The organism is Vibrio sp. 2304 (assembly GCF_033339475.1).
In the GTDB taxonomy this organism is placed as follows: domain Bacteria; phylum Pseudomonadota; class Gammaproteobacteria; order Enterobacterales; family Vibrionaceae; genus Vibrio; species Vibrio alginolyticus.
Genome location: NZ_JAWOUQ010000002.1, coordinates 346,030 through 548,563, shown reverse-complemented (window position 1 = coordinate 548,563; position 202,534 = coordinate 346,030). Strand labels below are relative to the sequence as shown.

Here is a 202,534-nt window from a genome sequence, read left to right as displayed (position 1 = left end):
GTGAGTTTAAAAGCGAGGGAGTAATCGCGCTGAGTTCTTTTAGTTGTTGATTTCATAACACTCTCCAATTTTGGGGGTAGAAAGTGTCAACCTTATTTAGGACGGCACATTAATCTGCTGAAAAGGCTTGGTTTTGACCAAGCCTTTTTTTTCGCCGATTGATCGCGTGCGAACTTCATCACGTACTACTTACAGAAATAAAGTTATACAAAATTATTTTTGTACAACTTTGGTGGAATGAACTATCTTGTACATATAATAATTTTGTACAACTTAATGGGCGTGTAGGAGTAAAAAATGGACATACAGTCTGTTGGCAATATCTATCAAAAGCTCAACAAAGCGAACTTACATCTACTTAAGGATATATATCACCAAGATGTAGTATTTGAGGACGCAGCGCATCGTTTAGAAGGATGGCCAGCACTTTCGGATTATTTCACCTCATTATATGCCAACGTCATCAGTTGTGATTTTGTAATCCATGAGCATCAACAAGTCGGAGATACAGGCTTCCTAACTTGGACAATGGACCTTCAGCATCCCAAACTTCAGAAGGGTGCGCCTATTCTCGTCAATGGTGTTTCGCACCTCAAATTTAGCGAAGGTCAGGTCATTTATCACCGAGACTATTTTGATCTCGGAGAGATGCTCTATGAGCATTTACCGTTACTTGGTTCAGTCGTTAAAACCATCAAGCAGAGGTTAGGACAATGAACAACACCATCTTAATCACAGGCGCCACCTCCGGAATAGGAAGACAGCTTGCCCTAGATTACGCGAACTCAGAATGGAATGTGATTGCTTGTGGTCGGAATCAAGATGTTCTTGCAGAACTGGAGGCAGTTTCCTCCAAAATTCATACATTGCAGTTTGATGTGACAAATTATGAGGAAACTCAGCAGGCGCTCTCTAATTTGCCCTTTACGCCAAATACATGGGTTTTTAACGCAGGCGATTGTGAGTACATGGATGAGGGAGTGGTCGACGCGAAACTCATGGCGCGTGTGATGAACGTAAATGTTGTCGGTGTTGCCAACTGCGTTGAAGGCTGCCAAGTGCATTTAGAGAGAGGGCACCGCATTGTTATTGTTGGCTCTATCGCATCAGAAGTGGCACTGCCTCGTGCAGAAGCTTACGGCGCATCCAAAGCGGCAGTCAGTTATTTTGCACGCACGCTCGCCGTCGACTTGAAAAAGAAAGGGATCAAAGTGGTAACGGTGTTTCCTGGTTTTGTTGAAACGCCGTTGACTGACAAAAACGACTTCGAAATGCCAATGATCATTTCTACTCAGCAAGCGTCGGACTCTATCAGGAAGCAGTTAGCCGCCAACAAGACCTATATCTATTTCCCGGCGAGATTTACCAGTATTTTACGTTTTATCTCGTTACTTCCATACAGTTGGCAAGCTCGCCTAACTGCTAAACTCGTATCATAAGAAGGAATAAAAATGAAAACAGCAGGAAGAAAGAAGATAGCGATTGTGGGAACGGGAATCTCTGGCCTTACTTGTGGTTATTACTTGCATAAAGAACATGATGTAACGCTGTTTGAAGCGAACGATTACATCGGTGGCCATACTGCAACCGTTGATGTGAGCCTTGATGGTAAAGAATACGCGATAGATACTGGGTTCATCGTCTATAACGACCGTACGTACCCTAATTTCATTAAAATGATGAGCGAGATTGGCGTTGAAGGTCTGCCGACTCAAATGAGCTTCAGTGTCAGAAATGATGGGAACGGACTAGAGTACAACGGCCACACAGTGTCGACATTGTTTGCTCAAAAACGTAACTGGGCAAACCCTAAATTTTATCGATTTATCTTCGAGATACTTCGTTTCAATAAACTTGCCAAGCGCTTCGCTAGCGAGCAGTCCACGCACTCTCAGACGTTAGGTGAGTTCCTTGACGAACACAAATTCAGTGCTTTCTTTACCGATAACTACATTTTACCGATGGGTGCTGCGATTTGGTCGTCGACTTTAGCTGACATGCGCGCATTCCCTCTTATGTTCTTCTTACGTTTCTTCCTCAACCACGGTCTGCTAGATGTGACTAACCGACCACAATGGTATGTGATTAAAGGTGGTTCACGTTCATACATTCCACCATTGACCAAAGGCTTTGCCGAGAATATTCGTCTTAATAGTCCTGTCGAAAAAGTGGTTCGCAACGAAAAAGGGGTTGGCGTTCAAGTTCGCGGAGAAACGCATTGGTTTGATGACGTTATCTTTGCTTGTCACAGTGATCAAGCAATGAGAATGCTAGAGGATATCAGCCCAATTGAGCAGGAAATCTTGGGGGATATGACATACCAAGCAAATGAAGTTGTTCTTCATACCGACTCTGCCGTACTACCAAAACGTAAGGCAGCATGGGCATCATGGAACTACCTATTGGAAGGCAGTGAGGAGGAACAGCAACGCCTCCCTTCGCTCACTTATAACATGAACATTCTTCAGCATATTCAATCAGAACACACGTTTTGTGTAACGTTGAATAGTACTGAGCAAATTAACTCAAATAAAGTCTTGCGTTCGTTCACTTATCATCATCCAGTATTCACCACTGAGTCTATTGCAGCGCAGCAGCGCAAAAATGAGATACAGGGTAAACAAAGTACCTGGTTCTGCGGCGCTTATTGGTACAACGGTTTTCATGAAGATGGCGTGCGTAGCGCGCTTGATGTTGTGAAAGAACTAGAAGAAAAGTACCGCGAACAAAATGTGGTTCCTTTCGAAAAAGGCGCAGCGTGATATGGATAGCCAAATGAACAGCCGATTGTTTATAGGCAACGTTCGTCACCGTCGATTCACGCCTGTGAATCATGAGTTGAACTACTCTTTATTTATGCCCGCCATCGATGTAGACGAGATCGATGCTTTAGAGAAAAAAGTATGGGTTTTTGGTTCGCGTTGGTGGCATTGGGCTCGCTTTAAGCGCAGTGATTACATTGGTGAAGGTAGCGTCAAGTCGGCAGTGCACAGCAAAATTGAAGAACTGACAGGTGTTCGCTGTACCGGCAAGGTAATCGCAGTCTGTCACTTGCGTTATCTAGGACTTTATTTCAGTCCCGTTAATTTCTACTACGTTTATAACACGGAAGGAGAATGGAAGTATCTCCTCGCAGAGGTGAGTAACACTCCTTGGAATGAACGACATTACTACGTGGTGTCAGCAGATAAAGAAGAAGAAAAGTTTGGTTGGGAACAAGATAAAGCATTCCATGTTTCACCATTCAACCCGATTGACCAACTCTACCGCTGGAGAATTAAACCTTTGACAGACAAGTTGAATATTCATCTTGAATGTCACAAAGGAGAGAAACACTTTGATGCCACCATGGTTATGAAAGCCAAGCCACTTTCAAGTAAAACCTTATTGAGGTGTTTGATCGTTACACCAATACAAACGGTAAAAGTAATGGTTGGTATTTATTGGCACGCATTAAAACTTTGGGTGAAAGGCGCACCTTTTTATTCTCATCCTAAATATTCAACGCATGAAGAAATAGAAGCCGATACTGAAAAAACAGACAAAAAAAATAAAAAGCACAAGGAGAATTCTGCATGTTAAATACTAGTTCTATGACATTGCCGCGTAAATTGACGACAACGCAAAAAGCGGCTCGCGGAGTTATTTTTCAATGTCTGCAAAAAATGGAAATCGGCTGCTTAACAGTTATTGAAAGTTTTAAGACGGAAACGACAGAGCGAAGCGAGCGTTTTAGTGCGCCAAATGGGGAGTACAGTGGTCAACCTGTTGTCGCTACTATAGAGGTAAAACATCCAGGCTTTTATTCACGGATCTTGCAGGGCGGCAGTATTGCTGCTGGTGAGGCTTATATGGATGGGTGGTGGGATAGCCCCGATTTAACCTCATTAATGAAACTGATGGCCCTTAACATGCGTGCTCTAGATAAACTCGAAGAGCAAGGCAGTTGGTTGACTAAAATACTGTACAAGTTCAGTCATTGGTCAAACAGAAACTCTGAAGAGAACTCACGTAAAAATATCCATGCGCATTACGACTTGGGTAACAACTTATACGAAGCGTTCCTTGATACCAACATGCTGTACTCTTCGGCGCTTTACAATCATGCGGATGACTCTCTAGAGCAGGCTCAAATCAACAAAATGGATCGTCTATGTCAGCAACTTGAGCTGAAGCCCACTGATCATGTTGTTGAAATTGGCACAGGGTGGGGCGCTATGGCGATTTACATGGCCGAACAATACGGCTGTCAGGTCACCACAACAACGATATCTGAAGAGCAACACGCGTACGCGGAGCAAAAAATCAAAGAGCGTGGCTTAGAAGATAAAATCACACTACTCAAAGAAGATTACCGTAACTTAACTGGCACTTATGACAAGCTCGTTTCTATTGAAATGATTGAAGCTGTGGGCAAACAATTCCTGCCTTCGTACATTAAGGTCTGCGAGTCTTTGTTGAAGTCCGGTGGCTTGATGGCGATTCAAGCAATTACGATTGCCGATCAGCGTTACGATTACTACAGTAACAACGTCGACTTTATCCAAAAGTACATTTTCCCGGGTGGTTTTTTACCGTCGGTAACCTCACTAACCCAAGCCACAACAAAATACAGTGACTTAGTGACGCGAGACTTGTTCGATATTGGTTTGGACTACGCTAAGACGCTGAATGAATGGCACCTACGTTTTAATCGAGCAGAGAATGAAGTGCGCTCGTTTGGCTACGACGACCGCTTTGTGCGTATGTGGCGCTACTATTTGAGCTACTGTGAAGGTGGCTTTTTGGCTCGCACGATCAGTGCCGTTCACATGACGTTTCAACGCCCGTAGTTCGTTATGAAGGTGTTTCTTGCTTCGACATGGTTCCAACTCTGCTGGTTTGCAGCGGTGCTTGGAACCTATCAATGGCAATGGGGGACGTTATTCCTTACTTTGGCAACCCTACTATATTGTTTGAAAACTGACGCATCTTCGCTCAAAAGTATTGGTGTTATCGCCACGATTGGTCTCGTGCTTGATACATTAAATCAGCAATTTTCAATTTTCATGTTTGCCACTCAATGGTTACCCCTTTGGCTTTTGTGCCTTTGGATTCTGTTCGCCTGGTATGCCTATCAACTCAAGTCAATTTTGTACCGTTTCCCAAAAACCTACGTATCAATAGTAGGCGGACTCGGAGGAACAGCGAGCTACTTTGCTGGCTATAAGCTCCAAGCCGTTGAATTTGGATTTAGCACTGGCGCTACACTGGCAATGTTGTTTGTCGAATGGTGCGTCATGATGCTCTTGATACTCAAGGTGTACGGAAATGAAAAGCTTGAAGAGAGACTTAACTCAGAGGCTGACTAGGCTGCTTGCGTTGGTAATAGTAACTGGCTCTTTTGCTCTGCAAGCTCAACCTGTTGGAAATAGCGAAGCCGCAAGCAACATTGCGAATTGGAAGGGATGGAAAACTGTTGGAGAAGCCCAACTTACTTGGTTCATCTTCGATATTTATCACTCAAGATTAAAAGCGCCTGATGGAAAGTTCATCGTAAGCGATGACGTATCGCCACATCCCCTTGCGTTGGAAATTAATTACAAGAGAGACATCAGTAAGCAACAGCTGCTTGATGTGACGGATGAGCAGTGGGCGAAATTGGGTTTTACTGACTCATATCGAAAAGCTTGGATCAGCGAGCTCGATCGTATGTTTCCTGATATTCAAAAAGGTGACGAGCTTACTTATCTAACAGATGGAAAATCTGGTCAGCTTTTTTATAAGCAGGTTGGGGACGTGCAAGTAAAGAACGTTGGCATCATTGAAGACGAACGAATGAACGATGCATTTTTAGCTATATGGTTATCACCCAACACAGAATTTCCGAAACTCCGAAAACAATTGATAGGGCAGGTTAGATAGTGCTTAAACGAATTTTTAAATCAGCGACTTTAGTGGCAGCTGTTTTTCTTTCGGCATGTTCCGCAGACATTGATAATTACCGCTCTTCTACACCGACTTTTGACGTATTCGGTTATTTCGAAGGCGACATAAAGGCGTGGGGGATGGTGCAAGATTATACCGAACAGCAAACCCGTCGCTTTGAAGTCGATATAGTGGGTACTGTAGAAGGTGATACGCTGACGCTAGTGGAAGACTTCGCGTTTGATGACGGAGAGGTGGACCAGCGAATTTGGGTTATCACTAGATTAGAAGACGGTAGTTATGAAGGTAAGGCAGACGATATTATAGGTGTAGCAACAGGGGAAGAGCAGGGCAATGCGCTACAGTGGCAATATGACTTTGAGCTACAAATGGAGGATTCATCAGTGACGGTTGCTTTTGATGATTGGCTTTACCGTCAGGATGACAGACACGTTTTCAATCTAACGAAAATAAAAAAGTTTGGTGTGGAAGTAGGAACAATAACCTTGTTCTTCCAAAAGCAGCCATAACAAATGGGGAAGATCTTCAATTAATAATCCATGCCATATAACTAAAATTATTTTCTCCCGACCTAACTCTCCTAACTAAAAAGGTTGACGCTTTCGCGTCAACCTTTTAGGTATCTGGTCGTTACAGGAGGATTACAGCTTATCTGTCAGCTCGATTGCTTGACCGATATAGTTCGCTGGCGTCATCTCTTTCAGACGTGCTTTCTCGTGCTCAGGAAGCTCAAGACCGTCGATGAAGTTACGCATTGCTTCGCCGTCTACACGCTTACCACGAGTTAGCTCTTTCAGCTTCTCGTATGGCTTCTCGATGCCGTAACGACGCATAACTGTTTGTACTGGCTCAGCTAGTACTTCCCAGTTCTTGTCTAGTTCAGCAAGAAGCGCTTCACGGTTTACTTCTAGCTTGCTGATGCCTTTAAGCGTAGAAGTGTAAGCGATGATAGCGTAGCCAACACCAACACCAAGGTTACGTAGAACCGTTGAGTCAGTTAGGTCACGTTGCCAACGAGAGATAGGCAGTTTCTGTGCTAGGTGGCCGAATACAGCGTTCGCAAGACCTAGGTTACCTTCTGAGTTTTCAAAGTCGATTGGGTTAACTTTGTGAGGCATTGTTGAAGAACCGATCTCACCAGCAATAGTTTTTTGCTTGAAGTGGCCTAGTGCAATGTAACCCCAAACGTCACGGTCGAAGTCAATCAGGATAGTGTTGAAACGAGCGATAGCGTCGAACAGCTCAGCGATGTAATCGTGCGGTTCGATTTGAGTTGTGTAAGGGTTCCAAGTTACGCCTAGAGACTCTGTGATGAACTCTTCAGAGAACTTGTGCCAATCTAGCTCTGGGTAAGCAGAAAGGTGTGCGTTGTAGTTACCTACTGCACCGTTGATTTTCGCTAGGATCTCAACGTTTTCGATTTGCTTGAATTGACGCTCCATACGGTACGCCACGTTTGCCATTTCTTTACCCATAGTAGATGGAGAAGCAGGCTGACCGTGTGTACGAGATAGAAGAGGAATGTCGCGGTATTCCACTGCTAGTGCTTTGATAGCGTCGATTAGGTTACGGATTTCTGGAAGAATCACGTTCTCACGCGCTTCTTTAAGCATTAGAGCGTGTGATGTGTTGTTGATGTCTTCAGAAGTACATGCGAAGTGGAAGAACTCGTTTACTGCGTGCAGTTCAGGAACGTCTGCTACTTTCTCTTTTAGGAAGTACTCAACCGCTTTTACGTCGTGGTTAGTTGTACGCTCGATCTCTTTGATACGGCGTGCATCTTCTTCAGAGAAGTTTGCAGCAAGGTCGTCTAGGAATTGGTTTGCTTCTGCGCTAAACGCTGGCACTTCTGCAATTTCAGCAGTAGCAGCAAGCTTTTGTAGCCAGCGGATTTCAACGATAGTACGGTACTTTAGTAGACCGTATTCACTGAAAATTTCGCGTAACGCAATTGTCTTGCTTCCGTAACGGCCGTCTACTGGTGAAACAGCAGTCAATGCTGACAGTTCCATGATGTTCTCCTGAATTGGGTTTCTAAATTTCGTGAGCTTTATACCAATAACTGTGGCAATTGTCACGAATATTGCGCAAACGTTTGCGCGAGATTTGTTTTAGTCGAAAAAAATGAGCTCGCGATAAACGCGAGCTGCTTATTTGATATTTTACTACAGACGAGCAAGAAGGATTTGTGCTTGCTCTACCATCTTCTTGCGCCCGAAGATTAGGTGGCGACGCTTACCACCAACTTGACGCCAAAGAACTGCACTACGAATGCCAGATAACAACAGCGCACGAACTTTGTGTTGGCTTGCCGTCTGCTGCAGTACAGATGGCGTGCCCGTTACTTGAATGCGTGGGCCAATAGGGCTAACGACATCCAGATAGATGCTCGCTAAATTGCTGATCATTTGATCGTCTAGTAGCTCAAAGTGCTCTGACTGACGCTTGGCCATTTGAATACGGTCGCCAAGCTGAGACATAGCATCGTTACGAGAGCTTAACTTACGTTCTAACGCCATTAAACTAATAATGTAACGAGTAATTTCACTGCCTGATGGTGTGCTATCAATCCCTTTAACCAAGCATTCTAGGCCGAGCTTTAGATCGGCTTCGCGACCGAATACGCCAACTGTGTTAGCAGGGTTCGTGCTCAAAATAGCGTTGATTGATGTTTCAAAAGCATCTTGATCACAATGTCCGTTTCTCGCTACCTGTTGAACTAAAGCAACAGCTTGGCAAATCCCAGCGAAAGCGATAGTACGGTCATAAAGTGTATTCGCCACGTAACGACTCCTAAGCTTGAGAATATTTAATGCGTTGCTCGATGATGCCGCCACCTAGGCACACGTCACCTTTGTAGAACACTGCTGATTGACCTGGAGTTACAGCAATTTGTGGCTCGTCAAAGATAACTTTAATGTTTTCATCATCGATAGGGATGATTGTACAAGGAATATCTTCCTGACGGTAACGAGTTTTCACTGTGCACTTCATAACATCGCGAATTGGCTCACGATCTACCCAGTGAAGTTGTGATGCAAGTAGACCTTCTGATTTCAACATTGGATGGTCTTTACCTTGAACGGCAATCAAAACGTTACGTTCTAGATCTTTCTCACCAACGAACCATGGGTCCTCGTTACCACCGCCGCCTTTACGGCCACCAATGTGTAGACCTTTACGCTGACCAAGTGTGTGGTACATCAGGCCTTGGTGTTGACCAATCACTTCGCCTTCTGGAGTCTCGATATTACCAGGCTGAGCTGGAAGGTAGCGACCCAGGAATTCCGTAAACTTACGTTCACCGATGAAACAAATACCCGTAGAGTCTTTCTTCTTCGCCGTGATTAGATCTTGCTCTTCCGCAATGCGTCGTACTTCTGGCTTCTCTAGGTCACCAACAGGGAATAGGCTACGTGCGATTTGCTCGTTGCTTAATGTGTACAGGAAGTAGCTTTGATCTTTGTTGCCATCTAGACCACGTAGCATCTGTGGTTTTTCACCGTTTTCTGGGAAAGAGCGACGCACATAGTGGCCCATTGCAATGTAATCAGCATCAAGTACTTCATCAGCGAATTCTAGGAATGCTTTGAACTTGATTTCTTTGTTACAAAGAATGTCAGGGTTCGGAGTACGGCCAGCTTTGTATTCAGCAAGGAAGTACTCAAATACGTTATCCCAGTATTCGGCAGCAAAGTTGATAGTGTGTAGGTGGATGCCTAGCTTGTCACATACTGCCTGAGCGTCAGCAAGATCTTCTGCCGCTGTACAATATTCTTCGTTGTCATCTTCTTCCCAGTTCTTCATGAAAAGGCCTTCTACTTGGTAGCCTTGCTGTTTTAGAAGATACGCGGAAACAGATGAATCAACGCCGCCGGACATACCGACGATGACTTTCTTTTGGCTGTTATCAGACATTACTAAACACCACTTAAATAAACGGGATGCAGATTCTATCAGAATCCACAGACCGGTGACAGATCCGAGATCGAAATCACAATTCATTTCGCTGAATTTTTCTTCAACAAAGATTCGAACGAGTAATTTCGCAAGTATAGAAGAGGTATATATGGCATAGTTGGCCAAAATCCAAGAGGAAACATCAAATGACAGAAGAAAACCAATTTATGCAAGAAAGTGAGTTGATTGAAATTGTTGAAAATCAGCTCGAAGATGGCAACCCGCTTAAAGTAAAAGAAACCCTTATGCGTTTAATGATGACTGGCACACCACGTGAAGATGCGGTTGCGATGATCGCATGTGCGATGTCAATTGAGATTTTTGATGTAATGAAGAATGAAGGTGAGTTCAACCTAAAGCGTTATAGCGAGCACCTTGAGCAACTACCAGATCTCAGCTTTATGGAAGGTGAATAAGCCACCTAAAAGAAAAAAGTAGTCAGCAAACGTTTGCTATAATCGCTTTTATTGCTGCTTTATTATTAGCGGTATAGAATCCGCTCTCCTTTTCATCCCCTTACTCAGACTGACAATATGAAATTTCCTGGACAACGCAAATCGAAGCACTATTTTCCTGTTCATGCTCGTGACCCGCTGGTGAGCCAAGCACAAGAAAGCAAGAAGATGACGCGCACTCACATCATTGGTATTGACCAAACCTTGGTTGATATTGAAGCAAAAGTTACAACGGATGTGATTGAAAAGTACGGTCTGAGTAAAGGTCACTCTCTGGTTATCGATGACGAAAGAGCAGAAGAGTTATACCAGCAACTGAAAGAAGAGAACTTGATTACCAATGAGTATGCGGGCGGTACAATTGGTAACACGCTACATAACTACTCCGTGCTAGCGGATGATCGCTCCACACTACTTGGAGTGATGAGCCAGGATATTAAGATTGGCAGCTACGGTTACCGTTATCTTTGTAATACATCAAGCCGCATGGATTTGAACTACCTACAAGGTGTAGATGGTGCAATTGGCCGTTGTTTTGCTCTTATCACAGAAGACGGTGAACGTACTTTTGCTATCAGCGAAGGGCAAATGAACCAACTCCATCCTGATAGCATTCCAGAGAAAATCTTTAAAAATGCATCAGCACTTGTACTGACGTCATATCTAGTACGTTGCAAAGACGGCGACCCAATGCCGGAAGCAACAATGAAAGCAATTGAGTACGCGAAAAAGAATGATGTGCCTGTTGTTCTGACTTTAGGCACAAAGTTTGTTATTCAAGATGACCCTAAATATTGGCAAGAATTCATTAGAGATAACGTTTCAGTCGTTGCGATGAATGAAGATGAAGCAGAAGCACTGACGGGGGAATCTGATCCACTTGCTGCGTCTGATAAAACATTGGAGTGGGCTGATCTAGTATTGTGCACGGCGGGTCCTGTAGGTCTATTTATGGCTGGGTATACGGAAGATAGCGCGAAGCGCGAAACTTCTTTGCCATTACTTCCAGGGTCAATTGCTGAATTTAATCGTTATGAATTTAGTCGTCCGGCGAAAAAAGACTCATGCGAGGCGCCAATAAAAGTGTACTCGCATATCTCGCCATATATGGGTGGTCCAGAAAAAATTAAGAATACAAATGGCGCAGGTGATGCCGCGTTATCTGCTGTTCTTCATGATATGGCAGCAAATAAATACCATAAAGAAAATGTGCCTAATTCAAGCAAGCACAGTAACGAGTATTTAACTTACTCTTCTTTTTCCCAAGTCTGCAAATACGCAAACCGCGCGAGCTACGAAGTTCTCGTGCAACATTCACCACGATTGTCGCGCGGACTTCCTGAACGAGAAGATAGCCTAGAAGAAGCATACTGGGAACGTTAATACGAAGCGGTTTAATTAACTATTCTGTAACTAAAGTAAAAGGCACATTAAGAAATGTGCTTTTTTATTTGTAATGGTTTAAATAAAAAAGGCTCCCTATGGGAGCCTTTTAAAAATAGCACGGATCTAGATTAGGAACTCATCCAGAGATTTACCTGCATCAAGTTGCTCTTGAATCGCCGAAGGTGTACGACCTTGGCCAGTCCAAGTTTTCTCATTACCGTTTGAATCTGTGTATTTGTATTTAGCAGGGCGAGGTGCGCGCTTCGCTTTGCCTTTCGTCTTAGTTTCGCCAGATAGCGCAGTAATAAGTGCTTCTACGTCAATACCGTCTTGAGCGATTTTCTCAGCAATCTCTGCAAGCTTAGCTTCTTGCTCTGCTTGTGCTGCGCGTTCTGCTTCTTCTGCTTCACGACGCTCATCTACGACAGTAGTGAGTTTATCTAGAGCTTCTTCCAATTGTTCTAGAGTCAGCTCACGAGAAAATGCACGAAGGCTACGGATATTTAGAAGGGTTTTAGTCAGCTCTGACATAACGATTCCTATTAAAAGGTTAATGTGTTGGGCACTTTTTATCGTTACGATTAAATAATGCCAATCTATAAATAAACAAAGAGTCCTTATATTTAACTTTATCTTTTCCTTATGTGCAAATGCTAAATCAAGATTTTGTTTAAATTTGACTATTTTTTAAAGCAATTAATATTATTACACTCGAAATAAATCATTATTAGATGAGAACTAAAATCAACAATCATTATTGTATAGAGAGAGCGACAGCTTGGTTTTTTATAAAAAAATTTGAGTTATTACTTAAAAATATGAAGCATCCATCTTTAATGGTGTGTCATATATCCTTAATTTATTGATATAAGATAAACCATGATATTTCTAAGGTAGTAATAATGTTTCATAAATAACATGATTGATGTGATTTCAGTTGCACAAAACTTATGGAAGTAGGCAAGGTTTATAAATTATCTCAGTCATTATTTATTTGTTTAATTTAGTTTGATGTGTTGCATTGACTCTCATCATAAGTACAATGGCTGCCACCTGATGCAATATTGCAGACAATTTGTTGTTAATTTGTACAGTTAGTGGTTAATTGTTTGTTGTTGCCGTAGAGGCGCGGTCTCGAAGAGTAGCTATTATTGGGGTGATGCCAATGAATAATAGTGGAAGGCGAAGATTGCCGAAGTAAGTAACTCATCAAAGTTACTTGCTGGGGTTGTATCTGAAAGGAACAACACTGCCATAGTATATATTCACATTAAACTATGGAGCGCTACTGTAGGGTTGGGTGGAGTGTTCGCTTCCCTGTCGCTAAGTTCAACATGAGCACGTATCGTATGCTACGTGACTTGTCTGCAGTAGATCTCTAGCCAAACTTTGGTTTTTGAAGATCATGAATTTAATAGATTTTTCTAGTTCTCCTGTTTCATTATTGCCACCTATTGTCGCTTTGACTTTGGCGATTTTGACTCGACGTGTATTAGTTTCCTTGGGTGTAGGTATCGTGCTAGGTGCGGTGCTACTTAATAGCTGGTCTATCAGCGACACCGCAGGTTACGTCAGTTCTCAAGTTTCTTCTGTCTTTATTGAAGATGGCGGAATTAACACTTGGAACATGAGCATTGTTGGTTTCCTAATCTTATTAGGTATGACAACAGCTTTATTAACGCTTTCTGGCGGTACTCGTGCTTTTGCTGAATGGGCACAATCTCGAGTGAAGAGTAAACGCGGCTCCAAACTTCTTGCCGCCTTTTTAGGCGTATTCATTTTTGTCGATGATTACTTTAATAGCCTTGCTGTTGGTGCGATCTCTCGCCCAGTAACCGATCGCTTTTATGTGTCTCGCGCTAAGCTTGCGTACATTCTAGACTCAACCGCTGCTCCAATGTGTGTAATTATGCCTGCTTCTAGCTGGGGTGCTTACATTATTACTATTATTGGCGGGATCTTAGTCTCACATGGGATCACAGAGTATTCGGCTCTTGGCGCATATGTTCGTCTTATCCCAATGAACTTCTACGCCGTTTTTGCGCTGCTAATGGTGTTCGCTGTTGCGTGGTTTGGTCTTGATATTGGTAAAATGCGTGAGCATGAGATCTCTGCATCGCAAGGTCGTGGCTTTGATAAAGACAAAGAAAATGACTCGCAAGAAGCGCATGACCTAAATGAAGAGCTAGATATCCGTGAAAGTGAAAAGGGTAAAGTGTCAGATTTGATACTTCCTATCGTGACGCTGATTATCGCGACTATCGCTTCAATGCTTTACACGGGTGGCCAAGCATTGGCTGCTGATGGTAAGGAGTTTGCGCTTCTTGGTGCTTTTGAAAATACAGATGTAGGTACATCACTAATCTACGGTAGCTTGCTTGGCTTAGCAGTTGCACTGTTTACTGTTGTGAAGCAAGGTCTACCAATGGCTGAGATCGCACGTACACTTTGGATTGGTGCTAAGTCTATGTTTGGTGCGATTCTAATCTTAGTATTTGCCTGGACCATTGGCTCTGTTATCGGTGATATGAAGACTGGTACTTACCTTTCGACAATGGCGCAGGGAAATATCAACCCTCATTGGCTCCCAGTTATCTTATTCCTGCTGTCTGGCCTGATGGCGTTCTCAACAGGTACTTCATGGGGTACGTTCGGCATCATGCTTCCAATCGCCGGAGACATGGCTGGTGCAACAGACGTAGCGCTAATGCTACCGATGTTGAGTGCGGTTTTAGCTGGTGCGGTATTCGGTGACCATTGTTCACCAATCTCAGATACGACTATCTTGTCATCGACGGGTGCACGTTGTAACCACATTGATCACGTATCAACACAGCTACCTTATGCATTATCAGTCGCGCTTGTTTCATGCGTCGGCTTTATTGCCCTTGGTATGACTGCTTCAATTGCGTTCTCGTTCATTGCAGCGTCGATAACATTCGTTATCGTTTGCGCTATTTTGTCATGGCTTTCAAAGTCTAAAATAGCGTCTTGCCAGAGTGCGTAAGTTGTTTTGAATAGATTCGTTACAGAGGGAAGCTCCGCTAATTTAGCGGAGCTTTTTTTAACGCGACTTAGGTGAGGGGGGCAATCGCGTTTTTGGGGATAAAAGTCTCGTGTTAAGAGCGAATTGTTTGTGTACCGAGCTCTCCTTGATGGGCTGTAATGGAAAAGCAATCCATCTTCTTCTTAGTTCTAAGCAAAGACTATGCCCATTTTAAGCTTTTGATTTTTAATACAGAAAAATCCGCATGGTTGCGATGCAGAGTTAACTAAATGATATCTAAAGAGTTACCTGTTACACAGTGTTACGTTACACCTATACAGTATTTAAACATTTAAGTTGTATTTCTTTATTAATCGATAAAGCGTTGTTCTTGAAATGCCGAGGTGACGTGCAGCCGCACTCATATTGTGTTTATTTTCTTCGATAGCTTGCAGTAGGTAGTCGAGATCAATTTGGTCCACAGAAGGGAGCAATTGCCTCTCATTGTTATCAAGGCCCAAGTCAGCGACGAGAAGCGTGTGATCTTCACACATGACAATTGCTCGTTGGATGACATTACGCAGTTCTCTTACGTTGCCTGGCCAACGATGTTTGAGGAGCTTGGCTTTTACCTTATCAGACATTTTTTGTACCTGACCATGAGACAGATCTGCTAGAAAGTGTTCAGATAAAATAATAATGTCTTTTCCACGCTTTCTCAGTGGAGGGATAGTTAATGGCAATATATTAAGCCGATAGAATAGATCTTCACGAAATCCTCCTTGTACGACCTCATTTTTCAAATCCACGTGGCTTGCTGCAATGACCCTACAGTCCACGTCAATGAATTTATCCGCTCCGACTTTATGGATTTGTTTACTCTCCAAAAAGTGAAGGAGGTGGATTTGTAAGTCTGGTGGCATGTCACCAATTTCATCAAGAAATAGGGTGCCTTTATGTGCCTTTTGAATAAAACCTATACGCTCTGAGATTGCGCCTGTAAATGCTCCTTTTTCATGGCCGAAAAGCTCGGATGCAATAAGACCACTTGGAATGGCTCCACAGTTGACTTCCACAAAAGGTGCTGAGTGTCTGTTCGACAATTGATGAATAAGGCGAGCGCAAAGACCTTTCCCAACACCAGTTTCACCCTGAATGAGGACTTCAGCATCACATTGAGCGTACTTTTGTATTGCAGTACGAAGTTCTTGGATACAGGCACTATTGCCGATCAACGGGTATAGTGCCGTATCGTCGAAATCTACAGCTTGTTTATTACTACCGTTACGCAGTTTCATTGTTAATCACTATTTTTTGCCCCGCTCTAATAATAGTTTTGAATGACTTGTCTCAAACGTGAGTTGCTGTCTCTTTATTGAGAAAAATGTCAATTAATGGGTTGGGTACGGTCTAAATAGTTGATTTGGTGGATATTCATACTATTCTTCGCTTTCTTCGTCAGAGTGGAGCTGATTGGAGGTGTTCTTTCCACCAGAGTATTCAATATGGAAAAGAATTTAATTTCATTTAAATCAATGTCTTGTGAAAAATATTTAGAAAATATTCAATTGAGTATTGAAAAATATAGAATCCTTAGTTAGTGTGGTTACTAACAAAGCAACTCAAAAAGAGCCTTAAATAAGTATGCGTAATTTTGTAATGAACATTCATCACCATCATCACCCAATCTAGTCTTTCGGGCGATGTACGCATACCCGGGAGGCAGGAAACTCCCGGAGGTAAAATCAAAGTAAAAGCAGATTTTAAACCCTCGGGAGACTTCAATCTCCCGAGGGTTTTTTAGTTTTATTAGTTTGAAAAATACTTAGATATCAAAATCTTGCATAGGGACAAAGCAATGCAAACACAACGTTTAAGAATCGCAATTCAGAAAAAAGGTCGTCTTAGCAAAGAGAGTCAAGCTCTACTAAAACAGTGCGGCGTAAAGTTCAACGTAATGGGCGAGCGTTTAGTTGTCCATTCTGAAAATATGCCAATTGATTTACTCTTGGTTCGTGACGACGACATCCCAGGTTTAATTATGGATGGCGTGGTTGACCTTGGCTTTATTGGCGAAAATGAGCTAGAAGAAGTTCGCCTTGACCGCAAAGCATTAGGTGAACCCTGCGAGTTTGTTCAGCTTCGTCGACTTGATTTTGGTGGCTGTCGTTTATCTATCGCAATCGACAAGGACGAAGAGTACAACGGTCCACAAGACTTAGCTGGCAAGCGTATTGCTACAACGTATCCTCAACTTCTAAAAGCGTACATGGATGAAGCCGGCGTTCCATTCTCTACATGTATGCTGACAGGCTCTGTAGAAGTTGCGCCTCGCGCGGGTCTCGCTGATGCTATCGCTGATTTGGTTTCTACAGGTGCAACACTGGAAGCGAACGGCCTTAAAGAAGCTGAAATTATCTTCAAATCAAAAGCGACATTGATTCAACGCACAGGTGAGTTCGACGCAGACAAAGTGGCGCTAATCGAAAAGCTGTTAACTCGCATGCAAGGCGTGCAGCAAGCGAAAGAATCTAAGTACATTATGCTTCACGCCCCAGCAGAGAAGTTAGATCAAATTAAAGCACTACTGCCAGGTGCTGAAGACCCAACTGTTCTTCCTCTTTCTGCAGATAAGCAGAAAATGGCTGTTCACTTAGTGAGTTCTGAAAACCTGTTCTGGGAAACAATGGAACAGCTGAAAGAGTTGGGCGCAAGTTCAATTCTCGTTCTACCAATTGAAAAAATGATGGAGTAAGCATCATGAGAACAGTCGTTTGGCAATCATTAAGTGAGAATCAGCAAGACTCTATTTTGGAGCGCCCTGCTATTGCAGAAGGTGCCAATATCACCACTGCTGTGGCCGAAGTTATTGCTAAAGTTCGAGAAGAAGGTGACTCTGCTCTTATTGAGCTGACCGAAAAGTTTGACCGTGTTAAGCCTGAATCCATTCGTGTTTCTTCTCAGGAAATTAAGGCAGCGTCAGAGCGTTTGTCAGAGTCAATGAAGAGCGCATTAGAGCAAGCTTACGCCAATATTTCTAAGTTCCACAAAGCGCAAAAGCCGCAACCGATCAAGGTGGAAACCCAGCCAGGTGTCCTTTGTGAACAAGTAACACGCCCAATTCAAAAAGTGGGTTTGTACATTCCGGGTGGCAGTGCGCCTTTGCCATCGACTGTTTTGATGCTCGGCGTTCCTGCAAAAATTGCAGGTTGTCGTAAAGTCGTTCTTTGTTCTCCACCGCCAATCGCTGATGAGATCCTTTATGTCGCGAAACTGTGTGGCATTGATGAAGTGTACAACGTCGGTGGTGGCCAAGCAGTTGCTGCAATGGCTTATGGCACCGAGACGGTATCGAAAGTAGATAAGATCTTTGGTCCGGGCAACGCTTACGTGACCGAAGCAAAACGACAGGTTAGCAATGATTTCCGCGGTGCTGCGATTGATATGCCAGCAGGGCCATCAGAAGTGTTAGTGATTGCAGATGAAACCGCAGATGCAGACTTTATCGCTGCGGATCTTTTGAGCCAAGCGGAACACGGTCCTGATTCTCAAGTGGTATTGGTGACTCCTTCTCCTGTGATTGCTGATCAAGTGACGGATGCGGTTCAACGTCAGCTTAAGGAGCTATCTCGTGCAGACATCGCGGAAAAGGCTCTGGCATCAAGCTTGATCATTATTTCTGAGTCGATGACGCAGTCAGTTTCTATTTCCAATTACTACGGTCCTGAGCACTTGATTGTTCAGACTAAGAACCCTCGTGAGCTTCTACCTCTATTAGATAACGCAGGTTCTATCTTCCTAGGTGATTGGTCGCCTGAATCAGCAGGTGATTATGCATCGGGCACTAACCACGTTCTTCCTACTTACGGTTACACACGCACGTATTCAAGCTTAGGCTTAGCGGACTTTTCGAAACGTATGACGGTTCAAGAGCTGTCTGCTGATGGTCTAAAGAACCTTGCACCAACGGTGGTCACCATGGCGGAAGCAGAAGGTCTGGATGCACACAAACGTGCAGTGACCATTCGCGTAGAAAAACTGGCAGCTAAGTAAGAGGATATTGAGATGGAAAAGCTAGCGCGCAAACAAGTCCAACAACTTACCCCTTATATGTCGGCTCGTCGAATTGGTGGTACCGGTGACGTATGGCTAAACGCCAACGAATCACCATTCAATAATGAATACAAAACAGACTTCGCTCGTCTTAATCGTTACAGCGAATGTCAGCCTAAAGAACTGATTTCTGCTTACGCAGCCTATGCGGGTGTGAAACCAGAGCAAACACTAACGTCTCGCGGAGCAGATGAAGGTATTGAACTATTGATTCGTGCTTTTTGTGAGCCGGGTGAAGATGCGATTCTGTACTGTCCACCGACTTACGGTATGTACGCCATCAGTGCCGAAACCATCGGTGTAGAGCGTAAAACCGTGCCGCTAACGTCAGATTGGCAACTAGACCTTGCAGGCATCGAAGCTAATCTGGATAACGTGAAACTGGTTTTCGTATGTTCGCCAAACAACCCAACGGGTAACTTAGTTAAGCGTGAAGATATTGTGTCTCTGCTTGAGATGACAAAAGACCGTGCAATTGTGGTGATGGATGAAGCGTACATCGATTTTTGTCCGGAAGCGTCAACGGTAGACCTACTGGCGCAATACCCGAATCTTGCGATTTTGCGTACTCTGTCGAAAGCTTTCGCGCTTGCAGGTCTGCGTTGTGGATTTACGCTTGCGAACGAAGAGCTGATTAATGTACTTCTTAAAGTTATCGCACCTTACCCAGTCCCAGTTCCAGTGGCAGAAATTGCGACTCAGGCGCTTTCGGAAGCTGGTTTAGCGCGAGCGAAGTTTCAAGTTCTCGATTTGAATGCAAACCGTGCTTACTTGCAAGTTGGCCTTTCAATGATTCCGGGCTTGGAAGTGTTTGAAGGGTGGGGGAACTACCTATTGGTGAAATTCCCAGATGGCGATGACCTTTTCAAAGCGGCTTGGGATACGGGCATTATTTTGCGTAACTCGCCAATTGAAAATTGTGTGCGTATCAGTGTGGGTAACCGTGACGAGTGCGAAAAAACGCTTGGATTTATCAGAAACTACTACGCATAAATAGAGACAGAATTTATCGCTCTCGCTCAATAGCGGGAGCGCCAAAAGAATAGCAATAAGGAAGTTCGAGTGAGCAAACAACAAAAAATCCTTTTTATTGATCGTGATGGCACCTTAATTGTCGAGCCGCCGATTGATTTTCAAGTAGACCGTTTAGACAAACTAAAGCTAGAGCCATTTGTTATCCCAAGCCTGTTGTCGTTGCAGGATGCAGGATACCGTCTAGTGATGGTCACGAACCAAGATGGTTTGGGTACCGACAGCTACCCACAAGAAGATTTTGATGCACCACACAACATGATGATGGAGATCTTTGAATCTCAAGGTGTGAAGTTTGATGATGTGCTGATTTGTCCTCACTTTGATGAAGATAACTGCTCTTGCCGTAAGCCTAAATTGGGCTTGGTAAAAGAGTACCTTCAAGGTGGCAAAGTGGATTTCCAAAATTCTGTTGTGATTGGCGATCGTCAAACTGATCTTCAACTTGCAGAAAACATGGCAATTCGTGGCATTCAATACAACCCAGAAACCATGGGTTGGAAACAGATCCTGAAAGATCTCACGGTGAAGGCACGCGTTGCTGAAGTGGTTCGCACCACAAAAGAAACGGACATCAAAGTATTCGTTAATCTTGACGAACAAGGCGGCAATGACATCTCTACTGGTCTTGGCTTCTTCGACCACATGCTGGATCAAATCGCGACACACGGCGGGTTCCAGATGGTGTGCAAAGTAGAAGGTGACCTGCACATTGATGATCACCACACAGTGGAAGATACCGCTCTTGCGTTAGGTCAAGCGTTGAAAGAAGCACTGGGTGACAAGCGTGGTATTGGTCGCTTTGGCTTTAGCCTTCCAATGGATGAGTGTTTGGCACAATGCGCACTAGACCTATCAGGTCGTCCTTACCTTAAGTTCGACGCGCAATTCAGCCGTGAGCAAGTGGGTGATCTTTCAACAGAGATGGTAGTTCACTTCTTCCGCTCTCTGACTGACACATTAGCATGTACGTTGCACCTTTCTTCTGCGGGCAACAATGATCACCACATCATTGAAAGCCTATTTAAAGCGTTTGGCCGTACTTTGCGCCAAGCAATCAGAGTAGAAGGCACTGAGCTACCAAGTAGTAAAGGCGTGCTTTAAGGCTAACGTTAGCAAGGAGAAAAACAGTGACAGAACAGAAAGTTGTCATTATCGATACTGGCTGTGCCAACGTTTCTTCGGTGAAGTTTGCCATTGAACGCCTAGGCTATGACGTGACTATTTCAAAAGATCCGCAAGTCGTATTGTCGGCAGATAAGCTATTCCTACCGGGAGTGGGAACCGCCAGCGAAGCGATGAAAAACCTAGAAGAGCGCGATCTTATCAGCTTGGTAAAACAGGTAGAAAAGCCGTTGTTAGGTATCTGTTTAGGTATGCAACTGTTGGGCAAAGTGTCTCAAGAGAAAGGGCAGAAAGCCGACGAGTTGGTTGAGTGTCTTGGGCTTTGTGATGGCGAAGTGAAGCTACTACAAACTGGCGATTTGCCGCTGCCGCACATGGGTTGGAATACAGTGTCTGCAAAAGCAGGTAATCCACTTTTCAAAGGTATTGAAGAAGGTGAGTACTTCTACTTCGTGCACAGCTTTGCAATGCCTGTTGGGGATTACACGATTGCGGAATGCGAGTACGGCAACCCGTTCACAGCAGCAGTACAAAGCGGTAACTACTACGGCGTGCAATTCCACCCTGAGCGTTCTTCAAAAGCGGGCGCGAAGCTTATTCAAAACTTCTTAGAATTATAAAAGGGATTTAGTGTGATTATTCCAGCTCTTGATTTAATTGAAGGACAGGTGGTTCGCCTTTATCAAGGTGATTACGGCCAAGTAACCGAGTACAAAGTCGACCCAGCAGAGCAGTTCAACTTGTACCACCAAGCGGGTGCTAACTGGCTGCACTTGGTGGATTTAACTGGCGCGAAAGACACGACAGCACGCCAGCTTGATTTGATTGCAAAGCTACTAGCAAGCACGCCAGCGAACATCCAAATCGGTGGCGGCGTACGTACAGAGCAAGACGTGATTGACCTGCTAGAAGCTGGTGCTCAGCGTGTTGTTGTTGGTTCTACAGCAGTAAAACAGCCAGAGCTTGTGAAAGGTTGGATGGAAAAATACGGCGCAGAGAAAATCGTTCTCGCGCTAGACATCAACATCGATCAAGACGGCACGCGTAAAGTGGCGATCTCTGGTTGGCAAGAAGACTCAGGCGTGACTATCGAAGCTCTGATCAACGATTACCTAACGGTAGGTTTGCAGCACGTGCTTTGTACGGACATTTCTCGTGACGGTACGCTAGAAGGCTCAAACGTAGAGCTTTACGTTGACCTATGCAAGCAGTACCCACAAGTGCAGTTTCAATCTTCAGGTGGCATTGGCTCATTAGCAGATATCGAAGCGCTAAAAGGCAGCGGTGTGGCTGGTGTGATTGTTGGTCGTGCGCTGTTAGATGGTAAGTTCACAGCAGAGGAGGCGTTTGCATGTTGGCAAAGCGAATAATTCCATGTCTTGATGTTCGTGATGGACAAGTGGTAAAGGGCGTTCAGTTCCGTAATCACGAGATCATTGGCGACATCGTTCCTCTGGCACAGCGTTATGCGGAAGAGGGCGCTGACGAGCTTGTGTTCTACGATATTACCGCTTCAAGTGATGGTCGTGTCGTAGATAAAAGTTGGGTCGCTCGCGTTGCAGAAGTGATTGATATTCCTTTCTGTGTCGCTGGTGGTATTAAATCAGCGGAAGATGCAGCGCGCATTCTTGAGTTTGGTGCAGACAAAGTGTCTATCAACTCACCTGCATTGGCGAACCCGCAACTGATTACTGACCTTGCTGATAAGTTTGGTGTGCAATGTATCGTCGTTGGTATCGATTCTTACTACGATAAAGAGACAGGTAAGTATCAGGTTTACCAGTTTACTGGCGATGAAGAACGCACCAAAGCCACCCAATGGGAAACGCGTGATTGGGTGCAAGAAGTACAAAAACGCGGCGCCGGTGAAATCGTACTGAACATGATGAACCAAGACGGCGTGCGTAACGGCTACGATATTGAACAACTTAATATGGTGCGTGAAGTGTGTAATGTGCCATTGATTGCATCGGGTGGTGCAGGTGCCATGGAGCACTTCGCAGAAGCCTACCAAAAAGCAAATGTGGATGGCGCGCTTGCCGCATCGGTATTCCACAAGCAAGTCATCAATATTGGTGAACTAAAGCAGTATTTGAAACAACAAGGCATTGAGGTACGACTATGAGTGTAAAAGCCGCCGAAGTAAGTTCGCTAGCTGAGCGAATCAACTGGGAAAAGGTGGATGGTCTGGTACCTGCCATCGTACAAGATTTCCAATCAAGCCAAGTGCTGATGATGGGTTACATGAACCAAGATGCGTTGGCAAAAACGGGCGAAACGGGTCAAGTGACGTTTTTCTCTCGTACCAAGCAACGTCTTTGGACGAAAGGTGAGACTTCTGGCAACGTATTGCAATTGGTGAACATGCAGCTCGATTGCGACAACGATACGCTACTGGTGAAAGTTAATCCCATTGGCCCTACGTGTCACCTGGGTAACACAACTTGCTGGGATGTGGACCCTCAAGAGGAGTCACAAATGGTGTGGCTTCATCAACTTGAGCAGTTACTGGCTGCCCGCAAGAGTGCCGACCCAGATTCCTCTTATACTGCCAGTCTTTATGCCCGTGGCACCAAGCGTATTTCGCAAAAAGTGGGCGAAGAAGGCGTTGAAGTCGCGCTTGCGGCGACGTCGGGCGATAAGGCGGAGTTAGTGTGTGAATCAGCAGATTTGATTTATCACTTAATGGTATTGCTTCAAGACCAAGGCTTATCGATGAATGACGTAGTGAACAAACTGAAAGAGCGTCATAAGTAAGCTTGCTATAGATAAGTGAAAGCCCCTATGCTCTCGAGCCTAGGGGCTTTTTTAATTTAGTGTTCTTGATTCGGGGTAAAACCGGCAACAGTGCTAGTAGCGATTAGATTCTGAATCACACTCGTTCCTCGCTGTTCAGAATGACGGTATATTTTCTAATGGTGCTTGCAGTAGAGTTATTTACTTCAAACAGGTACATATATTCACGTCACTCCAACGAGCCTAGGCGAGATCAGGAATTTCATTAAAGAGAGCTCAATAAGCTAGGAGTGGATGATCTTACCCACAACACTTCTTAAATTTCTTACCGCTTCCACAGATACACGGGTCGTTACGACCTACTTTTAGGCTACTCACTGGTTGGTTTAGGCGAGGATCTTGTTCTGGTTCTTCTTCTAGCTCTTCTTCTGGAAACGTGCCGTCAATGTAGTACCAAAGCCCATTTTCTTTTACAAAGCGAGAACGCTCTGTCATACAGTAGCGCTTGCCGTCTTCATCAAAATAAGCGCTAAATTCGACAAAGCCTTCATTGTCATTACTGCCAGCTTCTGTTTTTACAACTTCAAGTTTGCACCAATCGCTGTCGATAGATTGGGCAATGCCTTCACGTTGCTCTTCTGCATTACAGCTTGGGTGGTACGTGTTCACCACGTAATCGACTAGACCTAACACATGCGCACTGTAACGAGAGCGCATTAACTGCTCTGGAGTGGTGACGTCAGCATGGTTGTTGTGGGCAATTTCACAACACTGTTGGTAGGTGCGGTTAGATCCGCAAGGGCAAGAAGAAGCCATAAAATGAAATCTCGATTAATTAAGCGGTAAAAACAAACAACCTCACAATTGCGAGGCTGGAGGTGAGGCATTATAGCGATTTAGGGCGTTTGAGACAGCAGTTCTTGAGCCCATTCCGTCGATTGATTAAAAGCGTCCGCTAATTGAGGTTCGGTTAATTTAAGAACGGTGCAATATCGCTCGGCTAACTCCCAGTCCGCTTGTTCATAGGCGATCGTCATCGAAAGTAAGTGACCAAGTACGCCTTTTCGACTGGTTAATGCGAGTTTTATATCTTCGTCAACGGGGATATCTTCAATGACATCCGAGAGCGGTTGATCGAGCAAAGATCCGAGTAAAGAAAACATGCCTGTCAAAAAAGCCTGCCCAGGGTCATACCTAGTGTTCATTTGACTAAGTAGCAGTTCACACATTCGTGCACGCTGAATCGCTAAAGAGTAAAGAGAGTCAGGTTTATCTTCTTGAACGGAGGCAATTGCAACTAAGGAAATAAAGCGTCGTAGTCGCTCTTCACCCAGATAAATAAGCGCCTGTCTGAACGATTTGATCTTAGTCGTTAATGTATATCCTGAATTTACGTAAGTAAGCAACTTGTATGACAGCGTCACATCAATTGAAAACAGACGTTCAACCTCATTGAAGTCGATGGGCTTATCTGCAATCTCTTTACAAAGCTGGATGACGGTAAGAAACGCGGGGTTCAACCGTTTTTTCTGGATCATCTCAGGTTTGCTAAAAAAATACCCTTGAAAATAGTTAAAACCGGCTTCTAGAGCTTGCTCAAACTCTTCATAGGTCTCTACCTTTTCCGCAAGAAAGTCGATTTTAAATGGGCTCAACGCCTGAATAAAAATGGCAGCTTTCTTGATCGGCACAAGTCTAATATCAAACTTGATCATGGAAACGTATGGAAGAAAACGCTTCCAAGCTTTCGTCGGAACAAAATCATCCAGAGCAATTTTGTATCCGCACTCATGAAGGTGCTTGATGGCTTCTAACAGTTCTTCTGTCGGTTCGCAGTCTTCAAGGACTTCAATGACGAGAGATTCTTTAGGGAACAAAGTTGGGACCAAGTTCACCAAGCTTTGATGCGGAAAGTTAACAAAGCCAAGTTTGTTTCCTAATGTGTTGTAATGCGTCGACAAAAAATGATCGGATAGCAGTCGACTAGTAGCCAGCTCTGGTTCTACTTCAGGGAAGGTATTTTTAGGGCCGTCTCGAAAGAGGAGTTCGTAACCTATGGTTCGTTTTTCTCTATCCAGAATCGGTTGGCGAGCTACGTAAGAATACTTCAATTAGGTACTTCGTTCTGTTTAACTTAGTATTATGATAATAGCGATTTTTTACAAAATATCTACGACTTGAGCGTGAATCTTCTACACGCTCTACATGCTTAACGCAAATTCTGTATGAACGGTCTCGTTTGTAGGTCAAAACTATCCGAATTTACTTTTAAAACTGAGCCTTGCGTATACCAATCCCCTAAAACAATTCGGGTCTTTTTAACGCCATCGACGTCAAAAAAATGTGTGTTCGGGCGATGTGTGTGACCATGAATCATTAAGTTGACGCAGTTCTGAGACATCACTTTCTCGACCTCATTTTGGTTGACGTCCATGATATCTAATGACTTGCTCATTTTATCATCACGAATATCGGATTGAACTTTTGAGACAATTTTCTTCTTAATGAACCAAGGAATACGGTTAAACAACCATTGTAGCCATGGCTTGTGAACGGTTTTTCTAAACTCTTGGTATTTCACATCGTCAATGCAGAGCGTATCGCCATGTAGGATTACGGCTTTTTGACCATAAAGATCAATCGTGCAGACATCGTCGAGTAATGTCATACCGGTTTCTTTGCAAAAGCGTTTGCCGAGTAAAAAATCTCGATTGCCTTGGATGAAAAAAGTTGGCACACCCGCATCCGTCAGTGCTTTAAATTCTGCACGGATTTGGTCCGCAAAAGGGGTGTTGTCATCGTCACCAATCCAGAATTCAAACAGATCGCCGAGTACATAAAGTGCATCAGCTTTTGTTGCTTCTGTTCGCATGAACGTCACAAAACATTCCGTGATATCAGGACGTGATGGGGTAAGGTGAAGATCGGAAATAAATAATGTCGTCATAGAAATAAGGGGAAGCTATGCCTCCCCATTAACTTATCTTTTAAAAATAATTCCTAAGAATTACTCTTCAATTGTTGTACCAGTGATTACTACGTCTTCTAGAGGTACGTCTTGGTGCATGCCGTAAGAACCAGTGCTAACGCCTTTGATCTTATTTACGATGTCCATGCCTTCGATTACTTCACCGAACACACAGTAACCCCAACCGTCTAGGCTTTCGCTACGGAAGTCTAGGAATGTGTTGTTGTTTACGTTGATGAAGAACTGAGAGCTTGCTGAGTGCGGCTCCATAGTACGTGCCATAGCAAGTGTACCCACTTTGTTGCTAAGACCGTTGTTTGCTTCGTTCTTGATAGGTGCACGAGTCGCTTTTTCACGTAGACCAGACTCCATACCACCACCTTGGATCATGAAGCCGTCAATTACACGGTGGAAAAGCGTGTTGTCGTAGAAACCGTCGCGGCAGTACTGAAGGAAGTTTGCGCTTGTCTCTGGCGCTTTCTCTTCGTTTAGTTGAATCTTGATGTCACCAAAATTAGTGTGAAGGGTGATCATGCTACTTTCCTTTACTGTGTTGTGTTGAGCCCGAGATTCTAGCCTAAGTTCTAGTGCTTTAAAAACTCAGGAAGAGGAAATTCTTCGTTTTGTGCTTGAAGTTTAGCCGATTATCGTTTTATCGGTTAATTGCTATTACCTAACTAGGTTGGAGTTGATATACTCATCTTCTTTTATTCATTCACAATCATAGATAGAGATCATGTTAAAGATATATAACACACTCACAAGACAGAAAGAGGAATTCAAACCAATTACAGCTGGCAAAGTCGGTATGTATGTCTGTGGAGTTACCATCTACGATCTCTGTCACATTGGTCACGGTCGTACTTTCGTCTCTTTTGACGTTGTATCACGTTACCTTCGCTACTTGGGCTATGATCTGACGTTTGTACGTAACATCACAGATATCGACGATAAGATCATCAAACGTGCCGCAGAAAATGGTGAGTCTTGCGATTCATTGACTGAGCGTTTGATTGGTGAAATGCACGCTGATTTTGATGCGCTGAACATGAAACGTCCGGACGTTGAACCTCGTGCGACACAGTTTATTGCTGAAATCATCGAATTGGTTGAGAAGCTAATCGAGCGCGGTTTTGCATACGTTGCAGATAACGGTGACGTAATGTTTGAAGTGGGTAAGTTCAACGAATACGGCAAGCTTTCTAAGCAAGACCTTGATCAGCTTCAAGCTGGCGCGCGCGTTGATATCGAAACAGCAAAACGCAGCCCTCTAGACTTTGTACTTTGGAAGATGTCTAAGCCGGGTGAACCAACGTGGGAGTCACCATGGGGTCCAGGTCGTCCAGGTTGGCACATAGAGTGTTCAGCAATGAACTCTTCAATCCTAGGTAACCACTTCGACATTCACGGCGGCGGTTCTGACCTTCAGTTCCCACACCACGAAAATGAAATCGCACAATCATGCTGTGCACACGATACACAATACGTGAACACATGGATGCACAGCGGCATGGTAATGGTAGACCGTGAGAAGATGTCTAAATCTCTAGGTAACTTCTTTACTATCCGTGACGTTCTTGGTCACTACGATGCTGAAACAGTGCGTTACTTCCTAATGTCTGGTCATTACCGTAGCCAGTTAAACTACAGCGAAGATAACCTAAACCAAGCACGTGCTTCGCTTGAGCGCCTGTACACATCTCTACGTGGTTTAGACCTAAACGCTGCGCCTGCTGGTGGTGAAGAATACGTATCTCGCTTCACTGCAGCGATGAACGATGACTTCAACACACCAGAAGCGTACTCAGTTCTGTTCGACATGGCGCGCGAAGTTAACCGTCTGAAAACAGAAAACCTAGAGAAAGCGAGCGAACTCGGTGCGCTAATGCGTGAACTAGCTGACGTGATCGGTATTCTTCACCAAGATCCTGAAGCCTTCCTAAAAGGTGATGCGGGTAACGATGATGAAGTGGCTGAAATCGAAGCTCTGATCAAGCTGCGTAACGACTCTCGTGCTTCGAAAGATTGGGCGAATGCAGATATGGCTCGTGACAAGCTGACCGAAATGGGCATTGTTCTGGAAGATGGTCCAGAAGGCACAACGTGGCGTCGTAAGTAATTGAATTTTCATTTTTAAAGGGCTGATAATTCAGCCCTTTTATTTTCCATTTCCATAAATTAAAACTTTAACTTTAGGTAATGCTCTGTGGCTCAGATGTATTTCTATTACTCAGCAATGAATGCGGGTAAATCAACAACGCTTCTTCAATCCTCTTTCAACTATCAAGAACGCGGCATGACGCCAGTTATTTTTACGGCTGCGCTAGATGATCGTTTTGGTGTCGGTAAAGTGAGCTCTCGTATTGGTCTTCAATCTGACGCACATTTATTTCGTCAGGATACCAATTTGTATCAAGAGATCGCAGATCTGAATGAGGTTGAAAAACGTCACTGTATTCTTGTTGATGAGTGTCAGTTCTTGTCGAAAGAACAAGTTTATCAACTTACTGAAGTCGTTGATAAGTTGCATATTCCAGTATTGTGTTACGGCCTTCGCACCGATTTTCTAGGCGAACTTTTTGAAGGCAGTAAGTATCTATTATCTTGGGCGGACAAGCTGGTTGAGCTCAAAACAATCTGCCATTGCGGCCGCAAAGCGAATATGGTTATTCGTACCGATGAACACGGCGTGGCAATTAAAGAAGGCGATCAAGTTGCGATCGGCGGTAACGATAAGTATGTCTCCGTATGCCGCCAACATTACAAAGAAGCACTCGGTAAATAAGCCGTATTGATACAGAAAAGCCACCGAACTTGGTGGCTTTTTGTTGTCGGTTAGAAAAAGTTAGACTAAGTCAAAACCAAACCGCTCGAGTAAAACCTGGTAAGAAGATTCGACTTGCTGAGGGATGTTCTGCTCGGTTTGAAATCCTTTCTCTGGATAGCTTTTTACGCGAGAGAAATCTTCCATTAGTGCTTCTAGCACCATCATTAATGGCATGTCTTCATTAATGTATTCAAAAAATGGAAGAGCCGCAGAGCTTACTTGGAGCTGAGTGTAGGGTGACTGCCACTGTTTTTCAAATGTCGCGATTGCTCTACGCTCCATAAACGGTTTTTGTACCAGAATAAACGAGGAACACTGTTTTCCTTCCTCTTTTAATCGTTGCTCAGTAAAGCGAACATTTTCTCCACTGTTTGTGGATTCAGTTTCGAGCAAAATTGCTTCACTTGGAACGCCCGACATCTTTGCAATCTCGGCAAAGGTTTCTGCTTCGCTTTTTTCAAACAGTCCATCTGTGAAGCGACCTTCACCCCCTGAAAATACAATCAAAGGTGCCAACTTTTGGTGGTAGAGCTTGGCAGCGTGCTCCGCTACACGCACATCATTACTGCACATCACAAACAAACAGTCCGCAGGTTTCAGTTCATGTTTGAGTTGCATGTAATCCCAAAGCGTTTCTATATGTCTATAGAGCCTCATAGCGCATCCAAAGTTGAATTGAAGTGAAATCGATAACCAAGTGAGAGTAGTTTGTCAGCAAGAATACGCTTGTCAGCTTGCTCTGTGACGGGTGGAAGAGGTATCTCACTTCCGATTTTGTTTATGGCAGCTTGGTAGAACTCAGCCTTGCTGACAGTATGAGGTGTCGTAACGTTAATGACTTGGTTGCTTAAATTGCCTAAGGCAAATTTCGCAGCCGAGACAGCATCATCTTGATGAAGCATATTAGCTGGTGCTTTACGACTAACTTGTTGAAGCCTTGCTGCAAAGCGAGATGGGTGTCTATCTGGCCCGATTAATCCGCTACAACGTAGAATAACAAAGTTAATATTCGAGTCGATAACATGCTGCTCTGCTTGAAGCATAATACGTGCATTGTCAGAGAAATAAGGGCTTTCGGCTGCTAAAGAGATTGACGCGTCAGCTTCTTCCATATCGGAAGCAAGGTTAGGGTAAACCGTGGTAGAGCTGATCATGAGAAGTTTTTCAACGTTGTTTTGCTTAGCTGCGTTGGCAAGTATTTGCCATTGCTGGGCATATTCTTGACCGCGTCCTTTACGAAATCCTGGAGGAAAAGCGCCGATAACGTGCGTAATTTGATGCTGTTTGAGCAGTTCATCTAGCCGTGCTGTGGCGTTCAATTGATTGAAATCGAACAATGCGGAGTGAGTTAATGAGGTGGGTAACTCTTTTAATCGAGTTTGGCTACGACGAGTGACGACAACATAGTGTCCATCTTTCATCAATGTTTCTGCTAGCGGAGTTCCGAGCCAGCCTGCACCTACGATCAATGTATTTGCCATTTGGGTCTTCCTACTTACTTATGTCTGCCCGAATAGGTTGAGCAGTTCTGCTTTGGCTTGTTGATGGAGGGGATCTGAATGCCATTTCTGGTGCTGAATAAGGTCAACATTGACTTGCCAAGCCAGTTTTGTGAAATCATCCCCAACTTTTTTTAATGTATTAGGTGAATACGCGACTAAATGCTGTGGTAGAAAGCACCAACCAAACCCTTTATTCGCCAATTCCAACAAAATATAGTAGTTATCAGCGTACCAGATATCTGGGCTAAATGCTTGATTGAGACCACATGGCTCTGCACTTTTGGATCGTATGACCAATTGACGATGTTGTTTTAATTGATCAATGTGAGTGATTTGCTGCTTTGCTAAAGGATGTGTTGAAGAGACATAGACATCAAATGCAATATTGCCAAGATTGGTGAAATCGATGTGCCTTGGCATTTGTAAATCACTCAAAATAATCCCAGTCGTGGCGCGTTCCGACTTAACCAATTCAATGATATCAGGGCTTGATGCCGTTAAGCATTCAACTTGTAAGTGTGGAAAGCGTTGCTCTAACTTCTTTAGCACATCCGGCAAGCGAGTCAGAGGAATCCCTTCATCAATAGCTAAGACTAATTTGTTCGTTGGCGTGGAAAAGAGCTGCGATGCCCTATTGTTTAGGCGGTCGAGTTGGCTGATTGTTGCTTGTGCATAAGGTACGAGCGCGAGGCCATTCTCAGTTAATTTAGGGTACCTGCCTGATCGATCAAAAAGCTCAACGCCACAGTCGATCTCCATATTCATGATGTGCTGGCTCACTACAGATTGAGCTCGCCCCAGTTTTCTAGCTGCTCCTGAAAATGATCCTGCTTCTGATGTAGCAATAAAAGCTTGCAGTTGTTCGATGGTAACATATCGCTTAAACCGATGGTATCTAACTTTTGGTTATCTAAATAATAGATAAAATTCTAAGCATTGAGTAGAACTATTTGGACAGAGAAATATGACTCGTAACGAACGAATTTTTCATGCAGTACTTTTTGAGTTAATCGCACTCGCGATTATTGTACCAGCGGCTTCATTGATCACTGGAAAGGGCTCTAGTGATCTTGCGTTGGTTGGGGTCGGGTTGAGCATGTATACCGTGATATGGAACTACATCTACAACTTGTACTTTGATAAGTGGTTTGGTGGCAATCGAGCTGAGCGAAGTTTAGCGATGCGGCTTGGACACACTGTTGGTTTCGAGGGAGGATTGATCTTTATCTCTCTACCTGTGATTGCCTGGTTCTTAGAAATTACGCTTCTTCAAGCTCTGATGCTGGAAGCCGGCTTCCTCGTTTTCTTCCTATTTTATGCTACTGGTTTTAACTGGTTGTATGACAAGGTTCAACCATTTAGCAAAATGAAAAAGCGATTATTGCCGCAGGCATCGACAGGAAAAATATAGGACTAAAAAACGCCACCGAGTTCGGTGGCGTTTTTTGTTCAAATTACACAGACAAAACTCTTAAAATCTTATCTGCATGTTCTGCAACTTCAATGCCTTCGTCTGTTAGATAACCACCGTCAGGCTGTGTACAAAGTTGCTTCTCATATAGACGAGCAACGGCTGCCTGCATTTCTTCTGACGCGTCTGTATGAACTTTAATACCAGTTGCAGCACTACTTAGGTCGAACTGAAGAAGTAGATTCAATTCGGCGATATGTTCAGCTGAATATTTCATAAATGATTCCTTTGCGCTTTTTTTACCAAGCTAGTCTGAAAAGTAGCGTTGGGCAACATTCAACGACAAGAAGTGTTAAGTATGGCGCTATCAGGCTGATATAACGCAGGATCTTTGTTCGAAAGGCCGAATACTTGTTAAGTATCAATGATACTTACGGTAGCGAATGATAGGCGCTATTTATTGCTTAATCTCCCAATAACAACGATTTTAGTAAACACGCCAAATAGCACTTGAAAAAATAGGGAAATAGAGCGATTATCCGCGCCTCTTTAAATGTTTCTAAATGTTACACCAGAATGAACTTTAATCAGTTTGACTCACTATTACCGCCACAAGCTGCGGAACGCGCGGCTGAAGTGGGGGTAGGCAAAGCAACGAAAGCTCCAATCAAATCTTTTCTGCTCGCCATTTCTGCGGGGCTTCATATTGGTATTGCTTTCATCTTCTATACCACAGTAACGACAGGCGCAGGCGAGCTGCCTTGGGGCATTACACGACTCATTGGTGGTCTGGCATTTAGCCTTGGTTTGATTTTGGTGGTGGTTACTGGCGGCGAGCTTTTCACTAGCTCTGTGCTGACACTAGTTGCGCGTGCGAGTGGAAAAATCTCTTGGCAAGCACTTATCAAAAACTGGTTGGTGGTTTACTTTGGCAATATGGTTGGGGCCATTTTGCTCGTGGCCTGTATGCTAGTTACCAAGCAATATATGTTTGATCATGGCCAAGTTGGTCTCAACGCGATGGCGATCTCCCAACACAAATTACATCATGGTTTCTTTGCCGCTGTTGCGCTTGGCATTATGTGTAATGTATTAGTTTGTATTGCAGTTTGGATGACGTTTAGTGGGCGAACATTGACAGATAAAATAGCGGTCATGATTTTGCCTGTGGCTATGTTCGTGTCGGCAGGTTTTGAGCACTGTATTGCGAACATGTTCCAAGTACCTATGGCGATTGGTATTAAGTACTTTGCGCCAGAAGCGTTTTGGCAAATGACAGGGGTAGATATTGCAAACTACGCGGACTTAAACATGATGGGGTTCATCGTAAACAACCTAATTCCTGTTACGATAGGAAACATTATTGGTGGTGGCGTATTTGTTGGCATGTGGTATTGGATGATTTATCTACGCGATGAAGATAACCATTTGCGATAAGTTTAGAAGATCACAAGAAAGGCGAACCAGATGGTTCGCCTTTCTTTTTATTTGTCTCTGCAAATGTCAAATAAGTCGAGTCATGCTAAATCAACTCTTCGTTGATGCCAAAATCGGTTGGGAGCCAATGAGAAGTTACTTCCTTTGGTTCTTGAACGAGCCAATCCAGAGGTGCATCGGACAGGAGTTCATCGTAATTTTCTTTGATCATTAAGACATCCATGTACGTCTCTCCAAGTTTGTGGTCACTGCCTTTACTTTAAAATTAGAACATGTCAGTCACGTGATCAATGCATGACGATTCGATTGATCACTTATGTTGCTATGTTTCTGGTTGCGTATGGGTTTTGGGGGCTTATCCACATTTTCTGTGGATAACCTGTATCAAAGGTCGTGCGTATCTAAACTTGCAAAGAAAATTTCATAAAATTAGAGGCTTATATCAAAAAGAATTCTGCCTGACTTTTCATCTGAAAGCGTCTTGATGAGTGTTCGAAGAGTACGTTCGACTTGGCACCATAAGTTGTTTAACGGGCTTTACCCACAAGCGCCAACTAACCGTGAGTTTTGGTCGATTCGGGTTGCTCGATTTTTATCTTGATTCGGCCTTCTTTGGTTTGTACCCAGCGCAATGTCATTTCTAACGTTATGGTTACGGAGGCACTCAACATGACGAAAATAGCTAGCATAATCACTAACTGGTATTTAATCGCAACCATCGGGCTCGCGCCACCTAGAATTTGACCGGTCATCATACCCGGTAAGGTAACCAGCCCTGTAGTGGCCATAGAAGCTAAAGTCGGGGCAAGGGACTTTCTAAGAGCCTCCTGAATGAAGGGGAAGGATGCGTAGCGAGGAGAGGCTCCAAGTGAGATTGCAGCCTCATATTCTGCTTGTCTCTGCTCAAAAGCCGTAAACAAATTCTGAAGAGCGATGATATTACTACTCAAGCTGTTACCCAATAACATACCAGCAAGTGGGATCATGTACTGCGCATTGTAAATAGGGGATGGTTGCACTAGGCCTGCTGTAATTGCTATCAGAAGTGGTATTAGACCACAGGTAAGGCCCGTTAGTAGCGGAAGCATAAGTGGCTTTTTAGGTAAGTGAGCTTTTCCCGCAATTGAGCTGGCACCAATCAGTAGCATGATGGCAAGCCAAAGTATATTGACAAGTAAACTGTTTAATTGAAAAAGATATTCTAAATACACGCCAATCAATATGAGCTGAAATGTCATTCGGATAACACTGATTATCGTGTCTTTTGCTATCCCTAATTTGTAGCGAGCATTGATAAAAAAGGGGACCAATAAAATCAAACCAAACAGTGCCAGTTTGACCCAGCTTATATCCACCACGTTATCCATAATCGCTCCTTGAAAGTACGCGAATAATTGTATCTAAGCCTCTCCTTTATATGAACCACTACGTGCACTGTTTGCTGTTCTTAAAGTAAACCTTGAGTGCTATTTTAGACATTAATACGCAGCATTTTGTTTACAAGTGGTTATCTTTTCCGGAGTTTTTAAGTCGATTTATGGCATGATAATTACGAGTTAAATGTGATCGATGTTTCTTAAATGTTGTTTATTTAACAACTCCTTAAAAGACTTATTTTGTCACATCTGTTCATGTTTTTTAATAAATAACATCAATCCATCATATCTCTGGATGAGCTCAAAAAAGTGTTGAATTACAAGGTCTGAGGTCGCTTATTTGATTGAACCCTACTATTAGTATGGTCTAACATTTTCCATTAGAGATTGTAAAAACTTAAGCTTGGTTACGCGGGCTTTTCAATAACACTAGATACAAAATAGGCAAATGTATGAGTGATGTTAATAAAATTGAGAGTGGTGAAAAACGCTCCCTGGAGTGGAAGTCGTTCCTCTTCATTGCAGTTGTTCTCTTCCCAATTCTGAGTGTGGCCTTTGTCGGCGGCTACGGGTTCATCGTTTGGATGTTGCAAGTCTTCTTCTTTGGACCTCCAGGCGCGCACGGCATGTAAGCCAGTGAGCTCATAACCACACTTTTGAAAAGATTTTAAGAGAGCAAATAATGAAATCATTAATCATTAAACTGTGGCGTACCATGACGCGCCCAGCTGTACATATCAGCCTAGGTGTGCTGACTATGGGCGGCTTTATTGCTGGTGTTATCTTTTGGGGTGGCTTTAACACCGCTCTAGAAGCAACCAACACAGAAGAATTCTGTATTAGTTGTCACACAATGCGTGACAACGTGTACGTTGAGCTACAAGAAACGGTGCACTGGAAAAACCACTCTGGTGTTCGTGCTACCTGTCCTGATTGTCACGTTCCACATAACTGGACAGATAAGATCGCTCGTAAGATGCAAGCTTCTAAAGAAGTATTTGCACAAGTATTTGGCAACTACGACGAACCGGGTGTGTTCGAAGAGCGTCGTATCGAACTTGCTAAACACGAATGGGATCGTTTCTCGGCAAACAAATCTCTGGAGTGTAAAAACTGTCACAACTACGAATCGATGGATTTCGAGCAAATGTCTCCTACGGCTCGTATCCAAATGAAGCAAGCCGCTGAGAAAGATCAAAGCTGTGTTGACTGTCACAAGGGTATTGCGCACAACCTACCAGCAGGCATGGACAGCATTGGCGGTATCGTGGGTGATCTAGAGGGTATGACTTCTAACACGGATTACGGCGTTGGTCAGCAACTCGTGAGCGTTCGTCACCTACCAATTTACTTTGATGCGCAAGGCAGTAAAGAAGCTGGTCTTCTTAATCCTGCATCGACCGTTAAAGTTCTTGAAGACAAAGGCGAGTTTGTTGAGATCGAAATTGACGGTTGGCGCAAAGCAAAAGGTTTTGGTCGTGTAATTCAAGAAGACTTCGGTAAGAACATTGCGACTGCGTCTCTGATGAAAGAAGCAGCAACAGACAGCAACATTGTGACGACTGGTGAGAAAAAAGTGGATGAGTTAACAGGCCTTCCTTGGGAAAAAGTAGCGGCGAAAGTATGGATTAAGAAAGAGTCTATGCTGAACGACATCAATCCTGTTTGGGAAAAATCTCGTGAAGCCTACAAGACCAATTGTTCTGTATGTCACACTCAACCTGCGGAAGCGCACTTCGACGCGAACACCTGGCCAGGTATGTTCGACGGTATGTTGGCGTTCGTTAACCTAGATACAGACAGTGAAGCACTGATCTTGAAGTATCTACAGAAACACTCTTCAGATTATGCTGAAGGTCACCACTAATAAGCGTCGGATTGGAGTAATTTTAAATGGCTATTACACGAAGAAGTTTTCTTAAAGGTGTAGCAACCACAAGTGCAGCGTCAGTAATTGGTCCTAGCTTATTGGCGTCCGCCTCTGCAAATGCCGTTGAGACGACAGGTACTTGGAAAGTAACCGGTTCTCACTGGGGCGCGTTCCGCGCCCACATCTACGCGGGTAAAGTTCAAGAGATCAAGCCGCTAGAGCTAGACAAAAACCCAACAGAAATGTTGAACGGTATCAAGGGCATTATCTACAGCCCTTCACGTGTTCGTTACCCAATGGTTCGTCTAGATTGGTTGAAGAAACACAAATACAGCGCAGATACTCGTGGTAACAACCGTTTCATCCGAGTAACTTGGGATGAAGCGCTAGACTTGTTCTACCGTGAGCTAGAACGTATTCAAAAAGACTACGGCCCATGGGCGCTGCATGCAGGTCAAACAGGTTGGAACCAAACAGGCTCATTCAACAACTGTACTGCGCACATGCAACGTGCAGTAGGTATGCATGGCAACTTCATCACTAAAGTAGGTGACTACTCGACGGGTGCAGGTCAAACCATTATGCCGTACGTGCTAGGTTCAACCGAAGTGTACGCACAAGGTACGTCTTGGTCTGAAATCCTAGAAAACTCTGACAACATCGTTCTTTGGGCTAACGACCCAGTGAAAAACCTTCAAGTAGGTTGGAACTGTGAAACGCATGAGTCGTTTAAGTACCTTGCACAACTAAAAGAAAAAGTGGCGAAAGGTGAGATCAACGTTCTATCTGTAGACCCAGTGAAGAACAAAACTCAGCGCTACTTAGAGAACGATCACTTGTACATCAACCCGCTGACAGACGTAGCGTTCATGCTCGCTGTGGCACACGTGTTGTACAACGAAAACCTGTACGATAAGAAATTCATTGATACTTACTGTCTAGGCTTTGAAGAGTTCATTCAATACGTTCAAGGTAAGACAAAAGACAAAGTAGAGAAGACGCCTGAATGGGCAGCAGCGATTTGTGGCGTGAAAGCGGACAAGATCCGTGAATTCGCACGCATGCTAGTCAGCGGTCGTACACAGATCCTGATGGGTTGGTGTATCCAGCGTCAAGAGCACGGTGAGCAGCCATACTGGGCAGCGGCTGTGGTTGCTGCAATGGTTGGTCAAATCGGTCTACCTGGCGGTGGTATCTCTTACGGTCACCATTACTCAAGTATCGGTGTGCCTTCTACTGGTTTCGCGGGCCCTGGTGGTTTCCCTCGTAACCTTGACCAAGGTATGAAACCGAAGTGGGACAACAACGACTTTAACGGTTACAGTCGTACTATACCAGTTGCACGTTGGATCGACTGTCTGCTAGAACCTGGCAAAGAGATCAACTACAACGGCGGTAAAGTGAAACTGCCAGACTTCAAGATGATGGTTATCTCGGGTTGTAACCCATGGCACCACCATCAAGATCGTAACCGCATGAAGAAAGCGTTCCGCAAACTTCAAACGGTTGTAACGATCGAGTTTGCTTGGACTGCGACATGTCGTTTCTCAGATATCGTTCTACCGGCGTGTACGCAATGGGAACGTAACGACATCGACGTATACGGTTCATACTCGAACAAAGGTCTGATTGCGATGCATCGTCTCGTTGATCCATTGTTCCAATCTAAGCCTGACTTCCAAATCATGAGTGAACTCACTCAGCGTTTTGGTCGCCGCGAAGAATACACTCGTGGTATGAGCGAGATGGAATGGATCGAAAGCCTTTACAACGATTGTAAAAAAGCGAACGAAGGTAAGTTTGAAATGCCAGAATTCAACGAGTTCTGGGAGAAGAGCGTACTAGACTTCGGTGAAGGTAAACCTTGGGTTCGTCATGCGGACTTCCGTAAAGACCCTGAGCTTAACCCACTAGGTACACCGTCTGGCTTCATCGAGATTACATCACGCAAGATCGGCCGTTACGGTTACGAACACTGTCAAGAGCACCCAATGTGGTTCGAAAAATCAGAGCGTTCACACGGTGGTCCTGGTTCAGATAAATACCCATTCTGGTTGCAGTCTTGCCACCCTGATAAGCGTCTGCACTCTCAGATGTGTGAGTCTGAAGAGTTCCGCGCGACTTACGCGGTACAAGGTCGTGAGCCGGTTTACATCAACCCAGCGGATGCCAAAGCAAAAGGCATCAAAGATGGTGATTTGGTACGTGTATTCAACGGTCGTGGTCAGCTGTTAGCTGGTGCTGTTTTGACTGACAGCTACCCACGTGGCGTTGTTCGTATCGAAGAAGGTGCATGGTACGGTCCTCTAAACGAGAAAGAGGGCGCAATCTGTACCTACGGTGATCCTAACACGCTGACGCAAGACATCGGTTCTTCTGAGCTTGCACAGGCGACTTCTGCGAACACATGTATCGTAGACTTCGAGAAGTTCACAGGTAAAGTGCCACCAGTCACTTCATTTGGTGGTCCGATCGAAGTTGCTTAATTAGTGCAGTTTGCATAAATCGAAATACCAGCCTCAGGGCTGGTATTTTTTTATCAAAATTTCAGTGAGCGTTGTCTCAATAGTAACTTCATAACGTTAAACGAGACTGGTATTCGTGATGATGGTAACGAATTGGGTGAGACAAGCAGGAGATAATGCGCCAAGCTAAACAATAATAATTAAGTGAGTAGACTCTTTATGGCTCAGAGCATTCAATTGGCAAATCACACTGAGATCACTGTGAATAACAATGACTTCCAAGTTGAAGTCGAGGGTAATCAATTACATTTTTCTTTTGCTGGTCTCCACAATAAAACCTTTACCGACCGTGAAGTGTTGCTCGAAATGCCGTTTTTGTACGAGCACGAGGCCAACGTAATTGGGGATGGTTTTCAAATGTTGGCGCAAACGGCGGGAACGATCAATCACCCCGTTGATATTGGTCGCTGCCCAGACAATAATCCTTCTTATCGAATCTACCCTAAAGATGCCCCTAAGCGTTATTACAACTATTTAGTGGTGGAAGGTTCAGCGGGCTACACATTATTTGGCTTCACATCATGTCATCGCTTTGCTGGCTATTTTGATGTTGTACTGCGTGATGGGCATTGGGTTTTATCAGCCGCAATTGATGGTGAGTTGACTCAAGTGGCGGATTGGGAAAGTAATCAACTTGAATCCGTGGCGGTACTCTGTGGTCAATCGCTGTCCGAGCTTTATCAAACCTATGGCGAGATGATTGCAAAGCATCATCCTGTTCGCCAAGGTGTGACACAAGATGCGCCTGTCGGTTGGTGTTCGTGGTATGCCTACTACGCAGACGTGACAGAGCAAAACATCATGCAGAACGTAGATTGCATGCAAGATAAGCTCGAAGACCTAGAGTGGGTACTTCTGGATGATGGCTATCAAGCCTTTATGGGCGATTGGTTAACCCCATCAGATAAGTTTTCTGGTGGCGTAAAAGAGCTCATTCATAACATCCGTGCAAAAGGCAAAAAGCCGGCGATTTGGATGGCGCCCTTTATTGCTCAACCTGAGTCGGAGATCTTCAAACAGCATCCAGATTGGTTTGTTCGCCACAAGGATGGTGGCTTACTTAAAGCAGAAGATGTCACATATGGTGGTTGGCGATGCACGCCTTGGTACATACTCGATACCTCAAACCCAGAAGTGCAAGACCATCTGACGCATGTAGTCTCTGTCATGAGACAAGAGTGGGGCGTTGAGTTGTTCAAGCTAGACGCGAACTATTGGGGCACCTTAAAAGGTGTTCGTAAACAATCAGGTATTACAGGCGTTGAGGCGTATCGCTTAGGAATGGAAGCGATTGCCAAAGGCGCTGGTGATGCGTGGCTTTTAGGTTGCAACGCGCCAATGTGGCCATCTCTGGGGCTTGTGGATGCAATGCGTGTTTCTGACGATGTAGAGCGTCATAGTCATCGATTCGAGCAGATAGCCAGAGAAACCTTTTACCGTAGTTGGCAGCACCGAAAACTGTGGCAAATTGACCCGGATTGCGCGACATTCACTTCACTAGCTAACCAAGCCGCATCCAGAGAAGAGTATGAATTTCATCGCACGGTGTTATTAGCGAGTGGTGGTTTGCTGCTGTCTGGTGACCCGCTCCCTGAGATTACGCCGTTTGCTAAGAAGACACTGTCTAAGCTCATGTTACGTCAACAACGTAACCAACAATCTGCAAAGTTTACCGCTTTGAGTTTAAATCACGCGTTTTTAAAACTAACGACGAAGAATGACCTCCATTGTTTGTTTAATTATGCGAGTTACGGAGCGATGGAATTTACGCTGACGTCTGATCAACCGGTGGACTGGTATGATTACTGGACAGGGGAAAAGCTAAACCAAGAACCTTGCCAGTTGTTAATGGTGAGCGTGGATAAAGGGCTCAATGCGAAAGCGATCGTTACAGCATAACGTGAAGTAAATCGCCCAATACTAAGAACAAGAAAGGAGCCTATTGCGGCTCCTTTCTCGTTTGATGCCCTGAGCGTTAGAACTCGAATAAAAAGTAATACCCGTATCCAACAATAAACGCAGGAATGGACGAGTAAATAGTCGCGACCAAAGCAGCTTTCGGTGCCATTGCAATAGCGGGGAATAGGGCGTCACCATCGTTAGAAATCGCATTGGCCAGTTGCGCAGAAAGTGGCGCTGCACCAGAAATGTATAGGCTAGTGACTAAAATTTGCGGTCCACAACCAGGCAACATACCAATGGCTAGGCCAGCTAATGGCATCCAAATTCCCCAATGAGAAAAGGTTTCTACAAGGTCGAGTCCAGAAAAATAGGTCGTCAGTTCAAACGCCAGAAACGCCACGATCACCCAAGCACTGACGAAGTTTGTGTCTTGAGCCGCTTTTTGAATTGGGTGCGAGTCCACAATTTTTTCATCTTCAGAGACTGTTGACTGATAATCGCCGAGCTCTTTTGTCATCGCCCACAACGACATTGTGATCACCGCGAAGATAGCGCCTAGCCATTCAATGGTATTGGTCTGCAAAGACAACAGCTGATTAATATCGATTTGGAAAGACATTAACACAGCAACGACACTAGCAGGCACAATAAGCCATTTCCAAAATGCGCCTTGTAGATTGATTGCACGTTGTTCAAGAGGTGTGTGTCGGTCTGTCTGGTGTTGGCAACAAGCATGTGTCTGAGGTGCTTCTTTTGGTTCTGGTCGCAGAAAGTTATCAGCATGAAAAGCATTAACGACCAGTCCTGAAAGAGTACCCACGATAATGCCTAATCCAACCACGCCTAATCCTACACTTGGCTTGGCGGCAAGAAGTAAAAAGGCAGCGTCACCCATTGTTGAAGTAAGTACCGCGACAATCGCACCAAATCCCACTCGGCCACTAATAAATTGCGTTGTCACAACAATAGCGCCACCACAGCCAGGCAATGCGCCCAATAAAGAAGCAAAGAAAACCTGATGATTACGCGAACGATGGTATAGCTCGGTAATTCGATTGGTTTTCGACATAAAGTTTGAAAGATAATGATAAATAGCCAATGTGGCAGCAACATAGCATGACACCGCCCAGAATGAGTCGGATAGCGTCTGTACGGCAACGTCACGTGTATTTTCATTGCCTAGCAAAATGAGCATGACGATAGGGATCAGCAATCGCTTATAAGCTAAACGAAACTGAGTAGGCTGAAACAACTGTTGTGCAGAGTGTAATAATTGGGTCGCGTTCATCGTTTACTCAAATGCAAATAGGAATAATTATCATTATATGTAAATGAGATTTATTCGCAATAGCATTGTGAACTTTTCTTCGTGTCAAACTCTCTGAAATCAGGTAAAGTATCGGCCTTTGTGAGCAAACACGCCCTAATTAACTGTATTAGGCGGCGTATAAAATTGACTTGAATAGGAAGAAACATGATTCTAGTTGTAGGTCATAAGAACCCAGACAGTGACAGTATTTGTAGTGCACTCGTTGCAACTGAACTTCTAAAAGCGCGTGGTGTTGAAGCTATGCCAATTCGCCAAGGCGAAATCAACCGTGAAACTCAGCACATCCTAGAAGTTGCTGGCGCTGAAGTTCCTGAGCTTCGCACATCAGTTGCGGGTGAGACCGTTTGGCTAGTAGATTACTCAGATCTAGCACAAGCACCAGACGATATCGCAGAAGCTGAAATTGCGGGTATTGTTGACCACCACCGCCTAGGTGACGTGATGACAGTAAACCCAATGGAAGCATGGATCTGGCCTGTTGGTTGTACCAACACTGTTCTATTCAACATGTTCAAGATTGAAGGTCACGCGATTACTCCACAAATCGCTAAGCTAATGATGTCAGCAATTCTATCTGACACAGTAGGCTTCGCTTCTCCAACTTGTACACAAAAAGACAAAGATGCCGTTGCTGAGCTAGCGGTAATCGCAGACGTACAAGATGTTGACGCGTTCACTAAAGATCTTCTAATTGCTAAGACAAACATCGAAGGTCTATCTGCGGCTGAGCTTGTTGAGAAAGACCTTAAAGGTTACCCATTCAACGGTCGTGACGTAGTGGTTGGTCAGGTTGAACTTGCAACTCTTGAGCAAGTTGACGGTATGATCGAAGCACTAGAAGCAGACCTAGAATCTCGTTGTGAGAAAGATAACCTAGCGTTCGCTGCTGTAATGCTAACAGACATCACGACTGCTCAAACTCGTCTTCTATACAAAGGTGAGTTGGCTGAGAAGCTTGTTAAGCACGAAAAAGACGGCATGCTAATGATGGAAAACACGCTAAGCCGTAAGAAGCAAGGTTGGCCTTGGCTTCAAACTGAGCTAGCTTAATTTTCTAGCATATACTTTAAATGCCCGCCTAGCTGCGGGCATTTTTCTATGGGAAATAGGAGACGAATATGTCTGAGCAACTGACCCAAGAGCAGATGGATACCATTAATCGCTACAATGAAGAGCAACGTTTAAAGTACTGCGTAAAAGAGATTGTGGCGAATCGTAAGGTTTGGATTCTGAAAGACGAACATGGCTGTGTCATGTTAAATACAGAAGATGATGATTGTGTACCAGTATGGCCAAACGAAGAGTTCGCTTTGCAATGGGCGAATGGTGATTGGGAAGATTGCGAGCCTGAGGCGATCTCTTTAAACAAGTGGCACAGCCGTTGGACCTCTGGTCTAGAGGATGACGAGCTATCGATTGTTGTATTCCCAAATCAAAATGAAGAAGGGGTCGTATTGTTTCCTGACGAGTTTGATTTTGAACTGCGCAAACAAGCGAGCCGCCGTTAGTTCTTTGATTAGTAACCATGCAATAAAGAAGCCTGCGTTAAAGCAGGCTTCTTTACATTTGAACGATTACATCTTTGATAAGCTATTTTGTTTGATGGCTTGGCGCTTTATAAAAGTGGCTTTCGACTAGTCGTTGAGTAATAGGATGCTCGGGATGAGTCAGTACTTGGTTGGTCTCGCCAAACTCGACCACTTCACCTTCATGCATCACCATCACTTTATCAGTAATATGCTTAACAATGCCAATGTGCTGAGACACGTACACAAATGACAATCCCATCTCTTCTTGCAACTCGAGGAATAAGTTAATGATCTGCGAGCGCATTGCCATATCCAAACCGTTTAACGCCTCATCAGCGACAATGATGGAAGGTTGAAGAATAAGTGCACGAGCCAAACACACGCGCTGTTTTTGACCGGCAGCTAGCATTTGTGGATAAAAATAGGCGTGCTCAGGCAGCAATCCTACGCGGAGCAGGGTGTTCTTTACACGCTGCATGCGCGCATCTGGCGGCATGTTGGTATTTCGCTTTAGCGGACCTTCTAAAATACGACCAATCTGGATTCGTGGGTTTAACGATGTGTTTGGATCTTGGAAAATCATGCGGATGAGCTTGCAGCGTGTCGCGTAATCTTTGTGCTCCAATCGTTCGCCATTCACACGGATCTCTCCGGAGCTTGGTTCAACAACGCCAGCAAGCATACGAGCTAGTGTGGATTTTCCTGACCCGTTTTGACCAATAAAACCAATAGTTTGCCCTGGCTCTAAAGTAAAGCTTACCGGTTTAACTGCCTCATTAACCTGACGTTTGAACAGACGGGAGCGCGTAACAAATTGCTTCGATAAATTATCGACTTCAAGTAACGCACTCATGACTTTTTCTCCGTGTTCAATGGAAAGTGGCAGTTAAATTTATGATTCTTAATTCGTCTGGTGTGTGGAATTTCTACACATTGTTTCTGCGCATATGGGCAACGTGGTCCGAGGCGACAACCGATAGGTAGATGCTGCAATGGCGGAATCGAGCCTGGTAGGGATTGGAGTTTTTGCTTGTGTGGTACCCAATCATTAAAGTCAGGCATCGCTTTAAGCAAGGCATCGGTGTACGGGTGCTTGGGTGCCGCAATGATTTTACTGGTATCGGCAGACTCCACCGACTGACCACAATACATTACCGTAATACGTCCTGCCCACTGTGTTATGGTCGCTAAGTCGTGGCCGATAAGCAGAATGGTTGTGTTATTAAGTTGGTTCATGCGGCTCAACAGACGCAAGATTTGCGATTGGGTAATCGGGTCTAAGTCGTTGGTTGGTTCATCTGCTATCAGCAATTTAGGTTTGGTCGCAATCGCCATGGCAATCATGACCTTTTGACACTCACCATCAGTCAGTTCATAAGGGTAGCTACCCATTAAACGCTTGTGATCTTTAATACCCACTTTATGCAAAAGCGCGATGGCCTGTTTTTTACGCCATTTAAATCGCTCCCACCATTTCCCTTTAAATGCGCGAGATGGAATGGATTCAATCAATTGACGCCCGACTTCCTCTGAAGGGTCAAGACAAGTTGAAGGCTCTTGGAAAATCATCGCAATATCACGAGCAATGACGCGCCGACGCTCTTTTGGCGTAAGCTGAAGCAAGTCAATATTGCCAAGGCGCATACGGTCAGCGGTGATGCGCCAGTTATCTTTACTTACCCCGACAATCGCTTTTGCAACTAAGCTTTTCCCTGAACCAGACTCACCTACAAGACCACGAATTTCGCCTTCGTTCAAAGTTAGGCTCATTCGGTCAACGGCTTTGACCAACCCTTGAGGTGTTTCGATCTCAATGGTCAAATGTCGAATATCTAACAACGGCATTATTCGATCCCCGCATTAAGCGCTTGACGTACACCTTCACCTACTAAGTTTAGGGTAATAACAGTAAACATGATGGTCAGGCCGGGTAGGGTCACTGTCCAAGGTGCAATATAAATAAGCTCGACAGAGTCACCTAATATTGCTCCCCACTCGGTGCTTGGGGCCTGTGCGCCTAGGCCAAGAAAACCCAGTGCCGTAATATCTAAAATCGCAGCAGAGAGCGCGAGTGTGATTTCAGCGGCAATGACCGTCAGAATGTTAGGAAGAATTGAACTCCACAGTAAGTAGAAATCATTAGCGCCATCAAGGCGTGCTGCCATTATGTAGTCTTTTTCAACTTCGGTGTGGACTGCGATATAAACGGAGCGAATAAAACGCGGAATCAAAGCCAAGCAGATTGCGAGTAAAATATTGAACCCACCAAAGCCTAGAAATGCCACAAAAATGATTGCTAATAAGAGCGACGGGATCGACATGACGGTATCGAGCAAGTGGTTGAGAGTACTCGACAGTAAGCCTTTCGTCATACCTGCCAATACGCCAATTAAACAGCCTACAACGGCAGCAATTGCGGTGATGGCGACAGCAGCGCCAAATGTCAGCTGAGAGCCCATAATCAGGCGCGAAAGAATATCTCTACCTAAGTCATCGGTCCCCAAAAAGTAATCAACCGTTCCTGCTGGGGCCCATGATGGCGGCACAAGCAACTCACCTGACTGTGCTTGGGCGTCAAATGGTGCAAGTAGGGGGGCAAAAATGGTAATAAGGACGATAAACACCAAGCACCACAAGCCAAACATGGCTAGTCCGTTGGCGCGGTAGCTTCGCCAAAAACGCTCAAACTGTGTTGGAATGCGCTCTTCCTGATAAACGTTATTTGTTAGCATACCATTCCTTTCGAACTAAAGGGTTAATCATCGCGCCAATCAAATCCGAGAGAATGTTAGCGGTAAGAACCAAAGTCGCAAGTACCATCACGCCAGCTTGGATAGATGCATAGTCTTGGCTTGCCAGCGCATCTAAAAGCCAACGACCAATACCTGGCCAGTTAAAAATAGACTCCGTGATGATAGCTAAGGTAATCATACTCGAAAGTTGAACACCAACTTTGGGAATGATAGGCGGTATCGCATTCCGCAATACATGTTGAGTTACGATTTCGCGGTTAGAAAGACCTTTGATTCTCGCTGCACGGATGTAGTTTTGGCTCATCACTTCCGCTACCGAGGAACGCATTAGTCCGACAACCTGGGTGGTTGGAGCCAAAGCGAGCACCAAACATGGCAGCACCATATGCTCAATAACGCTTTGCAGTGCATGAGCGCGGTATTCGCCTTTCGCCATGAATGCGTCGATAATGGCAAACCCGGTTACATGATCAATTTCGTAAAGTAAATCATACCGTCCCGCAACGGGAAAGAGTTGGTATTCCAATGAAAAGACCATGATAAGTAACAGAGCTACCCAAAAGATTGGGGCGGAATAACCAGACATTGACATGAATGAAATGCTGGTATCGAGCCATTTACCTTGCTTCATCCCAGCCACGGTTCCAAGTGGAATGCCGATCAAAAGGGACACCAAAAAGGCAAAGAAACACAATTCCAAAGTGGCTGGGAATACAACGGCGAGCTCGTCGTAAATCGCATTGCCGTTTTTACTTATGCCAAAATCGAGTTGAGAAAGGTTGATCAAGTAAGTTTGCCAGCCAGACCAAAAATCAACGTTTGCCCAGTGCGAGAGAGGGTCAAGGCGCAGCAGAGAAAAACCCACTAATGTAAGGATCATCAAAGTGATGATAAATAGGTTAAAGCGTCGAACGGTATACCAAAACATCAGTGAATTCTCTCAACTCTATCAAACGGTTGGGCATTGAAAGGGCTTGATTTGAAGCCTGTCAGCGATTTGTCGTGCACACGGAACTGCACGCCATGCGCCAGAGGAATAACCGGGAACTCTTGATTCAAAATGTTCTGTGCTTGGCGATATAGGTTCAAACGGTAACGCGGTTCTTGAGTTTCTAAAGCCAAATCGAGCAAGAAATCGAAGTCATCGTTACACCACATGGACACGTTAAGGCCAACGCGGTCAGACTCGCAAGATAATAAAGGGCGGAAAAAGTTGTCAGGATCCCCGGTATCACCAATCCAACCAGTTAAAAGTAAATCGATATCGTTGATGTTCTCCAAATCCACACGTTCAAACCTATCATCGGTAAGTAGCGTTAATTTAACCCCAATATCGGCAAAATTCGCTTGGATTAGCTCTGCGGTCTTGCGAGGGCTTGGGTTAAAAGCACGTGGTTCAAGTGGTACCCACATGGTCAATTCTAGGCCGTCTTCGTAGCCTGCATCTCGAAGTAGTGCCAATGCATAATTCCGGTCATAACGAATTTTTACGCTGTCTTTTTGATAAGCCCATGAATTAGGTGGTAGCAAGGTATAAGCTTGGGAGCCAGTTCCGTAGTAAACCGAATCTAAAATATTTTGACGGTTGATCGCTAAGTTAAGAGCTTGGCGAACTCGAGCATCACTCAGCGCGGTGGTTTCTGTGTTTATCGCAATAAAGGAAACGTTGTTAGCTGGTGTAGCCGTTAGCTCAAGGTTGTCATTTTCTTGAATGACAGGTATTTGGCTCGAAATAGGTGAAGAGAGTACGTCACACTCTTTTCTTAAAAGTTTAGCTAATGTACCCGTCCCTCTGTGAGAGATATCGAACACCACTTGTTCCATTTTTGCTGGTGACTTCCAGTAATTAGAATGACGCTCTAATCGAATCAAGTCGTTCACTTGGTACTCTTTTAATTGATAAGGGCCGGTACCGATAGGAAGTTGGTCGATTTCTTCTTTATGATCTTTTGCTGCCAATTGCTGTCCATACTCCGCAGACAAGATAACCGCATGGCTGGTGGCAATATTGGCCAAGAAAGAAAAGTTTGGCTGAGATAACGTAAACCTTACCGTATACTCATCTATTGCAACCACGTCTTGGAGTAGGTTTTGAAAATCTAACCCTGCAAACCATGGATAAAAACCACCACCTACTTGGTGAAAAGGATGGTCTACATCGATGATTCGCTTGAAGCTAAATACCACATCTTTTGCATTCAATGGGCGAGTGGGTGTGAACCAAGGCGTGGTTTGGAATTGAACACCACGTTTAAGCTTAAACGTGTATTCCGTCCCTGATTCATTTACTGACCAACTCTCGGCGATGCTTGCCACGGGCTGATGTGATTTAGGATCGAGCGAGAGCAGCGTATCGTACAGCTGCGGGCTCAGAGCCTCTGCGGTAATACCGCTATCAATAAGCTGAGGGTTAAACGTGGTCGGCTTACCTTGTCCGCAAAACACAAAGCCAGCTTTGCGAATATCATTGTGGTCAATTTCATCGCCACAAGCGGTCAGTAGGCTAATCCCAATAAGGCTCAGCGATAATCTTATAAAAGCATTCATAATATGAAATGTTCATTGGATCTTGCTCGTTTCGTTTGATCTTACTCTTTCAAAGCTAACAAGCGAAAATGATCTCGCTAATTTATCACCTTTGTGAACTCGCTCCAAACATAAAATCCATACACTGTAAGGTGTTATGCCATAAATGCATGCGAATTAGAGCGCAGTCACGAGCTCGTGTATTGATTGAGTACTCTCGGTCAAGTTAGCTTTGTCCGACCAAACCATATTTTCTAACCATCCCTCGTAATTGGTGATAGCTCAAGCCAAGTAGCTCGGCTGCTTGTCGTTGATTAAACTTGGCTTCTTCCAATGCACGATTGAGTAAATGGATATCTTGTTCCTCTTGCCATTGTTTATAGTCTAGAGGGAATTGGATGGTGTTGCTTGATGCTTCCTCTTCTTGTTGCTCTGCTTGTGTTGCACTATGGCCAAGCGCGCTGAGCCAAACTGTTTCAAAAGGATTGAAAATTAGTTCATCAATTGGGTGAGCATTCAGACCATGTTGGTAAATCGCACGTTCAATCACGTTTTTTAGTTCGCGGACGTTACCGGGCCATTCATATTCAATAAGCGACTGCTGCGCTTTTGGGGTAAAACCGACAAAGTATTCCAGTTGCAGTTCACGACACATTTTCATCGCGTAGTGCTCTGCTAAAGAGAGAATGTCTTCTTTGCGCTCGCGAAGAGGGGGTAACATAATGACATCGAAGGCTAGCCTGTCGAGCAGATCTGCACGAAAATCACCTTGCTCTGCCAACTTTGGTAGGTCGGCATTGGTTGCACAAACAAGTCGAACATCCGCATTGAGAGCGGTATGACCGCCAACTCGTTCATATTCACCATATTCAATGACACGTAATAGCTTTTCTTGAACTAAAAGTGGTGCGGTTGCCAGCTCGTCAAGAAACAAAGTACCGCCCTCGGCACGCTCGAAACGCCCTTTATGCTTACCTTTAGAGCCCGTGAAGGAGCCGGATTCATGTCCAAACAATTCGGAATCTATTAGCCCTTCGCTTAATGTCGCACAGTTGAGTGATAGTAGTGGTTTATCCCAACGTCTTGATAAATAATGCAAACGCTGAGCGATGAGTTCTTTACCCGTACCTCGTTCACCAATGATGAGGACAGGGCGCTCAATGGGTGCAAGTTGTGATACTTTATCTAGTACAGCGAGAAAAGCAGGTGATTCACCAATCAGGTTTTGCTTCATAAAATCCTTCTTATTTAACAGCCGAGCCATGATTCAGGGATAGAGTTGGTAAATTTCACCAACAGTTGGTGAAAAACATCATAGCACAATAGTGTGTAACGACAACAAAATGAATAACACTCTGATTTAAAAGAAAATTATAAGTTGGCACGTTACTTGTTATAAATTCAGGGAGACACAAGGTTAATCACCACCTTGTCGAGTTTTAATAGGAAAAAAGAGGAGTTCCGTTATGGGTATTTTTTCTCGATTTGCAGATATCGTTAACTCAAACATCAGTGCATTACTGGACAAGGCGGAAGATCCTGAAAAAATGATCCGTCTTATCATTCAAGAAATGGAAGACACACTTGTTGAAGTGCGTACTAACTCGGCTAAAGCGATTGCAGACAAGAAAGAGTTGGCTCGTAAGGTTGAAACGTTAGAAGAGCAAATTGGCGAATGGGGCCAAAAAGCGAGCTTAGCATTAGTGAAAGAGCGTGAAGATCTAGCTCGTGCAGCGTTAATTGAAAAGCAAAAGCTAGAGCAAGTGATTAAAGGCCTCCACACTGAGCAAACCTTAGTGGAAGAAACGATCGATAAGCTTACTGGCGAGATTGGTAAGTTGGAAAGCAAAATTGCCGAAACGCGCGCAAAACAGCAAGCACTAGCAATTCGTAACCAAACTGCATCTAACCGTCGTGATGTGCAAAAACACCTGCACACTAGCCGCACTAATGAAGCGATGGCGAAATTTGAGCAGTACTCACGTAAAGTGGATGAAATGGAAGCGGAAGCAGACCTGTATGCTCAAACTGGTAATGCTAAATCGCTAGAACAAGAGTTTGCAGAGTTGCAGGCACAAGACGAAATTGAAAAAGAGTTGGCAAAACTGAAAGAACAGATGTCATCGAAAGATAAATAAGAAAGGAGCCATCTATGTCGGCATTTTTTATAGCAGGACCAGTGATTGTCTTTTTAATCTTTGTCGCTCCACTATGGCTCTTCTTACACTATCGCAGCAAACGCAAAACAGATAGTGCACTGTCGAGCCAAGATTTAGAGCGCCTTCAGGTACTATCTGAAAAAGCGGAAGCGATGCAGTCCCGAGTTGATACATTGGAGCGCATCTTGGATGCTGAGTCACCAACATGGAGACGAAAGTATGAATAATCGAGAACTGTATCGTGATCCAGTAAATGGCAAAATCTCCGGTGTTTGCGCCGGAATTGCCAACTACTTTGGTGCAGAAGTTTGGTTGATTCGTATTGTAGTGATTTCTGCAGCGCTGTTAGGTGGTACGTTTTTGGTATTGTTAGCGTACATCGCGATGGCGTTTATGTTAGAAAAGCAACCAGTAACGTATTCTGAAAATATCAGAGCGCAGCAAGAGCATACGCTCAAAAGTAAGCCTTGGCAGAAAGGGCAAAGCCCTGATCAACTGCTCAGTGTGTTGGAAAGGGATTTTGACCGTCTTGATGGCAAAATTCGTAACATGGAAGCGTATGTTACGTCTGATACATATAGGGTGAACAGAGAATTCAGTAAGCTCTAGGCATTTTGTATCCAAAGAAGATTTAACTGAAGCAGGCATAAAGCCTGCTTTTTTATCACAAATTACTAATTTTAAAGCACTATTAATCTTTTCTGCTCTGGAAGTTCGTTCAAAATTCATCTACTTTAAAAATAATCCCCCAATTTTTATGGATGAATGTAATGAGAAAATTGCTCATTCCTATTGCCATCTCGGCTGTCTTGTCGGGGTGCGGTAAAGAACTTCCTCCTGTTCCTGAACCTGAATCGCGCCCTGCGAAGCTATTTACAGTATCTGTTGGCAATGCCCAGTTTGAGCGACATTTTCCTGCCACGACGGAAGCTGGCGATAGAGCAGTACTGACATTTCGAGTTCCTGGGCTTCTTCAAACGATAGAAGTGAATGAAGGTCAAGTCGTCAGTAAAGGTGATGTTTTGGCATCATTAAACCCAGATGAATATTCTCTGCTCGAACAGCAAGCTCGGGCAAATTTTTTGCTCGCAGATGTGCAATACAAGCGATACCAAAAGCTACGTAAAGACCAAGTAGTATCTGAGCAAGATTTTGATGAGGCAAAAGCGAATCACAACTCGGCAAAAGCTCAATGGAATCAAGCAAAGGCAAACTTAAGGTATACCAAACTTGTCGCGCCATATGATGGCACTATTTCGTACATTCCAGCAGAAAACCATGAATATGTTGCCGCGAAAGAAGGGGTGATGAATATTCAGTCCAACCAACTCCTCAAAGTGATATTCCAAATCCCAGACTATCTTCTAAATCGTTACACGCAGGGGAGCGATGTCTCTGCCAGAATGATATTTGATGCGTTCCCCGAGCGAGCCTTTGACTTAACCTTTCAGGAAATCGATACAGAAGCCGATCCTAAAACGGGCAGTTACAAAGTCACGATGGTCATGGAGCGACCAGCAGAAATAGGCCTTTTGCCGGGAATGTCTGGCAATGCTTACCTCCTGTCCAAAAGTGCAGGAGCGACAAAGATTCCTAACTCCGCGTTGCTAGAAGAGAACGGCAAAACATACGTTTGGCGTGTCGATGAGCAAGGCATTGTGTCCAAAGCCGCAATTGAGATGAATGACAAAAATCAAGTGTTAGCCGGGCTTAGCGATGGCGACCAAATCATTATCTCGGGTGTCAGTGTAATTGAACCCGGAATTAAGGTAAGAGCGTGGATTAAGGAAAGAGGGTTGTAATATGAAAGGAATCATCTCTCTAGCGACTTTACTTTCAACGCTTTTTCTCGTTGGCTGTGGGGATAAGGCGCCAGAAAAAGAGCTCGAAACGCCACGAGTTAGAGTTACGTCATTAGCGGGAAACAAGGTGGACGACAACTTGTACTTCCCTGCGGTTGCGAATGCAGCGGATCGCTCTCATTTGAGCTTCAGAGTGGCAGGAGAAGTCAGCCGCATCATGGTAAAAGAGGGCGACAAAGTCACGAAGGGTGATGTTATTGCAACGCTAGATCCCACGGACTATGAGTTGGATGTAGATAATGCGAGTGCGCGTTTTTCTGTTGTCGACAGTCAGTATCGCCGCTCACGCCCTTTGGTTGATAAAGGCCTATTAGCTAAGTCTCAGTTTGATGAAATTGCAGCACAACGACAAATCGCCTTAGCTGAGCTTCAGTTAGCCAAACTTCGTCTATCATTTACTGCCTTAAAAGCGCCCGTGGATGGGATTATTTCGCGAGTTAATATCGACCAATTCGAAAATGTTCAAGTCGGACAGCATATCGTTAATATTCACAGCTTGGAGCGAGTCGAAGTGTTGATTCAGCTTCCAGACCGCCTCTATGTGAACCAACCGCCAACGGAAGAAAGACTCACAGCGATCAAAGCATTGGTGCGCGTGCCCAGCGGTAACGAATATAACGCGACGGTAAAAGAATTTACGACCGAACCCGATCCAACAACAGGTACGTTTACTGTCACACTGTCGCTTCCTATGCCGGAAGAAGAGTACATCCTAGATGGTATGGCTGTTGAGGTAACGTCTAAAGACGAGAATGTTGGGCTTGATCTCAACCTAGGAATTAATGTCCCTATCGAAGCCATTTTTAATGCGGACGGTGACGAGCTGGGGCGCGAAAACAAATTTGTTTGGGTACTGAATGACGACAATACGGTATCGCGCAAACAGGTGCGAGCAGGTAAGGCATCTAAAACGTCCATTCAAATCCTTGATGGTCTCATGCTCAAAGACAAAGTCGTGATTGCCGGTGTTTCTCGATTAAGGGATGGCATGAAAGTGGAAGTGATACAGGAAATGGCTACGCAGGAGGCCGGTCTATGAGCGATCTTAATAAATCAGTGCCTCAAAGTGATGATGATGTGACCGGTATTGCTGCGTACTTCATCCGCAATCGCGTCATCAGTTGGATGGTCGCACTGATATTTTTGATTGGTGGTATCGCCGCATTCTTTGGTTTAGGGCGTCTTGAGGACCCTGCTTTTACTATTAAAGATGCGATGGTAGTGACCTCTTACCCTGGTGCGACACCGCAACAAGTCGAAGAAGAAGTGACGTACCCAATCGAAAAAGCGATTCAGCAGCTTACTTATGTTGATGAAGTAAATTCGATTTCTAGCCGGGGATTATCGCAAATCACGGTCACGATGAAGAACAATTATGGCCCTGATGATCTACCACAAATTTGGGATGAGTTGCGCCGTAAAGTGAACGACCTTAAAGGGACGTTGCCTCCAGGTGTGAATGAACCTCAAGTGATCGATGATTTTGGTGATGTTTACGGGATTTTGTTAGCGGTGACTGGCGACGGTTATAGCTATAAAGAGCTACTGGATTACGTCGATTACTTACGCCGAGAGCTCGAACTGGTTGATGGTGTGAGTAAAGTTTCGGTATCCGGGCAACAGCAAGAGCAAGTTTTCATCGAAGTATCGATGAAAAAGCTGAGCAGTATAGGTCTTGCTCCGGATACCGTGTTTAATCTTCTTTCGACGCAAAACGTGGTTTCTGACGCAGGAGCGATCAGAATTGGTGACGAGTACATCAGAATTCAGCCGACTGGCGAGTTCCAGAGTGTGGAGGAGCTGGGTGATTTGTTGATTACTGAGTCGGGCGCTCAGGGGCTCATTTTCTTGAAAGATGTGGCGGAAATAAAACGCGGGTATGTAGAAGTACCGAGTAATATTATTAATTTTAACGGAAGTCTTGCACTAAACGTCGGCGTTTCTTTTGCTGAAGGCGTCAATGTGGTTGAAGTCGGAAAAGCATTTGATCATCGCCTTGCCGAGCTAAAGTACCAACAACCTGTCGGTATCGAAATTTCCGAAATTTACAGTCAGCCTAAAGAGGTGGATAAATCGGTTAGCGGTTTTGTTGTCAGCTTAGCTCAAGCAGTCGGTATCGTTATTATCGTACTTCTGTTCTTTATGGGGCTACGTTCGGGGCTACTTATTGGTTTAATCTTGCTGCTGACGGTATTGGGTACGTTCATTTTCATGAAGTATCTCGCGATAGATTTGCAGCGGATTTCATTAGGTGCCTTGGTTATCGCGTTAGGTATGCTGGTGGACAATGCCATCGTTGTGGTTGAGGGGATTTTGATTGGTACTCAAAAAGGGCGAACTCGACTCCAAGCAGCGACCGACATTGTTACCCAAACAAAGTGGCCATTACTTGGGGCAACTGTGATTGCGGTAACTGCATTTGCGCCAATTGGACTGTCTGAAGACTCGACGGGCGAATACTGTGGCACTTTATTTACGGTTCTGCTGATCTCTTTAATGTTGAGCTGGTTTACCGCTATTTCGTTGACACCATTCTTTGCTGACATCTTCTTTAAAGGCCAGAAGATTAAACAAGGTGAAGGGGAAGAAAATGATCCATATAACGGGGTTATTTTCGTTATTTATAAAAAGTTTCTTCAGTTTTGTATGCGTCGTGCTTGGTTTACCGTTGTGGTGCTGATTGCGGGATTAGCGGCAAGTGTTTACGGGTTCACCTTTGTGAAGCAAGCGTTTTTCCCATCTTCGACAACGCCGATTTTTCAGTTAGATGTATGGATGCCAGAAGGAACTGATATTCGAGCAACCAACACAACGCTTAAAGAGTTAGAAAGTTGGTTAGCTAAGCAAGAGCATGTTGACCATATCACGACGACCGCGGGTAAAGGCTTACAGCGCTTCATGTTAACGTACGCGCCAGAGAAAAGTTATGCGGCTTATGGTGAGATAACCACTCGTATGGAAAACTACGAAGCGTTAAAACCATTAATGGCGAAGTTTCGAGAGTATTTAAAAGCCAACTACCCAGAAATCAATTACAAGCTCAAACAGATTGAGTTAGGCCCTGGTGGTGGTGCAAAAATTGAAGCGCGCATTATTGGTTCAGATCCAACCGTCCTTCGTACGATAGCCGCTCAGGTCAAGGACATCATGTACGCCGATCCTCAGGCAACAAATATCAGGCATGATTGGCGTGAACGAACCCAAGTTCTTGAACCGCAGTTTAACGAGAGTCAGGCACGTCGCTATGGCATTACAAAATCAGATGTCGATGACTTCTTGTCTATGTCATTCTCTGGAATGACGATAGGCCTTTACCGAGACGGCACGACGCTCATGCCTATCGTGGCTCGCTTACCTGAAGATGAACGTATTGATATTCGTAACATCGAAGGCATGAAAATATGGAGTCCAGCACAGAGTGAGTTTATTCCACTTCAACAAGTCACAATGGGTTACGACATGCGTTGGGAGGATCCTATTATTGTGCGTAAGAACCGTAAGCGTATGCTCACTGTGATGGCAGACCCTGATATTCTAGGTGAAGAAACCGCATCGACGTTGCAACAACGTTTACAGCCCCAAATCGAAGCGATTCAAATGCCTCCTGGCTATTCACTAGAGTGGGGTGGTGAATACGAATCTTCTGGTGATGCTCAAGAGTCGCTGTTTACTACCATGCCAATGGGGTACTTGTTCATGTTCTTGATCACTGTATTCCTATTTAACTCTATCAAAGAGCCACTCATTGTTTGGCTTACCGTGCCGCTGGCGTTAATTGGCGTCACCACAGGTTTGTTGGCACTCAACACGCCGTTTGGTTTTATGGCATTGCTCGGCTTCTTAAGCTTATCGGGAATGGTGCTCAAAAATGGCATCGTATTACTGGACCAAATTGAAATTGAAATGAAGTCCGGTAAAGAGGCTTATGACGCGGTTGTTGATGCTGCGGTAAGTCGCGTCCGTCCCGTTTGTATGGCTGCTATCACGACGATCCTTGGTATGATCCCACTGTTGCCAGATATTTTCTTCAAACCAATGGCGGTTACGATTATGTTTGGTTTGGGTTTTGCGACAGTCCTGACACTGATTGTCGTGCCAGTGTTGTATCGTTTGTTCCATAAAGTGGCAGTACCGAAACAGGCTTAGTGCTACTGATATAACGATGAAAAGTATTGCGCCTCTAGCTCATCAGTTAGAGGCGCTTTTTAAGGAAGAATAATGACAGAACAAAAAACGTGTGCGTGGGCGATGAATCACCCATTAGAGCGCGAATATCATGATTCCGAATGGGGCGTGCCAGTATATGACGACCAAGTCCTGTTTGAATTTATTACTTTGGAAGGTGCGCAAGCTGGTCTTAGTTGGATCACCATCCTTAAAAAGCGCGAAGGTTACAGAGAAGCGTTCGAGAATTACGATCTAGATGCGTTGGAACAAAGAAATGAAGAACGCGCTGAATACATCGTGGAAAACTTCGATGTTGTGAGACATCGCGGAAAGATTAACTCGGTATTCAGTAATGCCAAAGCGGCCAAAGCGTTAATTGCTGAATACGGGAGTTTATCAGACGCGTTGTGGCAGTTCGTGGACGGTGAACCAATCGTCAATCAATGGCAACATATGAGTGACGTACCAGCTTCGACAGAGCAATCCAAAGCCATGAGTAAATTCCTAAAAAAGAAAGGCTTCAAGTTTGTCGGTGAAACCATCTGTTATGCTTTCATGCAAGCCGTCGGCATGGTGGATGACCATATCGTTGGATGTCCTAAAAAGCAGAATAAGTAACGTTTGGCGATTAAGCTAATGTTGTTAGTTCTGGCTATCATGAATACGTTCCAAAGCTTCGATTCGACGCCATTGAGTGGTATCGAAGCTTTGTTTTCTTAAAGCAATGATTTCTGCCTGTTTTTCGTCTTGCCCTAGAAAATCTCTATTCAGAATATTTTGACGCTGCTTTAAGTAAGTGGCGAGTTGAGTCTCAAATGATGCTCTTTGCTCATCAAGCTTTTGCAGCCTCTGCGCTCCGGCATCTCCTACCAGAGCAACACGGGCGATGTACTTGTCTTGTGAATCAAGCTGAGAAGCTTGCTCGAGCTGCTTTGCTAATGCGTTATTGCGTTCACTTTCTCGTATGTAATCCGGTTGTTCTGATAACGCTTGATTGAGAAGGTGTTCTTGACTCTCGATATCCGATGCCTGTGTTTTAATCGTCAGCTTTTCTAAAGCAAGTTGGCGAAGTCGGTTTTCTTCGTCAAACAATTGGGTTATCTGCGCCTCGCTAAAGTATTGAAGCTGTAAGTTCAGTATTGCTTCATTCAGCATGGTTAACTGTTCAAGCGTTAGGTGGTTGTGCTCAAAAGGCTCTAATGCAGAGAGTGCTTGCTTGTAGGAAAGGTAGGTTTGAAAAAGTTTGGCATCAATATTCAGAGTTTGCTTTGCTAAAGTGTCATCATTAACTTCCGCTTTGATCGTATCGAGATCTTCTTCGCCCAGCCGGCTAAGAGAATATTCGAAGAAATCTTTTGGGGAAGAGACATCGGCGGCTATATCTTGCTGAGATAGCGAATGGTTAGAGGTTATCTCTTGTTGTTTGTCGCTTTGCAACAGAGAAAGTGCTCCCACGCCAAATATCGAGAGCAGGATAAAAGTGGTGAGAGCGACTTTCTTCATTGTGATGACCTCTTATAAACCTTGAAGTTTGAGACGATTTGCATGTTGGCGATAAAGCGTGACTGGATCGGTTTCAAAAAGATGATGAATACCGAGTAGGCCGTTAATTTCATCCAAATGGTTCATTTGATAATCATCACGTATGACTTTGCCCAAATGTGTGCTGCACGCACCAACTAAGCCATCATTTGGCCCATCAAAGGCTAAGCCAAGTACCATCATGGCAGCGTCGGTCGGATCGAAAACGTTTGTAAAAGTGGATGATCCGGTCCATGAGTAGTAATAAACGCCATTTGAAGCCAGCAAGTCACCATTACCACATTCACTGGTAGGGACTCCCTCCGGGTAGTGTTGGTTAAACGCTAATGATCCTTCCGTGGTTAATGCTGCTAGTGAGGCTAAAGGGTCTTGGTCGAGATCAGAACCACCTGATAGAAGATTAATAAGAGTAGTTAAGCCTTGCGCCAGTTTTACCGCGAGCTGCTCACTACCCGAACCCTCAGATACGGTGCCACGAACTAAATCGGCTACTTTAGACCCTTTATTAACGCCTCCTATACTCGTAACTGATGCGACTAGGTCAGGACGGACAGAGGCAACATAGCGCGTTGTTGGACCACCATGACTGTGACCAATGAGATTGACTTTCTCTGCGCCTGTTGCTGCAAGTAAGGTTTCTACTTGAGCAAGCAGTTGCTCCCCTCGAACTTCGCTGCTATTGGTCGCGGATACCTGTGCAACATAAACCGTAGCGCCATCTTTTGTTAAGGAATGTGGTATTCCGAAAAAGTAATCAACGCCTGCCAGGGTATCAAAACCAAACAAACCGTGAACCAGAACAATTGGATACTTGGTTTGGGTATAACCTGTTGCAGCGTATACGGAGGTTATTGGGACGGTAACTAAGGTAAAAAGTATTAGCGCTATAAATTTGAGTTTCAAAACTATCTCCTTGTGGTATGACCTCTTATGAATGATAAAAAGTAGGAGAGAAACTCTAAATTTGGAAAGCCTATTTGTGGCACATTATTTCATTCTGTGACTGCTCAATTGAAAAACAACACAAATGATTAACATCAATTAATGGCTCGGGTGAATGTTAGTTAATTCTAATTAAGTCAGGGGTTTATAAAAACGCCCCGCAATGCAGGGCGATTCAATCTTTGTTATAGGGAGACTTCTTTTTCAAGCATTAAGGCGTTATAACGCGCAAAACCAGCCTCTAAATCAGCGATCAAGTCATTTACGTCTTCTAAGCCAATATGAATACGAACCAAAGTGCCTTCAAAGTGTGGGTGAGCTATGGTTCTCAGGCTGTTAAAGCTCTTAGGTTCGTTAGCTAGAATGAGGCTTTCATAACCGCCCCAAGAGTAACCCATACTGAAGTGTTTCATGCCATCAAGCAGAGCCGTCGTCGCTTTTGGATAAGACGTTTTGAGAACAAATGAAAACAAGCCGTTTCCACCTGTGAAGTCTCGTTTGAAAAACTCATGGCCAGGATTTGTTTCTAAAGCGGGATGGCGGACATGATCAACTTCTGGGCGAGAAGCGAGCCACTGAGCGACTTTTAAACTGCTTTCTGCGTGCTGTCTTAGGCGAACATCCAACGTGCGAATACCTCGAAGACCTAGGTATGCGTCGTCAGGAGAAACGCACTGACCCATCAGGTAGCTTTGTTCACGAAGCTGATCCCAATACTTTTCAGAAGCAACAGCAGTACCTAGCATGACATCTGAATGTCCAACGATATACTTAGTCGCCGCTTGAATGGAAATGTCTACGCCATGCTCGAAAGGAGAGAAGTTCACGCCAGCTCCCCATGTGTTGTCAAGCATCACAATGATATCTTGCTCGTGGGCAATGCGCGCTAATGTAGGTACATCTTGGACTTCCATGGTTATTGAACCAGGAGATTCCAAGAAAAGGACTTTGGTATTCGGCTGAATCAAGTCTCGGATACCTTCACCGATCATTGGGTCATAATAGGTGGTTTCGATGCCCATCTTTTTCATGATGGTGTTACAAAAGTCACGAGTTGGTTCGTAACAAGTGTCCACCATTAGAATGTGATCGCCAGTTTCAACGAAAGAGAGGATGGCATTTGAAATTGCTGCCGTTCCACAAGGGTAAAGCGCGCAACCAGCTCCACCTTCAATCTCAACCATTGCGTCTTGGAAAGCAAAGTGCGTGTTGGTGCCTCGGCGACCATAAAACAACGTTTTGTTTGCACGATTAATGGTGGCTTGGTTCTTTTCTGCAACTGTATTGAATACCACAGTTGAAGCGCGTTGAACGGGTGGGTTTACAACACCATTTGTCCACTTTTTATCGCGGCCAGCGGTAATGAGTTTGGTTTTTTTTCCCTCTGACATAAAAGTTCCCTGTCTTAAATATTGCGGTTTGGAATATTTAAAACATGGACGACGTAGGTTATGCAAGGGAAAAGTCAACTATCAGCCAATAACAGCCAAGATGAAAGGTAATGATGTCGAGAGGTTTCGTGTAGATAGGGAGCTAAAAGAACAAACCTCCAGCAGGATGCATGTAGCGCTGGAGGTTTTTTTAGCCTGTGTATTTGAGGTATTAGAGGAGTGGATTGAAGAGATAGAACACTCGCTCTAAGAACCGAGAAAATAGGCTCCTTTTCTCCCATTCTTCCAATACAACAGTGTGAGATTGCTTAATATAGCTATCTTGTAACCAAGACATTTGCTTGGTGAACTCTTCGTCGTCAACGGCGAGGGTCACTTCGAAGTTCAGCCACAAGCTGCGCATATCCATGTTTACGGTGCCAACTAAACAGAATTGGTCGTCAATTACGACAGATTTTGTATGCAGCAAACCACCATAAAACTCATAAATCTTGACCCCTGAACTCAAGAGCTCACTATAAAAAGCGCGTGACGCCCATTGCACCATCATAGAGTCATTTTTATGTGGAATAACGAGTTCAACGTCAATGCCTCGTTGTGCTGTCATCTTTAACGTTTCGAGTAAATCAGCATTGGGCACGAAATATGGTGTTGTGATTCGTACCGAGCGATTGGCTTGGTTTATTGCCAATGTTAATACTTGATAGATCAGATATTCCGGCATACCTGGGCCAGAAGGCACAACCTGAATAGGGTGTTGGAATTCACTCTCATCGATCTTGCATTCAGGTAGTCTTGGTAAATGACGTTCGCCAGTTTCGACTTCCCAATCCCAACAGTGGATGGCACTCAATACGTTTACCGTTGGTCCTGTAATACGAACCATGATATCCACCCAATGCCCAACGCCACTATTTTGCTTGAAGTAAGCCGGGTCAACCAAGTTCATTGAACCTGTATAAGCAATTTCATCATCAATTACGATGATCTTGCGATGCTGGCGAAGATCAAGACGACGTAAGAAAATACGCCACATCTTCACTTCTAACGCTTGAATAACTTCAATTCCAGCATCCTGCATCATTCGATACCAAGGACTTCTGAAAAAACGCGGGCTACCTGCTGAATCGAGCAATAGCTTGACATTTACGCCGCGTTTAGCCGCTCGGATAAGTGCAGAAGCGACAGAGTCAGCCAAACCACCTGGATGCCAAATGTAGAATACCATTCGAATACTGCTCTGCGCGTTTTCGATGTCTTCAATAATGGAATGCAAAATCTCATTAGGTGACTGTTGCAGCGACAATGTATTACCGCTCAATGCGGGAAGACCAAGGCGGTTGTTACATAGTTCATCAATTCGGTAGATGTGCCTTCCCATCGTTTCTGGGTTGTGCGCGTTACAGTCGTTAAGCTGACTGAACCACTTCTCGAATGGTGTAAACATCTCTTTTGCGCGTTCGGCCCGTTTTCTGCCTAAGTTCAGTTCACCGAAGAGGAAATAACACGCGACACCCAGAACGGGAAGGATATAAATGATCATTAGCCAAGCTAAAGACACGCTCACTGCACGGCGCTTTAAAACGACACGAATGGTCACACCTGCGACCAATAACCAATATAGCCCGATGCCAGCTAAAGTAAGAAAGTGATAAAACTTGTCCATATACGCTCAGAGTAATATGCCCTTCTAGGATATTAAGCATAAAAGTGGGTTGGGGGAATAGATTTCCCATTTAGACATGGGATTGACCTTATATGAGGAACGAATTTCATAACAGCTGATTCTGTTATTTTAATGTGAAAAATAAGGTCATTCTTTAACTTTTGAACAAAAAAGCAGCATTTAACCTGCGTAACTCGACACTTGTGCGATAAATGTACTTTTTTGGGGTTCCAATTTTAAAGGGGAGCTGCTTTACTTTCTAGACATAGTGCGTCGAACGCTTATTTTATAAGTGTACAATAATTTTTACATAAACTTTTTAGACGCCTATCTCTATGCATACACAACAAACTAATTTTGGAGAAAAAGCGTGGCTACAACTAATACAGCAGCACCACGTGATACGTGGGGGTCTAAACTAGGCTTCGTAATGGCAGCAGCGGGTTCCGCTGTCGGTTTAGGCAATATATGGAAATTCCCTTACACAGCAGGTGAGAGTGGCGGCGGTGCATTCGTTGCTATCTATCTTATCTTTGTAATTTTTATCGGCTTTAGCGTGATGCTGACAGAGTTCGCTATTGGTCGTAAGACAGGTCTTTCTGCCGTAGGTGCATTCAAAACAACTGACCGACGCTGGACGTTCACTGGCGTTATGGGAGTCTTCAGTGGTCTTTTGATCATGGGCTTCTACCCTGTGGTTGGTGGTTGGGCATTGGCCTACATCTTTAAAGTGGGTGGTGGTCTACTCAGCGCGCCAGAAGCAATTGGCGACAGCTTTGGCGGTTTCATCTCAGATCCGATTCAACCTTTAATGTGGATGGGTGTTTACCTGTTCCTTAACGTCATGATTGTGATGAAAGGGATCTCGGGTGGTATTGAGAAAGCTGGTAAGGTTCTGATGCCGCTTCTGTTCTTAATCCTAATCGTTGTTTCTGTTAAAGGCTTGATGCTGCCAGGTGCAATGGCGGGCCTTGAGTTCTTATTCATGCCGGACTTTTCTAAAGTCGACAGCAACGTAGTTCTTGCTGCACTAGGGCAGGCGTTCTTCTCACTTAGCTTAGGTATGGGTTGTATGATGACGTACGGTTCTTACCTGAAGAAGAAAGAGAACCTAGTTCAAACAACCGGTATGGTTACTGCGATGGATACAGGTGTCGCGATTCTTGCTGGTGTTGCTATGTTCCCAGCAATGTTTGCCTTTGGCATGGAGCCTGCAGCAGGCCCTGGTCTTGTATTCGTTGTCGTTCCTCAGCTATTTGCTGAAATGGGCGGAGTGATTGGGTTGCTATTCGCGTTGCTATTTTTCATCGGTTTGACGGTGGCGGCATTAACTTCTTCAGTATCACTATTGGAAGTTGTCGTGTCTTACCTAATCGACGAGAAAGGCATGAAGCGCTCTAACGCAGTTCTGTCTGCAAGCGCAGTTATGGCGGCATTATGTATTTTTGCGTCACTATCGTTAGGTGGAATGGGACCAACGCTGTTTGGTACCGGTGCCTTTGATATCTTCGACTTGCTAACGGACAAAATCTTCCTAGCGGTTGGTGGTATGTTGGTTTGTATCTTTGCTGGATGGCGCCTAAGCCGTGCTGAGCTAGAAAAAGAGATCACTAATGACGGCGAAGTATCCTTCCCGCTATTTGGATTGTGGTACAACCTAGTTAAATACCTGATTCCTGTTGCGATTGCTATTGTTGCCTTCATGGGGATTAAGTCTGGCTTTGACAGTGGCAAAGGTGAAATCATGCTGCTGGGTATCGCAATCATTGGTCTTGCTGGCATTTTCTCGAAGAAGCTTTAGCAAAGACCTTGGGGGCAAGCCTCGATAGCTTTGTCCGATAACTTATGTATACTGCTGGCTCCAAACGTGGAGCCAGTTTTTTATGTTCGATATTCTACATACCCATCCCGATTTTCTGATCATCAATAAGCATCCCAACGTCTCTGTTCATAAAGACGATGGCGACACAATGCTGCTGCAAGAAGTGGCTAAGCAGAGTGGTGATCAGCAGCTCTATCTTATCCATCGCTTGGATAAAATGACATCGGGTATTCTGCTCCTCGGACGCAACGCCAAAGCGGCCAGTGCGTTATCGCAAGCCTTCGCTGACCGCCAAGTAGAAAAGTTCTACCTAGCGATTGGCTCTAAAAAGCCGAAAAAGAAACAAGGTTTGGTCGTTGGTGATATGGAGCGTTCGCGCCGTTCATCATGGAAGCTGGTCAACAGCAAAAATAACCCAGCCGTCACCCAGTTTTTCTCTCTTGCGGCAGAGCCCGGAGAGCGCCTATTTTTATGTAAGCCACACACTGGTAAAACGCATCAAATCCGCGTGGCATTAAAATCGGTTGGCTCAGGCATTGTTGGCGACCCGATTTACAATGCAGGCAATGAGGCTGATCGCGGTTATCTGCATGCATTTTCACTTTGCTTCCAATACCGAGATGAGCAATGTCGCTTTGTTTGCGATCCACGAGAATACAAAGTGCTTGGTAACAAATGGCACAGTGAAATCGTCTCTCAGGGTTTGGATACTTGGCTTTCCCCTTGGGAACTGAACTGGCCTACGATCAAATAACCGTCACAAAGAAAACTAATAAGAGAACTCGATGCAAGCATCACAACTTCCGCTGTTTTTTCAGCATCTAGAAACCGAGCTCGCGCAAGCTCCGAATGAAATTCGTCGACTGTTTCACGGTCGTGGCCGTCGTTTTGAAGGTCTAGAGCAAATCACCTGTGACTGGTTACAAGGTCAGTTGATCATCAACTTGTTTAAAGAAGTCGACGACGCGTTTCTCGCTGAGCTGAAAAGCGGCCTGAATGCGTTGGCACAATCACAACTGTGGGCAGACAAGCAAGGTCGCACCATGGTTCTTCAGCACCGTTATGCCGATGGTGCGCCTTCAGAAGTGCTTGTCGGTGAATTAGACGCTCGCCCTGTCGTTGAAGAAAGCGGCTTGAAATACCAATTGGATATTGGCCGCAACCAAAACTTCGGTCTGTTTTTGGACATGCGCTACGGTCGTGATTGGGTTCGCGAAAATGCGAAGCATAAAAACGTGCTCAACTTGTTTGCTTACACGTGTGGCTTTTCTGTCGCTGCCATTGCGGGTGGCGCAGATAAAGTGGTTAACGTCGACATGGCAAAAGCGTCGCTGTCTAAAGGTCGTGAGAACCACAAGCTAAATGGTCATAACATCAACCAGGTAAGCTTTATGGGGCACGATATCTTTAAATCGTGGGGTAAGATTAAAAAATCTGGTCAGTATGACTTGATTATCATCGATCCGCCTTCATTCCAGAAAGGCAGCTTTGCGCTGACGAAAGATTACAAAAAGATTCTACGTCGATTGCCGGATTTGTTGGCAGAAGGCGGTCAAGTGATGGCATGTGTGAACTCGCCATCTGTGACAAGCGACTTCTTGATTGAAAGCATGAAAGAAGAAGCGCCAGAGTTGACATTCCGTGAGCGTCTGGATAACCCACCAGAGTTTATGGACGTAGACAGCGAAGCTGCATTGAAAGTGTTGTTATTTAGCTAAAAGACTTTTGTTGCAACAGAAGTAACATCAAAAAAAGCGCCGCGAAACAACTAGACAGACGTATCGCGGCGCTTTTTTGTATTTGGAAAATTAACCAATCTGCAGTTCAAGATCCGCTTCGATGGTTGATGAGCAGGCGAGCACATAGCCTTGTTCAATTTCTTCTGGCGTTAATGTTTCTAGGCTGGTGGAAGAGACGCTGCCTTGACGAACCTTGCATTTGCACGAGCCACAAATGCCGCTACGACAAGCGACGATTAATGGTAAACCTGCGCCTTCAAGCACATCGGCCAGTACCTGACCTTTTTGCGCATCGATGGTTTGAGCAAAGTCAGGAACAGAAACACGAACAACTTCATCGGAGACCGATGTTTCTGCGCCAGTCGCTGGCGTAAAACTCTCTTGGTAGAAGTTCGTCATGTCAAAACCAAGGTCATTCAAATAGCCGTGAACATCTTGCATAAACTGGCTTGGACCACACAGGTAAACGGTGCGCTGTTTGAAATCAGGAACAAGCTCTTTAAGCCAGTCGGCATTCAAACGACCTTGTGGGTGTGACGTTCCTTCGCGGTTTTTCAGCAACAGCTTTAAATGGAAGTTGGGATACACAGCGTCGAACGTTTCTAGCTGATCGTAGTAAATCGTCTCTTCTGGGCTGCGTGCGATATGAAGAAATGCGATGTCCACATCGTTGTCGTTTTCATCTTGATTATTCAGCCAGTGTTTTGCCATCGAAAATACGGGCGTGACGCCGCAACCTGCACTGATAAGCAAGGCTTTTGTTTCGCCATTACGTAAAACGGGTGGGTGGTCAATGCAGTTAAACTCGCCCGCTGGTGGTAATGCTTGAACGGTATCACCAAGCAGCAGCGAGTCAACGATGTAGTTCGATACTTTACCGCCAGATACTCGTTTGATGGTGAGTTGAAGGTGATCGTCTTCATTGATCGAGCTGATTGAATAGGCACGAAACTCCATTTTTCCATCAATTTCGACGCCCAAGTTAATAAACTGGCCAGGCTTAAACTGAAACAGAAGTGATTCGGTTAGTTCGGCCAATTTGATGCTGACGGTGTCGTGTGTTTCGAAGTATTTGTCGATGCAACGGAGTGTGACGGGTTGGTTACCTTGCCATTCAAAAAACATAACAATCTCTTTGGTTGTGGCTATTTTTAGTTCGAAATAGATAGCGCCTCCACGTAAGGAGGCGCGTAACAAGCAGGTTTATTAAGCTGCTAGGATGGCTTTTAGATCATCCTGAACATTGCCAATACTGCGCATATCGAACTTCTCTTGGATGATGGCGATTAGGTTTGGCGTTAGGAATGCCGGTGCAGTAGGGCCTGTGTAAATGCCTTTCACGCCCAATGCAAATAGCGTTAGCAAGATAACGATCGCTTTTTGCTCGAACCAAGAAAGCACAAGCGTGAGTGGTAGCTCATTGATGTCACAGTCAAACTCTTTCGCCAGTGCAAGTGCAAGCTGGATTGCAGAGTAAGCATCGTTACATTGGCCCACATCCAATAGGCGAGGGATGCCGTTGATATCTCCGAACGTATTCTTGTTGAAGCGGAACTTACCACACGCCAAGGTCAGGATTAGCGTATCTTCTGGCGCTTCAGCCGTAAAATCGGTGTAGTAGCTGCGTTCCGCTTTATCACCATCACAACCGCCGACTAGGAAGAAGTGTTTGATGTTGCCTTGCTTCACTTGGTCGATAACCGCAGGGGCGGCGTTCATCAGTGCATTGCGACCAAAACCAACCGTGATGTGGTGTTCGATTTCATCGTGTTGGAAGCCGTCTTGCGCTAGAGCACATTCAATCACTTGGCTAAAATCATCGCCTTCGATGTGAGCTACACCAGGCCAGCCAACAATACTACGAGTGAATAAACGGTCTGCGTATTGACCCACATTTGGATTCAACAAACAGTTTGACGTCATTACGATTGCGCCAGGGAAGTTTGCGAATTCTTTCTGCTGGTTTTGCCATGCGCTGCCGTAGTTACCGACAAGATGAGGGTATTTCTTCAGCTCTGGGTAGCCGTGTGCAGGCAGCATTTCACCGTTGGTGTAAACGTTGATGCCTTTGCCTTCGGTTTGTTGCAGGATTTTTTCTAGGTCATGCAAATCATGGCCAGAGACAAGAATACATTTGCCTTTTACTGGTTTGACGTTCACCGTGGTTGGTTCTGGATGGCCGAAGGTCGTTGTTTCGCCTTGGTCGAGCATTTCCATCACTTTGTAGTTCATCAGGCCAATACGCATTGAGCAATCAAGTAGTTCGCCAAGATCTTCAGGATCGGTGCCCAACCACGCCATTATTTCATGGTATTCGGCATATATATCGTTGTTGGTTTGCTCAAGAACGCGTGCGTGCTCCATGTATGCTGCGGCACCCTTAAGGCCGTATAGGCAAAGTAGGCGTAGGCCAATAACATCTTCATGTACTTGGTCCTTACCACGGTTAACCGCGACTTGAGGAGCAAAAGCTAAGATCGCTTCTGCGCTGTTTGGTAGCTCGAAGTTGGCAACGGCAGGAATGTCAGTAAGGTTGGTGTTTGACAAAGTCGCAGCAGACATTACTTGCTCTTTTAACAATGCTTTGTACGTTGCCGCTTGAGAAGTTAGCTCTAGGACACGTTCAGGGTCAAAGTTTACGTTCGTCAATGTAGAGAAAAATGCCTTTGGTGCCCATTGGTTGATTTGATCGTTAATGGTGTTGAATTCAAGTGCTTTTGATGCCCAAAAAGAAACCCCTTGCAGTGTGTAAACCAACACGTCTTGAAGGTCAGATACTTCAGAAGTTTTACCACACATGCCTTGTGCAAAAGAACAACCTTTAACAGCAGGGGTTTGAATTGTCTGTTCGCATTGAATACAGAACATATTGGGTTCTCCAGTGATTGTTTTAATATTCGTGATGTTGACCACTAGAGAGCAGAATACGTGCCAATTATTATCTTGTTGATTTTTAATGATTTTATTTGTTTTTGATAGGGCGAGTGATGTAATTAAGACAACGTAAATGATGTCTTAATTACATCAGCTTCTTGTGGTCGGTTATTTATTGATCCCGAGCTTTTTACCCATCCGATATAAGTTCCCGCGATCCATTTGTAAAAACTCCGCTGCTTTTGCCCAAACGCCACCAGTTTGGCTCAAAGCATGTTCAATTAAATCACGTTGATAGCTTTCTATTAGCTCTCGCATTGGTTGGCTTTCTTTGGGTAAATAATGCGATGTGTTTTTTACATCATCGAGAGCCAATGAGGTGTCAAAATGGTTAAGCATGATCGTGCTTGCACCTTGTTGAATAGCGTGTAAAGCCGCGCGAGTTAAAGTGTGTTCGAGCTCGCGTACGTTTCCGTACCAAGGTAAAGACTCCAGTTGAGTCAACACTTTAGGGTGAACGTGCAGATTGGGCGCATTAAATTGTTGGCGTACTTTTTCTAACAGGTATCCTGCTAAAACGGGAATATCCCCGTCACGGGCACGCAGTGGGGGAACTTGGATTGGGAACACGTTTAAACGGTGGAAAAGGTCTGCTCGAAACGTGCCAGCTTCGACCTCTTTTTCTAATTGTCGATTGGTCGCGGCGATGATGCGCACATTGACCATCAAATGCTGATCGCTACCCACACGTTGCAGCTCGCCTTGCTGAATTACGCGCAGCAATTTTGCTTGCAAAATCATAGGCAGTTCGCCCACTTCATCAAGGAAAATCGTTCCACCGTCTGCCAGTTCAAACTTACCGGCACGGTGGCTATTAGCACCTGTAAATGCGCCTTTGACATGGCCAAACAGTTCACTCTCAGCCAGACCTTCAGGCAGGGCCGCACAGTTGACGTAAATCATCGGCTTATCGCTACGATGAGATTGCGCGTGTACCGAGTGCGCGACCAGTTCTTTACCAGTACCGGTCTCTCCTGTGATAAGTACTGCGTAATCTGATTGAGCAACAGTCGCAATGTTGTTTCGTAACTGGTTGATCTGTGGACTCAAACCTACCATTTCGCCATGTTGAGAGCGGGCTTGCTGGATAAGGGTTTGAGTGACGCTTTTTTGCTTCTGGTTTTGCGCTTTGAGCGCTTTTAACTGAGCAATGTTACGCAATGTCGCAGCGGTCAAAGCCGCAAAGGTTTCGATAGCGACAGGATCGATGCTATCAAACGCGCCCACCGTTAGTGCATCCATCGTTAGTGCGCCAACAAGTTGGCCTTCGACATACAAGCTAAAGCCCATGCAATCGTGAACATCAATGCATTGGTCTTCAGTTAATAGTGTGCCGTCGAAAGGATCCGGCAGTGAACAATCGGCATCGAAACGCACCGGTTCACGGCTATGAATAATGGCATCTAAGCGAGGGTGCGCCTTGGGGAAATAGCGACGACCTAAGACCGAGCTGGATAAGCCTTTTACCGCGACAGGAGTTAGAAAACCATCCTCATCGAAGATAAACAGGCAGCTCGCATCACATGGGAATACTTGCGCGACCCCATCAATGAGATTTTGATATTGCTGCTCGTGAGAGCGATTTGAGCTGAGGTTTAGCGCGATATTAAGGAGTACGTGGTCAACAGTCGGAGTCATAACAAGCCCAAAGTTATCTGGAATGGGCTCATGCTAGCAACTTGATGTCATTTGAACATCGAAAGGTGTGGGAGATTGATGTTCCATTGACGACGATCAAGTTTGATACGAAAAGAAACGCGCAAGTTAACAAGCCAGTGATGTGAGCTTGCGCGGGTTAGGTGTTTGAATTAAAGCAGGCCAAAGGTTTGGTTCGTCCGAATTAACGAGGAACGACTCTAGCGTCATTACCAGAAACATTGATTTGGACCGCTTGGCCTGGTTGGAAAATCATGTTTGGATTTGCTTCTTGAACAATAGAGATGATCTTTCCGTCCTCTAAACGAATGGTCAGATTCACGCCATTTCGTTTCGCGGTTGCTTCAGCCGCTTTGCTGCCTGCATAGCCACCCAATAGACCACCACCAATGGCAGCGATATCCGAGCCAGAACCGCCCCCAACTTTTGAGCCTAAGATCCCCCCCACGGCAGCACCAGCGATGGTGCCAATGGCATTGGATTGGGTAGAGGCATCAATGGTTACGGGTTCTACTTTTTCAACTGTGCCGTAATAAACCTGCTGAACTTTGCGAGTGTCGGATGAGCCGTATGCATCTCCGTACGGGTTAGGTGAGCTACAGCCGCCAAGCACGAGCGCACAAGTAATGGTGAGCAACATGCCTAAATTGATCTGTTTTTTCATATAGCCTCCGAATGGTTTCTTCATTCAAAGAGTATATACCCCAATTTAACCTGCGTTTTGGTGCTTTATAAAACAGTGGCTTAGCGGCCTATCCCTTAAGAAAACGCGATTGTCTAAGCAGTATTAATGATCGTTAAGCGTATGAAACCCTGAATAAATACGTGTAAAAGTTGTAAACCAGCATGCCGCGCCAAAGATATACGCGATGACGGCAAAGTGTTGCGGTAGCAAACAAAATAAAACCAAACAGCCAATGGTTTCTGTACCTTCGGTTAAGCCGCTCATGTAGTAAAGCGATTTGTTTTTATATACCGGATTATCGATGCCTTGTTTTCCTGCCATGATGGCAAAAGCTAAAAAGCTACTACCAGTGCCGATGAAGGAAAAAATCAAAAATGCGCCTGCAACGGCATTGTGCTCTGGGTTGGCAAGCACAAAGCCAAAAGGAATCAACGAATAGAACAAAAAATCTAAGCTGATATCAAGAAAACCACCCGCATCGGTAATGCCTTGAATCCTTGCCAGTGCACCGTCTAACCCATCACAGATTCTGTTCAGCAAAATAAACAGCAACGCCAACAAGTACTGTTCGGCGATCAAAGCAGGCAGGGCAAAACAGCCAAGCACAAAACCAAATACTGTCGTCTGATTTGCGGTGATGCCACATTTATCGATATATGTCGCACTGAGTGCCAGCGGTTTGCGGATGAGCTTTATACTCAGGCTATCAAGCATGATTTGTCTCCCACGGCCAGTTTAGGCAGCTGCTGCCATCAGGAATATCGTCTTCATCGTGCGTTACCATCAAAGTAGGGATGTTCGCTTGCTGCAATTGTTCGACCACCCAATTGCGAAATTGCACGCGCAGGTCTTTATCCAGCTTGCTATAGGGCTCATCAAGTAGCGCAACTTTTGGCTTTGCTAGCAGCATACGAGTCAATGAGATACGGGCACGTTGCCCTCCCGAAATTTGGTCAGGAAAGGACTCTGCTAGTTTGGTCAATGAAATGTTCTTCAGTGCTTGCATAGCGTGAGCTTTACGCTCTTCACCTTTGATTGAGTTTGGTAGCGCGAAGGCAAGGTTCTCCCACACCGTTAAATGAGGGAAGAGCAAATCTTCTTGGAATAGAATACCGACCTGACGCTTATGGGCAGGGAGGGCATCCAACTTTTCGTTATCAAGCGTAATGGATCCAGAGTAGTTGAACTCGGCGGATAGGTGCCCGGCAATGGCATCCAACAAAGTGGATTTACCACAACCGCTAGGCCCCATCAGGGTAACGATTTCACCTTTTTCTACGGTCATGTTGAACGCTGAAAAAAGCGCGTCGCCATTGGTTTTACGGATGGCGAGGTTTTCGAGACAAAGACTCATTCAGTAGTAAACCTTTTATAGACAAGCGGCGATACTTCCTGTGCAAGTGGCTAAGCAGTATCGCAAAAGAAAAGAACAAGAATGGCAGCAGAGCTTGCCAAATGGCGTAAATAGCGGTGACACGTCGGTCAAAACCACTGGATAGTGCAACGGCTTCGGTTGTGATGGTGCTAATGCGCCCAGCCCCTAGCACCAATGTCGGTAGGTATTGCGCCAGACTTACGCTAATCCCAACCGCCCATGCGAATGCAATCGCAGGTAGGAGGATTGGCAGTTTCACTTTTAACCAAGCTTGCATCGGTGATTTACCCAAGCTGAGTGCGACGCGAGTTAAGCCGTTATCGAAGCTGCGCCACGGACCGTCTAGCGAGAGGTAAATAAATGGGAACGCAAAGAATACATGCGCCCAACATACCCAAAAGAAATACGCATTACTGTTTAAGTACAGCGTCACTACTTGCATACCGAATAGCACCGATAATTGAGGAATCAGCATCGGGATGGCGATGATGTAACCGGGCACCTGCCAGCGATAACGGAGACGATACTCATGTGCTATTAAAGCAAGAACTAGAGTGACAGTCGCGCTGATCAGGGCGATTGACATACTTTGTTCTAGAGTCCCTAGAATGCTGTGCCATTCGTATTCCCAAAAACGCAGGCTGTAACGGCTTGGGAGCAAATCTGGAAAGCGCCAACGTTGGGCAAAGCTCCACAGCACCATGAGTGGAATCATTAGAAGTGCAAGTAGAGCAATCAGTGAAAATAGGGTTTTACCGGGTAAACGAAACCCGTTTCGACCAGAGTACTGCCAGCGTTTGAAGCCTTTGGTAATACACCATTCCATTAAGCGTGCAAATCCAATCAAAAGGCTAGCGATCGCAAACAGTATTACTGCGCCAGCGGCAGCTCTTGGTAGGAGCGATAAATCTGGATCGTTAAACCATTGCCATACCAAAACCGCAAACGTCGGTGGGTTGGTAGGGCCAATAATCAGGGCGACATCGACAACGGACAAACTGTAAGCCAATACCGCCAGCATTGGGAAACGAAGTTTTGCTAACCATTGCGGAAATACGCATTTCCACCACGTTTGCGCGGAACTGTAGCCCATCGAGTGACTGACTTTTTCAACCTTATCGACTTTCAATTGCTGAAGGATCGGAATGCTCATCAACAATAAAAACGGCACTTCTTTAATCGCAAGCATGATGACCAAACCGAGTGCATGTGGGTCTTTAATCAACAATGCTAAGTCATTCACCGTTTGTGCATTCGGGTCGTAACCAAACAGTTGGTTGAGAACACGAACGCCCATACCAGTTGGGGCAAACAAGAACGCAAAGCCAATTGCAAACGCGACGTGCGGCATCGCGAGAAGTGGGGAAAGGCTAACTTCAATTTTTCGCCAAAACTTGCTGCCCCAAGACGCCTGTAGAATGGCAAACGTGATGAAGCAAGCCAAGTAGCTACTGAAAATGGCGGAGTAGAAAGTAAGCCCGATGGATGTCCAAACACCTTCCCAATCAAAGACGGCATTGAAGCCATCAAAAGAAAAGTGGTGTAGACCGATAGGAGGTACATAACCGAGCGCAGAAACCGCCACTCCAAGTAGTCCCGGAATGGTAGGCAAAATACAAACTGCGATAATGACTAAATACAGCGCTCTTAACATGGATTCTTACTAATTCCCGTAGCGTTTCAACCATTCTTTTTCCAACGCAGCTTGCCAACTTGGATGTGGCTCAGCGATAGATTTGAATTGTTGAGTGTTTTTGGCCGAACCAGTTAGATATTGGTTGCTTAGTACTGAAGGGTCGCCCCAGATGTTTAGGTTACCTTTGCGAGACTGTGCTTCAGGGCTCAATAAAAAGTTTATCGCAACTTGTGCACCAGCACTGGCATTTGCGTTCCAAGGAATCGCTAAAAAGTGGATATTTGAGAGTGCTCCTGCGTCCATTGCGTACGCTTTGGTGCTCTCTGCAAGATTACCGCTCGACTGCGCAGAGAAAACCGCGTTCGGGTTAAAGGTAATCGCCAGGTCAGTCTGACCATCATCTAGTAGCTGAAGGGTTTCTGCTGTACCGCCTGGAAACTGCTTACCACCGCGCCAAGCGACTTTATGGAATTCATCTAGATAAGACCACAGCGGTTGAGTGACTTGCTCAAACGTGTCATCGGTAACTGGTTGTTGCAGCTCAGGGGCGTTGTTAGACAGTTCAATGAGTAATGCTTTGATAAAGCTTGTGCCATGAAACTCTGGTGGTCGAGGGTAAGTCAGGCGATTCGGGAACGCTTTTGCATAGCTCAGCATTTCTGCGAATGATTTTGGAGGGTTATGGAGGGTTTGCTCGTCATGGATAAACACTAATTGTCCTACTCCCCAAGGTGCTTCTAGACCTTCTGTTGGCTCGGAGAAGTCCACATCAATTGGTAGAGATTTATCCACATATTGCCAGCTTGGCAAACCTTCGACAAAAGGACCAAATAGCAATTGGTTATCCTTCATTGATTTGAAGTTTTCGCCATTGATCCAAACCATATCAACACTACCACCGCTGTTTTTGCCTGCCGCTTTTTCTGCAATAAGTCGAGTAGTGGTCTCAGAAATATCCGTTACTTTAACGTGGTTTAGCGTCACGTTATAACGTGATTTTAGCTCTCTACTCGCCCACTGTATGTAGCGATTAATTTCTTGGCTCCCGCCCCAAGCATGAAAGTAGACGGATTGCCCGTCGGCTTGCTGTTCGATTTTTTGCCATTCGCTATTCACTGATGAATCGGCAAAAGAAGGTGTCGCAAAAGTCGTGGCTAAAATGCCAATGCTGCTGAGTAGCTTTTTCATATCTATTCCGTGTTATGTCTTTTGGTTCTTGCTTTCGTTTCTATTGACGTTTTCGCAAGTCGTTCCGCTCTGTTACAAGGATAGTAATTCATCTCTCTCTATTATCAATGCCAATCCCAAACGGAATCACTCATTGATTCAAAGAATTACTCTCAATGTGAAGCAAAACGAATAAAGGACAAATTTGGTGTCATTTTAGGAGCGGACCGTTTGTTTGAGGATATTCTTTCAAGTAATTGAAAATTATTGTCCCCAGAGATATGAATAGGTTGTTTTACAGAGCAAAATTGATGTCTAAAGCATGGAATTGAGGGCGAAAAGAGAAAGAAAGTTGGCCATTTAAATGACTTTAGCATGCATGACTAACGATTCATCGATATAAAAAAAGCAGCCGTTTGGCTGCTTTAAGATACTATCTGGTTTACTTAGTTGGGATTAGTTTACCCAGTCACGTAGTGTAAACGTCAATTCGTGATCGGCACTTTTCAGAACAAGACCATCTTTAGTTAGCGTGATATCGCTCCAGTTAGATAGTGTTTGTGTCATTGCGTTTTCGATCTTCATTTGATCTTCCATACACATCTTCATGGTCATGCCCATTTTTTCGATGCGTAGTTGGTTGTTTTTCAGCTCGGCTTGACCGAAGAAGTTGTTACAACCTGCGTTGCCGTTTGCGATTAGATTTTCACCGATTTCTAGGCGAGCCGCTTTTTGGTGTTCGTCTAGAACGATATTTTTGCCATCAACTTGAACAAGTTCCCAGTTGTGGTGCTGCAAATCTTGAGCCGTTATTTCTTTCACATCATCACCGTTGCTAGCACAAGCAGTCATAAGAACAGGGAGAGAGATTGCTGTAACTAACGTTTTTAGGCTAAGCTTCATTTTATAGACTCCGTTTTTATAAACGCGGTAAGTATAAGTAATAAAACACTGTTTTTGTCAGCATAAGGTTATGGTTTCGTATGTTTTTGACATAACGAAGCATATAGCAAGTTTTGTTGCTGACTAATCTTCTCATTATTTAAACTAGGCCAATACGCCCTAATATGGAAAGAGCGGTTTTAGTATGGAGCAACTGGAGTTTTTTACTGTCCCAAGCCCTTGTGTTGGAGTATGTACCTCCGATGAAAAAGGGTATTGCAAGGGGTGTATGAGAAAGAGAGAGGAAAGGTTTAATTGGCTTAACTTAACCCCCGCTCAGCAGTTGCACGTTATTAAGTTGTGTCGTCAAAGGTACAGAAGAAAGATGTTGGCAGGGAAGACGAAGCCAAAACAGCTTCAAGATGAGTCATCGCCTCAACAAGACTTATTCTAGAATTCTTGTTCAGTCTGTGGGGTTACGCCTTCGCTTTCGGTTCTGATTAGGCTTTTACATATTCCCGGTCCGGCAAGGTGTCCTTTAAGAACCGGGAATCTCCTATCCATTTTCCCTATAGAGCGGTAATTGGCGTTATTTCATCGACCAACGGTCGCTAACCCAGCCTCCCGCTTGTTCGTCGAAGTGATTTCCTGAAAATCGATGATTGAATTCAACATCTAATTTACTTGTTGGGCGTTCATCCATCAGTTGATGAATATATCTCGCCATAGGATCCGTACAAGCTTCACGCTCTCTACGGGTAACTACTTCTTTGATCATTTGGAGTCTGTAGCTATTGCTGGCTCGTTTCATTTTTGACCTCCAGAACTCGATGGCAGCAGTTTGAATACATTGACGTCCAGATCGCTGCTCATTAGTGTGCGCGTGGAGGCACATCACCATCGTTTGAAGTCCAAAGACAAATTGTTTGAGAGCAGTGTTTGTAACGCCATTCACATCTTTCTCAGAATCATTGACTATGCGATTAAAAATGTTTCGCGAAATTTAGCCGATGAACCTGCATATTTAAAAGACCTTATCAAACATAGAAGCCCAACACAGGGGCGTCAATAACACAAATGAACAATTTTTGAACATATTGTGAAGGTGGAGAGTTTTCAGTAATTTATCGAAAATAAAAAACCGAAGCACAAAGCTTCGGTTTTAAGGAAAGCCCTGACGAAATTGCTTGTAAAAGCTCTTAGCGCCAGGGGTAAGGTGTTGAGTATTAGCTACCAGTTGCAGGACAACCTTTTACTGGTTGGCCATTACTGAAGTACTTGATGTTCTCTAAGTTCTTGTTGTAGTTATCCGCAGAGATTTGTGGGTTGTTTACGAAGAACTCGCGCAAAACGTATGCATCGGTTAGCTGTGTAGATTGAACATCGATGATTGGATAGTTATCGCCACCAGCAGCACTGAAGCTGATTACAGAGAATGTGTACGTTGCGTCTAGATCGAAGCCTTTATTGTTAATATCGGTAATGGTTACTGAGCCAGCATCACAATTTACATCTAAAGTGATGTTATCTAGTTGAGCGTAAGCACCAGAACCTGCAGATTTCGTCGCAACCACGTCTAGGTATTCTTTAACTTCTTTACCTGTCATAGTTGCTTTAGTCACGAAGTTACCAAATGGCTGAACTGTTAGTACGTCACGGTAAGTGATATCACCATCTTGGATTGAATCACGCACGCCGCCAGAGTTCATCACACCAAAGTCAGCATTTACCGTTTTGTAAGTACGGTATGCCTCGCCGAGTAGGTGACCTAGGTTAGTTTGTTGAGAGCGAACTACGTTACGATCACCTTCTAACTTACCCGTCGTATTAGAAATCTTCTCATCTAATAACTCTTGACCTTGTTGTTGGTATGGCAGTAGTAACGCTTTTACTGTTGCATCTTGTTGAATTCGTTCACCGATAACTTCATCGTTTTCGTCTAGAAGGTTTACAGGAATCAGTGCGTAGTTCGCTAAGTGAAGCTTGCCGTCGTAGTATTCGAAGTCAGCACGACCCACATATTTACCCCACTCATGCGCTTGCATAATCCAAGTGCCTTTTTGTTGGTCTGGGGCACAATCATCCCCAGGTTTGAAATCAGCATACTCATTGGTACCTGGTTCCATACATACAGGGTTTTGTGAGTGACCACCGATGATAGCGTTTAGCTGTCCTTCTTCAAGAGAGCGAGCGAGTTTAACGTCACCTGGTGCTTCACTACCGTTTTTGCCATCTTCGTAGTGACCCATGTGCGTTGTTGCAAATACTAGGTCTACCTTTTCGTTCTCTTCGATTTCCTTCAGTACCTTTTTGATTTCTACTTGAGGGTCTTCGAAGTGGATGTTTGATACGTTGTCTGGATTGACTAGCTTCGCAGTGTCTTGCGTTGTTAGACCAATAACAGCGATCTTAAGGCCGTTGATAGTAAATACTTTGTAAGGGTCGAAGTAACGCTCGTTTGTATCTTTTTTATAGATATTCGCAGCCAGCATAGGGAAGTCAGCTAGCTCGGCTTGCATATCGAGAATATCTAGTGAGTTATCAAATTCGTGGTTACCGACAGCCATTGCATCGTAACCAAGTAGGTTCATCCCTACGAAGTCTGGAACCGCATCTTGCATGTCTGATTCTGGTACACCGGTATTAATATCACCGCCAGATAGCAGAATGGTTTCACCGCCTTTTGCTTCGACTTCTGCGCGGATAGATTCAATTAAAGTGTGACGCGCAGCCATGCCGTATTCGCCGTCGCTGTTATGCCAAAAGCGACCATGGTTATCGTTAGTGTGGAGAACGGTGAACTTAGTACAAGAATCTGCAGTCTCGCAGGTTACTGGAGAATTGTCGCTGTCTGAGCCGCATCCTGCTAGCGCAGCGCCCACTGCCACTACCAAAAGAGATTTGGAAAACTTCATAAGGGATCCTTTCTTTGTGATTTTGTTATTGTTACGGCGTGAAATATACGGAATTAATGTGAAACTTTAGTGATCTATCTCTTATTTATACTTCTATCGGAGAAATGAATTAATAAGCCTGCAAACTACGTCTATAAATAAACAGAATTGGTATTTAGTATTTATTTTATATAGCTAGCTCTATTTTTTGTGAGGTAGTTAATTGAATGTGTGTTGTTTATGTGAATCAATGCGCATTTTTGCGAAGTATTACGCTGATTTTGGTGATAATTTTGCCAAGTTTATGTTTTCCCTAATAGGTATGACACAAATCGTTATAAATTTTCGCTCTAATGATGAGGGGCTCGGTTTGTATGCATAATGAACAGCACAGAATTGAAACTCATTTGATTATGGCTTTATTCTGCCTAACTCTATCAAAAATTGTATTTATCTCTTTACTATAATTGCGATCGTTTAGAAACCTTATGCTTTAGGCATCGTTTATTTATCCTCATCCGATACCTTATCGTGCTTATTCCGCATTTGACACTTGAGTGTTTAAACAAATAGATTCAACCTAATGAGTCAAAATGAAAAGTAAATAATGGTTCGTTCTTCTTCGAATATTATGATGTGAACTATCATTTAATTAATGAAAATGAAATGGATTAATGTAAAGCGTTGCGACTGTAGCTGTTATCTTTGAGCTTTGGTTTAAAGGGTAGGGTTAAAAGAATTTGTAAGTGGTGAACGCTAATAAAGGATGCTTATGAGATACACAGTAAGGGACGCACTCAAAAAGGAAGCAGCCCAAATCGCCAAGATACACGTTGATTCTTGGCAGGTGGCGTATAAAGGATTAATGCCAAAGAGCTACATAGAGCAGTTTACGATTGAGCGTCGAGAAAGGATGTGGGCACGAGTGATGACGGAGCAACTGGCCCAATTGATCGTAGTTGAGAGGCAAGGAGAAATTGTTGGCTTTTTAAGTTACGAGTTACCTAACCACACCAGCGAAGATAAAACGGCATTAGTGACATGTTGCTACGTTACGCCGCTACATTATGGGCAAGGAGCAGGAAGTGCACTGTTAGATGAGTTAGAGACACGTTTGCTCTCTACGTCAGTTATGCAGATCAGTTTGAAAGCACTGGATACTAATCAACAGGGGCTTAACTTTTACAAGAAGTGTGGTTTTGTGCGTACTGGAGAGGAAGAGTCGGAAGTGATTGATAGTATGACGCTGACCGATCTCACTTTAGTGAAGTATATTGCCCGTTCATAAATCAAATGTTATATGCCAAATATAGTAAAACCCCGGAGGTGGTAAGACTCCGGGGTTTTGAAATTTTTAGATGTCTCGGTTGGTAAGTCCGATTATCTTTTATGCAAAAGGTTTGGATCTAATCCGATTAATTCCTTGGTAGGGAATTAGATGCGGATGAAGTCCATGTGTTCAACTTTTGGCTTGAACGCGTGACGTTGAACGTCTTGTGGCTTAACTTTAACTTCTTTGCCATCGATAACTAGAACGATGCCTTCGTAGAATTCAGGCTTGTCCATTTGGTTTACGATGTCGTCGTGGTTAAGAACGATAGCTACTGCTGCTTCTTCACCGCCGTATACAACTGCAGGGAATTTGCCAGCGTGACGTAGGCGGCGGCTCGCACCTTTACCTAGTTCAGTACGTACTACTGCTTCGAATTTCATAGTATTTACTCTCAAATTAGTAAAAATCAAATGTTCACAATCAACAATGCGACCTTGTTGTTCGTGGTAAAGCTTGAAACAGGAACTGTTCAAGCGAGCGCGGATACTATCATTCCACTTATAAATGGGCAACCCAAATCGTATCCAAATCAACAAAAAGGTATGATTTAGCGGGGTGGAAGGCTATCCCTTTTAACGCTTTGCTTGGATTTTGTTCACATCGACTTCATTTTCATCGGTTTACTAATCATGGTCCGAAGAACAAAGTTTATGTGTTATATGCTTTATGTTCGGCTGAGATGTAAGACTAAAGATGCTTTTAATCCACCTAAAGCGCTTGTATCCAATGTTAATTGACCTCGGTAACTGTGTGCCATTTCACTGACTATGTTTAGACCAAGACCTGAGCCAGGGGTTGTTTCATCCAATCTAACTCCTCTCTTGATTACTTGACTCAGTTTCTCTTTAGGGATGCCTGGCCCATCATCTTCAATAATGATGTGTATATTTTCCTTGTCCTGAGAGGAGTGTACACGAATCATGCTGTTGGCCCACTTATAGCCATTTTCTAGCAAGTTACCTAGCATTTCATCGAGATCGGTCTGCTCTACTGCTACATTCAGCTCTGAATCAAGTTCATTAATTAAGGTAATGCTTCGGCTCGCATACACTTTATCAAACGCCATTGAGATAGCATCCACACGATCTGCTGGGTTCGACTTCACTGATAATATGTTCATCGATCCGGCCATACGGGCACGACCCAAATGGTAATCGATATGGTCTTGTATTTGATTTATTGGAGCTCGGAGACGGGATTGTGCCTCAGGTTCTAACGTCTGAACTTCATTTTTTAGAACAGAAAGTGGCGTTTTAAGTGCATGAGATAGGTTACCTGCATGATTGCGAGCTCTCTCTAGTAATTCTTGGTAATGGAACAGTAGAGCGTTGAGGTCGAAGATTAGAGGAGAAATCTCTTTTGGGTAGGTTTCTTCTAGACTCTTTTTATTACCAGACTTCAGCTCGGCTAATTCTTTTTGTAGCTTTGTAAGCGGACTCAATGACCAAGCAATTTGCAGTAAAATGACGGTAAGTACGCCCGCGAATAATAAACCCAAAATAAGCCAAAGTTGGCCGATTAACGTCTGAAGGGTATTTTTAATGGGCTCTTCGTCAATACCAATAATAATGTGAATAGAACCATCGTAATCAGGAAGATACAGCGCTTTTTCTAGCGTAATTAGTTTTTCGCCTCTTGCTCCATACGCATCTTTATCCAAACCTTTGTATTCGATTTTTTTGTCCCACAACGAACGAGAACGTTCGAGGCTTGCCTCTGTAGAGGCACTCCAATACAAACCACTGTAAGGTCGGTTAAATCGAGGGTCTGATAGCTGAGCTGCGAGTGAAAGATGCCCGGTGTTATCGACTTCTAACTGTGCTGCGACTTCATCCATAAAAATGCTGAGCTGTGAGCGAGTGTCATCAACCATATAGTTGTAGACCTGCGTCGGTATCGTCACACCAGCGGCGAGGATCATTGCCGTTAACCAAACGATCGCCGCTAAAACGAGGCGACTTTTGATACTCAGTCGTTTTATTGCGTTCAACGGTGGCCTGTTTCTATTCGGCATTTAATTGGTATCCCAACCCTCGGACAGTTTTGATGATCTTTGGTGCGATTTTTTTGCGAATTCGGCCGATAAAAACTTCGATTGTGTTGGAGTCACGATCAAAGTCTTGTTTGTAAATGTGCTCGACGAGTTCGGTTCGAGAAATCACTTTTTCCGGGTTATGCATAAAGTAAGCGACCACTTTATACTCTAGCGCCGTCAAGCTTACCGCTTGCCCTTGCCACATGACTTTAGAAGTGCGTGTATCCAAGCTCAAGTCGCCAATTTGCATCACAGGAGAGGCATTACCAGAGGCTCTTCGCAGCTGTGCACGAATACGAGCGATAAGCTCAACCATTTCAAATGGTTTAGTTAGGTAATCGTCTGCACCTGCGTTTAAGCCTTCAACTCGCTGCGTTAGGGTGTCGCGAGCGCTTAGAATCACGACAGGAGTATTAATGTTTTCATCTCTGATGCCTTTTAGGACGGTAAGACCATCCAGTTTTGGCAAGCCGAGGTCGAGAACAATGGCGTCCCATTCTTCCGAAGTCGCGCGATACAGAGCGTCTATGCCATCTTGGGACAATTCTGGTACCCAGCCGGTACTTTCTAATGTTTCGATGATTTGCTCGCCTAAACGAGGATCATCTTCAACAACAAGTATTTTCATATTGATGATTCTTATTATGTTTGGATTTTTATCGAAGTAAGCTACGCATCGCGTCTGGATTACGCATTAGACAAGTTTAGTTGTTTTGCGGCTTTAACGCTTTGTTAAAGCTGCGACCTTTGATCTCAAGCATTTCCAGCGTGGCGGCGTCGTACTCAACTTTCAGGACGCTATTGTTGTACAGAATTTTCAATTCATACACCCAAGCATCATCATCTTCTTCAAGCTCGACCTTGATGATGCGGCCGTATAGGTCGTTTTCTACTGCGGCGTAAAGTTCCGAAAATGGTCGTATATATCCTTGTTGAACCGCGCGATAGACCTCATCTTGATCTTCATCGAATTCGATGCGTGTTCCTGGCTTTTCGACATCTTGCACGATGGCGTGGCCATTTTGTGATGTGTACTCGTTGCCATGCTTGGCAAAACTTGGTGCACACATGAATGTCGTGATAAGGCCGAAAAGTAACGCAGAATGTAGAGAAGTCGTTGCTTTATACATAGTCAAACCTTTTCTGGAGCGTTAGCCGCAGTATATCGGATATAGATGAACAGAGAGTGAATCAGCTAATTAAGTTTTGCCATGTGTTGTCGATGTTATTTCAACTCATCTTCAAAAATCTTATCCCGCAGCTTCCAAAAGCGACCAGATTTTCTAGCAATAACAAACTGAGGCAAACGGAAACGATGTTGATTAGCTACAACGCGTGTCGGTGAAGCCTCTTCAAAAGGGCGATGCTTGTCTGCTAAGTGGGGGCGTACGAACTGATCTTTGAACGTTTGTTTTTGTTTTTTGGTACTCAATGACCAAAACTCATGAACTAACGCATTGCCTTCGCCTTGGTATGGTTCACCAGAATACGTCACCTTTAGCTGAGATTTACCATCACTGGACTTAAATACAGATAGGTCCATTTCTGTGCATTCAAAGATTAATGCATCTTTGAGATTAAGGGCTTCTTTTAGCTTTTTATCTGGGTCAACGAGCGTCGCGTCACACTCATGACAAATTCGTGCAGCAATATCGTTGTCCGCACCACATTCACCACAGTATTTGGCACGAAAACGGTAGCCACAGTGTTCACGTTCGCCTGTGTCTTCATCTTCAAAGTAACCTTGGCAACGTCTGCCAAAGTGTTCAACCAAGAAACCGTTACTATCCAACTTACCCCAGAAGTTGTTATTGAATCCGCAAGCCGGGCAAGGAATCGTGATAATTTCACTGTCAGAGTCTGGTTTGGGATCACCGACTTCAGGTTGGTATAAATCGTAGCTGTTGCCTGCGTAATCAAGCACTAAACATTCTGATTTTCCGTCTGATAAGCGTAATCCTCGTCCTACTATCTGTTGGTACAGACTGACTGACTCTGTTGGTCGCAAAATCGCGATTAAATCGACATGCGGCGCATCAAACCCGGTTGTCAGTACCGAAACATTGACTAAGTATTTTATTTGACGATTCTTGAACGCTTGGATGATCGCATCGCGCTCCGGCGTAGGTGTATCACCAATGACGATTTCAGTTTCGCCTTCTGGCAATAAACTGTGTATCTCTTGTGCGTGTCGAACAGTTGCAGCGAAGATCATGACACCTTGACGCTCTTTCGCATATTGCATGATTTGCTCAACAATTTGCGGAGTCGCACGTTTGGCTTTATCGATCACCATGTCCATTTCTGCTTCTTTGTAGCGTCCGGTGTTAGCGGGCTTCAGCTGAGAGAAGTCGTAAGACAAAACGGGGGCATCCATCATGCGGGCTGGAGTGAGGAAGTTTTCGTCGAGCAAGTAACGGATCGGCAGTTCGAAAATACAATCGCGGAAGAATCGAGGCTCTTCGGTTCGCACTTGACCTCGGGTGTGATACTGATAAATCCAGCCCATTCCTAAACGATAGGGCGTTGCAGTTAGTCCCAGCACCTTAATGCCAGGGTTCAGTTCTCGTAAGTGAGTAATAACTTTTTGGTAGCTGCTGTTTTTGTCATCTGGCACACGATGGCACTCATCAATAACGAGCAGAGAAAACTGGTTTTTGAACGAATCTAAGTTACGTACGACCGATTGAACCGAAGCAAACACGACTTGCTGGTCAGTTTCTTTTCGTCCCAATCCTGCTGAGAAGATAGAACCTTTTAAACCATAACCTTCATACTTCGCGTGGTTTTGCTCGACCAGTTCTTTTACGTGGGCGAGGACTAACACTCGTCCTTTCGCAAGGCGAGCAAGTTCTGCGATCACCAAGCTTTTTCCTGCACCGGTTGGCAGCACGATCACTGCTGGTGTCGAGTGTTTACGAAAGTAATGAATAACGGCTTTAACCGAGTCGGCTTGATAAGGACGAAGTGTGTACATGAAAATATGTGAAATTGCTCAACTATTCGAACGAGGAACGCTATAATACCTGACTTTTATACCCAAGTGACCTTTAAACCAAGATTTAGAGATCACTTGGGTATAATTCAATGAGGTATTCATGCGTTTAGATAAATATTTGTGTGACGCTCTGGGTGCAACACGCAAACAGGCAACAAAGATCATCAAAAGTGGAGACATCACCGTTGACGGTGAGGTTCAAAAAAGTGGTGCATTTAAAGTACCTAAAGGTGCGGAAGTGATGTGGGAAGACCGTGTTATTGGTGCTCCTGGTCCTCGTTACATTATGTTGTATAAGCCTGCTGACTTTGTTTGTTCACATGAAGATGGCTACAACCAAACTGCATTCGCATTGCTTGATGAGCCTAAAATTGAAAACCTTCACTTTGCGGGCCGATTAGATGTCGACACAACTGGTTTAGTATTGATTACGGATGATGGTAAGTGGTCTCATCGTATTACCTCACCTAAGCATAAGTGTGAGAAAACGTACCGTGTTTGGCTCGTCGATGCTATTCAGCCAGATTACGCGGAAAAGCTCGAACAAGGCATCATTTTGCGCAATGAATCAGAAGCAACATTGCCTGCTCGTTTGGAAATCGTGAACGAGGCTGAGAATGAAGTATTGTTAACTATCGTGGAAGGTAAGTATCACCAAGTGAAACGTATGTTCGCGGCGTTAGGAAATAAAGTTGAGTACTTACATCGTGAGCGTATTGGTTCTATCGAACTTGATGAGGCACTAGAACCAGGTGATTATCGCCACCTCACGCAAGAAGAAATTGATTCTATTTGGAATTAATTGTCGGCATGGGAAATTCTTTAGTTCCTAATAGGAACTAGTCTTTTGGTAGGAATTGGCTCAAAATAAATTTTCCTACCAAAATTAGTGCCTAGACAATTCCGGTGTGCTTACTCATCTCAGTGATATGCCTTTGCATTTAGCTGATGCATGCATACTCTTATTGCAAAGCCTTCGGCTACGGTGAATGGAATGATGGTGTCAACGCCATCATTTTTACTGCATTGTGTTTGTTTCCCATAAACACATTTCGCTTTCACATGCTTTTCTATGTCGAGTTCGTCAAGGTCACACCTTGGTATATATTTGCCCTTATGATTCTCGAACGTTGGATAGAACAGGTTTTTGGCTTCTACATTCAGCGATATGAGAACTTCCGTTATTTTCACTTTGTTCTGCAAGTATTGACGGTAGGGCTCCAACAAGAGGTAAAAGAATGACAGAAAAAGCTCAAAGTGCTCCGCAATCCCAAATCAGTTTTCTATTGTTTCTGGTACTAGGAGCGATTGGTGCTTTGACGCCTTTGGCGATCGATATGTATTTGCCTGCGATGCCGACAATAGCGAAAGATTTGGGGGTCGCGCCTGGCGCGGTTCAGATTACGTTGACGGCTTATACCGCGGGTTTTGCGATCGGCCAGTTAATTCACGGGCCGCTTGCCGATAGCTTTGGTCGCAGACCTGTGTTGATTTTAGGCGTACTTTTCTTCGGCTTGGCTGCCGTTGTGAGTGCGACAACAAATGGCATTGATGCGCTGACCTATGTACGTACGGCACAAGGTTTTGCTGGCGCGGCAGCGGCGGTCATTATCCAAGCCGTCGTGCGTGACATGTTTGACCGTGAAGACTTTGCACGCGCAATGTCCTTCGTTACTCTGGTCATTACTATTGCGCCGTTGGTGGCACCGATGATCGGTGGCCATCTCGCGATTTGGTTTGGTTGGCGTTCCATTTTTTGGGTACTAGCTATTTTCGCTGTAGTTGTGATTTTTCTCGTACTTTGGAAAATCCCTGAAACGTTACAGCCTGAAAATCGTCAGCCTCTTCGTTTCCGCACGACGCTGAGAAACTACGCCAGATTATGCTCCAATCCTGAAGCGATCGGTTTGATGCTCTCAGGTGCGTTTTCATTTTCCGGAATGTTTGCATTTTTGACGGCGGGTTCGTTTGTTTATATTGATTTATATGGTGTTCGACCAGACCACTTTGGTTACCTATTTGGTTTGAACATTGTGGCGATGATCATCATGACCAGTATTAATGGTCGCTTGGTGAAGAAAGTTGGTTCCCATGCCATGCTTCGTTTTGGGTTGTTCGTGCAACTTTTGGCGGGGATTGGTTTATTCGTAAGTTGGTTAATGGACTTCGGATTATGGGGCATTGTACCTTTTGTTGTGCTGTTTATCGGTACATTGTCGACGATAGGTAGTAACGCGATGGCGCTGCTTTTAAGTGGTTACCCATCAATGGCGGGTACGGCGTCGTCTCTAGCGGGGACATTAAGATTCGGTATCGGTTCATTGGTTGGTGCGCTGGTGGCATCACTGCCCGGGAATGTTGCTTGGCCGATGATCATCGTAATGTTTGCTTGTTCTGTGCTTTCAGCACTGTTTTATTGGACTTTAGGAAGAAAGGCGTAATGTCGAATTACACCAAAGAAATTCAAAACTTGGTTAACTCAGCACTTGAAGAGTTAGATCAAGAGCATCGCTCAGGTAAGTTAGCCAATGCCCCTGTTGCGAATAACCATTATTTAGTGCGTTGGGTAACAAAGGCGCTAAAATCACAACGTTTCGGACGTACGGTAGGCGATGACTTAACGCGTTGGCAAAAAGCAGGTCGCTCAAAGGGGAACGATGCTGGTTTGTTGTTTATCTTCAAGCGTATTTCCGCTTTTTATGCGCAATTCTTCCCTGAAGGTGAAGACTCCAAAGTGTTCAAAGATTCAGATATTGAGTCTTTTCTTGATTTGATGGAGCAAGCAGGCTGGGAAGTCTCAACGTCTGAGCAACTGATTGGGTGCGGCAAAGTACAAATCTTCACTGAAGGTCAAAACTCTTTAGCGTTATGTGCAGACCAATGCGAAAGCTGTTTTGATGGCGAGTTGCTCGTAAAGCCAATGAGTTGGTTTGTGCGTGGCAATCATGCTGAGTTTGTTGAGAAAGCAGCGCAAGCGGGCTTTATGGTACATAAGGTAACAGACTACAAATCGATGGTGAAATACCATGGCGAGTACCTTATTTTTCCAGCAAACGAAGGCAACCAGTTAGCCGAAATCCCACTCTCGTTCAAAGCTGACTAAAGTGACATTGTGAGTGTTTAGAAGCCCCTGTTATTGGGGCTTTTTGTTTTCTAAACGGTTTGCTTCTTTCGCGATGGCTTTGACCATGCCTTTAAATATGAAAAGATGGGCTGGCATCATTGCAAACCAATAAAGCAGCCCAAGAAACCCTTGCGGGTGCCACCAGGCGGTAATATCCAGCTCTCGTTCGTCACCGAGATCTTTGATGGTAATTTCTAAACGCCCAAGGCCTGGGCCTTTCATACCAAAAAACAGTGAAAGAAACTGATTATTATCGCAGCGAATCACTTTCCAAGAGTCAATAAAATCACCGACTTTAAGCTCTGGTCCAGGAGGAGAAACGCGAATCGGTTTTCCGCCACCAAAAAAGATATCGAGCCATTCACGTGTACGCCACAAGATGTTGGCAAAGTAATAGCCTTTTTCGCGACTCCCGATCTTTTGCGCCACTTTCCATAATGCCGCAGCGGAGGCATGAGTTTTAATGCTCGCTCCAGCTTGTTTTGGGTAATAGCCATATCCTGGTTGCCATCGACGAAGCGCTGCGGGTTCAAACCCCCAGACATTACTGCGTACAAATGTGCCTTCATCTTGAATGGTATCAGTTACCGCTTGCTCGTAGCTGATCAGCGTTTGAGGAAATCGTTCTTCAATCGCTTTGGAGTTTGCAATGTAGTCGTGCTCTAAGCCCGCAAGTAATGCTTTACCGATACTAGTTGGCACTGAGGTAACTAAACCTAGCCAGTACGATGCCATTTTCGGAGTAAGTAGCGGGGTCGACCACAGTCGATACGGCTTGTTCGTGATTCGGCAAATGACTTTGAACTGTTCGCGGTAGCTAAGTGTATCTGGCCCTCCAACTTCATAAATTTCACTTTCTTCTGGATAGGGGGCTTCTGCTAACTTCAACAAATAGTGGTTGAGATTGGGCAAGGCGATAGGGTTCGCTTTTGAGTCGACCCATTTAGGCGCGATCAAAATAGGTAAGTTGTAGACAAAGTCACGCATGATTTCGAAAGCGGCAGAGCCGGGGCCGATGATAACGCCTGCACGCAATTCAGTTACTGGAATACCAGACTGTCGAATTATTTTTCCCGTGGCTTTACGAGCGGCTAAATGGCGAGAGTTTCCGGTTTGAGGTTGAATGGCACTCAAATAGATAACATGCTCGACGGAGCTTTGTTCCAACGCATATTTGAAGTTCAAAGCAAGGTTTAGTTCGTACTCAACAAAGTCATCACCTTGAGCCATCCCGTGCACGAGAAAAAATACTAAATCAAAATCGTTCACTACAGCCTTCGTGGTCTCTGCGTCAGCCAAGTCGAGATACCTTAACGTTAAATTAGGGTGAGGCTGAGTTCTTGACTCTAAATAATCAATATGTCGCGCCGCTGCTGTGACGGCGTAACCTTTATCTAAAAGTAACGGAAGAAGTTGAGAGCCAATGTAACCCGAGGCGCCTAGCACCAACACCTTTTTCATTATCTGTCCTTTTATCGTTGGTGGAATAAACACCACAGAGTATAATCATGAGACACTTTCCCCATTCTATCAATAAGTTGTCGTTGGAGCGCTTGTGACTTTTCTTTCTCAACTCTCAATACACGCAGATAAAGCATTCTTACGTCGTTTATTTGCAATCGCGTTACCAATTACACTGCAAAGCATGATGTTTTCAAGCCGAAGCCTCGTCGATGTTCTTATGCTTGGTCAACTTGGTGAAGCAGAAATTGCCGCAGTTGGAGTTGCTGCGCGCGCGACTTTCGTCACCACCATTATGTTAGTTGGGGTGACAACGGGTGGTGCATTGTTAACCGCTCAATATTGGGGGGCTGGCGATAAAGTTGGGGTGCGTCGCAGTACCGCTTTAACATGGATGATCGCAATGATGTTTGCTGCGATTGCTGTTGCTTTGTTTGTTGTTTTTCCACAGCCCATCATGAGTTTGACTACCGATTCACAAGAAGTGATTGAGCTAGGGGCCAGCTATCTCATTATTTCGTCGGTTAGCATGTTTGCTGTTGCATGTGTGGCCAGTATGTCGGTGGGCCTAAGGGCGATGCACCAACCAGGCTTAAGCACTTTTTTTAGTGGTATAGGCATTTTATCTAATGTGTTTCTTAACTGGGTTTTAATTTTTGGTCAATTAGGCTTTCCTGCTCTGGGTATTACGGGAGCAGCGATCGCAACGGTAATCAGTGGCGCGATCGAAGTAGGTTGCCTGTTTGGTTATCTATGGTTGAAAAAACACATAATCGCATTTGGTTGGGATGATATACGCGCAGGATTGGTCTTAGATAAAATTACGCGTTTCTTGAGCCTCTCTTTGCCAACCACATTTAACTTCTTGGCGTGGGCTGGTGGGCTGTTTGCTTATCACGCCATCATGGGGCAAGCAGGCGTACAAGGTTTGGCGGCACTTTCCGTAATGACACCTGTTGAGTCGATCGCATTGGCGATGATGATTGGTTTATCGAATGCGGCTGCAGTTCTAGTCGGGAACCAGCTCGGCGCTCGTAATTTTGAACCCGTTTATTATCAAGCATGGGCTACGGTCATTTTGAATGTGCTTATCGCATTTGTGGTCGCCGTCTTGTTGATAGTGTCAAATCAATGGATCCTTAATGCGTTTAGTGCACTGACAACAGACACTCGCGAGCTAGCTGAACAGTTTATGGTGATTCTTGCGTTGGGTGTTGTGCTACGCTCGGTGCCGATGATGGCGATTGTTGGTGTATTACGTGCGGGCGGTGATGTTAAGTTTTGTTTGTATCAAGACATCTTGGCACAGTGGGTGATCGGGATTCCACTCGCAGCATTTGCAGCGATTTATCTCAATTGGGACCCACAATGGGTTTACTTACTCTTTTTGACGGAAGAAGTTGTGAAGTGGGCGATTTGCTTGCCAAGAATGGTTAGCCGAAAATGGATGAAAAACCTGATTGGCCAGTAAGGAGGAACAGAGTTTATTTTGGCTGCAAAAATCTGCTCAAAACGTCAACAAAATTAGCAACAGAAAGTGAATCGAGTTGCATTTGTACTTCCATAGTGTGATCAAGCATTCAAAATACTTTCTACTAACAGGATTTTAGTGTAGATTCTGATCCCAATTTTTAAACACCATCCGAGCGGCATAATCAATGTTAAAACTGTCAGACCTATGTAAAGGCTATGTAGACGGGGGAGAGTTTCACCCTGTATTACAAGGGGCAGAATTAACATTGCAGCAAGGCGACCAAGTTGCTCTGATGGGAGAAAGTGGTTCGGGTAAAAGTACTCTGCTGAATTTAATCGCCGGATTAGATACTGCTGACTCTGGTGAGGTGCAGTTTCCAAATTTTGCTATGCATGAAGCACCGGAGCATTTAAGAACCCTTTATCGCCGCAACAATATTGGGAATATCTTCCAACAATTCAACCTGCTTCCTACACTTAATATTGCCGACAATATTCGTTTTTGTCGTCAGTTAAAAGGTCTGCCGGAAGATAAAGAGTTGTGGCGTCAAATTCTTTCTGCTTTGGACTTAATGCCATTGCTAGGACGTTATCCGGAAGAGGCGTCTGGTGGTCAGCAACAACGTGCGGCGATTGCTCGTGCACTCTATATGGAACCCAAAATCCTGCTTGCTGATGAGCCAACTGGTAGTCTAGATGAGCGAAACGCAGAAGCAGTAATGCGCTTATTAACGAGTCTCGCTCGCCAACTGGAGTGTACTTTGCTGTTAGTGACGCACAGTGAAAAAGTGGCCGCCCATATGGAAGGAAAGATTCGACTTCAAGGAGGGCAGCTACATGTTATGGCCCGTAGTTAAGGCACTACTCGGTCATTACCGTCGTTACCCTCTACAAATTATTCTTGTCTGGCTGGGATTAACTTTAGGCGTGTCCCTCCTTGTTGGTGTTACTTCTATCAACCAGCATGCAAAACAAAGTTATGCCACTGGTGAAAAGCTTTTCTCCAATCCTTTGCCGTACCGAATCCGAACGAAGCACTCTGCCAATAAAATTCCTCAAGGTTTCTATATTCAGTTACGTCGAGCTGGGTTCAACCAATGTGCACCGTTTGACGTGCTTCATCTAGATGCCAAGACCGATATGAGCCTGATGTTGGTGGGGATAGATCCTGTCGCGATGATCCCACTACAACAAGGAAAATCGCTAGGTGAGATGCCTGTTTTATCACTAATGAAGCCTCCTTATCCTATTCTTGTTAGTCAAGATTTGGCCGCTTACATGAGTTGGCAGGATGGGGACTTCATTGAGATGAATGACGGAAGCCGTCTTGGGCCTATTCAAGTAGATAAGGACAAGATGCTTTCGGGTACTCGGCTGGTTACTGATATATCGTTGTTGCGTATGCTCAAGCGGAGCTCAGGTTTGTCTGCGATTTCTTGTGGTGAAATGCCAGAGGAAAAGCTAATAGCACTGAAAAACATGCTGCCAAACGGAATGACGCTTGTTAGGAATACGCGTACTGAGCTTGAGTCGCTAACTAACGCATTCCATATGAATCTCACCGCGATGGGAATGCTGTCGTTTTTGGTCGGGTTGTTTATTTTTTATCAAGCGATGTCTCTGTCTTTCATCCAGCGACAACGTTTGGTAGGTATTTTGAGACAGACTGGTGTTAACGGAACACAGTTAGCGCAAGCCTTATTGCTAGAGTTGTCTTTGCTCGTCTTTATTGCGTGGGCGTGTGGTAACTTTTTTGGCTTGATCTTAGCAAATGAGCTTATCCCAGCAGTGTCTTCGAGCCTGAGTGATTTGTATGATGCCAACGTAGGCTTAACCATAGGATGGTCATGGCAATCTAGCTTATATAGCCTAATCATGGCAGCGATGGGTGCGTTGATATCGTGTCTGTGGCCATTAATCCGTTTGCTGAAGTCACAACCAATCCGCCTCTCTTCTCGACTGTCGCTAATGCGATTTGCTGGAAGAGAGTTCTCTTGGCAGGCGCTTGCGGCGTGTGCGTTTTGTGTCGCTGCAATAGCGGTATATCAGGCCCCGAAAACACAAGAAACCGGCTTTGCTATTATTGCGCTGATGTTGGTTAGTGTGGCGTTGTTTATGCCATTTATTATGTGGCATATGTTCCAAAGTTTTTCTTATACCATGCGATGGGTTCGTGTCCGTTGGTTTTTTGCTGATGCAGCAGCCAGCATGAGCTATCGCGGTGTGGCTACGATGGCGTTTATGTTAGCGCTGGCGGCAAACATTGGTGTAGAAACAATGGTCGGAAGCTTTCGAGATACAACCGATAAGTGGCTAAATCAGCGATTAGCCGCTGATGTGTACATCTATCCGACCAACAATTCAGCCGCTAGGATGAGCGCATGGCTCCAGAATCAGCCTGAGGTGAACTCGGTTTGGTGGCGCTGGGAAAAAGATATGCCGACCGAGCATGGTGCTCTGCAAGTTGTGAGTACGGGCTCTTCTGAAGGTGAGCTAGACTCACTTACCGTCAAGTTAGGTGTCCCAAATTACTGGTATCAACTGCACGCTACCAAGAGCTTAATGGTCAGCGAGTCGATGGCCTTGAAGCTGGATATCCGCCCTGGAGACTTCATTAACTTGCAGGAACCGCTTGGTGGGGATTGGCAAGTCGTAGGCGTTTACTACGATTATGGAAACCCATATAACCAGGTGATGATGTCGCACCGGAATTGGCTGTATGCATTTGCAGGTACGGGTAATGTTGGTCTTGGCGTCGTATTAAAAGATAACGTCAATGGAGAAGGGCTGAAAAATCGCTTAGAGAATGTATTCCGTCTCCCGCAAGATCGTGTGTTTGATAACGGTAATATTTATAGCCAAGCAATGAGAGTGTTTGATCATACCTTTGCGATAGCGGGAACCTTGGGCAATATCACGCTGATTATTGCCGTGTTTGGTTTATTCTTTGCGACGTTGGCAGGAGAACTTTCACGGCAGCGGCATTTTTCCTTATTAAGGTGCATGGGTGTGTCCGGAAAAGAACTTGTCGTATTAGGTGGTTTGCAGCTATTCGTCTTCGGAGCCATTTCTGCGATTATTGCAGTGCCGCTCGGCTTGGCGCTCGCACATTTGATCGTTGATATTATCATTAAGCAATCATTTGGCTGGTCTCTAGAGCTTCAAACGATTCCATGGGAGTATGCTCAAACCATTGCTTGGGCGATGCTTGCCATCATGGTTGCTGGCGCATTGCCAGTTATTAGAATGATCAAAAGTACACCGATGAAGTCATTAAGGGACGCGTTGTAATGAAAAAAGTGGGCTCTAAAAAACGCTTGTTGGTTTCAACGCTCATTGTTGTTACGTTCGCTTTTCTGACTGGGGCTGCTTTTTACTCAACTTTTTGGTTAGAGGCGACAGCAACACAAGAAAGCGAACTTGATTCTATCTTAACGCGTGAAAATCAAACGATTTTCGAGCCTGTACTACCTAATGAGCATGTCTCTTTACCCTCAGACTTTCGCTTTCATCCCGAGTATCAGCATGAATGGTGGCACTACTTTGCGAAACTAAAAGATGAGCAAGGCAAGATCTACAATGTTCAATGGAGCTATTTCAGGGTTGCGACGGACGAGCGAGAAACCAGCGGTTGGCAGAACCCTCAATTGTACATTTCACATGTTGTCGTCAGTCATGGCTCGCATGTATGGAAAGAGCAACGGGTAGCTAGAGGTGGGATAGGCCAAGCTGGTATGATCAATCGCCCTTTCAGGTTATGGATTGATAATTGGACTTGGCGATCACTCGGTGCGACGCCTTTCCCGGGCAACTTGAATGTGAATACTGATACGTTTGGACTTGAGCTCAATACCATGACAAGCGGCCCCTTTGTGGTGAATGGAGACAAAGGCTTCCAAGTTAAACATGCGTTGCAATCTGTTGCTTCTTTCAGCTTCAGTGCTCCATTTTTAAAAGTAAAAGGCAGCTTAAGCTTAAATGGTAAGCGATTCTCAGTGACGGGTTCTGCTTGGGCGCAAAAAGAGTGGGGCAGCGGCTTAATTGGTGAGGGGCAACAAGGCTGGGATTGGTTTGTTTTCAATTTAGATGATGGTCGAGCATTAACTGTTAGCCGTTATCGTCACCATGGGCAAACACCGCACGTGTTTGGCACGTTGTCGACACGCTCAGGTAAAGTCATCAACCTCTCAGACGATGATATCAGTATTAAACCAATGCAAGTGACCAGTTTATCCAATGGAAGAAGGTTACCTTTGCAGTGGATTATCAATATTCCGAAGCATCAAATTAATTTGACTACCCGCATTATCAAGTCAGATATGTGGCTACCCTTTGTAATACCTTACTGGGAAGGGCCTACTTTAGCTTCCGGCTCCAATGAGGCTTGGGGCTTTATGCAGCTGACAGGCTATTGAGTTGTGAAGAAAACCACCCCCTACGGGTGGTTTTTTAGTGCGCGAAGCTTCTTAGCTTTTTCTCAAAAGTACGGGGTTATCATGATGGTACAAGCCGTGTTATGCTGATTTTCTCATCATCTTGATAAATATTTGGTGCGACAAAAACAAATACGATCTCCGATCAAAATTGAGTGTCATGTTGGAAAATACGATGTATAGTAAACTTAACATCGGAAAAACCGAAGTTTATACTCTGAAGAAGCGATTATTCTAAAGTTTTCGACAGCTATACACTCTTATCACTCTTTGTTAATCGTTTATTAAGATAATAAATATAAGGACGAAACCATGAACGATGTCATTCGTGACTTTTTCAAAATGGAATCAGCAGGTGGTATTCTTCTCGTAATTGCAGCGGCAATTGCGATGACCATTGCTAACTCACCGCTGGGCGAAACTTATCAATCTGTACTGCATACTTATGTATTCGGTATGTCAGTTTCTCACTGGATTAATGACGGCCTAATGGCTGTTTTCTTCTTACTTATTGGCCTTGAAGTGAAGCGAGAGCTACTTGAAGGAGCGCTAAAATCAAAAGAAACCGCAATTTTCCCTGCGATTGCAGCGGTTGGTGGTATGTTAGCCCCTGCTCTTATTTACGTTGCGTTTAATGCTAACGACCCAGAGGCGGTTTCTGGCTGGGCCATTCCAGCTGCGACGGATATTGCATTTGCTCTAGGTATCATGGCGCTACTAGGTAAGCGCGTACCAGTAAGCCTTAAAGTGTTTTTGTTAGCTCTCGCTATCATCGACGATTTAGGCGTGGTTGTTATTATTGCACTGTTTTACACAGGTGATCTTTCTAGCATGGCGCTGCTTGTTGGCTTCATCATGACTGGTGTCCTGTTCATGTTGAATGCGAAGGAAGTAACGAAACTGACGCCATACATGATAGTCGGCGCGATCTTATGGTTTGCGGTACTTAAATCTGGTGTTCACGCAACACTTGCAGGCGTAGTGATCGGCTTTGCTATTCCTCTTAAGGGTAAACAGGGCGAACATTCCCCACTTAAGCACATGGAGCACGCACTTCATCCATACGTGGCATTTGGTATCTTACCTCTATTCGCATTTGCAAATGCGGGGATTTCGCTAGAAGGCGTATCGATGTCAGGCCTAACTTCAATGCTGCCATTAGGTATTGCTTTGGGGCTACTGGTTGGTAAGCCTCTAGGTATCTTCACCTTTAGTTGGGCAGCTGTGAAAATGGGTGTAGCTAAGTTACCGGAAGGCATTAACTTCAAGCATATCTTTGCGGTCTCTGTGTTGTGTGGTATCGGTTTTACAATGTCTATATTCATTTCCTCTTTAGCGTTTGGAAATGTAAGCCCTGAGTTTGATACCTATGCTCGACTAGGTATCTTAATGGGCTCGACGACAGCCGCGTTACTTGGCTACGCGTTACTGCACTTTTCTTTGCCTAAGAAAGCGCAAGCGTAAGATACACACTGTTTAGTAAAGCCTCCCATTCGGGAGGCTTTTTTATGTCTGCAGATCGGCACATCAACTACTTCAGGATGGTTACTTTTGTGACCAACTAAGGTCTAGCTTATGGAGTTGGGGCAAATCATCGAAAGAGGCGCTTGGCAAATCTATAGGCGAAAAAAAGCCCAGCCGAAAATTTGACTGGGCGGATACAAACATAGGAGTTAATAAGAAAAAAGCAGCAACGTAACAATTAGATGGAAACAAGTTTGACGGCCAGTGAAACTTCAAATGCCCTAACTGTTACGTATATTCAGACCGAGCCTTTTCCAAACAGTTCCATTTTTTTTCAAAAAATTTCTACTTAATGCTTTCTAGCTTCTTACACACCCGAAAGTAATAGAAAAATCGAGATGGATTACCAACTTGGCGAAGTTACTAACTTCTGTGTTTCTCATTTTATCTCCCCTAGAACCGAAGATGTATTTCATACTCTCGTCGCTCACTCCAAGCCGCCAAGGCTATTGTTAGCATTTCAATTGCGATGGACTGAGAAGTTTGATCGTTTTCTTCTGACAAGCTTCACTGGAGTATTCGATTGAATTTCAAAAGATTAGATCACACCTTTTATTGTCTGGTCAGACCAATTAGTTAAAGTGTGATGTTAATCATTTGTTAATCTTAAATTTCGGGAGTATATTTTCAAACAGTTGTTTAATACGAGTGATTAAAATGGCCCCGAGAACATCAACAAAAGAAAAAATACTCGATGTCGCAGAAGGACTCTTTGCTGAACATGGCTTTAATGATACTTCGCTAAGAACGATAACAGGTAAAGCTAACGTTAACTTAGCATCGGTAAACTATCACTTTGGCGATAAAAAAACGCTGGTTAGAGCGGTTTTAGATAGGTATTTAGAAGCACTAATGCCGAGCATTAAGACTTCATTAATTGAGTTAAACACGCGCGATAGCTACAACATGGACGATGTCTTTGAGTCATTGCGATTACCTTTACGTACATTAAACGATGTACGCCCAAATGGTACTGCGCTATTTATGTTGTTAATTGGCCGCGGTTATACAGACGTTCAAGGTCATCTACGCTGGTTCATTACCACCAGATACGAAGAGGTACTGAACCTTTTCACTTTCTCGATAATGAAGGCGAACCCGGAACTATGTGAAGAACATTTGTTTTGGCGACTGCACTTCACGTTAGGAACCTGTGTATTTACGATGGCTTCAAGCCAAGCTCTTTCGGAGCTGGCAGAAAGTAAGTTTGAAAAGGAAGTCGATGTGAAATCTGTCGTCGATTTACTGATTCCATATTTGTCAGCAGGAATGTCAGCAAAGCAGTTGGCATAAGACAAATAAGAAAGTTAAACCAATAATAAGATTATACCCCGAGCGGTTACGTGAACAAAAGGATCTGAACTATGAGCTCTCTACGAAGAAAATGGATTAGTGACCCGGCTTTTAAAGTGTTCAAAAAAGTATTGCCACCTCTGTCTAGCACCGAGAAAGAGGCGATGGAAGCGGGTAGTGTATGGTGGGATGCCGAACTATTCTCAGGCAAGCCAAACTTCACAACATTGCATCATTATCCAACGCCTACACTGACGGCAGAAGAGCAGTCATTTATGGATAATGAGCTTGAAACCCTGCTAGAAATGCTTGATGACCAGAAGATTGTCAAAGAAGACAGGGATTTACCGCCTGAAGTATGGGAGTACCTACGTAAAGAGCGATTTTTCTCTTTGATCATCTCGAAAGCATATGGTGGTCGTGAATTTTCCGCTTTGGCGAACTCAACCATTGTTTCTCGTATTGCGACTCGAAGTATCAGTACCGCGGTATCGGTAATGGTACCGAACTCTCTTGGCCCTGGTGAGCTGCTATCGCACTATGGTACGCAAGAGCAAAAAGATTACTGGTTGCCTCGTTTAGCTGATGGTACAGACATCCCTTGTTTCGCCCTAACTGGCCCTGAAGCGGGTTCTGATGCGGGTGGCATACCTGATCAAGGCGTGGTTTGTTACGGCACCCATGAAGGCAAAGAAGTGCTTGGCGTGCGAGTTAGTTGGAATAAACGCTACATCACGCTTGCGCCAGTTGCGACAGTGCTCGGGTTAGCATTTAAACTGCAGGATCCTGAAGGGCTACTTGGTGACAAGAAAGAGGTTGGCATTACATGTGCGTTGATTCCCGCTGACCATGAAGGTGTCGAGATAGGCGAACGCCATGATCCTCTGGGGTCTGCGTTTATGAATGGTCCTACTCGTGGTGAAGATGTCTTCATCCCTATGGACTGGTTGATCGGTGGCGCTGATTATGCAGGTAAAGGTTGGCGTATGCTGGTTGAGTGTCTTTCTGCTGGTCGCGGTATCTCTCTCCCAGCGCTTGGCACAGCGATTGGTCACCTTACTACACGTACAACAGGTGCTTATGCTTACGTGCGTAAACAGTTTGGAATGTCGATCGGTAAGTTTGAAGGTGTTGCAGAAGCAATGGGGCGCATTGGTGGTCTTACTTACCTACTAGAAGCGACGCGTACGCTAACGACGACTTCTCTCGATATGAAAGAAAAACCTGGGATTGTAACCGCGATTGCCAAGTACCACATGACGGAAATCGCGCGTACCATTCTAAATGATTCGTTTGATATCCATGCGGGTCGTGCGATTCAAGATGGTCCAATGAACTATCTTGCTAAACATTACCTTGGTATCCCGGTTGCTATCACCGTTGAAGGCGCGAATATTCTGACTCGTAATCTGATGATTTTTGGTCAAGGTGCGACTCGATGTCACCCATATGTTCTAAAAGAAATGGAAGCCGCGGCGAATCCAGATTCTGAACAAGGTGCGAAAGAATTTGACAACTTACTCTTTAAACACATCAAGCACGCGCTCGGTAATACATTCGGTGCATTTGGTGCAGCACTAACTGGTTCTCGATTTGTCAACGCGCACATGAGTGGCCCAACGCAGCAATACTACAAAGACATTACTCGTCTCAGTCGTGCACTTGCAGTAAGTGCAGACTTTGCGATGTTAACCTTAGGTGGAGACTTGAAGCGTAAAGAAATGATCTCCGCACGTTTGGGTGATGGATTAAGCTATCTATACATGGCATCTGCTGCCTTGAAAAAGTATGAAGATGAAGGCCGTCAACAAGGCGATCTAGACTTCGTTCATTACGCTGTTCAACACTGTTTGTATAACGCTTCTAAGTCATTAAATGAGGCTTACACCAACTTCCCTGTGAAATACGTTGGCGGTGTGCTTAAGGGGCTATTGTTCCCGCTTGGTAATCATTTCAATAAGCCAAGTGATGAGCTGTGTGTGAATTTGGCAGAAGCGATGATGACACCAGGCGCGCAACGTGATCGCCTCACGCATCTGTGCTACATCGGAAAATCAGAGGATGACAGCGTAGGCTTAATGGAGAATGCATTCCTTGCAATGTACGACATTAAACCTTTGGAGCGTAAACTTATGAAGGCTGCTAAGGATGGTAAAGTGGCTCGTAAAGGTCTGCTACATGATCGTTTGCAGCAAGCATTTGAAGCAGGCGTGTTAACTGAACAAGAAATTGATCAAATCATGGCTGCAGATAAATTGCGCTACAAGGCGATTCAAGTTGACCACTTTAGTCATGACTTTTCTGAAGTGCGAACTCATAGCCCAAAAAAGTCGCAGTTGAATCCGGCGGCATAATAGATAACTAATGTTAAGAAAAGCACCTCAATGAGGTGCTTTTTTGTATTCTTGGGGAGTGGATGGTGGGATAGTGCTCCAACCACTTGCCTTTTAAGAGCATTTTTACAGAAATTAGATGCGAAATCCCAACGAAACTTTTATCCTAACAAGGTTTTTTAAAGGAAGTTGAATATGATCATCAAACCTAGAATTCGTGGATTTATCTGTACTACAACGCACCCTGTTGGTTGTGAAGCTAACGTAAAAGAACAAATTGCGTACACCAAAGCGCAAGGTCCAATCAAAAACGCACCTAAGCGTGTTCTTGTTGTTGGTGCATCAAGTGGCTACGGTCTATCTTCTCGTATCGCGGCAGCATTTGGTGGCGGTGCATCAACTATCGGTGTTTTCTTCGAAAAAGAAGGTACTGAGAAGAAGCCAGGTACAGCAGGTTTTTACAATGCCGCTGCTTTTGAAAAGCTAGCGCGTGAAGAAGGTCTGTACGCAAAAAGCTTAAACGGCGACGCTTTCTCAAATGAAGCGAAACAGAAAACTATCGAGCTGATCAAAGAAGACTTAGGTCAAATCGATATGGTGGTTTACTCACTGGCATCTCCAGTACGTAAAATGCCAGAAACTGGTGAATTAGTTCGTTCATCTCTTAAACCTATCGGTGAAACTTACACATCAACGGCTGTTGATACCAACAAAGATGTGATCATCGAAGCTAGCGTTGAGCCAGCAACAGAAGAAGAAATCAAAGACACTGTCACGGTAATGGGCGGTGAAGATTGGGAACTTTGGATCAATGCGTTGTCTGATGCTGGTGTTCTTGCTGAAGGTTGTAAGACCGTCGCGTACAGCTACATTGGTACTGAGCTAACTTGGCCAATTTATTGGGATGGTGCACTAGGTAAAGCAAAAATGGACCTAGACCGTGCAGCGAAAGCGCTAAACGACAAGTTAGCAGCAACAGGCGGCAGTGCCAATGTTGCGGTACTTAAATCTGTTGTAACTCAGGCGAGTTCTGCAATTCCTGTTATGCCACTGTACATCGCAATGGTATTCAAGAAAATGCGCGAAGAAGGTGTACACGAAGGCTGTATGGAACAAATCTACCGTATGTTCAGCCAACGTCTATACAAAGAAGACGGTAGCGCGGCAGAAGTTGATGAGATGAACCGCCTACGTCTGGATGACTGGGAACTTCGTGACGACATTCAGCAGCACTGTCGTGAGCTATGGCCTCAAATTACGACTGAGAACCTAAAAGAGCTGACTGACTACGTTGAGTACAAAGAAGAGTTCTTGAAACTATTTGGTTTCGGCGTTGAAGGCGTAGATTACGAAGCGGATGTGAATCCAGCAGTTGAAGCAGACTTCATTCAAATCTAATCGAATCACAGACTAGATAACCAATAAACAAAAGGCGCTCATTGGGCGCCTTTTTGTATTTCATAGTCAAAGTGAGTATTAACTTAGTATTATCAGAATCGTACCAGCTAGCGTCATTAAAATATTCGCAATCGCATAGGTACCCGCATAACCAAGGGCAGGGATGGTGGACTTAGCGTAGTCGTTAACGACATCCATAGCTGGAGCGCAAGTACGGGCGCCAATAATGGCTCCGAAGAGCAGGGCACGGTTCATCTTGAGTACGTGTGCGCCAACTAAGTAAGCCAGAACTACAGGTACAACACTGACAATAAATGCCAAACCAATGACTTTTGGTCCTACTTGCGTTAGGTGCTCGAACATCTTTCCACCTGCACTTAGACCAATTCCCACCATAAAGAACATTAACCCTAGATCTTTGACCATATTCAGCGCCCCTTGTGGGACATAACCGAAAGTAGGGTGATTTGCTCGTAAGAAACCAAGCGTAATACCGGACAACAGAAGACCCACCGCATTACCCAAACTGAAAGACACCTGACCGAACGTCATTGTGATGAGGCCAAACAGAATACCCAAAATAAAGAAGCTACAAAAAGCGAGCAAATCGGCCATTTGACTGTGGATCGAGATGAAACCGATTTTTTCCGCCAGTCCATGTACTCGGCTTTTCTCGCCGCTCACTTGAAGGACGTCCCCTTTAGCGAGCACAATGTCTAAGTCCATAGGCATTTCAATCTGAGCGCGAACTACGCGGTTTAAGAAACAGCCAAACTCAGACAAATTCAAATCCGATAAACGCTTACCAGCGATAGCGTCACTTTTTACGACGATTTCTTCTTCAACGATGCGCAAATCAAGCAAGTTACGGTCGAATACTTCTTTACCATTACGGAAGCTAGGGTCTAAGCGAGCATGGCTGTCAGGGAAGCCAACCAGTGCAATTTCATCTCCCTCTTGCAAGATAGCATCACCATCTGGGTGGGCGAGAATACCATTGCGACGGATTCGTTCAATGTAACAGCCAGTTTGACGATAAATCCCCAGTTCTCGTAAGTTTTTACCATCAGTCCAGTCAATTAGCTCTGGGCCCACTCGGTAAGCTCGAATAATGGGTAAATACACTTTTCTCTGGCTTGAATTTCCAAGGCCACGTTCTTGTGCGATTTGCTGCGCGGAATCAGAAAGGTTTTGTTTTTGCAGTTTTGGCAACAATTTAGCAAACATGATCATGCTAATTAAGCCGACCAGATAAGCCATCGCGTAGCCTACGGATAGATTTTCTAATACCAGAGAAAATTCCATATTCCGCGGTATAGTCGCAAGGCCAGAGTTAAGAGCATCTTGTGCACCAACCAGTACTGGCGTTGCGGTCAATGCGCCTGCCATCATACCGGCGGATAAGCCAAAATCGAGGCCGAAATAGTGACTCAAGCCATACGTTAAGCTGACCGCAGACACGAGAACGGTCATGCTTAAAATAAAATAATGCTTACCATCTCTGAAGAATATACCAAAAAAGTTTGGTCCAGCTTCAATGCCAACGCAGTAGATAAACAGCATAAAGCCAATGGTTAAAGCTTCTGCATTAAATGAGAAACCAAGGTGGCCCATTACCAAAGAGGTAATAAGAACGCCAATAGAGTTGCCTAGTTGTAATTTGCCAAATCGAATTTTTCCGATGGCAAGGCCAATGGCTAATACGACGAAGATTAGAAGGATAGGGTTTTGCTCGAGAAGGTATACGACGTCTATGTTCACTGTGTGGCTCGGTAGAGTGTGTGCCAAAAAAGATTAAGAACTGTGGATTGTAACTAAATATAGCAAAAAGATAAGTGAATTTTTTTAGGTTTTACCATTAGTTGACTTAACGTAATAACCAGCTGAAAAATAATAAAAAAGCCGCATGAAGCGGCTTTTTTGAAAACAGTCTTTATTACTCGTCAAATAGACCTAGGTGCTCTTTCGCGTATGCTTCGAACTCGTCGCAGCCACCGATGTGCTCTTGGTCGATAAAGATCTGAGGAACGGTTTCAACTGGTTTACCAACAGTTTTCTCAAGATCTGCTTTAGAAATACCTTCAGCGTGAATATCAACGTAACGGTAGTTGAAGTCATCACGTTTTGCTTTTAGCGTTTCTGCGTGCTCTTTTGCACGAACACAGAAAGGACATGCAGGGCGACCAAAGATAACAACGAACATAATCTTATTTCTCCTAAATCTATTCTTTTTTGAAAGCGTACAAAACATAGCGGCTGAGTGCGCTTTCTTTTGTTGGAGTAACTATGCCCGATCCAGATACGGAAATAAAGCGGCAATTACCTCTTGGTTCTATAGGTGAAATCTATCGAATAAAAACTAAACGCGCGTTCTTATTTTACGGCTCTGAAGTATGTGAAGTGACGCATAAAAAACATACATTCTAAAGGGTTAATGATGGCAAGGTGGAATTGGTCAATTTTTTTTGTTTAAAAAAATAGCAATCTATTTTGGCTATACGCAAATAACTTCAACTCTTACATAAGTGTTAAATCAGAGGGCGAGAGGTTATTTGGGTATATTCTTTTGGGAGGGTGTGTATGTTTCAGTTTATGACTGCAACAAGGATTATATTTGGTGAAGGTGCACTTCAATCTTCATTGTCCGTTATTAACCAATTTGGCTACAGTGTTTTGCTGGTTACTGGGCAGGATACCCAACGAGCCGCCCCCATTATCCAATATCTTAAAGCTCAAAATATGCGTTACCAGCACGTAGCTATCGTTGGTGAACCATACATCACGATGGTAGAAGAGACCGCAGTGCTCGGTAGAAAATTCCAACCTGATATGGTGGTTGCGATAGGTGGTGGCAGCGTCATCGATATGGGCAAAGCCTTAGCTGCCATTATTCCCAATCAAGGCAATGTTTACGATTACGTAGAAGTGGTAGGAAGAAGCGTCCCTTTAAAAGCAAAGCCTCTTCATTTTATTGCAATTCCTACGACAGCAAGCACCGGTTCAGAAGTGACCAGAAATGCTGTGCTGAAATCTGGACAAGATAAAGTGAAAGTGAGTCTTCGAAGCCCTGATATGCTCGCAGACGTTGCCATTGTAGACCCGACACTTACTTACGGGACCGACCAATACACATCTGGACGTGGCGCAATGGATGCGTTCACTCATTTAATGGAAGCGTATGTGTGTGGTGAGCCAAACCCTCTTACTGATATGGTCTGCGAAGAGGGGCTACGCCGTTTAAGCCGTTCAGTGGTTGCCGCTTGTAAGCAAGATAATCATAAGGCGCGCTCTGATTTATCGTTCGCTGCATTGCTTGGTGGTATGGCGATTACTAATGCCAAATTAGGTGCCGCTCATGGGTTAGCATCGGCGTTAGGAGGCAAGTTAGACGCCCCCCATAGCATTATTACGGCTCGCCTAGCTCCACACGTGATGCAGGAGAACATTAACGCCGCTAAACTCGCGGGTAGGAATGATGTGATAAGTCGTTATCGCAAGCTGGCCCAATTAGTCACTGAGCGAGTAAACGCGAACGAACACGATGGAATTCTTTGGGTCAATATGGTGCTAGATAAGCTAGCGTTACCGCTACTGGCTCAATTTGGAGTATGCCAAACCTCTTTTGAGCAAGTGGCGAACGATGCGCTTAAATCAATGGCAATCAAAGGGAATCCTTTACCCCTGAATCAGGAACGTTTGATTTACATATTGCAGCAAGTCTGTGATTGTAGCGGAGAGTGCGCAGCTGAGAGTGCACAACATGTCAGTTCTGTTGAAGTACTGGAATCAAGAACGGACTTATCGAGTGTCAACGACTTAGGGTGATTGCTCCCTTAGCAGCATTAAAACAAAAGGGGAGCCTTGAGTTCCCCTAGATAAAGTATTGACTAAGCTTTAGTGCTTAGTACTGGCTTAGTTTGTCATAGCGACTGTCTTTCAACGCATCTTTTACGCGTTTTAGGTTCTCACGGAAACCTGTACCACGGCGAAGAGTGAAGCCAGTTGCTAGCACATCAATCACTGTCATTTGTACAACTCGGCTTGCCATTGGCATGTAAACGTCGGTATCTTCTGGAATATCGAGCGTGATGGCCAGCGAGCTTGCCTTTTCTAGAGGAGAATCCTTCGCTGTAATCGCAATAACCGTTGCGCCATTTTCACGAGCAAGGTTCGCTATTTCTACCTGACTCTTTGTTCGACCGGTATGAGAAATAAGAACCACAACATCATTATCACTGCAGTTGATACAACTCATGCGCTGCATAACAATATCTTCAAAACAAGTAATTGGAATATTAAAGCGAATAAACTTGTTTTGTGCGTCTCGGGCAACAGAAGATGATGCACCAAGGCCAAAGAATGAAATGCGCTTCGCTTGCGTTAGCAAATCGACCGCACGGTTCACTTGCATTGGATCTAGGCTATTTTTAGCGACATCTAAACACGCCATCGTCGATTCGAAAATCTTATGGGTGTACGCGTCTGGGCCATCGTCTTCTTCCACATTACGGTTAACGTAAGGGGTGCCGTTGGCTAGGCTCTGTGCCAAGTGAAGCTTAAAATCTGGAAAGCCCTTGGTGTCCAGACGACGACAGAAGCGGTTTACAGTGGGCTCACTAACGTCGGCCATTTTAGCCAGCGTTGCAATGCTTGAATGAATTGCAGTTTGTGGAGACGCCATAATTACTTCCGCAACTTTGCGCTCTGACTTACTGAAATTCTCCAGGTTTTTTTGAATTTTTTCTAATGTATTCATAGTGTTCACGAGGGTATAGAGAACAACTCGCTGGCTCTGCTAACGAAAGGAAACACGAAGATTCCGGAGTAGAGTGGGGCGTTAACGAAAACAACCAGCGCCATAGAATCAGTATAAACCTGATCTTCAATCAGTCTAAACCAATAACGGGTACTATTTAGTGAGAATTTGACAGGCCTCAAACAAAATGTTGTAAAAACTACAGAATTGGATGTGTAAACGAAGTTTTGTTGCGCTAGTCGTACGATAATGATGTTTGAGTTACATCAAAACGAAAAAAAATTTCAAATTGATGTAACTCGATCTGGCCGTTAAGACGATTGAATATCAACAACCAGCTGTTGAATTCTTTTCATCAAATTTGGTGCTTGCTTGGCGATTTCGCGTTGTTCATCAAGCACTGAGCTCAAAATTTCTTTTGTGGTCAGTGGATTTGCCAAAACCACTCGAAACACTATCGTATTCATGCGCTGCCATTGGTCTGGGTTCAGTCTTGTACGTGAAACGAACGATTTGCCCGTTTCGCGCTGACGCTTTTGAATAAACTGTGTTAACTCATTGATCAGCTCATTCAGTTGTTCTTTTTGTGAGCCTTCTGCTTGTGCTAATACTTCACGGATGAATGGCGGCAAATAACGGTATGTGAGCAGACAAAGCTCTGGTTCAGAAACTAACTCGAAATCATCTTGCTGTTTGATTAAATCCGCAAAGTATCGAGCTTTTTCAATGCTTTGGTCAATCAGAAGCTCGTAACCTGGGCGACTTATGATGTGCATTGCGGCGTAGACCAACATCGCCATGCCCGAACGTGAGCCTTCTAGTGTATGGCTGCCTAGGTCTTTTGAACCTTTGCGCAATATATATTGAGCGTGATGCTCTATGGATTTCATTGCGTCAGGGTCTTTGAACAGAACCATACCAGCGCCCATCGGGATGTAGAGCTGCTTGTGCGCATCAATAGTTACTGAGTCTGCCATTTCCACACCTTTAAGAAGGTGACGGTGATGGTTAGACATAAGTGTTGCGCCACCCCATGCGGCATCCACATGGAAGTGACAGCTGTGAGCTTGGCAGACTTCAGCGATTTCAGGCAATGGATCAACATTACCTGTCTCTGTTGTGCCAGCCACACCAATAACAGCAATAGGCTTGATGTTTTGTTTTTCGAGCTCAACAATTTTCGCTTTCAGGTCGTCGATAACAATGCGGTTGTTGGTATCGGTTTTAACCGCAACCAAACCCTCCTGGCCTAGCCCTAATACATCGGCTGCTTTCTTAAGGGAGTAGTGACCACGCTCAGACACTAGCACCGCTAAGCCATCATAGCCATAGTGCTTCATGGCTTTAAAAAGGCCTTCCTTTTCCACGCCTTTAAATGAGCCATTGGCTCTTAACGCTTTGTTACGTGCTACCCAAAGCGCAGTGATATTGGCAATGGTGCCGCCGGAACAAAATGCGCCTAATGAGTGGTTTGCACTGTGCATCCACTGATTGTAAAACGTATCATTCTGACCATATATCAAGCGATGCAGCATACCCAAAACTTGACGCTCAAGTGGCGTAAAGGCTTTGGAAGTCTCTATTTTTACCAGGTTTTGGTTTAAGGCGATCATGATCTTTGACAGTGGCATCAAGAAATAAGGCAGTGCCGATGTCATATGACCAATGAAGCTTGGTGAAGATGTGTGAACTGAGTGCGACACCAAAGTGTCGAGTAAGTGCTCTGTATGATCTGACACGAACTCTGGCTGCTCAGGAATCTGAGCAGAAGAAAAGTCTTTTTCGATTTCGCGTAAAGGCTTTTCTTCTGCCACGATGTGTTCACGAAGAAATTGATTTAGATTTCGCGAGAGGCTCTCGTCAATTTTAGTTAACGTTGAGTCCGGACCTTCTGGGACAGTGAAGATCTTTAGCAAGCTCTCAAAGCTAACATCAGCGGTTTTTTGTTCCTTAACCATAGCAAAGAATCTTTGTAGTTATTTTGGTAATGCGAGCGGCACAATCTAAACTAAAACGGGCGCAAAGTCCCGTTTTAATTGTTGAAACCCAAGTTGTAGAAATGAAAATTTTAGGTGAAGGTTACGATATTCACATTAAAAAATTCTAGATTGAGTACGTTAAAACATTCTAGTGTTTTCGAATGCTAATCAACGACTAATGCGAGCAATCTTAGTCACATTTCTGCTTTTCAATCTTTTCTATTGACTGATTGTACTTATTAAGTGCGGTATCAATTTGTTGGGGATGACTAAGCAGATCAGCGAATGCTGAACGAAGTTCGTAGTTTTTTGGGTGGTTAGTTGATTGACGGTCGCTAAATGTCTGTTTTGCAACTTCACCTAACTTATCGCTTCGGGTCGCTAACTGCTTAACGTCATGTTGCTCTAGTTTTAACCATGCTTCGATTGGCTGTTCCGTCGCAACGCGGCTAGGGTCGTTCTCTAGAAAGTAGTGAACCGCTTCGCGGTTTAATTCAAAGTGATGTTTACGTCCATCCAAGAACCATTGACTAACTTCTTTCAGATCTGGATATTGGGTAACCGTCAAATCAACAAGATCTTGATACCACTGTAGTGAGGCATCGACGTAGCCATCGTATTTGCTAGCAAGACATTGTTGATCTGCGGCAATCGTAAAAGTTGAGCTTGTAGCGAGGAGCGCTGCAACGACAAAGCGTTTCATTCTTCTTCCTTCTGGTTGTTATCCCTTTATTAACGCAATGCACATCAGTTGATGTTTATCCCTTCTTTCTATTTGGTCGTGACAAATCGTTGGGCTGAATGACGAAAAGAAAGAGGGGTCTTGCCAAAAAATATTGACCACTTTGACGTTAACTGGGTATTTAAATTTTTGCCGTATTGTAATGGATGTTAAAGCGAAAACCTGAGATCTAGCTAGCAAGTGATACAAAGAAAAGCATCATAACTGGTACCAATAAACTCAAAATAAAGCCGCTAACGATAGCAACAGGAACACAACGCACACCACCGGTGGTTTGAATAACGGGTAGGGTGAAGTCCATTGCTGTTGCACCGGCATAACCAATTGCGGTGCACGGATAGCTACGAATAAAGAGAGGAATGGCAACCAGTGCGACTAGCTCTCTCATCAATTCAATCAAGAACGACGCGCCACCAAATACCGGACCAAAAGCGTCACCCATTAAAATACCTGCGAGTGAATACCAGCCAAAACCTGAAGCCATTGCGAGTGCTTGATAAAGAGGAAGATCCAAAAACACCGCTGCAAGAACGCCACCAAGCATACACGTTGCGATGATCACGGCTGCAATGGCCATTCCTTGTTTATTTAATAGGATTTGACGCAGAGTAAGCCCACTATTGCGCAGCTGAATACCAATAAAAAATAGAAGTAGAAAGAGTATCCATTCGCTTGCTGTATCTACCCAACTCAAATCAATGGGTAACAGCAGGCCAACCACTAACCCTCCGCCAACGACCACGATAAGCTTAACTGACTCTAAAGCCATCGAAGATAACGGTAGCTTCTTTTGATTCTGATTGGTCTGGAGTGGAATAATTTTATCAATAATAGGCAGAGCCAACAGGTTGCAGGCACTTAGACACAAAAAAAACGTACTCGCATAGAGGAGAATACTTTGTAAGTTGCTGCTTAAATTATCGAGCGCCGCCAAACTAAGACCCATCAACGACAAAATGACGTAAATAAGGTAGGACGTTGACTGATTGATCTTCTCCAATAACGAAGATCGAGATATAGGAATTAGATACCCCACCACAAGCGGAGCGAAAATAAATAGCATCCCTGAAAACATAAAGCTCAATGATTCCTTTTTGAGATAACATCAACACGCATAAATCAAATTATCTATCGGTTGAAATTAAAGACATTTCACCACACACAGCTCAGCCTTGAGCGAATCGTTTTATCACGGATAAGGTATTATCAGAAAGCGATAAATTACAAACCGCTAGCATTGAGTACAGCTCGGATTTGATCATTGAAGTCAGTATCACTCATGTTACTAAGTTCATACAAGACTTCTGCACCAGTTAAGTTGAATTCAACTTCATGTTCGTCAATGCGTTCATCGTGATTGCGGAACATCAATAAATGATGCGCAATTCTAGCGATGTCGAGATAACTCACTTCTGGTCGCGTTAATTCGTATTTTTCGTTTGAGGATACTTCTCTGAAGTCGTTGTCAAACCCCCAACGCTCAAGTACCAGTTTACTTGTGGCAGAACAACGTGTTTGGAAGATCTGCAATGCAATATCTGGGTCTAAGTAATTGCCCCTATCTAAGTACAAGTGGTACTCATTAATTAGGCAAAATAACCCAATATCGGCTAATAGACCGACCAATAACGCCTTTTCTTGCTCTAGATGGCCATAAGTGCCTGGCTCGTGGCTACGAAACGATTGAACCAACATCACCATGACGGCACCGAGCTCACGCGATATCGCGGCACTCTTCACCAAGATAGCATTGCATTCTTTAGTGAGATTAACTGAGTGTTTAAGTTGCTCAATCGCTTGTGCGGTAACAATATCACGTACACGAAGTATTCCGAGACGAGATACCGCGGTAGTTAAGTCGTTGCAGGTGATATTTCTGCGATTGAAAATCACAGAGTTAGCGACTCGTAAAACGACCGCTGCTAATCCGGGATCTTCCAATAAACAGTTAGCAACATCGGCAATCGTGGTGTGTTCTTCGACACATAACTGCTGAATTTTAAGCACGACATCAGGAATAGGAGGTAACGAAATCTTACCCGTGGAGATGGACTGTTCTACCAGCTGAGCAAACTCGGATTCCAGTGCGTTTATAAGCTTATCTTTATTATTTGGCAGCCAAAAAAATGATAAATGTTCCATTGTGACGCTGTACTTGAGATCTTTCGTACAGTGTACCCTTACAGCGTATTCTTTATCAATTAAATGCGTATTATGTGCCCGTAATTGCCAGCGAGATCATAATGATGGCGCGTTTTAGGCATGCTATGCGTCAAAAAAATATCACCACACGAACAATAAGTGTGAAACTAATCACGTATGCAGAATTTATACTTTTTTATATGTGACCTATGTCCTAACTTATTTTTCAACGTTAAGTATGATTAAGCAAGTTGGTGAGCACAACTCACAAAAATATCGCCAACAAATCGACATTTATAATTCGCTATAAGCTGCTGTTTATCTGGTGACATCGCTAATCGGGGTAATTTATTCAGATTAAAGAGGTCAATGGACATGACAGACCAAGCTTTTTTTAAATATGTACGCACCTTCAGTGAGTACCAAAAACGTTCTATGTTCGGTGGTATTGGTTTATTCACCGATGATTCTATGTTTGCGCTTGTCAGCAATGATTGCTGCTACTTACGTGGTGGGAATGGGCTAGATGAAGTGTTTACTCAACTGAGCTGTGAGAAGTATAAGCACGTCAAAAAACAGACGACGGCAACCGTAAATTATTATGATGTAACCGATTTATTCGAATCCGGATATGTAGGGCTTGATGAACTGGTACACAAATCAATTGAATACTCAATTAAGGAACGGAAATATCAAAAGTCCTCTGCCAGTAGACGCTTAAGAGACTTACCCAACATGCAACTAACCCTTGAACGTATGGTCAAGAAAGCCGGTGTTGATGACGTAGAAACCTTTTTAGAACTTGGACCTGTAAAAGTCTTCAACAAAGTTAAAACGGCTTACGGTAATGATGTTGATGTAAAGCTACTGTGGAAATTTGCTGGTGCAACTGATGGCGTACATTGGAAACTGATCCAAGAGCCGCGTAAAAAACAGTTATTGGCACTGTGTGACTAAGCGAAGCTGATCGCACAATGATTGACTCGTTTCGATGGAGTTAGCGGGTCGTAAAGGCAAGTGTGAAAAGCGGAAAAAGGACGTTGAAGTTTTTTACCACTTCATTGAGTTAGTCATTAAATTAGACAAAAAAACCGAGGCAGAGACCTCGGTTTTTGTTTTTTTAATTTGCTCTTTTCTTACAGCACAAATCTTAAAACTTAAAACGCGTAGTGAACATTACCTGATCACCGTAAAAATCGTTGATACGTGCTTCAGCACCCAAAGAGAAAAGCTCTGTTGAGTGGAATCGAGCGTAGGCAGAGCCAGTCCAATCGTCATCGTTATCGATAGAAACGTAGCCGACTTTGCCGCCTACTTCTAATTGAGGGCCCAACCATTGGCGAACACCTAAGTTAAGCTCCATACCAACATCTGTGCTGCTCTCATTCGAAGGTTGCACAACGCGCATTAGCATTTCACCAGTCAGATCTGCCCAGTTGTTTAGCGGAGAATGGAAGCCAAAGCCTGCAGCTGAGTCAAAATCACTTTCAAACTCAGAGTCAATACGAGCAATAACATGCGCGTTCGGGTGAATTGATTTGCTGAATCCAGCACCAAATGTCACAGGACTTGCGCCAATACGTGCTTCGAAATAGTCGTAGCTAAAGTTGCTCATAGTTGCTGGCGCATTGCGATCGTTTGCAGCTAGGGCATGGCTTGATGCCACTAGTAAGGCAGCGGCTAATAGTGTTTTACGCATAACTAACGATAAACCTTGTTCATTATTTCCATGGATTCAAGCAACCACTTGAACCGTAATCTGATTTATCCGACATCATAATAAAAAGGAAGGTCGACGACCAACAAAAATGTGTCGATGTTTTGTCAATTAACTTAATAGTTCCTTGGTTTAAGCAAAAACTACGCCATATACGTAGTGTCCGAGAATTTCACTCGGACAAGTAACGATGTTTTTCTAACCTCGTTCTACTATGCGAGGTAAGGTGGTTCAATGAGCATCGTTGAGTTCAAGTTAGAACTAAACACTTTATTACTCGCCAAAGCTTGCTCTTCTATCTGCCATGGCGTTGAGGATTGCCTCAGAATCAAGGATTTGAGTCCAGGATAGCAGGTTATCATCATTCTCAATAACAAACGCGGTAAGCTGAGACACGATTGCTTTTCTCAATGCTTCACCTTTCCAAGGTTTGGCAATGTAATAATCGAGACTCGCGTTATTTACGGCTTCTACGGTGTCTTCCAAACCAGCTTGTCCTGTGAGTAAAACTTTGCGCGCTGCTTTTGTGTCACCATTTTGACTGAGTTCGATTAAGAAGCTGATCCCAGTTTGTTCCGGCATAATGTGGTCACATAAAATGAGCGCAAGCTGAACTTCTTCTTCCGCCATCTCCTCAATCACTTGCCGAGCTTCAGTCACCGATTCCGCTCCTTCGACGACAAAGTTCTCCTCGAAGGGAGCAAGATCTTGGAGCACGCTATCCAAGACTTCTCGTTCGTCATCGACACATAAAATTAGATACTTGGTCATGTTTCATCTCCTTCTTCGATGACTGGTAACCAGACGGTCATTCGTGTGAACTGGCCGATCTCTGATTCGACGTCAATCCACCCTCTGTGTGCTGTTACGATTTGCTGGCAGATGGACAGCCCGATGCCTAAGCCAAAGTTACCTTCTTTTTTTGTGGTGAAGTTTAGCTCGAAAATGGCGTCTCTTTGCGACTCAGGAATGCCACATCCATTATCTTCAAATGAGATAACGGCATAATTTGTGTGCTCTTTTTCTACAAGGCGTGTTTGTATGTTTAACACCCCTTTTTCTGGAAATGCGTCAATGGCGTTAGAGACCAAATTCGTCCACACCTGTTGGAGTGCGATCGGTTGACAAAGGATGGAAGGCAAGTTTGCATAGTCGGTTGAAACTTGGTGCATTTTTAATTTGTTCTCGAAAATCACCAAGGTGTCTTCAATACCCTCATGAATATCGGCATAGTGCAGGGTCTCATCATCTGACCGAGCATATCCTTTCAGGCTTTTTACCATATCAGCAATTCGTGCTGCACAGACATTAATTGAGCGAAGTGTAGAACCTGCTTTGTGGTATTGCTCTAGTGTATTGAGAGCATGATAAGACGCTTGCTGCTTTCTCGTTAGTTGGGTAAGTAGCTCTTGATCGGACTCTAATCCAAGGCTCACCACTTTCTTTGCTAATGCTCGGTCTGGAAGTGTATGGCTAAGCGCTTTTACGTGTGATCTGAGCTCGGCGGTTGAAGCGGGTTTTGAGGCTTGCGCTTTGTTCAGTAATTCAATGCCTTTGGTTTGTATATCGGAACTGGGCGCATCGTTAAGTAATCGTTCTAGTGTATGCGTTAAATTCTCTACGCCCCTTAATATCGCGGCTACTGGATTGTTTAGTTCGTGGGCCACTCCCGCAACCAATTGACCAAGCATCGCCATTTTTTCTCTTTCAATGAGCTGCTGGTGGGCTGATTCTAAAGATTCGAGCGTTTTTTGAAGTTGCAGTTTGGTGTTGATGCTTCTTTGCAATCGGCGGTTGAAGTGGCGTAAGAGCAAGTTTGTAAAAAGAGGCAGTAAGTTTGAGTCGCTTTGCATCACTTTATTGAATACGTTGCGATCGAGTTTGATAACTTCTGTTTTGGTTAGTGTTAGAGCTGTCGAGAAAGAACATTCCCCAGTAACAAACGACATGCCTCCGACAATATTCCCTTTGTTATGGCGTACAACCTCTCGCTGCATGCCTTGTTCATCGCGCTTGTACAGAGCCACTTCACCTTCGGTGATAAACCACAAAAAGCTATTTGGCTCGCCTTCCACGGTTAATAAGTGTTCAGGTGAGTATGTACGGCACGCTCTTGTTTCGTCATTATCTTTGAAAAATTGCTGGAGAGCGGAGATCACTTGCTCGGCTAACTCGGTATCAGACATCGAGTGGTAGTCGTGTAAGAATCCGGCTTGATAATGGCTCATCTGATTATTGATGTGCGCTCGCAACAAGCTGTGATGATCCAATACCTGACTGTAACTTAGCAGGTCTTCTTTACCGTTTCGCAATATAAATTGGGTCAGCTCTTTTTGCACTGTGTTAAATAAGACGTGATCTGGCAAAGGTTTAGTGAGGCAGTGGTCGAGCCTGCCCTCATTAACGGCAGTGAGAATTGCCTCTATATCAGACGAGCAGCTAATAAGAATTTTTCTTGCTTGCTCGGTATGTGGCATCCGGTCTAAACCAATAAGAAAATCCACGCCGTTAAAATGAGCGTGATGGCTCGCTATAACTAAAGCAACAGTCTGTTCTCTTTCTTCTAGATACTCTAAAGCGCTTTGAGCCTCTTCTATCGATTCGACAGAAAATATATCAAACTTACTTGAGAAGGCAGACAGCTCCAATCGAAACTGTTCAGCACTGATTGGGTTGTTGTCGAGACACAACACAGCATAACGATTCACAGATGTTTTAGCTCCGGTTAAAACTTCTCCACGCAAACTTTAACAATAAAAGGACATGATGAGTGGGAGCCAAGTATGATTCCTGATTAATGGACTAGAATAAGCATCAATAGTCTGATTTGTCTCAATGTTTTCTCCGCAGGTGGTTTGGGGTAGACTGACCGAAAATATCTAATAAGTGACGTTATGCAAAATCTTAAAAAAATCGGCGCCATTGGTGGTGCTATCTCATTAGCACTGTGTTGGCCATTGGCTGTCGGACAAATTGGTCAGTCCATCATTGAAGATGGTATTACCAATATGAATGATGAAATGATTAAAGGTGAAGTGGTCGAGTATCAGCGTGGCTACTTGTCTTCAGTCGTGCTGACTCGTTATTCAGTTGTTGATCCTGAGCTTAAAACTCAGCTAGAGCGTGATGGTATGCCAACGACGTTTGATGTAACCAGTGATGTTAGCCACGGTCTAACAAGCCTAACAGCTGATTCAAAATTGGTGGACAATGACTTTTTGCCTCTCACGATGCATAGCCAGACTCAACTAAATGGCAATACAGCATTTATCCTCGACCTAGACAGTTGGCATTATCGTAACGAAGCGCAAGGTGTTTCTGTTTCTACAAGCCCTGCAAAAGTAACAGGTGATGTGACGGTATTGGGTGATCTCAATTACCAAGTTTCCGTTCCTTCTGTTCAAGTGGATTTTGAAAACGGTGAAGAGCTTCATCTGAATGCATTGACAGGGCAAGGTAAAGGAAAGCAAGCAAAAGGCTACTGGTTAGGCGAGCAATCTTTCTATCTAGAGAAGCTAGATGTGGTTGATGCGAACTTAACGCCTGTCTTTTTGATTGAAAATGCGAGCTACCGTGGTAACACTACGATGAGTGAGTCTGGTGATAAGCTGAACAGTCAATTAAACCTAGATGCTAAGAAACTGCGTTTAACTGATGGGACGGATGTCGATAACTTTAAGTTGGATTTCTCAATTGCAGATGTGGATAGCCAGTCTTTTGATCAAATTATGTCTATCTATCAAAGCTCTCCTATGCTAGATGAGCAGGAAATTGCGAATTTATTGCCGCATGTCGATACGCTGTTTAGCAAAGGTTTTGATTTATCCGTGAACGAGCTTTCACTCGCGTTCGGTGACGGCAAGTTCCACAATGAGTGGCAACTATCCATCCCTGAAGGTACTGAGCATATTACTCAAGATCCAATGAAGTTGGTGACGGCCACTACTGGTGAACTTAGCACTTACTTCTCTGATGAATTAGTAACGCATTACCCATTTATTCAAGAAGGGATTGATGAGCTCCTTATTATGGAGTTGATCGAAAAAGTAGAGGGCGGTTATCAATTAAAAGCAGAAATTGGTGAAGGCAAATTGAAGTTCGAAAATGGGCATGAGTTCCCATTGTTGGCTCTACTTATGCCTGCTTTGATGCAACAACAGTAATTCGTGTTGTTGCGAATTTGTTCCAATTCAACGCTTAGTCTTTAAAAAGAGGTCGTAAGACCTCTTTTCTTGTTTTTATCACTGCGAAAACGTGATATTAATTTCGTAATATTTACATAGCAGGAGCAATGAGCATCATGGAACAAAATACGGACAACGTATTTAACTTCAGTGCAGGGCCAGCAGGTCTGCCTAAAGCAGTTATGCAGCAAGCACAACAGGAACTAATCGATTGGCAAGGTCTTGGCACTTCGGTCATGGAAATCAGCCACCGAAGCAAAGAGTTCATCAAAGTTGCAGAAGAAGCCGAGCAGGATTTACGTGATCTTCTGAATATTCCGGACAACTATAAAGTGCTGTTCTGCCAAGGTGGTGCTCGTGCTCAGTTTGCTGCTGTTCCTCTAAACTTACTTGGTGATGCCGATACGGCAACTTACATCGATGGTGGTTATTGGGCTGAAAGCGCGGTAGCTGAAGCGAAAAAATACTGCGAACCAGACGTGTTTGATGCAAGAACAGAAATCAACGGGAAAGTCGCGGTTCTACCTGCAAGTGAATGGAAAATTGCTCCAGAAGCGGCTTACGTTCACTTCTGTCCAAATGAGACCATTGATGGTATTGAGATTAACGATCTTCCTATCACCGACAAACCGATTGTTGCTGACATGTCTTCGACAATTCTTTCTCGTGAAATTGATGTGTCGAAATACGGTGTGATTTACGCGGGCGCTCAGAAAAATATTGGTCCTTCCGGCATTGCTATTGCTATCGTGCGCGATGATTTATTAGGTATGGCGAAGCAGGTACTACCAAGTATTTTGGATTACACTGTTTTGGCAGAAAAAGAATCAATGTTCAACACGCCACCAACCTTTGCATGGTACTTGTCTGGTCTTGTTTTCAAATGGCTGAAGGCACAGGGTGGAGTAAAAGCAATTGAGCAAGTGAACCGTGCTAAAGCCGCGCTACTGTATGATTACATCGATCAGTCTGATTTCTACCGTAATGGCGTGCACTCAGCGAACCGTTCTTTGATGAACGTGCCATTTCAACTTGCTAAGCCTGAACTGGATGCAACCTTCCTTGAGTTAGCAGACTCGAAAGGGCTGAAAGCGCTAAAAGGTCACCGAGCAGTTGGTGGTATGCGAGCATCCATTTATAACGCAATGCCGCTAGAAGGCGTTCAAGCGTTAGTAGACTTCATGCAAGAGTTTGAGAAAAACTACGCGTAAACTCAAACTGATAGTTGTTCTCCAAAGCGTCGCTATTGCGGCGCTTTTGTTTATCTCAACTCACATCATTCCAGGAAGGTAAAATGACCAAGGCAAATATTGAAGCGCTGACTAAGCAGTTCCCACTCTTGGCAGCACTTATTGATCTTGAAGAGGTTTGTTGGTTCAACCCCCATATCACTTCCTTGGAGGAAGGCTTACCTCATGTCGGGTTAGATGAAAAAGATATTCAAGCGGCGAGTGAACGGCTAACACGATTTGCGCCTTATTTGATGAAAGCGTTTCCCGAAACGGAAACGTCGCGTGGCATTATTGAGTCCCCAGTGGTGGATATTCCCAATATGAAAGTGCGTTTGGAGCAGCAATACGACACACCAATATTGGGCCATTTAATGCTCAAAAAAGACAGTCATTTGCCAATTTCTGGTTCGATCAAAGCGAGAGGTGGTATTTATGAAGTGCTCACTCATGCAGAAAAGTTGGCGTTTGAAGCCGGCTTGCTCTGTGAAAGCGATGATTACAGCAAATTGTTCAGCAATGAGTATCGGCAGTTTTTTAAGCAGTATAGTATTGCGGTTGGCTCAACCGGCAATCTTGGTATGTCCATCGGTATCATGAGTGCGAAGCTGGGTTTTTCAGTTTCAGTCCACATGTCTGCGGATGCGCGGGAATGGAAGAAAAATAAGCTCCGGTCACATGGTGTTAATGTCGTAGAGCACCAAGAAGATTATAGTATTGCTGTCGAGCAAGGTCGTAAAGAGGCAGAAAAAGATCCCAACTGTTTCTTTATCGATGATGAAAACTCACGGACGCTGTTTCTAGGTTACTCTGTTGCGGGTGAGCGTCTTAAGCAGCAGTTTGATGACTTGGGAATCGTTGTTGATGAGCATCATCCATTGTTTGTTTATCTTCCTTGTGGTGTTGGCGGCGGGCCTGGTGGCGTGGCATTTGGCTTGAAGGTAGCCTTTGGCGAGCATGTCCACTGTATTTTCGCAGAGCCAACGCACTCACCGTGCATGCTGTTGGGCGTACATACAGGCTTGCATGACGATATTTCGGTACAAGATTTGGGTATCGATAACATCACCGCAGCTGATGGTTTGGCAGTCGGGCGTGCCTCGGGATTTGTCGGAAGAGCGATGGAAAGGCTACTTGATGGTTTTTACACCATTGATGACGCTCGTATGTATCACCACTTGGGTGAGTTAAGTGAACTGGAAGGTATTAATCTAGAGCCTTCTGCATTAGCCGGTATGATTGGTGCAGTGCACGTCTCGAATAACCATGCTTACCAGTCTCGAATGAAATTTGACGAAGAAAAACTCAAAAACGCAACACATCTTGTTTGGGCAACAGGTGGGGGCATGGTTCCGGAAGATGAAATGGCGGCTTATCTCAAAAAATCTGGTCGGTAAATCAGCACTGTATACGTGCTTAATTAGGTAACTAATAATACAGGAATAACAAAAGGGCTCATCGTTTGATGAGCCCTTCTCGTCACTGAAAATCGAATTATAGAGATTGTAATAGCTGGTAGTAACGACCTTTTTGAGCGAGTAGCGTTGGATGGTCGCCTTGTTCGATGATCTCACCTTGTTCCATCAAACAGATGCTATCCATACTTTCTAGCTCTATCAGTCGGTGTGTAATGAATACTACTGTCTTATTAGCAAAGTGTTCACTGAAAAGCGCCATCACTTTTTGTTCCGTACGCTTATCGAGGCCTTCAGTCGGTTCATCTAAGAGTAGGATTGGGGCATCACGTAGCAATGCTCGAGCAATACCGATTCGACGTTTCTCACCACCAGATAACTGACGACCGCCGTCGCCTAACCAAGCGTCTAACCCCGGCTCTTCAAGAAGTCCGCCAAGCTCGACTTTTTGTAAAATAGTAGACAGTTGCTCATCACTTGCATCCGGAGCGGCCATGAGTAAGTTGTCACGTAGTGTCCCGTTTAGTACATCTACGCGTTGACTGACCACAGTCATTGCTGCCCGCAGGTCCGACTCGCTCCAATCTCGCAGTTTTGTACCACCGATTCGAACTTCACCTTGGTTAACATCCCAGTAGCGGCAAAGAAGCTGAATCAGTGTTGATTTACCTGAACCTGTTTGACCTACAATTGCAGTTTTAGTGCCCAACGGTAGTGAGAGTGACAAGTCTTTCAGCACCTTTTGCTGACCGTCAGGGTAAGTAAAATCTATGTTGTCGAATTCAATGTCTAACGTTGTGTCTTTATGTTTCGACTGCTCAGGGAAGACAACGTCAGGTTCAGCCAAAATTACTTCATTTAAACGACGAGCAGAGGTCAACGTTTGACCGAGATACTGGAATGCGCCCGCGATAGGCATCAGAATCTCAAAGCTCGCCATGGTTGCAAACGCAAACAGCGCAATCCAAGGATCAGGAGCACGACCACCTACGCCGTCTGCAGCAAACCAAAGCATCACAACCAGTGTAATGCCGTTCACCAGCATAAGCAGGCCTGAAGCCATGCCCGTTAAGTTCGCGTTCACAAATTGGTTAGACAGCAACTGCTTCTGCTTCTCTAGAATGAGATTACGATAACGTTCTTCTGCTCCAAAGATACTCAGTTCGCTGTAGCCTTGAAGCCAGTCCAGTGTCGCCACTCGCAATTGCGCTTTATGATGAGTGAGCTTCTCGCCATTGTTTTTACCCAGTTTATAGAACAGTACTGGCCATACAAACAACATGACGGTAAGAATCGAGCCAAGCAGTAGGGCGAGATGCCAATCAAAGAACGCCAGGACAGCCGTTAAACTCAATATGCCAAAAACACCAATCACGACAGGGCTGATAAGTCGAAGGTAAACGTGATCCATCGCATCTACGTCCGCTACTAGGCGGTTGAGCAGATCGGCATCACGCATCGTAGAAACACGACCCGGAATCAGTGGTGCAAGTTTCTTAAAGAAGAAGATACGTAGATCGGTAAGCAGCTTGAACGTTGCATTGTGGCTAACGACACGTTCTCCCCATCGACCTGCGGTTCGAGCCATTGCAGCGCCGCGTACCCCGGCACCTGGTAACATGTAGTTGAAGGTCTCACGAGCAACCGTCAAGCCTGCCACCGCTGCGGCTGAAATAAACCAACCTGATAGAGTTAATAAGCCAATAGACGCCGCTAAGGTCAGAAATGCCAGTAGCATACCTAGCGAAAGACCAAACCAGTGTTTCTTATAGAGTTTTAGATAAGGGAGTAAATCACGCATCTAAGTTCCCCTTGTCTGTTTCACGTTGTGCGAGGTTCGCTTCCAACATGTCTTTAAATAAGCCATATTCTGTCGACAGTGTGGCGTAATCACCACGTTGAACAATCTGGCCGTCCTGCATAACAAGAATTTGCGATACGTTTTGTAAAGGCGCAAGTTGGTGAGTAATCATCAAATTCGTTGTGGCATGCGCATACTTGTTAATGCCTTCCATCACGAGTTTTTCACTGCGAGCATCTAAGCTTGCGGTTGGTTCATCTAATAACCAAAAACGACCATTTTGTAGCATGGCGCGAGCCAGTGCTAAACGCTGCGCTTGGCCGACAGATAAACCACCAGAACGATCAGATATCGGATAATCCAACCCATGCATTTCAACAAATTCAGCAGCGTGAGAGTCATTCAACACAGAATGTACGTCTGCATCCTGAATATTGTGCTTACCTAGTGTGATGTTATCTCGAATGCTACCGTGTAATAGCATCGGGTTTTGACCAATCCAGCTTACTGCCTCTCGCCATGTGGCTAGATCCAGTCGCGACAATTCACAACCATTAATCTTCAAGCTACCTTGATAAGGCATGAAACCGAGGATGGTGTTTACCAAGCTTGTTTTGCCTGCGCCACTTGGTCCAACTAAAGCCGTACTTTTGTTGGCTTCAAGAGAGAAGGATAGGGGACCTGCGAGCTGCTTACCTTCCGGACTAAAAATGGTTAACTGGTCCGCTTCAATATGGATAGGGCTGTTTTTATCTAACGCTTGGGTACCATCTTTGATTTGATCGACTTCCAAATCCAGAAACTCGACAATGCTTTCTGCTGCGCCAACCGCTTGCTGTTTCGCATGATAGAACGTGCCCAAATCACGTAATGGCTGATAAAACTCTGGCGCAAGAATCAGAATGAACAAACCAGCAAAGAGCGTAACACCTGTGCCGTAGTAGCCGAAGTCCAGCTCCCCGATATAACTAAAGCCAAAGTAGACAGCGGTAACTGCGATAGAAATAGAAGTGAAAAACTCTAACACCGCAGAAGACAGAAACGCGATTTTCAGAACGTCCATGGTACGAGTACGAAAGACTTCTGAAGCACCCTTTAGCGTCTCAGTTTCAGATTTTGTTCTATCGAATAAGCGAATGGTTGTCATTGCTTGCAAGCGGTCATAAAAGTGACCCGACAAACGCTGCATCGCTTTAAAGTTTTTACGGTTTGCTTCTGCGGCTTTCATCCCAACCAGTGCCATGAAAATAGGCACTAGTGGTGCAGTGACCAGGAAGATCAAGCCTGCTGCCCAGTTTACTGGGAATACGACAACCAAAATGATGAAAGGCACTAGTACCGATAATGACATTTGAGGTAAGTAGCGTGAGAAGAAATCTTGCATATCTTCTACCTGCTCTAAGATGAGCGTTGCCCAACTGCCAGCAGGTTTGCCTTTGATGTAAGCTGGCCCAAGTTTATGAACTTTATCTAAAATGAGTTGGCGAATATAAACTCGAATTTGCTCCCCGCAACGGTAACCGGCAAGCTCTCGACCCCAGGTACAAGCAGCTCGACCGATAACCGTGCCACCGAGCCCAACAAAATGCCAAATGAGGTCGGCTTTGTCGACTTGGTCAATGATTAACTGGTGCAGAATGGAGGCGAGCAGGGCTGCTTGAGCCAATAAAAACACGCTTGAAAGTACGCCTAGGCCTATCGCAATCATAAGCCAGCGCTTGGCTAACTTACTTTGTTGCTTCAGCCACTTATTCAAGCTGCTTTGCTTTTTCTTATCCATCGTGAAGGCTTAATGATAATTGTTTTAATGAGGCGGTAGTATACAAAAGAAAACCCAGCGGGAATACCGCTGGGCTTTAAGGATATGACACAAATGTGAAAAGTTATTTGTCACCAAGTGAGTCTAAGAAACGTTCAGCATCTAATGCAGCCATACAACCTGTACCTGCAGAGGTGATCGCTTGACGGTAGTTGTGGTCCATTACGTCGCCAGCTGCAAATACACCTTCGATACTAGTTTGTGTTGCGTTGCCTTCAAGACCTGATTGAACGATGATGTAGCCATCTTTCATGTCTACTTGGCCTTCAAAGATTTGTGTGTTTGGCTGGTGGCCAATTGCGATGAATGCACCCATTACGTCGATATCTTCTGTCGCACCGCTGTTCACGTCTTTAATGCGGACGCCCGTTACGCCCATATCGTCACCCAGTACTTCATCGAGAGTGCGATCGGTATGAAGAACGATATTACCGCTTTCAACTTTATCCATCAGACGTTTCACAAGGATCTTCTCTGCGCGGAATGAATCGCGGCGGTGGATCAGGTGAACTTCTGACGCAATGTTAGATAGGTATAGCGCTTCTTCAACAGCCGTGTTACCACCGCCCACAACTGCAACTTTCTGATTACGGTAGAAGAAACCGTCACAGGTTGCACAAGCAGAAACGCCGCGACCTTTAAATGCTTCTTCAGACTCAAGGCCAAGGTATTTTGCTGATGCGCCGGTAGATATGATTAAGGCATCACAAGTGTACTCACCTGAGTCGCCTTTTAAACGAAATGGGCGTTGTGATAGCTCTACTTCATTGATGTGATCAAATACGATTTCAGTTTCAAAACGCTCGGCGTGTTCTTTCATGCGATCCATCAATGCTGGACCTGTCAGTCCCTCAGCATCGCCTGGCCAGTTTTCAACTTCAGTTGTGGTGGTTAGCTGACCACCTTGTTGCATTCCCGTCACAAGCACAGGGTTTAAGTTTGCACGCGCTGCGTAGACGGCAGCTGTGTATCCTGCAGGACCAGAACCAAGAATTAATAATTTACAGTGTTTTACGTCGCTCATTATGGCTCCAAAAAGGGCGTAACATTTCCCTCGATTGTATGGAAATTCTTAGTGCTTTAAAAGCATAAACAACGATTGTGATCGAATAATTGGTTATAGATTAGAACCCACTAAATATTGATTGAGAACGTTGACTTCTAGCATAAAATTCTATTCGTAGTAGAGAAGTCTAGTTTCAAATATTGTCAAAGCGTAAAACTGAAACATGGCTCTGTTTTTGTGGTTTGGTTTGGTTTGTTATGTTGTTTTCGTCGTTTTGTTGAAGCTATCAACGTTAAAAGCTGGTAATTGCAGAATATTTGCGTAACCTAGTGTGTAAATTAAATGTTAATTAATGTGCCTCATTAAAGGAGCAAATGATGTTACATTCACGTGAGAATACTCTACATTTAACACAGCTCAGCATGGCAGCAATTGAGCAGCTTTCCCCATCGTTTGAAGAACTGCCTCGTACCGAACATGCAGATGGTCAGTATCGACTACGACGTTATTCTGTGGTTGGTTTTGATAACGGCAAAGTCATCGACTTAAATAAAAATAGCTTTGTTCAATCCTCTGATATCAACCGATTTCAAGGTGATGTTGTAAGACAATTCGAGCCAATTGAGAAGGATATTCTTACCAGCGATGGCTTTCGAGAAATGTGTGAATTGTTTGTCAATGCGAATCATCTGCCAAACGGTCAAGAAATAGAAATTCACCAAATCCGTATCAGGGCACTGGAAGAAGAAACCCAAGTAGCACCTGAAGGTGTGCACCAAGACGGTTTTGATCACATTGCAATGGTTGGTGTGGGACGCCATAACATCATCGGTGGCGACATCATGCTGTACAGCAGCCATAACCAAGCCCCATTTTTCCGTAAAGTGCTAGAAACCGGAGAGGTCGCAATCTTGGCTGATAGCAAGCTGTGGCATAACGCGTGCCCAATCCGCTCTGTTATTGATGACGAAGCGGGCCATATGGATGTATTTGTACTCACGGCTACGGATAAGCGTAATGAACTTCAATCTTAATCAGATCAGAGAGCAATTTCCGGCGTTGGCTCAATACCACAACGACAAGCCCGTGACGTTTTTTGATGGTCCAGGTGGCTCACAAGTGCCTCAATCAGTACTAGACAGCATGGTAGGGTATTTAGGTCGTTTCAACGCTAACTTAGGCGGGCATTATTTTTCTAGCCAAGTGACCGTTGACGTAATGCAAAATGCGCGTGAGTCGGCTCAGGCTCTACTTAATGCACCTTCATCTGGCAATATTGTCTTCGGTGCCAATATGACCTCACTAACCTTTCAGCTTAGTCGCGCGATTAGTCGAGATTGGCAAGCAGGAGATGAGATCATTGTTTCCGCTTTGGATCACTATTCAAATGTATCCAGCTGGCAGCAAGCGGCAGAAGATAAAGGCGTTACGGTTCATCAAGTTCGTATCAACGAAGAAGATTGTACGCTGGATATGGAGCATTTAAGCCGCCTTCTTTCTGATAAAACGCGCCTTGTCGCTGTGACTTATGCATCGAACACGACGGGCTCTATTGTGGATGTACAGCATGTAGTCAGCATGGCGCACAATGTTGGGGCACAAGTTTATGTGGATGCCGTCCATTATGCGCCTCATCATTTGGTTGATGTTCAAGCGTTAGGTTGTGACTTTTTAGCTTGCTCAGCTTACAAGTTTTTCGGACCGCACGTTGGTATTGCTTACATAGCCGATCAGTGGCTCCACAGTATTCGCCCATACAAAGTCGAGCCTGCCACTAATATAGGTCCAGGTCGATTTGAAACAGGAACGCAAAGTTTTGAAGGTCTTGCTGGTGTCGTTTCTGCGGTTGAGTATCTGGCTCAATTTGGTGAAGTCGGTTTACCTCTTCGCCAACGGTTGGAGCAAAGCTACCAACTGTATGAACAACATGAGCAGCGCTTGAGTGAGCGTTTCTTACAGCGTTTGAATGCATTAGATGGTGTCAATCTATTCGGTATCGCAAAGGAAGATAGCCAACTCCGCACGCCAACTTTTGCGCTAACGTTTGACCGATATTCTCCAGAGTTCATCGCGAAAACACTGGGTGAACATAACATTTGTGTATGGAATGGTCACTTTTATGCGTTGGGCTTAGTTCGTCAACTTGGTTTAGAAGAATCGGGTGGTGTAGTGCGAATTGGTTGTATGCATTACAACACAATAGAAGAAGTCGATATGTTATTCGATGTGCTAGAAAGCATCCTTGACGCATAACTAACGATTTCTTCCTAATAGAAAAACAAAAGCTCGAGTCAAACTCGAGCTTTTTTCGTTTTTATTTGAATCAACGCGTTCTGCAAGCGATTACGCACTAACTTCAACTTCATAGGAAGTGAATTTTCTTACATTAATAACGCCAGTATCAAAGATGAGGTATTGACCTTTGATGCCTTGCAAAGTGCCAGTAACAACCGGGTTTTTATCGAAGTTATGCGAAGTGATCTTCGTTGGGTGCTGTTGTACCGGGTAGCTAAGGTCGGTAATGCTTTCGTTTAATACTTCAATGGCATCTTCGCCGAATTGCTGTTTTATCTCGGCAATTTTCTCTTCGACTAAAGGCAATAGCTCAGCAAAACGGTCCTGCAATGCCATAGGTTCACCGTCACCTTTTAACAGTGTGCGCCAATTGGTCTTGTCTGCGATATGTTTCGCCAGTTCAACTTCAATTAAACCGGAGATATGGCGAGTTTTTACTTTAAAAATTGGCAAGCCCTGAGTCGCGCCTTGGTCAATCCAACGAGTCGGGATTTGAGTATGACGAGTAATACCAACTTTTAAGCTGGATGTGTTGGACAGGTAGACAAAGTGATCCACCATGCAATTCTCTTCACCCCATTGTGGTTCGCGACAAGTCCCTTGATCGTAGTGGCAGGTCTCTGGCTTCATGATACACATGTCGCAGCTTGCTAGCTTTTTCATGCATACAAAACAGTGGCCTTGCGAATAACTCTTTTTCGTTTTCTTTCCACATGAGCAACAAAAAATATTGCCAGTGTGAGTCAGTGTGAGCGTTTTACCCAGAAACGGAGTTAAGTCGATTTCTTCCTCACCGACAGGAAGACGGTAGTTGACGGCACCGTCCAGAGAAGCACGCATTTTGTTTAGCGTGCCAGTTGCAATTAATGACATGACATTACTCATTATTGTGTTTTTGCACAGTATATACTGAAGTGGAGAAGAGATGCAGGGTTGACAGGAGCTTTAAAGTAAATGTCTTGCACTAAATTATTATGCATCGTGTTTTATTTTCTAAAAATTATGGTTGTGAAATGCTTCGCAAATAGAAGTTGGGCTGCACTTTTTAGAAATTTTAAAACGTGATAACGGTTCAAAATCCGTTACCATGTGTCGAAACTAAGAATTGAATGAAAAAGCGATTTTATTTCTTGATAAATCACCTTGATTTCATTTTTGAAATTATTGAACCCCACGTATTGTATAATCTCAGCAGGTCACTTGCCCATGAAGTGGATCCATAACTTTATCTTTGCTCTTTCTATTTGCACTATCAGTTTGGTTGCCCTTTATAGTGTGCTTGGCGATACGCGAAAGCTGACCATTACACCTGAGCATTTCAATATCTATGCAACTAAAGATGCCAGTGAAGGAGGTGTGAGTGAGGCAGATATCACATACGATCGGCAAAGCCTAGTCCTTAGCTGTGAACTAAAGCAGAGCTCGTATGCTTGGCCTTACTGCGGAATCTCGGTTTATACCGATTCAGCAACGCCAACACAGGGTATTGACCTTTCCAACTACCATACGATTCGATTGAAGGTGCGATATGAAGAGGCAGGAATAGGGGCTAACCCTAGCCACGACCTACGTTTGTATCTTCGCAATTATAATTCTGAGTATTCCAAGCCGGACGACGAGTACACCATTAAATATAATGGCATGCAGTTTTCTCCATCGGGTTCGAGCGATATTGTCGAAATTCCGATTAAAAATCTTCAGGTGATGACCTGGTGGTTAGTAGATAACGGAGTCGCGATTGAACACTCTGCACCTGAATTTTCAAACATCACACGTATTGATATTGCAACTGGGTCTGGTGTGGCACTTGGTAAACATAGAATTGTGATTGATAAAATTGAGTTTGAAGGCGCTTACCTTGCGCAAGAAACATTGTTGTATGCATTATTAATCTCTTGGATGGCGCTTGGACTGGCTTTTTCTCTGCATGAGTTACGAAAAAATAGAGTGGCTTATGAAAAAGCGCAAAAGCGTCACCGTCATTTGGAAAAGGTGAATAATACTTTGCGAGCTCAAAACTATGAGTTTGCAGAGTTGGCGCATCGCGATGCGTTGACGGGAGCGATGAACCGTCACGCAGTTCAGCACTGGCTTGAGCAGCAATCACGGCAAGTTCGCTGGGGGCATAGTACATTCAGTATCCTTTATATGGATTTGGATAAATTTAAGAAGGTGAATGACAAATTTGGGCACCAAATGGGGGATGACATATTGCGCGAATTTGTCATGGTGGTGGCAAGTTCCATCTACCCAGATGACCGACTTGTTCGTTGGGGGGGAGAAGAATTTGTTGTATTTTGCCCTGACACCAATATTGATCAAGCTGTGAAGAAGTCGGAAATGATTCGCAAAAATGTGGAGAGTCATTTGTGGGTACACGGTGAATCATTAACATGCAGCATTGGCGTCGCCCAAATGCAAAATGAACGCGTCTCAGAAACCATGGCGAGAGCAGATGAAGTGCTCTATCAAGCGAAGCGCAATGGTCGTAACCGGGTCGAGGTTCATTATGGTTTGCTTGCCTGCGAAAAGAAGCAAGCCTAACGATTCGTCACTCAAAGGAATAAAAAAAGGTGGCCAACTGGCCACCAAGAGGGAAACTGCTGAACACCACTTAGGGGGAAGTTTAGGTCATCGATATGATTACCGTGAGCAGCAGTGTAGTGCTAATCGAACTTGCTATTTTTTACCAGAACAACCAAGCGAAAAGCGTTAGTGCAGCAATACAGGCAATGTTTAAGACGAAGCCAATTCGCATCATTTCTTTTTGCTTGATATGACCCGTACCGAACACAATCGCATTTGGAGGCGTCGCAACTGGTAACATAAATGCACAAGATGCAGCGACGGCAATCAGTGCAGAAAGAATAACCGGAGACATACCCAAGGCTTCTGCAATGGTCGCAAATACAGGGACAAGTAGCGCAGCACTGGCGGTGTTACTCGCAAACTCAGTCAAGAAGACAACAAAAGCAACCACTGCAAGAATCGTTAAGAGAATACCGGCTTGCTCAAGGAAGCCTGACAAGCTATGAGCCAAAAATACGCTTGTTCCGGTTGTTTTTAGGACGTTACTCAGACAGATACCACCACCAAATAGGATTAACACACCCCAGTCGGTTGTTTTCTCAATATCTTTCCACTCGACGGCGCGAGAAGCACCAAGTAGAAGGATGGCGCCAATAGCTACAAGAGTATCGAACTTCGCGAAGCCACCCAGCATAGCGTTAATAGGCTTACTGAATATCCACAACGTCACGGTCAGTAAGAAAATCGCCAACGTAATCATTTTGCCGTTTGTCCATTCGACTGGTTGATGGTCAAGGTCAAACTTGTGGCTAAGGTCAGGCTTAGTCATCGTGTACAATACGAGGATAGCGATTGGCATTAATACTAGGGAAATAGGTACACCAAACTTCATCCATTCAGTGAAGCTAAGGCCAACTTCAGCTGCTGCAATTGCGTTTGGTGGGCTACCAACCAGTGTTGCAATACCACCAATTGAAGCACTGTAAGCGATACCGAGTAGAACAAACAAAAAGGTGTTGTGGTTTTTCTTGGCGTCTAGCTTTGCCATCACACCCAGCACAAGCGGTAACATCATCGCGGCGGTGGCGGTGTTTGAAATCCACATTGACAGGCCAGCACTCACACCAAATAGCATGAATACAGCGACAGACATTTTTCCTCTTGCCAGCAATAGTACTTTATCTGCAATAGCTTGATCTAACTTTTGTTTATGTAGAGCCGCAGCTAGTGCAAAACCACCCAAAAATAGAAAAATGATGGAGTTGGAAAAGTTATTCAGTGCGGCTTGAGTGTTGAACACACCCAAAAATACCGCAAGTAGTGGTATGAGCAGCGCAGTAATGCTGACGTGAATCGCTTCGGTTAGCCACAGAATAGCAACAAAAACTAAGATGCTCAGGCCGGTTACTACTTGTGGTTCAAAGGGTAAGGTATTAAACAAGATAATGAACAATAGGATATTCGCGTTCAAAATCATGCTGTTGCGAGTGAAGAACCAATTCTTCAATGTCACAGCGAGTGCGGTCATGGGTAGTGCTCCTTTTGCATTGCCTTTTGTCGGTTTTTTATGGCAAAGTAACTGACTTGTAGTTATTTATTGATGAAATGTTACTTTGAATGCGAAAAAGAGTTTTGCCTGAATCGTAGAGCAAATTAGAAAGTGTGATGTTGAGAATTGGAAATGGGTAGAAAACTACCCATTTGTTTTATAGAAATGTTACTAGGCTTGTGAGCCACGTTATTCCTCTATTCGACGGGGACTTGAAGAGGCTCGTTAGCTGCTTTATTTGGTTCTTTTACTGCAACGATAGGTTCTTGAGGGCCAAGAAACTTAGGCTGCGTATTGATAATGTACAGGTCTAAAAACGCTTTCACACGGGCTAGCAGTTCTCGAACACGCATCGATGTTTTTTGCTTGTTGGCCGTCGGCCCTGCTACCGCGAGACACTGCGCATCAATGCTGTAAGCATCAGCGATGAACAGTGCGCGTTCACAGTGAAAGCGCTGAGTCACAATCAGAAATCGCTCCGAAGCAAAAATTTTTTTCGCTCGTACAATCGAATCTAAGGTACGAAAGCCAGCATAATCAAGGTGAATCACTTCTTCAGGCACGCCTGCTTTAAGTAAGTCGCGTTTCATTGTCCACGGTTCGTTGTATGAACGGTGGGCGTTATCGCCACTCAATAAAAACTGTTTTACTTTGCCTTGGTTGTAAAGCTCAATCGCCGCATTAATACGATGAGTGTAGTAAGTGTTGAGGATCTTACCGATGTATTTACTGGTACCGAGAACCACAGCAACCTCATGTTGAGGTATTTGTTCGTATTCAGTGAAAATGCTTTCTTTGGCTTGTAAAACCACCCACCGGTCGATGGCAATAACAGAAACAAGCAGACTAAGTACAGAGATCGACAAAATCAAAGCAAATCGCTTCCAGGAAAATTTCAGCTTCCACTTTGATCTTATGCGAGAAAACAACAAAACGTTTTATATCCTTAACTAAAAATGTAGTTCTCATCATATCTGATAGAAACAAAAAGAGAGAAGCCCATTTATGCCAAAATCTGGTTAGGATGATAAAAAAATAAAAGCCCCTACATGGTAGGGGCTAATTATTAAACGAATTGTCTCAAGCTTAGAACGCAGTGCGTTTGTAGCGGCGGTAAACAGGTTGCCAGAACGACTGTTCAATTGCCACGTTCAATGCTTCATCAGTAATTTCTAATGCGACACCTTGTTCAATTGCCTTTTTACCAACGGCAAATGCGATTTTTTTCGATACTAAGTGGATCTCTTCTAGTGGTGGAAGTAGAGCCCCACGACCGTTGATTGCTAGAGGAGAACATGTTGCGAGCGCGCGACTTGATTCCATTAGCATCTCGTCAGTGACACGTTTTGCATTGACAGCAAGTACACCAAGGCCAATGCCTGGGAAGATGTAGCTGTTGTTACATTGTGCAATAGGGTAAGTGCGACCTTCATGAACCACTGGCTCAAATGGGCTACCTGTCGCAACCAGTGCTTCACCATTTGTCCAACGAATGATGTCGTTCGGTGTCGCTTCCACGCGGCTTGTTGGGTTCGACAGTGGGAAGACAATCGGACGCTTACAGTGTTTATGCATTTCTTCGATGACTTCTTGGCTAAATAGGCCAGGAGCACCAGAAACACCAATTAGTACCGTTGGCTTGGCGTTACGCATAACATCGAGTAGTGAGAAGCCATTTCCTTCATTTTCCCACTCTTTCGTATTGGTATGCTTTTGCACCAAGCGTTGTTGGAAATCAAGAAGGTTAGGCATGCCTTCTTGTAACAGACCCCAACGGTCAACCATGTAAACTTGTGAGCGAGCTTGCTCGTCAGAAATTCCTTCCGATACCATTTGTGCGATGATCGCTTCTGCGATACCACAACCAGCAGACCCTGCGCCTAGGAAGGTAATACGTTGTTTAGAAAGCTGAGTTCCTGCTGCTTTACAAGCTGCAAGTAGAGAGCCAACAGTAACAGCTGCAGTACCCTGAATATCATCATTGAAGCAACACACGCGGTCTTTGTAACGCTCTAGAAGAGGCATCGCATTTTTCTGAGCAAAGTCTTCGAACTGGATCAAAGCATCAGGCCAACGGCGCTGTACCGCTTGGATAAACTCTTCTACAAATGCATCGTATTCTGCACCCGTAATACGAGGATGACGCCAACCCATGTACATCGGATCAGCTAAGCGTTGCGGGTTATTGGTACCCACATCAAGCACGATTGGTAGCGTGTAAGCAGGGCTGATACCACCACACGCGGTATATAGTGACAGTTTACCGATAGGAATACCCATGCCGCCGATACCCTGGTCACCCAAGCCAAGGATACGTTCGCCATCTGTCACAACAATCACTTTAACGTTGTGGTTTGCTGCGTTGTTCAGCAAGTCGTCAATACGGTCACGGTTCGGGTATGAAATGAACAGACCGCGACCACGACGGTAAATGTTAGAGAAGTTTTCACATGCTGCGCCAACAGTCGGCGTGTAGATGATAGGCATCATCTCAGAAATGTGATTTTGCACTAGGCGGTAATACAATGTTTCGTTGGTGTCTTGGATATTACGCAGATAAATGTGTTTATCCATATCGCTTTCGAAACTTTTGTATTGCTGGTAGGCACGTTCCACCTGCTCTTGGATAGTTTCGGTCGACTCTGGAAGCAGACCTTCTAAGTTGAATGAACTACGTTCTTCAGCAGAGAATGCACTGCCTTTGTTCAAAAGAGGGGTTGCTAAAAGAGCCGGACCCGCATATGGAATATATAGTGGGCGTTTATCGTTGTTCATTGGGTGCCTTATGTAGGGTTGAAGGATGCGCACCAAATTTTAACGGGTTCACTATTTAGTTGTAAACATGCGTTGATGCACATCAATGTAATGTCGCAAAAAAATTCAGATACCGACGAAAATATCGGCAATATTGGTTGTTTAGAGATACCTAAAGCAGGATTTTTTTACTTGGGTATAATGTTTTGCATCATCAAATCAAATCCAATTTCTATGTTTCAACTACCTATCGACAGCCTGCAAGCCGAGTTTGACCATCATGTAAGCCTTAACCATCTTGTGGTGGAAGCCGAAACCGGGTCGGGTAAATCTACCCGCTTGCCCATGTGGGCGGCAAAACACGGACGCGTTCTGGTTATTGAACCACGTCGAATTGCTTGTACCTCGCTGGCTGAATTTCTTGCGGAGCAATCTGGAGAGCCAATAGGTCGCAAAGTCGGTTACGCGATCAAGCTTCATGCCTATTTTGATGAAAAAACCGAAGTTGTATTTGTCACTCCGGGGGTTGCACTGCGTTGGTTTTCGGAAAACAAGCTAGCAGACTTTGATGTCGTGATAGTGGACGAATTTCACGAGCGACGCTGGGATATTGATCTATTAACCGCCATTTTGAAGCAAGAAAATCAACATCGATTGATCGTCACTTCCGCTACCTTAGAAGGCGAAAAGCTTGCTCGTTACCTGAATGCTAAGCGCCTGAGTTCGGAGGGACGTTGCTTTCCAGTCACGGTGACACATCGTTCTACAGACAGCCGCTATTTACCGAACAAAAAGGGATGTGAACAGGAGGTTGTCGGAGCGGTAAAAGAAGCACTGGAAGATGAAGATGGCGATATTCTTGTTTTCCTGCCTGGACGCAAAGAGATCACCCAATGTGCTCAGATGCTACAAAGTTGCGGCGAAGTCATGGTGGTCAAACTTCATGCCTCGGTTAGTGATGAAGAACGGCACCGCGCGTTAACTACGCAAAAACAACGAAAAGTCGTATTGGCAACCAATGTTGCGGAAACCTCCTTAACGATACCTAACATCCGAGTTGTCATTGATAGCGGCTTAGAGCGCAGAACTGTACAACGAAATGGACGTACAGCACTGACGCTAACCAACATTTCTAAGGCCAGTGCCGCGCAGCGAATGGGGCGAGCAGGTCGCGTTGCCGAAGGGGCTTGTATTCGTCTATATGGTGAGCACGCGCCTTTAGAGTTGGTGACACCTCCAGAATTACACAGAGAAGAGCTCGTCGAGCCCATGCTGGCAGCAGCTTGTTGTGGGTATCGTCTCTCAACACTCGATTTTCTCGACTCAATTCCCCCAAAGTCGCTAGAGGCATCTCATTCGACGTTGTTATCTATGGAAGCGATTGATGAAGGCGGCAATGTCACGCAGCACGGGAGAAAAGTATATCCACTACCCATTGATGCACTGTTTGCCGATCTTGTTACCAGAATTCAAGCGAAGCCAGAGAAGGAAGCAATGATTGATTTGGCTGCCGCCTTATCTGTGCCTGCGCAGCTCTATCAGCGACAAAGTGGTGAAGTTGCTGAGCTTCTATCTCAAGAGGAGCCATACGGATGTGATGCCTCTTTGCTGATCCGTTTGGTTCGAGGGGAGCGACTTCCGGGCATTGTCATTGATGCCAGCGCACTCGAAGAGGCACAAGGTTTAGCGAAACAAATGCGAGAAGTATTTGAATTACCGGAACTTGACGTTGCCTCTCGATATAAACGTGAAGCGCTCTTTTTCTCCATCGCCTCATTGCACCCTGAGCTTGTGTTTGTCCGACGAGCTCGTCGAAGGGATGCTCTAGGAAATGGCGTAGTCGAGATGCTGGTTGGGCGTAACAGCCGCTTTCCTGATAAAGAAGAAGCGGCCATCGTGCTAGATAGCCATAGCGTGCCAGGACGAGGCGTTAAGCAAACACTGAACCTCGCATCGGTTATGATGCCTATCCCGCTGACATTATTACGCGAACTTGAGCTAGGGGAGTGGCAACAAGGTGAGACGAATTATGAAGAGGAGACCCCAAGAGCAACGATGCATTTGGTCTACGCCGGACGAACAATCTGTACTGAACATCAAGCGTTAAAAGGTGATGTTGCTGTTCAGTCTATTGTCGAAATGATAGAAGACGAGACACTGTTACCAGGATTTGCTTCTCAAAGAAAACAACAAATCCAACACTGGAAACTCTACAACGCATTGGGCCTTAATGTCGAAGGAGAAGAGGTTAACGACTTGGCCTCCTTGACATTTTCTAGCTGGTTAAAGGATCAGTTGGAAACATTAGGCGTTGAAAATGTCGATGATATGGCGTTGTTTGAACCGGAAGACTTAACATTTAACGGTGTTCCAGAATGGGAATACGACGATTTCACGGAGCAGTACCCTTTAGAACTTTCGCTGCCAGAACTCCAACTGGATGTTGAGTATTACGCGTCTCGCAAGCTGGTACAGGTCGTTTATCGAGAGGGAAACCGTAAGGGGGACCCGAAGCGTTGGGAGCTGCCACGTTGGGCTGGTTGGAAGATACAGTATAAAAAGGCCAGTCGAGTGATTGATGTAAAGTAGGTCGGCGGATGACGTTGTGACAAGAATTGATATTTTCTTGGTGAATCTATAATGATTTCATATTGATAGCGTTACTTGCGTGTTGTTTTTAGTTTCTTAATTGAAATATTAATCAATTGAATGCTTATATATGGCGAAGCTGTACATCAGTTGTTACAAAGCTGGTTTTAATATTTCCTTTTGTATGTAAATTAGGGCATAAAAGACGAATGTTTTATATCCCATTGCTATATCAAAACAGTTGAACGATATTTGGTATATCTCATTTTCGAGTGTCGGGGGCATAGAATGGATCAACAAGGAAAGACGTGCATTGAATTCGACTACACTAGCTTTTTAGGAGCGACAGGTAGTAAAAAATGGACCTTTTTAGAGGCATTTGCCACCATCGCGCCTATTTTCGGTTTGATGTGGAAACAGAACATTGCGGAATTGAGCAAGCCTGAAGATCGGTTGTGGGATGCCGCATTAAAATCGATGTCTTCTCGTAAAAGTGATGAATCCAATTTGGTCCGCTTAACCCAGCTAGCTAAACATGAAGGGATCAATGAATTGCGAGTCGTTATGCCATATTCGCTCGATGTTCAGCAAATCGAGTACATAGAATCTCGCAGTCAGTTGAAGGTGGATACGTCAGAACAAGATGTCCTGAACATCAAGTTTTAGGCTGAGCATTTCCACTTCATCGATGTACCACTTAACAATAGTGCAATGAAAAGCGACCTCAAAGTAGGTCGTTTTTTTATTTTGAGGTTTTTGTCACAGGTCTTAGGAAGTGTGATGAATATAGAGTATTTGCACTTAAATTAACAAAAATGTAACGTTTGGAAATGCAATTGTCATAACTAGCTTCTAACTTTGTGTTTTTAGGACAAATTACCGACTAAGTGGTTGGTACTGTAAGTTCGAATTAACGTCCCTTATTGGCACACAAGGATGATTGAGTCACCACGTCATTTGGGCATAAAAACAAACACAATAAGAAAGGAAGTCAATATGTCTTTGTCTCGTCGAGACTTTATGAAAGCTGCCTCTTCAACGGCGATTGTTACCGGGCTGGTGGGCTGTGGTAGCGATGCTAGTGAATCTGTTGCGGTTACCTTTGAGCACGGAGTGGCGAGTGGAGATCCTACTCAAACACAAGTAATCATTTGGACTCGTGTTACAACCTCAGCGAGCTACGCAGATGTAAGCTGGCAAGTTTCATCTAACGAAAATTTTACTGATATCGTGCAAAGTGGCACTTTTGCCACAGACACGAGCCGAGATTTCACGGTAAAAGTTGATGTTCAAAACCTCAACGCAAATTCTCGCTACTACTATCGATTCATGGTTGGAGATGTCACTAGCGAAGTCGGGCAAACTCAAACATTACCAGAGGGTGGTGTAGAAAAGGCATCCATGGCCGTTGTTTCTTGCGCAAACTATCCTGCTGGTTATTTCCATGTGTATCGAGAGATCTTAAATCAACATGAGCAAGAACCGTTTGATGTGGTACTTCATCTCGGTGATTACATTTATGAGTATGGGGCTGGTGGCTACGCTAGTGAAGATGCTGAGGCACTAGGGCGAGAGCCAAGCAAAGGCACTGAATGCATTACCTTAGATGATTACCGAAAACGGTATGCGCAATATCGCCAAGATGCTGATCTGCAAGCGTTACATGCGAGCCTACCAATGATTGCAGTCTGGGATGACCATGAGCTTGCAAATGATAGTTGGAAAAATGGTGCGGAAAACCATCAAGAAGAGGAAGGCAGCTTTAATGATCGTCGTGCAGCTGCGGCTGCCGCGTGGACAGAATGGTTGCCCGTTCGTGAAAACACTTTCTCAAACATGCTGATTTACCGTCAGTTTTCGTTTGGAAGTTTAGTCAATTTGATGATGCTCGACACGCGACTTGTGGGGCGTGATAAACCGTTGGATTATTTCTCGCTCAGCTCACCAACGATGGAAGCTATTGGCGGTTTAGTTGCCCAGTCGCGCAGTCAAGACCGAGAGCTGTTAGGCGGTGACCAACTCGCTTGGCTGATGGATGCGTTCAGTACGCACGACGCAACTTGGAATGTGCTAGGGCAACAAGTGTTAATGTCTCGTATGGAGTTGCCAAGTTCGGTTATGACCGCGATGTTTCAATTGTTTACTGCCACTGAAGAACAAAAAACAGAGGCGTTATTAGCGGTAAACTCTGCGATTACGGGTTATCTCTCTGACCCAAGTTTAGATACCATTGCTTTGCCATATAACCTAGATGCATGGGATGGCTACTACGTTGAGCGAGAGAAAGTTTATCAACTGGTCAAAGCCAGCAGTGGTAACTTTGTCTGCTTGGCCGGAGATACGCACAACGCATGGGCAAGTGAGCTTAAAGACGTATCTAAGCATCCTATCGGGGTAGAGTTTGCGACTAGCTCTGTGAGTTCCCCTGGGTTAGAGGCCTACCTCGCGTTAGACCCTGTTGCGATCGCTCAAATGGAATACACGCTGCCGCACTTAGTGTCAGAATTACAGTGGGCAGACATCAAACAGCGTGGCTTTATGCGCGTTACTTTTACGCCTGACAAGGCAGAGTCGACCTGGTATTTCGTATCAACGATTAAAGACAAAACATATCAGGTGACGACCAAGTCAGCCTCTACAACAGATGGCACTACGTTAAATATCGGCTAAACTGAGCCTAATACGAAAAAAGTCCGCAAGCTAGTGCGGACTTTTTATTGGAAAGCGTTTAGCAATCTAGCGACAGTGCTAGTCAATCAATCCGTATTCTTTGCTCAGAACTTCGATGATTTCCGCTTTCGGATTCTCACTCAAATGAATCGGCTTGCCTGTAATCTTCTCGGCAATACCAATGTAGGTGCTCGAAATCGCCATCAAAGATTCGACGGGTAAAGCATTATCACGAGCGAGAGCTTCGCGCTCAGGCATACGTTCTTTGTTTAGCAAGATATCTGGGTCAGGGAAGTGGTTAAGTAGGAACTGGCGGAAACCTTCTTTTGAGTTCTCTACGATGTGACCTGCTTGGTACTCTTTAGCATCCCATATACGAGACGAGTCTGGTGTACCCACTTCATCCATGTAAATCAGCTTTTCATTGCCAGCAGCATCATGAACATAACCAAATTCGAATTTGGTATCGACAAAGATTTGGTCGATTTCTTCTAACGCTTGGCTGATAACGTTAAAGCCTTCTTTCAGCAATTTTTCGTAGAGTGCGATATCGTCAGCGCTTGAGAAGTTAAATGCTTCGTAGTTGTCTACGATGTTTTGACGAGTAATATTCACGTCATCCGCTTCTGGCACACCGGGAATGCCTTTTAGAATGCCTTTTGTGGATGGGGTCATTAGCAACTCTGGCAGTGCTTTGTCTTTTTCTAACCCTTCAGGAAGTTGGATTCCACAAAACTCGCGCTCGCCATTTGCGTAAGCGCGCCACATCGAACCCGTGATGTATTTGCGGCAGATGGCTTCGATTTTTACCGGTTTGGCTTTTTGTACAATCCAAACAAAAGGGTGAGGAATGTCTAGAATATGGCTATCTGCTAAGCCATTTTCTTTGAACAGTTTGAACCAGTGATTAGAAATCGCATTAAGCGCAGCCCCTTTACCCGGGACACCATTAAGACCACCTTCAGCATGCCAAATACAATCGAATGCAGAGATTCGGTCGCTAATCACCATGATAGCCAAAGGCGCATCTGGAGCGACATTGTATCCTTTTTCTTTGATCAGTCGGGCGCTGTCTTCTTCAGTTAACCAGTAAACTGAACGAACTTTTCCACTATGAACGGGTTTATGGGTGCGAATTGGCAGGTCGTCATTGACGGCAAGTACTTGATTAGCAAGGCTCATTGCGACATTCCTATCATCTTAATCAAACGTCAGAAAGAGAAGATATTCAGCAAAATGTGGGCGCTGAATAAATCGAATGTGGGCATCATACCAGAACTATTTTAACTCGCCAGAGAAAAAGCAAACGTTTGCCTGTTTTCTTTAATACAAAAAAAGCCCCCTTAAAAAGGAGGCGAGATGCAGGATGGATAACGTCGAACTTATTAGTGGTACTTATTAACTCTGCCTTCGACGAAAAAGACTTCACACTGATAGCGCTGCGCCATGTCGCGCAACATCGATTGATTCATAAGTGCAATTTTATTGGATGCGACAACAGCACTGGCATTGCCTGAGCGGATGGCTTTTATCACGATCTCGACTTCTGAAAGCTGTTGAGAGGGCTTCATTTGAATAACGTTTTTACAGCAAATATTAGAAGCAGTGAGTTGTTCAAAGTCTGGACGAGGGCAGTCTGCTGTAAACAAAATCCATTGTTTCTGCTGCGATAAAACAGCCAGCTTAGATAGAAGCTGATCCGAAACGGCCATGGGCTGAGTTGCTTGTGCCAATACGTTGTAACGAGAGTATGTATGAGATTGACTTTGTAACTGCATCTTACTGTTCCTTTATACATGCTGTATGTGTATACAGTAGTTTGTTTTGGCGACCTGATCAACCAGTTTCTCAAAAGTTATTTGCGGTTTTTTGAAAAGGAAATAAAAGGATTTTACTTTAAGTGATTGAATTTATTTGTTTATTTTTCATTTCTGATATGTCTAACATCAATTTAAAAATGTGAGGTGAGTAGAAAGTTGGACGAGAGACATACAGGGGTTTACTACTGTATATACAGGTGTTTTTCACGGACAGTGGTAAGAGGGCTGATAACCGATGCGACGTGCTATGTAGGATAGGAGGGAATACGAGATAGAAATTGGAAATAGGCTTGGCCGATCAAAAAAGCGCCTTAAAAGGCGCCTTTGAAAATCAGTTCCATTGATTCCGTCTTGCTTAGCTCGCTCGTTGCAAGCGTTCGCGCATTTGCAATTCGCCTTGGTTAAATAGGCGCACGTCGATTTTTGCCATGTCGTAACAAGCTTTACATGAGTAATGGTGCTTGCCATCTAAATAATCGTGACGAGTTACAAGACTAGGTTTTTTACACCAATCACAGGTGCCTTCTTCAGTGAACATTGATTTTCTCCCCACCTAGATTAATTTGAGTCGTTAGGTGTTATTTTGCGCCGGGCATTATGGCATAAAAGCGAGACTTAAGTTAAATGTCTGTTAATTTCTTTGAGAGGGAGATCGATTGCGGTGTTTGATTATATGGGAATAGAAGCATGGCAGCCAAAGTATCCTGACCTATTTTTACTGTTTTGTAACATTTTGTGAAACGAGCTTAAAGGCATGATTGAGTCGCTTCATTTCTTCTTCACTGCCCCTTGTGTCAGGATGATAAAGCTTTGATAACTGTCTATAGCGTAGCTTGATTGCCTGTAAATCAGGGATGGTTTGTGGTGTGTAGCCAAACATAGCACACGCGACGCTTAGCTTATGGTTTTCTGCCTGAGTTTTGGATTTCTTAAATTCTCTGAATAGTTTCTCTAACTGACGCTTCAGTTGCTTGTTCGTAAACTCTAGCTCTTTTATTTTTTCCGCCATTCGTTGATTTTGGCTTTCCTCTTTGGCTTCACGCGCTTTTCTATTCTGCTTGAGTTTTTTGATCACGAGGAAACTTAAGCCGCTGATGATGAGGATCGCCGCTAGCCAAATCAGCCATAGAAACTGCGAGTGTTTTACTTTGGGGTTTGCAACTGTGCTTTTCTCTTCTTGTGTTTGCTCTGCTTTTTTATCGAGCGACTTTATTTGCGAGACTTGTTTAGCTCGTAGTTGGTTGAAGCGCAGCTCTAACAGTTGATTATAAGCTTGTTCTGCTGCTGGATTATGCTGAGAAGCCATTTGATACAAGGCTTCAGTCAATTGAGAAGTTGTGACCTTATCTGGATTGCGCTGAATAAAATCGGCGAGAAGAAAGCCACGATCGGTTGGGTCATTGAGTGCGATAGAGGTTAGCCAATATAACGCTTGTGTTTCATTTTTTTCGCCATTTATCCCTTTAGCAAAGTCGTTCGCGAGCTGTTTTTGCGCAGGGAGGTAACCTTGGTTGGCGGATTGCTCTAGCCAGTAGCGCGTTTCTGGTGAGGCTTCAGCTTCGTTTGATGCCAATAATTGTTGTGCGTACTCGTATTGTTCGATGGGGTCATTTGGAGCTTGAGAGGCAAGTGAGTAGCCAGAAAAGCTGAGGCTAAATAAGCAGAGTAGGGCAGACGTTTTGACAGACATTAATATGTCAGGCCTAACGATAATGGTTAGGCCTGCTCCGGTAATTTTTTATTATTACCGTTATGGTGCAACCAAATTACTTCAGTGGCAAGATCTGGATTTCAACACGACGGTTGCACGCACGACCTTCAGAAGTTTGGTTTGAGCAAATTGGGTTACGTTCGCCGTAGCCGCGTGCAATTGCACGACCAGGTGCAACGTTTTGAGATACTAGGAATTGACGTACGGACTCTGCACGGCGCTCTGACAACGTTTGATTGTATGACTCACTACCTGTGCTATCCGTGTAACCATCAATAACGAGACTGGTATCTGGGTACTCAACTAGGATGCGAGCAACACCGCGTAGAGTATTATGGATACTAGCATCAAGCTGGTAAGAGCTTGAAGAGAAGCCGATACCGTTTTCCATACGCAGTAAAAGCTGATTTTCACCAACACGCTGAACTTGTACGCCAGAGTTTAGCAAAGCGCGACGTAATTCCGCTTCTTGTTGGTCAAAGTAGTAACCAACGCCAGCGCCAGTCGCTCCGCCGGCGGCTGCACCAATGAGTGCATGCTGACGACGTTCTTTAGCATCATCACCCGTTGCTAGGCCGATTGCTGCGCCCGCGATCGCACCAATAAGCGCGCCTTGCGTGGTGGAGTTAGTTTCGTATTCACCCGTTGTTGCATTTTGGCGTTGAGTGGCTTGACAGCCAGTAAGAGCTAGCACTAGAGCTAGTGCAATAGGCATCTTTTTCAAGGGAAAATCTCCGTATAAAACTGAGGCGAAACCATGCCTCATAATGGGATGCGAATTATGAATAAACAAGCATTAATATTTGTTATGAGAAAGTAAGATTGATAAGAGTTTATGTAAGAAAATTCCTATCAATACTGCCAAAGCTCTCAAAGTAAGCCCCATAGACATCGAAGTCATTGCTGCTTATGTGAATCCTTTACTATTCTGGCTATTTCGATGAATCGCCCAACATTTTACGTGCTTGTTCGCCGCCCACTCCACGGTTAACTGAAACCTTTCTACCTTTCTTTAAGCCCACTTCGTAGTCTTCAGTTAGGTTTTTCATCGCTTCTTTCAATTGCTTCTTGAACGTTTCGCGGTCAATGTTTTGGAATTCTTTATCAATATAGTCATTAATTTTATTGGCCGACTCTTCATCTGGAGAAATAATTGGCAATTTTTCAATCGCGCCTTCCACCCAGCCAGATACAAATGAGTTCACACGGCGAGTCACTTCCTGAGAAGAGGTGCCGGTGCCAGCAAAGCTGTTTCGGAATTGTCCGGTACTTTCGTTCATCTCGCGATAAACAATATCGAAAGCAAATGCAGCAAAAATAGCGCGATCTGCTTCACCGATAAATTCGACACGTTTGAGCCCTTTGTGATTCAACAATACTGCTTCGACACCGAATTTTGTGTTAATGCCGCGAATCACTCGCAATATGGTAGAACTGATGTTCGCTGGTAGCAGATGAGAAGATTGTGTTTTTCCCATTCTGATGAACTCAATATCGTCTTTATCGAGACCATATTTAAGCATGAGGCGATGTGCCATTTTGATAGCATTGGCAGCCTCATTAACATTAGCGGAATTGCCCAGTTCTAAGCACTTGGCGATTTTTTTCAGAGCTTTTTGTTTATCCATCGACAACCAGTAACGAAAGCAGAAAATTTATGAAGTCAGACATATTACCTTTTTTGACATAAAAACGAAATACAAGGTGGGACTGAAGATAATTTCTGCACATAAAAAGAAGCCTCGCATTAAGCGAGGCTGGCGTTTTAGTTCGTCGTAATCAGTATGAAGTCGTACTTGTGTCTAAGAAGCCATTCTTCATTAAGATTCGTTAGAATTACAACCCGAGCTGGTTGAGCAAGTCATCGGCATCATCGTTTGATCCCGACGATTTAGATTCTTTCTCAGCCAACTGTTTACGTGTTGCCTCTAAAATGTCGTCTGGGTTTTCGTCTTCAGCAACTTCAAACTCTTCCAGTTGGATGAACTCAGTTTTATCCATTGCTAGCTCGAGATAGAAAATATTGTTGTTTTCGGTGGAGAACGTCACTCTGCGCGCTTGAGGGCGGTCAAGGTTGGTATCAACTTGTAAGATAACTTGCTTATTCAGCGCCAGCATTTTTGGTTGGTTTTGTGTGATGTTCGTTTGCAGGTCTTTACGAATTTTATTAGTGAAGTCTCCGACCAGTTGATTCATGAGTTCACCCAGAACATCGCCTACCTCGTCAGAAGTATGAGATATTGCCAGCTCTTCTTCTGGCATGCCCATATTACGCATGTAGTTGGTGTAGATCTCCAGTGCGGCTTTTGCCGTAAAATTAATCACAACTAGCCCGGTAAATCCGCCATCAAACAGAACAAAACAGCCAAAATCTGGTTTGAGGCTAGTCTTGTGGATTTTTTGCACCATTGCTGAATAATTTACTTGAGAAGATGTCGCCGAAGTAAGTACGCCAGAAACAGACTGGCAAAGTTTGAGAAGGATATCTTCAGTGGTCACAATTTTATTTTTTTTCATTCTGAAAACTCATCTAGAAACGCGATTCGTTCCCCAATGTAAGGCATCAAGCGTGAAAAAATAAAGCATAAGTTTAATTATTGTATCGAGATTCTGATTTGCTCGTCTTTTTAAATGTTGTAAAGTGACGAAATTCAAAGAATATTACTTCACTAACTCTTTTGTGGTGTTTTTTTTCGCTTAGCGCCAATTTGTATGAGAAGTGAGCAAATAATTACACAACCCGCAGCTGATCGGATCAGCGTCGTAGGGGCAGGAAGCAAATGTTACCAAGATTACACTCGCAAACTGATGTCGATCCTCTTGTTCTTAGTTTTCTGAAAGAGCTTGAGCACGCCGGATTCACTGGCGATATCGAAAGCCAATATTCAAGCCGACTAGCGGTTGCCACTGACAACAGTGTTTACCAGCAACTTCCTCAGTCTGTCGTTCATCCCAAAACGACTGAAGATGTTTCTCTCCTCGGGAAACTGAGCAATAAAGAAAAGTACGAACGAATTACCTTTTCACCTCGTGGTGGCGGCACAGGGACCAATGGTCAGTCGCTAACCAAAGGTATTGTGGTGGATATGTCTCGTCACATGAACAAAGTGCTTGAGATTAATGAGAAAGAAGGCTGGGTTCGTGTACAAACTGGTGTAGTGAAAGACCAGTTAAATGACGCTGTTCGCCCTTATGGCTACTTCTTCTCTCCAGACTTATCTACCAGTAACCGTGCAACGATTGGCGGCATGGTCAACACCGATGCTTCTGGTCAAGGTTCTCTGAAATACGGAAAAACATCCGATCATGTTTTGTCGCTACAAGCGGTGTTTGCTGATGGCTCAGTTTTAGAATCAGACCTGTCCAACGGCTACCCAAAAGAAGACGAGTTTGCTGCCAAGGCGCTACGTGTAACGGAATCCGTATGTCGTGAAAAACGCCAGCAGATCGTGGATAAATTTCCTCCTCTTAACCGATTTTTAACGGGCTACGATTTAAAAAATGCCTTGAATGAAGAAGGTGACCGTTTCGATATCACACGAGTACTGTGCGGCGCTGAAGGTTCATTGGCATTCATTACCGAAGCGAAGCTTAACCTGACGCCAATTCCGAAAGCGCGTACTTTGGTTAACGTTAAATACAACAGCTTTGATTCTGCACTGCGTAATGCACCGTTGATGGTCGAAGCGAAAGCGCTGTCTGTAGAAACCGTTGACTCGAAAGTGCTTAATCTCGCGAAGCAAGATATCGTCTGGCACACCGTGAGTGATTTGCTTACCGATGTTCCAAATAAAGAGATGCTTGGCATCAATATGGTGGAATATGCAGGTCAGGACGAAGAAGAAGTTGCTGCTCAGGTTGCAGCGTTGACCGCCAAGCTCGATACCATGTTGGAAACAGAAGAAGCGGGCATTATCGGCTACCAAGTTTGTAACGATGTAGCGAGCATTGGGCGTATTTACAACATGCGTAAAAAAGCGGTGGGTTTGTTAGGCGCAGCAAAAGGTCGTGCTAAACCGGTCGCATTCGCTGAAGATACCTGTGTGCCACCAGAAAACCTGGCGGACTTTATTGTAGAGTTTCGAGAACTGTTAGACAGCAAGTCTCTGAATTACGGCATGTTTGGTCACGTCGATGCTGGGGTGCTTCACGTACGTCCTGCGTTGGATTTGTGTGACCCGCACCAAGAAGCATTGATGCACGAAGTTTCTGATGAAGTGGTCAAGCTGGTGGCGAAATACGGCGGTTTGATGTGGGGTGAACACGGCAAAGGTTTCCGTTCAGAATATGGCCCTGAGTTTTTCGGCGACGAGTTGTTTACTGAACTGAGACGTGTGAAAGCGGCATTCGATCCACACAACAAAATGAACCCGGGCAAAATCTGTACACCGCTGGATAGTGATGCAGAGCTTGTCAAAGTTACCGATACCAAACGTGGTTACTATGACCGTCAGATTGACGTTCAAGTACGTGACAGCTTTAAACAAGCGATGGAATGTAACGGTAACGGTTTGTGTTTTAACTACGATACCAGCTCGCCAATGTGTCCATCGATGAAAGTAACAGCCGATCGTCGTCATTCACCAAAAGGTCGTGCAGGTTTGGTTCGTGAGTGGTTGCGTCAGCTTACTGAGCAAGGCATTGATATTCTTGACTTAGAAAAGCAAACACTAGAAAACAAAACATCAATCAAAACCATGATTGACCGCGTACGTCATTCTATCAATCGTCGTCACGAGTATGACTTCTCTCACGAAGTGTATGAAGCGATGAATGGTTGTTTGGCGTGTAAAGCGTGTGCGAGTCAGTGTCCGATTAAAGTCGATGTTCCGAGCTTTCGCTCACGCTTTTTAAACATCTATCACTCTCGTTATCAACGTCCTGCAAAAGACTATCTGGTTGCCAACATTGAGACTATGCTGCCGATGATGGCGAAAGCGCCAGGTGTCGTAAATGGTGTTTTGAAGCAGTCGTGGGTGAAAAGTTTAACGGCATCTACGGTCGGGTATGTCGATGCGCCGTTGTTATCAGTACCCACCTTGAAACAACGAGTAGAGTCGCTGACAACGCCTTATGATCTGCAAGCGCTCAGTGGTTTGTCTTCGTCTGAAAAGAGCAAGCATGTTTTAATTGTTCAAGACCCATTCACTAGTTACTACGACGCTGATGTCGTTGAAGACTTCGTTAAGTTATTGAAAAAGCTGGGTATGAATCCGGTGCTTCTGCCGTTTAAGCCGAATGGTAAAGCACAACACATTAAAGGGTTTTTACGTCAGTTTAAGGACACAGCAGCCGACACAGCGAAGTTCTTGGCGATGGTAGCGGATTTGGATATCCCATTAGTTGGCGTCGATCCTGCTTTGGTGCTGTGTTATCGAGACGAATACGCTGAAGTGCTTGGCAGTAAGCGAGGTGATTTCGATGTACTAACAGCCCACGAATGGCTTTACCCAAGACTAGAAGCGTTTGAAAGCGGAGAGCATAAGGCGCAGGAACCTTGGTATCTGTTTGCGCACTGTACTGAAAAAACCAAAATGCCAAATGCGGAAAAAGAGTGGGGCGCTATTTTTGCTCACTTTGGTGCAGTTTTGAATACGGTACCTGTTGGTTGTTGTGGTATGGCGGGTACGTTTGGTCATGAGGTTGATAAGTTGTCGATGTCGAAAGACATTTACAATTTAAGCTGGAAGCCAAGCTTAGATAAGTTGGATAACGAGAGATGTTTGATTACAGGCTATTCTTGCCGCAGCCAAGTTAAACGCTTTGAAGGAACGAAGCCCAAGCATCCCGTTCAGGCATTGTTAACTTTGTTGTAATCGGACTAAATCAAGCCCAGTTTTACTGGGCTTTTTAGAAACCGTACTTAGACCCTTTCAAAGGATATGAATCTTGAGAAAACTTGAACTCAAAGTCCCACCTGTTGCGGTGTTTTTGCTAGTCATACTTTTGATGTACGGACTTAAAGTTTTGACGCCGAGCATGAACATTCGAGTCCCCTTTGTTGAATTTGTAGTAGGTGTATTAACTTTGTTGTCTGGCTACATGGGCATTGCTGGCGTGTATGAATTTCGCAAAGTAAAAACCACAGTGAACCCAGTAAAACCTGAAGCGGCATCTTCTGTTGTAAGAACTGGTGTGTTTGCCTTTTCACGCAACCCTATGTACACGGCATTATTGCTTCTAATCATAGCAACTGGTTTGTGGTGGCAGCACTTGAGTGTGGTGCTTTGTGGCGTGATATTTGTCAGTTATATGAATCGGTTTCAAATCAAGCCTGAGGAACGCGTTTTAGAGCGATTGTTTGGTGAAGAGTATGTGGATTATAAAAACCATGTTCGTCGTTGGCTCTAAGCATTGCGTTTAGTTTTGTTTGGATGAGACATAAAAAGAAAGCCCAACGGTCGACGTTGGGCTTTCTTTTAGTAAACACGTTTTTTGTGCGCTTCTGATAGGGCAGTCGACTAGGCTGCCTTAACGAACTTTGCTAGGAATGCATCCTTACGTTCATTAAAGCGGCGTACAAGGTCGTCAACCGCTTCTTGGTCATATGGCTTCAAGCCACTTGCAACCATGCGCTTAATACCTTTACCAACGACTTCACCGTCTTCTTTGAACGCAAAGTTTAAGGTGACTACACCTCGTTTTCCTTCTACATCGAATGTTGCGCCAGTGAAATCCACCTCTGGATGCGTAAGGTCTAAGCGTGAAAATTCGACTTCCATGCTTTCATAAATAACTAATGGACGCTGGCAGTTAATCATCATTTGCTTCTCTTCCATAAGAGGAACCATGATGTGAGGGAAGTTCATACCAGAAAATTGCACGTAATTTGTCACTACATGCTCAATAAATGCCGGATCGTGGTTAGTTTCACCTTCACGGGACATGTGTAAGTATTCTTTACCTGCCTCGTCAACAACAGCGCTTTCTTTGTCACACTTATTTTCAATATGAAGTGCTACACCATCGTTTACCATGCCAGAGAAGTTAAAACGCATCTTTTGGCTAACGCCTTCTTTACTAAGGAGCACTGCGAAAAGTAAATCCCCAGGGACACAAAAGCGTTTGTTGTCTTCATCATGAATTGGGTTGTAGTCACCTGCGACACGTTTTGCAAAGTGGCTTGCTTGTTCGCGAGTGAACTGAAACTGGTGATTAGTGTTTGAAAAATAAGGTGTTAGAAACATAATTTTTACGTAGTAACCAAAACTGTGTGGGATTATATGCGAATATCTGCGTAGCAATGGTCCATCCAGTGAAAACTTCACCGTATCCTAACAATAAGACACTATTTCGGCGGATAAACCGTTAAAAACGCATACTTTAGCAACGCTTTTATTTGTGAAAGCAATAAACAACGACCTTTTCGCTCGCCTATCTTTTAAAGTATAGCCATCAAAGTAGACAGGCGTTCATAAACAGTGCCATCAACATGTTTAATCGTATGTAAAAAGGCTCCACGCAGAACGTAGAGCCTTCAAGTCATCATCTGTTTATTCGATGAAATGCCAGTTATGCTTAATTATTGAATACTTGGTAACAAGCTCTCTGGCATGAGCGTGTTGTGGATAGCCAGCTTAAGCAGAGTGTTTGCCTGTTCAATGTCCGGCGCAAAGTAGCGATCTTTATCGTAGAACGATACTTTTTCACGCAACATTTGTTTCGCAATCTCAATACGCTCAGAGGACTTGTTTGGCGCTCTAAAGTCTAGGCCTTGTGCTGCTGAGAGGTATTCGACAGCCAGAATACCGCGAGTGTTTTCGCCCATTTCTTTCAATCTGCGAGCCGCGAATGTTGCCATTGACACGTGATCTTCTTGGTTTGCAGATGTTGGCAAGCTGTCTACTGACGCTGGGTGAGCGAGTGTTTTGTTTTCACTTGCTAACGCAGCAGAGGTAACCTGAGCAATCATGAAACCAGAGTTCACACCACCATTGTCGACTAAGAACGGTGGCAGTTTTGATAGCGCGCTATCGATAAGTAATGCCATACGACGTTCAGACAAGCTGCCGATCTCGGCAATCGCAAGTGCTAGGTTGTCGGCTGCCATTGCAACAGGCTCCGCATGGAAGTTACCGCCAGAGATGATGTCACCATCTTCAGCAAACACCAACGGATTATCTGATACGGAGTTCGCTTCTACTTGTAATACTTCCGCCGCATTGCGGATTTGCTGTAAACACGCGCCCATCACTTGAGGCTGACAGCGCAAAGAATACGGGTCTTGTACTTTTTCACAGTTAGTGTGCGAATCACCTATTTCACTCGATGTGTCTAACAAATGACGGTATGCGAGTGCTGCGTCCATTTGGCTGCGATGACCACGTACACGGTGAATGCGCGGATCGAATGGACGTCGGCTGCCGAGAGCGGCTTCAACAGACATTGCACCACAAACGGTTGCTGACGCGAAAAGGTCTTCCGCGATAAACAGGCCTTCCAATGCGAACGCTGTGGATGCCTGAGTCCCATTTAGTAGCGCTAAGCCTTCTTTTGGCGCCAGAGTGATAGGCTCTAGACCTGCGATTTTTAATGCTTCTTGCCCGGAAATGATTTTACCGTTGTGGCGAGCTTGTCCTTCTCCCAGTAATACAGTGCTCATATGGGCTAGAGGAGCTAAGTCACCTGATGCGCCAACAGAGCCCTTTTTAGGTACGCAAGGGTAAACTTGTGCGTTGACTAGGTCGGTCAGCATATTAATGACTTTTAGGCGAATCCCAGAAAAGCCACGAGACAGACTATTGATTTTTAATACCATCATCAGACGAACCGTTTCATCTGACATAAACTCACCGATACCTGCCGCATGAGAAAGAACGATACTGCGTTGCAGTGTTTCTAAATCTTCTGGTGCTATTCGTGTGTTAGCCAATAGCCCAAAACCAGTGTTAATTCCGTAAACCGTTCTATCTTCCGCGATGACTCGGTCTACGACCTGTGTGCTTTCTTCAATGGCCGGAATGGCTTCAGGATCCAAAGTAAGGTTGACTGGTGAACGGCTCACTTGGCGTAGTTCGTTTAAGCTAATATGACCTGGCTTTAGCGTTAAATTTAACATCTCTTTCATCCTTACTTGAGCTTCTTCAGTTCTTCGTTGAGCATTGGCAAATCTAGCCCTTGCTCTGCTGCACATTGTTTAGCGATATCGTATCCCGCATCAGCATGACGCATCACGCCTGTTGCTGGGTCGTTATGCAGCACGCGGGCAATACGTTCTGAGGCATCTTCACTGCCGTCACAGCAGATAACCATACCTGAGTGTTGCGAGAAGCCCATACCTACGCCACCACCGTGGTGTAGTGAAACCCAAGTTGCGCCGCCCGCCGTGTTGAGTAGCGCGTTTAATAATGGCCAGTCTGATACGGCGTCAGAACCGTCCATCATACCTTCGGTTTCACGGTTCGGGCTTGCTACAGAGCCAGAATCTAAGTGATCTCGACCAATGACAACGGGCGCTTTAAGTTCGCCATTTTTCACCATTTCGTTGAATGCTTGACCAAGACGCTCACGATCTTTAAGACCAACCCAGCAAATACGCGCAGGTAAACCTTGGAACTGGATGCGTTCGCGAGCCATATCTAGCCAGTTATGTAAGTGCGGATTATCTGGAATTAGCTCTTTTACTTTTTGGTCGGTTTTATAAATGTCCTCAGGATCGCCAGAGAGAGCAGCCCAACGGAAAGGACCGATACCTTCACAGAATAGAGGACGAATGTAGGCTGGAACGAAGCCAGGAAAATCGAATGCGTTTTCTACGCCTTCTTCCAAGGCCATCTGGCGGATGTTGTTACCGTAGTCGAGTGTTGCGGCGCCGCGATTTTGCAGCTCTAACATCGCTTGAACTTGCACAGCCATAGATTTTTTCGCTGCTTTTACGACCATTGCTTCATCTTGCAAACGCATTTCTGCTGCGTGAGACATGCTCCAGCCTTGTGGTAAATAGCCATTGAGCGGGTCGTGTGCAGACGTTTGGTCTGTTACGACATCAGGCGTGATATTACGTTCTACCAGCTCAGAGAAAACGTCTGCTGCATTACCTAGTAGACCAACCGATACTGGTGTGTCTGACTCTTTAATGATAGCTAGCGCTTCATCTAAAGAAGTCGCTTTCTTATCGACATAGCCTGTACGTAGGCGGTAATCGATACGTGATTCATCACACTCTACTGCAATCATGGAGAAGCCCGCCATTGTACCAGCGAGAGGTTGAGCACCACCCATGCCACCAAGACCACCTGTTAGAATCCAACGGCCCTTTGCTTCACCGTCAAAGTGTTTTTTTGCAACAGATACGAACGTTTCGTATGTGCCTTGTACGATACCTTGCGAGCCAATGTATATCCAGCTGCCAGCGGTCATTTGGCCGTACATCATCAAGCCTTGTTTATCGAGCTCGTTGAAGTGTTCCCAGTTTGCCCAATGCGGAACAAGGTTTGAGTTTGCGATAAGCACGCGTGGGGCATTTTTATGAGTAGGGAAAACACCAACAGGCTTGCCTGATTGAACTAAAAGCGTTTGGTCATCTTCGAGTCTTTCAAGTACTTCAACAATCTTGTCGTAACATTCCCAGTTTCGCGCTGCTCGGCCAATGCCGCCATATACAACCAGTGAATGTGGATGTTCTGCAACATCAGGATCAAGGTTGTTCATCAGCATACGAAGAGGGGCTTCGGTTAGCCAAGATTTTGCGCGCAGTTTATCTCCGTGAGGTGCACGAATTGTTCTGCTTGTATCAAGTCGTGGATCTTGTCCCTGGCGCTGTGTCATTTCAGACTCCTTTAGTTTCTCGTGATGACCAAGTACTTGCTTGGTCGTAATAATCAGTGGCATCTGGGATGCATTATGGTTTGTGCTGTTTTTCCGCCATTGCGTTGGCGATATCCCAACACAAACGGGCAGCTAATCGTGCTGTTTGACTATCGACGTCATAATTTGGGTTGTATTCGGCGATATCAGCCAGCATTAACTTATTTTTGTAATGAAGAATTCGATCTAAAAAGGGTGCAATAGTGTCGTAACTCACTCCCCGAGCTGCTGGTGCGCTGACTCCAGGTGCGGTTGCGGCAGGAAATACATCCAGATCAATGGTCAAATAGAGGTAGTCACAGTCGTCAATAAAATGCTGAAGCTGAGTTAAGTGATAACTGTGGTTTAAGTAGCAGAGCTGATTGTCCTCTACATACCAAACATTTAACGCATCTGCTTTTTCAAATAGCGCTTTAGTGTTGCTACTGCGGCTTACACCAATACAAGCGTAATGAAAGTCCCAATCGTTACGTTGACAAAAATGATGAATTTGGTTGAAGGGTGTACCAGAGCTTGGTCTTATGTCGGTGAGGTTGCTCTCAAATGCGCGCAAATCGAAATGAGCATCGAAATTGATAATGCCGATTTTAGGTTTCTTCTCTGGATAGTGCTCTTTAAAATACCCCGCTAAGCCGGAAAAGGAGGCCCACGCAATCTCATGCCCACCACCTAGCACGATGACTGGCGTATGGGGCAGTGCGCTTGAAATGGTTGCTGCACATAGAGCTTGGCTCTCTTCCAGTAAGTCGTCTTCACACACCACAGTACCTAAGTCATATAGTGGGGCGTCTTGGTGCCATGCTAAATTAGCGAGTGCTCGTCGGATTAAGTCTGGCGCTTTTTTCGCGCCAATGCGTCCTTTGTTTCTCGCAACGCCAGCGTCGGTAGCAAAACCGAGTAATGAGACGCCATGCGCAACGGCACTCAACTCATCTGCTTTTTGGCGTTGAACAACGTGATGAATTCGCTGACCAAGCTTGCCGTCCTCGGCATCATGACGGCCTTGCCAATGAAATAGGGGAGAGTGTAGGTCGAATTGAGACATATTATTGGCCTCCGTGTGAAATGTATTCACCATTTACTATACGACCTACCAGACGTTTTGCTCCGACTTGATAACTTAAATCCGCAGGGCTTTCGATATCCCAGATAGAGAAGTCCGCATCAAACCCTACTTTGATTTCGCCACGTGAGTTTTGATAACCCAGAGCTTTGGCTGCATGTTGCGTTACACCACGCAGTGCTTCTTGCGGTGTAAGGCGAAATAGCGTGCACGCCATATTCAGCATGAGTGTGAGATCAGAAAATGGTGATGTACCTGGGTTGACGTCCGTAGCAATTGCCATCGGCACGTTATGCTCTCTCAACAACTCAATCGGTGGTAACTGAGTTTCTCTTAGAAAATAAAAAGCGCCAGGCAATAGAGTGGCGACGGTGTTTGATCGAGCAAGTGCTTTAACACCTTGCTCATCTAAAAACTCGATGTGATCCGCTGACAGACCGTTGTATTGCGCAGTGAGGGCTGTACCACCGAGATTAGAAAGTTGCTCAGTATGCCCTTTAACCTTTAAGCCGTGGCGTTTTGCAGCTACAAACACTTTTTCTGTTTGTTCAAGATTGAAACCAATCGATTCACAAAAAACATCGACACTCGTAGCTAATTCTTCCTTTGCGACAACAGGGATTATGTCCTGACAAATGTGCTCAATATAATCATCTGCACGACCTTGGAACTCTGGCGGAATGGCGTGAGCGGCGAGAAGTGTAGTCGTGATTTTAACTTTGCGCTCTTGTTCAAGCATTTTGGCTGCACGGAGCATTTTTACTTCATCATTCAGTGTCAATCCGTAGCCTGATTTCACTTCGACAGAAGTGACGCCGCTCGCGAGTAGCCCGTCTAAACGTGGCAACGCTAACTCAACTAACTGCGCTTCGGTTGCAGAGCGTGTCGCATGTACCGTTGAGAGAATCCCGCCGCCTTGTTTGGAAATATCTTGATATGGCACGCCGTTTAAGCGCATTTCAAATTCGTTGGCACGATTGCCCGCGTAAATAAGATGAGTGTGACAGTCGATCAGGCCCGGCAGAACTAACTGGCCTTGAAGATCGATACTCTGAGGGTAATGTTGGGCAGACAACAGAGACTCGGTTTGCGGTGCGTCTTCACCAATGGCACAGGTACTGATCGCAACGATTTTTCCAGATTGAATACCAATGCGCGCTGGAGGCGTTGGAAGGTATCCGCACTCTCCCGATTGCATGGTAACTAGACGTGCGTTTTCAATCAGCAAATCCATGTTTGTGTCCCTGTGTTTATTTGTATCATTAAATGTATATACAAATAAATAGAGCAAAATAAGAACACTGACAAGATTGATGTTGCTAAAATGTGATCAAAACGTAGATCTAGAGGACAAATCTTGTCCTTAAATGAGCACTTTTGAGCTCAGCTTATATTTGTTACCAGGGTGATAAAGTAGGGCGGTACTGACTAACTTATCTTGGCTCCACGTTCTGCGATTCAAGAGAAGGCAAGGTTCATTGGCTTGCATTTTTAAGTCTTGCTTAATACGGCTTTCAGGCACAATTGCCTCTACAGTATGTTCTATCGCGCTGAGTGGGCAATTATCTGACAGGTATTGATTTGGAGTGATTTGTGTGAAGTCTTGATTTAAATAACTCGGGGCATATTGGCTATTCACCCAGCGGAGCTCCAATTGAATCGGCGTTTGGTCTTCATAGTGAATAATTTCACTGTAAAACACTGTCGTGCCTAACATAACGCCGAGTTTTGTCGCAATGTTGTCATCTGCTTTTATGGCAATCTGTTTGAGCACTTTACTGCCATACTTTCGCCCTCTATCGCTGACTTCTTCGGCAATGTTTCGAATGTCTAGCAGGGGAGATTCTGACTTTTCACCAGGATCACACACGAACGTGCCTAAGCGTGGGCGACGTTGTAATCGGCCCTCATTTACTAAATCCCGAATTGCTTTGTTCACTGTCATTCTACTGACACCAAATTGCTCGGTAAGCTCAATCTCGGTGGCGATGCGATGACCAACTACCCACTCTCCAGCATCAATTTTATCCAGGATAAATTGTTTAATTTGAATGTAGAGTGGTGCAGACATAATGATCTCCCTTTATTTGACTATACAAATACTGCTTAATTTAGGTACAAATTGCAAACATTTCTCGACGAATGTACCGCTTAGTGACCGAGCAATCCTATTGAAGAGCTGAATGACTCTTGCTGCTGAGCATTATTTGGATTGATGATTGAATTCAAACATTTTCTTGTGGTCTATTGCTTGCACAGCAGAAAACAATTGTGTAAACAAACGATTATTAGAAGAAAAATCGCTAAAAAAGGAAAAGTATGTTTAAAAAATTGAAAGCATCACTGGGGATCGGGTCTGCAAAAGTAGATACCATTTTGGACGAAATGAGCGTGTTTCAAGGAGCGACGCTGAAAGGGCATGTTCATATCAAAGGCGGAGACGTCGAACAACAAATTGATGCTATTACGATTAAATTGAACACGGAAATGAAAGTCGAAGTGGATGATAGCGTAAGTTACCAAACCTTCACTATTGATCAATTGAAAGCAGTTGACCCTTTTGTGATTCAACCTAATGAAGAAAAGCAAGTTCCGTTTCAGCTAAAACTGCATGATGAAACGCCAATTACTGCGGTTAGCGCACTTAAGAATCAATGTCATGTTTGGGTCGAGACGACGTTAGATATTGATTTTGCGATTGACCCGCGTGACCGTGACTATATTGAAGTGAAACCACTACCAGTAGCATCTCGGGTTATTCAAGCGATCGAGCAAGCTGGCTTCACAATGGTTAAAGCCGATGTTGAAAAAGGCTTTTTGCGCGGTGGCTCGTTTGCCTCTCGCTCTGGTATTTATCAAGAGCTAGAGTTCCGTAACAACGGCTTTATCTCATCAAAAGAAATTGAGCTCTCTTTTATTCTGGAAGGGCAGGTCATGCATTGTTTGGCAGAGATTGACCGTTCGCTCAGTTTGGCTGGTGACCAATATCGCTCGTTTACGTTACCGATCAATGCAACCGATGCTCAAGTCGCTGCCGCAGTTGCACCAACGCTAAATCTATAGCTCTCATCAACTTGATGAAAATATGTACCGATATCCTATTGTGAAAGCGATATCGGTACTGTTATCCATGTTTCTTGCGTTCTCTACGGCTAAAAACTCAAGCGCTGAATTTTCCATTAGATATCGATAGCCTAATACCAGTTCATTAGAGGCATCAGCAAACTCTGTGGGCCCTTCTGTTGAGCCTTGATACCAATGATATTCCAACATCAGGTGATGGTTATCTTCTAAGGCATAACGGTACCCACCCGCAATGGCAATCGTATTATGTCGATAGGGCAGATCGAGCAAGGCACGGTCATCCGATCGAAAAGTCATGCCAATCATCGAATAAAATGCATGAGCATCACTTAAGTAGCTGTAGTTTAATTGGAAGCCTTGCTCGAAACTGCTACCTTGAAAAGTGCCGTGAGCCACATCGTTAAAATACAAACTGCCGCCAATCGATAGGCCGTGATGTTCATTTTGGAACACTTGATACTGTAAGTAAGTAGATAGGTTATTGGCCAGTGTTTGTCCTTCGAAATCATCTTCAAACACATCATATTGCGGCATTGAAATGTAAAAACGATCTCTGTCTACTTTATCCCGCCCATTTTGTCCGATACCGAAAAGTTTATGGAAGCTTTTCGTCAGTCCATCTAAATGGTTGTCAGCGGCAAAGACCCATCGATAGTTGAGCTCCCACTGCCAACGGTTGCTGACTTGCCATTTGCTGCCTAATTCGATTTGATTGTGGTAATAATCCAGTGCGTATTCATCAGTATGAGCCCAAACACTTGCCACGGTTCCCGAACCATAGGCTTCGACAAAACCAGAGGGCAGACTGTGTCCTGAACGTAGTATGTTGGTGTGACTAACCACTTGCATTGGGGATTGTGCGTAAGAACGCAGCGGGCCATATAAGTCATTTGATGCGAAGGCTTGCAAAGAACATATCGAGGTGCTTAGAAGCACCATAAAGCGCGATTTGAAATAGACCATGATGAATACCTACATACAAACTACTCTATAAAACAACTATATACCTAAATCGCACGTTGAGCTCTCGCCCAGCGTGTTAGGCTTTGTATCGGTTCACACGTAATAGGGGATATTGTAATTTGTTGTGTAAGTTCATTGAGGGGCAATTCCATTCATCAGCTATGCGGTCTCTTAAAAAAGCATGATCAGATTGTCGTGACGGGTCTGCGGTTAAGTTCTTATGACAAAACAAAATCGCGCTTTGCATTCTAAATATGAGCTAGGTACAATCCCATTTTCGATAACGGTCCGGTATTCGTGTTACCGAGAGGCCTTTATTGACTCTCAACTATTTTCAACAAATAGCTTCTAATTTGAATAACATGTGTTGCTTGGTGTGCAACACCACTGTAAAGGACATAGCATGCCTATTATTACTCTTCCTGACGGCAGTCAGCGTCAATTTGACAACCCAGTTTCTACTATGGAAGTTGCGCAATCGATCGGTCCTGGTCTTGCAAAAGCAACTATCGCTGGTCGTGTAAACGGTAACCGCGTTGATGCGTGTGATCTAATTGAAGAAGACGCAAGCCTTGAAATCATCACAGTTAAAGATGAAGTAGACGGTCTAGAAATCGTTCGTCACTCTTGTGCTCACCTTCTTGGTCACGCTCTTAAGCAGCTTTACCCTCAAGCTAAAATGGCGATCGGTCCAACCATCGACAATGGCTTCTACTACGATATCGACTTAGACGAATCTCTAACGCAAGAAGATCTTGAAAAGATTGAAAAGCGTATGAAAGAGCTAGCGAAAACCAAGTACGAAGTGGTTAAGAAAAAAGTAAGCTGGCAGGAAGCGCGTGATACGTTTGAATCACGTGGCGAACCATACAAAGTGGAAATCCTAGACGAAAACGTATCGCGTGATGATCGTCCAGGCCTTTACCACCATGAAGAATACATCGACATGTGTCGTGGTCCTCACGTTCCTAACATGAGCTTCTGTCAACACTTCACTTTGCTGAATGTTGCAGGTGCTTACTGGCGTGGTAACAGCGACAACAAAATGCTTCAACGTATCTACGGTACGGCTTTCCACTACAAGAAAGCACTGAAAGCGCACCTAACTCGCCTAGAAGAAGCGGCAAAGCGTGATCACCGTAAGATTGGTAAGCAACTAGACCTATTCCACATGCAGCAAGAAGCACCGGGTATGGTGTTCTGGCATCACAATGGTTGGTCTATCTTCCGTGATCTAGAAGTATTCATCCGCGCTAAGCTAGATGAGTACGGTTACCAAGAAGTGAAAGGTCCACTTATGATGGACCGTGTTCTTTGGGAACGCTCTGGGCACTGGGACAAATACGCTGATGCGATGTTCACAACTTCTTCTGAGAACCGTGAATACGCGATTAAGCCAATGAACTGTCCAGGTCACGTACAGATCTTTAACCAAGGTCTAAAATCGTACCGCGACCTACCGCTACGTATGGCTGAGTTCGGCTCATGTCACCGTAACGAACCATCTGGTGCACTACACGGCATTATGCGTGTACGTGGCTTTACTCAGGATGATGCTCACATTTTCTGTACTGAGAGCCAAATCCAAGAAGAAGTAACAAACTGCATCAAGATGGTGTACGATACGTACCAAACATTTGGTTTCGACAACATCGTAGTGAAACTGTCTACTCGTCCAGAGAAACGTGTAGGTTCAGATGAAATCTGGGATCAATCTGAAGAAGCATTGAAGCAGTCTCTTGAATCGATGGATATCCCATACGAAATTCAAGAAGGTGAGGGTGCGTTCTACGGTCCTAAGATTGAATTCACACTATACGATTGTCTAGACCGCGCTTGGCAGTGTGGTACTGTCCAGCTAGACTTCAACCTACCAGGTCGCCTAGGCGCTACTTATGTAGGTGAAAATAACGAACGTCTTGTACCGGTAATGATTCACCGTGCGATTCTAGGTTCACTAGAGCGCTTCATTGGTATCCTTATCGAAGAATATGCTGGTTTCTTCCCAACTTGGTTGGCGCCAGAACAAGCAGTTCTTATGAACATTACTGATAAACAGTCAGGTTATGTTCAAGAAATAGTACAAAAACTACAAAAAAGTGGAATTAGAGCTAAAGCGGACTTGAGAAATGAGAAGATTGGCTTTAAAATCCGCGAACATACTTTGAAGCGTGTACCGTATATGCTTGTTGTTGGTGACCAAGAAATGGAAGCTGGCGAAATTGCAGTACGTACTCGTAAAGGTAAAGATCTTGGTAAATTTAAAGTGGATGATTTTATTGCATACATCCAAGACGAGATCTCTAGCCGTAAGCTCAATCTGGAGGAATAAGCTATTAAAGGCGGAAGACGTGGCCAACAGCCGGTAAAACAAAACCCGCACCGTATCAACGGTGAAATTCGTGGTATTCGTGAAGTTCGACTAACAGGCGCTGACGGTGAATCAGTTGGTGTTGTATCGATTCAAGAAGCCATTGCAGCTGCTGAAGAAGCTGGTATGGATCTCGTTGAGATCAGTCCTAACGCCGAGCCACCTGTTTGTCGTGTGATGGACTATGGTAAGTTCCTCTTCGAGAAGAGCAAAACTGCTAAAGAGCAGAAGAAGAAGCAAAAGCAGGTCCAGATCAAGGAAGTAAAATTCCGTCCTGGAACTGATATTGGAGACTATCAGGTAAAACTACGCAACCTGACGCGTTTCCTTGAAGAAGGCAACAAAGTGAAGGTAACAATTCGCTTCCGTGGCCGAGAGATGGCACACCAAGACATCGGTGTTGACGTTCTAAATCGTCTTAAGGAAGATACTGCAGAACTTGCTGTAGTTGAATCTTTCCCTAAGAAGATTGAAGGTCGCCAGATGATCATGGTGCTAGCCCCTAAAAAGAAGTAATTAACGGCTCATCAAGTAATTAAAACCTAGCCGCTTTCCTTTCGATAAAGGCGTAACGGCTGGGTTTTGTTCGCCCTAATTACGTTGTTTATTAAACCTACTCAATGCGGAGTTATTCATCATGCCTAAGATGAAAACCAACAAAGGTGCTGCTAAGCGTTTTAAGAAAACTGCTGGTGGTATTAAGTACAAGCACGCTACAAAACGTCACATCCTGACTAAGCGTACTACTAAGAACAAGCGTCAACTACGTCCGAATGCAATCCTTCCAAAATGTGAAGTGGCTGCAGTAATCCGTATGTTGCCATACGCTTAATTCTTTTTAGTTATCAATCGTTTAGTTTAGGAGAAGCATAATGCCTCGCGTAAAACGTGGTGTACAAGCTCGTGCACGTCATAAGAAAGTTCTAAAACAAGCTAAAGGTTACTACGGTGCGCGTTCACGCGTTTACCGCGTAGCTTTCCAAGCAGTTACTAAAGCTGGTCAATACGCTTACCGTGACCGTCGCGCTAAGAAACGTCAATTCCGTCAACTATGGATTGCACGTATCAATGCGGCATCTCGTCAAAATGGTCTATCTTACAGCCGTTTCATCAACGGTCTTAAGAAAGCATCTATCGAGATCGACCGTAAGATCCTTGCGGACATCGCAGTATTCGACAAAGCTGCATTTGCAGTTCTAGTTGAAAAAGCGAAAGCTGCTCTTTAATTAGCAGTTTAGGATTAAGAGAAGGAGAGCATTAGCTCTCCTTTTTTATTGCTAAAATATATACCTAAATATTTTTCAGTTTTGCCATTCAGAATCTTGTCTATCAGTCTTCCCGATTTGATTACTGATCACTGCTCTGTTGGTAATAAAATGGCTTGGGTATATATTTTACGTTTATAAGGGACTAAAAATGATCTACACAACGACAGAAAGCATTCCGGGCAAGCAGATCTCTGAAATAAGAGGGGTTGTAACTGGTAATGTTGTTCAATCAAAACACATCGGTCGTGACCTCATGGCGGGTATCAAAAGCATTGTTGGCGGTGAAATTCGCGGTTACACGGAAATGATGACCGACGCGCGTGATATAGCTATACAGCGCATGGTAGCAGACGCTGAATCTAAAGGTGCCGATGCAATTGTAGGGATTCGATTTACCACAAGCTCAATCGTAGATGGTTCTTCGGAAATTTTGGCATTTGGTACTGCAGTGAAACTGGCGGACTAGTCTACTTGAATAGCATTGCAAAAATGCTAACAGAGAGCGGTGAATTATTATGCATTTACCGTTCTGTTCCTTTTAGGTTAATTATTCTAGATTTTTGCAGAGCGAATAGGTTTATATTCTCAACTCTACGTTACTATTAAAATTAATTGCGATAATTTAGAGTAATTGCTTCACTTTTGTTTTGTGTATCATTTTATATTCATAGTGAAATTGAATTCATATTGAATTTTCCATTTATTGTGTGAATTTTGATTTCGATATATTAATTCATATTTTTCTTATAAAAATATGAACTTATACCTTGCCAAGCGGTTCTAAATTGTTACAAATACTATACAGCTGTAACATTGCCAAAAGGAATTGTAGATGAGAGATCTGACTCCCGAATACTTGCTAGCCGCATTACGCCAAGCGATTAAAACAAAAGGGCTAACATATCGAGAGCTATCTGAGAAAATGGGCATGCCGCTGTCCACTTTTAAGAGACACTTAACAAGCACAAATCTCGCTTTGGATAAACTGCTTGAATATTGTAGAGCTGTTGATTGCACGTTAGATGAACTACAAAAGCTTGCGAATCAATTACAAGGCGAAGACGAGGATTACTTTAGCCGTACGCAAGATGAAGTTTTTTTTCAATTTCCCCATCTTTACGATTTTTATCGTGAATTGAGAATGCTGCGAGGCAAAGATGGATATTCCATTTTAAAGAAAAAGTATGATTTGTCTGAGCAGAGCATGTCTGATTACCTAAAAGCTTTGGAGTTATTGGATCTTGTTTACGTTGATGAAGATAAAAATATAACGTTGCACGGGCCGTTATATTACAGCTATGCAGAAAACTCCAAGCTCAATGATAAATATACGGAAATCATAAAAGAACAGACAACAACCCACGATAAATGTGTTCGTGTGGCTTTGGCACGCATGAAAATTACCGAAGAGCAGCTTTTGCAATTGGAAGATCAAGTCGCAAAAACGGTTATCGATTTTCATTCCAAAAATGTTGTGGCAGAGAACTTCAACGTCTCTGATTTTACTAATATTGTTCTACTTGCAGGGCCACATCAACCAGTCACATTCTCTGATGGAATTATCGAGACAGAAGGGCGATTTATTGACGATATTCGTTATGCCATCGCATCTGCAGGTGATAAACCAAGCCTCTCGATTTAGAAATTCAGTCTTTTACTTAAAGAGAATCGCTTTTCTCATTATGTTATTGAGTTTTGCAGCTCTAATATTGAAAGGAAGCAGTAAAAGAAAAGCCCAAGACAGAGCACACTTTGTAAATAGAGCATCTATCAGTTACTGTTTTGAATCCAAACTTTAAGTGTTTTGGGCTTTTTTGAATAACATCATTTCAATATCACTCGTTGTCCAATTTTTAAGGTTCTGATTTTTGGGGTTATGTCCCCGCACTCCACTCTAGCCTTTCCTTACAATCAAATCATTCTCGCTGAACCAAGCATCTTGATGTTACTTGGTTATATATAATTAAAGCTTATTTTTCGGTTAGCTATAAATTCATACTTGCAATGTTTGTTTTTTGATCTATTATGACGAAGTGTCATTTGTGACGGTTCGTCAAATTTAGTGGCGTTCCTGTATTCAAGAATCGTGTTACAATTATTGGGAGTGTGTTGGTATACGGATCAAAGGATTATGTTTAACTTTCGCTGTAAAAAAGATAGCAAGCAAGACGGATGTCGTACGTCTTCAGGGCTAACTAAAAAACAACAGGCGATTGCTGATCGTGAAATAGAGCTTATTCAATTGGCTAAGTCTCTGGTTCAAGAGCAAGGCTTTGCCAACTTAACGATGGACAAGCTCACAGCGGCAAGCCCTTACTCGAAGGGAACGATCTACAATCATTTTTGCAGCAAAGAAGATGTGATTCTTGCGCTTTGTATTCACTCGCTGAGAAGCGAGGCAATATTTTTCGAACGTACCGCTAAGTTCAATGGCAATACCAGAGAAAAAATCATTGCTATGCATGTAGGTTATCGTATTTACGCTCGTATGGAGCCTGTACTATCAACCTGTGCGATTGTTGCAAAGACGCCTTGGGTCCTAGAGAAAGCTTCGCCTAAGCGTGTGAATGAATTGAACAACTTAGAAGAACAAGTAATAGATGGTGCTGATGCGTTGGTGAATAATGCGGTGGAATGTGGAGACCTTAAGTTCTCTCCCGCAATTGGTTCTGATGCCATCGTATTTGCTAACTGGTCTATTGCCTTCGGTTCAAACGCTCTAGCGCAAAATGCATCGAACAGTCGATGTATTCAGCGAATTCAAGATCCATTCTCAGTACTGCATAACGCGAATATGTTACTTGATGGTTTAGGGTGGTCACCTTTATCGACAGAGTGGGATTACCGTAAAACGTGGCGTCGAGTGGAACAGGAATTGTTCAGCGAAGAGCTTGCTTATTTAGAGTCTGTGAATCGCTAATCGTTATAGAGGCCATCTAATATTTTAGTTGGCTTTTTTATTACACCATTGTGACGAATCGTCAAAAATTAGAAATTGGTACTCAAGTTACCGATCTCGAGAAGTATAGGAAGTTACTCAAAAACTAACTTATATAACCAAATAAATTCGATCTGATTTTTATATGTTGAAGTTATCTGGTTATCACAGCATTCGCTGTTTTTTTTAGTTTTTAAATTTGACGAAACGTCACAAAAGGAGAGTGTGATGCCACATCACAACGTTCAACAACAAGCCCGAATGAGCTGGGTCAAGCTACCAACGAATTACAGTGTGTTGGTTGTGCTTGCTACCGTTTTATTGATTGTTATAGCAACTATTGGAGGAAAAAATCTTTACTTTAGAGGGGATTACGACATCTTTTTTGATGGAACAAATGAGCAGTTACTTGCGTTTGATGAAATTCAGACTACCTTTGCAAAATCTGACAGTCTTGCTTTGGTCATAGCGCCAAAAAGTGGCACTGTTTTTACTCCTAACACCTTATCTCTTATTCAGCAGATCACTGACGAGGCGTGGCAAGTCCCATACTCCACCCGTGTTGATTCCCTTGCCAACTACCAGCATACCGAAGCGTTTGAAGATGATCTTCTTGTCGAAGATTTACTGTATAGCGAATATGAATTGACGCCTCAGCGAATCGAGAAAGTCAAAAGTATTGCGTTGAGTGAACCGGTTCTGAAAAGTTCACTGATTTCCGAAAAAGGGGATGTCACGGTCGTGAATATTACGGTCCAACTCCCTGAGGTCGATAAAACCGCTGAAGTACAAGAAGTGGTTGCCTACATAAACGGAATGATTGAGCGTTATCAGCAAGTGTACCCGGATACTGATTTCCACAAAGCCGGTATTATTGCAATGAACTACGCGTTTATGACCGCAGCTCAAGATGACAGCGCGACGCTAGTGCCGACCATGCTACTAGTGATATTGGTTTTCCTGACTCTCATGTTGCGCTCATTGCTTAGCGTCATCGCGACACTCATCGTTATTATCGGCTCAGTTATGGTGACAATGGGCTTATCAGGATGGGCTGGTATGTTCTTAAGCACGGCGACAGTTAATGTGCCTACCTTGGTGATGACGCTTGCCGTCGCCGACTGTGTACACATTATAGCGACGATGCGTCAGTCTATGCAAAACGGCTTTAGTAAAGCCCATTCTATTGAACGAAGTATTGCGCTCAATTTCATGCCCATCCTGATTACCTCCATTACCACCGCGATCGGCTTTTTAATGATGAATATGTCGGATTCTCCAATCCTGAGAGATTTCGGCAACCTATCAGCCCTTGGCGTCATGATTGCTTGTTTCCTTTCCATCACATTACTTCCGGCGTTACTTCATATCCTTCCTGTTAGGGTGAAGTCAGACACTGCTGATGAAAGAAAGCACTTTATGGATCACTTAGGGGATTTCGTGGTGTCAAAGCGACATGCGTTATTGCCGTTGTCGGTGCTTGTTATTGTCGCGAGTGCGAGTTTGATTCCGATGAACAAAGTCAACGATGAATCCGTCGAATATTTTGGTCATAGCAATGAATTTCGTCGAGCGGCTGATTTTATGGAAGAGCGAATCAGTGGCATGGCGAACATCAGTATCGCGATAAAAACTAACGAATCGCAGGGTATTGCGGATCCTAATTTTCTCAATACCGTGGGTAAATTTACTGACTGGCTAAGGTTGCAGCCAGAAACGGACCATGTTGCGACCTTGAGCGATGTTTATAAGCGCCTAAACAAGAACATGCATGGAGATGATCAGACTTATTACTCGCTTCCTCAAGACAGAGAATTAGCGGCTCAATATCTGCTGCTTTATGAAATGTCACTACCGTATGGTTTAGATTTGAACAACCAAATCAATGTTGATAAGTCGTCAATCAAGATGGTTCTCACCGTGGAGAACTTGGGCAGCGTCGAGCTTGTTGATTTGGAAAATCGTATTTACCAATGGTTTAACGAAAACGCGCCTCAGTATGATGTTGTTGCTTCTAGTCCATCACTGATGTTTGCGCATATTGGCGAAACGAATATGGCTAGCATGCTGTCAACCTTGCCTATCACTTTGGTCTTAATTTCGGCATTACTGATCTTTGCCTTACGCTCGTTCAAGCTCGGTTTAATCAGCCTGGTCCCGAATATCGCCCCTGCGCTTATTGGTTTTGGTATTTGGGCGTTGGTTTCTGGTGAAATTAATTTGGGGTTGTCTGTTGTTGTGACGTTGACGCTTGGCGTTGTGGTTGATGATGCCGTTCATTTTCTCTCTAAATACCAACACGCTCGTAAAGATGGCCATAGCGCGGAACAAGCGGTTCGTTACGCTTTTCGCACCGTGGGGCGCGCGCTTTGGATTACGACCGTCGTGCTTGTTGCTGGTTTCTCTGTTCTGGCGATGTCGAGCTTCCGCTTAAATGCCGATATGGGACAGTTGAGTGCCATTGTTATCTTCATTGCTCTTGTTGTGGATTTCATCTTTCTACCGACTCTACTGATGTTGTTTGACAAAGGCGTCTACGACGAGGTGGACCGCCGAAACAAGCTTAAATCAACTGACTCTCAAGCCACGGCTGTTACTCAGTCATAACGAATCAAAGGATTGAACATGAATTTACTAAAAAATGCCTTAAAAGTATCTGCACTTTCTGTCTCGCTTTTTATGAGTCATGCGGTGTTAGCGGATGAAGCGAAAGGATTAGAAATTGCTCAAGAGCGCAAAGCCCGTGATGAAGGGTGGGGGGATTCTGTTGCTACCATGAAAATGATTCTGCGGAACGCACAAGGAGAAAGCAGCACACGTTTAATGCGCCTCCAATCACTTGAAGTTGAGGACGATGGTGACAAAGGACTCACAATATTTGATGAACCAAGAGATGTGAAAGGCACCGCGTTTCTCAACCACTCTCATACGGTGGGGGCCGATGACCAGTGGCTTTACCTTCCAGCACTGAAGCGTGTGAAACGTATTTCCTCGCGTAACAAATCAGGCCCTTTTATGGGCAGTGAATTTGCGTATGAGGATCTCAGTTCTTTTGAGATCGAAAAATATCGTTTCAATTACTTAAAAGATGACACCATAAATGGGCAAGATGTTTTCGTCATAGAGCAAATCCCGACCGACAAAAATTCAGGTTATACCAAGCAAACGGTGTGGTTAGATAAAGCGCATTACCGCCCACTGAAAGTTGAGTTTTACGATCGCAAAGGGTCGTTGTTAAAAACGCTTTCTTTCTCAGATTACAAGCAGTACCTCAACCAATATTGGCGAGCGCACACCATGGCGATGACAAATCATCAAACAGGAAAAAGCACTGAGCTAACAACAAGTGAAATGCGCTTTAACACTGGGCTAGAAGACAATGATTTTCATAAGAATGTGTTAAAGCGAGTGAGGTAGTGGAGAAGAAATGAACCGATCAAATGTTGGGTTGTTGCTTAGCGCAGCAACCTCTCTTTACTCGATGCCTCTTGCCGCTGTTGAGCTTGCAGGGCAAGTCAATATTGAGCATCGTCAGTTTTTTGAAACTGGCTCTCAGGGTCAGAGCAAAGCGCAAACGTCATTGGTTTTGCAGCCAGAATTTTACTGGGAGATGCAAAATGGTGATGCGAGCTTTACCCTCACACCTTTCTATCGTTTGGATAGTCTAGACGATGAGCGAAGTCACGGAGACATAAGAGAGGCGCTTTATCTGACTTATTGGGATGATTATGAGCTTCGAGTTGGGATTAGTAAGGTCTTTTGGGGAGTGACGGAATCCGCCCATTTGGTTGATGTAGTAAACCAGACAGACGCCATTGAAGCCGTCGATGGTGAAGATAAGCTCGGTCAGCCGATGTTGCATTTTACCTCATTCAAAGATTGGGGCACCGTCCATGCAATGTTATTACCTTACTTTAGGGAACGAACGTTTGCGGGTACTGACGGGCGCTTGCGAACCGAACCTGTTGTCTCAGATGATGCTATCTATGAATCAAGCAGAGAAGAAAAGCAGGTAGATGTGGCTTTTCGATATTCGAAAATGCTTGGCGATTGGGACGTAGGCCTGAGCTATTTATATGGAACAAACCGGGATCCTTACTTTCGTTTTGAGTACGGGGAATTAAAGCCTTACTACGCTCTGATGAGTCATATCGGTCTCGATGTACAAGGAATCGTTGGCGATTGGTTATGGAAACTGGAAAGTGTTTATCGAGATAGTGCTGATAATCATGTCGGTCTTGTGACGGGTTTTGAGTATACCTTCGTCGGTGCATTTGACACGGTTTGGGATGTGGGGGTTATTGGTGAGTACCTCTATGACAGTCGTGGGAATAACGCACAAACTATCGGTCAAAATGATGTGTTTGCAGGCATTCGTTGGACGCTCAACGACGAGGACGGAACGGAATTATTGACGGGAATCACAAAGGATTTAGATAACGCCGATGTTTACAATGCCAAGTTAGAAGCCTCGAGCCGAATATCGAATAACTTTAAGTGGCAAATTGGTGCTTGGTTGTTCAAAAATGAAACGCCAAACGATTTGCTCTATTTCGCCCGAGATGACGATTTTATCGAGCTATCTATTCAATACTATTTCTAAAACAAAAGGGCACAACTTAACGTCAGATTAATGAAAGATGACATTTTTGACGTTTTTGTGCTCTTTTTATTCAATAACCTCTTCTTTTCGTAATTCAATTTGGCATTGGTGCCCGGTTTGGCTACTATGTACAGCTATCAAAAAACCAATCACTCCCTTATGGACACTACCAACAGGTAGATGAGGAAACGATGCAACATCTAGAAGAGATCATTGCTAGCGCGAGCACTGCAATTGAAGCTGCCGAATCGCTAGTCGCACTTGATGAAGTGCGTGTTCAGTATCTGGGTAAAAAAGGTGAGCTAACTGCTCAACTTCAAAGCCTAGGTAAACTACCACCAGAAGAACGCCGTGAAGCTGGTCAAGAAATCAACAAAGCGAAAGGCGTAGTTCAGCAAGCTATCGCAGCTCGTAAAGACGCGCTACAACGTGCAGAGCTTGAAGCGAAACTAGCAGCAGAAACAATCGACGTAACACTACCAGGTCGTCGTATTGAAAACGGTGGTTTACACCCAGTAACTCGTACTGTAGAGCGTATTGAGAAGTTCTTTGGCGAACTTGGTTTTAACACCGAGGCTGGTCCAGAGATCGAAGATGCATTCCACAACTTCGATGCGCTAAATATTGCCGCTGATCACCCAGCGCGTACTGACCACGATACTTTCTTCTTCAATCCAGATTTGATGCTTCGTACTCATACGTCAGGCGTACAGATCCGTACGATGGAAAATGGTAAACCACCATTCCGTTTCATCGCACCAGGCCGTGTATACCGTAACGACTACGACCAAACGCACACGCCAATGTTCCACCAAGTGGAAGGCATGCTGGTTGATGAGAACGTAAACTTTGCTCAGCTGAAAGGCATCCTGCACGATTTCCTATGTAACTTCTTCGAAGAAGAAGTAGAAGTACGTTTCCGTCCATCTTACTTCCCATTCACTGAGCCTTCAGCTGAAGTAGACGTGAAAGGCAAAAACGGTAAATGGTTAGAAGTACTAGGCTGCGGTATGGTTCACCCGAACGTGCTACGCAGCGTAGGTATCGATCCTGAAAAATACTCTGGTTTCGCATTCGGTATGGGTGTTGAGCGTCTAACAATGCTTCGTTACGGCGTGAACGACCTACGTGCGTTCTTCGAGAACGATCTTCGTTTCCTAAAACAGTTCAAGTAATCCAGAGGGTTCATCAACATGAAATTCAGCGAATCATGGCTTCGTGAGTGGGTAAACCCTGCGGTTACTACTGACGAGCTAACTCACCAAATTACAATGGCCGGCCTAGAGGTAGACGACGTTCTTCCTGTTGCTGGTTCTTTTACTGGCGTTAAAGTCGGTCACGTTGTTGAATGTGGCCAACACCCAGACGCAGACAAACTTCGCGTTACTAAAGTTGACGTGGGTGAAGAAGAGCTTCTAGACATCGTTTGTGGCGCACCTAACTGTCGCCAAGGTCTGAAAGTAGCGGTAGCAACAGTTGGTGCTGTTCTTCCCGGCGATTTCAAAATCAAAAAAGCGAAACTACGTGGCCAGCCATCTCACGGCATGCTTTGTTCGTTCACTGAACTAGGTATCGACGTTGAGTCAGACGGCATCATGGAACTAGCAGAAGACGCAGTAATCGGTACTGATTTCCGTGAATTCCTAGGTCTAAACGACGTAACGGTAGACGTAGACCTAACAGCAAACCGCGCAGACTGTTTCAGCATTCGTGGTCTAGCTCGTGAAGTTGGCGTACTAAACCGTGCTGACGTGACAGAGCCATTAGTAGAAGCAGTTGCCCCTTCAATCGACGATAAAGTGTCTATCGAAGTGAAAGCGCCAGCTGCGTGTCCACGTTACCTAGGTCGTGTAGTTAAGAACGTAAACGTTCAAGCTGAAACGCCACTATGGATGCAAGAGAAACTGCGTCGTTGTGGTATTCGCTCGATCGACCCTGTAGTAGACATCACTAACTACGTTCTTCTAGAGCAAGGCCAACCAATGCACGCATTCGATCTAGCGAAGATCGAGGGTGGCATCGTAGTTCGTATGGCTGAGCAAGGTGAGAAGCTAACGCTTCTTGACGGCAACGAAGCAGAACTAAACGCAGATACACTTGTAGTAGCAGACCACAACAAAGCACTTGCAATCGCAGGTATCTTTGGTGGTGAAGACTCTGGTGTAACAACTGAGACTAAAGACGTTCTACTTGAGTGTGCATTCTTTGCACCTGACCACATCCGTGGCCGCGCACGTAGCTACGGTCTTCACACTGATTCTTCAATGCGTTTCGAGCGTGGTGTGGATTACGCACTACAAGTGAGCGCAATGGAGCGTGCAACTCAGCTTCTTGTTGAGATCTGTGGCGGTGAAGTAGCACCTGTTGTTGCAGTAGAGTCTGAAGCAGACCTACCTAAGCCAAACAAAGTTGCTCTACGTCGTACTAAGCTAGACAACCTGCTAGGTCACCACATTGCAGATAGCGACGTAGTAGAAATCCTAGAGCGTCTAGGTTTGACTGTTGAAGCTTCAGAAGAAGGTTGGATGGCAGTAGCGCCAACATGGCGTTTCGATATCGCTATCGAGCAAGACCTGATTGAAGAAGTTGGCCGTATCTACGGTTATGACAACATTCCTAACCAACACCCAGCAGCAGCACTTAAGATGCACAACCACGTTGAAGCGGATCTTCCACTGAAACGCGTTCGTGATCTTCTTGTTGACCGTGGTTACCACGAAGCAATTACATACAGCTTCGTTGAGCCTGAGCAACAAAAGCTAGTTGTACCTGGTGTTGAGCCTCTAGTGCTTCCAAACCCAATTTCTGCAGACATGTCAGCAATGCGTCTTGGTCTTATCCAAGGTCTGCTGAACACGGTTGTTCACAACCAGAAGCGTCAACAGCCACGCGTTCGTCTATTCGAATACGGCCTACGTTTCATCCCATGTGAATCTGCAGAAAACGGCATGCGCCAAGAGCCTATGCTAGCGGGTGTTATCGCTGGTACTCGCGGTGAAGAACATTGGGATATCGAAACTAACACGGTTGATTTCTTCGACCTTAAAGGCGATCTAGAAGCGATTCTAGAGCTATCTGCGAACGAAAAAGCGTACTCTTTCGCTGCACTGTCACCTGAAAGCAAAAAAGCTAACCCAGCACTTCACCCAGGTCAATCTGCGGCAATCATCGTAGATGGCAAAGAAGTGGGCGTGATCGGTACCGTTCACCCTGAGCTTGAGCGTAAGTTCGGTCTAAATGGTCGTACTATCGTATTCGAAATCGAATGGTCTGCAATTAACAGCAAAGTGATCCCAGAAGCGGTAGCACTTTCTAAATTCCCTTCAAACCGTCGTGATATCGCGGTAGTAGTGGATGAAGCTGTTGCATCTGGTGACATTGTTAACGCTTGTCTAGAGCAAGGTGGCGAGTTCCTTAAAGATGCAAAACTGTTCGACGTTTACGTAGGTAAAGGCGTTGAAGAAGGTAAGAAGAGCCTAGCAATCGCTCTGACTCTACAGTCACTTGAGCGTACGCTTGAAGATGCAGATATCGCTGGTGCGGTTGACGCTATCGTTGCTCACGTTTCTGAGAAGTTTGGTGCGTCTCTACGTGACTAATCTCGCGTAACGTATCTTCTTAAGAAATGAAAACCCTGCCAGTTTGGCAGGTTTTTTTTATTTTTAGGATTACCTTATCGTTGTTCAAGTTCCTTACTGCTCGCACCACCCCTCATTATTTTAAAATACTAGACCAAACTAGGGATGGCCCTTACCCGAGATTAGGAACGTATTGTTTTTCAGCTAATACACGCTAACGATAGCTTATTGGCGGTTAGGCAGCGAGTGAGAGGGTATAGCTAAGCAGAAGAGGCAGCGTAAGAATGCTGAAAAAGTTGCCAAATAGTACCATTGACGCCACCTTCATGGGTTCTATATTCAGTCTTTCCGCAAATAGGTAATTCATGACGGCTGGCGGCAGCATTGTGAAGAGCACCATCATTTGCAATTGCATCGTTGGAAGGGGAATTAACCAATAAATAAGTGCAAAAGCGACAGCACCAGTTGCCAGTGACTGCACGGTACACAACACACCAATCTTTAAACCGTCCAACCGTAAATGACACATTTGTGCCCCCAGAGATAAAAGCATCACGGGTACGGCCGCTTGCCCAAGTAGAGCAGTGGCTTCGTATAAAGGCGCCCATGCACCCACATTTGACACGTTGAGAAACAGAGCCAACGACGCTGCTAAAAAGATTGGCATCTTGACTATTTGCTTAAAAGGGTTGCCATGACTAAGCAGCATTACGCCTAAGCTGATATGCAAGCATGCTGACACGACAAATAAAAGCACTGCTGACGACAGCGCAATTTCTCCAAACGTATAGGTAAACAAAGGAATAGCTAGATTTCCGCTATTCCGAAACATATGTGGTGGCGCCCAGGTTTTAAACGAGAGTGACGTCCATCGACATACCGGGATCATGAGTAGTGCGGGAATTAAAACCGCAACAATTGCCGCCAAAAGAAGCGGCCCCTGATTTGAATCGAGCGGCATGCTAACGAGTGACGAAAATACCAGTGCTGGCGTAAACACCTCAATATTAATGCGGTTTATTGGGCGAAAGTCAGGCTTGATGTAACGACCGACCAAATAGCCAACTCCGACAAGAGCAAAAACAGGGAAAAGAATATTTATGATTTGATTAATCATGGTCGCCTAGAAGCAGTGTAAGAAGCCAATGAGGAAATACACGAACTTCCACATTATCAATCTTTATATATGGCGTCATCGTTAAACAGCGAGAAGCGTGGGTTTAATCAAGCTTTCAAAGCACAGTTGCAAAGTACAGGTGGTCATACCTTTTAATCTAATTGTTACGTATCGAGTTACATACAAATCACTGAATTTACGACAAGTTCTATGTCAAGTGTCTGTTAAATAACCAATATCTGATATTTTTATTAAATAGTGTTTAATGTTGATATTTAAACTACTTTTAGTTTTATAATCTGGATGTTTTTCCTGATAAAGATGAAACAAAAACAAAAATATCAAATTTCTGGCGTTTAACAATAATTTACGTAGTGCTATTCCTTTTGTTCGCCAAGAAAAAAGTTGGCGAAAATCATAAGCTTGTCATACACTTCCTGATGTAACCCCGATATGTTGTTGAATTGGTAGGGTAAAACTGCTCTGGCGCTACACTAACGTAGCATTGTTTAACATAGCTTTGAGGAAAGTTTTATGGCGCTCACAAAAGCCGAACTGGCAGAAAACCTGTTTGATAAATTAGGATTTAGTAAGCGGGACGCCAAGGAAACGGTGGAAGTGTTCTTTGAAGAGATTCGTAAGGCACTGGAAAGTGGCGAACAGGTAAAACTGTCAGGTTTTGGTAACTTTGATCTTCGTGACAAGAATGAACGACCTGGTCGTAACCCGAAAACTGGTGAAGATATTCCAATTACTGCTCGACGTGTAGTGACTTTTCGCCCGGGTCAGAAGTTAAAAGCTCGTGTAGAAAACCTGAAGAAAGTACAGTAAGCCGAATAAATGGATCACGCTAAGGCGTGGTCTTTTTTTGCGTAAAATTCGTGTGCATACAAATGAAAACCACCGCAATGCGGTGGTTTTTCTGTTTATGAGAGACGCTTAATGATATCGGTTACGCCGCTTCTAGATGCGTTGTTAAGTATGGTTGCCATGCTTGTTGGTACAAGTTCTTAGACTGTGTACGCATGTTGCGAATAGAGGCAAGCTCTATTTCGCTTAGCTCACGTTTTTCCAACATCGCTTGACGTTCTAGTTTCTGGATTTTTTCGTATAGGTCGTGTTCGGGACCGCTTTTTACATCTGCGATTGCTTTCAAGTGCAGTTGAACTTCGGCTACTAGGTTTGTTTTTGGTAAACGAACGAGCAAGTTCAAGTCTCTATATCCTGAAGGGCCAGGTTTTTTGAATCGATTTTTTACTTTCACAATCGTTGTTTCACGCTCTAACGTTTCATAAATGGAGACTAAGCTCGCGACGTCTTCAGCTACAATCGTTGCACGTGCTAGGTCAGTAATACGTTCAACTTTCCCATCTAACTCTAAAGCTATCTTTTCTTCTGCTCGTTGTTTGGATTTCACGCCTGCGAAGTATGGCTGAGCGTCATTAAGAAGTGCGGTACTCTTACAGATAGTTTCAAGTTCAAATTGTGCTTGGTGAGCTTTGCTGTAAAGGATGTCGAAGTCAGAATATGGCTGAGTTGGTGTGGTGTCGATTGACTGAATGCCATATAAACCGCTAAGGCTGTGTTTAAAAAGTTTCGAACAAACTTCGTTTTGGCTGGTTGAACGATTTTGTTCGCCACTAGGCGCAGGGGTAATTGGAAGTGCGGCAAATGCCGGTGCACGGCTAAGTACCAAAAGCATCAATGCTGTAGTACGAAGAAATAAGCTCATTCACTCTCCTTAACTTGCTTGTACTTAGAAAATAGGGAACATAAAGGTCGCTAAGTTCGGCAAATCAGGTACTAACTTATAAATGGGGCCATTACGAAAGATTCCAAGGTTTCAGTTTTATCTTGAAGTAGAATCGTGCGTTAGATCACCATTTCTCTTTTCTTTATTCTGATTATCAGATAAAGGCGCGTCTCCTATGAGACCGATTACATCCTATCACCGCAGTATTAACCAAAGATGAACGGCATAGACAAATTGAAAAAAAACGTTAGTCTTACCTCTCAAAATGAAAACAGCCGACAAGTAGAAAGTAAAATGAGAGACCAAGAATTTTGGCATAACAAATGGGCCAGCAATCAGATCGGATTTCACTTGGAAGATGTAAACCCGCTATTACCAGTATATTGGAAACACACTAATCCAAAGCGTGAAGATAAAGTGTTAGTTCCTTTATGTGGAAAGTCAGAAGACTTGATTTGGCTAGCGATGAAGCATGATTCGGTTGAAGGCGTTGAGCTAAGCCATATTGCTGTGCGTGCCTTTTTTGCTGAACATTTTTACACGCCAACGGTAACGCCTCTTAATGGCATGCACGAGCTTTATCAATTTGATGAGCTCTCTATTTATACTGGGGACTTTTTCACTGCACCAGTATCTCAAGCCGATATCATTTATGATCGCGCCGCGTTGGTTGCTTTACCGCAAGATATGCGAGAGGAGTATGTAGAGCGTCTCAAGCAACTTTTGAACCCAGGCGGTCGTATTTTGCTTGTTACACTCAACTATCCTCAAGAAGAGATGGCGGGGCCTCCATTTAGCGTGCCGGTCGAAGAGATTGAGCAGTTATTTTCAGGTTACAAAGTTACTTGTTTGAACGTAGATGAAGCTGACGAGAATCATCCTAAAATTGCGAAAAAAGGCTTAAGTCGCTTCTCTGAAGAAGTGTACTTAATCGAGAGTGAATAGGCTCTCTTCGGTTTGGAACACGAAATAGCGCAGCAATTTGAGCTGCGCTATTTTTGTATGAGTAGTTCGTATTTAATAAATGATATTCACTTTTGAAGCACTTTCAACAGCATCTTGAACGGCTTCTTCGGTGGTTTTTCGTCGCGTAAGGACAACACCTAAACGGCGGCGACCATCGATTTCTGGCTTACCGAATAGACGAACTTGTGTTTGAGGTTGAGCTAAAGCTTTGCTTAGGTTTTCAAAGCGAATGTTTGTGGAAGTCCCTTGTCCAAGAATAACAGCAGACGCAGATGGGCCATATTGCACAATATTATTAATTGGCATTCCGGTAAACGCGCGCACGTGGAGAGCAAACTCAGACATTTCCTGCGAAATCATTGTAACCATACCCGTATCGTGAGGGCGAGGAGAGACCTCATTGAAAATGACTTTATCGCCTTTGACAAACAGCTCTACACCAAAGATGCCGTAGCCACCGAGCGCGTTTACCACTTTCTCAGCCGTGTATTCAGCTGCTTTTACTGCGTTTTCTGACATAGCTTGCGGTTGCCATGATTCGCGGTAGTCGCCATCTTCCTGACGATGACCAATTGGAGCACAGAAATGCACACCGTCAACGGCTCTGATGGTCAATAAAGTGATTTCGTAATCGAAGTCGATAAAACCTTCCACGATAACGCGACCTGCACCCGTACGTCCGCCTTCCTGAGCGTAATCCCATGCTTTTGTAACGTCGTCTTCGGTCTTGATAACACTTTGCCCTTTACCGGAAGAGCTCATCACTGGCTTCACCACGCACGGAATACCCACATGTTCAACCGCGGCTTTGAAGTCTTCAATGTTATCTGCAAAACGATAAGGTGAAGTCGTCAATTCCAGTTCTTCTGCTGCCAAACGTCGGATACCTTCACGATTCATTGTTAGCCTGGTTGCCTTAGCGGTTGGAACAACATTCAGTCCTTTTTCTTCAAGCTCTACCAGTTTGCCGGTTGCGATGGCTTCAATTTCTGGTACGACGTAAGTAGGTTGTTCCTTCGTAATAACTTCTTCTAAGGCGTTCCCATCTAACATGTCGATAACATAACTACGGTGAGCGACTTGCATCGCTGGAGCATTGGCATAGCGATCACAAGCAATCACTTCTAAACCAAGTCTCTGGCATTCAATGGCGACTTCTTTACCGAGTTCGCCAGAGCCTAAAAGTAATACACGGGTAGCATTTGCGCTAGTTGCAGTGCCAAACATAGTGTTCCCTTACAAAATAGAGTGATGAGACATAAATTGCAGGAGATCATACTGAAGTTTTATGACAAAGCAAACGTTTGCTTTTGGTTTTTAGGTAATAAAAAAGCTCTACATGTTGTAGAGCTTTTTGTTGAATTTGTCGTTTATACGTTGACAAAACTAAGCGGAATATCTGGATTCAACGCTTCCAACGTTGATTGCGTATCGGCTAAGTGACTGATCTTACCTTCAGAGTTTTCTACCAATGCAGCGGCTTTGATGCTGTCAAAGGTTTCACCCGCAAGTAAAACTTGGATTAGCGCAACTTGTAGCGGTGGCAAGCTAGGATTAAACGCTGCATTTTCTGCATAAGCGCCTTGGAATACACGGCCGCTAGTCATCTCTAATGCTAAACCACTCAAGTTGTTGGTGTATGGAGAGTGGCTCATGTTCATCGCTTCAACTGCACTTTGGATGAGTGCGTCTTCATCATCACATGAGAATTGGTGTTTAACTTCTGCCATTAAGCCGGACTCGATACCGAGATCGTTTGGTCCAAAGGCTTCAGGCAGGTATTCATGAAGTGACTTTTCTTCACGTTCTGGGAGCTGGATTTTAAGCTCGTTTGCGGTAGATAACTCATTCATGAACTGGCGGCAGTGACCACATGGGCTGAAGTTGATAGTGATATCCTTAACACCACGTTCGCCTTTCATCCAAGCATGGCTAATCGCAGACTGCTCTGCGTGAACCGTTTGACCCAACTGTACACCAAAGAATTCCATGTTGGCACCGAAGTAAAGGCGACCTGAAAGACCACGAACGATAGCGCCGACATAAAAGTCAGAAAGGGGAGCATAGGAGTACGCTGCGGCAAAAGGAAGTAGCGCAACACGAAGCTCTTTGTCTGATAGACCGGTAGCTGAAAGCAACTGCTCAAATTGTTGAACTGAAAGCGTAGCATCAAAATCATCAGCTTGGATGATAGGAGCAAGTTGTTTGGAAAGTGCTTCTGGAGCGCCTGCTAGCGCCTGTTCAATGCGACTTTTCATGTTGAATCCTTGTTATTGCATGGACAGTTATTCTATGTGAAAGATAGAAATGTTCCGTGCGTTAGATCACGATAAATAATGCAATTGATAATTCTGTTACATAATTAGAGTGAGCTCACACATGTATTCGATTGCACAGGTGTGAAGCGTTATCTCCGTCTCACAATTAACCATATCAGTATATATTCATATGACCAAGGAGCAGGAGTATGTTACTAACGCGACTTTTACCGCTATGCTACTTTATACCTACGTAATCTAGAGCGAGTGGTAGCACCTAGAATGCTAATGCTATGAATGTATATCTCGATCAAGTCCCTTCACGATATTACTGGGTGAGGTTGATAGATAAGATAGGGTTTTGAAAAGGGTAAGGAAGAAGCGGAAAGGCTACGGCCTGCCGGAAGGAGGGCAGACCGAGAGCGCTTAACTATTGATATAGCCAGACAGCCAAAGCAAAAAAGCTTGGAGCCAAAATAGAAGTTATGATCCCACATAAAACCAATGCGAGTGATGAGAACGCGGCATCTATGGGCTGTTTCTCTGCACAAGTAGCGGTGCCTAAGGCATGAGAGACTGTACCCATTGTCAGACCACGTGCAATCGGGTGTTTAATTCCAATCAAATTGTAAATTGGGTATGCCAAAATTGCGCCCAATAAACCGACAATCAGAACCAAGATCGCTGCAACGGCGGCTTCACCACCGAGGTGACTCGATATTTCCATCGCTATTGGTGTCGTGACGGATTTACCCACTAGACTCGCGATTAAACTGATATCCGCTTTGAAAGCGACTGCGATCAAGGTGGTTGTCATCATCGACATCACACTGCCTACTGTGCAAGCGAAAGTGATGATTCGCCAGTTTGCTTTAATTTGTGGTAGTTGTTCATATAGTGGATAAGCCAGAGCAACTACAGCAGGTTGAAGCAAAAAGCTAATTCCTTCGTTATCCGCATAATACTTTTCAAATGGCACATTTAAGTAAGTAAGCAAAGGAATGAGCACTGCGATACTGATCAGCAAAGGGTTTGCTAGAGGATTGTTCACTTTGATTGCGATTTGGCGAGCGATAAGAAAAACCGCAATGGTAACAACTAACCACATATCAGTGTTTCTCCTGTAGCAAGTAATCCAGCAGCCAAGCGAGGCTGACCAATACAATGAGTGAACCGCCAACCGCGCTAGCGATGATAGGGAGCGCATTGGCGAGTAGTAGATCGAAATGCTGCATTAATCCGACGCTGATAGGAACGAACAATAAGATCATATAGCGTATAAATAGCGTGGCGCCCGGTTTGACCCAGTCGACTTTTACAAGCCCAAGAGTCATGGAGAAAAACAGTACGAGCATACCGATGACACTTCCTGGAACGGAAACGCCAGTGAACTTTTGAATGGTAATTCCGATGCCAAGTGCTCCCATGATGAGGAAGATTGAAATGAGCAGTTGGATCAGTTGTAAGAATCGTTCTTTAATCATTTTGACAGTATATAAACAACAAGCACACCATAAGGTGCGCTTGTATTAGGAGGAGTTAGGAAGCTAAGCTCTCTACATAACGGTACACGGATTTTAATATCGCAATCTTCTTTTCGTCACTTTCATGTTCGTGAACTAAGTTTTCTAAATTCAGCATGTACTCTTCAATTTGGCTTTCAAACACTTCTCGACAGTGTAGTGCCCAGCGTCTTTGTTCTTGCTCGTCTAATGTGCCTGGGAAGTTACGCGCACGATAGCGGAACAATAGAGGTTTAATGCGCTTGTCATCAAATTCAATGTCTAATGCAGCAAGATTATTCGGATCGGTTTCGCGAATGATATCCATAGCTGCGCGATCGGCTGGAGAAAAGAACCCGTCGTAAAGTTGTGTATCGACGTCATCACTTTTATCGAATTTGCGCTCGACTGAAAAGAGGCTAATCAGCTTTTCTCTAATTTCAGGATGTTGGCGCAACAAAGCGAGATTGGCGAGACATTGTTGGCGATCAATGCCAATAGACTCTGCATTTTCAGCCGTTAACGTTTTTGCAGGGGCGAGAATAGGGCATTTGTTCAAATGAACTAGTTTAACTGGCACTGGTAGCAATTCACCAAGATCTTCGCGCTTCGTGTAGAGTCTTTCGTGCAGCTCTTCTGCGGATAGCTCAAGAATAGGTTGAGGGTCTTTCGCTAAATCGATGGTGATAACGGCGTTATTATTGGTTGGATGCCAAGCAACAGGCACAATCCAGCTAGTGTACTGGCATTCGCGCCCTAGCATGCCTGAAACGTGCATCAACGGTGTCATGTTGACGATGTCGACTAAATCATTGAGCTTGCGCTTTTGGCGCATAGAAAAAAAGTAATCAAACAATTTTGGTTGCGCTGCTTTTACTTTCTTTGCCATTTCGATAGTCGCAACCACATCTGCCATGGCATCGTGCGCGTTACTATGTTCTATGCCGTTAGCCACGGACAAATGTTCTAATTTAAAGCTAGTGAAGCCATCTTCGTTTTCTGGCCATTCTACGCCTTCTGGGCGAAGGGCATGGCACGCGCGTAGTACATCGAGTAAATCCCAACGTGAGTTACCGTTTTGCCAACTCCATGCGTATGGATCGATAAAGTTGCGATAACAAGTATAACGGGTCACTTCGTCATCAAAGCGAATGCTGTTGTAGCCTAAACTGGTGGTATTTGGTCTCGCGAGTTCAGCGTGAATCTTAGCGATAAACTCTGGCTCAGAAAGGCCTTCTTGAACCGTTTTTTGCGGAGTAATACCAGTAATAAGTGCAGCTTCAGGAGACGGAAGATAATCAGCCGGTGGTTGACAGTACATGACTAAAGGCTCGCCGATGATATTAAAGTTTTCATCTGTACGAACACCAGCAAACTGGCTTGGGCGATCTTTCGCGGGGTTGGTTCCCCATGTCTCATAATCAAAGAAGAAAAAAGTGGGCTGATTATCTTGGTGCATTCTGCTTACCGTTTACAAAACCGATGACAGTATTAGACCATTCAACGCCTTGACTAGCAACGAAAGATGCAAGTTGAATTTTTGAAAATGAAAAAAGCCGATGGCGAACCATCGGCTTGATATTTTACGTTTTATCGCTTTGGAAGGAATTTGAGTTCTATGCTCGTGTTTCTTCCAATGTTGCTTCACTTTCTGGTGACTTAAGCACTCGGCTAGCAATTGTACCCGCAGTCATTGAACCTGAAACGTTTAGTGCGGTACGTGCCATGTCAATCAGTGGTTCAATAGAGATAAGTAGTGCCGCGATGGTCACAGGTAAGCCCATTGCAGGAAGAACAATCAAGGCTGCAAACGTCGCACCGCCGCCGACACCTGCAATACCAAATGAGCTGATGGTGATAATCGCAATCAATGACAGGATAAAGTGTAGATCAAGTGGGTTGATGCCCATTGTCGGAGCTACCATCACTGCAAGCATTGCAGGATAGATACCCGCACAGCCGTTTTGGCCGATAGTGGCACCAAACGATGCTGATAGGTTTGCAATCGCTGGTGGTACGTTAAGCTTGGTGATTTGCGCTTCTACGTTTAGTGGAATTGTTGCTGCTGAGCTACGAGATGTAAACGCGAAGGTCAGTACAGGCCAGATTTTCTTAAAGTATTCCGCAGGGCTAACGCCAACAAAAGAGACCAATACGCCATGAACAACAAACATCAGTGCGATAGCAACATAAGACGCCACAATAAAGCCAAGTAGGTTTAGGATGTCGCCTGCGCTTGATGTCGCTACCACTTTCGCCATTAGTGCTGCGATGCCGTATGGCGTTAGGGCCATGATCATCTTCACTAATCGCATAACGATAGATTGAGCAGCTTCTACGAAAGTACGAATCGGTGATTCCAACTCTGCTTTTTCCATCATCACTTTACGAGCGGCGATACCGGTTAACACGCCGAAAATCACTACAGCGATAATCGATGTCGAGCGAGCACCTGTTAGATCAGCAAATGGGTTGGTTGGAATGAAACTAACCAGCATTTGAGGAATAGTTAGGTCACTTACTGTACCGGCACGGCTTTCTAAAACGGCGATACGAGCGGTTTCACGCGCACCTTCAGTTAACCCTTCTGCTGAAAGGCCAAATGTCGTTGTCACCAAGATACCGATAAGTGCAGCAATTGCAGTCGTTACTAAAAGAACAGAGATGGTCAGGCCAGAAATTTTACCTAAAGATCCACCTTTCTCCAATTTAACAACTGCAGAGATCATCGATACCAATACTAGTGGCATGATGACCATTTTCAGTAGACCAACGTAGCCACTGCCTACAATGCCTACCCATTCAAGTGTTTGAGCAATTGCGCTGTTGCCTTCACCGTGAATGAGTTGCAAAGCAAGACCAAAAAGAGAACCGGTAACAAGACCGATCAAAACGAGACGTGAAAGAGTGTGTTTCTTTTGTTGCTGATTAAATAGAAAGAACAATATTCCAACAAAGACGGCTAGAGAGGCTATCACTGCAAAATTCATAATTTGACCTTATCAACCAGCCGAAGTGGCGGTTGTTTTTTATACGGGGTTTTATACGGATTTATTTATGGAGCGTAAGATAACGCTCGTGATATAACTTTAAAAATGACAAACGGGTATTAGCTAGATCTAAAATGAATATAAAAACGAGATCTAAGTCGCGTGAGAGCATGAATTAGCACGTTAATTGTACAAAATGGTTATTCGTAGTGATGCAGTAAGTCACGCATTTCTTTCCTTTGTAAGTAAACCACCGAGTCTTCTTGATAACTGAAAAGTTGATAAATCATCGCTTTGGCGACATCTTCTGCTCGAATAGGTAAAAAGTTGGACAGTTTGCCAAGCATAAGTGGGCGAATTACCTTAAACAGAGTTTGTACTAACTTCTCGTCCATTCTTGGGTTTTGACGTTGACCAACAAGCGGGCCTGGGCGAACAAATACGATTTCCTCAAAATCCATAGCTTCGATTCGTTGTTCCATTTGTCCTTTACAAGCTAAGTAATGGGATGGCGATTTACTATTTGCACCGAGGCTAGAAACAACCGCAAGGCGTTTGACTCCGATTGTTTTCATTTGTTGGGCGACTTTGCACACCAGATCAACATCTACTCTACGCAAATTATCCTTACTGCCTGCTTGCTTAAGGGTCGTGCCTAAACAGATAAAGCCGATGGTTGGTGTTGGTTGGTTCTCATCCCATTGGTGGATAGAAAGGTCTGCATCAATGAGAGGAATAAGCTTGTTGTCCACATCTAGGACGCCATCGAGTGGGCGGCGAGAAAGATAATATAATGTTCCAACACCTGATTGATTTATGAGGTTTGCAATGACTTTTGAGCCTACTAAGCCAGTTGCACCGGCGATGATTGCGCAGGTGTTGTTATCCATATCTTTTCTCCTATATGGGAACATAGTCTAAGCTATTGTAGCGGATTTCAACGAGTTACTTATAATCTCGTGCAAGAAAGGTGAGACGCTCTGCGAACTCGGCAGACTATCCTGAGATAAACTTGATTAGCGCTGCCCCAATTGGATGCAAGTGTATACAATAGTGGGCGCGCAAAAACTGTCGCTGAACAAGACCTCTTGAACAACAGAACACCTCTCACCCAGACAACATCAAAGGAACGTAAAAAATGGATGACTCTTTTGCTGCGGAGATACAAGCACGCATAGATAACAAAACCAAACCCGTCGGTTCTTTAGGCTTATTGGAAAAGGTGGCACTGCAGTTAGCTCTTATTCAAAGTCAGAATAAACCTCAGCCAGTTGATTCCATCGCTATCTGCAAACCAAGCATGCTGGTATTTGCTGGAGATCACGGCGTTGCAGAGGAGGGGGTGAGCATTGCGCCAAGCGAAGTCACTCAGCAAATGGTGGCTAACTTTCTCGCTGGCGGCGCAGCCATCAACTGTTTTTGCGACATCAATGGCATTCAACTCAAAGTAATAGATTGCGGCATGTTGGCTCCTATTGATGTGCTTGTTCCAGAATTTAAATCCCATCCCAACTTGGTTGAACAACGGTTGGGTAACGGTACGGCTAATTTTTCTAAACAATCCGCGATGTCCCCAGAACAAGTGGCGTTAGGTTTAGAATATGGTGCGAAGATTGCTGAGCAAACCATTTTGCATGGTTCAAACCTCTTGATGTTCGGTGAGATGGGCATCGGTAATACCAGTTCGGCCTCAGCACTGTTATCGGCACTGAGCTCATTAGATATTGATTATTGTGTTGGCGTTGGCACCGGAATCAATCAACAGCAGTTGAGCCGCAAATATAAACTGGTAGCACAGGGGGTAAACCGATGTCGAGGTCTTGATACCAAAGCGATTCTCGCACAGGTTGGGGGCTTTGAAATCGTACAGATAGTGGGCGCTTTTTTAGAAGCCAAGCGGCTTAAAACTCCAGTTTTAGTGGATGGGTTTATCGTATCGGTAGCGGCTTATATTGCGACGTTGTTAGACGAAGAAACGCGTGAATACATGTTGTTTGCCCATCGCTCTGAAGAAAATGGACATAAATTTGTATTGGAACATCTAAAAGCAGAACCTCTGCTCGACCTTGGTTTACGGCTAGGGGAGGGAACAGGAGCCGCTCTTGCCTTGCCTCTGTTAAAAGCTGCTGCCCAGTTTTACAACAAAATGGCGAGCTTCGAGAGTGCAGGAGTTACAGTTTAGTGTCAGTCCCTGATAATTCTGAGAAAGTCATGCCGTCATCGTTAAGATACCAGTGGGAGTTATTTCTATTAGCTACCAGTTTTTTTAGCCGCTTACCCGTGCCCCAAGCGTTGCATTACAGTGAAGAACGCATGAATCAGGCAGGCCGTTACTTTGCGTTAGTTGGTCTCGTGCTTGGAGCACTTTGCGCTTTGGTATTCTCGCTCACCTCAATTTTTTTCCCAGAGTCGGTTGCCATAGTATTAACGATGGTGTTTAGCTTATTGTTAACTGGGGCTTTTCACGAAGACGGCTTGACCGATATGGCGGATGGCATTGGCGGTGGCATGACCGTAGAGCGACGCCTCTCTATTATGAAAGACAGTCGTATTGGCACTTATGGTGCCGCCACTCTCATTATGGCGTTATTGGCTAAGTATGTTTTTTGGAGTGAACTGGCTAACTTGCCGCACTTTTGGTTGGTCATTGTCGTCGCTTACACCGCAAGCCGAGCACTAGCAGCGACGCTTATTTATGACATGCCTTATGTCAGTGACAGTGATACGTCGAAAAGTAAACCGCTAGCAAGTCGCCAGTCTTCTCTAGAAGTCTCCATTTTGTTGTTTACTGGTGGCATAACATTGCTTGTGCTTGGTATCGCGGATGCGATCTTGATATCGCTTGTTCTCGTGGTATTTCGTTTGATGTTCAAACGTTGGTTAACCAAGAGAATTGGCGGCTTTACGGGGGATTGCCTTGGCGCAGCGCAACAGTTGTCGGAACTGCTTATTTATCTCACTATGATTGGGTTGTATCACTCCTCATGAAGCAATTGATACTCGGTGGCGCGCGCTCTGGGAAGTCGCATTTGGCAGAAAAAACAGCTAAGCAATTATCGGTCGCTTCTCATCGATCATTACACTATGTTGCAACCGCGCTGCCATTTGACCAAGAAATGCGAGAGCGAATAGCGCATCATCAAAAGCAACGCGGGGGCGAGTGGCAAGAGCATGAATGCCCCCTTCATTTATCTGAGTTACTGACAAATTTCGCTACCACCGATGTTGTATTGGTCGATTGTTTAACCTTGTGGCTCAACAATTGGATATTTGAGTTAGGTGATGAATGTTCCAATGAGAAGCTAGAAGCAGAAATTGAAAAGCTTATACAGGTGGTGCGTGGCTCAGATGCGACGTTAATATTCGTCTCTAACGAGGTTGGAATGGGCATTGTACCTTTGGGGGCGGTTAGTCGTTATTTTGTGGATAATGCAGGACGGATGAATCAAAAACTAGCCAGTGTTTGCCATCGCGTTACCTTTGTTGCTGCTGGTTTGCCGTTGGTTCTTAAAGAGTAGGATGGAACAAAATGAAAACACTCAATATCTATCTTGTGCGTCATGGAAAAGTAGACGCTCCACCAGGACTCCATGGCCAAACAGATGTAAAAGTTACGCCTGCTGATCAAGAGAGTATTGCTCGGGCTTGGGCTGAGAGTGGACGAGGTGTGGGTGGAATAATTTCTTCTCCGCTTTCACGCTGTCAAGAACTGGCAAACATCATTGCTGAACAGCAATTATTACCAGTAATGACGGATGAGTCTTTACAAGAGATGGCATTTGGTGATTTTGATGGTATGCCTTTTGATATGCTCACTGAGCAGTGGAAAAAGCTAGATGCTTTTTGGCAATCGCCAGCACAACATACGTTGCCGAATGCTGAGAGCTTAAGCACATTTTCTGAGCGCATATGTCGCGTTTGGTCTCAAATCATCAACGATATCAATGACAATCTACTTATCGTCACGCATGGTGGCGTCATTCGTATGATTCTTGCTCATGTATTGGAGTTAGATTGGCGTAACCCAAAGTGGTATTCGACGTTGTCGATAGGAAACGCTTCTGTCACGCATGTAACAATTACCATAGATGAGCAAATTTACGCCTCGGTGCGTTCGATTGGCGTACCTCTTTTAACTCGTTAATTTATAAATATTAAAATGCCCAGAACGATATTGCTTACGGGCATAGTCACGGAAGATGTCAGTGGAAGCCCATCTGCTAGGTGCAGGAAGCGAAAATTGACTCAGTTACATAAAAAGGAAATATAGAAATGACAACGCCGAGTTGGGATTTGTCCATCGTTTATAACGACCTTTCTGACCCACGAATTCAAGACGATATTGCTCTTGTGGAACAATGTATTGATCTTTTGAATAAACAATCAGCAGATTGTGGCAACGTAGAGATCATGCAAAATGCGATTTTAACCAATGAAGCCGCGAGTCGTTTAGCGGGTACAGTTGCAAATTTTGCGAGTTGTTATGCTTCTGTTGATGCAACAAACGCCGAAGCGAAATCGTTACTTGGTAAAATGACCCGCATCTTTTCGGAGCTTTCCCAAGCATTCAGTCCCTTTGATTTGACATTAACTCATGCCGACGAAGAGTTTATCTTGCGCGTGTTAGACCATGAGAATCCTGATATCAGTGGGCAAGCTTTTTCTATCTTGAATTCTAGAAAGTTGGCGGATACTCGTCTTAGCAACGCAGAAGAACAGTTACTGGCTGCGATGAGTGTGGATGGCAAATCGGCTTGGGGTAACCTATACGATAACCTGACTGGCTCATTGAAAGTGAAGCTTGAGTACACAGATGGTAATAGTGAAGAGCTTGGGTTTTCTCAAGCGGCAAGCATTCTTTATGGTTCTGAATTCGAGCGTCAAGAAGCCGCGTGGCGTGGCGTACAAGATGCAATGCAAACGCACCAAGAATCATTCGCTGCGATTTTGAATGCGTTAGCAGGATGGCGCTTAACTGAAAACAAAAAGCGTTCTACGAAGCGTGAAGTTCACTTCCTAGAGCCGAGTTTGCATGGTAGCCGAATCCAAGCTGAAACTTTAAATGCGATGATGACAGTAGCCAAAGACAGTCGAGCTATTGGTCAGAAAGCAGGTTTATTGATGGCGCAAGTACATGGTCTGGATGAGATGAAACCTTGGAATCATCTGGCGACTATGCCTGCTTTGAGCGGTGAAGCGAAGGTTTACGACTTTGATGAAGCGATTGATGTTATTTGTGAAGCATTTGAAACAGTAAACCCTGAGATGTCGGAGTTTGTCCGTTTGATGGTACAAAATGGTTGGATTGATGCCGCGCCAAATGCTAACAAGCGTCTTGGCGCATACTGTACCAAACTGCCAGCAACGCGAACACCACTTGTGTTTATGACTTGGAGTGGCAGCCGTTCAGACCTTATGACTCTGGCACATGAACTTGGCCATGCGTTCCATAACTGGGTTATTCGTGATTTGCCACTTTGCCAAACTTACTACCCAATGACGTTAGCAGAAACCGCCTCTATCTTTGCAGAAAACATCGTTCGTGATCATTTGATTTCGAAAGCTGAGAGCGTTGATGAAAAGCTCGAGATGTTGTGGGAAGAGTTGTCATCTGCGCTAGCTTTAATGATCAACATTCCGGTTCGCTACGAGTTTGAAAAATCGTTTTATGAACGCCGCCAGGATGGAGAGTTAACCGCAGATGAATTCTGTGAGTTGATGTCAGAAACTTGGAAAGAATGGTATGGCGACGTAATGAGCGAACCGGATCCGTACTTCTGGGCAAGCAAGCTGCACTTTTCTATTGATAGCGTGAGCTTTTATAACTACCCATACCTATTTGGTTTCTTGTTTAGCAAGGGTATCTATGCACAGCGAGAAACCAAAGGCGAAGCGTTTTACACCGATTACATCAATTTGCTGCGCGATACAGGCTGCATGATGGCGGAAGATGTCGTCGAAAAGCACCTGTCGATGGATTTAACCCAGCCAACGTTTTGGCAGCAGAGTGTTGAGCTAGTGCGTGAAAAAGTCGATGAGTTTGAGCGTTTGCTCGCACAGCGCGGCTAAGTTTTTCGCAGTGTTGATGCATAATCTGCTTTATAGCTACAAAAATTTGATCAAATCATAATGATCTTAATCAGGGCTGTGGTAAAGTTCACAGCCCTAACACTTTGTAATTGTTTGAAAATTAAACGCCTCAATGCTTGATTTGAGTGCCTGGCGCGAAAAGGCATCGGATTTTCGAGGGAAATAGTGATTTCTACTCATAAGTGAGATCGCAGCAACAAAAATCCTTTGTACAATTTATTAACATATCCGCCGTGCTATTAAGGAGTAACGCATGACGAAGTCTCTCTTTCGCCAATCGTTTTTAACTGACACGTTAGATGTTCATATTGATGTTGCACCAGCGGAGCAGGTGCTTTCTAGCGGTGTAAAACTTAAACTCTATCAGCGTGGTGTATTAGAAGTAATCCCTGCGAATTATACTCAGGATACGAAGAACATCATCATCTCTTGTGGGGTTCACGGAGATGAAACCGCACCGATGGAGCTGGTGGATTCCATTATTCAAGACATAGAATCTGGGTTCCAGACGGTCGATACCCGTTGTCTGTTCATTATCGCTCACCCAGAGTCCACTCTGGCGCACACGCGATTCCTCGAAGAAAACCTCAACCGTCTGTTTGACGAAAAAGAACACAAACAGACAAAAGAGCTTGTTATCGCCGATACACTTAAGCTGCTTGTTCGAGATTTTTATCAGGATACCGACCCGACAACACGCTGGCACCTTGATTTACACTGCGCGATTAGAGGCTCGAAGCACTATACGTTTGCAGTAAGTCCTAAGACTCGTCATCCTGTGCGCAGCAAGGCATTGATCGATTTCTTGGACAGTGCACACATTGAAGCTGTGCTCCTGTCAAACTCACCATCGAGCACGTTTAGCTGGTACAGTGCCGAGAACTTTGGTGCGCAGGCTCTCACGATGGAGCTTGGACGCGTGGCTCGTATTGGTGAAAATGACCTCGATAAACTGACCGCGTTTGATTTGTCTTTACGTAATTTGATTGCGGAAACGAAGCCAGAACACCTACCAAAACCATGCATTAAGTATCGCGTAAGTCGCACAATCGTTCGTTTGAACGAAGACTTTGACTTTATGTTCGACGATAATGTTGAAAACTTCACCTCATTTGTTCACGGCGAAGTGTTTGGTCATGATGGCGACAAACCACTAATGGCGAAGAATGAAAACGAAGCGATTGTCTTCCCGAACCGCCACGTCGCAATAGGTCAACGTGCAGCTCTGATGGTTTGTGAAGTGAAAACCCGTTTTGAAGAGGGTGAGTTGGTTTACGATTAATCCAACATTGCTTTGAGAAGTTAATTGCAATTTACCGAGGCTTAACTGTAAGGTTAAGCCTCGTTTGTTTTTATCGGCCGCTATGGATTTTCAACAACTTATCTTGAACAAGGAACGACGCTGGCAACGTAACCTGATGGTTATGTCGATCGTGCTCGCTGTACTCTCTGCCATTCACTTGATGGTCGGAGAAATTTTCCTTTCTCCTTTTCAATTCTTATCTGCATTTGAACAGAAGTTATTGGTGGACTTGCGTTTACCGAGGTTAGTGTCTGCGGCAATTATTGGTGCTGCGTTAGCGGTATCTGGCGCGACGTTACAAGTGTTGCTTGGGAACGTGTTGGCTGAACCTGGCGTGCTTGGTATCTCTGGTGGCGCAAGCTTAGCAATGGTCTTAATCATGTTCGCGTCACCTGTTCTTCCTACCCCGATTGTTTTTATGTTGGCAGCGATTGCTGGCTCGATGGTATTCACGTTTGTTTTGGTGGCGATAGCAAGGGCAATGCACCTGACGACGGCTCGATTGCTTTTGGTTGGGGTCGCATTGGGTATTTTATCGAGCGCGATTGTGACGTGGGCATTTTACTTTAGTGATGATCTCAGTTTACGCCAACTGATGTATTGGTTAATGGGCAGTATTGGCGGTGCAAGTTGGTATCAACATACCGTTACTTTGGTGATGTTACCGGTGCTTATCTGGTTATGTTGTAAAGGCAAGTCGCTTGATAAATTGATGCTGGGTGAGATTCATGCGACCCAATTGGGTGTCGATGTGCATCAAATGCGTTGGAAATTGATCCTCGCCATTTCTGTTTTGGTGGGTAGCTCAGTCGCTTTGGGTGGCATCATCAGTTTTGTTGGTTTGGTGGTGCCGCACTTGTTGCGTTTGGCTTTTGGTACGGAAAACCGTTATTTATTGCCACTTTCTGCAATATCTGGTGCTGCGTTGCTTGTATTTGCTGACATCGGCGCAAGACTGTTATTGGACTCCGCAGAGTTACCTTTAGGTGTCATGACAACATCGATTGGCGCACCTATTTTCATCTGGATGCTGGTGAAGAGTCATGATGCACGTTAAACATATGTCGGTTGGTAGTCGATTATTGCCTCTTTCTTTTGAATGCAAAGCTGGCGAAATCGTACATATCGTTGGGCCTAATGGTTCCGGTAAGAGTACTTTATTGGCTGCGATTTCTGGTACGTTAAGTCACCGAGACGGTATGAGTGGTGAAGTGTACGTGGGCAACAAAAACTTGCTTACTTTACCGTTGTCAGAGCAAGCTCATGTTCGAGGTTATTTGTGTCAGCAATCGCGCCCAGCGTTTAATGTTGATGTGTTTCAGTATCTAGCCCTATCTCTGCCGAGTGGCGCTGAGATTGCGGATATCAAAGTGCGTGATGCCGTCAATATGGTGGTGGAGCTGGTACAACTGCAAGATAAGCTTCATCGCAGTATTCAAACATTATCCGGTGGTGAGTGGCAGCGTGTCCGATTAGCAGGTGTATGTTTGCAGGTGTGGCGTACCATTAATCCTTTTTCGCAGTTTTTAATTTTGGATGAGCCAGCAGCACCGTTAGATATTGCGCAAGAGGGTCTGCTCTATCAATTGATTAACGCTATGGCGGCGCAGGGAATTGGAGTATTGGTTGCTAATCACGATCTCAATCGCACATTAAAGCACGCAGATAAAGTATTGCTGCTTAACAACGGTGTGCTGCACTCATCAGGAAGTGCCGATACTGTGCTAACGGAAGAAGCGCTCGGGGAAGTGTTCAATACTCAAGTCAAAAAGGTCATCGTAGATGAGCAACCTTATTTAATCTTTGATTAGTATTTAGGGACAATAAAAAAACGACCTACTTGAGGTCGTTTTTTTAATCGAGAAAGCCAAACTCAACGCTTACTGAGTTAGCGGTTTTAGATCTGCTGGGCGGTAGTAAACAGATTTGAGTACTTTGCCTTTACGAATGGTTTTACCTTCCGATACGAAATCTTCGGCGCATTTCGCGATGATGTATTCACCTTTCTGCACCGCCATCAACTTGATGCCTTGTTCTGCGTAGAATGCCTCTGTTTCTGAGTACTCTTGCTCGTTACGGCATACTTTGCTCATGTTGCTTGAATGTACTTCATCCCAGCAAGGAATAAATTCAATACCACGGTTTACTGCAACGTTTAATAGAAGATCGATTAAGTAGCTGATCGCCAGGTTGTCTTCTACTTTGCTGTGGCCAAGATGAACGAGACGGCCCATTAATACATACACGCTGTCTACGATGGCATCTGCTTGCTCAGTTTTACAATCTGCTTCTGCTAGCTCTGTTAGCTCTTCGATCGCCAAAGAGGTGTGTAGTGTGTCTGCTTGCGTATCAAGGCTTGCAGCGTCTGCGACTGGTAAGTCGAACGTACTACGGAACTCGGTGATATCACGGTATAAGTGATCAAAAATCTCTTGGGTTAGCTTTGACAGTTGCATTCTAATTTCCATTGAATCGATTGAAGCGGCAATGATACCAAACCGCACTTTGAACCCCAAGGGCATTGCATCTAACTGGTGATAAATCTGCCTTTGGGAATGGTGGTGCTTAACGAAATAGGTAAGGGAACAGCTTTTTACGTTCTTCCTCTGAAAGGGCGGAAACACGAGCGATGTTCGTATCGGGAATGGATTCAGGATCAGGATAGTGTTTTAGTACCTTTTCCATACTCTCTTCGCGAATCAAATGGAAGATTGGGTAAGGAGAACGATTGGTCAGGTTTTCGTCGTCTTCAGGCCTTGCGCCGCCAAAACAGTAATCAGGATGGAAAGTCGCTACTTGGAAAATACCTTCCCAGTTTTGCTGCTTAATTAATCCTTCAACCCAATCTATGCAAAAGTTGTAGTCCCAGAAATCTTGTAGCATGTTGGGAACCACAACCAACGTGGTCTCAAGTTGTTCGGGCTCTGTGTTACTCAGCTCAATCAGTTGCAATAAAATATCTTCAAGAAGCGTTTCTTCTTGAGTCGCTTCACTAACAAAGATTTTGATTTGTTTATTACGTTGCGGCTTGGCAGCAAACGGACAAAGGTTGAGACCGATTACTACATCGTTGAGCCATTGATCGACCTGTTGAGTGATCGCTTCGATATCTGTGTTTTGTGTTGAACGCGTTGACATACGACTTTCTGGTTTTTATTAAAGTAGCGCAAGCATAGCAGAGTTGGTTATCCAAGTAACCAGAGAGGTATTGCGCAAATGAGCGTACCTTAGCTACTCTTTAAACTCGCAGCGTCAGGTGTTTGGTCAGTGTGCTTTCTTTCGGCAATGTGTTTCAAATACGCAATCGCAGCAAACATCGCTAGGTAGACGGCGCTTCCCCCCATAAGAACACTCGACCAACCACCATGCTGCCAACAATAAAGAAGTAAGAATCCTCCTAAGCTACCGCCTACGTAGTAGTGTACTAAGTAGAGCGCTGTCGCGGTGGCTTTGGCGCGAGTGGCGTTCTGACCGACCCAACCGTAGGCGAGGGTATGAGTAAAGAAGGCACCAAAACTTATCAGCAACAACCCAAATAGCATTGCAGTCAAGCTTTCAACCGCCGCAATCCACATCCCCGCCATGCTCACTATCGCGCCTAAGAACATACCGAGGATTGATGAATAACGTTTACTCCAGTGGCCTGCGCAACGAGAGGAGAAAGTCCCTCCCAAGTAACAAATAAAGATCAGTGAGGCCAACCCGACGGGCACATTGTGAGGTTCACTCACCAGACGGAAACCCATGACGGAGTAAAGGTTGACGAACAAAGCAAAGTTGAGTCCTCCTATCAGCATCGCGAACCACACGCGTTGGTTTTTAAAATGACCAATAAGCGCACGATTTTGATGGCGCAAGCTGCTTGATGACGGGGTGAAGTTGCGCTGTGTTGGCAATAAATAGTGAACGCCAATGACACCAAGAAGAGTGAACACCATCATAACTTCAATGGCGACATCAACACTGAAATTGTCCGCCAATAAGCCGCCGCTAATACGCCCTGCAATGCCGCCTAATGAGTTAGCCGCAATGTACGTTCCAATTGCCATCGAGAAGGCGTGCTTGTCGAGTTCTTCTGCCATGTAAGCCACGGCGACCGCAGCAAAAGCTGCGAGCGCGACACCGATCAGTGCTCGACATACCACCAAAAACAGAAATGAGTCACCAAACAGCATCAAAGCGGAAAGGGTAGGAATCGAAAACAGACCAGCCATCATGACTGGCTTTCGTCCCACTGATTCTGACAACACAGCCATTGGAACGAGGCTAAAAGAGAGAGCGAGTGTTGAGGCCGCAAATAACCAGTTCACTTGCGTTTCTGAGATCGTGAAAATTTGGGCAAAAGTGGGCAGCATTGGCTGTAGTAGGTATAAATTTGAAAAAACCAAGAAGGAACCAAGCGCTAGCGAGAGCGTAATGCGTTTGTATTCCGGTGTGCCAAAACTGACCATGAATCCTGCCTAATGTGAGCAAATGGAGAGACTGTGATCAATCTATCAGTTCGTTATAAATTAAAAAAATATATTAAAAATATGGACACCATATATTTATGATCTAATGGAATCGAAACAACTTAAACATTTTCTGGCGGTCGCTGAACACGGAAACATTACCCATGCGGCGAAAGCCCTGCATATTGCCCAGCCCGCATTAAGCATTTCTATCAAAAAGTTTGAGCAGTCTTTGGGCGTTACCCTATTTCGCCGTGATGATAAAAAAATCAGCTTAACGAAAGAGGGCGAAACGTTATTTGTACATGCTAAGCGGGTGATTCAACAGTTGCACGACGCGCAGCTCGCGATTGATGAGTTGAAAGGTTTAGCGAAAGGCGAAGTAAGACTAGGGACGCCATCAATGATGGGCAGTTATTTCTTTCCACGAATTGTGATGGCGTTTAAAAGCCAATTCCCTGAGTTAAAATTGACCTTGGTCGAAGCTGGAACTCAATCGATTCGTCGTATGCTGCTCAATGGTCAACTCGATATTGGTGTGATCAGTTGTGATAATGTGCCTGATGATCTAGAAACTGACCATTTGTTTACTAGCCAAATGGTCGCAGTTGTTTCACCTGAGCATGAGTTAGCCCAGCGACACGCTCTTACTTTTGATGAGTTCTTTGAACACGATTTGGTTATGTTTCAGCATGGCTATTTTCACCGCGAATTTTTGGATCAGGTGAGTGAGGAGCATGGGTTTACCATGAAGTCATCATTCGAGACCAACTTACTGCCTTTGATTTTGAGTATTGTAAAACAAGAGTTTGCGATTACCGCGTTACTGGAATTGGTGACTCAACATGAGTCGGGCGTTGTTGGCTTACCGTTTGAACCACCAGTGACGCTGGATCTGGCACTTGCTTGGCGCAAGCAGGGGTATTTATCAATAGCAGATCGAACGTTTATCGACTTTATCAAGCGCTACGTTTAAACGCAGCGCAGATTCATCGTCCGAGCACTAGTCGCCTTTGTACATCTTCTCGAAGTTCTTTGGGTTCCAGCCAATCATTACCCGATCACCAATTTTTAAAACTGGCACTGAACGAGCACCAAGCGCATCAAGTTCTTTGCGACCGCGTTGCATCTTAGCATTGCACAAACGATAGTTAATATTTTTCGAATCCAGATAACGTTGAGCATCTTTGCAGTGAGGGCATTTGTCTTTGACGTAAAGGACGACACGTTTCATTGAGTTTCTCTCCATTATCATTGGGAGGCGAAGTTTAACGGCCTTTCACCATAAATGAAAGGCGAAAGCTAAGGTGAAACTGTCCTTTATCTCAGGTATATTGAGCGCCTTTATTTTGTCATAACAGACGTTAACTCTATGCATCCGTCACTTCGATACATTCAAGGCTACCCACAAAACATCGTAGAGCAGGTGAGCTCATTGATAGCGATTGGCAAGTTTGTTCCTTGGTTCGAAAAGCGTTATCCCGATAGGCACCAAATCAAAAGCGAAAGGGCGCTCTATGAGTACGCCATGGCAATCAAAAATCGCTACATGAAGAAAGCCGCGCCAATCAGTAAAGTTGTCTACGATAAGAAAATTCACGCGGTAAACAATGCGCTTGGTTTGCACAGTGTAATCAGTAGAAACCATGGTGGTAAGCTTAAGTCGAAAAACGAGATTCGCATTGCCAATGTATTTAAAGATGCGCCCGAGCCACTATTAAGAATGCTGGTGGTACATGAGTTGGCACATACTCGTGAGAAAAACCACGACAAGGCGTTCTATCAGTTATGTTGCTGCATGGAGCCTGAGTATCACCAACTCGAATTTGATGCTCGTTTGTTTATGATTTACCTCGATTTAAAAGCGAATTTGAATGAAGAACAATAATCACAACGCGAAGCAAGCAAAGCCAAAGGCTTCAATGGCGGGTCAGAAGAAAGACGCGAATAAAGACAAGCCGAAGCGTGTTAAAGACAAAGTTGCGCGCAAATCCCCTCAGCCTGCAGGAAAGAGCGAAGTCGAGTTCATAAAAATAGCGAAGAATGGTTTGCATGAGCGTAATGTTCATCGAGGTCGTTACGATTTTAAAAAACTCGTGGAAAGTGAACCACAGTTAAAGCCATTCGTTATCAAAAATCCGAAAGGGGAAGATTCCATAAACTTCTCTGATCCTAACGCTGTTAAAATTCTCAATAAAGCATTGCTTGCTGCGTATTATGGTATCGAGTTCTGGGGCATTCCCGACACCTACCTTTGCCCACCGATTCCGGGCCGCGCTGATTACATTCACCGAGTGGCAGAACTACTTGATAGTGAAGTAAAAGGTCAGTACGCGCACCAAAAAGTGAAAGCGTTGGACATTGGCGTGGGAGCAAACTGTATTTATCCGATTGTTGGTGTAACAAAATACGGTTGGCACTATACGGGCAGCGATGTCGATCCAAAATCCATCCAATCGGCTCAAACGATCGTAGAGCACAATCGTGTTTTGACGGGAAAAATTGCACTAATACAGCAACACAATGATGCCAATATTTATCGAGGTATCATTCAACCGAATGATCGTTATGATGTGACGACATGCAATCCGCCATTCCACCGTTCGGCGGAAGATGCCGCTATGGGCAGCCAGCGTAAAATCGATAATCTAAAAGCAAACCAGCGTAAGAAAGGGCTAAAACCTCAAACCGCACAAGTAAAGACAAGTAAGCCCGCGTTGAATTTTGGCGGTCAAAACGCTGAATTGTGGTGTGAAGGTGGAGAAGCGGCGTTTATCCGAAAAATGGCGAATGAAAGCCAAGCTTTTGCCGCGCAGGTCTTGTGGTTTACAACCCTTATATCCAAAAAAGACAACGTTCGTCCGATGCGCAAGCAGCTTGAAAAATTGGGTGTGAAAGCCATTCGTGTGGTTGAAATGAGTCAAGGGCAGAAAGTGAGCCGCTTTGTAGCTTGGTCATACATGGATAAGCAACAGCGCAAAGCATGGATTGAACTAAAGTAACGTTGACCGTTTCACACTGAACAATAAAGTAGGAAGCCCGCTGATATCAGCGGGCTTCTATTTTGGGAGATCTAAAACTTAATGTTGGGCTCACAATCTAGTGAACTGAGAGAGACAAAAGTATCTGTTTTGGCATAGTACAAGCCACAGGTTTCACCTCTTATCTGCAACGTATATTGGTCTGGAAGATCCGTATAGCTGCCATCCAACAGTTGATTGTTGTTCCCTTTTACTCGTCCTTTTTCAATCAACAAATGCGGTGAAGATTCAAATACGTTATTTGCGATTCTAGGTGCTGGTGTCCCTTGGATTTCTGCGATCGCGTTTTGAATCTCTATGACTGTTTCCGGAGAGTTCTTTTTACTCAATGCTTCAACGGGTTCTTGTGACATAGCTTGGCATCCTATCAAAGAAATCGAAGTGCCTAAGAAAAGCGCAACCCGAATCAGCATTCGTAAAAAGTTAGTTGATCTCAACATGAATTGCCTCTGTTCGTAGCGGAGAGCGAAGATCGCTTAACTCCGGAGATGAAATGTTACGCGGCATGGCGTTGAAACTTGAAGGGGATACTGGCGGACAGGTTCCTGTTTCCATGTAGTTTAGCGCCGCAGAAAGCATACCTTCAGACGGATCGCCTAATGGTTTTGTTAGGTCGTCATTGACCCAGCAACCTTCCACTCTATTGTTTAAGCCTAGCTCGGTATTGATTTGGCTCTTTGGAGTAGGAATAAAACCATCAGCGAAGTCGCCAAATTTTTTCTCGTTCGCCGACTTGAACTGAATAGTGTAGTACATAGTGCCGCAGTTTTGTTCTGGTGAGAACCCATACGGTTTACCTGTGGTTGTTGAGCCTATTTGGATAACCTCCACATCAATGCCGCGCAAAGCGTTGATTAGCAGTTCACTTGAGGAAGCCGTGCCTCCTGAAGTCAGCACATATACGCGCTTTTTGTTCAGTGTCGGAAGCACTTGGTCCGAATATTTCTGTGCTGCCCAGTCTATTGCTAGATTTGTAAAGCGATAGATGTTATCCCCATCTTTAATGGTACGCATCACTTTGTCATTGTGAATCAACTCACTGAAGACTCGGTTCTGACCAGCACCGCTTAGCATGTAGCCTACTTGCGAGGACTGAAGGACTAAGCCACCGCCGTTGTAACGTAAATCAACGACGATCTCGTCAACATTCTCTGCTGAGAGCGTACTGAACGCCTCAATTAGCGGGGCTTGAGCGCTTGGTTCAAAGGAGTTGTATTGCAGATAGCCGATCCGCATACCTTTGTGTGTAATCACTTTGGCATTTTTAACTGGAGAGGTCATGACATCAGAGGCGGTAAGCGTCACGGTTTTCACTAGACCGTCGACACTCTCAAATGTGAAGGTGTAATCTTGATTGATGTCAGGGTTAAAGAGCGTTTTGTTAATAAAATCAATGTCGGACTGACTACCGGTGTTAACCACATCAATATTATTGATTTTCAGAAGCTTATCACCACGAGCAATGCCGCTTCTATCAGCTGGCGAGGCTTCTTCAGTGTAGGAAATACGAACGTCTCGAGGTTGTACGCCACGTAGGAATGCCCAGTTGAAACCAAATCCAGCAACTAAACCGGATTGCGATGATTTCATATCATCTTCATAAGGGACGGTAAAATGGAAGCGATCTTTCGGTTTACCCGTCGCGGTAGTAGCAGAAGTGACCAGCGTATTGAAGTAATCAGTAACAGTTTTGTAGTTTGCTGGGTTATTATCAGGAACCTCGTCATACCATAGATACGTTTCGTTAGTAAAAGCTCTTAAAAAGAGTTTTTCGTGTAATGCAGAGCCCAATTTATCTGGATAGGCGGCATAGTTGTCATATGGGTCCAGTCCGACGCGGGGCGTTTCACATTGGTTGATAAACGTTTTCGACGGTTGGCTAAAATCACCGGCTTTCCATGTTGGACCGCTTGCACTGCTAGTGGAAGGAGTAGGTGATGAACCATCACCGCCGCCACCGCCACAGCCTTGTAATAATGCGAGAGTGACTGCCGTTGCTAAAGAATACTTAAATTTCACTTTTCTATGTCCTTATAAATAATAGAATTATAATTATGTGTTTTGCTTTTGTTTTTATTAGC

General features: G+C 44.4%; 180 protein-coding genes, 1 riboswitch and 1 other annotated feature. Of the genes, 91 read left to right on the top strand and 89 right to left on the bottom strand.

The window, feature by feature from the left end; genetic code table 11:
• The first annotated feature begins 297 nt into the window (after window positions 1–297).
• The 8 genes from R7P64_RS07280 to R7P64_RS07245 are packed head-to-tail and all read left to right on the top strand — an operon-like array spanning window position 298 to window position 6,437.
• Complete coding sequence (locus tag R7P64_RS07280) at window positions 298–717, top strand: nuclear transport factor 2 family protein (protein WP_005378211.1); 420 nt, start codon at window positions 298–300, stop codon at window positions 715–717.
• Window positions 714–1,439, top strand: a complete 726-nt coding sequence (locus R7P64_RS07275; protein WP_047100788.1) for an SDR family oxidoreductase — start codon at window positions 714–716, stop codon at window positions 1,437–1,439. Before R7P64_RS07280 ends, R7P64_RS07275 begins: the two co-directional genes overlap by 4 nt.
• Window positions 1,440–1,451: 12 nt before the next feature.
• Window positions 1,452–2,762, top strand: coding sequence for an NAD(P)/FAD-dependent oxidoreductase (locus tag R7P64_RS07270; RefSeq protein ID WP_053349496.1), 1,311 nt, complete (start codon window positions 1,452–1,454; stop codon window positions 2,760–2,762).
• Window position 2,763: 1 nt separating this feature from the next.
• A complete protein-coding gene (locus tag R7P64_RS07265; RefSeq protein WP_213876594.1) occupies window positions 2,764–3,582 on the top strand; it encodes a DUF1365 domain-containing protein in 819 nt (272 codons plus the stop codon).
• Window positions 3,576–4,832, top strand: coding sequence for an SAM-dependent methyltransferase (locus R7P64_RS07260; protein WP_017821710.1), 1,257 nt, complete (start codon window positions 3,576–3,578; stop codon window positions 4,830–4,832). The genes R7P64_RS07265 and R7P64_RS07260 overlap by 7 nt, the downstream gene beginning before the upstream one ends.
• 6 nt (window positions 4,833–4,838) lie before the next feature.
• On the top strand, window positions 4,839–5,351 hold the full coding sequence (locus R7P64_RS07255) for a DUF2878 domain-containing protein (protein WP_167415124.1): 513 nt from the start codon (window positions 4,839–4,841) through the stop codon (window positions 5,349–5,351).
• Window positions 5,311–5,904, top strand: coding sequence for a chalcone isomerase family protein (locus tag R7P64_RS07250; protein ID WP_017821712.1), 594 nt, complete (start codon window positions 5,311–5,313; stop codon window positions 5,902–5,904). The genes R7P64_RS07255 and R7P64_RS07250 overlap by 41 nt, the downstream gene beginning before the upstream one ends.
• Window positions 5,904–6,437 (top strand): DUF3833 domain-containing protein, encoded by a 534-nt coding sequence (locus tag R7P64_RS07245; protein WP_104975218.1) that lies wholly within the window; start codon window positions 5,904–5,906, stop codon window positions 6,435–6,437. Before R7P64_RS07250 ends, R7P64_RS07245 begins: the two co-directional genes overlap by 1 nt.
• Window positions 6,438–6,569: 132 nt before the next feature.
• Here R7P64_RS07245 and purB read toward each other — a convergent pair whose 3' ends face one another.
• The 3 genes from purB to mnmA all read right to left on the bottom strand — a co-directional run bounded on the left by purB (window position 6,570) and on the right by mnmA (window position 9,846).
• A complete protein-coding gene (gene purB / locus R7P64_RS07240; protein WP_005378198.1) occupies window positions 6,570–7,940 on the bottom strand; it encodes an adenylosuccinate lyase in 1,371 nt (456 codons plus the stop codon).
• Between the two features lie 153 nt (window positions 7,941–8,093).
• Window positions 8,094–8,711: a high frequency lysogenization protein HflD gene (gene hflD / locus R7P64_RS07235; RefSeq protein ID WP_005378194.1), complete on the bottom strand. Its 618-nt coding sequence runs from the start codon at window positions 8,709–8,711 to the stop codon at window positions 8,094–8,096.
• Between the two features lie 10 nt (window positions 8,712–8,721).
• Complete coding sequence (mnmA, locus tag R7P64_RS07230; RefSeq protein WP_005378192.1) at window positions 8,722–9,846, bottom strand: tRNA 2-thiouridine(34) synthase MnmA; 1,125 nt, start codon at window positions 9,844–9,846, stop codon at window positions 8,722–8,724.
• Between the two features lie 188 nt (window positions 9,847–10,034).
• Here mnmA and R7P64_RS07225 point away from each other — a divergent pair, with 188 nt between their 5' ends.
• Entirely contained in the window at window positions 10,035–10,304 is a 270-nt protein-coding gene (locus tag R7P64_RS07225; protein WP_171345320.1) for a hypothetical protein, read from the top strand.
• A 117-nt stretch (window positions 10,305–10,421) separates the two neighbouring features.
• On the top strand, window positions 10,422–11,726 hold the full coding sequence (locus tag R7P64_RS07220) for an inosine/guanosine kinase (protein ID WP_132936560.1): 1,305 nt from the start codon (window positions 10,422–10,424) through the stop codon (window positions 11,724–11,726).
• Between the two features lie 126 nt (window positions 11,727–11,852).
• On the opposite strand, the gene R7P64_RS07215 is transcribed toward R7P64_RS07220, so the two are convergent.
• Window positions 11,853–12,260 (bottom strand): H-NS family nucleoid-associated regulatory protein, encoded by a 408-nt coding sequence (locus R7P64_RS07215; protein ID WP_005378185.1) that lies wholly within the window; start codon window positions 12,258–12,260, stop codon window positions 11,853–11,855.
• 582 nt (window positions 12,261–12,842) lie between these two features.
• Window positions 12,843–13,025, top strand: a riboswitch (Lysine riboswitch).
• 109 nt (window positions 13,026–13,134) lie between these two features.
• Between R7P64_RS07215 and tet(35) the strand changes: the two genes are divergently transcribed.
• Complete coding sequence (gene tet(35), locus R7P64_RS07210) at window positions 13,135–14,736, top strand: tetracycline efflux Na+/H+ antiporter family transporter Tet(35) (protein ID WP_005378182.1); 1,602 nt, start codon at window positions 13,135–13,137, stop codon at window positions 14,734–14,736.
• A gap of 323 nt (window positions 14,737–15,059) precedes the next feature.
• On the opposite strand, the gene R7P64_RS07205 is transcribed toward tet(35), so the two are convergent.
• On the bottom strand, window positions 15,060–16,013 hold the full coding sequence (locus R7P64_RS07205; RefSeq protein ID WP_005388056.1) for a sigma-54 interaction domain-containing protein: 954 nt from the start codon (window positions 16,011–16,013) through the stop codon (window positions 15,060–15,062).
• Between the two features lie 369 nt (window positions 16,014–16,382).
• Window positions 16,383–16,520 (top strand) — a sequence feature (His leader region).
• A 53-nt stretch (window positions 16,521–16,573) separates the two neighbouring features.
• Here R7P64_RS07205 and hisG point away from each other — a divergent pair.
• The 8 genes from hisG (at window position 16,574) to hisIE (ending at window position 23,742) form a co-directional block, all read left to right on the top strand.
• Complete coding sequence (gene hisG / locus R7P64_RS07200; RefSeq protein WP_005378180.1) at window positions 16,574–17,470, top strand: ATP phosphoribosyltransferase; 897 nt, start codon at window positions 16,574–16,576, stop codon at window positions 17,468–17,470.
• 5 nt (window positions 17,471–17,475) lie between these two features.
• The gene (gene hisD / locus R7P64_RS07195; RefSeq protein WP_158173785.1) at window positions 17,476–18,768 is read left to right on the top strand and encodes a histidinol dehydrogenase; all 1,293 of its coding nucleotides are present in this window, start codon (window positions 17,476–17,478) and stop codon (window positions 18,766–18,768) included.
• Window positions 18,769–18,780: 12 nt separating this feature from the next.
• On the top strand, window positions 18,781–19,821 hold the full coding sequence (hisC, locus tag R7P64_RS07190; protein ID WP_017634689.1) for a histidinol-phosphate transaminase: 1,041 nt from the start codon (window positions 18,781–18,783) through the stop codon (window positions 19,819–19,821).
• 69 nt (window positions 19,822–19,890) lie between these two features.
• Window positions 19,891–20,964, top strand: a complete 1,074-nt coding sequence (hisB, locus tag R7P64_RS07185) for a bifunctional histidinol-phosphatase/imidazoleglycerol-phosphate dehydratase HisB (protein ID WP_213973316.1) — start codon at window positions 19,891–19,893, stop codon at window positions 20,962–20,964.
• 26 nt (window positions 20,965–20,990) lie between these two features.
• Window positions 20,991–21,605 (top strand): imidazole glycerol phosphate synthase subunit HisH, encoded by a 615-nt coding sequence (gene hisH, locus R7P64_RS07180; RefSeq protein WP_005389830.1) that lies wholly within the window; start codon window positions 20,991–20,993, stop codon window positions 21,603–21,605.
• Window positions 21,606–21,617: 12 nt separating this feature from the next.
• The gene (gene hisA, locus R7P64_RS07175) at window positions 21,618–22,355 is read left to right on the top strand and encodes a 1-(5-phosphoribosyl)-5-[(5-phosphoribosylamino)methylideneamino]imidazole-4-carboxamide isomerase (protein WP_005390889.1); all 738 of its coding nucleotides are present in this window, start codon (window positions 21,618–21,620) and stop codon (window positions 22,353–22,355) included.
• On the top strand, window positions 22,337–23,110 hold the full coding sequence (gene hisF / locus R7P64_RS07170; protein ID WP_004749837.1) for an imidazole glycerol phosphate synthase subunit HisF: 774 nt from the start codon (window positions 22,337–22,339) through the stop codon (window positions 23,108–23,110). Before hisA ends, hisF begins: the two co-directional genes overlap by 19 nt.
• Entirely contained in the window at window positions 23,107–23,742 is a 636-nt protein-coding gene (gene hisIE, locus R7P64_RS07165) for a bifunctional phosphoribosyl-AMP cyclohydrolase/phosphoribosyl-ATP diphosphatase HisIE (protein WP_005533681.1), read from the top strand. The genes hisF and hisIE overlap by 4 nt, the downstream gene beginning before the upstream one ends.
• 279 nt (window positions 23,743–24,021) lie before the next feature.
• Here hisIE and R7P64_RS07160 read toward each other — a convergent pair whose 3' ends face one another.
• The 4 genes from R7P64_RS07160 to R7P64_RS07145 all read right to left on the bottom strand — a co-directional run bounded on the left by R7P64_RS07160 (window position 24,022) and on the right by R7P64_RS07145 (window position 27,223).
• Complete coding sequence (locus tag R7P64_RS07160; RefSeq protein WP_031812834.1) at window positions 24,022–24,537, bottom strand: YchJ family protein; 516 nt, start codon at window positions 24,535–24,537, stop codon at window positions 24,022–24,024.
• A gap of 80 nt (window positions 24,538–24,617) precedes the next feature.
• On the bottom strand, window positions 24,618–25,832 hold the full coding sequence (locus R7P64_RS07155) for an EAL and HDOD domain-containing protein (protein ID WP_005378158.1): 1,215 nt from the start codon (window positions 25,830–25,832) through the stop codon (window positions 24,618–24,620).
• 98 nt (window positions 25,833–25,930) lie between these two features.
• Complete coding sequence (gene lpxH, locus R7P64_RS07150; RefSeq protein WP_005389817.1) at window positions 25,931–26,668, bottom strand: UDP-2,3-diacylglucosamine diphosphatase; 738 nt, start codon at window positions 26,666–26,668, stop codon at window positions 25,931–25,933.
• A gap of 60 nt (window positions 26,669–26,728) precedes the next feature.
• Window positions 26,729–27,223 (bottom strand): peptidylprolyl isomerase, encoded by a 495-nt coding sequence (locus R7P64_RS07145; protein WP_005378156.1) that lies wholly within the window; start codon window positions 27,221–27,223, stop codon window positions 26,729–26,731.
• Between the two features lie 202 nt (window positions 27,224–27,425).
• Here R7P64_RS07145 and cysS point away from each other — a divergent pair, with 202 nt between their 5' ends.
• Together cysS and R7P64_RS07135 are read left to right on the top strand one after the other, a co-directional pair.
• A complete protein-coding gene (gene cysS / locus R7P64_RS07140; protein ID WP_033905095.1) occupies window positions 27,426–28,808 on the top strand; it encodes a cysteine--tRNA ligase in 1,383 nt (460 codons plus the stop codon).
• Window positions 28,809–28,895: 87 nt separating this feature from the next.
• Window positions 28,896–29,474, top strand: coding sequence for a thymidine kinase (locus tag R7P64_RS07135; RefSeq protein WP_042522050.1), 579 nt, complete (start codon window positions 28,896–28,898; stop codon window positions 29,472–29,474).
• 60 nt (window positions 29,475–29,534) lie between these two features.
• Here the strand turns inward: R7P64_RS07135 and R7P64_RS07130 are convergent, their stop codons facing one another.
• The 3 genes from R7P64_RS07130 to R7P64_RS07120 are packed head-to-tail and all read right to left on the bottom strand — an operon-like array spanning window position 29,535 to window position 31,885.
• On the bottom strand, window positions 29,535–30,173 hold the full coding sequence (locus tag R7P64_RS07130) for a YdcF family protein (protein WP_025766874.1): 639 nt from the start codon (window positions 30,171–30,173) through the stop codon (window positions 29,535–29,537).
• A complete protein-coding gene (locus R7P64_RS07125) occupies window positions 30,170–30,997 on the bottom strand; it encodes an NAD-dependent epimerase/dehydratase family protein (protein ID WP_205390801.1) in 828 nt (275 codons plus the stop codon). The genes R7P64_RS07130 and R7P64_RS07125 overlap by 4 nt, the downstream gene beginning before the upstream one ends.
• 18 nt (window positions 30,998–31,015) lie before the next feature.
• Window positions 31,016–31,885, bottom strand: coding sequence for a LysR family transcriptional regulator (locus R7P64_RS07120; RefSeq protein WP_318123316.1), 870 nt, complete (start codon window positions 31,883–31,885; stop codon window positions 31,016–31,018).
• A gap of 97 nt (window positions 31,886–31,982) precedes the next feature.
• On the opposite strand from R7P64_RS07120, the gene R7P64_RS07115 reads away from it, so the two are divergent.
• Window positions 31,983–32,429: a PACE efflux transporter gene (locus R7P64_RS07115; protein ID WP_005378150.1), complete on the top strand. Its 447-nt coding sequence runs from the start codon at window positions 31,983–31,985 to the stop codon at window positions 32,427–32,429.
• Window positions 32,430–32,472: 43 nt separating this feature from the next.
• On the opposite strand, the gene R7P64_RS07110 is transcribed toward R7P64_RS07115, so the two are convergent.
• On the bottom strand, window positions 32,473–32,706 hold the full coding sequence (locus R7P64_RS07110) for a TIGR02647 family protein (RefSeq protein ID WP_005378148.1): 234 nt from the start codon (window positions 32,704–32,706) through the stop codon (window positions 32,473–32,475).
• A gap of 299 nt (window positions 32,707–33,005) precedes the next feature.
• On the opposite strand from R7P64_RS07110, the gene focA reads away from it, so the two are divergent.
• On the top strand, window positions 33,006–33,866 hold the full coding sequence (gene focA / locus R7P64_RS07105; protein WP_054577945.1) for a formate transporter FocA: 861 nt from the start codon (window positions 33,006–33,008) through the stop codon (window positions 33,864–33,866).
• Window positions 33,867–33,951: 85 nt separating this feature from the next.
• On the opposite strand, the gene R7P64_RS07100 is transcribed toward focA, so the two are convergent.
• Entirely contained in the window at window positions 33,952–34,089 is a 138-nt protein-coding gene (locus R7P64_RS07100; RefSeq protein ID WP_005378145.1) for a hypothetical protein, read from the bottom strand.
• A 331-nt stretch (window positions 34,090–34,420) separates the two neighbouring features.
• Complete coding sequence (locus R7P64_RS07095; RefSeq protein WP_085569592.1) at window positions 34,421–35,233, bottom strand: ABC transporter permease; 813 nt, start codon at window positions 35,231–35,233, stop codon at window positions 34,421–34,423.
• A 461-nt stretch (window positions 35,234–35,694) separates the two neighbouring features.
• Here R7P64_RS07095 and torE point away from each other — a divergent pair, with 461 nt between their 5' ends.
• The 4 genes from torE (at window position 35,695) to R7P64_RS07075 (ending at window position 41,536) form a co-directional block, all read left to right on the top strand.
• Window positions 35,695–35,874 carry a trimethylamine N-oxide reductase system protein TorE gene (gene torE / locus R7P64_RS07090; protein ID WP_005378141.1) on the top strand — a complete coding sequence of 60 codons (180 nt, stop codon included), beginning with the start codon at window positions 35,695–35,697 and terminating at the stop codon, window positions 35,872–35,874.
• Between the two features lie 50 nt (window positions 35,875–35,924).
• The gene (gene torC / locus R7P64_RS07085) at window positions 35,925–37,109 is read left to right on the top strand and encodes a pentaheme c-type cytochrome TorC (protein WP_005378139.1); all 1,185 of its coding nucleotides are present in this window, start codon (window positions 35,925–35,927) and stop codon (window positions 37,107–37,109) included.
• Window positions 37,110–37,135: 26 nt separating this feature from the next.
• Window positions 37,136–39,598: a trimethylamine-N-oxide reductase TorA gene (torA, locus tag R7P64_RS07080; RefSeq protein WP_062730706.1), complete on the top strand. Its 2,463-nt coding sequence runs from the start codon at window positions 37,136–37,138 to the stop codon at window positions 39,596–39,598.
• A 198-nt stretch (window positions 39,599–39,796) separates the two neighbouring features.
• Window positions 39,797–41,536, top strand: coding sequence for a glycoside hydrolase family 36 protein (locus R7P64_RS07075; protein ID WP_213973314.1), 1,740 nt, complete (start codon window positions 39,797–39,799; stop codon window positions 41,534–41,536).
• Between the two features lie 76 nt (window positions 41,537–41,612).
• Here R7P64_RS07075 and R7P64_RS07070 read toward each other — a convergent pair whose 3' ends face one another.
• The gene (locus R7P64_RS07070) at window positions 41,613–42,827 is read right to left on the bottom strand and encodes a putative manganese transporter (RefSeq protein WP_171344588.1); all 1,215 of its coding nucleotides are present in this window, start codon (window positions 42,825–42,827) and stop codon (window positions 41,613–41,615) included.
• Between the two features lie 186 nt (window positions 42,828–43,013).
• Between R7P64_RS07070 and R7P64_RS07065 the strand changes: the two genes are divergently transcribed.
• The gene (locus tag R7P64_RS07065) at window positions 43,014–43,919 is read left to right on the top strand and encodes a manganese-dependent inorganic pyrophosphatase (RefSeq protein WP_318123307.1); all 906 of its coding nucleotides are present in this window, start codon (window positions 43,014–43,016) and stop codon (window positions 43,917–43,919) included.
• A gap of 68 nt (window positions 43,920–43,987) precedes the next feature.
• On the top strand, window positions 43,988–44,377 hold the full coding sequence (locus R7P64_RS07060; protein ID WP_005378129.1) for a DUF2750 domain-containing protein: 390 nt from the start codon (window positions 43,988–43,990) through the stop codon (window positions 44,375–44,377).
• Window positions 44,378–44,459: 82 nt separating this feature from the next.
• On the opposite strand, the gene R7P64_RS07055 is transcribed toward R7P64_RS07060, so the two are convergent.
• The 6 genes from R7P64_RS07055 to pspF all read right to left on the bottom strand — a co-directional run bounded on the left by R7P64_RS07055 (window position 44,460) and on the right by pspF (window position 50,911).
• On the bottom strand, window positions 44,460–45,251 hold the full coding sequence (locus tag R7P64_RS07055; RefSeq protein ID WP_005393308.1) for an ATP-binding cassette domain-containing protein: 792 nt from the start codon (window positions 45,249–45,251) through the stop codon (window positions 44,460–44,462).
• Window positions 45,248–46,243 carry an oligopeptide/dipeptide ABC transporter ATP-binding protein gene (locus R7P64_RS07050; protein WP_318123305.1) on the bottom strand — a complete coding sequence of 332 codons (996 nt, stop codon included), beginning with the start codon at window positions 46,241–46,243 and terminating at the stop codon, window positions 45,248–45,250. Before R7P64_RS07050 ends, R7P64_RS07055 begins: the two co-directional genes overlap by 4 nt.
• Entirely contained in the window at window positions 46,243–47,130 is an 888-nt protein-coding gene (locus R7P64_RS07045; RefSeq protein ID WP_005378123.1) for an ABC transporter permease subunit, read from the bottom strand. Before R7P64_RS07045 ends, R7P64_RS07050 begins: the two co-directional genes overlap by 1 nt.
• The gene (locus R7P64_RS07040) at window positions 47,117–48,079 is read right to left on the bottom strand and encodes an ABC transporter permease (protein WP_005378122.1); all 963 of its coding nucleotides are present in this window, start codon (window positions 48,077–48,079) and stop codon (window positions 47,117–47,119) included. The genes R7P64_RS07045 and R7P64_RS07040 overlap by 14 nt, the downstream gene beginning before the upstream one ends.
• On the bottom strand, window positions 48,079–49,698 hold the full coding sequence (gene sapA, locus R7P64_RS07035) for an ABC transporter substrate-binding protein SapA (protein WP_318123303.1): 1,620 nt from the start codon (window positions 49,696–49,698) through the stop codon (window positions 48,079–48,081). Before sapA ends, R7P64_RS07040 begins: the two co-directional genes overlap by 1 nt.
• Before the next feature lie 205 nt (window positions 49,699–49,903).
• Entirely contained in the window at window positions 49,904–50,911 is a 1,008-nt protein-coding gene (gene pspF, locus R7P64_RS07030; RefSeq protein WP_213973312.1) for a phage shock protein operon transcriptional activator, read from the bottom strand.
• 232 nt (window positions 50,912–51,143) lie between these two features.
• Here pspF and pspA point away from each other — a divergent pair, with 232 nt between their 5' ends.
• The 7 genes from pspA to R7P64_RS06995 all read left to right on the top strand — a co-directional run bounded on the left by pspA (window position 51,144) and on the right by R7P64_RS06995 (window position 58,483).
• Entirely contained in the window at window positions 51,144–51,815 is a 672-nt protein-coding gene (pspA, locus tag R7P64_RS07025) for a phage shock protein PspA (RefSeq protein ID WP_005378119.1), read from the top strand.
• A 14-nt stretch (window positions 51,816–51,829) separates the two neighbouring features.
• Window positions 51,830–52,063 (top strand): envelope stress response membrane protein PspB, encoded by a 234-nt coding sequence (gene pspB, locus R7P64_RS07020; RefSeq protein ID WP_005378117.1) that lies wholly within the window; start codon window positions 51,830–51,832, stop codon window positions 52,061–52,063.
• On the top strand, window positions 52,056–52,445 hold the full coding sequence (gene pspC / locus R7P64_RS07015) for an envelope stress response membrane protein PspC (protein ID WP_025766867.1): 390 nt from the start codon (window positions 52,056–52,058) through the stop codon (window positions 52,443–52,445). The genes pspB and pspC overlap by 8 nt, the downstream gene beginning before the upstream one ends.
• A 161-nt stretch (window positions 52,446–52,606) precedes the next feature.
• On the top strand, window positions 52,607–53,638 hold the full coding sequence (locus R7P64_RS07010) for an efflux RND transporter periplasmic adaptor subunit (protein WP_213973311.1): 1,032 nt from the start codon (window positions 52,607–52,609) through the stop codon (window positions 53,636–53,638).
• 1 nt (window position 53,639) lies between these two features.
• Entirely contained in the window at window positions 53,640–54,737 is a 1,098-nt protein-coding gene (locus R7P64_RS07005; RefSeq protein ID WP_005378112.1) for an efflux RND transporter periplasmic adaptor subunit, read from the top strand.
• Entirely contained in the window at window positions 54,734–57,844 is a 3,111-nt protein-coding gene (vmeI, locus tag R7P64_RS07000; RefSeq protein WP_318123302.1) for an efflux RND transporter permease subunit VmeI, read from the top strand. The genes R7P64_RS07005 and vmeI overlap by 4 nt, the downstream gene beginning before the upstream one ends.
• 72 nt (window positions 57,845–57,916) lie before the next feature.
• On the top strand, window positions 57,917–58,483 hold the full coding sequence (locus tag R7P64_RS06995) for a DNA-3-methyladenine glycosylase I (RefSeq protein ID WP_005378109.1): 567 nt from the start codon (window positions 57,917–57,919) through the stop codon (window positions 58,481–58,483).
• A gap of 24 nt (window positions 58,484–58,507) precedes the next feature.
• Here R7P64_RS06995 and R7P64_RS06990 read toward each other — a convergent pair whose 3' ends face one another.
• The 4 genes from R7P64_RS06990 to cls all read right to left on the bottom strand — a co-directional run bounded on the left by R7P64_RS06990 (window position 58,508) and on the right by cls (window position 63,406).
• A complete protein-coding gene (locus R7P64_RS06990; RefSeq protein ID WP_213973310.1) occupies window positions 58,508–59,368 on the bottom strand; it encodes a lipase secretion chaperone in 861 nt (286 codons plus the stop codon).
• A 12-nt stretch (window positions 59,369–59,380) separates the two neighbouring features.
• On the bottom strand, window positions 59,381–60,310 hold the full coding sequence (locus tag R7P64_RS06985; protein WP_213968609.1) for an esterase/lipase family protein: 930 nt from the start codon (window positions 60,308–60,310) through the stop codon (window positions 59,381–59,383).
• A 224-nt stretch (window positions 60,311–60,534) separates the two neighbouring features.
• Window positions 60,535–61,740, bottom strand: coding sequence for a cystathionine beta-lyase (locus tag R7P64_RS06980; RefSeq protein ID WP_213872601.1), 1,206 nt, complete (start codon window positions 61,738–61,740; stop codon window positions 60,535–60,537).
• 211 nt (window positions 61,741–61,951) lie between these two features.
• Window positions 61,952–63,406: a cardiolipin synthase gene (gene cls, locus R7P64_RS06975; protein ID WP_213973308.1), complete on the bottom strand. Its 1,455-nt coding sequence runs from the start codon at window positions 63,404–63,406 to the stop codon at window positions 61,952–61,954.
• A gap of 430 nt (window positions 63,407–63,836) precedes the next feature.
• On the opposite strand from cls, the gene R7P64_RS06970 reads away from it, so the two are divergent.
• The 3 genes from R7P64_RS06970 (at window position 63,837) to R7P64_RS06960 (ending at window position 66,946) form a co-directional block, all read left to right on the top strand.
• Window positions 63,837–65,207, top strand: coding sequence for a sodium-dependent transporter (locus tag R7P64_RS06970; RefSeq protein WP_042522154.1), 1,371 nt, complete (start codon window positions 63,837–63,839; stop codon window positions 65,205–65,207).
• A gap of 82 nt (window positions 65,208–65,289) precedes the next feature.
• A complete protein-coding gene (locus R7P64_RS06965; RefSeq protein ID WP_104978990.1) occupies window positions 65,290–65,982 on the top strand; it encodes a TIGR01621 family pseudouridine synthase in 693 nt (230 codons plus the stop codon).
• Window positions 65,983–66,013: 31 nt separating this feature from the next.
• Window positions 66,014–66,946 carry a class I SAM-dependent methyltransferase gene (locus tag R7P64_RS06960; protein ID WP_005462366.1) on the top strand — a complete coding sequence of 311 codons (933 nt, stop codon included), beginning with the start codon at window positions 66,014–66,016 and terminating at the stop codon, window positions 66,944–66,946.
• A 90-nt stretch (window positions 66,947–67,036) separates the two neighbouring features.
• Here the strand turns inward: R7P64_RS06960 and R7P64_RS06955 are convergent, their stop codons facing one another.
• From R7P64_RS06955 to R7P64_RS06915, 9 genes are all read right to left on the bottom strand, one after another.
• A complete protein-coding gene (locus R7P64_RS06955; protein WP_213973306.1) occupies window positions 67,037–68,092 on the bottom strand; it encodes a hybrid-cluster NAD(P)-dependent oxidoreductase in 1,056 nt (351 codons plus the stop codon).
• Window positions 68,093–68,173: 81 nt separating this feature from the next.
• Window positions 68,174–69,835 (bottom strand): hydroxylamine reductase, encoded by a 1,662-nt coding sequence (hcp, locus tag R7P64_RS06950; RefSeq protein ID WP_213969495.1) that lies wholly within the window; start codon window positions 69,833–69,835, stop codon window positions 68,174–68,176.
• A gap of 174 nt (window positions 69,836–70,009) precedes the next feature.
• Window positions 70,010–71,539, bottom strand: a complete 1,530-nt coding sequence (norR, locus tag R7P64_RS06945; protein ID WP_213969496.1) for a nitric oxide reductase transcriptional regulator NorR — start codon at window positions 71,537–71,539, stop codon at window positions 70,010–70,012.
• A 202-nt stretch (window positions 71,540–71,741) separates the two neighbouring features.
• Complete coding sequence (locus R7P64_RS06940; RefSeq protein ID WP_005386695.1) at window positions 71,742–72,221, bottom strand: glycine zipper 2TM domain-containing protein; 480 nt, start codon at window positions 72,219–72,221, stop codon at window positions 71,742–71,744.
• A gap of 123 nt (window positions 72,222–72,344) precedes the next feature.
• On the bottom strand, window positions 72,345–72,956 hold the full coding sequence (locus tag R7P64_RS06935; protein ID WP_005386693.1) for a CDP-alcohol phosphatidyltransferase family protein: 612 nt from the start codon (window positions 72,954–72,956) through the stop codon (window positions 72,345–72,347).
• Window positions 72,949–73,596, bottom strand: coding sequence for an ATP-binding cassette domain-containing protein (locus R7P64_RS06930; protein WP_065274385.1), 648 nt, complete (start codon window positions 73,594–73,596; stop codon window positions 72,949–72,951). Before R7P64_RS06930 ends, R7P64_RS06935 begins: the two co-directional genes overlap by 8 nt.
• Window positions 73,562–75,271: an ABC transporter permease gene (locus tag R7P64_RS06925; protein WP_213969497.1), complete on the bottom strand. Its 1,710-nt coding sequence runs from the start codon at window positions 75,269–75,271 to the stop codon at window positions 73,562–73,564. The genes R7P64_RS06930 and R7P64_RS06925 overlap by 35 nt, the downstream gene beginning before the upstream one ends.
• A gap of 9 nt (window positions 75,272–75,280) precedes the next feature.
• Window positions 75,281–76,441, bottom strand: a complete 1,161-nt coding sequence (locus tag R7P64_RS06920; protein WP_042522009.1) for an ABC transporter substrate-binding protein — start codon at window positions 76,439–76,441, stop codon at window positions 75,281–75,283.
• Window positions 76,442–76,876: 435 nt separating this feature from the next.
• Window positions 76,877–77,323, bottom strand: a complete 447-nt coding sequence (locus R7P64_RS06915) for an META domain-containing protein (protein WP_213880096.1) — start codon at window positions 77,321–77,323, stop codon at window positions 76,877–76,879.
• A gap of 184 nt (window positions 77,324–77,507) precedes the next feature.
• On the opposite strand from R7P64_RS06915, the gene R7P64_RS06910 reads away from it, so the two are divergent.
• Window positions 77,508–77,756, top strand: a complete 249-nt coding sequence (locus R7P64_RS06910; protein ID WP_213880098.1) for a DUF1289 domain-containing protein — start codon at window positions 77,508–77,510, stop codon at window positions 77,754–77,756.
• A gap of 135 nt (window positions 77,757–77,891) precedes the next feature.
• Here the strand turns inward: R7P64_RS06910 and R7P64_RS06905 are convergent, their stop codons facing one another.
• Both R7P64_RS06905 and ushA read right to left on the bottom strand, forming a co-directional pair.
• Window positions 77,892–78,113: a hypothetical protein gene (locus tag R7P64_RS06905; protein WP_005386686.1), complete on the bottom strand. Its 222-nt coding sequence runs from the start codon at window positions 78,111–78,113 to the stop codon at window positions 77,892–77,894.
• Window positions 78,114–78,528: 415 nt separating this feature from the next.
• On the bottom strand, window positions 78,529–80,217 hold the full coding sequence (gene ushA / locus R7P64_RS06900) for a bifunctional UDP-sugar hydrolase/5'-nucleotidase UshA (protein WP_005378064.1): 1,689 nt from the start codon (window positions 80,215–80,217) through the stop codon (window positions 78,529–78,531).
• 751 nt (window positions 80,218–80,968) lie between these two features.
• Between ushA and R7P64_RS06895 the strand changes: the two genes are divergently transcribed.
• Window positions 80,969–81,484, top strand: coding sequence for a GNAT family N-acetyltransferase (locus R7P64_RS06895; RefSeq protein WP_064353820.1), 516 nt, complete (start codon window positions 80,969–80,971; stop codon window positions 81,482–81,484).
• A 146-nt stretch (window positions 81,485–81,630) separates the two neighbouring features.
• On the opposite strand, the gene rplY is transcribed toward R7P64_RS06895, so the two are convergent.
• The 5 genes from rplY to R7P64_RS06870 all read right to left on the bottom strand — a co-directional run bounded on the left by rplY (window position 81,631) and on the right by R7P64_RS06870 (window position 86,541).
• Entirely contained in the window at window positions 81,631–81,909 is a 279-nt protein-coding gene (gene rplY / locus R7P64_RS06890) for a 50S ribosomal protein L25 (RefSeq protein ID WP_005378066.1), read from the bottom strand.
• Between the two features lie 284 nt (window positions 81,910–82,193).
• Window positions 82,194–83,543 (bottom strand): ATP-binding protein, encoded by a 1,350-nt coding sequence (locus tag R7P64_RS06885; RefSeq protein WP_213973305.1) that lies wholly within the window; start codon window positions 83,541–83,543, stop codon window positions 82,194–82,196.
• Window positions 83,533–84,192, bottom strand: a complete 660-nt coding sequence (locus tag R7P64_RS06880) for a response regulator transcription factor (RefSeq protein WP_005378073.1) — start codon at window positions 84,190–84,192, stop codon at window positions 83,533–83,535. The genes R7P64_RS06885 and R7P64_RS06880 overlap by 11 nt, the downstream gene beginning before the upstream one ends.
• Window positions 84,193–84,268: 76 nt before the next feature.
• The gene (locus tag R7P64_RS06875; protein WP_372008595.1) at window positions 84,269–84,634 is read right to left on the bottom strand and encodes a PepSY domain-containing protein; all 366 of its coding nucleotides are present in this window, start codon (window positions 84,632–84,634) and stop codon (window positions 84,269–84,271) included.
• A 155-nt stretch (window positions 84,635–84,789) separates the two neighbouring features.
• The gene (locus R7P64_RS06870) at window positions 84,790–86,541 is read right to left on the bottom strand and encodes a DEAD/DEAH box helicase (protein WP_021707635.1); all 1,752 of its coding nucleotides are present in this window, start codon (window positions 86,539–86,541) and stop codon (window positions 84,790–84,792) included.
• A gap of 121 nt (window positions 86,542–86,662) precedes the next feature.
• Here R7P64_RS06870 and rsuA point away from each other — a divergent pair, with 121 nt between their 5' ends.
• The 3 genes from rsuA (at window position 86,663) to R7P64_RS06855 (ending at window position 89,665) form a co-directional block, all read left to right on the top strand.
• On the top strand, window positions 86,663–87,364 hold the full coding sequence (gene rsuA, locus R7P64_RS06865) for a 16S rRNA pseudouridine(516) synthase RsuA (RefSeq protein ID WP_005378059.1): 702 nt from the start codon (window positions 86,663–86,665) through the stop codon (window positions 87,362–87,364).
• Between the two features lie 436 nt (window positions 87,365–87,800).
• Window positions 87,801–89,003, top strand: a complete 1,203-nt coding sequence (locus R7P64_RS06860) for a Bcr/CflA family multidrug efflux MFS transporter (RefSeq protein WP_017820848.1) — start codon at window positions 87,801–87,803, stop codon at window positions 89,001–89,003.
• Complete coding sequence (locus tag R7P64_RS06855; RefSeq protein WP_005378053.1) at window positions 89,003–89,665, top strand: DUF2913 family protein; 663 nt, start codon at window positions 89,003–89,005, stop codon at window positions 89,663–89,665. The genes R7P64_RS06860 and R7P64_RS06855 overlap by 1 nt, the downstream gene beginning before the upstream one ends.
• 30 nt (window positions 89,666–89,695) lie before the next feature.
• On the opposite strand, the gene R7P64_RS06850 is transcribed toward R7P64_RS06855, so the two are convergent.
• Window positions 89,696–91,147, bottom strand: a complete 1,452-nt coding sequence (locus R7P64_RS06850) for a DUF2867 domain-containing protein (protein ID WP_213973303.1) — start codon at window positions 91,145–91,147, stop codon at window positions 89,696–89,698.
• A 94-nt stretch (window positions 91,148–91,241) separates the two neighbouring features.
• Here R7P64_RS06850 and R7P64_RS06845 point away from each other — a divergent pair, with 94 nt between their 5' ends.
• The 8 genes from R7P64_RS06845 to fabV all read left to right on the top strand — a co-directional run bounded on the left by R7P64_RS06845 (window position 91,242) and on the right by fabV (window position 103,601).
• Window positions 91,242–92,618, top strand: a complete 1,377-nt coding sequence (locus tag R7P64_RS06845; RefSeq protein WP_005378048.1) for an MATE family efflux transporter — start codon at window positions 91,242–91,244, stop codon at window positions 92,616–92,618.
• Window positions 92,619–92,805: 187 nt separating this feature from the next.
• Window positions 92,806–93,477 carry an ABC transporter ATP-binding protein gene (locus tag R7P64_RS06840; protein ID WP_005378040.1) on the top strand — a complete coding sequence of 224 codons (672 nt, stop codon included), beginning with the start codon at window positions 92,806–92,808 and terminating at the stop codon, window positions 93,475–93,477.
• Window positions 93,458–95,911 carry an ABC transporter permease gene (locus R7P64_RS06835; protein ID WP_005378038.1) on the top strand — a complete coding sequence of 818 codons (2,454 nt, stop codon included), beginning with the start codon at window positions 93,458–93,460 and terminating at the stop codon, window positions 95,909–95,911. The genes R7P64_RS06840 and R7P64_RS06835 overlap by 20 nt, the downstream gene beginning before the upstream one ends.
• On the top strand, window positions 95,911–97,035 hold the full coding sequence (locus R7P64_RS06830) for a lipocalin-like domain-containing protein (RefSeq protein ID WP_318123298.1): 1,125 nt from the start codon (window positions 95,911–95,913) through the stop codon (window positions 97,033–97,035). The genes R7P64_RS06835 and R7P64_RS06830 overlap by 1 nt, the downstream gene beginning before the upstream one ends.
• Window positions 97,036–97,365: 330 nt before the next feature.
• Window positions 97,366–98,517 carry a Na+/H+ antiporter NhaA gene (gene nhaA / locus R7P64_RS06825; protein ID WP_005378034.1) on the top strand — a complete coding sequence of 384 codons (1,152 nt, stop codon included), beginning with the start codon at window positions 97,366–97,368 and terminating at the stop codon, window positions 98,515–98,517.
• A 717-nt stretch (window positions 98,518–99,234) separates the two neighbouring features.
• A complete protein-coding gene (locus R7P64_RS06820) occupies window positions 99,235–99,870 on the top strand; it encodes a TetR/AcrR family transcriptional regulator (protein WP_053306960.1) in 636 nt (211 codons plus the stop codon).
• 71 nt (window positions 99,871–99,941) lie between these two features.
• Entirely contained in the window at window positions 99,942–102,224 is a 2,283-nt protein-coding gene (locus tag R7P64_RS06815) for an acyl-CoA dehydrogenase (RefSeq protein ID WP_017634878.1), read from the top strand.
• Between the two features lie 174 nt (window positions 102,225–102,398).
• Window positions 102,399–103,601 carry an enoyl-ACP reductase FabV gene (fabV, locus tag R7P64_RS06810; protein ID WP_005388648.1) on the top strand — a complete coding sequence of 401 codons (1,203 nt, stop codon included), beginning with the start codon at window positions 102,399–102,401 and terminating at the stop codon, window positions 103,599–103,601.
• A gap of 78 nt (window positions 103,602–103,679) precedes the next feature.
• Here the strand turns inward: fabV and R7P64_RS06805 are convergent, their stop codons facing one another.
• Complete coding sequence (locus R7P64_RS06805) at window positions 103,680–105,362, bottom strand: aspartate:alanine antiporter (RefSeq protein WP_005378028.1); 1,683 nt, start codon at window positions 105,360–105,362, stop codon at window positions 103,680–103,682.
• Between the two features lie 175 nt (window positions 105,363–105,537).
• Window positions 105,538–105,804 carry a GrxA family glutaredoxin gene (locus R7P64_RS06800; RefSeq protein ID WP_005378026.1) on the bottom strand — a complete coding sequence of 89 codons (267 nt, stop codon included), beginning with the start codon at window positions 105,802–105,804 and terminating at the stop codon, window positions 105,538–105,540.
• Between the two features lie 377 nt (window positions 105,805–106,181).
• Here R7P64_RS06800 and R7P64_RS06795 point away from each other — a divergent pair, with 377 nt between their 5' ends.
• Window positions 106,182–107,426 carry an iron-containing alcohol dehydrogenase gene (locus tag R7P64_RS06795; protein ID WP_104975245.1) on the top strand — a complete coding sequence of 415 codons (1,245 nt, stop codon included), beginning with the start codon at window positions 106,182–106,184 and terminating at the stop codon, window positions 107,424–107,426.
• Window positions 107,427–107,502: 76 nt separating this feature from the next.
• Here the strand turns inward: R7P64_RS06795 and R7P64_RS06790 are convergent, their stop codons facing one another.
• The 5 genes from R7P64_RS06790 to R7P64_RS06770 form a co-directional block, all read right to left on the bottom strand.
• Window positions 107,503–108,357 carry a MurR/RpiR family transcriptional regulator gene (locus R7P64_RS06790; protein ID WP_005378021.1) on the bottom strand — a complete coding sequence of 285 codons (855 nt, stop codon included), beginning with the start codon at window positions 108,355–108,357 and terminating at the stop codon, window positions 107,503–107,505.
• 311 nt (window positions 108,358–108,668) lie between these two features.
• Window positions 108,669–110,315, bottom strand: a complete 1,647-nt coding sequence (gene panP / locus R7P64_RS06785; RefSeq protein WP_213871580.1) for a pyridoxal-dependent aspartate 1-decarboxylase PanP — start codon at window positions 110,313–110,315, stop codon at window positions 108,669–108,671.
• Between the two features lie 211 nt (window positions 110,316–110,526).
• A complete protein-coding gene (locus R7P64_RS06780) occupies window positions 110,527–111,039 on the bottom strand; it encodes a hypothetical protein (protein WP_025766848.1) in 513 nt (170 codons plus the stop codon).
• A gap of 208 nt (window positions 111,040–111,247) precedes the next feature.
• Window positions 111,248–112,153: a lysine exporter LysO family protein gene (locus R7P64_RS06775; protein WP_318123296.1), complete on the bottom strand. Its 906-nt coding sequence runs from the start codon at window positions 112,151–112,153 to the stop codon at window positions 111,248–111,250.
• 146 nt (window positions 112,154–112,299) lie between these two features.
• Window positions 112,300–113,220, bottom strand: coding sequence for an HDOD domain-containing protein (locus R7P64_RS06770; protein WP_025766846.1), 921 nt, complete (start codon window positions 113,218–113,220; stop codon window positions 112,300–112,302).
• A gap of 369 nt (window positions 113,221–113,589) precedes the next feature.
• On the opposite strand from R7P64_RS06770, the gene R7P64_RS06765 reads away from it, so the two are divergent.
• On the top strand, window positions 113,590–114,177 hold the full coding sequence (locus tag R7P64_RS06765) for a TfoX/Sxy family DNA transformation protein (protein WP_318123295.1): 588 nt from the start codon (window positions 113,590–113,592) through the stop codon (window positions 114,175–114,177).
• 193 nt (window positions 114,178–114,370) lie between these two features.
• Here R7P64_RS06765 and R7P64_RS06760 read toward each other — a convergent pair whose 3' ends face one another.
• The 3 genes from R7P64_RS06760 to R7P64_RS06750 all read right to left on the bottom strand — a co-directional run bounded on the left by R7P64_RS06760 (window position 114,371) and on the right by R7P64_RS06750 (window position 117,645).
• Window positions 114,371–114,919, bottom strand: a complete 549-nt coding sequence (locus tag R7P64_RS06760) for a hypothetical protein (protein WP_005378006.1) — start codon at window positions 114,917–114,919, stop codon at window positions 114,371–114,373.
• Window positions 114,920–115,210: 291 nt separating this feature from the next.
• Complete coding sequence (locus R7P64_RS06755; protein WP_017820839.1) at window positions 115,211–115,708, bottom strand: response regulator; 498 nt, start codon at window positions 115,706–115,708, stop codon at window positions 115,211–115,213.
• Window positions 115,705–117,645, bottom strand: coding sequence for an ATP-binding protein (locus tag R7P64_RS06750; protein ID WP_318123293.1), 1,941 nt, complete (start codon window positions 117,643–117,645; stop codon window positions 115,705–115,707). Before R7P64_RS06750 ends, R7P64_RS06755 begins: the two co-directional genes overlap by 4 nt.
• A 186-nt stretch (window positions 117,646–117,831) precedes the next feature.
• Between R7P64_RS06750 and R7P64_RS06745 the strand changes: the two genes are divergently transcribed.
• The 3 genes from R7P64_RS06745 to R7P64_RS06735 all read left to right on the top strand — a co-directional run bounded on the left by R7P64_RS06745 (window position 117,832) and on the right by R7P64_RS06735 (window position 121,747).
• The gene (locus R7P64_RS06745) at window positions 117,832–119,100 is read left to right on the top strand and encodes a DUF945 family protein (RefSeq protein WP_318123292.1); all 1,269 of its coding nucleotides are present in this window, start codon (window positions 117,832–117,834) and stop codon (window positions 119,098–119,100) included.
• Window positions 119,101–119,237: 137 nt separating this feature from the next.
• A complete protein-coding gene (serC, locus tag R7P64_RS06740) occupies window positions 119,238–120,332 on the top strand; it encodes a 3-phosphoserine/phosphohydroxythreonine transaminase (protein ID WP_213871581.1) in 1,095 nt (364 codons plus the stop codon).
• An 83-nt stretch (window positions 120,333–120,415) separates the two neighbouring features.
• The gene (locus tag R7P64_RS06735; RefSeq protein WP_318072242.1) at window positions 120,416–121,747 is read left to right on the top strand and encodes a D-serine ammonia-lyase; all 1,332 of its coding nucleotides are present in this window, start codon (window positions 120,416–120,418) and stop codon (window positions 121,745–121,747) included.
• 97 nt (window positions 121,748–121,844) lie between these two features.
• Here R7P64_RS06735 and cydC read toward each other — a convergent pair whose 3' ends face one another.
• The 3 genes from cydC to trxB all read right to left on the bottom strand — a co-directional run bounded on the left by cydC (window position 121,845) and on the right by trxB (window position 126,409).
• Window positions 121,845–123,566 (bottom strand): heme ABC transporter ATP-binding protein/permease CydC, encoded by a 1,722-nt coding sequence (gene cydC, locus R7P64_RS06730; protein ID WP_213880116.1) that lies wholly within the window; start codon window positions 123,564–123,566, stop codon window positions 121,845–121,847.
• Entirely contained in the window at window positions 123,559–125,346 is a 1,788-nt protein-coding gene (cydD, locus tag R7P64_RS06725) for a heme ABC transporter permease/ATP-binding protein CydD (protein ID WP_213880118.1), read from the bottom strand. Before cydD ends, cydC begins: the two co-directional genes overlap by 8 nt.
• A 103-nt stretch (window positions 125,347–125,449) precedes the next feature.
• Window positions 125,450–126,409: a thioredoxin-disulfide reductase gene (gene trxB / locus R7P64_RS06720; RefSeq protein WP_005377991.1), complete on the bottom strand. Its 960-nt coding sequence runs from the start codon at window positions 126,407–126,409 to the stop codon at window positions 125,450–125,452.
• 359 nt (window positions 126,410–126,768) lie between these two features.
• Here trxB and R7P64_RS06715 point away from each other — a divergent pair, with 359 nt between their 5' ends.
• A complete protein-coding gene (locus R7P64_RS06715) occupies window positions 126,769–127,425 on the top strand; it encodes a 2OG-Fe dioxygenase family protein (protein ID WP_005377989.1) in 657 nt (218 codons plus the stop codon).
• Window positions 127,409–128,644 carry a cysteine desulfurase-like protein gene (locus R7P64_RS06710; protein WP_033905128.1) on the top strand — a complete coding sequence of 412 codons (1,236 nt, stop codon included), beginning with the start codon at window positions 127,409–127,411 and terminating at the stop codon, window positions 128,642–128,644. The genes R7P64_RS06715 and R7P64_RS06710 overlap by 17 nt, the downstream gene beginning before the upstream one ends.
• A gap of 90 nt (window positions 128,645–128,734) precedes the next feature.
• Here R7P64_RS06710 and R7P64_RS06705 read toward each other — a convergent pair whose 3' ends face one another.
• Window positions 128,735–129,559, bottom strand: coding sequence for a DUF2797 domain-containing protein (locus R7P64_RS06705; RefSeq protein ID WP_053303179.1), 825 nt, complete (start codon window positions 129,557–129,559; stop codon window positions 128,735–128,737).
• 333 nt (window positions 129,560–129,892) lie between these two features.
• Here R7P64_RS06705 and R7P64_RS06700 point away from each other — a divergent pair, with 333 nt between their 5' ends.
• A complete protein-coding gene (locus R7P64_RS06700; RefSeq protein WP_318123289.1) occupies window positions 129,893–131,230 on the top strand; it encodes a GGDEF domain-containing protein in 1,338 nt (445 codons plus the stop codon).
• Between the two features lie 142 nt (window positions 131,231–131,372).
• On the opposite strand, the gene R7P64_RS06695 is transcribed toward R7P64_RS06700, so the two are convergent.
• The 3 genes from R7P64_RS06695 to R7P64_RS06685 all read right to left on the bottom strand — a co-directional run bounded on the left by R7P64_RS06695 (window position 131,373) and on the right by R7P64_RS06685 (window position 135,539).
• Window positions 131,373–132,743 carry an SLC13 family permease gene (locus tag R7P64_RS06695; RefSeq protein WP_065274401.1) on the bottom strand — a complete coding sequence of 457 codons (1,371 nt, stop codon included), beginning with the start codon at window positions 132,741–132,743 and terminating at the stop codon, window positions 131,373–131,375.
• Window positions 132,744–132,961: 218 nt separating this feature from the next.
• Complete coding sequence (locus R7P64_RS06690) at window positions 132,962–133,696, bottom strand: vancomycin high temperature exclusion protein (RefSeq protein ID WP_318123287.1); 735 nt, start codon at window positions 133,694–133,696, stop codon at window positions 132,962–132,964.
• A gap of 154 nt (window positions 133,697–133,850) precedes the next feature.
• Window positions 133,851–135,539: an NAD-dependent malic enzyme gene (locus R7P64_RS06685; protein ID WP_005377977.1), complete on the bottom strand. Its 1,689-nt coding sequence runs from the start codon at window positions 135,537–135,539 to the stop codon at window positions 133,851–133,853.
• Window positions 135,540–135,752: 213 nt separating this feature from the next.
• Here R7P64_RS06685 and R7P64_RS06680 point away from each other — a divergent pair, with 213 nt between their 5' ends.
• The 3 genes from R7P64_RS06680 (at window position 135,753) to R7P64_RS06670 (ending at window position 140,777) form a co-directional block, all read left to right on the top strand.
• Complete coding sequence (locus R7P64_RS06680) at window positions 135,753–138,107, top strand: helicase-related protein (RefSeq protein ID WP_318123315.1); 2,355 nt, start codon at window positions 135,753–135,755, stop codon at window positions 138,105–138,107.
• A 288-nt stretch (window positions 138,108–138,395) separates the two neighbouring features.
• Entirely contained in the window at window positions 138,396–138,773 is a 378-nt protein-coding gene (locus tag R7P64_RS06675) for a hypothetical protein (protein ID WP_005377965.1), read from the top strand.
• 330 nt (window positions 138,774–139,103) lie between these two features.
• The gene (locus R7P64_RS06670) at window positions 139,104–140,777 is read left to right on the top strand and encodes an alkaline phosphatase D family protein (protein WP_213868402.1); all 1,674 of its coding nucleotides are present in this window, start codon (window positions 139,104–139,106) and stop codon (window positions 140,775–140,777) included.
• A 78-nt stretch (window positions 140,778–140,855) separates the two neighbouring features.
• Here the strand turns inward: R7P64_RS06670 and R7P64_RS06665 are convergent, their stop codons facing one another.
• From R7P64_RS06665 to R7P64_RS06635, 7 genes are all read right to left on the bottom strand, one after another.
• Window positions 140,856–141,959 carry a phosphoribosylaminoimidazolesuccinocarboxamide synthase gene (locus tag R7P64_RS06665; protein WP_033905133.1) on the bottom strand — a complete coding sequence of 368 codons (1,104 nt, stop codon included), beginning with the start codon at window positions 141,957–141,959 and terminating at the stop codon, window positions 140,856–140,858.
• A gap of 203 nt (window positions 141,960–142,162) precedes the next feature.
• Window positions 142,163–142,555, bottom strand: coding sequence for a SulA-like leucine-rich domain-containing protein (locus R7P64_RS06660; protein ID WP_012841914.1), 393 nt, complete (start codon window positions 142,553–142,555; stop codon window positions 142,163–142,165).
• A 397-nt stretch (window positions 142,556–142,952) separates the two neighbouring features.
• Window positions 142,953–143,135 (bottom strand): hypothetical protein, encoded by a 183-nt coding sequence (locus R7P64_RS06655; protein ID WP_005377960.1) that lies wholly within the window; start codon window positions 143,133–143,135, stop codon window positions 142,953–142,955.
• 177 nt (window positions 143,136–143,312) lie between these two features.
• On the bottom strand, window positions 143,313–144,287 hold the full coding sequence (locus R7P64_RS06650; RefSeq protein WP_064353831.1) for a hypothetical protein: 975 nt from the start codon (window positions 144,285–144,287) through the stop codon (window positions 143,313–143,315).
• Window positions 144,288–144,363: 76 nt separating this feature from the next.
• A complete protein-coding gene (locus R7P64_RS06645; protein ID WP_005377956.1) occupies window positions 144,364–145,023 on the bottom strand; it encodes an OmpA family protein in 660 nt (219 codons plus the stop codon).
• 217 nt (window positions 145,024–145,240) lie between these two features.
• A complete protein-coding gene (locus R7P64_RS06640; protein WP_005377954.1) occupies window positions 145,241–145,936 on the bottom strand; it encodes a DUF2786 domain-containing protein in 696 nt (231 codons plus the stop codon).
• A 208-nt stretch (window positions 145,937–146,144) separates the two neighbouring features.
• Entirely contained in the window at window positions 146,145–146,825 is a 681-nt protein-coding gene (locus tag R7P64_RS06635) for a DUF3334 family protein (RefSeq protein ID WP_005388843.1), read from the bottom strand.
• A gap of 263 nt (window positions 146,826–147,088) precedes the next feature.
• Between R7P64_RS06635 and R7P64_RS06630 the strand changes: the two genes are divergently transcribed.
• Together R7P64_RS06630 and R7P64_RS06625 are read left to right on the top strand one after the other, a co-directional pair.
• The gene (locus R7P64_RS06630; protein ID WP_213880124.1) at window positions 147,089–150,124 is read left to right on the top strand and encodes an FAD-binding and (Fe-S)-binding domain-containing protein; all 3,036 of its coding nucleotides are present in this window, start codon (window positions 147,089–147,091) and stop codon (window positions 150,122–150,124) included.
• Window positions 150,125–150,197: 73 nt separating this feature from the next.
• Window positions 150,198–150,659, top strand: a complete 462-nt coding sequence (locus R7P64_RS06625) for a methyltransferase family protein (protein WP_033905135.1) — start codon at window positions 150,198–150,200, stop codon at window positions 150,657–150,659.
• Window positions 150,660–150,769: 110 nt separating this feature from the next.
• On the opposite strand, the gene R7P64_RS06620 is transcribed toward R7P64_RS06625, so the two are convergent.
• The 6 genes from R7P64_RS06620 to hutC all read right to left on the bottom strand — a co-directional run bounded on the left by R7P64_RS06620 (window position 150,770) and on the right by hutC (window position 158,248).
• Window positions 150,770–151,495, bottom strand: a complete 726-nt coding sequence (locus R7P64_RS06620; protein WP_017821813.1) for a DUF3581 domain-containing protein — start codon at window positions 151,493–151,495, stop codon at window positions 150,770–150,772.
• Between the two features lie 335 nt (window positions 151,496–151,830).
• On the bottom strand, window positions 151,831–153,366 hold the full coding sequence (gene hutH / locus R7P64_RS06615) for a histidine ammonia-lyase (RefSeq protein WP_064368094.1): 1,536 nt from the start codon (window positions 153,364–153,366) through the stop codon (window positions 151,831–151,833).
• An 11-nt stretch (window positions 153,367–153,377) separates the two neighbouring features.
• Window positions 153,378–155,075 (bottom strand): urocanate hydratase, encoded by a 1,698-nt coding sequence (gene hutU, locus R7P64_RS06610; RefSeq protein ID WP_025766830.1) that lies wholly within the window; start codon window positions 155,073–155,075, stop codon window positions 153,378–153,380.
• Between the two features lie 73 nt (window positions 155,076–155,148).
• Entirely contained in the window at window positions 155,149–156,159 is a 1,011-nt protein-coding gene (gene hutG, locus R7P64_RS06605; protein ID WP_031780966.1) for a formimidoylglutamase, read from the bottom strand.
• Between the two features lies 1 nt (window position 156,160).
• Window positions 156,161–157,411, bottom strand: coding sequence for an imidazolonepropionase (gene hutI, locus R7P64_RS06600; protein ID WP_213880128.1), 1,251 nt, complete (start codon window positions 157,409–157,411; stop codon window positions 156,161–156,163).
• Window positions 157,412–157,540: 129 nt separating this feature from the next.
• Window positions 157,541–158,248, bottom strand: coding sequence for a histidine utilization repressor (gene hutC, locus R7P64_RS06595; protein WP_005385493.1), 708 nt, complete (start codon window positions 158,246–158,248; stop codon window positions 157,541–157,543).
• Between the two features lie 248 nt (window positions 158,249–158,496).
• Here hutC and R7P64_RS06590 point away from each other — a divergent pair, with 248 nt between their 5' ends.
• Window positions 158,497–159,240 carry a sporulation protein gene (locus R7P64_RS06590; RefSeq protein ID WP_318123283.1) on the top strand — a complete coding sequence of 248 codons (744 nt, stop codon included), beginning with the start codon at window positions 158,497–158,499 and terminating at the stop codon, window positions 159,238–159,240.
• Between the two features lie 6 nt (window positions 159,241–159,246).
• Here the strand turns inward: R7P64_RS06590 and R7P64_RS06585 are convergent, their stop codons facing one another.
• Window positions 159,247–160,224 carry a DUF3187 family protein gene (locus R7P64_RS06585; protein WP_005385489.1) on the bottom strand — a complete coding sequence of 326 codons (978 nt, stop codon included), beginning with the start codon at window positions 160,222–160,224 and terminating at the stop codon, window positions 159,247–159,249.
• A gap of 403 nt (window positions 160,225–160,627) precedes the next feature.
• On the opposite strand from R7P64_RS06585, the gene thrS reads away from it, so the two are divergent.
• From thrS to pheT, 12 genes are all read left to right on the top strand, one after another.
• Window positions 160,628–162,556: a threonine--tRNA ligase gene (thrS, locus tag R7P64_RS06580; RefSeq protein WP_318123282.1), complete on the top strand. Its 1,929-nt coding sequence runs from the start codon at window positions 160,628–160,630 to the stop codon at window positions 162,554–162,556.
• 3 nt (window positions 162,557–162,559) lie between these two features.
• A complete protein-coding gene (infC, locus tag R7P64_RS06575; RefSeq protein WP_074191168.1) occupies window positions 162,560–163,111 on the top strand; it encodes a translation initiation factor IF-3 in 552 nt (183 codons plus the stop codon).
• Between the two features lie 121 nt (window positions 163,112–163,232).
• Entirely contained in the window at window positions 163,233–163,427 is a 195-nt protein-coding gene (rpmI, locus tag R7P64_RS06570) for a 50S ribosomal protein L35 (RefSeq protein WP_005377932.1), read from the top strand.
• Between the two features lie 40 nt (window positions 163,428–163,467).
• A complete protein-coding gene (gene rplT, locus R7P64_RS06565) occupies window positions 163,468–163,821 on the top strand; it encodes a 50S ribosomal protein L20 (protein ID WP_004727974.1) in 354 nt (117 codons plus the stop codon).
• Between the two features lie 190 nt (window positions 163,822–164,011).
• The gene (locus tag R7P64_RS06560) at window positions 164,012–164,329 is read left to right on the top strand and encodes a heavy metal-binding domain-containing protein (RefSeq protein ID WP_005377919.1); all 318 of its coding nucleotides are present in this window, start codon (window positions 164,012–164,014) and stop codon (window positions 164,327–164,329) included.
• Between the two features lie 366 nt (window positions 164,330–164,695).
• Window positions 164,696–165,505 carry a helix-turn-helix domain-containing protein gene (locus R7P64_RS06555; RefSeq protein ID WP_006741660.1) on the top strand — a complete coding sequence of 270 codons (810 nt, stop codon included), beginning with the start codon at window positions 164,696–164,698 and terminating at the stop codon, window positions 165,503–165,505.
• A 489-nt stretch (window positions 165,506–165,994) separates the two neighbouring features.
• Window positions 165,995–166,783 (top strand): TetR/AcrR family transcriptional regulator, encoded by a 789-nt coding sequence (locus R7P64_RS06550; protein WP_005395898.1) that lies wholly within the window; start codon window positions 165,995–165,997, stop codon window positions 166,781–166,783.
• A gap of 246 nt (window positions 166,784–167,029) precedes the next feature.
• Complete coding sequence (locus R7P64_RS06545; protein WP_318123278.1) at window positions 167,030–169,408, top strand: efflux RND transporter permease subunit; 2,379 nt, start codon at window positions 167,030–167,032, stop codon at window positions 169,406–169,408.
• An 18-nt stretch (window positions 169,409–169,426) separates the two neighbouring features.
• Entirely contained in the window at window positions 169,427–170,218 is a 792-nt protein-coding gene (locus R7P64_RS06540; protein ID WP_005395903.1) for an outer membrane lipoprotein-sorting protein, read from the top strand.
• Window positions 170,219–170,228: 10 nt separating this feature from the next.
• Window positions 170,229–171,404: a hypothetical protein gene (locus R7P64_RS06535; protein ID WP_318123276.1), complete on the top strand. Its 1,176-nt coding sequence runs from the start codon at window positions 170,229–170,231 to the stop codon at window positions 171,402–171,404.
• Window positions 171,405–171,595: 191 nt separating this feature from the next.
• Complete coding sequence (gene pheS, locus R7P64_RS06530; protein WP_005385470.1) at window positions 171,596–172,579, top strand: phenylalanine--tRNA ligase subunit alpha; 984 nt, start codon at window positions 171,596–171,598, stop codon at window positions 172,577–172,579.
• 18 nt (window positions 172,580–172,597) lie between these two features.
• Window positions 172,598–175,003 (top strand): phenylalanine--tRNA ligase subunit beta, encoded by a 2,406-nt coding sequence (gene pheT / locus R7P64_RS06525; protein ID WP_318123275.1) that lies wholly within the window; start codon window positions 172,598–172,600, stop codon window positions 175,001–175,003.
• A gap of 214 nt (window positions 175,004–175,217) precedes the next feature.
• On the opposite strand, the gene R7P64_RS06520 is transcribed toward pheT, so the two are convergent.
• Window positions 175,218–176,099, bottom strand: a complete 882-nt coding sequence (locus R7P64_RS06520; RefSeq protein ID WP_005377901.1) for an AEC family transporter — start codon at window positions 176,097–176,099, stop codon at window positions 175,218–175,220.
• 534 nt (window positions 176,100–176,633) lie between these two features.
• On the opposite strand from R7P64_RS06520, the gene ihfA reads away from it, so the two are divergent.
• Window positions 176,634–176,930 carry an integration host factor subunit alpha gene (gene ihfA / locus R7P64_RS06515; RefSeq protein ID WP_005377899.1) on the top strand — a complete coding sequence of 99 codons (297 nt, stop codon included), beginning with the start codon at window positions 176,634–176,636 and terminating at the stop codon, window positions 176,928–176,930.
• 121 nt (window positions 176,931–177,051) lie between these two features.
• Here the strand turns inward: ihfA and R7P64_RS06510 are convergent, their stop codons facing one another.
• Entirely contained in the window at window positions 177,052–177,831 is a 780-nt protein-coding gene (locus R7P64_RS06510) for a phosphoribosylglycinamide formyltransferase (protein WP_025766820.1), read from the bottom strand.
• A gap of 315 nt (window positions 177,832–178,146) precedes the next feature.
• On the opposite strand from R7P64_RS06510, the gene R7P64_RS06505 reads away from it, so the two are divergent.
• On the top strand, window positions 178,147–178,797 hold the full coding sequence (locus R7P64_RS06505) for a thiopurine S-methyltransferase (protein ID WP_021707633.1): 651 nt from the start codon (window positions 178,147–178,149) through the stop codon (window positions 178,795–178,797).
• 72 nt (window positions 178,798–178,869) lie between these two features.
• Here the strand turns inward: R7P64_RS06505 and purT are convergent, their stop codons facing one another.
• The 7 genes from purT to R7P64_RS06470 all read right to left on the bottom strand — a co-directional run bounded on the left by purT (window position 178,870) and on the right by R7P64_RS06470 (window position 186,458).
• On the bottom strand, window positions 178,870–180,045 hold the full coding sequence (gene purT / locus R7P64_RS06500; RefSeq protein WP_213963929.1) for a formate-dependent phosphoribosylglycinamide formyltransferase: 1,176 nt from the start codon (window positions 180,043–180,045) through the stop codon (window positions 178,870–178,872).
• Between the two features lie 143 nt (window positions 180,046–180,188).
• Entirely contained in the window at window positions 180,189–181,076 is an 888-nt protein-coding gene (cdd, locus tag R7P64_RS06495) for a cytidine deaminase (protein WP_005377892.1), read from the bottom strand.
• A gap of 430 nt (window positions 181,077–181,506) precedes the next feature.
• Window positions 181,507–182,184: an LrgB family protein gene (locus R7P64_RS06490; RefSeq protein ID WP_171344747.1), complete on the bottom strand. Its 678-nt coding sequence runs from the start codon at window positions 182,182–182,184 to the stop codon at window positions 181,507–181,509.
• 1 nt (window position 182,185) lies between these two features.
• Entirely contained in the window at window positions 182,186–182,560 is a 375-nt protein-coding gene (locus tag R7P64_RS06485; protein ID WP_005377887.1) for a CidA/LrgA family protein, read from the bottom strand.
• 55 nt (window positions 182,561–182,615) lie between these two features.
• Complete coding sequence (gene sbcB / locus R7P64_RS06480) at window positions 182,616–184,037, bottom strand: exodeoxyribonuclease I (RefSeq protein WP_167415153.1); 1,422 nt, start codon at window positions 184,035–184,037, stop codon at window positions 182,616–182,618.
• 157 nt (window positions 184,038–184,194) lie between these two features.
• Window positions 184,195–185,568, bottom strand: a complete 1,374-nt coding sequence (locus tag R7P64_RS06475; protein WP_005377885.1) for an L-cystine transporter — start codon at window positions 185,566–185,568, stop codon at window positions 184,195–184,197.
• A gap of 200 nt (window positions 185,569–185,768) precedes the next feature.
• Window positions 185,769–186,458, bottom strand: a complete 690-nt coding sequence (locus R7P64_RS06470) for an NAD(P)H-binding protein (RefSeq protein ID WP_053350419.1) — start codon at window positions 186,456–186,458, stop codon at window positions 185,769–185,771.
• A gap of 248 nt (window positions 186,459–186,706) precedes the next feature.
• Here R7P64_RS06470 and cobT point away from each other — a divergent pair, with 248 nt between their 5' ends.
• From cobT to btuD, 8 genes are all read left to right on the top strand, one after another.
• On the top strand, window positions 186,707–187,750 hold the full coding sequence (gene cobT / locus R7P64_RS06465; RefSeq protein WP_225495584.1) for a nicotinate-nucleotide--dimethylbenzimidazole phosphoribosyltransferase: 1,044 nt from the start codon (window positions 186,707–186,709) through the stop codon (window positions 187,748–187,750).
• A 29-nt stretch (window positions 187,751–187,779) separates the two neighbouring features.
• Window positions 187,780–188,556 (top strand): adenosylcobinamide-GDP ribazoletransferase, encoded by a 777-nt coding sequence (locus R7P64_RS06460; protein ID WP_031777196.1) that lies wholly within the window; start codon window positions 187,780–187,782, stop codon window positions 188,554–188,556.
• Window positions 188,553–189,086 carry a bifunctional adenosylcobinamide kinase/adenosylcobinamide-phosphate guanylyltransferase gene (gene cobU / locus R7P64_RS06455; protein ID WP_053350418.1) on the top strand — a complete coding sequence of 178 codons (534 nt, stop codon included), beginning with the start codon at window positions 188,553–188,555 and terminating at the stop codon, window positions 189,084–189,086. Before R7P64_RS06460 ends, cobU begins: the two co-directional genes overlap by 4 nt.
• A gap of 11 nt (window positions 189,087–189,097) precedes the next feature.
• Window positions 189,098–189,712, top strand: coding sequence for an alpha-ribazole phosphatase (cobC, locus tag R7P64_RS06450; RefSeq protein WP_017820880.1), 615 nt, complete (start codon window positions 189,098–189,100; stop codon window positions 189,710–189,712).
• Window positions 189,713–189,840: 128 nt separating this feature from the next.
• Entirely contained in the window at window positions 189,841–191,637 is a 1,797-nt protein-coding gene (locus R7P64_RS06445) for a M3 family oligoendopeptidase (RefSeq protein WP_318123272.1), read from the top strand.
• Window positions 191,638–191,911: 274 nt separating this feature from the next.
• Window positions 191,912–192,940 carry a succinylglutamate desuccinylase gene (locus R7P64_RS06440; protein WP_017820882.1) on the top strand — a complete coding sequence of 343 codons (1,029 nt, stop codon included), beginning with the start codon at window positions 191,912–191,914 and terminating at the stop codon, window positions 192,938–192,940.
• Between the two features lie 82 nt (window positions 192,941–193,022).
• Window positions 193,023–194,018, top strand: coding sequence for a vitamin B12 ABC transporter permease BtuC (gene btuC, locus R7P64_RS06435; RefSeq protein WP_318118540.1), 996 nt, complete (start codon window positions 193,023–193,025; stop codon window positions 194,016–194,018).
• Window positions 194,005–194,772, top strand: a complete 768-nt coding sequence (btuD, locus tag R7P64_RS06430) for a vitamin B12 ABC transporter ATP-binding protein BtuD (RefSeq protein WP_017820884.1) — start codon at window positions 194,005–194,007, stop codon at window positions 194,770–194,772. Before btuC ends, btuD begins: the two co-directional genes overlap by 14 nt.
• 69 nt (window positions 194,773–194,841) lie before the next feature.
• Here the strand turns inward: btuD and R7P64_RS06425 are convergent, their stop codons facing one another.
• From R7P64_RS06425 to R7P64_RS06415, 3 genes are all read right to left on the bottom strand, one after another.
• Entirely contained in the window at window positions 194,842–195,417 is a 576-nt protein-coding gene (locus tag R7P64_RS06425) for a nucleoside triphosphate pyrophosphohydrolase family protein (protein ID WP_005377875.1), read from the bottom strand.
• A gap of 109 nt (window positions 195,418–195,526) precedes the next feature.
• Complete coding sequence (locus R7P64_RS06420) at window positions 195,527–196,099, bottom strand: DUF1415 domain-containing protein (protein ID WP_017633946.1); 573 nt, start codon at window positions 196,097–196,099, stop codon at window positions 195,527–195,529.
• An 89-nt stretch (window positions 196,100–196,188) separates the two neighbouring features.
• Entirely contained in the window at window positions 196,189–197,412 is a 1,224-nt protein-coding gene (locus R7P64_RS06415) for an MFS transporter (protein ID WP_047100700.1), read from the bottom strand.
• A 106-nt stretch (window positions 197,413–197,518) separates the two neighbouring features.
• On the opposite strand from R7P64_RS06415, the gene R7P64_RS06410 reads away from it, so the two are divergent.
• Entirely contained in the window at window positions 197,519–198,388 is an 870-nt protein-coding gene (locus tag R7P64_RS06410; RefSeq protein WP_005389786.1) for a LysR family transcriptional regulator, read from the top strand.
• 27 nt (window positions 198,389–198,415) lie between these two features.
• On the opposite strand, the gene R7P64_RS06405 is transcribed toward R7P64_RS06410, so the two are convergent.
• On the bottom strand, window positions 198,416–198,646 hold the full coding sequence (locus R7P64_RS06405; protein WP_005377871.1) for a glutaredoxin family protein: 231 nt from the start codon (window positions 198,644–198,646) through the stop codon (window positions 198,416–198,418).
• A 138-nt stretch (window positions 198,647–198,784) separates the two neighbouring features.
• Between R7P64_RS06405 and R7P64_RS06400 the strand changes: the two genes are divergently transcribed.
• Both R7P64_RS06400 and rlmF read left to right on the top strand, forming a co-directional pair.
• A complete protein-coding gene (locus tag R7P64_RS06400) occupies window positions 198,785–199,300 on the top strand; it encodes a M48 family metallopeptidase (protein ID WP_262641146.1) in 516 nt (171 codons plus the stop codon).
• Complete coding sequence (rlmF, locus tag R7P64_RS06395; RefSeq protein WP_318123270.1) at window positions 199,287–200,414, top strand: 23S rRNA (adenine(1618)-N(6))-methyltransferase RlmF; 1,128 nt, start codon at window positions 199,287–199,289, stop codon at window positions 200,412–200,414. Before R7P64_RS06400 ends, rlmF begins: the two co-directional genes overlap by 14 nt.
• Before the next feature lie 71 nt (window positions 200,415–200,485).
• Here the strand turns inward: rlmF and R7P64_RS06390 are convergent, their stop codons facing one another.
• Both R7P64_RS06390 and R7P64_RS06385 read right to left on the bottom strand, forming a co-directional pair.
• Window positions 200,486–200,806, bottom strand: coding sequence for a hypothetical protein (locus R7P64_RS06390; protein WP_213871599.1), 321 nt, complete (start codon window positions 200,804–200,806; stop codon window positions 200,486–200,488).
• 70 nt (window positions 200,807–200,876) lie between these two features.
• On the bottom strand, window positions 200,877–202,472 hold the full coding sequence (locus R7P64_RS06385; protein ID WP_262641152.1) for a S41 family peptidase: 1,596 nt from the start codon (window positions 202,470–202,472) through the stop codon (window positions 200,877–200,879).
• Between the last annotated feature and the right edge of the window lie 62 nt (window positions 202,473–202,534).

Bases quoted from the DNA above. Each gene is read 5' to 3' on its own strand.
- R7P64_RS06830 (WP_318123298.1), top strand. From the start codon at position 95,911: ATGAAAAAAGTGGGCTCTAAAAAACGCTTGTTGGTTTCAACGCTCATT.
- norR (WP_213969496.1), bottom strand. From the start codon at position 71,539: ATGACTCCGACTGTTGACCACGTACTCCTTAATATCGCGCTAAACCTC.
- R7P64_RS06990 (WP_213973310.1), bottom strand. From the start codon at position 59,368: ATGAAGAAAGTCGCTCTCACCACTTTTATCCTGCTCTCGATATTTGGC.
- R7P64_RS06390 (WP_213871599.1), bottom strand. From the start codon at position 200,806: ATGTCACAAGAACCCGTTGAAGCATTGAGTAAAAAGAACTCTCCGGAA.
- torC (WP_005378139.1), top strand. From the start codon at position 35,925: ATGAAATCATTAATCATTAAACTGTGGCGTACCATGACGCGCCCAGCT.
- hisF (WP_004749837.1), top strand. From the start codon at position 22,337: ATGTTGGCAAAGCGAATAATTCCATGTCTTGATGTTCGTGATGGACAA.
- R7P64_RS06460 (WP_031777196.1), top strand. From the start codon at position 187,780: ATGCCGTCATCGTTAAGATACCAGTGGGAGTTATTTCTATTAGCTACC.
- focA (WP_054577945.1), top strand. From the start codon at position 33,006: ATGAACTTTAATCAGTTTGACTCACTATTACCGCCACAAGCTGCGGAA.
- R7P64_RS06870 (WP_021707635.1), bottom strand. From the start codon at position 86,541: ATGTACACACTTCGTCCTTATCAAGCCGACTCGGTTAAAGCCGTTATT.
- R7P64_RS06710 (WP_033905128.1), top strand. From the start codon at position 127,409: ATGAACTTCAATCTTAATCAGATCAGAGAGCAATTTCCGGCGTTGGCT.
- cls (WP_213973308.1), bottom strand. From the start codon at position 63,406: ATGGACAAGTTTTATCACTTTCTTACTTTAGCTGGCATCGGGCTATAT.
- R7P64_RS06410 (WP_005389786.1), top strand. From the start codon at position 197,519: ATGGAATCGAAACAACTTAAACATTTTCTGGCGGTCGCTGAACACGGA.
- R7P64_RS07130 (WP_025766874.1), bottom strand. From the start codon at position 30,173: ATGAGGCTCTATAGACATATAGAAACGCTTTGGGATTACATGCAACTC.
- R7P64_RS06820 (WP_053306960.1), top strand. From the start codon at position 99,235: ATGGCCCCGAGAACATCAACAAAAGAAAAAATACTCGATGTCGCAGAA.
- vmeI (WP_318123302.1), top strand. From the start codon at position 54,734: ATGAGCGATCTTAATAAATCAGTGCCTCAAAGTGATGATGATGTGACC.
- R7P64_RS06935 (WP_005386693.1), bottom strand. From the start codon at position 72,956: ATGCTTGATAGCCTGAGTATAAAGCTCATCCGCAAACCGCTGGCACTC.
- R7P64_RS07115 (WP_005378150.1), top strand. From the start codon at position 31,983: ATGACTCGTAACGAACGAATTTTTCATGCAGTACTTTTTGAGTTAATC.
- hisIE (WP_005533681.1), top strand. From the start codon at position 23,107: ATGAGTGTAAAAGCCGCCGAAGTAAGTTCGCTAGCTGAGCGAATCAAC.
- R7P64_RS07040 (WP_005378122.1), bottom strand. From the start codon at position 48,079: ATGTTTTGGTATACCGTTCGACGCTTTAACCTATTTATCATCACTTTG.
- rplY (WP_005378066.1), bottom strand. From the start codon at position 81,909: ATGAAATTCGAAGCAGTAGTACGTACTGAACTAGGTAAAGGTGCGAGC.
- purT (WP_213963929.1), bottom strand. From the start codon at position 180,045: ATGTTTGGCACTGCAACTAGCGCAAATGCTACCCGTGTATTACTTTTA.
- sapA (WP_318123303.1), bottom strand. From the start codon at position 49,698: ATGAATGCTTTTATAAGATTATCGCTGAGCCTTATTGGGATTAGCCTA.
- R7P64_RS06715 (WP_005377989.1), top strand. From the start codon at position 126,769: ATGTTACATTCACGTGAGAATACTCTACATTTAACACAGCTCAGCATG.
- hcp (WP_213969495.1), bottom strand. From the start codon at position 69,835: ATGTTCTGTATTCAATGCGAACAGACAATTCAAACCCCTGCTGTTAAA.
- R7P64_RS07125 (WP_205390801.1), bottom strand. From the start codon at position 30,997: ATGGCAAATACATTGATCGTAGGTGCAGGCTGGCTCGGAACTCCGCTA.
- R7P64_RS06790 (WP_005378021.1), bottom strand. From the start codon at position 108,357: ATGAATACATTAGAAAAAATTCAAAAAAACCTGGAGAATTTCAGTAAG.
- hisC (WP_017634689.1), top strand. From the start codon at position 18,781: ATGGAAAAGCTAGCGCGCAAACAAGTCCAACAACTTACCCCTTATATG.
- R7P64_RS06675 (WP_005377965.1), top strand. From the start codon at position 138,396: ATGGATCAACAAGGAAAGACGTGCATTGAATTCGACTACACTAGCTTT.
- R7P64_RS06665 (WP_033905133.1), bottom strand. From the start codon at position 141,959: ATGAGCCTTGCTAATCAAGTACTTGCCGTCAATGACGACCTGCCAATT.
- R7P64_RS06635 (WP_005388843.1), bottom strand. From the start codon at position 146,825: ATGAAAAAAAATAAAATTGTGACCACTGAAGATATCCTTCTCAAACTT.
- R7P64_RS06700 (WP_318123289.1), top strand. From the start codon at position 129,893: ATGAAGTGGATCCATAACTTTATCTTTGCTCTTTCTATTTGCACTATC.
- R7P64_RS07225 (WP_171345320.1), top strand. From the start codon at position 10,035: ATGACAGAAGAAAACCAATTTATGCAAGAAAGTGAGTTGATTGAAATT.
- R7P64_RS06695 (WP_065274401.1), bottom strand. From the start codon at position 132,743: ATGACCGCACTCGCTGTGACATTGAAGAATTGGTTCTTCACTCGCAAC.
- R7P64_RS06765 (WP_318123295.1), top strand. From the start codon at position 113,590: ATGGACATGACAGACCAAGCTTTTTTTAAATATGTACGCACCTTCAGT.
- R7P64_RS07145 (WP_005378156.1), bottom strand. From the start codon at position 27,223: ATGATCACCCTTCACACTAATTTTGGTGACATCAAGATTCAACTAAAC.
- lpxH (WP_005389817.1), bottom strand. From the start codon at position 26,668: ATGACGACATTATTTATTTCCGATCTTCACCTTACCCCATCACGTCCT.
- R7P64_RS06875 (WP_372008595.1), bottom strand. From the start codon at position 84,634: ATGTGTGCACCAAGTTTTGCCAAGCATGGCAACGAGTACACATCACAA.
- trxB (WP_005377991.1), bottom strand. From the start codon at position 126,409: ATGAGCGACGTAAAACACTGTAAATTATTAATTCTTGGTTCTGGTCCT.
- R7P64_RS06980 (WP_213872601.1), bottom strand. From the start codon at position 61,740: ATGTCAGAGGGAAAAAAAACCAAACTCATTACCGCTGGCCGCGATAAA.
- R7P64_RS07070 (WP_171344588.1), bottom strand. From the start codon at position 42,827: ATGAACGCGACCCAATTATTACACTCTGCACAACAGTTGTTTCAGCCT.
- btuD (WP_017820884.1), top strand. From the start codon at position 194,005: ATGATGCACGTTAAACATATGTCGGTTGGTAGTCGATTATTGCCTCTT.
- hutH (WP_064368094.1), bottom strand. From the start codon at position 153,366: ATGTTAAATTTAACGCTAAAGCCAGGTCATATTAGCTTAAACGAACTA.
- nhaA (WP_005378034.1), top strand. From the start codon at position 97,366: ATGAACGATGTCATTCGTGACTTTTTCAAAATGGAATCAGCAGGTGGT.
- R7P64_RS07060 (WP_005378129.1), top strand. From the start codon at position 43,988: ATGTCTGAGCAACTGACCCAAGAGCAGATGGATACCATTAATCGCTAC.
- R7P64_RS07100 (WP_005378145.1), bottom strand. From the start codon at position 34,089: ATGGATGTCTTAATGATCAAAGAAAATTACGATGAACTCCTGTCCGAT.
- pspB (WP_005378117.1), top strand. From the start codon at position 51,830: ATGTCGGCATTTTTTATAGCAGGACCAGTGATTGTCTTTTTAATCTTT.
- R7P64_RS06510 (WP_025766820.1), bottom strand. From the start codon at position 177,831: ATGAGCTTATTTCTTCGTACTACAGCATTGATGCTTTTGGTACTTAGC.
- R7P64_RS06655 (WP_005377960.1), bottom strand. From the start codon at position 143,135: ATGTTCACTGAAGAAGGCACCTGTGATTGGTGTAAAAAACCTAGTCTT.
- R7P64_RS06755 (WP_017820839.1), bottom strand. From the start codon at position 115,708: ATGACCAAGTATCTAATTTTATGTGTCGATGACGAACGAGAAGTCTTG.
- R7P64_RS07280 (WP_005378211.1), top strand. From the start codon at position 298: ATGGACATACAGTCTGTTGGCAATATCTATCAAAAGCTCAACAAAGCG.
- R7P64_RS06905 (WP_005386686.1), bottom strand. From the start codon at position 78,113: ATGAAACGAGCCAGCAATAGCTACAGACTCCAAATGATCAAAGAAGTA.
- R7P64_RS06520 (WP_005377901.1), bottom strand. From the start codon at position 176,099: ATGATTAATCAAATCATAAATATTCTTTTCCCTGTTTTTGCTCTTGTC.
- R7P64_RS06680 (WP_318123315.1), top strand. From the start codon at position 135,753: ATGTTTCAACTACCTATCGACAGCCTGCAAGCCGAGTTTGACCATCAT.
- R7P64_RS06630 (WP_213880124.1), top strand. From the start codon at position 147,089: ATGTTACCAAGATTACACTCGCAAACTGATGTCGATCCTCTTGTTCTT.
- ushA (WP_005378064.1), bottom strand. From the start codon at position 80,217: ATGAAGTTTTCCAAATCTCTTTTGGTAGTGGCAGTGGGCGCTGCGCTA.
- R7P64_RS06795 (WP_104975245.1), top strand. From the start codon at position 106,182: ATGTTTCAGTTTATGACTGCAACAAGGATTATATTTGGTGAAGGTGCA.
- rsuA (WP_005378059.1), top strand. From the start codon at position 86,663: ATGCGTTTAGATAAATATTTGTGTGACGCTCTGGGTGCAACACGCAAA.
- R7P64_RS07255 (WP_167415124.1), top strand. From the start codon at position 4,839: ATGAAGGTGTTTCTTGCTTCGACATGGTTCCAACTCTGCTGGTTTGCA.
- R7P64_RS06475 (WP_005377885.1), bottom strand. From the start codon at position 185,568: ATGAATTTTGCAGTGATAGCCTCTCTAGCCGTCTTTGTTGGAATATTG.
- cysS (WP_033905095.1), top strand. From the start codon at position 27,426: ATGTTAAAGATATATAACACACTCACAAGACAGAAAGAGGAATTCAAA.
- rpmI (WP_005377932.1), top strand. From the start codon at position 163,233: ATGCCTAAGATGAAAACCAACAAAGGTGCTGCTAAGCGTTTTAAGAAA.
- R7P64_RS06685 (WP_005377977.1), bottom strand. From the start codon at position 135,539: ATGAACAACGATAAACGCCCACTATATATTCCATATGCGGGTCCGGCT.
- R7P64_RS06910 (WP_213880098.1), top strand. From the start codon at position 77,508: ATGGAGCAACTGGAGTTTTTTACTGTCCCAAGCCCTTGTGTTGGAGTA.
- R7P64_RS07055 (WP_005393308.1), bottom strand. From the start codon at position 45,251: ATGAGTGCGTTACTTGAAGTCGATAATTTATCGAAGCAATTTGTTACG.
- R7P64_RS06930 (WP_065274385.1), bottom strand. From the start codon at position 73,596: ATGAGTCTTTGTCTCGAAAACCTCGCCATCCGTAAAACCAATGGCGAC.
- cobC (WP_017820880.1), top strand. From the start codon at position 189,098: ATGAAAACACTCAATATCTATCTTGTGCGTCATGGAAAAGTAGACGCT.
- R7P64_RS06800 (WP_005378026.1), bottom strand. From the start codon at position 105,804: ATGTTCGTTGTTATCTTTGGTCGCCCTGCATGTCCTTTCTGTGTTCGT.
- R7P64_RS07050 (WP_318123305.1), bottom strand. From the start codon at position 46,243: ATGCCGTTGTTAGATATTCGACATTTGACCATTGAGATCGAAACACCT.
- R7P64_RS06590 (WP_318123283.1), top strand. From the start codon at position 158,497: ATGTTTAAAAAATTGAAAGCATCACTGGGGATCGGGTCTGCAAAAGTA.
- hutU (WP_025766830.1), bottom strand. From the start codon at position 155,075: ATGACACAGCGCCAGGGACAAGATCCACGACTTGATACAAGCAGAACA.
- R7P64_RS06490 (WP_171344747.1), bottom strand. From the start codon at position 182,184: ATGTGGTTAGTTGTTACCATTGCGGTTTTTCTTATCGCTCGCCAAATC.
- R7P64_RS06970 (WP_042522154.1), top strand. From the start codon at position 63,837: ATGGCAGCAGCGGGTTCCGCTGTCGGTTTAGGCAATATATGGAAATTC.
- R7P64_RS06485 (WP_005377887.1), bottom strand. From the start codon at position 182,560: ATGATTAAAGAACGATTCTTACAACTGATCCAACTGCTCATTTCAATC.
- mnmA (WP_005378192.1), bottom strand. From the start codon at position 9,846: ATGTCTGATAACAGCCAAAAGAAAGTCATCGTCGGTATGTCCGGCGGC.
- R7P64_RS07205 (WP_005388056.1), bottom strand. From the start codon at position 16,013: ATGAAACTGCGTAACGGTAGTAATAAACAAGCTGTAGATTTCGACGAT.
- R7P64_RS06850 (WP_213973303.1), bottom strand. From the start codon at position 91,147: ATGAAAAAGGTGTTGGTGCTAGGCGCCTCGGGTTACATTGGCTCTCAA.
- R7P64_RS06505 (WP_021707633.1), top strand. From the start codon at position 178,147: ATGAGAGACCAAGAATTTTGGCATAACAAATGGGCCAGCAATCAGATC.
- R7P64_RS07095 (WP_085569592.1), bottom strand. From the start codon at position 35,233: ATGGATAACGTGGTGGATATAAGCTGGGTCAAACTGGCACTGTTTGGT.
- torE (WP_005378141.1), top strand. From the start codon at position 35,695: ATGAGTGATGTTAATAAAATTGAGAGTGGTGAAAAACGCTCCCTGGAG.
- cobT (WP_225495584.1), top strand. From the start codon at position 186,707: ATGGATGACTCTTTTGCTGCGGAGATACAAGCACGCATAGATAACAAA.
- R7P64_RS07260 (WP_017821710.1), top strand. From the start codon at position 3,576: ATGTTAAATACTAGTTCTATGACATTGCCGCGTAAATTGACGACAACG.
- R7P64_RS06585 (WP_005385489.1), bottom strand. From the start codon at position 160,224: ATGGTCTATTTCAAATCGCGCTTTATGGTGCTTCTAAGCACCTCGATA.
- R7P64_RS06925 (WP_213969497.1), bottom strand. From the start codon at position 75,271: ATGTTAAGAGCGCTGTATTTAGTCATTATCGCAGTTTGTATTTTGCCT.
- R7P64_RS06770 (WP_025766846.1), bottom strand. From the start codon at position 113,220: ATGGAACATTTATCATTTTTTTGGCTGCCAAATAATAAAGATAAGCTT.
- R7P64_RS06425 (WP_005377875.1), bottom strand. From the start codon at position 195,417: ATGCAACTGTCAAAGCTAACCCAAGAGATTTTTGATCACTTATACCGT.
- R7P64_RS06705 (WP_053303179.1), bottom strand. From the start codon at position 129,559: ATGTCATTAATTGCAACTGGCACGCTAAACAAAATGCGTGCTTCTCTG.
- R7P64_RS07160 (WP_031812834.1), bottom strand. From the start codon at position 24,537: ATGGCTTCTTCTTGCCCTTGCGGATCTAACCGCACCTACCAACAGTGT.
- R7P64_RS06470 (WP_053350419.1), bottom strand. From the start codon at position 186,458: ATGGATAACAACACCTGCGCAATCATCGCCGGTGCAACTGGCTTAGTA.
- R7P64_RS06880 (WP_005378073.1), bottom strand. From the start codon at position 84,192: ATGAAAATACTTGTTGTTGAAGATGATCCTCGTTTAGGCGAGCAAATC.
- R7P64_RS06650 (WP_064353831.1), bottom strand. From the start codon at position 144,287: ATGTCTGTCAAAACGTCTGCCCTACTCTGCTTATTTAGCCTCAGCTTT.
- pspF (WP_213973312.1), bottom strand. From the start codon at position 50,911: ATGAAGCAAAACCTGATTGGTGAATCACCTGCTTTTCTCGCTGTACTA.
- hisG (WP_005378180.1), top strand. From the start codon at position 16,574: ATGCAAACACAACGTTTAAGAATCGCAATTCAGAAAAAAGGTCGTCTT.
- rplT (WP_004727974.1), top strand. From the start codon at position 163,468: ATGCCTCGCGTAAAACGTGGTGTACAAGCTCGTGCACGTCATAAGAAA.
- R7P64_RS06735 (WP_318072242.1), top strand. From the start codon at position 120,416: ATGACCAAGGCAAATATTGAAGCGCTGACTAAGCAGTTCCCACTCTTG.
- cobU (WP_053350418.1), top strand. From the start codon at position 188,553: ATGAAGCAATTGATACTCGGTGGCGCGCGCTCTGGGAAGTCGCATTTG.
- R7P64_RS06440 (WP_017820882.1), top strand. From the start codon at position 191,912: ATGACGAAGTCTCTCTTTCGCCAATCGTTTTTAACTGACACGTTAGAT.
- R7P64_RS07220 (WP_132936560.1), top strand. From the start codon at position 10,422: ATGAAATTTCCTGGACAACGCAAATCGAAGCACTATTTTCCTGTTCAT.
- R7P64_RS06545 (WP_318123278.1), top strand. From the start codon at position 167,030: ATGCCACATCACAACGTTCAACAACAAGCCCGAATGAGCTGGGTCAAG.
- pheS (WP_005385470.1), top strand. From the start codon at position 171,596: ATGCAACATCTAGAAGAGATCATTGCTAGCGCGAGCACTGCAATTGAA.
- R7P64_RS07010 (WP_213973311.1), top strand. From the start codon at position 52,607: ATGAGAAAATTGCTCATTCCTATTGCCATCTCGGCTGTCTTGTCGGGG.
- pspA (WP_005378119.1), top strand. From the start codon at position 51,144: ATGGGTATTTTTTCTCGATTTGCAGATATCGTTAACTCAAACATCAGT.
- R7P64_RS06855 (WP_005378053.1), top strand. From the start codon at position 89,003: ATGTCGAATTACACCAAAGAAATTCAAAACTTGGTTAACTCAGCACTT.
- cydD (WP_213880118.1), bottom strand. From the start codon at position 125,346: ATGGATAAGAAAAAGCAAAGCAGCTTGAATAAGTGGCTGAAGCAACAA.
- cdd (WP_005377892.1), bottom strand. From the start codon at position 181,076: ATGAAAAGTCGCATTGAACAGGCGCTAGCAGGCGCTCCAGAAGCACTT.
- R7P64_RS06860 (WP_017820848.1), top strand. From the start codon at position 87,801: ATGACAGAAAAAGCTCAAAGTGCTCCGCAATCCCAAATCAGTTTTCTA.
- R7P64_RS07250 (WP_017821712.1), top strand. From the start codon at position 5,311: ATGAAAAGCTTGAAGAGAGACTTAACTCAGAGGCTGACTAGGCTGCTT.
- thrS (WP_318123282.1), top strand. From the start codon at position 160,628: ATGCCTATTATTACTCTTCCTGACGGCAGTCAGCGTCAATTTGACAAC.
- sbcB (WP_167415153.1), bottom strand. From the start codon at position 184,037: ATGCACCAAGATAATCAGCCCACTTTTTTCTTCTTTGATTATGAGACA.
- rlmF (WP_318123270.1), top strand. From the start codon at position 199,287: ATGAAGAACAATAATCACAACGCGAAGCAAGCAAAGCCAAAGGCTTCA.
- R7P64_RS06540 (WP_005395903.1), top strand. From the start codon at position 169,427: ATGAATTTACTAAAAAATGCCTTAAAAGTATCTGCACTTTCTGTCTCG.
- R7P64_RS06885 (WP_213973305.1), bottom strand. From the start codon at position 83,543: ATGCCGAATAGAAACAGGCCACCGTTGAACGCAATAAAACGACTGAGT.
- R7P64_RS06920 (WP_042522009.1), bottom strand. From the start codon at position 76,441: ATGAAAAAGCTACTCAGCAGCATTGGCATTTTAGCCACGACTTTTGCG.
- R7P64_RS06560 (WP_005377919.1), top strand. From the start codon at position 164,012: ATGATCTACACAACGACAGAAAGCATTCCGGGCAAGCAGATCTCTGAA.
- hutG (WP_031780966.1), bottom strand. From the start codon at position 156,159: ATGTCTCAATTCGACCTACACTCTCCCCTATTTCATTGGCAAGGCCGT.
- R7P64_RS06660 (WP_012841914.1), bottom strand. From the start codon at position 142,555: ATGCAGTTACAAAGTCAATCTCATACATACTCTCGTTACAACGTATTG.
- fabV (WP_005388648.1), top strand. From the start codon at position 102,399: ATGATCATCAAACCTAGAATTCGTGGATTTATCTGTACTACAACGCAC.
- cydC (WP_213880116.1), bottom strand. From the start codon at position 123,566: ATGCGTGATTTACTCCCTTATCTAAAACTCTATAAGAAACACTGGTTT.
- R7P64_RS07075 (WP_213973314.1), top strand. From the start codon at position 39,797: ATGGCTCAGAGCATTCAATTGGCAAATCACACTGAGATCACTGTGAAT.
- hisD (WP_158173785.1), top strand. From the start codon at position 17,476: ATGAGAACAGTCGTTTGGCAATCATTAAGTGAGAATCAGCAAGACTCT.
- R7P64_RS06640 (WP_005377954.1), bottom strand. From the start codon at position 145,936: ATGGATAAACAAAAAGCTCTGAAAAAAATCGCCAAGTGCTTAGAACTG.
- R7P64_RS06555 (WP_006741660.1), top strand. From the start codon at position 164,696: ATGAGAGATCTGACTCCCGAATACTTGCTAGCCGCATTACGCCAAGCG.
- R7P64_RS06745 (WP_318123292.1), top strand. From the start codon at position 117,832: ATGCAAAATCTTAAAAAAATCGGCGCCATTGGTGGTGCTATCTCATTA.
- R7P64_RS06815 (WP_017634878.1), top strand. From the start codon at position 99,942: ATGAGCTCTCTACGAAGAAAATGGATTAGTGACCCGGCTTTTAAAGTG.
- purB (WP_005378198.1), bottom strand. From the start codon at position 7,940: ATGGAACTGTCAGCATTGACTGCTGTTTCACCAGTAGACGGCCGTTAC.
- R7P64_RS07275 (WP_047100788.1), top strand. From the start codon at position 714: ATGAACAACACCATCTTAATCACAGGCGCCACCTCCGGAATAGGAAGA.
- R7P64_RS06955 (WP_213973306.1), bottom strand. From the start codon at position 68,092: ATGTTTTTTGAATGGCAAGGTAACCAACCCGTCACACTCCGTTGCATC.
- torA (WP_062730706.1), top strand. From the start codon at position 37,136: ATGGCTATTACACGAAGAAGTTTTCTTAAAGGTGTAGCAACCACAAGT.
- panP (WP_213871580.1), bottom strand. From the start codon at position 110,315: ATGGTTAAGGAACAAAAAACCGCTGATGTTAGCTTTGAGAGCTTGCTA.
- R7P64_RS06895 (WP_064353820.1), top strand. From the start codon at position 80,969: ATGAGATACACAGTAAGGGACGCACTCAAAAAGGAAGCAGCCCAAATC.
- R7P64_RS06645 (WP_005377956.1), bottom strand. From the start codon at position 145,023: ATGCCTATTGCACTAGCTCTAGTGCTAGCTCTTACTGGCTGTCAAGCC.
- R7P64_RS06535 (WP_318123276.1), top strand. From the start codon at position 170,229: ATGAACCGATCAAATGTTGGGTTGTTGCTTAGCGCAGCAACCTCTCTT.
- R7P64_RS06965 (WP_104978990.1), top strand. From the start codon at position 65,290: ATGTTCGATATTCTACATACCCATCCCGATTTTCTGATCATCAATAAG.
- R7P64_RS06670 (WP_213868402.1), top strand. From the start codon at position 139,104: ATGTCTTTGTCTCGTCGAGACTTTATGAAAGCTGCCTCTTCAACGGCG.
- R7P64_RS06445 (WP_318123272.1), top strand. From the start codon at position 189,841: ATGACAACGCCGAGTTGGGATTTGTCCATCGTTTATAACGACCTTTCT.
- R7P64_RS06400 (WP_262641146.1), top strand. From the start codon at position 198,785: ATGCATCCGTCACTTCGATACATTCAAGGCTACCCACAAAACATCGTA.
- R7P64_RS06840 (WP_005378040.1), top strand. From the start codon at position 92,806: ATGTTAAAACTGTCAGACCTATGTAAAGGCTATGTAGACGGGGGAGAG.
- R7P64_RS07265 (WP_213876594.1), top strand. From the start codon at position 2,764: ATGGATAGCCAAATGAACAGCCGATTGTTTATAGGCAACGTTCGTCAC.
- R7P64_RS06620 (WP_017821813.1), bottom strand. From the start codon at position 151,495: ATGTTTCTAACACCTTATTTTTCAAACACTAATCACCAGTTTCAGTTC.
- R7P64_RS06415 (WP_047100700.1), bottom strand. From the start codon at position 197,412: ATGGTCAGTTTTGGCACACCGGAATACAAACGCATTACGCTCTCGCTA.
- pheT (WP_318123275.1), top strand. From the start codon at position 172,598: ATGAAATTCAGCGAATCATGGCTTCGTGAGTGGGTAAACCCTGCGGTT.
- hutI (WP_213880128.1), bottom strand. From the start codon at position 157,411: ATGGATTTGCTGATTGAAAACGCACGTCTAGTTACCATGCAATCGGGA.
- R7P64_RS07005 (WP_005378112.1), top strand. From the start codon at position 53,640: ATGAAAGGAATCATCTCTCTAGCGACTTTACTTTCAACGCTTTTTCTC.
- R7P64_RS06405 (WP_005377871.1), bottom strand. From the start codon at position 198,646: ATGAAACGTGTCGTCCTTTACGTCAAAGACAAATGCCCTCACTGCAAA.
- R7P64_RS06835 (WP_005378038.1), top strand. From the start codon at position 93,458: ATGTTATGGCCCGTAGTTAAGGCACTACTCGGTCATTACCGTCGTTAC.
- R7P64_RS06550 (WP_005395898.1), top strand. From the start codon at position 165,995: ATGTTTAACTTTCGCTGTAAAAAAGATAGCAAGCAAGACGGATGTCGT.
- R7P64_RS07110 (WP_005378148.1), bottom strand. From the start codon at position 32,706: ATGAAATATTCAGCTGAACATATCGCCGAATTGAATCTACTTCTTCAG.
- R7P64_RS06775 (WP_318123296.1), bottom strand. From the start codon at position 112,153: ATGTTTTCAGGGATGCTATTTATTTTCGCTCCGCTTGTGGTGGGGTAT.
- R7P64_RS07045 (WP_005378123.1), bottom strand. From the start codon at position 47,130: ATGCTAACAAATAACGTTTATCAGGAAGAGCGCATTCCAACACAGTTT.
- R7P64_RS06960 (WP_005462366.1), top strand. From the start codon at position 66,014: ATGCAAGCATCACAACTTCCGCTGTTTTTTCAGCATCTAGAAACCGAG.
- R7P64_RS07270 (WP_053349496.1), top strand. From the start codon at position 1,452: ATGAAAACAGCAGGAAGAAAGAAGATAGCGATTGTGGGAACGGGAATC.
- R7P64_RS06780 (WP_025766848.1), bottom strand. From the start codon at position 111,039: ATGAAACGCTTTGTCGTTGCAGCGCTCCTCGCTACAAGCTCAACTTTT.
- R7P64_RS06760 (WP_005378006.1), bottom strand. From the start codon at position 114,919: ATGCGTAAAACACTATTAGCCGCTGCCTTACTAGTGGCATCAAGCCAT.
- R7P64_RS06995 (WP_005378109.1), top strand. From the start codon at position 57,917: ATGACAGAACAAAAAACGTGTGCGTGGGCGATGAATCACCCATTAGAG.
- R7P64_RS06420 (WP_017633946.1), bottom strand. From the start codon at position 196,099: ATGTCAACGCGTTCAACACAAAACACAGATATCGAAGCGATCACTCAA.
- R7P64_RS06915 (WP_213880096.1), bottom strand. From the start codon at position 77,323: ATGAAGCTTAGCCTAAAAACGTTAGTTACAGCAATCTCTCTCCCTGTT.
- R7P64_RS07065 (WP_318123307.1), top strand. From the start codon at position 43,014: ATGATTCTAGTTGTAGGTCATAAGAACCCAGACAGTGACAGTATTTGT.
- ihfA (WP_005377899.1), top strand. From the start codon at position 176,634: ATGGCGCTCACAAAAGCCGAACTGGCAGAAAACCTGTTTGATAAATTA.
- R7P64_RS07215 (WP_005378185.1), bottom strand. From the start codon at position 12,260: ATGTCAGAGCTGACTAAAACCCTTCTAAATATCCGTAGCCTTCGTGCA.
- hutC (WP_005385493.1), bottom strand. From the start codon at position 158,248: ATGTCTGCACCACTCTACATTCAAATTAAACAATTTATCCTGGATAAA.
- R7P64_RS06940 (WP_005386695.1), bottom strand. From the start codon at position 72,221: ATGAAAAAACAGATCAATTTAGGCATGTTGCTCACCATTACTTGTGCG.
- serC (WP_213871581.1), top strand. From the start codon at position 119,238: ATGGAACAAAATACGGACAACGTATTTAACTTCAGTGCAGGGCCAGCA.
- btuC (WP_318118540.1), top strand. From the start codon at position 193,023: ATGGATTTTCAACAACTTATCTTGAACAAGGAACGACGCTGGCAACGT.
- pspC (WP_025766867.1), top strand. From the start codon at position 52,056: ATGAATAATCGAGAACTGTATCGTGATCCAGTAAATGGCAAAATCTCC.